This is a genomic window from Streptomyces sp. AA4, from assembly GCF_000158875.1.
GTDB lineage: Bacteria > Actinomycetota > Actinomycetes > Mycobacteriales > Pseudonocardiaceae > Amycolatopsis.
This window is the reverse complement of the sequence record NZ_GG657746.1, coordinates 3,935,000-4,164,793: the sequence shown is the minus strand read 5'-3', so window position 1 is coordinate 4,164,793 and position 229,794 is coordinate 3,935,000. Positions and strand designations below refer to the sequence as shown.

The 229,794-nt window shown below is 70.6% G+C and carries 201 protein-coding genes, 6 pseudogenes and 1 riboswitch (1 of these 208 running past the window's edge); of the genes and pseudogenes, 108 read left to right on the top strand and 99 right to left on the bottom strand.

The window, feature by feature from the left end; genetic code table 11:
- Positions 1 to 9,822 carry the 5' portion of a type I polyketide synthase gene (locus SSMG_RS44830; protein ID WP_009078597.1) on the bottom strand. Its footprint begins 3,123 nt before the window's first position, so the window shows 9,822 of its 12,945 coding nt (coding positions 1–9,822); it begins with the start codon at positions 9,820 to 9,822; its stop codon lies beyond the left edge, outside the window.
- An 89-nt stretch (positions 9,823 to 9,911) separates the two neighbouring features.
- Entirely contained in the window at positions 9,912 to 10,940 is a 1,029-nt protein-coding gene (locus SSMG_RS19135; protein WP_037714189.1) for an LLM class flavin-dependent oxidoreductase, read from the bottom strand.
- A 334-nt stretch (positions 10,941 to 11,274) separates the two neighbouring features.
- On the opposite strand from SSMG_RS19135, the gene SSMG_RS45445 reads away from it, so the two are divergent.
- A complete protein-coding gene (locus tag SSMG_RS45445; RefSeq protein ID WP_158688050.1) occupies positions 11,275 to 11,658 on the top strand; it encodes a hypothetical protein in 384 nt (127 codons plus the stop codon).
- 785 nt (positions 11,659 to 12,443) lie between these two features.
- Positions 12,444 to 12,663, top strand: a riboswitch (cobalamin riboswitch).
- Positions 12,664 to 12,783: 120 nt separating this feature from the next.
- The gene (locus tag SSMG_RS19130; RefSeq protein ID WP_050788450.1) at positions 12,784 to 13,860 is read left to right on the top strand and encodes a HoxN/HupN/NixA family nickel/cobalt transporter; all 1,077 of its coding nucleotides are present in this window, start codon (positions 12,784 to 12,786) and stop codon (positions 13,858 to 13,860) included.
- Between the two features lie 65 nt (positions 13,861 to 13,925).
- Here the strand turns inward: SSMG_RS19130 and SSMG_RS19125 are convergent, their stop codons facing one another.
- The gene (locus tag SSMG_RS19125) at positions 13,926 to 15,575 is read right to left on the bottom strand and encodes a class I adenylate-forming enzyme family protein (protein ID WP_009078589.1); all 1,650 of its coding nucleotides are present in this window, start codon (positions 15,573 to 15,575) and stop codon (positions 13,926 to 13,928) included.
- Entirely contained in the window at positions 15,572 to 17,167 is a 1,596-nt protein-coding gene (locus SSMG_RS19120; protein WP_009078587.1) for a CoA transferase, read from the bottom strand. Before SSMG_RS19120 ends, SSMG_RS19125 begins: the two co-directional genes overlap by 4 nt.
- Positions 17,168 to 17,261: 94 nt before the next feature.
- On the opposite strand from SSMG_RS19120, the gene SSMG_RS19115 reads away from it, so the two are divergent.
- The 4 genes from SSMG_RS19115 to SSMG_RS19100 all read left to right on the top strand — a co-directional run bounded on the left by SSMG_RS19115 (position 17,262) and on the right by SSMG_RS19100 (position 20,711).
- Positions 17,262 to 18,377 (top strand): acyl-CoA dehydrogenase family protein, encoded by a 1,116-nt coding sequence (locus tag SSMG_RS19115; protein ID WP_050788222.1) that lies wholly within the window; start codon positions 17,262 to 17,264, stop codon positions 18,375 to 18,377.
- 80 nt (positions 18,378 to 18,457) lie between these two features.
- On the top strand, positions 18,458 to 19,111 hold the full coding sequence (locus SSMG_RS19110) for a metal ABC transporter ATP-binding protein (protein WP_009078584.1): 654 nt from the start codon (positions 18,458 to 18,460) through the stop codon (positions 19,109 to 19,111).
- Positions 19,108 to 19,953: a metal ABC transporter permease gene (locus SSMG_RS19105; RefSeq protein ID WP_009078582.1), complete on the top strand. Its 846-nt coding sequence runs from the start codon at positions 19,108 to 19,110 to the stop codon at positions 19,951 to 19,953. The genes SSMG_RS19110 and SSMG_RS19105 overlap by 4 nt, the downstream gene beginning before the upstream one ends.
- A complete protein-coding gene (locus SSMG_RS19100; RefSeq protein WP_009078580.1) occupies positions 19,923 to 20,711 on the top strand; it encodes an ABC transporter substrate-binding protein in 789 nt (262 codons plus the stop codon). Before SSMG_RS19105 ends, SSMG_RS19100 begins: the two co-directional genes overlap by 31 nt.
- 5 nt (positions 20,712 to 20,716) lie before the next feature.
- Here SSMG_RS19100 and SSMG_RS19095 read toward each other — a convergent pair whose 3' ends face one another.
- Positions 20,717 to 21,706 (bottom strand): hypothetical protein, encoded by a 990-nt coding sequence (locus SSMG_RS19095; protein ID WP_063632039.1) that lies wholly within the window; start codon positions 21,704 to 21,706, stop codon positions 20,717 to 20,719.
- Positions 21,703 to 22,617: an MFS transporter gene (locus tag SSMG_RS19090; RefSeq protein WP_286157056.1), complete on the bottom strand. Its 915-nt coding sequence runs from the start codon at positions 22,615 to 22,617 to the stop codon at positions 21,703 to 21,705. Before SSMG_RS19090 ends, SSMG_RS19095 begins: the two co-directional genes overlap by 4 nt.
- 474 nt (positions 22,618 to 23,091) lie before the next feature.
- On the opposite strand from SSMG_RS19090, the gene SSMG_RS46245 reads away from it, so the two are divergent.
- Positions 23,092 to 23,922, top strand: a complete 831-nt coding sequence (locus SSMG_RS46245; RefSeq protein ID WP_063631957.1) for a copper resistance protein CopC — start codon at positions 23,092 to 23,094, stop codon at positions 23,920 to 23,922.
- Between the two features lie 183 nt (positions 23,923 to 24,105).
- On the opposite strand, the gene SSMG_RS19080 is transcribed toward SSMG_RS46245, so the two are convergent.
- Both SSMG_RS19080 and SSMG_RS19075 read right to left on the bottom strand, forming a co-directional pair.
- Positions 24,106 to 24,672, bottom strand: a complete 567-nt coding sequence (locus SSMG_RS19080) for a sigma-70 family RNA polymerase sigma factor (protein ID WP_037714187.1) — start codon at positions 24,670 to 24,672, stop codon at positions 24,106 to 24,108.
- Positions 24,673 to 25,635: 963 nt separating this feature from the next.
- Entirely contained in the window at positions 25,636 to 26,262 is a 627-nt protein-coding gene (locus tag SSMG_RS19075; RefSeq protein WP_009078570.1) for an IS5 family transposase, read from the bottom strand.
- 182 nt (positions 26,263 to 26,444) lie between these two features.
- Here SSMG_RS19075 and SSMG_RS19070 point away from each other — a divergent pair, with 182 nt between their 5' ends.
- From SSMG_RS19070 to SSMG_RS47000, 4 genes and pseudogenes are all read left to right on the top strand, one after another.
- On the top strand, positions 26,445 to 26,672 hold the full coding sequence (locus tag SSMG_RS19070; protein WP_037714185.1) for a hypothetical protein: 228 nt from the start codon (positions 26,445 to 26,447) through the stop codon (positions 26,670 to 26,672).
- Positions 26,673 to 28,049: 1,377 nt separating this feature from the next.
- Positions 28,050 to 29,168: a hypothetical protein gene (locus SSMG_RS19065; protein ID WP_037714183.1), complete on the top strand. Its 1,119-nt coding sequence runs from the start codon at positions 28,050 to 28,052 to the stop codon at positions 29,166 to 29,168.
- Between the two features lie 63 nt (positions 29,169 to 29,231).
- Entirely contained in the window at positions 29,232 to 30,536 is a 1,305-nt protein-coding gene (locus tag SSMG_RS19060) for a nucleoside-diphosphate kinase (RefSeq protein WP_009078566.1), read from the top strand.
- Positions 30,537 to 30,717: 181 nt separating this feature from the next.
- A pseudogene (locus tag SSMG_RS47000) lies at positions 30,718 to 31,201 on the top strand (transposase); the annotation flags it as partial.
- A gap of 50 nt (positions 31,202 to 31,251) precedes the next feature.
- Here the strand turns inward: SSMG_RS47000 and SSMG_RS19050 are convergent.
- A pseudogene (locus tag SSMG_RS19050) lies at positions 31,252 to 32,461 on the bottom strand (IS256 family transposase).
- A gap of 153 nt (positions 32,462 to 32,614) precedes the next feature.
- Between SSMG_RS19050 and SSMG_RS46995 the strand changes: the two are divergent.
- Both SSMG_RS46995 and SSMG_RS46230 read left to right on the top strand, forming a co-directional pair.
- A pseudogene (locus SSMG_RS46995) lies at positions 32,615 to 32,813 on the top strand (IS256 family transposase); the annotation flags it as partial.
- 71 nt (positions 32,814 to 32,884) lie between these two features.
- Positions 32,885 to 33,076, top strand: coding sequence for a hypothetical protein (locus tag SSMG_RS46230; protein ID WP_009078559.1), 192 nt, complete (start codon positions 32,885 to 32,887; stop codon positions 33,074 to 33,076).
- Between the two features lie 45 nt (positions 33,077 to 33,121).
- On the opposite strand, the gene SSMG_RS19040 is transcribed toward SSMG_RS46230, so the two are convergent.
- Entirely contained in the window at positions 33,122 to 33,505 is a 384-nt protein-coding gene (locus SSMG_RS19040) for a VOC family protein (protein WP_037714175.1), read from the bottom strand.
- Between the two features lie 700 nt (positions 33,506 to 34,205).
- Here SSMG_RS19040 and SSMG_RS45440 point away from each other — a divergent pair.
- Complete coding sequence (locus SSMG_RS45440) at positions 34,206 to 34,628, top strand: hypothetical protein (protein WP_158688049.1); 423 nt, start codon at positions 34,206 to 34,208, stop codon at positions 34,626 to 34,628.
- Here the strand turns inward: SSMG_RS45440 and SSMG_RS47685 are convergent.
- The 5 genes from SSMG_RS47685 to SSMG_RS46225 form a co-directional block, all read right to left on the bottom strand.
- Entirely contained in the window at positions 34,609 to 34,869 is a 261-nt protein-coding gene (locus SSMG_RS47685; protein ID WP_353611762.1) for an IS3 family transposase, read from the bottom strand. The genes SSMG_RS45440 and SSMG_RS47685 overlap by 20 nt on opposite strands.
- 530 nt (positions 34,870 to 35,399) lie before the next feature.
- Positions 35,400 to 37,730, bottom strand: coding sequence for a trypsin-like serine protease (locus SSMG_RS19035; RefSeq protein ID WP_063631956.1), 2,331 nt, complete (start codon positions 37,728 to 37,730; stop codon positions 35,400 to 35,402).
- Positions 37,731 to 38,505: 775 nt separating this feature from the next.
- Complete coding sequence (locus SSMG_RS19030; protein WP_009078546.1) at positions 38,506 to 39,174, bottom strand: DUF6461 domain-containing protein; 669 nt, start codon at positions 39,172 to 39,174, stop codon at positions 38,506 to 38,508.
- Positions 39,175 to 39,286: 112 nt separating this feature from the next.
- Positions 39,287 to 39,547, bottom strand: coding sequence for a hypothetical protein (locus SSMG_RS19025; RefSeq protein WP_158688048.1), 261 nt, complete (start codon positions 39,545 to 39,547; stop codon positions 39,287 to 39,289).
- Between the two features lie 329 nt (positions 39,548 to 39,876).
- On the bottom strand, positions 39,877 to 40,146 hold the full coding sequence (locus tag SSMG_RS46225; RefSeq protein ID WP_199785932.1) for an LGFP repeat-containing protein: 270 nt from the start codon (positions 40,144 to 40,146) through the stop codon (positions 39,877 to 39,879).
- Positions 40,147 to 40,650: 504 nt separating this feature from the next.
- On the opposite strand from SSMG_RS46225, the gene SSMG_RS19015 reads away from it, so the two are divergent.
- A complete protein-coding gene (locus tag SSMG_RS19015) occupies positions 40,651 to 41,886 on the top strand; it encodes a hypothetical protein (protein WP_009078538.1) in 1,236 nt (411 codons plus the stop codon).
- Positions 41,887 to 42,123: 237 nt separating this feature from the next.
- Here SSMG_RS19015 and SSMG_RS19010 read toward each other — a convergent pair whose 3' ends face one another.
- Both SSMG_RS19010 and SSMG_RS19005 read right to left on the bottom strand, forming a co-directional pair.
- Positions 42,124 to 42,342, bottom strand: coding sequence for a hypothetical protein (locus tag SSMG_RS19010; RefSeq protein WP_158688047.1), 219 nt, complete (start codon positions 42,340 to 42,342; stop codon positions 42,124 to 42,126).
- A 628-nt stretch (positions 42,343 to 42,970) separates the two neighbouring features.
- Positions 42,971 to 43,771 (bottom strand): pentapeptide repeat-containing protein, encoded by an 801-nt coding sequence (locus SSMG_RS19005; RefSeq protein ID WP_037714167.1) that lies wholly within the window; start codon positions 43,769 to 43,771, stop codon positions 42,971 to 42,973.
- Positions 43,772 to 43,886: 115 nt separating this feature from the next.
- Here SSMG_RS19005 and SSMG_RS19000 point away from each other — a divergent pair, with 115 nt between their 5' ends.
- The 3 genes from SSMG_RS19000 to SSMG_RS18990 all read left to right on the top strand — a co-directional run bounded on the left by SSMG_RS19000 (position 43,887) and on the right by SSMG_RS18990 (position 46,361).
- Positions 43,887 to 44,465, top strand: coding sequence for a TetR/AcrR family transcriptional regulator (locus SSMG_RS19000; protein ID WP_009078534.1), 579 nt, complete (start codon positions 43,887 to 43,889; stop codon positions 44,463 to 44,465).
- Between the two features lie 45 nt (positions 44,466 to 44,510).
- Positions 44,511 to 45,398, top strand: a complete 888-nt coding sequence (locus SSMG_RS18995; protein WP_009078532.1) for an alpha/beta fold hydrolase — start codon at positions 44,511 to 44,513, stop codon at positions 45,396 to 45,398.
- A gap of 96 nt (positions 45,399 to 45,494) precedes the next feature.
- On the top strand, positions 45,495 to 46,361 hold the full coding sequence (locus SSMG_RS18990) for a hypothetical protein (RefSeq protein WP_009078530.1): 867 nt from the start codon (positions 45,495 to 45,497) through the stop codon (positions 46,359 to 46,361).
- A 118-nt stretch (positions 46,362 to 46,479) separates the two neighbouring features.
- Here SSMG_RS18990 and SSMG_RS18985 read toward each other — a convergent pair whose 3' ends face one another.
- The 3 genes from SSMG_RS18985 to SSMG_RS43520 form a co-directional block, all read right to left on the bottom strand.
- Entirely contained in the window at positions 46,480 to 46,968 is a 489-nt protein-coding gene (locus SSMG_RS18985; protein WP_037714164.1) for a DinB family protein, read from the bottom strand.
- A gap of 109 nt (positions 46,969 to 47,077) precedes the next feature.
- Entirely contained in the window at positions 47,078 to 48,199 is a 1,122-nt protein-coding gene (locus tag SSMG_RS18980) for a hypothetical protein (protein WP_199785931.1), read from the bottom strand.
- A 190-nt stretch (positions 48,200 to 48,389) separates the two neighbouring features.
- Positions 48,390 to 49,280: a LysR family transcriptional regulator gene (locus SSMG_RS43520; RefSeq protein ID WP_009078525.1), complete on the bottom strand. Its 891-nt coding sequence runs from the start codon at positions 49,278 to 49,280 to the stop codon at positions 48,390 to 48,392.
- 132 nt (positions 49,281 to 49,412) lie between these two features.
- Here SSMG_RS43520 and SSMG_RS43515 point away from each other — a divergent pair, with 132 nt between their 5' ends.
- Complete coding sequence (locus SSMG_RS43515; protein ID WP_009078524.1) at positions 49,413 to 50,114, top strand: flavodoxin family protein; 702 nt, start codon at positions 49,413 to 49,415, stop codon at positions 50,112 to 50,114.
- 48 nt (positions 50,115 to 50,162) lie between these two features.
- Here SSMG_RS43515 and SSMG_RS18960 read toward each other — a convergent pair whose 3' ends face one another.
- Entirely contained in the window at positions 50,163 to 51,284 is a 1,122-nt protein-coding gene (locus SSMG_RS18960; protein ID WP_009078521.1) for an NAD(P)/FAD-dependent oxidoreductase, read from the bottom strand.
- Positions 51,285 to 51,363: 79 nt separating this feature from the next.
- Here SSMG_RS18960 and SSMG_RS18955 point away from each other — a divergent pair, with 79 nt between their 5' ends.
- Both SSMG_RS18955 and SSMG_RS18950 read left to right on the top strand, forming a co-directional pair.
- Positions 51,364 to 52,059, top strand: a complete 696-nt coding sequence (locus SSMG_RS18955; protein WP_037714162.1) for a TetR/AcrR family transcriptional regulator — start codon at positions 51,364 to 51,366, stop codon at positions 52,057 to 52,059.
- On the top strand, positions 52,056 to 53,219 hold the full coding sequence (locus tag SSMG_RS18950) for a tyrosine-type recombinase/integrase (RefSeq protein WP_009078517.1): 1,164 nt from the start codon (positions 52,056 to 52,058) through the stop codon (positions 53,217 to 53,219). Before SSMG_RS18955 ends, SSMG_RS18950 begins: the two co-directional genes overlap by 4 nt.
- On the opposite strand, the gene SSMG_RS18945 is transcribed toward SSMG_RS18950, so the two are convergent.
- The 3 genes from SSMG_RS18945 to SSMG_RS18935 all read right to left on the bottom strand — a co-directional run bounded on the left by SSMG_RS18945 (position 53,212) and on the right by SSMG_RS18935 (position 55,545).
- Positions 53,212 to 54,009 (bottom strand): MBL fold metallo-hydrolase, encoded by a 798-nt coding sequence (locus SSMG_RS18945; RefSeq protein WP_009078515.1) that lies wholly within the window; start codon positions 54,007 to 54,009, stop codon positions 53,212 to 53,214. The two genes, SSMG_RS18950 and SSMG_RS18945, sit on opposite strands and share 8 nt — an antisense overlap.
- Positions 54,010 to 54,087: 78 nt before the next feature.
- Positions 54,088 to 54,831, bottom strand: a complete 744-nt coding sequence (locus SSMG_RS18940; RefSeq protein ID WP_009078512.1) for a hypothetical protein — start codon at positions 54,829 to 54,831, stop codon at positions 54,088 to 54,090.
- 27 nt (positions 54,832 to 54,858) lie between these two features.
- On the bottom strand, positions 54,859 to 55,545 hold the full coding sequence (locus SSMG_RS18935; protein WP_009078510.1) for a TetR/AcrR family transcriptional regulator: 687 nt from the start codon (positions 55,543 to 55,545) through the stop codon (positions 54,859 to 54,861).
- Positions 55,546 to 55,629: 84 nt separating this feature from the next.
- Between SSMG_RS18935 and SSMG_RS18930 the strand changes: the two genes are divergently transcribed.
- Entirely contained in the window at positions 55,630 to 56,766 is a 1,137-nt protein-coding gene (locus tag SSMG_RS18930; RefSeq protein WP_037714160.1) for an NAD(P)/FAD-dependent oxidoreductase, read from the top strand.
- 53 nt (positions 56,767 to 56,819) lie between these two features.
- Here SSMG_RS18930 and SSMG_RS18925 read toward each other — a convergent pair whose 3' ends face one another.
- Both SSMG_RS18925 and SSMG_RS18920 read right to left on the bottom strand, forming a co-directional pair.
- On the bottom strand, positions 56,820 to 57,755 hold the full coding sequence (locus SSMG_RS18925) for an AraC family transcriptional regulator (RefSeq protein WP_009078507.1): 936 nt from the start codon (positions 57,753 to 57,755) through the stop codon (positions 56,820 to 56,822).
- 133 nt (positions 57,756 to 57,888) lie between these two features.
- Positions 57,889 to 58,728, bottom strand: a complete 840-nt coding sequence (locus SSMG_RS18920) for an alpha/beta fold hydrolase (RefSeq protein ID WP_009078505.1) — start codon at positions 58,726 to 58,728, stop codon at positions 57,889 to 57,891.
- A gap of 86 nt (positions 58,729 to 58,814) precedes the next feature.
- Between SSMG_RS18920 and SSMG_RS18915 the strand changes: the two genes are divergently transcribed.
- Positions 58,815 to 59,318 carry a DUF1772 domain-containing protein gene (locus SSMG_RS18915; protein ID WP_286156965.1) on the top strand — a complete coding sequence of 168 codons (504 nt, stop codon included), beginning with the start codon at positions 58,815 to 58,817 and terminating at the stop codon, positions 59,316 to 59,318.
- Positions 59,319 to 59,337: 19 nt separating this feature from the next.
- On the opposite strand, the gene SSMG_RS18910 is transcribed toward SSMG_RS18915, so the two are convergent.
- The 5 genes and pseudogenes from SSMG_RS18910 to SSMG_RS18895 all read right to left on the bottom strand — a co-directional run bounded on the left by SSMG_RS18910 (position 59,338) and on the right by SSMG_RS18895 (position 63,149).
- On the bottom strand, positions 59,338 to 59,826 hold the full coding sequence (locus SSMG_RS18910) for a GyrI-like domain-containing protein (protein WP_037714159.1): 489 nt from the start codon (positions 59,824 to 59,826) through the stop codon (positions 59,338 to 59,340).
- A gap of 31 nt (positions 59,827 to 59,857) precedes the next feature.
- Positions 59,858 to 60,181: a YciI family protein gene (locus tag SSMG_RS18905; protein WP_009078497.1), complete on the bottom strand. Its 324-nt coding sequence runs from the start codon at positions 60,179 to 60,181 to the stop codon at positions 59,858 to 59,860.
- A pseudogene (locus SSMG_RS46990) lies at positions 60,181 to 60,909 on the bottom strand (alpha/beta fold hydrolase); the annotation flags it as partial. The pseudogene SSMG_RS46990 and the gene SSMG_RS18905, both read right to left, overlap by 1 nt.
- A 150-nt stretch (positions 60,910 to 61,059) precedes the next feature.
- Positions 61,060 to 62,295 (bottom strand): annotated as a pseudogene (locus tag SSMG_RS46985) (RNA polymerase sigma factor); the annotation flags it as partial.
- 104 nt (positions 62,296 to 62,399) lie between these two features.
- Entirely contained in the window at positions 62,400 to 63,149 is a 750-nt protein-coding gene (locus SSMG_RS18895; protein WP_009078490.1) for a TetR/AcrR family transcriptional regulator, read from the bottom strand.
- Between the two features lie 106 nt (positions 63,150 to 63,255).
- Here SSMG_RS18895 and SSMG_RS18890 point away from each other — a divergent pair, with 106 nt between their 5' ends.
- A complete protein-coding gene (locus tag SSMG_RS18890) occupies positions 63,256 to 65,733 on the top strand; it encodes a DEAD/DEAH box helicase (protein WP_234392846.1) in 2,478 nt (825 codons plus the stop codon).
- Entirely contained in the window at positions 65,730 to 66,377 is a 648-nt protein-coding gene (locus SSMG_RS18885; protein ID WP_009078488.1) for an SWIM zinc finger family protein, read from the top strand. The genes SSMG_RS18890 and SSMG_RS18885 overlap by 4 nt, the downstream gene beginning before the upstream one ends.
- Positions 66,378 to 66,508: 131 nt before the next feature.
- On the opposite strand, the gene SSMG_RS18880 is transcribed toward SSMG_RS18885, so the two are convergent.
- Positions 66,509 to 67,108, bottom strand: a complete 600-nt coding sequence (locus tag SSMG_RS18880; RefSeq protein WP_009078485.1) for a TetR-like C-terminal domain-containing protein — start codon at positions 67,106 to 67,108, stop codon at positions 66,509 to 66,511.
- 107 nt (positions 67,109 to 67,215) lie between these two features.
- On the opposite strand from SSMG_RS18880, the gene SSMG_RS18875 reads away from it, so the two are divergent.
- The 4 genes from SSMG_RS18875 (at position 67,216) to SSMG_RS18860 (ending at position 71,414) form a co-directional block, all read left to right on the top strand.
- On the top strand, positions 67,216 to 68,727 hold the full coding sequence (locus SSMG_RS18875) for a CocE/NonD family hydrolase (protein ID WP_009078483.1): 1,512 nt from the start codon (positions 67,216 to 67,218) through the stop codon (positions 68,725 to 68,727).
- Positions 68,728 to 68,747: 20 nt separating this feature from the next.
- Positions 68,748 to 69,530: a cyclase family protein gene (locus tag SSMG_RS18870; RefSeq protein WP_009078481.1), complete on the top strand. Its 783-nt coding sequence runs from the start codon at positions 68,748 to 68,750 to the stop codon at positions 69,528 to 69,530.
- Positions 69,527 to 70,462, top strand: a complete 936-nt coding sequence (locus SSMG_RS18865) for a fumarylacetoacetate hydrolase family protein (RefSeq protein WP_009078479.1) — start codon at positions 69,527 to 69,529, stop codon at positions 70,460 to 70,462. The genes SSMG_RS18870 and SSMG_RS18865 overlap by 4 nt, the downstream gene beginning before the upstream one ends.
- Positions 70,463 to 70,637: 175 nt before the next feature.
- Positions 70,638 to 71,414 carry a PE-PPE domain-containing protein gene (locus tag SSMG_RS18860; protein WP_037714154.1) on the top strand — a complete coding sequence of 259 codons (777 nt, stop codon included), beginning with the start codon at positions 70,638 to 70,640 and terminating at the stop codon, positions 71,412 to 71,414.
- A 60-nt stretch (positions 71,415 to 71,474) separates the two neighbouring features.
- On the opposite strand, the gene rox is transcribed toward SSMG_RS18860, so the two are convergent.
- The 4 genes from rox to SSMG_RS18840 all read right to left on the bottom strand — a co-directional run bounded on the left by rox (position 71,475) and on the right by SSMG_RS18840 (position 75,981).
- The gene (rox, locus tag SSMG_RS18855) at positions 71,475 to 72,902 is read right to left on the bottom strand and encodes a rifampin monooxygenase (RefSeq protein ID WP_009078474.1); all 1,428 of its coding nucleotides are present in this window, start codon (positions 72,900 to 72,902) and stop codon (positions 71,475 to 71,477) included.
- Positions 72,903 to 73,078: 176 nt separating this feature from the next.
- Positions 73,079 to 73,723 carry a class I SAM-dependent methyltransferase gene (locus SSMG_RS18850; RefSeq protein ID WP_009078473.1) on the bottom strand — a complete coding sequence of 215 codons (645 nt, stop codon included), beginning with the start codon at positions 73,721 to 73,723 and terminating at the stop codon, positions 73,079 to 73,081.
- 52 nt (positions 73,724 to 73,775) lie between these two features.
- Positions 73,776 to 75,392 carry an acyl-CoA dehydrogenase family protein gene (locus SSMG_RS18845; RefSeq protein WP_009078472.1) on the bottom strand — a complete coding sequence of 539 codons (1,617 nt, stop codon included), beginning with the start codon at positions 75,390 to 75,392 and terminating at the stop codon, positions 73,776 to 73,778.
- Positions 75,376 to 75,981 (bottom strand): TetR/AcrR family transcriptional regulator, encoded by a 606-nt coding sequence (locus SSMG_RS18840; protein WP_009078470.1) that lies wholly within the window; start codon positions 75,979 to 75,981, stop codon positions 75,376 to 75,378. The genes SSMG_RS18845 and SSMG_RS18840 overlap by 17 nt, the downstream gene beginning before the upstream one ends.
- A gap of 126 nt (positions 75,982 to 76,107) precedes the next feature.
- On the opposite strand from SSMG_RS18840, the gene SSMG_RS18835 reads away from it, so the two are divergent.
- On the top strand, positions 76,108 to 76,974 hold the full coding sequence (locus SSMG_RS18835) for an LLM class flavin-dependent oxidoreductase (RefSeq protein WP_037714152.1): 867 nt from the start codon (positions 76,108 to 76,110) through the stop codon (positions 76,972 to 76,974).
- Here SSMG_RS18835 and SSMG_RS18830 read toward each other — a convergent pair.
- Positions 76,971 to 77,564 carry a hypothetical protein gene (locus SSMG_RS18830; protein ID WP_050788448.1) on the bottom strand — a complete coding sequence of 198 codons (594 nt, stop codon included), beginning with the start codon at positions 77,562 to 77,564 and terminating at the stop codon, positions 76,971 to 76,973. The genes SSMG_RS18835 and SSMG_RS18830 overlap by 4 nt on opposite strands.
- A 60-nt stretch (positions 77,565 to 77,624) precedes the next feature.
- On the opposite strand from SSMG_RS18830, the gene SSMG_RS18825 reads away from it, so the two are divergent.
- The 3 genes from SSMG_RS18825 to SSMG_RS18815 all read left to right on the top strand — a co-directional run bounded on the left by SSMG_RS18825 (position 77,625) and on the right by SSMG_RS18815 (position 80,470).
- A complete protein-coding gene (locus tag SSMG_RS18825; RefSeq protein WP_009078466.1) occupies positions 77,625 to 78,335 on the top strand; it encodes an SDR family NAD(P)-dependent oxidoreductase in 711 nt (236 codons plus the stop codon).
- A gap of 640 nt (positions 78,336 to 78,975) precedes the next feature.
- Entirely contained in the window at positions 78,976 to 80,001 is a 1,026-nt protein-coding gene (locus SSMG_RS18820; protein WP_050788219.1) for a tyrosine-type recombinase/integrase, read from the top strand.
- A 4-nt stretch (positions 80,002 to 80,005) separates the two neighbouring features.
- The gene (locus SSMG_RS18815; RefSeq protein WP_037714150.1) at positions 80,006 to 80,470 is read left to right on the top strand and encodes an SRPBCC family protein; all 465 of its coding nucleotides are present in this window, start codon (positions 80,006 to 80,008) and stop codon (positions 80,468 to 80,470) included.
- A gap of 101 nt (positions 80,471 to 80,571) precedes the next feature.
- Here the strand turns inward: SSMG_RS18815 and SSMG_RS18810 are convergent, their stop codons facing one another.
- Complete coding sequence (locus tag SSMG_RS18810) at positions 80,572 to 81,495, bottom strand: MerR family transcriptional regulator (protein WP_009078458.1); 924 nt, start codon at positions 81,493 to 81,495, stop codon at positions 80,572 to 80,574.
- A gap of 61 nt (positions 81,496 to 81,556) precedes the next feature.
- Positions 81,557 to 81,937 (bottom strand): hypothetical protein, encoded by a 381-nt coding sequence (locus tag SSMG_RS18805; protein WP_050788218.1) that lies wholly within the window; start codon positions 81,935 to 81,937, stop codon positions 81,557 to 81,559.
- Between the two features lie 66 nt (positions 81,938 to 82,003).
- Between SSMG_RS18805 and SSMG_RS18800 the strand changes: the two genes are divergently transcribed.
- Entirely contained in the window at positions 82,004 to 82,789 is a 786-nt protein-coding gene (locus SSMG_RS18800) for a glycerophosphodiester phosphodiesterase (RefSeq protein WP_009078454.1), read from the top strand.
- Between the two features lie 32 nt (positions 82,790 to 82,821).
- Positions 82,822 to 83,820: a YafY family protein gene (locus SSMG_RS18795; RefSeq protein ID WP_037714147.1), complete on the top strand. Its 999-nt coding sequence runs from the start codon at positions 82,822 to 82,824 to the stop codon at positions 83,818 to 83,820.
- On the opposite strand, the gene SSMG_RS18790 is transcribed toward SSMG_RS18795, so the two are convergent.
- On the bottom strand, positions 83,753 to 84,457 hold the full coding sequence (locus SSMG_RS18790) for a transglycosylase family protein (protein WP_050788217.1): 705 nt from the start codon (positions 84,455 to 84,457) through the stop codon (positions 83,753 to 83,755). The genes SSMG_RS18795 and SSMG_RS18790 overlap by 68 nt on opposite strands.
- Before the next feature lie 250 nt (positions 84,458 to 84,707).
- Here SSMG_RS18790 and SSMG_RS18785 point away from each other — a divergent pair, with 250 nt between their 5' ends.
- The 3 genes from SSMG_RS18785 (at position 84,708) to SSMG_RS18775 (ending at position 87,466) form a co-directional block, all read left to right on the top strand.
- The gene (locus tag SSMG_RS18785) at positions 84,708 to 86,108 is read left to right on the top strand and encodes an MFS transporter (RefSeq protein ID WP_037714145.1); all 1,401 of its coding nucleotides are present in this window, start codon (positions 84,708 to 84,710) and stop codon (positions 86,106 to 86,108) included.
- A 22-nt stretch (positions 86,109 to 86,130) separates the two neighbouring features.
- Positions 86,131 to 86,892, top strand: a complete 762-nt coding sequence (locus SSMG_RS18780; RefSeq protein WP_037714143.1) for a thymidine kinase — start codon at positions 86,131 to 86,133, stop codon at positions 86,890 to 86,892.
- 226 nt (positions 86,893 to 87,118) lie between these two features.
- Positions 87,119 to 87,466 (top strand): RNA polymerase-binding protein RbpA, encoded by a 348-nt coding sequence (locus SSMG_RS18775; protein WP_009078445.1) that lies wholly within the window; start codon positions 87,119 to 87,121, stop codon positions 87,464 to 87,466.
- A gap of 114 nt (positions 87,467 to 87,580) precedes the next feature.
- On the opposite strand, the gene SSMG_RS18770 is transcribed toward SSMG_RS18775, so the two are convergent.
- Positions 87,581 to 88,057 (bottom strand): cupin domain-containing protein, encoded by a 477-nt coding sequence (locus SSMG_RS18770; protein WP_009078443.1) that lies wholly within the window; start codon positions 88,055 to 88,057, stop codon positions 87,581 to 87,583.
- A gap of 117 nt (positions 88,058 to 88,174) precedes the next feature.
- Here SSMG_RS18770 and SSMG_RS18765 point away from each other — a divergent pair, with 117 nt between their 5' ends.
- A complete protein-coding gene (locus SSMG_RS18765; protein WP_037714141.1) occupies positions 88,175 to 89,059 on the top strand; it encodes a LysR family transcriptional regulator in 885 nt (294 codons plus the stop codon).
- Here the strand turns inward: SSMG_RS18765 and SSMG_RS18760 are convergent.
- Positions 89,019 to 90,185, bottom strand: coding sequence for an MFS transporter (locus SSMG_RS18760; protein ID WP_199786266.1), 1,167 nt, complete (start codon positions 90,183 to 90,185; stop codon positions 89,019 to 89,021). The two genes, SSMG_RS18765 and SSMG_RS18760, sit on opposite strands and share 41 nt — an antisense overlap.
- Before the next feature lie 94 nt (positions 90,186 to 90,279).
- Here SSMG_RS18760 and SSMG_RS18755 point away from each other — a divergent pair, with 94 nt between their 5' ends.
- The 3 genes from SSMG_RS18755 to SSMG_RS46980 all read left to right on the top strand — a co-directional run bounded on the left by SSMG_RS18755 (position 90,280) and on the right by SSMG_RS46980 (position 92,232).
- On the top strand, positions 90,280 to 90,717 hold the full coding sequence (locus SSMG_RS18755; RefSeq protein WP_037714139.1) for a helix-turn-helix domain-containing protein: 438 nt from the start codon (positions 90,280 to 90,282) through the stop codon (positions 90,715 to 90,717).
- Positions 90,718 to 90,790: 73 nt separating this feature from the next.
- The gene (locus SSMG_RS18750) at positions 90,791 to 91,141 is read left to right on the top strand and encodes a helix-turn-helix transcriptional regulator (protein WP_009078435.1); all 351 of its coding nucleotides are present in this window, start codon (positions 90,791 to 90,793) and stop codon (positions 91,139 to 91,141) included.
- A complete protein-coding gene (locus SSMG_RS46980; protein WP_009078434.1) occupies positions 91,138 to 92,232 on the top strand; it encodes an SRPBCC domain-containing protein in 1,095 nt (364 codons plus the stop codon). Before SSMG_RS18750 ends, SSMG_RS46980 begins: the two co-directional genes overlap by 4 nt.
- 4 nt (positions 92,233 to 92,236) lie before the next feature.
- Here the strand turns inward: SSMG_RS46980 and SSMG_RS18740 are convergent, their stop codons facing one another.
- From SSMG_RS18740 to SSMG_RS18730, 3 genes are read right to left on the bottom strand one after another with little or no spacing between them, the layout of a single operon-like run.
- The gene (locus SSMG_RS18740; RefSeq protein WP_009078432.1) at positions 92,237 to 93,004 is read right to left on the bottom strand and encodes a polyprenol monophosphomannose synthase; all 768 of its coding nucleotides are present in this window, start codon (positions 93,002 to 93,004) and stop codon (positions 92,237 to 92,239) included.
- Between the two features lie 23 nt (positions 93,005 to 93,027).
- Positions 93,028 to 94,647, bottom strand: coding sequence for an apolipoprotein N-acyltransferase (gene lnt, locus SSMG_RS18735; protein ID WP_037714136.1), 1,620 nt, complete (start codon positions 94,645 to 94,647; stop codon positions 93,028 to 93,030).
- A gap of 10 nt (positions 94,648 to 94,657) precedes the next feature.
- Positions 94,658 to 96,190: an amidohydrolase gene (locus SSMG_RS18730; protein WP_199786265.1), complete on the bottom strand. Its 1,533-nt coding sequence runs from the start codon at positions 96,188 to 96,190 to the stop codon at positions 94,658 to 94,660.
- Positions 96,191 to 96,380: 190 nt separating this feature from the next.
- On the opposite strand from SSMG_RS18730, the gene SSMG_RS18725 reads away from it, so the two are divergent.
- The 3 genes from SSMG_RS18725 to SSMG_RS18715 all read left to right on the top strand — a co-directional run bounded on the left by SSMG_RS18725 (position 96,381) and on the right by SSMG_RS18715 (position 100,121).
- Positions 96,381 to 97,772 carry a KamA family radical SAM protein gene (locus tag SSMG_RS18725; protein ID WP_009078426.1) on the top strand — a complete coding sequence of 464 codons (1,392 nt, stop codon included), beginning with the start codon at positions 96,381 to 96,383 and terminating at the stop codon, positions 97,770 to 97,772.
- A 205-nt stretch (positions 97,773 to 97,977) separates the two neighbouring features.
- Positions 97,978 to 98,952 carry an alpha/beta hydrolase gene (locus SSMG_RS18720; protein ID WP_009078423.1) on the top strand — a complete coding sequence of 325 codons (975 nt, stop codon included), beginning with the start codon at positions 97,978 to 97,980 and terminating at the stop codon, positions 98,950 to 98,952.
- Between the two features lie 80 nt (positions 98,953 to 99,032).
- Complete coding sequence (locus tag SSMG_RS18715; protein WP_009078422.1) at positions 99,033 to 100,121, top strand: GlxA family transcriptional regulator; 1,089 nt, start codon at positions 99,033 to 99,035, stop codon at positions 100,119 to 100,121.
- Here the strand turns inward: SSMG_RS18715 and SSMG_RS18710 are convergent.
- The 4 genes and pseudogenes from SSMG_RS18710 to SSMG_RS18700 form a co-directional block, all read right to left on the bottom strand.
- Positions 100,078 to 100,998 carry an NAD-dependent epimerase/dehydratase family protein gene (locus SSMG_RS18710; protein ID WP_009078419.1) on the bottom strand — a complete coding sequence of 307 codons (921 nt, stop codon included), beginning with the start codon at positions 100,996 to 100,998 and terminating at the stop codon, positions 100,078 to 100,080. The genes SSMG_RS18715 and SSMG_RS18710 overlap by 44 nt on opposite strands.
- Before the next feature lie 40 nt (positions 100,999 to 101,038).
- Positions 101,039 to 101,485 carry a hypothetical protein gene (locus tag SSMG_RS46205; protein ID WP_009078418.1) on the bottom strand — a complete coding sequence of 149 codons (447 nt, stop codon included), beginning with the start codon at positions 101,483 to 101,485 and terminating at the stop codon, positions 101,039 to 101,041.
- A 25-nt stretch (positions 101,486 to 101,510) separates the two neighbouring features.
- Positions 101,511 to 101,819, bottom strand: a pseudogene (locus tag SSMG_RS47680) (alpha/beta fold hydrolase); the annotation flags it as partial.
- Positions 101,806 to 103,014: a trans-acting enoyl reductase family protein gene (locus SSMG_RS18700; protein ID WP_009078416.1), complete on the bottom strand. Its 1,209-nt coding sequence runs from the start codon at positions 103,012 to 103,014 to the stop codon at positions 101,806 to 101,808. The gene SSMG_RS18700 and the pseudogene SSMG_RS47680, both read right to left, overlap by 14 nt.
- Before the next feature lie 70 nt (positions 103,015 to 103,084).
- Here SSMG_RS18700 and SSMG_RS18695 point away from each other — a divergent pair, with 70 nt between their 5' ends.
- The 4 genes from SSMG_RS18695 (at position 103,085) to SSMG_RS18680 (ending at position 106,940) form a co-directional block, all read left to right on the top strand.
- Entirely contained in the window at positions 103,085 to 103,660 is a 576-nt protein-coding gene (locus SSMG_RS18695; RefSeq protein WP_009078415.1) for a TetR/AcrR family transcriptional regulator, read from the top strand.
- Between the two features lie 95 nt (positions 103,661 to 103,755).
- The gene (locus SSMG_RS18690; RefSeq protein ID WP_009078413.1) at positions 103,756 to 104,685 is read left to right on the top strand and encodes an acetoacetate decarboxylase family protein; all 930 of its coding nucleotides are present in this window, start codon (positions 103,756 to 103,758) and stop codon (positions 104,683 to 104,685) included.
- A gap of 7 nt (positions 104,686 to 104,692) precedes the next feature.
- Positions 104,693 to 106,177 (top strand): succinic semialdehyde dehydrogenase, encoded by a 1,485-nt coding sequence (locus tag SSMG_RS18685; RefSeq protein WP_009078411.1) that lies wholly within the window; start codon positions 104,693 to 104,695, stop codon positions 106,175 to 106,177.
- 52 nt (positions 106,178 to 106,229) lie between these two features.
- The gene (locus SSMG_RS18680; protein ID WP_009078409.1) at positions 106,230 to 106,940 is read left to right on the top strand and encodes a type 1 glutamine amidotransferase domain-containing protein; all 711 of its coding nucleotides are present in this window, start codon (positions 106,230 to 106,232) and stop codon (positions 106,938 to 106,940) included.
- 119 nt (positions 106,941 to 107,059) lie between these two features.
- On the opposite strand, the gene SSMG_RS18675 is transcribed toward SSMG_RS18680, so the two are convergent.
- From SSMG_RS18675 to SSMG_RS45425, 4 genes are all read right to left on the bottom strand, one after another.
- Complete coding sequence (locus SSMG_RS18675; RefSeq protein WP_009078407.1) at positions 107,060 to 107,470, bottom strand: VOC family protein; 411 nt, start codon at positions 107,468 to 107,470, stop codon at positions 107,060 to 107,062.
- 47 nt (positions 107,471 to 107,517) lie between these two features.
- The gene (locus SSMG_RS18670; RefSeq protein ID WP_286156964.1) at positions 107,518 to 108,282 is read right to left on the bottom strand and encodes a helix-turn-helix domain-containing protein; all 765 of its coding nucleotides are present in this window, start codon (positions 108,280 to 108,282) and stop codon (positions 107,518 to 107,520) included.
- A gap of 36 nt (positions 108,283 to 108,318) precedes the next feature.
- Positions 108,319 to 108,762: a DUF3592 domain-containing protein gene (locus SSMG_RS45430; RefSeq protein WP_009078403.1), complete on the bottom strand. Its 444-nt coding sequence runs from the start codon at positions 108,760 to 108,762 to the stop codon at positions 108,319 to 108,321.
- 125 nt (positions 108,763 to 108,887) lie between these two features.
- A complete protein-coding gene (locus tag SSMG_RS45425; RefSeq protein WP_009078401.1) occupies positions 108,888 to 109,199 on the bottom strand; it encodes a hypothetical protein in 312 nt (103 codons plus the stop codon).
- A gap of 85 nt (positions 109,200 to 109,284) precedes the next feature.
- Here SSMG_RS45425 and SSMG_RS18655 point away from each other — a divergent pair, with 85 nt between their 5' ends.
- A complete protein-coding gene (locus tag SSMG_RS18655) occupies positions 109,285 to 110,433 on the top strand; it encodes a hypothetical protein (protein ID WP_009078399.1) in 1,149 nt (382 codons plus the stop codon).
- Between the two features lie 52 nt (positions 110,434 to 110,485).
- Here the strand turns inward: SSMG_RS18655 and SSMG_RS18650 are convergent, their stop codons facing one another.
- Genes SSMG_RS18650 through SSMG_RS18630 form a run of 5 tightly spaced genes read right to left on the bottom strand, consistent with a single transcriptional unit; the run spans position 110,486 to position 115,140 of the window.
- Complete coding sequence (locus SSMG_RS18650) at positions 110,486 to 111,235, bottom strand: HpcH/HpaI aldolase/citrate lyase family protein (protein WP_037714132.1); 750 nt, start codon at positions 111,233 to 111,235, stop codon at positions 110,486 to 110,488.
- Entirely contained in the window at positions 111,232 to 111,996 is a 765-nt protein-coding gene (locus tag SSMG_RS18645; protein WP_234392844.1) for an SDR family NAD(P)-dependent oxidoreductase, read from the bottom strand. The genes SSMG_RS18650 and SSMG_RS18645 overlap by 4 nt, the downstream gene beginning before the upstream one ends.
- A complete protein-coding gene (gene hisD / locus SSMG_RS18640) occupies positions 111,993 to 113,294 on the bottom strand; it encodes a histidinol dehydrogenase (RefSeq protein WP_009078393.1) in 1,302 nt (433 codons plus the stop codon). The genes SSMG_RS18645 and hisD (SSMG_RS18640) overlap by 4 nt, the downstream gene beginning before the upstream one ends.
- The gene (locus SSMG_RS18635) at positions 113,279 to 114,031 is read right to left on the bottom strand and encodes an alpha/beta fold hydrolase (protein ID WP_199785928.1); all 753 of its coding nucleotides are present in this window, start codon (positions 114,029 to 114,031) and stop codon (positions 113,279 to 113,281) included. Before SSMG_RS18635 ends, hisD (SSMG_RS18640) begins: the two co-directional genes overlap by 16 nt.
- Entirely contained in the window at positions 113,998 to 115,140 is a 1,143-nt protein-coding gene (locus SSMG_RS18630) for a cupin domain-containing protein (protein WP_037714129.1), read from the bottom strand. The genes SSMG_RS18635 and SSMG_RS18630 overlap by 34 nt, the downstream gene beginning before the upstream one ends.
- 166 nt (positions 115,141 to 115,306) lie before the next feature.
- On the opposite strand from SSMG_RS18630, the gene SSMG_RS18625 reads away from it, so the two are divergent.
- Positions 115,307 to 116,299 carry a LacI family DNA-binding transcriptional regulator gene (locus SSMG_RS18625; protein WP_009078389.1) on the top strand — a complete coding sequence of 331 codons (993 nt, stop codon included), beginning with the start codon at positions 115,307 to 115,309 and terminating at the stop codon, positions 116,297 to 116,299.
- Between the two features lie 39 nt (positions 116,300 to 116,338).
- Here the strand turns inward: SSMG_RS18625 and SSMG_RS18620 are convergent, their stop codons facing one another.
- Positions 116,339 to 117,676 (bottom strand): MFS transporter, encoded by a 1,338-nt coding sequence (locus SSMG_RS18620; protein WP_009078387.1) that lies wholly within the window; start codon positions 117,674 to 117,676, stop codon positions 116,339 to 116,341.
- A gap of 222 nt (positions 117,677 to 117,898) precedes the next feature.
- On the opposite strand from SSMG_RS18620, the gene SSMG_RS18615 reads away from it, so the two are divergent.
- From SSMG_RS18615 to SSMG_RS18595, 5 genes are all read left to right on the top strand, one after another.
- Complete coding sequence (locus SSMG_RS18615; protein WP_009078386.1) at positions 117,899 to 118,891, top strand: ester cyclase; 993 nt, start codon at positions 117,899 to 117,901, stop codon at positions 118,889 to 118,891.
- A 35-nt stretch (positions 118,892 to 118,926) separates the two neighbouring features.
- Positions 118,927 to 119,877, top strand: a complete 951-nt coding sequence (locus tag SSMG_RS18610; protein WP_009078385.1) for a LysR family transcriptional regulator — start codon at positions 118,927 to 118,929, stop codon at positions 119,875 to 119,877.
- Positions 119,878 to 119,985: 108 nt separating this feature from the next.
- Positions 119,986 to 121,341, top strand: coding sequence for a histidinol dehydrogenase (hisD, locus tag SSMG_RS18605; protein ID WP_037714127.1), 1,356 nt, complete (start codon positions 119,986 to 119,988; stop codon positions 121,339 to 121,341).
- Between the two features lie 77 nt (positions 121,342 to 121,418).
- Positions 121,419 to 122,873: an APC family permease gene (locus tag SSMG_RS18600; protein ID WP_009078382.1), complete on the top strand. Its 1,455-nt coding sequence runs from the start codon at positions 121,419 to 121,421 to the stop codon at positions 122,871 to 122,873.
- A complete protein-coding gene (locus tag SSMG_RS18595; protein WP_009078380.1) occupies positions 122,870 to 123,673 on the top strand; it encodes a nitrilase-related carbon-nitrogen hydrolase in 804 nt (267 codons plus the stop codon). Before SSMG_RS18600 ends, SSMG_RS18595 begins: the two co-directional genes overlap by 4 nt.
- 8 nt (positions 123,674 to 123,681) lie before the next feature.
- Here the strand turns inward: SSMG_RS18595 and SSMG_RS18590 are convergent, their stop codons facing one another.
- The 3 genes from SSMG_RS18590 to SSMG_RS18580 are packed head-to-tail and all read right to left on the bottom strand — an operon-like array spanning position 123,682 to position 126,764.
- A complete protein-coding gene (locus tag SSMG_RS18590; protein ID WP_009078378.1) occupies positions 123,682 to 124,668 on the bottom strand; it encodes a beta-galactosidase in 987 nt (328 codons plus the stop codon).
- Positions 124,669 to 124,716: 48 nt separating this feature from the next.
- Positions 124,717 to 126,075, bottom strand: a complete 1,359-nt coding sequence (locus SSMG_RS18585; protein ID WP_009078376.1) for a cell wall metabolism sensor histidine kinase WalK — start codon at positions 126,073 to 126,075, stop codon at positions 124,717 to 124,719.
- On the bottom strand, positions 126,072 to 126,764 hold the full coding sequence (locus SSMG_RS18580; protein ID WP_009078375.1) for a response regulator transcription factor: 693 nt from the start codon (positions 126,762 to 126,764) through the stop codon (positions 126,072 to 126,074). The genes SSMG_RS18585 and SSMG_RS18580 overlap by 4 nt, the downstream gene beginning before the upstream one ends.
- Before the next feature lie 86 nt (positions 126,765 to 126,850).
- On the opposite strand from SSMG_RS18580, the gene SSMG_RS18575 reads away from it, so the two are divergent.
- Genes SSMG_RS18575 through SSMG_RS18565 form a run of 3 tightly spaced genes read left to right on the top strand, consistent with a single transcriptional unit; the run spans position 126,851 to position 129,880 of the window.
- Entirely contained in the window at positions 126,851 to 128,014 is a 1,164-nt protein-coding gene (locus SSMG_RS18575; RefSeq protein ID WP_009078373.1) for a glycosyltransferase, read from the top strand.
- Complete coding sequence (locus SSMG_RS18570; RefSeq protein WP_037714124.1) at positions 128,014 to 128,991, top strand: SDR family NAD(P)-dependent oxidoreductase; 978 nt, start codon at positions 128,014 to 128,016, stop codon at positions 128,989 to 128,991. Before SSMG_RS18575 ends, SSMG_RS18570 begins: the two co-directional genes overlap by 1 nt.
- A complete protein-coding gene (locus SSMG_RS18565; protein WP_009078370.1) occupies positions 128,969 to 129,880 on the top strand; it encodes an endonuclease/exonuclease/phosphatase family protein in 912 nt (303 codons plus the stop codon). Before SSMG_RS18570 ends, SSMG_RS18565 begins: the two co-directional genes overlap by 23 nt.
- Positions 129,881 to 129,910: 30 nt before the next feature.
- Here the strand turns inward: SSMG_RS18565 and SSMG_RS18560 are convergent, their stop codons facing one another.
- Positions 129,911 to 131,104 carry a PP2C family protein-serine/threonine phosphatase gene (locus tag SSMG_RS18560; RefSeq protein ID WP_037714122.1) on the bottom strand — a complete coding sequence of 398 codons (1,194 nt, stop codon included), beginning with the start codon at positions 131,102 to 131,104 and terminating at the stop codon, positions 129,911 to 129,913.
- Between the two features lie 207 nt (positions 131,105 to 131,311).
- A complete protein-coding gene (locus tag SSMG_RS18555) occupies positions 131,312 to 132,358 on the bottom strand; it encodes a sodium:calcium antiporter (RefSeq protein WP_009078364.1) in 1,047 nt (348 codons plus the stop codon).
- Positions 132,359 to 133,275: 917 nt separating this feature from the next.
- Here SSMG_RS18555 and SSMG_RS18550 point away from each other — a divergent pair.
- The 6 genes from SSMG_RS18550 (at position 133,276) to SSMG_RS18525 (ending at position 146,597) form a co-directional block, all read left to right on the top strand.
- Complete coding sequence (locus tag SSMG_RS18550; protein WP_009078359.1) at positions 133,276 to 137,265, top strand: Pls/PosA family non-ribosomal peptide synthetase; 3,990 nt, start codon at positions 133,276 to 133,278, stop codon at positions 137,263 to 137,265.
- A 313-nt stretch (positions 137,266 to 137,578) separates the two neighbouring features.
- On the top strand, positions 137,579 to 139,171 hold the full coding sequence (locus tag SSMG_RS18545; RefSeq protein WP_234392843.1) for a phospholipase C: 1,593 nt from the start codon (positions 137,579 to 137,581) through the stop codon (positions 139,169 to 139,171).
- A gap of 52 nt (positions 139,172 to 139,223) precedes the next feature.
- A complete protein-coding gene (locus SSMG_RS18540) occupies positions 139,224 to 141,257 on the top strand; it encodes a phosphocholine-specific phospholipase C (protein ID WP_009078357.1) in 2,034 nt (677 codons plus the stop codon).
- 120 nt (positions 141,258 to 141,377) lie between these two features.
- Positions 141,378 to 142,202 (top strand): hypothetical protein, encoded by an 825-nt coding sequence (locus SSMG_RS18535; protein ID WP_009078356.1) that lies wholly within the window; start codon positions 141,378 to 141,380, stop codon positions 142,200 to 142,202.
- 29 nt (positions 142,203 to 142,231) lie between these two features.
- Entirely contained in the window at positions 142,232 to 145,300 is a 3,069-nt protein-coding gene (locus SSMG_RS18530; RefSeq protein WP_037714120.1) for a BTAD domain-containing putative transcriptional regulator, read from the top strand.
- Positions 145,301 to 145,382: 82 nt separating this feature from the next.
- Entirely contained in the window at positions 145,383 to 146,597 is a 1,215-nt protein-coding gene (locus SSMG_RS18525) for a cytochrome P450 (RefSeq protein ID WP_009078353.1), read from the top strand.
- Between the two features lie 41 nt (positions 146,598 to 146,638).
- Here SSMG_RS18525 and SSMG_RS18520 read toward each other — a convergent pair whose 3' ends face one another.
- From SSMG_RS18520 to SSMG_RS18500, 5 genes are all read right to left on the bottom strand, one after another.
- Positions 146,639 to 147,238 (bottom strand): TetR/AcrR family transcriptional regulator, encoded by a 600-nt coding sequence (locus tag SSMG_RS18520; RefSeq protein WP_037714118.1) that lies wholly within the window; start codon positions 147,236 to 147,238, stop codon positions 146,639 to 146,641.
- Positions 147,239 to 147,268: 30 nt separating this feature from the next.
- A complete protein-coding gene (locus tag SSMG_RS18515; RefSeq protein WP_009078349.1) occupies positions 147,269 to 148,339 on the bottom strand; it encodes a hypothetical protein in 1,071 nt (356 codons plus the stop codon).
- Positions 148,336 to 149,796, bottom strand: a complete 1,461-nt coding sequence (locus SSMG_RS18510) for an NAD(P)/FAD-dependent oxidoreductase (protein ID WP_009078348.1) — start codon at positions 149,794 to 149,796, stop codon at positions 148,336 to 148,338. The genes SSMG_RS18515 and SSMG_RS18510 overlap by 4 nt, the downstream gene beginning before the upstream one ends.
- A 118-nt stretch (positions 149,797 to 149,914) precedes the next feature.
- Complete coding sequence (locus SSMG_RS18505; RefSeq protein ID WP_009078347.1) at positions 149,915 to 151,366, bottom strand: amidase; 1,452 nt, start codon at positions 151,364 to 151,366, stop codon at positions 149,915 to 149,917.
- 57 nt (positions 151,367 to 151,423) lie between these two features.
- Positions 151,424 to 152,095, bottom strand: coding sequence for a GntR family transcriptional regulator (locus SSMG_RS18500; protein ID WP_037717457.1), 672 nt, complete (start codon positions 152,093 to 152,095; stop codon positions 151,424 to 151,426).
- A gap of 213 nt (positions 152,096 to 152,308) precedes the next feature.
- Here SSMG_RS18500 and SSMG_RS18495 point away from each other — a divergent pair, with 213 nt between their 5' ends.
- From SSMG_RS18495 to SSMG_RS18465, 7 genes are read left to right on the top strand one after another with little or no spacing between them, the layout of a single operon-like run.
- Positions 152,309 to 153,478 carry an acyl-CoA dehydrogenase family protein gene (locus SSMG_RS18495; protein ID WP_037714115.1) on the top strand — a complete coding sequence of 390 codons (1,170 nt, stop codon included), beginning with the start codon at positions 152,309 to 152,311 and terminating at the stop codon, positions 153,476 to 153,478.
- Entirely contained in the window at positions 153,475 to 154,305 is an 831-nt protein-coding gene (locus tag SSMG_RS18490; protein WP_009078344.1) for a CoA ester lyase, read from the top strand. The genes SSMG_RS18495 and SSMG_RS18490 overlap by 4 nt, the downstream gene beginning before the upstream one ends.
- Positions 154,302 to 155,450 (top strand): acyl-CoA dehydrogenase family protein, encoded by a 1,149-nt coding sequence (locus SSMG_RS18485; RefSeq protein ID WP_009078343.1) that lies wholly within the window; start codon positions 154,302 to 154,304, stop codon positions 155,448 to 155,450. Before SSMG_RS18490 ends, SSMG_RS18485 begins: the two co-directional genes overlap by 4 nt.
- 7 nt (positions 155,451 to 155,457) lie before the next feature.
- On the top strand, positions 155,458 to 156,183 hold the full coding sequence (fabG, locus tag SSMG_RS18480; RefSeq protein WP_009078342.1) for a 3-oxoacyl-ACP reductase FabG: 726 nt from the start codon (positions 155,458 to 155,460) through the stop codon (positions 156,181 to 156,183).
- A gap of 26 nt (positions 156,184 to 156,209) precedes the next feature.
- A complete protein-coding gene (locus tag SSMG_RS18475) occupies positions 156,210 to 157,028 on the top strand; it encodes a MaoC family dehydratase N-terminal domain-containing protein (RefSeq protein WP_234392842.1) in 819 nt (272 codons plus the stop codon).
- Positions 157,021 to 158,235 (top strand): acetyl-CoA C-acetyltransferase, encoded by a 1,215-nt coding sequence (locus tag SSMG_RS18470; RefSeq protein WP_009078340.1) that lies wholly within the window; start codon positions 157,021 to 157,023, stop codon positions 158,233 to 158,235. The genes SSMG_RS18475 and SSMG_RS18470 overlap by 8 nt, the downstream gene beginning before the upstream one ends.
- A 7-nt stretch (positions 158,236 to 158,242) precedes the next feature.
- Complete coding sequence (locus tag SSMG_RS18465; RefSeq protein ID WP_009078338.1) at positions 158,243 to 159,385, top strand: CoA transferase; 1,143 nt, start codon at positions 158,243 to 158,245, stop codon at positions 159,383 to 159,385.
- Positions 159,386 to 159,446: 61 nt separating this feature from the next.
- Here SSMG_RS18465 and SSMG_RS18460 read toward each other — a convergent pair whose 3' ends face one another.
- From SSMG_RS18460 to SSMG_RS18450, 3 genes are read right to left on the bottom strand one after another with little or no spacing between them, the layout of a single operon-like run.
- On the bottom strand, positions 159,447 to 160,271 hold the full coding sequence (locus SSMG_RS18460; protein WP_037714111.1) for an alpha/beta fold hydrolase: 825 nt from the start codon (positions 160,269 to 160,271) through the stop codon (positions 159,447 to 159,449).
- Positions 160,271 to 161,182 carry a VOC family protein gene (locus SSMG_RS18455; protein ID WP_009078334.1) on the bottom strand — a complete coding sequence of 304 codons (912 nt, stop codon included), beginning with the start codon at positions 161,180 to 161,182 and terminating at the stop codon, positions 160,271 to 160,273. The genes SSMG_RS18460 and SSMG_RS18455 overlap by 1 nt, the downstream gene beginning before the upstream one ends.
- Positions 161,179 to 162,753 (bottom strand): FAD-dependent monooxygenase, encoded by a 1,575-nt coding sequence (locus SSMG_RS18450; RefSeq protein WP_009078333.1) that lies wholly within the window; start codon positions 162,751 to 162,753, stop codon positions 161,179 to 161,181. The genes SSMG_RS18455 and SSMG_RS18450 overlap by 4 nt, the downstream gene beginning before the upstream one ends.
- Before the next feature lie 134 nt (positions 162,754 to 162,887).
- Here SSMG_RS18450 and SSMG_RS18445 point away from each other — a divergent pair, with 134 nt between their 5' ends.
- From SSMG_RS18445 to SSMG_RS18425, 5 genes are all read left to right on the top strand, one after another.
- On the top strand, positions 162,888 to 163,526 hold the full coding sequence (locus SSMG_RS18445; RefSeq protein ID WP_199785926.1) for a TetR/AcrR family transcriptional regulator: 639 nt from the start codon (positions 162,888 to 162,890) through the stop codon (positions 163,524 to 163,526).
- 116 nt (positions 163,527 to 163,642) lie between these two features.
- Entirely contained in the window at positions 163,643 to 163,864 is a 222-nt protein-coding gene (locus SSMG_RS18440) for a DUF6480 family protein (RefSeq protein ID WP_037714106.1), read from the top strand.
- Between the two features lie 225 nt (positions 163,865 to 164,089).
- Positions 164,090 to 165,517 carry an MFS transporter gene (locus SSMG_RS18435; protein ID WP_234392841.1) on the top strand — a complete coding sequence of 476 codons (1,428 nt, stop codon included), beginning with the start codon at positions 164,090 to 164,092 and terminating at the stop codon, positions 165,515 to 165,517.
- On the top strand, positions 165,517 to 166,734 hold the full coding sequence (locus tag SSMG_RS18430) for an AI-2E family transporter (protein ID WP_009078324.1): 1,218 nt from the start codon (positions 165,517 to 165,519) through the stop codon (positions 166,732 to 166,734). Before SSMG_RS18435 ends, SSMG_RS18430 begins: the two co-directional genes overlap by 1 nt.
- Positions 166,715 to 167,098, top strand: coding sequence for a hypothetical protein (locus tag SSMG_RS18425; RefSeq protein WP_009078314.1), 384 nt, complete (start codon positions 166,715 to 166,717; stop codon positions 167,096 to 167,098). The genes SSMG_RS18430 and SSMG_RS18425 overlap by 20 nt, the downstream gene beginning before the upstream one ends.
- On the opposite strand, the gene SSMG_RS18420 is transcribed toward SSMG_RS18425, so the two are convergent.
- The gene (locus SSMG_RS18420; RefSeq protein ID WP_037714104.1) at positions 167,095 to 167,853 is read right to left on the bottom strand and encodes an IclR family transcriptional regulator; all 759 of its coding nucleotides are present in this window, start codon (positions 167,851 to 167,853) and stop codon (positions 167,095 to 167,097) included. The genes SSMG_RS18425 and SSMG_RS18420 overlap by 4 nt on opposite strands.
- A 66-nt stretch (positions 167,854 to 167,919) precedes the next feature.
- Here SSMG_RS18420 and SSMG_RS18415 point away from each other — a divergent pair, with 66 nt between their 5' ends.
- The 4 genes from SSMG_RS18415 to SSMG_RS18400 are packed head-to-tail and all read left to right on the top strand — an operon-like array spanning position 167,920 to position 171,727.
- On the top strand, positions 167,920 to 169,062 hold the full coding sequence (locus SSMG_RS18415; RefSeq protein ID WP_009078312.1) for a cupin domain-containing protein: 1,143 nt from the start codon (positions 167,920 to 167,922) through the stop codon (positions 169,060 to 169,062).
- Complete coding sequence (locus SSMG_RS18410) at positions 169,059 to 169,889, top strand: fumarylacetoacetate hydrolase family protein (protein ID WP_009078304.1); 831 nt, start codon at positions 169,059 to 169,061, stop codon at positions 169,887 to 169,889. Before SSMG_RS18415 ends, SSMG_RS18410 begins: the two co-directional genes overlap by 4 nt.
- Positions 169,889 to 170,491 carry a maleylpyruvate isomerase family mycothiol-dependent enzyme gene (locus SSMG_RS18405; RefSeq protein ID WP_009078302.1) on the top strand — a complete coding sequence of 201 codons (603 nt, stop codon included), beginning with the start codon at positions 169,889 to 169,891 and terminating at the stop codon, positions 170,489 to 170,491. Before SSMG_RS18410 ends, SSMG_RS18405 begins: the two co-directional genes overlap by 1 nt.
- Before the next feature lie 9 nt (positions 170,492 to 170,500).
- Entirely contained in the window at positions 170,501 to 171,727 is a 1,227-nt protein-coding gene (locus SSMG_RS18400) for an FAD-dependent oxidoreductase (protein ID WP_009078300.1), read from the top strand.
- Positions 171,728 to 171,770: 43 nt separating this feature from the next.
- Here SSMG_RS18400 and SSMG_RS18395 read toward each other — a convergent pair whose 3' ends face one another.
- The gene (locus tag SSMG_RS18395) at positions 171,771 to 172,562 is read right to left on the bottom strand and encodes an IclR family transcriptional regulator (protein WP_009078299.1); all 792 of its coding nucleotides are present in this window, start codon (positions 172,560 to 172,562) and stop codon (positions 171,771 to 171,773) included.
- Positions 172,563 to 172,745: 183 nt separating this feature from the next.
- On the opposite strand from SSMG_RS18395, the gene SSMG_RS18390 reads away from it, so the two are divergent.
- The 8 genes from SSMG_RS18390 to SSMG_RS18355 all read left to right on the top strand — a co-directional run bounded on the left by SSMG_RS18390 (position 172,746) and on the right by SSMG_RS18355 (position 182,282).
- Complete coding sequence (locus SSMG_RS18390) at positions 172,746 to 174,227, top strand: aldehyde dehydrogenase family protein (RefSeq protein ID WP_009078297.1); 1,482 nt, start codon at positions 172,746 to 172,748, stop codon at positions 174,225 to 174,227.
- A 24-nt stretch (positions 174,228 to 174,251) separates the two neighbouring features.
- Positions 174,252 to 176,363 carry a hydantoinase/oxoprolinase family protein gene (locus SSMG_RS18385; protein ID WP_009078295.1) on the top strand — a complete coding sequence of 704 codons (2,112 nt, stop codon included), beginning with the start codon at positions 174,252 to 174,254 and terminating at the stop codon, positions 176,361 to 176,363.
- Positions 176,363 to 178,336 carry a hydantoinase B/oxoprolinase family protein gene (locus SSMG_RS18380; protein ID WP_009078293.1) on the top strand — a complete coding sequence of 658 codons (1,974 nt, stop codon included), beginning with the start codon at positions 176,363 to 176,365 and terminating at the stop codon, positions 178,334 to 178,336. Before SSMG_RS18385 ends, SSMG_RS18380 begins: the two co-directional genes overlap by 1 nt.
- Positions 178,333 to 178,617: an acetone carboxylase subunit gamma gene (locus SSMG_RS46195; protein ID WP_037714099.1), complete on the top strand. Its 285-nt coding sequence runs from the start codon at positions 178,333 to 178,335 to the stop codon at positions 178,615 to 178,617. The genes SSMG_RS18380 and SSMG_RS46195 overlap by 4 nt, the downstream gene beginning before the upstream one ends.
- Positions 178,614 to 179,375 carry an SDR family NAD(P)-dependent oxidoreductase gene (locus SSMG_RS18370; protein ID WP_009078292.1) on the top strand — a complete coding sequence of 254 codons (762 nt, stop codon included), beginning with the start codon at positions 178,614 to 178,616 and terminating at the stop codon, positions 179,373 to 179,375. Before SSMG_RS46195 ends, SSMG_RS18370 begins: the two co-directional genes overlap by 4 nt.
- Complete coding sequence (locus SSMG_RS18365; RefSeq protein WP_009078290.1) at positions 179,372 to 180,055, top strand: class II aldolase/adducin family protein; 684 nt, start codon at positions 179,372 to 179,374, stop codon at positions 180,053 to 180,055. The genes SSMG_RS18370 and SSMG_RS18365 overlap by 4 nt, the downstream gene beginning before the upstream one ends.
- A gap of 173 nt (positions 180,056 to 180,228) precedes the next feature.
- Positions 180,229 to 180,909: a response regulator transcription factor gene (locus tag SSMG_RS18360; protein ID WP_009078288.1), complete on the top strand. Its 681-nt coding sequence runs from the start codon at positions 180,229 to 180,231 to the stop codon at positions 180,907 to 180,909.
- A gap of 11 nt (positions 180,910 to 180,920) precedes the next feature.
- Positions 180,921 to 182,282, top strand: coding sequence for a cell wall metabolism sensor histidine kinase WalK (locus SSMG_RS18355; protein WP_063632032.1), 1,362 nt, complete (start codon positions 180,921 to 180,923; stop codon positions 182,280 to 182,282).
- 7 nt (positions 182,283 to 182,289) lie between these two features.
- On the opposite strand, the gene SSMG_RS18350 is transcribed toward SSMG_RS18355, so the two are convergent.
- The 9 genes from SSMG_RS18350 to SSMG_RS18310 form a co-directional block, all read right to left on the bottom strand.
- Complete coding sequence (locus tag SSMG_RS18350) at positions 182,290 to 184,059, bottom strand: chloride channel protein (protein WP_009078284.1); 1,770 nt, start codon at positions 184,057 to 184,059, stop codon at positions 182,290 to 182,292.
- Positions 184,060 to 184,176: 117 nt separating this feature from the next.
- Complete coding sequence (locus tag SSMG_RS18345; protein WP_009078282.1) at positions 184,177 to 185,466, bottom strand: ArsB/NhaD family transporter; 1,290 nt, start codon at positions 185,464 to 185,466, stop codon at positions 184,177 to 184,179.
- 16 nt (positions 185,467 to 185,482) lie between these two features.
- On the bottom strand, positions 185,483 to 185,929 hold the full coding sequence (locus SSMG_RS18340) for a CBS domain-containing protein (RefSeq protein WP_009078280.1): 447 nt from the start codon (positions 185,927 to 185,929) through the stop codon (positions 185,483 to 185,485).
- 503 nt (positions 185,930 to 186,432) lie between these two features.
- Positions 186,433 to 187,014: a membrane protein gene (locus SSMG_RS18335; protein ID WP_009078279.1), complete on the bottom strand. Its 582-nt coding sequence runs from the start codon at positions 187,012 to 187,014 to the stop codon at positions 186,433 to 186,435.
- 101 nt (positions 187,015 to 187,115) lie between these two features.
- On the bottom strand, positions 187,116 to 187,700 hold the full coding sequence (locus SSMG_RS18330; RefSeq protein WP_009078277.1) for a TetR/AcrR family transcriptional regulator: 585 nt from the start codon (positions 187,698 to 187,700) through the stop codon (positions 187,116 to 187,118).
- 45 nt (positions 187,701 to 187,745) lie between these two features.
- Positions 187,746 to 188,912 (bottom strand): serine hydrolase, encoded by a 1,167-nt coding sequence (locus SSMG_RS18325; protein ID WP_009078275.1) that lies wholly within the window; start codon positions 188,910 to 188,912, stop codon positions 187,746 to 187,748.
- Positions 188,909 to 190,231, bottom strand: coding sequence for an MFS transporter (locus SSMG_RS18320; RefSeq protein WP_009078274.1), 1,323 nt, complete (start codon positions 190,229 to 190,231; stop codon positions 188,909 to 188,911). The genes SSMG_RS18325 and SSMG_RS18320 overlap by 4 nt, the downstream gene beginning before the upstream one ends.
- On the bottom strand, positions 190,228 to 191,415 hold the full coding sequence (locus SSMG_RS18315; RefSeq protein WP_009078273.1) for an acyl-CoA dehydrogenase family protein: 1,188 nt from the start codon (positions 191,413 to 191,415) through the stop codon (positions 190,228 to 190,230). Before SSMG_RS18315 ends, SSMG_RS18320 begins: the two co-directional genes overlap by 4 nt.
- An 11-nt stretch (positions 191,416 to 191,426) precedes the next feature.
- Positions 191,427 to 192,971, bottom strand: a complete 1,545-nt coding sequence (locus SSMG_RS18310; protein WP_009078272.1) for an AMP-binding protein — start codon at positions 192,969 to 192,971, stop codon at positions 191,427 to 191,429.
- Positions 192,972 to 193,082: 111 nt separating this feature from the next.
- On the opposite strand from SSMG_RS18310, the gene SSMG_RS18305 reads away from it, so the two are divergent.
- The gene (locus SSMG_RS18305; protein WP_009078271.1) at positions 193,083 to 193,721 is read left to right on the top strand and encodes a TetR/AcrR family transcriptional regulator; all 639 of its coding nucleotides are present in this window, start codon (positions 193,083 to 193,085) and stop codon (positions 193,719 to 193,721) included.
- A gap of 467 nt (positions 193,722 to 194,188) precedes the next feature.
- On the opposite strand, the gene SSMG_RS46975 is transcribed toward SSMG_RS18305, so the two are convergent.
- The 9 genes from SSMG_RS46975 to SSMG_RS18260 all read right to left on the bottom strand — a co-directional run bounded on the left by SSMG_RS46975 (position 194,189) and on the right by SSMG_RS18260 (position 204,231).
- Positions 194,189 to 194,692, bottom strand: a complete 504-nt coding sequence (locus SSMG_RS46975; RefSeq protein ID WP_009078270.1) for a hypothetical protein — start codon at positions 194,690 to 194,692, stop codon at positions 194,189 to 194,191.
- 46 nt (positions 194,693 to 194,738) lie between these two features.
- Positions 194,739 to 195,467 (bottom strand): alpha/beta fold hydrolase, encoded by a 729-nt coding sequence (locus SSMG_RS18295; RefSeq protein WP_009078269.1) that lies wholly within the window; start codon positions 195,465 to 195,467, stop codon positions 194,739 to 194,741.
- Positions 195,468 to 196,132: 665 nt separating this feature from the next.
- Positions 196,133 to 196,723, bottom strand: coding sequence for a TetR/AcrR family transcriptional regulator (locus tag SSMG_RS18290; protein ID WP_037714096.1), 591 nt, complete (start codon positions 196,721 to 196,723; stop codon positions 196,133 to 196,135).
- Positions 196,724 to 196,848: 125 nt separating this feature from the next.
- Positions 196,849 to 197,664: an ABC transporter ATP-binding protein gene (locus SSMG_RS18285; RefSeq protein ID WP_009078267.1), complete on the bottom strand. Its 816-nt coding sequence runs from the start codon at positions 197,662 to 197,664 to the stop codon at positions 196,849 to 196,851.
- On the bottom strand, positions 197,661 to 199,487 hold the full coding sequence (locus SSMG_RS18280) for a dipeptide/oligopeptide/nickel ABC transporter permease/ATP-binding protein (protein ID WP_037714094.1): 1,827 nt from the start codon (positions 199,485 to 199,487) through the stop codon (positions 197,661 to 197,663). The genes SSMG_RS18285 and SSMG_RS18280 overlap by 4 nt, the downstream gene beginning before the upstream one ends.
- Positions 199,484 to 200,425, bottom strand: coding sequence for an ABC transporter permease (locus SSMG_RS18275; protein ID WP_037714092.1), 942 nt, complete (start codon positions 200,423 to 200,425; stop codon positions 199,484 to 199,486). The genes SSMG_RS18280 and SSMG_RS18275 overlap by 4 nt, the downstream gene beginning before the upstream one ends.
- A 75-nt stretch (positions 200,426 to 200,500) precedes the next feature.
- A complete protein-coding gene (locus SSMG_RS18270) occupies positions 200,501 to 202,024 on the bottom strand; it encodes an ABC transporter substrate-binding protein (protein ID WP_009078261.1) in 1,524 nt (507 codons plus the stop codon).
- Between the two features lie 184 nt (positions 202,025 to 202,208).
- Positions 202,209 to 203,186 carry a methyltransferase dimerization domain-containing protein gene (locus SSMG_RS18265; protein ID WP_037714089.1) on the bottom strand — a complete coding sequence of 326 codons (978 nt, stop codon included), beginning with the start codon at positions 203,184 to 203,186 and terminating at the stop codon, positions 202,209 to 202,211.
- A gap of 88 nt (positions 203,187 to 203,274) precedes the next feature.
- Positions 203,275 to 204,231, bottom strand: coding sequence for an aldo/keto reductase (locus tag SSMG_RS18260; protein WP_009078258.1), 957 nt, complete (start codon positions 204,229 to 204,231; stop codon positions 203,275 to 203,277).
- 86 nt (positions 204,232 to 204,317) lie between these two features.
- Here SSMG_RS18260 and SSMG_RS18255 point away from each other — a divergent pair, with 86 nt between their 5' ends.
- A complete protein-coding gene (locus tag SSMG_RS18255; RefSeq protein WP_009078257.1) occupies positions 204,318 to 205,040 on the top strand; it encodes an SDR family NAD(P)-dependent oxidoreductase in 723 nt (240 codons plus the stop codon).
- A 64-nt stretch (positions 205,041 to 205,104) separates the two neighbouring features.
- Here SSMG_RS18255 and SSMG_RS18250 read toward each other — a convergent pair whose 3' ends face one another.
- Entirely contained in the window at positions 205,105 to 206,466 is a 1,362-nt protein-coding gene (locus SSMG_RS18250; RefSeq protein ID WP_100266825.1) for an amidohydrolase, read from the bottom strand.
- A gap of 105 nt (positions 206,467 to 206,571) precedes the next feature.
- On the opposite strand from SSMG_RS18250, the gene SSMG_RS18245 reads away from it, so the two are divergent.
- The 5 genes from SSMG_RS18245 to SSMG_RS18225 all read left to right on the top strand — a co-directional run bounded on the left by SSMG_RS18245 (position 206,572) and on the right by SSMG_RS18225 (position 211,956).
- Complete coding sequence (locus SSMG_RS18245; RefSeq protein ID WP_009078254.1) at positions 206,572 to 207,681, top strand: zinc-binding dehydrogenase; 1,110 nt, start codon at positions 206,572 to 206,574, stop codon at positions 207,679 to 207,681.
- A 32-nt stretch (positions 207,682 to 207,713) separates the two neighbouring features.
- Positions 207,714 to 208,679: an aldo/keto reductase gene (locus SSMG_RS18240; RefSeq protein ID WP_009078253.1), complete on the top strand. Its 966-nt coding sequence runs from the start codon at positions 207,714 to 207,716 to the stop codon at positions 208,677 to 208,679.
- Positions 208,680 to 208,775: 96 nt separating this feature from the next.
- Positions 208,776 to 209,753 (top strand): alpha/beta hydrolase, encoded by a 978-nt coding sequence (locus SSMG_RS18235; RefSeq protein WP_009078252.1) that lies wholly within the window; start codon positions 208,776 to 208,778, stop codon positions 209,751 to 209,753.
- Positions 209,750 to 210,724 carry an alpha/beta hydrolase gene (locus SSMG_RS18230; protein WP_009078251.1) on the top strand — a complete coding sequence of 325 codons (975 nt, stop codon included), beginning with the start codon at positions 209,750 to 209,752 and terminating at the stop codon, positions 210,722 to 210,724. The genes SSMG_RS18235 and SSMG_RS18230 overlap by 4 nt, the downstream gene beginning before the upstream one ends.
- Complete coding sequence (locus SSMG_RS18225) at positions 210,721 to 211,956, top strand: multidrug effflux MFS transporter (protein WP_009078250.1); 1,236 nt, start codon at positions 210,721 to 210,723, stop codon at positions 211,954 to 211,956. The genes SSMG_RS18230 and SSMG_RS18225 overlap by 4 nt, the downstream gene beginning before the upstream one ends.
- Here the strand turns inward: SSMG_RS18225 and SSMG_RS18220 are convergent.
- Both SSMG_RS18220 and SSMG_RS18215 read right to left on the bottom strand, forming a co-directional pair.
- Entirely contained in the window at positions 211,942 to 212,445 is a 504-nt protein-coding gene (locus SSMG_RS18220) for a GNAT family N-acetyltransferase (RefSeq protein ID WP_037714086.1), read from the bottom strand. The two genes, SSMG_RS18225 and SSMG_RS18220, sit on opposite strands and share 15 nt — an antisense overlap.
- Positions 212,442 to 213,023 carry a hypothetical protein gene (locus tag SSMG_RS18215; protein ID WP_037714084.1) on the bottom strand — a complete coding sequence of 194 codons (582 nt, stop codon included), beginning with the start codon at positions 213,021 to 213,023 and terminating at the stop codon, positions 212,442 to 212,444. Before SSMG_RS18215 ends, SSMG_RS18220 begins: the two co-directional genes overlap by 4 nt.
- Positions 213,024 to 213,216: 193 nt before the next feature.
- On the opposite strand from SSMG_RS18215, the gene SSMG_RS18210 reads away from it, so the two are divergent.
- Entirely contained in the window at positions 213,217 to 214,134 is a 918-nt protein-coding gene (locus tag SSMG_RS18210) for a diiron oxygenase (protein WP_009078246.1), read from the top strand.
- 1 nt (position 214,135) lies between these two features.
- A complete protein-coding gene (locus SSMG_RS18205) occupies positions 214,136 to 215,638 on the top strand; it encodes an FAD-dependent oxidoreductase (RefSeq protein WP_009078243.1) in 1,503 nt (500 codons plus the stop codon).
- A gap of 99 nt (positions 215,639 to 215,737) precedes the next feature.
- Here SSMG_RS18205 and SSMG_RS18200 read toward each other — a convergent pair whose 3' ends face one another.
- The gene (locus tag SSMG_RS18200; RefSeq protein ID WP_037714082.1) at positions 215,738 to 216,361 is read right to left on the bottom strand and encodes a hypothetical protein; all 624 of its coding nucleotides are present in this window, start codon (positions 216,359 to 216,361) and stop codon (positions 215,738 to 215,740) included.
- Between the two features lie 50 nt (positions 216,362 to 216,411).
- Complete coding sequence (locus SSMG_RS18195; protein ID WP_009078236.1) at positions 216,412 to 217,254, bottom strand: lysozyme; 843 nt, start codon at positions 217,252 to 217,254, stop codon at positions 216,412 to 216,414.
- Positions 217,255 to 217,484: 230 nt separating this feature from the next.
- On the opposite strand from SSMG_RS18195, the gene SSMG_RS18190 reads away from it, so the two are divergent.
- Entirely contained in the window at positions 217,485 to 219,278 is a 1,794-nt protein-coding gene (locus tag SSMG_RS18190; protein ID WP_009078234.1) for a hypothetical protein, read from the top strand.
- A gap of 100 nt (positions 219,279 to 219,378) precedes the next feature.
- Here SSMG_RS18190 and SSMG_RS18185 read toward each other — a convergent pair whose 3' ends face one another.
- A complete protein-coding gene (locus SSMG_RS18185) occupies positions 219,379 to 220,221 on the bottom strand; it encodes an oxidoreductase (protein WP_037714079.1) in 843 nt (280 codons plus the stop codon).
- Positions 220,222 to 220,320: 99 nt separating this feature from the next.
- On the opposite strand from SSMG_RS18185, the gene SSMG_RS18180 reads away from it, so the two are divergent.
- The 7 genes from SSMG_RS18180 (at position 220,321) to SSMG_RS18150 (ending at position 226,012) form a co-directional block, all read left to right on the top strand.
- Positions 220,321 to 221,217: a LysR family transcriptional regulator gene (locus tag SSMG_RS18180; protein ID WP_009078230.1), complete on the top strand. Its 897-nt coding sequence runs from the start codon at positions 220,321 to 220,323 to the stop codon at positions 221,215 to 221,217.
- A gap of 20 nt (positions 221,218 to 221,237) precedes the next feature.
- Positions 221,238 to 221,816 carry a hypothetical protein gene (locus tag SSMG_RS18175; protein WP_050788216.1) on the top strand — a complete coding sequence of 193 codons (579 nt, stop codon included), beginning with the start codon at positions 221,238 to 221,240 and terminating at the stop codon, positions 221,814 to 221,816.
- 203 nt (positions 221,817 to 222,019) lie between these two features.
- Positions 222,020 to 222,850 (top strand): helix-turn-helix transcriptional regulator, encoded by an 831-nt coding sequence (locus SSMG_RS18170; protein WP_009078226.1) that lies wholly within the window; start codon positions 222,020 to 222,022, stop codon positions 222,848 to 222,850.
- A gap of 41 nt (positions 222,851 to 222,891) precedes the next feature.
- Complete coding sequence (locus SSMG_RS18165; RefSeq protein ID WP_009078225.1) at positions 222,892 to 223,746, top strand: oxidoreductase; 855 nt, start codon at positions 222,892 to 222,894, stop codon at positions 223,744 to 223,746.
- The gene (locus SSMG_RS18160) at positions 223,743 to 224,453 is read left to right on the top strand and encodes an SDR family oxidoreductase (RefSeq protein WP_009078223.1); all 711 of its coding nucleotides are present in this window, start codon (positions 223,743 to 223,745) and stop codon (positions 224,451 to 224,453) included. The genes SSMG_RS18165 and SSMG_RS18160 overlap by 4 nt, the downstream gene beginning before the upstream one ends.
- A gap of 15 nt (positions 224,454 to 224,468) precedes the next feature.
- On the top strand, positions 224,469 to 224,807 hold the full coding sequence (locus SSMG_RS18155) for a YciI family protein (RefSeq protein ID WP_009078221.1): 339 nt from the start codon (positions 224,469 to 224,471) through the stop codon (positions 224,805 to 224,807).
- A complete protein-coding gene (locus tag SSMG_RS18150) occupies positions 224,804 to 226,012 on the top strand; it encodes an RNA polymerase sigma factor (protein WP_009078220.1) in 1,209 nt (402 codons plus the stop codon). Before SSMG_RS18155 ends, SSMG_RS18150 begins: the two co-directional genes overlap by 4 nt.
- A 7-nt stretch (positions 226,013 to 226,019) precedes the next feature.
- On the opposite strand, the gene SSMG_RS18145 is transcribed toward SSMG_RS18150, so the two are convergent.
- The gene (locus SSMG_RS18145) at positions 226,020 to 226,622 is read right to left on the bottom strand and encodes a TetR/AcrR family transcriptional regulator (protein ID WP_037714077.1); all 603 of its coding nucleotides are present in this window, start codon (positions 226,620 to 226,622) and stop codon (positions 226,020 to 226,022) included.
- Between the two features lie 114 nt (positions 226,623 to 226,736).
- Between SSMG_RS18145 and SSMG_RS18140 the strand changes: the two genes are divergently transcribed.
- Both SSMG_RS18140 and SSMG_RS18135 read left to right on the top strand, forming a co-directional pair.
- Entirely contained in the window at positions 226,737 to 228,164 is a 1,428-nt protein-coding gene (locus tag SSMG_RS18140) for an amidase (RefSeq protein WP_037717450.1), read from the top strand.
- 102 nt (positions 228,165 to 228,266) lie between these two features.
- Positions 228,267 to 229,343, top strand: a complete 1,077-nt coding sequence (locus SSMG_RS18135; protein WP_009078213.1) for a GDSL-type esterase/lipase family protein — start codon at positions 228,267 to 228,269, stop codon at positions 229,341 to 229,343.
- Positions 229,344 to 229,794 lie beyond the last annotated feature (451 nt).

The window sequence follows — 229,794 nt, the reverse complement described above, 5'->3', positions numbered from 1 at the left end:
CGACGAGCCGAAATCGATTCCCGCCGAGGCGAAGCGGGAATACAGCTCCTCGACGTCGATGTCGTCGGTTCCGGCGGCCGGTGGGGCGGTCTCCGGCTGCTCCGAGGGGCCGTCCGCGCTCAGCCGTCCTTGGGCGTGAGTGGACCATTCGCCCGGCGCGCGGGCCGGCCTCGACTGGATCCGCAAGGTTCGCCGCCCGTCCCGGCCGGGCGCGTCGGCCAGGACCCGCAGATCCACGGCCTGGTCCTCGGCGAGCACCAGGGGCTTCTGGATCACCAGCTCGTCGATCCGCTGGAGTCCGGACTCCGCCGCCGCGTACGCGGCCAGTTCGACGAAGGCCGTCCCGGGCATCAGTATCTCTTGCTGGACAAGGTGATCACGGAGCCACGGATGCGCGGAGATATCGAACCGGGTGGTGAACAACAGCGTGCCGTCGTCCAGGCGAACGGCGGCCGACAGCATCGGATGCGCCGCTGGCTCCAGCCCGGCGTCGGCGGCAGACTGGCTGTCCGAGTGCTGGGCGAGCGGTATCCAGTAGCTGCTGCGCTGAAACGCGTATGCGGGAAGGTCGACCCGAGCGGCAGCGCGCCCGGCGAAGGCGGTTTCCCAGTCGATGTCCGCGCCGTGTGCGTACAGTTCGGCAACCGAAGTCACCAGCCGCGACATGCTGGCCGCCTCTCGCGCCGTACAGTCGCCGAGGTAGGTGCGTACGTCTCGCAGCTCGGTCGTGTCCGAGAGCGCTTCGCTCAGTACCGGGTCCGGGCCCAGCTGAAGAAACAGCCGATATTCGTCGTCAAGCAATGCCTCGAAGGCTTGCCGGAACCGCGTCGTCCGGCGCAGGTTCGAAAACCAGTACTCGCCGTCCAGCGCGCGGCCGCCCGGCAGGAGGCCACCGGTCACCGTGGAATAGAACGTTGCTTCGCGGGTTCGCGCGGCGATGTCGCGCAAATCATGGACGACCTGGTCCCGGGCGGGTTCGACGTGCGGTGAGTGCGCGGCGAACGCGTGCGGGAGCAGGGTCGCTCCGACCTTGACGCCGTCGCATGCGCGGACGAAGTCCTGGACGGCGTCCCGGTCGCCGGACACCGCGAGATGCCTGGGCCCGTTCGTCGCGGCGACATTGATCCGCGAGGCGAGGCGGGCGGGCACGACGTCGTCGCCAGGCTCGGACGTGCGCACCGCCGCCATCGCGCCGCGCCCCGCAAGGGTGCGGCAGGCCCGGCTGCGCGAGGCGACGACCCGGGCGCCGTCGGCCAGGCTCAGCGCCTCCGCTACCACTGCGGCCGCGATTTCCCCATGGGAATGGCCGAGCACCGCAGTGGGGGTGACGCCGAGAGAGCCGAGCGCGGCGGCGAGCGACACCATCATCGCGAAGTGCGCGGGCGCGGCCACCTCTTCCGGGTCCGGCCCCACCGCACGCGGCGAGCCGTCGAGCACCTCGAGAACCGACCAGCCCAGGTGTTCCCGCAGCGCCTCGTCGCATTCCCGCAAGCGTCGCGCGAACGCCGGGCACGACCGCAGCGAATTCAGGGCTTCGCCCGGCCACCGCGATCCGTCCCCGGGAAAAACGAACACGACCGGAGGCGCGCTCGCGCGGCCGGTCACCGTGTGCGCGGAGTCGTCTCCGTCCCGCAGCATGCCGAGTGCGTCGATCAGCTGGGTTCTGTTCTCCACGAGGACCGCCGCGCGGTATTCCAGATGAGCGCGGCTGGTCGCCGTCGAGAAGGCGATGTCGGGCAATGACAGGTCCGGCCGGTCGACGAGGTGGGCACGCAGCCGATCCGCTTGGGCCGCCAACGCCCGCGGCGAATGTCCCGACACCAGCACAGGCAGGACGGGGCTGTTCTCGTCCGGAGCGGTCCGCGTTTCGCGCGCGGACGTCGTGCTCGGTTCCGGGAGCTCCAGAATGGCGTGGGCATTGGTGCCGCTGATGCCGAACGACGACACGCCGGCGCGCCGCGGGGCTCCGTTGGTTCGGGGCCAGGGCACGGCCTCGACGAGCGGGCGCACGGCGGCCCGGTTCCACTCGACCTGGCTGCTCGGCCGGTCGATGTGCAGCGAGCGGGGCAGCAGCCCGGCGTTCATCGCCAGCACCGTCTTGATCACCCCGACGACCCCCGCGGCCGCTTGGGTATGGCCGAGGTTCGACTTGACCGACCCGATCCACAACGGCCGGTCGTCCGCCCGTCCTTCGCCGTACACGGTCTGCAGCGCCTCCGCTTCGATCGGGTCTCCCAGGCGGGTGCCGGTCCCGTGTGCTTCCACCGCGTCGATGTCGCGGGCATCGAGGCGGGCGTCGGCGAGGGCCTTGCGGATCACCCGCTCCTGGGCCGCGCCGCTGGGAGCGGTGAGACCGTTGGTAGCCCCGTCCTGGTTGAGTGCCGTTCCTCGCACGACAGCGAGGATCCGGCGGCCTCGCTCGCGAGCACGCGAAAGCGGTTCCAGCACGACGATCCCCGCGCCTTCGGCCAGCGCCATGCCGTCGGCGCGGTCGGAGAACGGCTTGCACCGGCCGTCCGGCGCGAGTCCGCGTTGCCGGGAGAATTCGAAGAACGTCCGCGGCCCCGGCATCACCGTGACGCCCCCGGCCAATGCCATCGCGCATTCCCCGTGCCGCAGCGACCGAACGGCGAGGTGCACAGCGGCCAGCGACGACGAGCACGCCGTGTCGACAGTGACGGCGGGGCCCTCCAAGCCCAGGCAGTAGGCGATGCGACCGGAACCCACGCTGCCCGCGGTTCCGGTCACCACGTAGCCTTCGACGGAGTCCTCGGCGGTCTGTTCCGCCCCGTAGGTTTCGTGTTGCAGCCCCAGGTAGACACCGGTCTCGCTCGAGCGCAGCGATGCCGGGTCGATGCCCGTCCGCTCCACCGCTTCCCATGCCAGTTCCAGCAGGATCCGTTGCTGCGGATCCATCGCCAGCGCTTCCCGGGGAGAGATTCCGAAGAAGTCCGCGTCGAACAGGTCCGGGCCGGAAAGGAAACCGCCGCGACGGCAGTAGCTGCTGCGGGGCGTGCCCGCGTCCGCATCGGCGAAACGGGTCAGGTCCCATCCGCGGTCGGCCGGGATGTCCGAGGTGACGTCGCCGCCGCGGACGAGCAGGTCCCACAACGCCTCGGGGTCGCAGATGTCGCCGGGCAGCCGGCAGGCCATGCCGACGATGGCGATGTCGTCGCGTTCGCGGAGCGCCGGTTCGGGAGCGGCCGCCGGGGTCGTCGGCGCCGTGCTTTTCGGTGCGTTGGCCGCGTCGCCATTCTCGGGGCCCGGGTGAGCCGCGGGCGGGGAGACCGGGGCGAGCCGGTCTCGGCGATCCCTTTTCTCGCCGGAGGAATCGCTCATCGACCGCAACAGGTACTCCGCGACCGCGCCGGGGGTCGGGCAGTTGTATGCCAGGCCGGTCGGCAGCCGGAGGCCAGTGGCCGTGTTGAGCTCGTCACGAAGCCGCACGGCGGTCATGGAGGTGAGACCGAGCGATTCGAATTCGTCGTTCTTCGAAATCGCCGCACGGTCCTGATGCCCGAGCACGTGAGCAGCGCGGGTACGCACCAGCTCGGTCAGGATTCGCCGCTGTTCTGCCGCGGAGGAACCTTGCAACCGGGCACGAAGTTCTTTCGGCTCGATCCCGGCGTCCCTTGGCCGTGCGAGGCCGCGAAGCAGACCGGACTCGCCGAAGTAGCCCCCGTACTGGTTCCAGTCGATGTCGGCGACGATCAGCGAAGCTCGATCGCTGTCGTCGAGGTGGTCGAAGATGTCGAGAAGGGTGGTGGGCTCCGTAGGCGTCAGCCCCAGGCTGTGCCAGGTCCGCTCGTCCAGAGAAGCGCCGAAGCCGTCGCCCTTCCACGGCCCCCACATCAGCGACGTCCCCGGCAGCCGCCGCGCGAGCCGGTACCGGACAAGGGCGTCTACGAATGCATTCGCGGCCGCGTACGCGCCTTGGACTGCTTGGCCGAGCACCGCCATGACCGAGGAATAAACGATGAACCGCGTCAACTGCCGGCCCTGGGTCAGTTCGTGGAGATTGACGGCCCCGAGAACCTTCGTGCGCGTCACTTCGGACCAGCGCCGAGCGGTGAGCTCGCGCAGGGGCGCTGCTCCATGGGTGCCCGCGACGTGCACGACGGCCGACAGCGGGTGCCGCCGCGGGACGGCGGCGATCACCTTCGACAGTTCCGCCCGGTCGGTGACATCGCACGCCGCGATGGTCACCGCTGACCCGAGCGCGGAGAGCTCGGCCTCGAGTGCTGCCGCGCCGTCCGCGTCCCGGCCGCTCCTGCTGACCAGGAGCAGGTGTTCGGCGCCGCGGCGGGCGAGCCACTTCGCGAGGTGACCGCCCAAAGCTCCGGTGCCGCCGGTGATCAAAGTGGTGCCGCGGGGACGCCAAGGACGCTCCGGGAGCCCGGTCGCGGGAACCGGGGCCAGCCGCCTGGCGAACACCCCGGACGGCCGGATCGCCGCTTCGTCCTCCCCGCCGCCGGCCAGGACGGCGCGGAGATCTTCGATCGCCCGCTCGTCGAGGGCGCTCGGCAGATCGATCAACCCGCCCCAATGCTGCGGGCTTTCGTGGCGCAGGGTGTGCCCTAGCGCCCACGTCCGCGCCCCGAGCGGATCGGCCGGCGGGTCCTCTGGACCGGTCGTCACGGACTGCCGCGTCACCTGCCACACCGGAGCCTCGATGTCCTCGTCGAGCAGCGCCTGCAGCAGATTCAAACCGGCCGGCGGCAGCTCGGGCCGGGCGAGGAGCAACGGCTCGCCCGGGGAGACGTCCAGCAAGGACAGCACCCCGTCGGCTCGGCCGCCCGCGACCGCGGCGGCGAGGCGTTCCCGGACGCCGGACCGGTCGCATCCGGCCGGGATCGCGATCAGCTCTGCGCGCGCTCCGCCGCGGGACAACCCTCGGCATACGACCTGGACGAGTTCATCGTCTGCCCGCTCCGCGGGCGCGACGATCAGCCATCGCCCGGACAGCGCCCGCGCCGCCGGCGAAACGTGGTCCCACGTGCTTTGGTACAGCAAGACGCCGAGGTCGTCCCGGCGCGGCGGCGCGGACGCGGCGGCCGGCGTCCGCGGCCAGTACCGGGTGTGCTGAAACGGGTAGGTGGGCAGATCCACCCGGCGGACCGGAGCGCGAAGAACGCGGTCCCACGCGAGTCTCGCTCCTCGGACGTAAGCGTCGGCGAGAGCCTCGGGGGCGGCGTCGGAGGACAGGGCGTCAGCGGCGGCTTGAGCCCGCCGCTCCTCCTCGGATCCACGGCGGACCCGCCCGGTGACTGCCCGGGGATGCGGTTGCCCGGAGGCTACGGCGTCGAGACCCGAGAGCAGCTGCGCCCGGTCCGCGGCCAGCACGACGGCGCGATAGCCGAACGCCGCCCGGGTGGTCGCCAGAGCGTGCGCGATGTCCGCGGGGTCGTGCTCGGCCGCTGTCCGCCGCAACCGCGCGGCCCACTCCCGCAGCGCCTGCGGGGACGCCGCGGAGAGCACGCACGGGACTAGGGCCGCCGGTCGCCCGGCATCGTCGCGCCCGGCAACCGGCGCATGCTCCTCCGGGGATTCCTCGAGGATCAGATGACAGTTCGTGCCGCTGATGCCGAAAGACGACACGGCCGCGCGCCGGACCCGCTGCTGCCGCGGCCAGCCGACCGGGCGGGTCAGCAGCTCGATGCGGCCGCTCGCCCAGTCCGGATGCGGAGACGGCTCGGTGATGTGCAGGGATCTGGGCAGCAGTTCGTGGCGAAGCGCCAGCACCATTTTGACGAGGCCGATGACACCTGCCGCCGCCTGGGCGTGGCCGAGGTTGGACTTCACCGACCCGAGCCACGCGGGCCGCCGGGGGTCCCGGTCGCGCCCGTAGGTCCGCAGCACGGCGTTCGCCTCGACCGGGTCGCCCAGCGCCGTGCCCGTGCCGTGCGCCTCGATCGCGTCGACGTCCGCGGCGTTCAGGCCCGCCGCGGTCAGCGCGTCTTCGATGACGGCCTCCTGGGAACGGCCGTTGGGGGCGGTCAACCCGTTGCTCGCACCGTCTTGGTTGACCGCGGAGCCGCGGATCGTCGCCAGTACGGGGTGTCCGAGCGCGCGGGCGCGGGACAGCCGTTCCAGTACTACGACGCCGGCGGCCTCGGCCCAGCCGGTTCCGTCCGCGGAGGCGCTGAACGCCTTGCAGCGGCCGTCGGGAGCCAGACCGTGTTGCCGCGCGAACTCGACGAACATGCCTGGGGTCGACATCACCGCGACCCCGCCCGCGAGAGCCAGTTCGCACTCGTCGTTGCGCAAGGCCTGTGCGGCGAGGTGAACGGCGACGAGCGAGGCGGAGCACGCCGTGTCCACCGTCAGCGCCGGGCCTCGCGTGCCCAGCTCGTAAGCCACTCTTCCGGACAGCATGCTGGGTGCGGTTCCGGTGAGGACGAAGCCCGCCGTGTCGTCGTCGGCTTCGGCCATGCGCGGTCCGTATTCCATGGTCGTCGCACCGACGAACACTCCGGTGGGGCTGTCTCGCAGCGAGGCCGGATCGATGCCGGCCCGCTCGACTGCCTCCCAGGAGACTTCGAGCAGCTGCCGCTGCTGCGGGTCCATCGCCAGAGCTTCGCGGGGGGAGATGCCGAAGAATTCCGCGTCGAAACCGGCGGCGTCGTCAAGGAACCCGCCTGCGGTCGCGCAGGTCGTCCGTTCCCGGCCTCGCGGAGACACCAGAGAATTCAGGTCCCATCCGCGGTCGGCGGGCATCGCGGTGACCGCGTCGCGGCCTGCCTCGAGCAGGTCCCACAGCTCTTCCGGAGTCGTGACGCCGCCCGGCGCGCGGCACGCCATGGCCACCACCGCGACCGGATCACCGTCTGCCTCGCTCTCCGGAGGCGGCGGAGGAGTGCTGCCCTCTGGAGGACGGGAATCGGCCAGGTAAGCGGCCAGCGAGCGTGGCGTGGGGTACTCGAAGGCGAGCGCGCCGGACAAAGGGATGCCAGCGGACCGGCCGACCGCGTCGAAGAATTCTACCGTGGCGGCGGAATCGAACCCCAGGTCCTTGAACGTGCGGTCGGGGTCAACTTCGTGCGCGTCGGCATGCCCGAGAATGCGCGCGGCGTGTCCGCGAACGATCTCAAGCGGATCGGTCGTACGCGGTGTCGCGGCATCGCCGGCGGTCGTGGACCTTCCGGCCACGGGCGAAGGCGCGTCGGCCGCCACTGCGGTGCCGACGCGCGGAAGCCAGAAACGTTTGCGCTGAAACGGATAGACTGGAAGGTCGACGGTGCGGACCCGTGCTCGTCCCAGAGCGGCCCCGATATCGAACGCGCCGCCCTGGACGTGGACCGTAGCCATCGCCGTGAGCAGCCGTCGCGAGTCGGAGCCGACGGCTCGCAGCGTGGGCATCACAGTACGCCCGGCGGCGCGGCCGGACAGGCATTCGCGCAGCATCGGCACCAGTTTGGCACCCGGCCCCACCTCGATGAACGAGGTGACACCGAGGTCTTCCATGCGCCGTACGGCATCCAGGAACCGCACCTCGGCCCTCGCGTGCCGGGACCAGTACGCGGCGTCCATGGCGGACAGAACGTCCGCAGTGACCGCCGAGACCACGGGGACGCGCGGGGGAAGATAGGCGATCGTGGCGGCGGTTGCTTCGAGCCGCTCGAGAACGCTGTCCATGTGCGGTGAGTGGAACGCGTGCGAGGTGCGCAGCGGAGTGGTACGGCGGCCCAGTGCGTCGAACCGCGCGGCGATCGCCTCCACCGCGGTGGTGTCGCCGGAAATGACCGTGCCCGTTGGCGCGTTGATCGAAGCCACGGAAACCGCTCCGTCGTGACCGGCGAGTTCGGCGAGAGCTTCCTGCTCGGTGGCCTCGACCGCGTACATCGCCCCGTCGGGACGGGCCTCCTGCATCAACCGGCCCCGGGTCGCGACCAGCAGTGCCGCGTCCGGCAGGGACATCATCCCGGCCACGTGGGCGGCCGTGATCTCGCCGATGGAATGACCGGCGAGGAAATCCGCGGACAGGCCCCATTCCCGCAGCAGCCGCATGGTCGCGTACTCCACCGCGAACAACGCGGGCTGGGTGTACTTGGTCTGGTCCAGTTCCCCGGCGCCGCCGGCCGCCGCGAAGATCACGTCCTTCAGCGGCCGGTCCAGATGACGGTCGAGTTCGAGGCAAGCGGCGTCGAACGCGGACGCGAATTCCTCGTAGGCCAGGTACAGCTCCCGGCCCATGCCCGCGTACTGCCCGCCCTGCCCGGAGAACACGACGGCGACCCGATGCTCGCCGGAGACCAGTCCCGCGGTCAGCGAACCGGCCGGGTTGTGCACGGCGAACTCGCCGAGGTCCCGCGCCAGCGTTTCCCGGTCGGCCGCTACGGCCACCGCGCGGTGCTCGAACAAGGTCCTGGTCGTGGCCAGCGAATACGCCACGTGTTCCAACGGCACCTCGGGTTGCCGGAGCAGCTGCTCTCGCAGGTTCCCGGCTTGCGCGCGAAGCGCGGCGTCGCTGCGTGCAGAGATCACCAAGGGCGCCGGCCGGGAAGAAGTCTCGTCCGGCGCGGACGCCGGCGGGCCGGCCGTCGCGCGCGGCGTGTCGCGCAGCACCAGATGGCAATTCGTGCCGCCGATGCCGAACGAGCTGACTCCGCACAGGAGCGGCCGATCGGGCCGCGGCCAGCCGCGCCGGGTCGTGCACACCCGCAGATTCAGCTCGTCCAGCGGAATGTCGCGATGCGCCGTCTGATGATGCAGCGTCGGAGGCAGTTCCCGGTGTTTCAGCGCCAGGGCGACCTTGAGCAGGCCCGCGATGCCGGCCGCGCCCTCCAGATGCCCGATGTTGGTCTTCACCGAACCGACGAGCAGCGGGTCGCCCGGATCGCGCGCGCCGCCAAGGACGTCGCCGAGCGCCTGTGCCTCGACCGGGTCGCCGGCCGGGGTGCCAGCGGCGTGCAGTTCGACGTATTGCACCTCGGACGCGTCGATGCCGGCCTCGCGGCAGGCCGCGGTCAGCAGATCCCGCTGAGCTGTCGCGCTCGGCCGGGTCAGAGTGTCTCCGCCGCCGTGATTGACCACGCTCGACAGGATCTCCGCGTATACCTTGTCACGGGCGGCGTCGACAGCGTCCGATCGCTTCAGGATCACGAGGCCCGCGCCCTCGCCGCGTACATAACCGCTGGCGCGCTCGTCGAAGACGAAACAGCGGCCTTCGGGGGAGAACACGCCGAGCCTGTCCAGCGCGCGTTCGCTGAACGCGGAGAGATTCACATTGACGCCTCCGGCCACTGCCAGCGAACACTCTCCCCGCCGCAGGCTCTGCACGGCGAGATGCACCGCGGCAAGCGACGAAGAGTGCGCGCAGTCGACCGAGAAGCTCGGTCCGCGGGCATCGAGAAAATAGGACAGTCTGTTCGCGATCATTCCGCGGTTCGTGCCGGGCAGAGTGTGCTGATCGAGGATCGCGCCGTCTCTCTCGTGCGCGAGCAGCGCGTAGTCGCTCCACATCGATCCGATGAAGACGCCGACCCCCTCTTCCCCGGAACGGGGAACGATCCGCGCGTCCTCGAGTGCCTCCCAGGCAAGTTCCAGCAGCAGGCGCTGCTGCGGATCCATCATCCGGGCGGCGTTGGGGGAGATGCCGAAGAACTCCGCGTCGAATTCGGCTATTCCTTCGACGAAGCCCGCGCGGCGAGCCGAGCTCGAGTGTCCGCGGCCCGGCGGAACATCGGTCACCGTCTCCGCGCCGTCGGCAAGCAGCGACCAGAACGATTCAGGCGTGGCCGCTCCCGGAACTTTGCAGGACATCCCGACGATCGAGATCGGGACTCCCGCCGGTTCCGCATCGCCTCCGAGGGATCGGCTCATCGTGCTCCTCCGTCGAAATGTAGGAGAAAACTTCTTTCTTCGGTTCTGCTTCCGGGCTTCGTGGCCAGCTGCCGCTTCGGGGAATATTCCTAATCACCGAAGGTCTTGATTATCTGCAGGAACGCGTCTTCGCTCTCGTCGGCGGTCAGCGGCGGGATATACGGCGGAGCCAGCATGATATGCGGAATGTATTCCGCGAACCTGCGGACTTGTTCGCGCACCTCGTCAGGCGTTCCGGCGACCGTGTACAGCTCGACGAGCTTGTCGCTCACCGCGGACTCGACAGCCGCGAGGCCGCCCTTGCCCAGAGCGGCCTGAATCTCGTGCTGCTCGCGTTCGCAGTCGTCGAACTCCAGCAACCTGGTCAGTTCGGACATGGCCGCGTATACGCCAACCTGAATGCGCGCCCGCCGAACGGCCTCCGCCCGGTCGTCCGAGATCGAGCAGATCGTCAGCGCGGTCAGATCGAAATCGGCGAGGTGCCGTCCCGAACGCCGGGCCCCTTTTCGCAGATTGGGCAGGATGACCCGGTCGACGTACCGTCGAGACGGCGCCATCGTGATCATCCCCTCGGCCTTCTCGCCGGCGAGCTGAAGCATCAGAGGGCGCAGCGCGGCCAGATAGATCGGGATCCGGGGACGCCGCAGAGCTCGGGCTCCGGCCGGGTTCAGGGGCATCGGCCGGAAGCTGAACCTGGTCCCGTCGTAGGACATGGGCTCCAGGCCGCTGGAGTGATAGTCCCAGCTCATCCGGACCGTGTCGATGTACTCGCTCATCCACCGCACCGGATGGGCGACCTGGACGGAGTGGAACGAATCGAGGAAGTCGCCCAGTCCGGCCCCGATGCCCAGAAGGGTGCGGCCGGAGCTCGCCTCGTCCAGGTCGGCGGCGGCGTTGGCGAGTTCGAACGGACTTCGGGTGAAAGCTTGCGCGACAGCGGTGCCGAGGCTGATCCGGTCAGTCCCGCCTGCCGCGCCCGCATGGACGACAAAGGGATTTCGATAGTACTCGTAGAGCCATAAGGACCGAAACCCGGCGCTGTCCGCGAGCTGTGCGAATTCGGCGAATTTCTCGAACGGAGTCTGCAGCACTGGCATGCTCACCCCGAACTGAGGCATGGCTTCTCCCTGTTCAGAATTTGACTCGACGGCGCAGCAGTCGTGACGGTGGCTCGTGATCAGTGGCGACGGAAGCCGGAGTGCGCACGGACACCGTAGATCTTGGCGAGGCGGTGACGATCCCCAGCGACGGCCGGCAATCACACAGTTTCCCGGCGAGTCGGGTACCGCCTTCTTGCGATTTTGTCCGGTACCGATCGACAGTAGCGTTCGATCACCACAAGACGAAGCGATTGTTCCATGCTGCGGAACAGCCGATGAGGCCGAACCGGCACCGCGGAACAGCCTGCCGGGCCTCAAGACGGTGCAGCCTCTGTTCGGTCACCTCAGCATCGTGCCGGCGTCCGACACCTACGTCAGCGTCCTGCCGAGCCTGGCCAACGGCTCCGCGGAAGCCATCGCCTGGCTCGTCCTCGACGCGGCCCGTGGTGCAGGCCGCTCGGTGACCGCCGGCAGGCGAACCCGCCGCACGAAGACCGCGCCTGAGAACCGAGAATTGGCCCGTAACGCCGACCGGAAAGGGCACAAATCCGCGGCGAAGCGCGCCCTCGAACACGCCGTTTCGCAAGCGCGGCAGCATTTTCCTGATCCGTGTACAGGGAGAGCCCACGAGAACATCGTGGTGGACCGCCTGGGGCTCGAACCCAGAACCGATGGATTGAAAGCCAGTGTCTGGTCGTATCAATTTATGCGGGTGGCGGGCGGTTTTGGTGGTTGATTGAGCGACGGTTGATGTTGCGCGGTGGCGGGCTTTGCTTCGGCTCTGGAGCACATTCTGGGCGTATGGACCGTGCCGGGAATGGTCGCGGCGCGGCTGGCTGAAACCGTGCTCCGGTGCTCGCCGGGGCGATCTTTACCCGATGGGATGCCGTTCGCGGGTTGCGGTCGGGCATCTGTTCAGGTCGTTCCGAAGCCGTCAGCACGGTACGTTCTTGGCAGGTGCAGGGCTCTCGATGCGCGGCGGGTGCTCGGTCTGAGCAGTCCAGCTGACCTTGCCGGTTGTCTTGCTGGTGCTGGCTGCAGTTCGCGTGTGCGCTGTGCTTCCTTCATCGCCTCCACCTTCTCGGCGTACCGTGTGAGGGCGGTCTGTTCGTCGACGTCGTAGTCTCCGACTCGCAGGTCAGCCGCGGTCTGCTGCTGGGTGACGCCGCTTTCGCGGAATGTGAGCAGCCGGTGAACCTCGCGGAGATGCTGGACGTTTGCCGCGAGAGCGACCCCGGGCCGCCGGGACGACGGGTTTTGTCCAGCCCAGCGCTGGTGAGGCTGGTGCGCGATCGAGCCGATGACGATGATTCCCCTGGAAAGTGTTGTGCACGCTGCGGTTTCGTTGTCTGAACTTTGTCCGTTCGGTGGGTCGAGGAGGGGACGCGTTCACATTCGGGAAGCCCGCCAGCCCTCCTCCGCGGCTCACGGTGACGCGACGGCGGCACCCTCCGCCACGTGCGCCGAGCACGTGGCGATCTCCGACGAGGCCGGTCGGGTTCCGGGACAGGCTGAGCCGGGTACGCTCCGGCTGCTGGTGGTTCGCCGGGTCTGTGGGGATCCGGCGAGGCAAGAGGGAACCCGGTGCGAATCCGGGACTGCCCCGCAGCGGTGAGCGGGAACGACCGCCGTCATCGAGCACTGGACGCGCCGCGTCCGGGAAGCGACGGCCAGTAGGTCCGCCGGATATCCCGGCGGGTGCCCGCGAGTCCGAAGACCTGCCACCGGTCCTTGCGCCGCGGTGGCGCGAGGGGTGGGTCCGGAGTCTCTCGGGCGGGCCGGAGCGGACGTCGTGTGCTTCGACGTGCCTGCGGCCCTGATCGAGCGGGAACCGCCACGGAACGCTCGCGAGGGAGAGAGTGTGCACGAGAAGTCTGTGAGCGGCCGGCCCGGCTGGGTGCGGTTCGGCGGGATCGCCGCGGTCATCGCGGCGCTGCACGTCGTCGCGTGGGGGCTGCTGCTGTTCGCGGTGGTGCCGGGCGGCTATTCGGTGGGCACGCAGGTGTTCGGGGTCGGACTGGGCCTGACTGCCTACACGTTGGGCCTGCGGCATGCCTTCGACGCCGATCACATCGCGGCGATCGACAACACGACCCGCAAGCTGATGGCCGACGGGAAGCGGCCGGTTTCGGTCGGATTCTGGTTCGCGCTGGGGCATTCCACGGTGGTGCTGGTGCTGGCGGTCCTCATCGCCGCGGGCACGCGCGTGGTCGGGGTGCTGACGGACGACGGGTCGAGCGCCCGGCAGGCGCTGGGGGTGGTGGGCACGACCGTGTCCGGGCTGTTCCTCTACCTGATCGGCGTGCTCAATCTGGTGGCGCTGGCCGGGATCGTGCGCGTGTGGCGGTCGATGCGGCGGGGGGTGTTCGACGAGGCGGAGCTGGAGGCCCGTCTCAACGATCGGGGGTTGTTCAACCGGTTCCTGGGCCGGGTGACGCGTTCGATCAGCCGGCCGGGCCAGATGTACCCGGTCGGGCTGCTGTTCGGCCTGGGGTTCGACACCGCGACCGAGGTCGCGCTGCTCGTGCTGGCGGGCGGCGGTGCGGCGAGCGGGTTGCCCTGGTACGCGATCGTGGTGCTGCCGCTTCTGTTCGCGGCGGGGATGACCCTGCTGGACACCGTGGACGGAACGTTCATGAACTTCGCTTACGACTGGGCGTTTTCGAAGCCGGTGCGGAAGGTGTATTACAACATCGTGATCACCGGTCTGTCCGCCGGGGTGGCGCTGTTGATCGGCAGCGTCGAGGTCGTCGCGATCCTGCACGAGAAACTCGGCCTGTCCGATCCGGTGACCGGCTGGGTCGCCGGGCTCGACCTCAACAACGTGGGGTTCGCGATCGTCGGCATGTTCGCGGTCGTCTGGGCGGCGGCGATCGGCTACTGGCGGGTGGCCCGGGTCGAACAGCGTTGGGAGGAGCGCGGGTCCCGGACCGGCTGAGCGGCCGGAAACCGGCGGCGGGCCGGGGGACCTTCAGGAGCGGAGGTCTCCGGCCCGCCGCCCGTTCAGGAGCCGGGAAGGTTCGCGGCCGGCTGGTTCGCGGCGAGGGCGCGGAGCGCGCGGCGGTCGACTTTCCCGGCGGGGCCGAGGGGGAGCGCGGGCAGGACCAGGAGCCGTTCGGGGAACTTGCGCGGCTCCAGGCCGAGGCGGCCCAGGTATGCCGTGAGGTCCGGCAGCTCCAGCGGGGAGTCCGTGGCGACACACGCGCAGAGCCGTTCGCCGAACATCGGGTCCGGCACCGGCACGCAGGCGACGTCCCGGATCGCCGGGTGCGCGATGAGGAGTTCTTCGATCTCGGCGGGGCTGATGTTCAGGCCGCCGCGGATGACCACGTCCTTCAGCCGCCCGGTGACCGTCAGGTAGCCGTCGGCGTCGAGGCGCCCGAGATCGCCGGTGCGGACCCAGCCGTCGGGCGTGCGGTAGCGGGCGTCGAGTTCGGGCGCGCCGACGTAGCACAAGGGCGACATCGGGCCGCGGGCGAGGATTTCGCCCGTCTGTCCGGGCGGAACGTCGGCGAGCCGGTCGTCGACGATGCGGACCTCAGCGACGCCGGGGCTGGGCCGGCCGGCGGTCACGGCCCGCTCGAGCGGGTCGCCGGGTGCGGTGTGACAGCTGACTCCGTCAGCGGATCCGTAGAGGTTGAGCACGGGGCACCCGAACGCTTCCCGGCCGCGTCGCGCGGTCGGTTCGTCCAGCACGGCGCCGCCGACGACGACCGCGCTCAGGCTCGACACGTCGGTGCCCGCGAGTTCGGGCCGGTCGGCGAGCTGCCGCAGCATGGTCGCCACCCCGAGGAGGTGCGTCGGTCGGGTCCGCTCGATGAGCGCCAGAGTGCGGGCCGGGTCGAACGCCGGCTGCAGCACCAGGGTCGCACCGAGGGCGGCGAGCGTGACCGGAGTCCCGTTGCTGCCGAAGGCGGACGCGAGCGGGACGAGGAACAGGTTGCGCATCGCGGCCGGGTCGCCGTCGCAGAGTCCGGCCATCATGGCGCCGCGTCCGCCGGCGAGCGCGTTGTGCGAGTAGGCGACCATTTTCGGTTCGGCCTCGGAACCGGACGTGACCAGGATCCGGGCCGCCGAGCCGGGATCGGGCCGCACCGGCCGGAATCCGCTCGCGTCGGCGGCCAGGAGGGCGTGGATCGGCACGCACCCGGGCGGGGTCTCGGTCCCGACGGCGATCACCGCGCGCAGGTCCGGAAGCTCGGCGGCGAGGGCGCGGAGCCCGGCGGCGCAGGCGTACTCCCCGTGCTGGGCGACGGTCAGCACCGCGACCGCGCCGGACCGGGCCAGCAGGCGCGCCGCGTCCCGTCTCCCGCGTCCCACCGGGTAGGGCAGGGCGACGGCGCCGAGCGCGGCGATCGCCAGGTCGGCCGCGCAGGCGAGGCGCCCGTTGGGCAGCTGCACGGCGACGACGTCGCCGGGTTCGACGCCCAGCCGCCCGAGGCCGGTCGCGAGGCGGCGGGCGAGGTCGTCGAGTTCGGCGTAGCTCAGCTCGCCGTCGGCGTCGACGACCGCGGCCTTGTCGGGCTGGTCGACGCGGTGACGGGAAAAGAGGGTGTAGAGGTCCCGGTCGGGGTAGGTCCAGCTGCCGCGCACTTCGGCCGGGACGAGGTCGCGGAAGGCCAGCCTGGTGCGGGCCGGCTGAACTGCGGTCACGAGAACCTCCAGGGAGTGTGCAGAGCGGGACAGCCGTGGGCGTCGCGGCCGATGACGGCGGCCATGCGGGGATCCGCCGGCAGAATCGAAAGGTCCTCGGTGACGTCCAGCACCGGAGCGGGACGTGCGGGGGCGCGGCCGGTGCGCAGCAGTTCCGCCGCCGCGCCGAACAGGCTGCTTTCCGCGGCGACCCCGGCGCCCCGGCGATCGCGTTCGAGCAGGGCCGCGGCGATCGTCTCGGCTCCGAGGAGCCCGCCGAGAACGTCGAGCACCGTCATCAGGGACGGCGCCCCGTCCGTGCCGGCCACAGCGGACAGACCGGACCGGGCCTGAACCATGAAATCGGTGCCGGGCGGGAGGTCCGGTCCGTCGCAGTCCGCCCAGCCCGACGTGTAGGCGTACACCAGGCCGCCCGGGAAGTCCCGGGCGCCGAGGCCGAGTTCTTCGGCCTTGCCGGGAGCCCAGTTGTGCAGGAACACGTCGGCATCCGCGGCGAGTTCCCGGAGCCGGTCCCGGTCGGCAGGGGACTTGATGTCGAGTTCGACGGCAGCCTTGTCCCGGTTGAGCGCGAGCCAGCGCGCCGACAATCCGCCGGCGCACGGCGGCATCCCGCGGAGCGGGTCGCCGCCAGGAGGTTCGATGCGGGTCACGTCGGTGCCGAGCAGCCGGAGCAGATGAGCGGCGAGAGGCGCTTGGATCCGGCGTCCCGCTTCGAGCACGGCCAAGCCGTGCAACGGACTCGCGGCCGTTCCGGCGGGAGACGGCCGGGCGGCGCCCGCGGTGGGCTCGAGCTGCCAGGGCGACTCCGGAAGCGGCGGCGAGCTGGTGTGCACCGGGCACACGCTCACGCCGGTGCGGGCGCCGATCTCCCGGATCGCCGCGTACGGCAGGGCGAGCGGGGCGCGGCGCAGATCGTCGGGCAGCGGAGCCGTCGCGGTGGCGTACCGGAACTGGAACGGCCGCCAGCCGGTGCGGATGGCGGCGACGCCGGCGCCGAGCGAGTTCCAGAAAGCCGCCCAGGGTTCCGGTTGCAGCGTCTCGATCTCGAAACGCACGCCGTCCGCGCTGACGAACGGCGGCCCGCCGGTGCCGAGGCCGACCGCTTCGGAGTCTTCGGCGCTGGCCGCCGCGAGGTACTGCGAGACCGACAGGAGCCCGGCTTCGGCGACGCTGGTGTCCACCCGTGACTCGCGGGCTTCGGTGCGCAGGCTCGCCAGGAGCCCGATCATCGCCAGCACTCCGGCAGAGGTCGCGCAGTAGTCGACGGCCAGCGGCCGAGCGGTGCCGTGCCGGCGGCCGTTGACGTGCATCACGCCGCACACCGCCTGCACGTCCAGTTCGCCGGCAAGCGCGGGTTCGCGGACCGGTCCTGCCCAGCTCACGGTGATCTCGCGGCGGCGGCCGTCGGCGAAGCCGACCTCCGCGGCGGCGGACAGGCCGTGCGGGTCCTCGTCGCTGGCGGTCACCTCTGCCCCGAACGCGGCAAGATGCCGGCGCAAGACGCGCGCGGTCGCGCTGGTCCCGGATACCCGTGCGGTGGCGCCGGTGAGGAGCGGTCCGGCCGGTGCGGCCATCGTGTCGCTGCCGGTCATGCGTTATAGCCTCCGTCTCGCCCCGGCTGAGAGTGTCGTGGCAAAAGTCGGTCAGTCGGCGGGACGAGTTCCCTCGACAGAGTGATTGGTGCTTATGGACCACGGGACAGCACTCGGCGAGAGGATCCGCGGCTTCGTCGACACGAAGATCGTTCCGGCCGAAGACCTGCTGGACCGGGGCGACCCGGCGCGGCTGCGCGATCTCCGGGCCGAAGCACGGCAGGCCGGGCTGTGGGCCTTGCCACTGCCGGGCGCGCACGGCGGAGCCGGTCTGGCGCTGGCGGACTACTTCGCCGTCGCCGAGCAGGAGGGCCGCAGCGACCACGGCCCGGACGTGCTGGGTTCGTCAGCGCTGCTGAACTTCCGCATGCTCGCCGCGCACGCCGATCCCGGCCGCCGCGTGGAATGGCTCCCGGCGCTGGTCGCGGGGGACTTGACGGTCAGCTACGCGATGACCGAGCCCGGGGTGCCGGGATCGGAGCCGGCCGCGATGCGGACCCGGGCCGAGCGCGCCGGCGGCGGCTGGCGGATCACCGGGCGGAAGTGGTTCACCACCGGAGCCGCCCGGGCCGGGCTGGTCCTGGTCATGGCTCGCACCGGCGACGGGTTTTCCCTTTTCGCCGTGCCGGCCGGCGGCTTCCGGGTGGTGCGCGAACTCGACGTGCTCGGGGCGGGAGGCCAGTACGAGCTGGCCATCGAGGGGACTCTCGTGCCCGACGCCAACGTGGTCGGCGAGATCGGGAACGGCCTTGCCCTGGCCGGGGAACGGCTTGCGCTCGGCCGGACGCTCCGGGCGCTGCGCTGGGTCGGCCAGGCGCAGCGGGCGGTCGAGCTGCTCGCCCGCCGGGCCGCGACCCGGGAGCTGGCCGGGGCCGTGCTCGGCGACCGGCAGCTGGTGCAGCGCCTGCTGTTCGAAGCCGAACTGCTGACCCGCGCCACGCGATCGCTCACCGCGGACGCGGCCTCGCCGGTCGCGGCGGGCGAGCGGGCCCAGGTTCCGGTCAGCCTGGCGAAGGTGGCCGCTGCCCGGGCCCTGGAAACCGCGGTCGACGGCGCGATCCAGGTCTACGGAGCGGAGGGGCTCACCTCGGCGACGGGTTTGCCGCGGCTGCTGCGGACCGCCAGGGCCGCCCGCATCCTCGACGGCGCGGACGAGCTGCACATCACCTCCGCCGCGCGTCGGCTCATGCGCTCCTACCAGGGGCGGTGAAACTTCTTCCGGACGCTCGGGAACCGCGACGGCCGCGCTCGCGACTAGTGCTCCCGTAACCGACCTTCAGGAGCAGGACTGTGCCCGACGGCGCCCGGATCGAGCTGGCGGCGGTGCGCTGCGCGCACGGCCGCCAGGAGGTGGTGCGTTCGGTCGACCTCGTCGTCGAAGCCGGTCAGCGGGTGGCGCTCACCGGGACGAACGGCTCCGGCAAGACGACGTTGCTGCGGGCTGTGCTCGGCCTGCACCGCGCGGTTTCCGGATCGATCGAGGTCGACGGCCGCCGCGCACGCACGCCGTCGGACTGGGACCGGCGCCGCAGGGTCGCCGCGTGGATCCCGCAACGCCAGGCCGCCGGGCGGTTTCCCTTGCTGGCGCGGGAACTCCTGGCCAGCAGCGGCGCGCCGGCCGAGGCGGTGGACGCGGCGCACCGGCTCGGCGTCGGTGAACTGGCCGAGCGGCCGCTGCACACGCTTTCCGGCGGCCAGCTGCAGCGCGTCTACCTCGCCCGCGCGCTCGGCTGCGTCGCCGCCGGAGCCCGCGCGCTGCTGGCCGACGAACCGACGGCCGCCCTCGACTTCGCGGGACAGGACGCCGCCGCCGGGCTGCTCTCGTCGCTGCCGGTGACCCTGCTCGTGGTCACCCACGACCGCGCCCTGGCCCGCCGCTGCGACCGCGTCCTGGAGATGGCCGACGGACGGCTGCGCGAAGCCGGCGCCGAGGCGGCCGGATGAGCGCGTCGCTCGGCACGCTGCTCCAGCTCGTGCCGGTCCAGCGCGGCCTGCTGGGGCTCGTGCTGGGGGCGATCGGGCTGCCGATCGTCGGAGTGGTGATCATCGGGCTGGACATCATGCCGGTGCGGTTCGCGATGATGCACGTCGCCTTGTTCGGCATCGCCGCGGGCATGCTGACCGGACTCGATCCGCTGCTGTGCGCGCTGCTCGCGTGCGCAGCTTCCGGGGCCGCGCTCACCCCGCTTGCCCGCACCCCGTCCGGTCTCTCCGGAGCGATGGGGTTGCTGATGAGCCTGGCCATCGCCGCGGCACTGCTTGTGCTCTCTGTGTCCGGGGTCAACGCGAACGGCGCCTTCGAACTGCTGTGGGGCTCGATCCTCGCGACGCGCACCCAGGACGTCGTCCTGCTCGCCGTGCTGGCCCTCGTGATTCCCGGCCTGTTCCTGGTCCGCCGGCGTCAGCTCGCGCTGCTGCTGCACGACCGCGAACTCGCCGCCTGCTCCGGGGTGCGCGTGGACCGCTTGACTTTCGCGTTGCTGCTGCTGGTCGCGGTCGCGGTGGCCGGGGCGATCCGGCTCACCGGCGCGCTGCTGGTCGACGCGCTGACCCTGCTGCCCGCGCTGGCCGCCCGCCGGGTCGCGAATTCGCTGCGCGGCATGGTGTTCGCGGCGGTCGTCATCGGTCTCGTCGTCAACGTCGCGGGATTCCTGCTCGCCCTGGTCCTCGACTTCCCGCCCGGTCCGGTTCTCGTGCTGCTGGCCGGTGCCGTGACCCTCACCCTCCATGCAGTCCCTGATCGGAGAAAACAACGATGGCATCGTTCCCCCGCCTCGGCGCACTGATCCTCGGCGCGCTGCTGCTGTCCGGCTGTGGTTCGGCCGCGCAGCAGCCCGCCGCCCCAGCCCCAGCCTCGGGCTCGCCGGAAGGCCCGGCCGTGGTGGCCGCGAGCACGTGGGAGGGAGCGTTCGCGAAGGCGGCGGGCGCGGGCAAGGTGACCGTCCTGGTGCCGCCCTCGATCAAGCACGCCCCCGACTACGATCCGAAGCCGTCCGACCTGGCGGCCGTCGCGGGCGCGCGGTACGTGTTGTACTCCCGGTTCGAAGGGTTCGCGGGCAAGCTGAAGGACGCCGCCGGCTCCTCGGCCACGACGGTCGGCCTCACGTTGGACAACAGCAAGGACAACGTGGAGAAGGAGGTCCGGCGCCTGGCCGGGATGTTCGGCACCCAGGCGGCCGCCGAGAAGTGGATCGCCGGGTTCGAGGCGGAGTACGCGCGGCTTTCCGGCGAGGTCAAGGCGAAGTGGCCGGGCGGGAAGCAGCCGCAGGTGATCGAGCAGGCGTTCGTCGGGTTCGCGGCGCAGCTGTCGGGCGCGAACGTGCTGGCCGCCTACGGCCCGGAGCCGGTGACCGCGGCCAGACTCGCAGAGCTGTCGGCCAAGCACCCGCAGTACGTCTTCGACAACGAGGCCATGAGCACGGGAACCGTCCTGCCGGGTACGCCGGCGAAGCAGGTCAGCCTCGTGAACTACCCGGGCCAGGACTTGGACCTGCTGTCGGTCTACCGGCAGAACGCTAAGCTGCTCGCCGACGCTTTCGCCTGAGCCCGTCAGACCGCCGCCGGGTCGACCGCCTCCGCGAGGATCGCGAGGGCGAGCGTGAGGAAGAAATCTCCCCACACCAGCTGGTGCGCGGTCGCCCGGCCGCGGCGCAGGTCGTGACAGCCCTTGACCAGCCGGCCGTCGCGGACACACGTCCGCAGTACTTGCTGGACGAGGTCGGCGGCGGCGTCGTGCAGGCCGAGCTTGGCGAGCGCGACGGCGGTGATCACCGCGGCGGACGAGTCCGGCGGGCTGCCGGGAACGTCGAGAAGGGCGGGAAAATCCGCAGGGACCTTGGCCGCGCGGATGCGGCCGGTGTCGCCGAGCGCGGGTTCGAGCCAGTGGGCGCCGTCGGCGAGGGCCAGCAGCGTCCAGGCCTCGCCGCGGGTCCACCCGGGCGGCGGGTCGGCCGCCCGGGCCCATGCTCGCTCCGAGTACGCCCAGGACTGCCCACCCGGTTCGCCCGACAGTTCGAGATGGGTGCGCAGGTGTTGCGCCGCAACGGTTTTCTCGCCCGCCCACGCGAGCAACGGGACCGTCCCCGGGGCGCCGTCCGCGCGGGCGAGCACCGGCTCGGCGGAATCACCGAACGCCGTTCCCCACGGCAGCACTCCCGCGACCGGATCGGCGGTGCGGGCGAGGGCGTGCGCACCGGCGCGGGCCAGCGGTTCGGCGGCGGAGCCCAGGCCCAGCCGGCTTTCCGCGGCGACGCCGTACCAGAGGACCAGGCCACGGGTGACGCTGTCCGCCGCGGCCCAGTCCGCGAGGCGCCTGGCCCAGCGTCCGGCGGCCCGGCGGTGGCCCGGGGCGCCGGTCAGCCGTGCGCGCAGCCACAGCTGACCGACCCAGAACCCGCCCGTCCACGAGCCGTTCCGGGTCGTCGTCCATTTTCCTGTGCCGGGGTCCGCAGACAGCGGGAAGCGGTCGCCGACCGCGTGTTCCGTTCGCTCCAGTTCCGCCAGCTGGCGGCTGAGCGCGCTCTTCGCCCACGCGGTCACGGCCGTGCCTCCCGGCCTCGCCACCACCAGGCGGTCACACCGGCGGCAAGGAATTCCGCGGCCACCGTCGTCCAGGCGTACTGGTAGCGACCGCCCGCCGCGTCGACCAGGGCTCCGGCGACGGGTGGCCCCAGCGCGAATCCGGCGAAGAACCCGGCCGACACCACGGCGGAATCCTGCGCCACCGACGCCTTCGGCGATGTCGAGATCACAGTCACCATCGACACCGCGTTGGCCGACACCGCACAGACCCCCAGCCCGGTCACGGCTGCCCACGCCCACCACGCACCCCAGCCGGCCGCGGCGACGAGCGCCAGCGCGGCGACGGCGGCGCCGACGGCCAGCGGCGGCAGCAACGAGCCGGGCTCGCCGGAGCGAGCCGCCAGCCGCGACCACCCGACTCGGCCGGCGATCCCGGCGATGCCGAGGACCGCGACCAGCGCACTCGCCGCGCCGACAGGCAAGGCCAGCTGGCGCGCGCCGAACAACGCGACATACGTGTTCACGGCGGAAATGCCGGATCCGAGGAGCGCCGAGAAACCGCAGAGCCAGGCCGCGTCGCGCGTCGGCCGGGCCGTTGTCCACCGCGGCCGACTCGCCGGCGCCGGGTCGGCGGGAAGCGCCAGCACCAGCAGCCCGGCCACGAACGCGATCGCGGCGGCCACGCCGACGGCGATCCGCCAGTTCGCCGCGCCGGCCAGCGCGGCCAGCGGCAACCCGGCGACGAACGCCCCGAACTGGACACCGGACTGCTTCCAGCCGGTGACCCCGCCGCGCCGCCCGGCCGGGACGCGGGTCGCGATCAGGTGGTTGGTCACCGGGTTCGCCAATGCCTGCGGCACGCCCGAGGCCGCCACAGCGAGCACGAGCACGCCGTAGCCCGGAGCGGCGGCGAACGCGGCGAGCGCGATGCCGGCGAGGACGAAACAAAGCGACGAGCCCGCGCCTCGCCCCGACCGCCGCGACGACCGGCCCCGCCGTCAGGGACAGCGCGGCCGCGACCGCGAACCCCACTGACACGAGCACGCCGAGCAGCGGCGTGGTGATCCCGAACTCGGCGAGGAGATCCGGCCCGAGCGCCCCGAGCAGGAACAGCGGCAGCATCGACCATGTCATCGCGGCCGTCAGCAGCGACGTCGAGCCCGCCGTGCCGCGTGCGGCCGCGATCGCCGGCCCAGTCATCCGCGCCTCCCGTCTCCTCGGCGGTCCACAGCAGGAGTCGGGAAGAGATCCGGCAAAGTTCCCGGGAACCGGACGCGCCTTCGAGCCGACGTCCCGAGAGCGGCTGGAGGCCGCGTCACAGCGGTGTGGGTGTTCGTTCTCACCGGCCCCGGACGGCGTCCAGCGCCGCGGGCTGCCGAGCCGCGGCCGGATCGAGGGACGGCATGAAGATCGCCCGTCTGTTCGCCGCCACGCTGCTCGTGCTGACCGGTCTGCTGGCCTTCGCCGGGGCGGCCTCCCCGCACGCCGCACTGAAGTCGGGTTCGCCCGCCGAGGGCTTGAGCCTCGCGGCCCCGCCCAAGAAAGCCGAGCTGACGTTCGAAGAGGCAGCGACCCCGCAGCCGGACCCGATCAACGTCACCAGGCCCGGCGGAGCCGCCTGGACTGCCGGCACCGCGCCGGTCACCGACGCCAATGGTCGGCGCACCGGGCACGGCGACCGGGCGAGCCGTGCCTGCCCCCTCGCCTACAAGGCCGTGTCCGACGGCGGGGACAAGGTCACCGGCTCGGTGCACTTCACTCTCACCGCTCCCGCGACGAGGTCGAGCGCGCCGCCGAGCGCGTCCGAGGCGACACCCGGTGCCGCGGCGCAAGGGCACACCGGCGGCGGGGTGCCGGCGTGGGTGTGGATCCTCATCGCCGTCGTGGTCGTCGTCGCGGACGCGCTCGGCACGGAGGCCTTCCTGCGGCTGGATCACCGAGCACATGTCGACGGTGCCGGGGAACCAGCTCACCCAGCCCTGCCACCACTGCTCTCGGAAAACGTCGATAACGCCGATGGAGACACCAGTGACAGCACTGCGCTGGACAACCGCCACGATGGCCGTCCTTTCGGACTCTCGGCCCTCAAAACGGGAACGATCCCCGCGGCCGGGCCGCCCGCGGAGGTGCTGGCCCCGGCCGTCTTCCGCGACGTGTTCGCGGTGGACGGCCGCGCGGTTCCCGAGCCGGTCGACGGGCGGCCCCGCGTGTTGCCTCGCGAGCTGGACCCCTGAGCCGACCCGGCCCGCCGCCACGCCCGCGTTCGCGCCGGCGAGGTTCGCCCTCATCCAGCGCAGCCCTGGCGGCGTCCGGCGACTGCATGGAGGGGACACCGGACGACGCCGCGCCCGCACCCCGGAACTCGCAGCGGCACGGTGCCCCGATCGCGTCGATCTGCACCGCGCGGGCTGACGCGCTCAGACCACGTGGCCGCGTTCTTCCCGGGCGGCGAGGAGGTCTTCGCGGGCACGGGCGACGCGCGAGCGGACCGTCCCGATCGGACAGTCGCAGATCTCGGCGGCTTCGGCGTAGGAGTACCCGAGTACCTGGGTGAGGACGATCGCTTCCCGGCGTTCCGGGTGGAGTCCGTCGAGGAGCAGGCCCACCTCGACGACGTCTTCGAAGCCGCGGCCGGAGCGGCGTGCCGACTCGGCCGCGGCGGCCGATTCCCAGTCCCGGCTGAACGACTGCGGGCGGACCGAGCGGGCGCGGAAGTGGTCGACCACGACGCGACGGGCGATGGACAGCAGCCAGGTGCGGGAGGAAGAGCGCCCGGCGAACCGGGGCAGGGCCGTGACCGAGCGGACGTAGGTTTCCTGAGTGAGGTCGTCGGCGACGGTCGAATCCGCGAGGTGCGCGACGAACCGCCAGGTGTCGGCCTGCGTCGCGCGCACCCACGACTCGAAGGCGCGCCGGTCGCCGCGGGCGGCGGCCAGCGCGAGCGCGGTGATCCGCTCGTCGTCGCGGTCCCTGCCGGAGGTCACGAACTGACACCGTAGCCGACGCGCGCGGGACCCGGGACCACCCGGTAGGTGACCGTAGGAATGCGGCCTGCCCCGAACTGCGAATCGGTCTCTGCCCGTATCGACGGGACCGGCGACACCAGCGCGAGTTCTCCGGACGCTTCCCCGCCTATTGCCGGAGACCAGCCACAGCGGCGGCGCTTCGCGCCCCATGGCGCATCGCCGCCTTCCGCGGGCAGCGGGTGCCCGGCTGCCCGCGCGGTGTAGACCACGGACGACATCAGGAGCGGACAGACGCGAGCGTGGACCAGCCCGGTCCTGGTTCCCGACCGCAAGCCCGGGGTGCTGGGCAACCGTGCTGGCACCCGCGGGCCGGCGGTGCCGCGGTGGCCTCAGGAGCGAACCCCCGGCAGGCCGCCGGCCCTGGACGCGGGCACCGGTTCACGGCCCTGTCCGCTGCCGGATGCCCCCGCGCTCCAGTAGTCGGCCGCGAACCCGGAAAGTTCCCGGGAACCGCCGCCGCGTCCGGCCCGACTCTCTCCGATGTGGAGTGCCACCGCTGCCGGGAGGCCGTGTCCGCGATGGCGGACGCGCAGGCGTCGCCCGCCGAGGAAGCCGCCGCCGGACACCACCTGTCCCAGTGCCCTGCGTGCCGCGACATCGCGGAACGGACGGCGAGATTGACCCGCCGGCTGCGGGTCCGGCTCGCCCTGCCGTGCCCGGATCTGGTGGGCTCGGTGCTCGCGGCTTTCGAAGAGCGGGTTCGAGGCAAGCCCGCGGTGCGTCCGTGTTGCGTGCCCGAGCACGTGGTCGTCTGGCCGGTGGGCTCGGCCCTCTGCGGGTGTGCTCCCGGGTGTCGCTGCGGCTGTCAGAACGGCGGTTCGTGCCGGTGCCGTATCCCGGCAGTGGGGTGACCGGCCCCTGACCAGGAGCGCTTGACGAGTGCCTGCGTCGCGAGCCTCAGAGGGCGTCTGAGAACTGATTTCACTGGTCTGTGTTGCGGGCGAGTCGTCGGGACATGGTCATGATCATGGCGATGTAGACCATGGTTTCGTGGTGTTCGGGGAGTGTCTCGTAGTCGCGGACGCAGCGGCGGTGTTTGGTGATCCATCCGAAGGTTCGCTCGACGACCCATCTGCGGGGCAGTACGACGAATCCGGTGGTGTCGTCGGTGCGTTTGACGATCTCGACGGTGAGGGAAAGGACCTGCTTGGCCCAGGCGACCAGGCGTCCGCTGTAGCCGCCGTCGGCCCAGACGTGGGCGATGGCGCCGAAGCGGGCGCGCAGTGCCGCCAGCAGCAGGTGGGCGCCGTCGCGGTCTTGGGTCGAGGCGGCTGTCACCACGACGGCGAGGAGCAAGCCGAAGGTGTCGGTGGCGATGTGTCGTTTGCGGCCTTTGGTTTTCTTCCCGGCGTCGTAGCCCGCGCTGGCGGCGGGCACGGTGTCGGCCCCGCGTACGGTCTGGGCGTCGATGATCGCGGCGGTGGGCAGCGGACGGCGACCGGCCCGCACTCGGACCTGATCGCGCAGTGCGGTGGCGAGGGCGTCGATGTGGTCGGCGACGGCGACGGCGACGGCAACACCGATACCGTCGAGGCCCCCCCCCCACAATCGTCGCCCACGGCGGTCTCGGCGGCTCCGCCGGCGGCTTTGTCGGCGGTGGCATCAGAGGAACAGGTGGTCGCGGCGGCGACGGCAACGGCGGCACCTTCACCAGGGCCACCCCCAGCAACGCCACCATCACCGCCACCGGCGCAGCCGGAGGCCTCGGTGCCCCTGAGGGGGCGAGTGGCGTGCGTAACGCCGACGGCGCGACCGTCGCCTTCACCGGCGCCACTAACACCATCGCCGTCGACACCAACGGCGCCACCCGCGGCGGGACCGCCACCCTCAACGGAGGTGCTAGCAGCGGCGACAAGATCACCGTCGGGGTCAACAACGGTGTCATCAACGCCGGATCCGGCGGCGGCAACACCTGCGTGATCACCACCAACAACACCGCCGGCACCACCAACTGCTGATCAATGCTCACGAGGTGATCCGCGGCACCGGCACGGGCCAGTGCCGCGGATCACCTCGTTGGCCGCGCAGCAGTGTCCGCCCGGCTCTTGAGCACTCGGCCTGCCACCAGGCGCCGGGCACTCCGAACAGCGTCCCGGCCGCCGTCGGCACCGTCTGGCACACCGGCATAAGCCCTTCCCTTCGCTCCTGCTCAGTACGGGACGGATCGCGGCGGCAGCCGCGGATATCGGTCGGTCCTGGCGATGCCGGCGGCATCACATGACGCCGAGGCGGAGCGCCCCGTCGAACTCGCGCGTGCAGTTCGACGAGTCGTTCCACATGTCGTTGCGCACCCGGACTTTTCTCGCCCGACTGCGGCGCTTCCGCTCTGTCCGGTCGCACGCATGCGACCAGCGCCCCGCCGACACCACTCGGGAAGAGCAGTCCCTCGAACACTGCCACGGAGAACCGACGCCGCCTGCCAGGCCCCGATCCGGTGCGGGAAGGGCACCGCCCGCGGCATTGTTCCGGCGACCTTCGATCCCTTGACCACCTGCGCCGGCTAGCGCATTTGTCCTTGGCGGGTCAGGGCGTCCCCGGCCGGTCCTCCGCCGGTGCGGCCGCCCGCACCAACGGCGTCGAGGCCGCCCGCGCGATGCCGGGCGGGTCGCGCTAAGGGCAGCGAGAATGCGAGGGCACGAGCCGCCGGGAGCAGGTCGGCTTGCCGCGGTGTGACTCGGTCCCGCCGGTCTCGTGGAACGCGGCCGACGTCGTCGGCGGATTCGGGATCGTAGTCAGGTCCTGGCTGCGGGACCGGGTCAGCCTTGACTCCGCTTTCGTTGTCTGGCTGAAGATGCGCGTTCTGTCGATGCTGAATCGAGGCACCGGACCGGGGTCCGCCCCAGGTGCTGTACGACCGGTTCGTCGACGCGGCTCAGGCAGAGTGAGGAGTGCCGCCGTGCTGTGGCTCTTCGTCTTCGTTGTGCGGGTGAGGTCGGTGCTGCGGGCGGAATTCCGGTGGTCGCTCCTGGGTCTGGAGGCAGCGTCGGGAAGGCCGTGGACGCGGTTGGCGACCAGATCGGTTTCTTGCTCGCCGACGCACCGTGAATGTTATTGAGCGCGCAGGGACTTCCGCAGTCGTTCCGTTCCGCCCTCTGACTGTGCCTGGACGGAGCCGGCCCGTGGGGAGGCGAACCCGCGAACAATAATTTTCGCATAATTTTCGTGGGAATGCTTGACTATTCGATCGTGTTCCGGAAGTGGCGGAACGCGGCGGTCCGGTTCGCTACGAAAGTTCTGGCTCGATGCTGGGGTTTTCAGTTCACGTACCTGTTCTCCGAGCGGAAATTGACTTAAGTTCGCGGCTTCGCGCAAGTGAACCGGAGGAGAGGTATCTCGTGTCACAACGATCCCGAGCTCTCGGCAGGACTTTTGTCGCGGTCGGCGTTCTGGTAGCGGCCGCGGCGGCTACGGCCGTCCCGGCGGCCGCAGCCGCGCCGAAGCCTTCGTCGGTGGAGAAGGACATCGCGCAGCTGTGGCGGGAATACGAGGATCTCGTGCAGGTGCCGGGACTCCTGAACGTGCTGAGCGAGAGCAAGCCGCTGGTCGAGTCGCCGGTTTTCGGGTCCGGTCGCGAACCCGGAGCCAAGCCGGGCGTCATTCCGGGTTGCACCCCCGGGTCGCTGTTTTCCGAGGTCGACAAGCTGAGGGCGCCGCTCACGAAGCTGGAACAGCAAGCGGTGGACCTCATCGGCGGTCTCGATTACCTGTACGCGTCGGTTGTCGCGAACGACAAGAGCCCGCAGGTCTTCGGCACCGACGGCCAGTACACGGCCCGTGCCGCGGCCGCGATCGACAAGCTGCGCGGGTTCTGGGACATCGAGAGCTGGAACATTCAGCTGGTGGCGTACAAGGGCACTGACGCGGCCAGCCCGGAGAAGATGACCGAGACGTTCGCACGTGCCTTCGCCCCGGCGCGGGCCGCGGCGGCGGGCGCGCTGGCGAGCAAGGTGGTGCACGAGGTGCCGGCCTTGCAGGGCGGACGGAACCCGTTGCTGTCGGCCAACGCGTTCGCGCTGCTGCCCGACAGTCCGGGCGGCAAGCGCGTCCTGCTGGGCGACGGCCTGCTCGACCTGGACGGCCGGGGCGGCTTCGGCGACGTGACGGTGGAAGGGATCGTGGGGCACGAGTACGGGCATCAGGTCGATTTCGCGCACGACAACTGGCCGGACGGCGAGGCCGGGGAACTGGGCCCGGACGCCTACGCGGGCTATTTCCTCGCGCATGCCAAGGGCGCGGCGTGGGACGCCCGCGCGCAGCAGGAGTTCGCCTACCTGAGCGCTTCCACCGGCGACTGCAAGCACAGCCACGGCACTCCTGAGCAGCGCAAGGCCGCGGCTGCGTGGGGCGAGCGGCAAGCCCTCACGCAAGACAACCCGAACAGGATCGTTCCGTCCGCGACGATGATCGAGAAGTTCCGGAAGGAATACCCGAAGCTGATGAAGCCGCGGCCCTAGCCGCGCCTCGCCGCACGCTGATCTGGCCGTGGGCCGTCCCCGGTCGTCTCGGGCCGGCCCACGGTGCTCAGCGCACCGGAAGCCGTTCACCACGATCAGGAGCGTCATGACAGCACCGCAGCGGCCGTCGCCGCAGCGGCGCTCGGCACCACCACCCCCGCCGGGACCGACCAGGACGGGCTGGCCCCGGGCGCGAACGTGGGCGGAGCCAGCCGGCGAGGGGCGTATTGGTGCGCCCGGTACTGCGGTGAGCGGCACAACCGCGCCGGGCCAGCCGGTGAGCGTGACCGTCGTGTTGGCCCCGCGCCCGGCACCCGCGGACGCCGGCGGAGACGATCGGCGCCCGGACTCTCCCAGACCGCCGATCGGTCTGCGTTGACCGGAGAGAAATACTTGAACCCAGCACCGGCTCACGAATTGCTGCAAGGCGAGCAGTGGCGTTCCCTCACCGCCGATCGGGAGAAATTGCGCGCCTATGCAGACGACGAGTGGTTAGGCGCGGGCCTGGCTGGCGCCTACGACGTGCTTGGCCTCGACGCGAGCCGATTCGTGCAACGTCACGCCGTGCTCGTGATTCAGCCTGACTGCATCGCGGGACGGACCGCGCAGCGCTGCGTCGAATACGTGCGGAGCCACGGTTTCGACCCGATTCACGCGATCCGGTTCCACTTCGGCGTCGAGCAGACCGCCGGAATCTGGCATTATCAGTCCAACATAGCCACTCAAGACAGTCGCGACATCGCCGACCTGGTGTGCGGAAAGGGCGACTCGCTGCTGGTGTTGCTCAGGGACACAACTCCGGCACCGACCATTCCGGCCAGCATGCGTCTCACTGACCTCAAAGGCCGGTCGAATCCGGCGAAGCGGAACGAACGCCATCTCCGCACTGTTCTGGGCGCTCAAACCCGGTTAGTCGTGCTCGTGCATACGCCGGACGAACCGATCGACCTCGTCCGCGAAGCGGCGGTGCTGCTCGGTTCGCGTGCACGCGAGCTCTACGCCACAATGGCGGAACCGGTTTCGGACGACGCCGTAGAGTTCCTGGCCGCGCACATCCAGGAACTCTACGCTGGAGCCGATCAGCACGACTTGGACCTCGCGGCCGCCTGGAACCGCGTGACCCAACGCGTCACCGATCCGGAAGCACTGTCCGTGCTGCACAACGTGCGCGCAGGCAGCGAGAAGCTGGACTGGCGTCGGTTCACCGGCGACCTCGCCGACGCAGGCCTCGACGCGCAAGGCTGGGACGCCCTCCTCATCGGCAGCGAATATGTCGAACACGACCTGGCTGGCATCCCTCGATTGGTTGACCGGGTCAATATCGCAAGCTGGACGGAAGGGGACGGTGTCCTGCTGATTGGCCAGTGAATGCATGCGGTCACCGAGACCGATGCGAAGCTGCTGGGTTAGATTCCCTGCGGATTATAGAACAACATTCTAAAACTCGACGCACTTTCAGTGAAATCGATAACCCTGCCTGCCTGTGTCGCGTTCGAGCCGGAAGCCGGCGCGCCCGGCGGGATGGGCACTGTGAACGAAATCGGAGCTTGTGAGTCCATCCAAGCGTCACGAGAAGCCAGCGCAGCAGGCGTCGCCGGAGCGGGCCGCCGCGGCGATGGTGGCCGAGGCCAAGGCGCGTGGGCTGGCGTTGACCGACCCGGACGGCCTGCTGAAGATTCTTCACCGAGGACGTGCTGGAAACGGCGCTGAACGAGGAAACGACCGAGCATCTCGGTCACGAGAAGAATCAGGCGAATCCGGGCTGGGACTCGGCGAATGTGCGGAACGGCACGCGATTGAAGACCGTGCTCTCGGATGCGGCCAGCGAGGTTCAAGTCGAGGCGCCGCGGGGCCGGGAAGCATGTTCTCGCCGCAGATCGTGAAGAAGCGGCAGCGCCGGCTGCCGACGTGGACGAAATCGTGCTGTCGCTATACGCGAAAGGGATGACCACTGGGAGATCTCGGCGCCTCTCGATGAGATATACGGGGCGCCGGTCAGCAAGGAGACGAGATCGCGGATTACCGACAAAGTCGGGCTCTGTCATGATTTCCGTGTAAGCCACGGATGATTTCTTTCGTTATTCTAGTGGAGTGGCAGGCGGTCTGGGAAGAGTGCGGCGAGGGTGTTGAGTGCTTGTTTCCAGCCTCGGGTTCCGGTTCCCGATGGTCCGCCTCGGTTGCTGGTGATGTTGCGGAGTCCGAGGTAGAGCAGTTTTGTTGCGGCAGTGTCGCTGTCGAAATGGCCGCGGTTCTTGGTGATTTTCCGGAGCTGGAAGTTGATGTTCTCGATTAGATTTGTCGTGTAGACGATCTTGCGGAGTTCGGGCGGATAGTCGAGGAATGGGGTGAAGTCGTTCCAGGCGTGTCGCCATACCTGGACAGCGGCCGGGTATTGCTTCGCGAACTCTTTGTCGAAGGTCTTGAGCGCGATCTCGGCCGCCTCGAGTGTCGGCGCGGTGTAGATCTCACGCATTTTTGCCGTGACTTTCTTCCGGTCGCCATAGGAAATGAAACGCATGGCGTTGCGGATCACGTGCACGACACACGTTTGGACCACGGTGTCGGGAAACACGCCGCGGATCGCGTCGGGCAGCCCGGTCAAGCCGTCGCAGCAGGCGATCAGTACGTCCTTCACGCCCCGGTTGCGCAGGTCGGCGACGACCTTGGCCCAGAATTTCGCCGCTTCGGCGTCGGCGATCCAGAGCCCGAGGGCGTGTTTGCGGCCCTCCACGTCCACGCCGACGGCCAGGTAGGCGACCTTGGAGGTGACCACGCCCTTGTCCTTGACCCGCAGGCGCAGGCCGTCGACATAGAGAATCGGGTACATCTCGTCCAGGGGCCGGGATTGCCACAACGCGATCTCGTCGGTCACCACTTCGGTCACGTTGGAGATCAATTCCCGGGACACGTTCACACCATATACTTCACGCAAATGGGATTCGATGTCCCGGGTGGTCATGCCGCGCGAATACAGCGACAGGATCGCCTCGTCGATATTACCCAGCCGACGTGCGCGTTTCGCGCACAATCGCCGGTTCGGACACGCCGTTCCGGTCACGCGGCACCGCCAGTTCGACCGGCCCATGAGAGGTTGACACGGTTTTCGGTGACCTGCCGTTCCGGGGATTTCCGGACCCGTTCCCGGCAGGATCCCCCTTCTCGTATCCGAGATGATGGGTCATTTCGGCGTCCAGCGCCCGCTCCAGCACCGCCTTGGTCATCTGATTCAGCAGTTCTTGCGCACCCAGCGCCCCGCCGTTCGCGTACGCGTCTTTCACCAGCGCGTCAAGCATTTCCGGCGGCAACGCGCGGGCGAGGGCCTCGCCGGCTGCGGAACCCGCATCCCGGTCAGATGTGTTCTCGGTCACAGATGCAGCCTTCCTGGTCGCCGTCAGCGACCCGATCTTGGTACATCCGCGGCTTACACGGTTGTCATGACACGGCCCAAAGTCGTCGCCAAGATGCAGGACTGGGCCAACCGACCGCTCTGCGCGGCAGGGTTCATCGATTCCATAGACGTCATGGTTCGCGAAGGGCTGGTCACAAACCGGCCCTCCTACGCGGCCGATGAGCGTCGGCGGCGAGGGCGCGAAGTTCTGGATGAACGTTCCGATCGACCTGAAGAACCGCGGCGGCGACGACACCTGCGAACCGATCGACGCCGCCGTCACCAACCTCGCCAACGCCACGGACTCTGGCTCGGCGACGACCTCACCATGAGCGCACCGATCGTCATCCTCACCCAGCGGACACAGCGCTGGCTACCGCAACTGATACCCGACGCACGCACCAACGGACACACCTGGCACGAGTTCGCCCACGCCCTCGGCACCAGCCCCGACTACGCCCAGCTGCGCTACGACCCCGAATCACCCGTCGACGACAGCCGCTTGCCCCGCGACCCCTAAGCGGCTGTCACCAGTTGTGGATCGCGTGACGTGCGATCCAGCCGGTCATCCCGCGTCGTAGCAGAGGCAGAAGGGGTGGCCGGCGGGGTCGAAGAGCACGCGGACGTTCTCCTGCGGCTGGACCTCCGCGATCGTGGCCCCCAGGGCGACCGCCTCGGCGACCGCCGAGTCCAGGTCGCCCACCTGGAAGTCGAAGTGCATCATCGGACGCTGATCCCCGTCGGCCGGGGGCCAGACCGGAGCCCGATAGTCCGCCGCCTGCTGGAACACGAAGAAGGGTCCTTGCGGTGAAGCGGCGACGACGGCCGTTCCCGGCTCCTCGTGTCCGACGTGCCAGCCGAGCAGCTCGGCATAGAACCTCGCCAGCCTGCCGGGGTCCGGTGCCTCGATCGCCGTTCCCCACCACATGCCATCAGTCCGAGACTTCATTCCGGCATCCTGCCTGATGACCCGCGTCTGCCGGGCACGAGGGTGTGATCGGGCAGCGACGGCCCCCTTGCGCCCGACCAGCGCGCCGCTCTCAAAGCAGGATCCTGGGCGGACCGCACAACGAGGTGAGCGCCGGTTATCGCCCGCCAGAGTCCCTGGCCGGACTCGAGCAGCTTGAAGACCACTGCCAGGGCTGCCGGTGCCAAGGAACCGATCCGCAAGTCCTGACCGCTGCTCGGACCCTGACCATGCCCACCCATCTCGCGACGAGTGCGGTCACCTCTCACGAACATCCGCGGTCACATCACGCCAACGCAATCATTCCCGGCTCGGACACCGCGCCATCGGACGGTCGGGGCACCAGATCACCGTCGCCCCGATCGACGAGCCTGCCGGCGGACCACCGCCACAACTTCGGTCATTCGCCAAGACTGCCCCGCCTGAGGCTGGTCGAAGATCAATCGCCTTCCTGAAATGAATATATCACTCGACTGAGATGAGTTATTGAACAAGTTTCGTTGTCGCATCTTTACCCGCGTTCGGGGGTTGCGTGACGCGACGTTATCGAGTGGACTCGGAGGGTCATAAAGATCGCGGGCCGCTGTGGCCCATTCGGTGAACGACAAGGTGAATCTCTCGGCCGCTGAGGTTTCCGGTGCGGTCCTGTTCCGGAAACCTCCCCTAGATAGCAGGTGACATCTTGAAAACATCGACTCGCCGATACATCGCAGGAGCACTCATCGCTGCTGCTGCCGGTACCCTGTCCGTGACGTTGGCAGCGTCCCCGGCTTCCGCCGGATCATCTCTGTCCTGCCTGCGAGGTGGCGACCCCATGCCGCCAATTCCGCAGAACCCGCAGTACGCAGATGCCGTCTACTGCCAAATTGACAACGAAAATCATGAAATCAACATTATTGCCCGAGAGTCGGGAACCTATGTCTTCACCTTCTACGTCCAGGTCTCGTCTCCGGGGCCAGCCACTCAAACGCTGACCCGCCGGACGACGCTGGACGCGGGAGAGCAGATCGATTTTAACGAAATTTTCAATGGGTACGAATCCGGGCAGGATCCGAAGGTAGTCAGGTTTGATTATGCGTGGGATCCTAACCCGTACGAAGGTTGAGCAGAGAGGGTTCACCTGGTTGAAGGGCATGACTCCGATACCCTGTCGGAGTCATGCCCTTCAATCGTTCCTGGATCCTGTCCGCGTTGTGCCGCCGCAGGCAAACATCGACCGACGGGATGGAGTTGCCGATCTCCGAAGTCGGGTGCACGGCTGATCCGGGCGTTTGACGCGGCGCTTGTCGGCGGTGCGGCGAGGGCAGTTTGAAGACGTTGTGTCCCCGTCGCGCTGCGCTGGTCATCGACCGGGTTCGGTGATGTAGGCGGGTCGAGTCGCAGGTGAGGGTTCTTCAGCCCGGTACTGTCCGCTCCTGTCCCCGGGGCCCGTTTCGGGCCGGGCGAAAGGGGCTTGACAGGCGAGTGGCCGGGGCGGCGGTCCACTCGATCGAGGGAAAACCGGGGAGGTGCGACTCGGTCGGGAGTGGCCGTGGCGGCGGTGCCCGCGGTCGGGCGGACGCTGAGGCCCCGTTGTCCGGTTCCGTTTCTGTGGAGGAGTTCTGTCACAAATGCCGTGAAGAAGACCGTGGCGGGCATTGCCGTCGCAGCGGCGGCCGCGTCGGCGTCGCTCGGTCCGTGCGCTACGAGCAGCCCGGCCACTACTGGCTGCCTCGAATTCGCTCTGAAACAGTCGGATGTCTCTATTCAGAAGATTTTCAAGGGAGGACTTCCGGCCATTGTTCCCAGCGAGCGGTAGCAAGATCCCCGGTCCAGTCTGTCTTCTGGGACCGGGCGGCCGGGCTGCGCTCGCGGCCCGGCCGCCCGGTGCGGGGTGTCATCCTTGGGCGGCCCCTGGTTCCTTGGTGTGGACCTTCCCGGACAGCGGGGCGGACACGTCGCGTCCGACGGTGACGCGGCCGTCAGCGTGGGTGCCGACGGCGGTTTTGTCCGCGGTCACCGTCATTTGCAGGGTGCGGTGGTCGATGCGGCCGGTGTTGGTTCCGCCGAGGTTCAGGCGAATCGGGTCGGTGACGACCAGCACGCGGCCTTCGTCGTCGACGCGGGCTCGCAGGTCGCTCCCCGCGCCGCCGGTGTCGAGGATGTGTGTCGCGACGCCGGTGAACCGAAAGCCCGCGGGTGCGACGAACCGTTGCTCTGCGTCGGTGGAGACCGGCATGCCGCTGGGTGCGGCGAAGGAGACGGTGAGCACGGCCTGGGTGCCCGCTTCGGCGTCGGGCACGAAGGTCTGCTCGGCTTTCAGGGCGGAGGCTCCCGCGGGTGTCAGCGTGAACTCGACGGGTTTCGACGTTCGGGTCTGCTGTCCGGCTGGTCCGGCGACGGTCGCGGTGAGGCGGTGCCGGCCCGGCGCCAGGTCGAGCGGGAGGGTGGTGCGCCACGAGCCGTCCGGGGAGGCCACGGCTTCGCTGGCCGGGGCGCCGTCCACGGCCACGTTCACGCGTGCGCCGGCCGCGGCGTGACCGGTCACCGCGGCGCCGGGCTGGACTGTCGTGCCCTGGGCCGGGGAGGTGACCGCAACCCCGGCTCCGGTAACCGCGCAGCCGGGCTTGCTCAGGTCGAGTTTCGACCCGGCAGTCAGGCACGCGGCGAGCCCGTTGACCTGCTGGCCGTAGCTGGCGCCCGCGCGTGAGGTGACGGTCCCGTCCGGCCCGACTTCACAAGGGTTGTTGTCGCTGCACGGTGTGGCCGCGGTCTTGGTCCCGCCGGGGGAGTTGGGAGCGACGCCGTCGTCGTTGTGGGTGTTGTTGACCCCGACGACAGTGTGGCCGTCCGGGGCCAGCAGCGGGGCACCGGAATCGCCGTGGGAGGATTTGCAGGTGTCGTACCGTACGGAATCGGCCTGCTGATAGCCGCCTTCGCGCAGCGTCGGCACGACGGCCGCGGCCGCGCAGTCGGTGCGGGCCGAGATGGTGGCGAGGGTGAGCCGGTCTCCGGCGCGCATCGGTGCAGTCGACAGGTCGAACACTTTCCCGCCCAGTGCGCTCACCTGGGCATAAGTCTTGTCCAAGCGGTAGAGCGCGACGTCGGTGCCGGTCATCGTCGCGTACACCAGCCGGTTCGCCCGGGCGGGCGCCACAGGGTAGCCCTGGCGGTCGGAGATGACCAGGGAACGGTCGGCGGGGCGGTCGACCAGCGCCGCGCCGGGCGCGGGCAGCTGCTCGCGCCGGTATTCGTCAAGTCCCCGCTGTCCGTCCTTCTCGAAGATGCGCTTTCCCTCCGCGGCCGGAGGGGAGGTCGGCACGCAGTGGCCGTTCGTCAGCAGCAGCGCCGGGTCTTCTGCCCGCCCTCCGGGCGCGCGCACCACCGAGCCGTTGCAGCCGGCCAGGTTGATCGCGCCTTCCCTGTTCGGGGCGGGCGGGTCCGGCGGCACGTCCGTGCCGTTGACGATGCCCTTGATCCACGCCAGATGCGGGAACGTGTCGGTGTAGAACGACGCGCGGTCGGCGTTGCCGCTGCTGACCGTCCCGGCCACTGCCCACTGGCCGCCCTGGCGGACGAGCAGCGGGCCGCCGGAGTCCATGTCCGAGGGCCGGACGCTCCCGTCGGGACTGCCGACGCACAGCTTCCCGTCGCCCGGCCGAAGGTCCGGCGCGTCGCACGCCGAACCGGGCTGCACGGTCGTGTCCGCTTCGCGCAGGCGGCTCGGGTAGCACTGCGGCACCCGGTCGTCGCCGCCGGCGCAGGTGGATCCCCATCCGGCGATGCGCACGGGCGTGCCGACCGCCGGCTCCGCGGCGGCCAGCGGCGCCGGCTCCGCCCGCACCGCACTCGCCAGATGCAGCAACGCCACGTCTTTGTACGGCTCGCTGGGCAGGCCACGCGTGTAGTACTTGTCGACCGCGGCCAGCTCGCCTCCGGTATTGGTGTCCAGCGACCCGACGCGGACCTTCCAGCCCTGCGGCGAGCCCGCCAGCACGTCCTCCGGAGCACCGCCGTTGAACAGGCAATGAGCGGCGGTCAGCACCCATTGCGGCGCCACGAGCGCCGCCGTGCACTTGTGCAGGGAATCCGTCCGGCGCTCTTTGCCGCTCGGCATCAGCAGCTGAAACGACGTGAGAAACGAGTACGGACGCGCGGATTCGGAGCCGCCGACAATAGCCGACGCCGGTGCGGCGCCGCACAACGCCGCGGCACCCGCCACAGCCATCGCCGCCGCTCCCAGGGCAACATATCGAATGCCAATTCTCATGACTCCGATCTAGCCCGGCCCCTGTCATGCCGGTCTCATCACCGCGTAACAGGTCTGCTACAGGATCGATCGCCCCGCTGGGAGTCACGTGTCCATTCCCGTTTTCCCGTTCCGCGCAGGAGAATGTCGCAGGCGGGAGCACGCACGCACGGACGTGTTCCCGCCTGTGCTGGCGCGCTTTTGGTACAAGATTATGTTTCTGTGGTCTGATCATCAGCGCGCTCGCACGGAATCAGGACATCGTCGGCGCTTCTTGCCGGGCCAGGCAATGCCTGTCCGGCTGCGCTGATCATGCAGTTCCTGCTGCGCGCTCAGATCCGCGGCCGAGCCGAGAAGATCCCCACTGTGAGGCGCGCCCGCGCGACCCGCTCCGGGCTCGTGCGGGCGCGCGCGGCGTCGAGCCGCGGCCCGGTCGCCCGGTTGACCGCGGGTGCTTGTTCGCCGTCGTAGCTGGAGGAACTCGACCGGGAACACCGCTCCCGCCCGCGCGACCGCCAGCACCATCCCGCGCGTCGGGCGCATTGCCTGCGGCGGAGCCGGTTCTCCTGCCCCGAAGGCGATCCCGCCGACGGCCGCGCCGGCCCCGGCGATGCGGCGGAACGGCCGGCGTGACCGCAGCGAGGTCGAGGGCGCGGCCGTCGCGCGAGAGTGGTGCGGAGTGGCCGGGCTCGGCGAGCTGTTGCGCGCGTGGTTCGTCGTCTGCCATGTCGTCCTCTCCGGGATAAGGCCGGTCTCAGGCGGTCTTCGGGCCGGGCGGGGGCGGCGTGTAGCTGTGCATGCGATACGCGGTCGGGAGCGGGCCGGTGACTGTTTCCGGTGTCAGGGCGAACCCGAGGTGCCGCGAAAGGATCACCGCCATCGCGATCACGCTGTCGCCGATCGGCGCGCGCGAAGGGAAGTCGATGAGACCGGCGTCGAACATCTCGTCGTCGAACATCTGGGGCCGGGTCCCGGCGCGGGAGTCGTAGGGAGCGCCGCACCCGAACGCGAAGACGAACTCCCCGTGCGACAGGTACTGGACCTCCGCCGGATCGAACTCGTTCCCGGCAAACATGACGACGTCGGTGTCCTGTGCCAGGCAACCGGCGATGCCGTCGAGGTGGGCTTTCTGCTGACGGTATTCCACGGCGACTGTCCACTCGCCGGACTCGGCGACGCGAAGCCATTGCGGGCCGATGTCGAATCCGGCTGTCTGCAGCAGCGGGTCGGTCAATGCCTGTTGCGCGGTCATCGTCGTCGCCGAGGCGGGGTCGATGTCGAATTTGCGGAAGACGTCGTCGACGCTCATGTGCCGCACGAAGGTCAGAGCGCCGCCGCCGAGGACGACGCCTGTGGGGGAGGCCAGCCACGCCCAGTTCGGATCAGACCGGTAGCGCTCATCGACGGGCGACTTCTCGTTCATCGCAGTTCCTTCGCGTGGACAGGTTTCGAGGAAGTGAATATGGGCCGACCGCAACCCCGAAGGAATCTTTGTCCACCTAGCTGTTGGTCTGGACCAGCATGCTGAGCGGGCCTCAGACGCTGAAGCGCAGTTTCGCAGGTATGCGCGGGCGTACGCAGAGTTCACTGCCGGTCGGCGAACCCGGCTCGGCGACCTCTTTCCAGTCGGCGGGCAGGTCGTTGACCGGGTTCGGGGCCTGGACCGCCGTCAATTGAGCGCACTCGCTTCCGTCGGAGATGCTGCTGTCGGGATGAGCGGTGTTCTCGTAGCTCGCGAAGAGCGGATACTCGTCGCACGAATCACGTGTCCCGAACGGTGCCAGCTTGACCTTCATGTCCTCGTCCGGCCTGAAGGAATTGCACATCTTAGCCCGCATTCCTACGTTCTTCGCGGGCGACCGAGTAGTGGGCCGGCGGCACGCCGAGCGGCAGTCGGATCCTGATCTCGCGAATTTCCACGCGCTCGACGTTGCCGGTGGCCGAACGCCGGCACCAGCTTTCCGAACGGGCGTGGCGTGCGGGTTGGCAAGCGGGTCGGCGCGAAGCTGTTTCGGGCCGGAGCGCGGCGTGCGGGCCCGGCGGTGTGGCAGTTCATCGCGTCGCTGGCCCGGCACGGGCACCCGAACGGCTTGCCGGACTGCCCGCGGGATGAAGGTGTGGGCCGTCAGGAGGCAATGAGGACGGGAGCGGTCGCGCCGCGGTTCCAGGTGATGATGCCGTGCTGGAAGCGCTGGGTCCAGCCGGTGCTGGTGGGTTGTTCGTCGGTTGTGGGGAAGCCGAAGCGGCCTTGTTCCCAACCGTTCTGCCGCCAGGGTTGCCGGATCGAGCCCTGCACGAACTGGATCGACGGCACCGCCCGGCCAACGGCGAAGGCAGCCGCGACGACTTCAGAGACTGGGTCTCGGGCCACAAGGAACCGACACGCGATGGTCACTCCCGCACGGTGTTAAAGGGTGCGACGCCCCTCAGTGCCGCTGCGCTCTGGGCGGCATTGTCCTCGGTGGAATGAGGTCGTTCGTCGCGCACTCATTGCGCTGCCGGTCAGGCAAGGGCACGAGGGCACAACCTGAAGCAGGGCTGTACGGGTCTGCCGAACGTCAGGGCCTCGTAGAGCGAGGAGGCTCAGGTGCTGGGGCGTCAGTGCCCGACACGCACGAGAAGCTGTGTCTTTTCGGGAACGGCTCCAGAAAGACGTCGCGAGGCCAGCGGCGGGGACGCATGCCGGCGAAGCGGCGTCGGACAGCGGCGATCCCTGGCCGTCGGCGATCCCCGGCCGTCGGCCCGCCCGGCGGTCGTCAGCGGGTTGTCGGGATGCCGTTTCCGCTTCGTGGGCTGTCGGCACCTGCATGCGCCGCTCTCGGCACCAGCTGATCCGCCGTGGCGAATGTCGGTGGTGCGCGGTGCATGTGTTCTTGGGTCGGTTGCTTAGACTTAGCCGGTGAGGCGGGCTGGGGACTCCGGACAGGTTGTCGGGCAACGGTATTTGCTGGTGGAGCGGTCCACCGCGAGCGGGCTGGGGCCGGTGTGGCGCGGCTGGGACAAGAAGCTCGACGCCGAGGTCGACCTGATCGCCGTCACGTCCGATCCGGACACGCTGCCGGAAGCGGACTACGCGCACCTGCGGGGGGTCGAGGAAACCGCGCGGGCGGCGACCGGACTGCCTGCGCACCCGGGGATCGTCGCGGTGCGGGACCTGGTGATCGAGGGCGACGTGCGGTGGATCGTGGTGGCGCCGGCGCGGGAGCGGACGCTTGACGAGCACGTACGCGAGCACGGGCCGATCAGCTCCGCGCGCGCCGAGGAAATCGCTCGCGTGCTGCTGGCGGTTCTTGTGGCCGTCCACGACGCCGGGCTGGCGCACAACGAGATCCGTCCGCACAAGGTGCTGCTCGGTGAAGACGGCGCGGTGCGGCTGGTCGGCGTCGGCGTCCGGACCGGAAACGGGCCGGACAGCAAGGGATTCACCACGCCGCATTCGCACAGCGGCCCGCCGAAGGCCACCTACGACCTGTATTCCGTCGGGGCGACGCTCTATTGGGCGGTGACGGGCGAGCTGTACAACGCGTACGCGACGAAGTGGGTCGCGCCCGACGTGAGCCCGCTGCTGGCGGAGCTGTTGCGACGGCTGCTCGACTGGTCGTCGCGGCCGTCTGCGGCCGGGGCGCTGGCGTTTCTGGACGCAGGTGCAGCGGCGTGGGATGCCGAGCGGACGCTTCGGCGACGGCTCCGGAAATGGCTGTCGACCCCGACCAAAAACCAGCCGCGCGAGTGGGCCGACGCACCCATGCGCGCCTGGGGCAAGGCGACCGGAGCCGTGGTGCTGGCCGGAATAGTGGTGCTGGCCGTGCTCGCGGTCGTCGGGCTCGCGCAGGATCGTGCGCGGTTCCCGGCCGGGTTGGACTGGTTCTGCGCGGGCGGTGCTCTGCTGGTCGGCTTCTTCGTTGCGCAGGTGGTCTCGGAATTGCGGGGCGGCCCGGTGACGCCGGTGGGGTGGGCCGGGCAAGCGCTCAGTTTCGTCGCCGGCGTGGGGCTGGGGGTGCTCGCCTACGTCGAGTCCGGGCCGTGGATCGCGGCGGCCGGCCTGCCAGTCGACTGGGTGGCGGGGGTGTGGTCGGTCATCGTCATCGCGCTGGTGCTGGGCGTTCTGGCACTGCTGGACAAAGCGATCGAATAGCGAGAAGCGGCGGGCGACAAACTGTCTCCCGCAGGTCGCCACAGCTGTCCGGAGCTATGTTTCCCCGCGCGCTCTGGCGTGTGCGGCCGTCAGCTGCGAGGCCCGCGCCCTTCGCCTCGTCCCGGTGACGACCTGCGCGGTGCTTGCCGGCAGCAGTTGCCTTTTCGTGCGGCCGGATCGCTTCCATTCGCGGAGGACGCGACGTCGGTAGTTGTGCGTGCCGGCGGCCTGTCCTGTTCAGCCCGCACGGAGAACGACCCAGACGACCTGCTCGACGTCGTGGGTCCGCCTTCGTTGCTCCGCGGTCAACGCGCGTTCGCTGTCGAGGCCGCTCGAGCCCGCCGGTACTGCCACCGAGACAGTCCCGGTCTCGCAACCGTCGAAGGACGCCTCGGCCTCGTCAGGGGCCGCTGTCCCGGCAGACTGCTGTTTCAATGCCCGGTTCAGCAACTCCACCGCATAAAACAACGCCGCCGGCGGACACGCCGCGACTACCACCTGCAGCGGTGCTCGCGCCAGGACCGCCCCGACGTTCGCCAGCAGCGACAGCCCCGATGCCGAACACAAACGCCGCCGAACGGCGACTGGGGCAGCGAGTCCGCCACCGAGACCTCGTGCGGCGCTATCAGCACACGACAGGCCGGGCCGTCTCTGCCGGGGATGTCCTCGCCGCACTCATCGCCCCCTGATTTCCGTCCTCATCGGACGGTTCCCGCGCGCGGCTCGGCAACCAGCGGAGCCTCATAAGCCCCGCCAACGTGGTTCGACACCACGGCGCGCGACGACGGTCGGCGGCACGGCTTGCCGGGTTCGGCTCCCGGGCAGGTCTCCGACGCTCCGTTGCGCGGGAAAATACGTAAGGGTTGAACTGCACTGAACCATTACCGCACGATGGCGGCCATGGAAGAAAACCGTTGCCCTCGCTGTGGCTGGCCCCTGGCCGAACTGCCCGCCTCCGCCGTCGTTCCCGCGTCGGCAGGCAGCCGGGCCGACTACGTGCGTTGTGTGTGCGGCAGCTGGATCGCGCGGCTCGGCGGGGTCGTCGTCGGGTCTAGTCGTCGTCGGGTCTACCCGGCCGCGCTGATCACCAGTGTTCGGGGCGGGCCAGCCGCGGCGGCAGGGTGGTTGCCGCGTCGCCTCGGGCGGCGTTGACCTGGGACTGGGTAAGGAAAATGCTGTCGGTGAAGTCGGCGCCGCGGACGTCGGCGTCGCGCAGATCCGCTCCGATCAGGTCGGCGCGGCGCAGGTCCGCGCCCTGGAGGTTGGCTGCGATCAGGTACGCGCCGCGGAGGTTCGTGCTGCGAAGGTCCGCTCCGGCCAGTTTCGCTCCGATCAGGTCGGCGCCGCGGCGGTCTTTCTTGCGCCCGGCTCCGGCTCGGACCAGTTCGCTGGTGCGCACCAGGAGCGGGTTGACCTGGGCCCGGCGGGCGTGGACGTCGACGGCGAGCACGGCGTCCGCGTCTGCGGCAGTGAGGTGTTCGAGGTCGGCGATCTCCGCGTCCAGGTCGGCGTGGATCTCGCGCGTGACGGCCAGCGACCGCGCCTCGGTGAGATACCAGAGCAGTTCGTGCAGGTGCCGCATCACCGGAAGCGCGGCGAACATCCGCTCGCGGGTTTCCGGGGCCTCGCGCCAGCTCCGGCCGCCGAAGGTCACCTGCGACACCTGCTGTCCGGCGCCGAAGCAGTCGTAACCGGTGCAGCCCGCGAAACCCTTGGGGCGCAACCGGTCGTGGATGCCGCAGCGGTAGTCGTGCTGCAGGTTCGGGCACGGGTCGCCGGCTCGTTTGTCGATGGCGAAATCAGCCGATTTGGTGAAGGTGAGCGCCACGCAGCAGAGTGCGAAACAACTCGTGCAGTCGGCGGTCAGGGCGCGGCGGTCGGGCAAGGTCTCTCCAGCTGGGTCGGGCGAACCTGTCCAGCGTAGTGGCAGCTCGACCGCGCGCGACGCGTAGTCAGGATCTTTCTTGATCGGACGATCCAGAATGACTTAGGATGCGGTCATGGTCCGCACGCGAGAGTTCGACACCGAGGCCGCCGTGAGCCGGGCGATGGAGCTGTTCTGGTCGCGCGGCTACGAGGCGACGTCCGTGCGCGACCTGACTCAGCACCTGGGGATCGGGCAGGGCTCGCTGTATGCCGCGTTCGGCGGCAAGGACGGCCTGTACCGAGCCGCGCTCGAGCACTACCGAGCGACGCTCGCGGCAACCGCCTTGGCGGGCCTGAAAAAAGGCGCCGCCGCCCGTTCCGCGATCCGGACGCTCCTGGTCGAGCGGATCCGGATCGCCGCGGCCGACGACGGCCGAGGTTGCCTGGCGGTCAACGCCGTCTGCGAACGTCTGCCGGGGGACACCGCGACACGCCGCACGGTGCGGGACATGCAGGACGCCAGCCAGGAAGCGATCGCCGAGGTGCTGCGCGTCGCGGCGGAACGCGGCGAGATCGCAGCGCGGCACGACCCGCCCGCGCTGGCCGCCTTCCTGGTCACGTTCCTCAATGGACTGCTGGTCACCGCCAAGATCACGCCGGACGCCCGCGCCCTCGAACTCCTCGTGGAGGTAGCTCTGTCCGTCCTCGACTGAGTTTTGCCGCCTTCAATCTGGATCGATCGATCAAGAAAGGGAACGATGTTCGACCACGACAACACTCCGGTCCGTACCGGCCGCGCCGCGGTCAACGGAACGAGCCTGCACTACCGCACCGCCGGATCCGGCCCCGCCGTGGTGCTGCTGCACGGCGTGCCGAAGACCGGTTACCACTGGCGGTATCTCGTCCCGAAGCTCACGCCGCACTACACGGTCGTCGTCCCGGACCTGCGCGGTCTGGGCGATTCCGCCCGCCCCGCGGACGGATACGACTCCGCGACGATGAGCGAGGACGTCGCCGAGCTGATGGCCACCCTCGGCCACGAGACCTACGCCGTCGTGGGCGAGGACTGGGGAGCGGTGATCGGCTACCAGCTTGCCGCCCGGCACCGCGACCGCGTGACGTCGCTCGTTTTCGCCGAGGCGTTGTTCCCCGGGTTCGGCTTCGAGGACCACACCGCGCTCACCGCCGAGAACGTCGCCAGCGGCATGCACCTGTGGCACCTGGGTTTCTACTTCCAGCCCGACGTCCCCGAAATGCTCATCGCCGGCCACGAACGCGAGCTGATCACGTACATGATCAAGTTCGAGCGCAGTCGTCCGGACAGCGCCACGCCGGACGCGATCGAAGAGTACGTGCGCTGCTATTCCATGCCCGGCGGCATCCGCGCGATGCTCGCTATCTACCGGGCGATGCTCGTCGACGCCGAACAGAATCGGCAAGCGGCACAACGGAAACTCGACCTTCCCGTCCTCGCGCTCGGCGGGTCGGCGTTCATCGGCGAACGCGCCGAATCCCAGATGCGGATCGTCGCGCACGACGTCACGGGCCTCGTTTTCGACGCCGGGCACGACCTCGCCGAGGAAGTCCCCGACGAGATGGCCGACGCGCTCCTGCCGTTTCTCGCCAAGCACCAGCAGCGCGCATGATTTCCTGTCCTCGGCCCCACGGGGAAGGAGGATCCTGATGACGACCCGGGACAAAGCGGTGCGCTGGAACGCGGACGAGGTCGCGGTGGACGCTGCATGAAGCCTGTCGTTCGTCTTCTCGGCGAGGACGCGCAGGTGCGCGCCGTCGGACGCGAGGCCGTGCAGGCGCTCCAGCGCAGCGCGGGAGCATCCGACCTGTTCGCCGAGGCGCGCGACCTGCACCGGCGCCGTCGGCAGCAGCTCGCCGCGCGTGCTGCACGGGCGGTTACCCCGGCGGACCACGCGACCGGGTCCGCCCGCGCCTGGCGCGTGATCTGGTCGACGCTGGTCGTCGCGGGCCTTCTCGGCACCCTGGTGCTGGCCGTCGAGTTCGGGCCCGCCGATCGCAAGAACGCGTTCAGCGAACCGCGGGAAAGTGCCGCGATCGCGCTGGTCGCTGGCTTGGCGGCGGGACTGTTCCTGGTCGTCGTGGCGCTGATGCCCGTGCCCGATGCGCGCAGCGGGGCCGTCGGAGGGCTGGGAGCGGTGCTCATCGCGCTGATCACAGCTGGGATCCTCGTCTACCGCCTCGTGGTCGGCGCCTCCGACCGCCGGGGCTTCACCGGCGAGGACCTGCGCTGGTGGAGTCCGATGGCGGCGGTGGTCGTGCTGCTGCTGATCGTCGTGGCCGTGCGCTGCGACCTCGCACGACGACGCGGTCGCCCGGCACCGGTGGCTCGCTCCTCGGCAACGCGCTCGGACGCCGTGCTGCGCGAACTCCGCCGCACGGCCGAGCGGCTCGCCGCGACGAAGCTCACCGTCGAGGTGCAGCAGGACTGGCAGAAGCGGCTCGAACGGCTCGCCGAAAAGGGCTGGCCAGAGGCGACGATCGCCCAGGCCAAGGCGATGACACCGGCGGCCTGGCTGGCCTGGCTGAGCTACGACGGCGAGATCGAAATCCGTTCAGTACTGCCACGGGGCTGACCTCTCGACCAAGCTGGTTCAACTCAACGGAAACTGCCTCGCCTCGGGGTCGCGCGGAGCGAGGCAGCTTCCGCGGAGCCGAAGCTGGTCCGAGCCGCAGACAGCGGCTTGTCGCAGGTCAGGGGAGCGGATGGTCGATCTGCTCGCGCAGGATGTCGCCGTGTCCCGCGTGCCGGGCGAATTCCTGGATCATCGCGAGCAGCGTCCAGCGCATGCTGACGGTTCCCTCGCCGGGAAACTCCTTGGTGTCGTCGAGGTCGAAGCGCGCCGCAATCTCCCGTGACCGCTGGCTGGCGCGTTCGTACTCGGCGATCACGTCGGCAACGGTTTCGTCGTCGGTCACGGTGAAGGTGCCGACGTCGCGCCTTGAGTATCCGTCGCATTCGGACTCGTCGAGCCCCGCCCAGAACCGTTGGAACCAAATCCGTTCCGCGGCCGCGGCGTGCTTGACCACGGAAATCGGCGTCGAGAGCGACGCGACGAGCCGTCGGCGGGCGTCGGCCTCGGACAGGCCGCGGAGGGTCTCGACCAGCGCTTCGCGGTTGCGGTCGAGCGTGTTCTCGAGCAGTGCTCGTTCGGTTCCGTTCGTGAGGCGTTCGGTGGGCACGGTTTCACTCCGTTCTTCGGGCAGGACTGGGAACGGCCGGACGAGGCCGTTATTCACAGCGGGGAAGTGCGCCTGGGCGGGCCGAGAAAGGCACCGCAGGCGAAGACGGTCAGCCGATAAGATCCGGCGACTGCGGGTATTCAACCACAACCCCGTCGGACTCGGCTGCGTCACCAGGCTGCTCCGCTTTCTCTTCCTCGCGAAGCCGGTGCAACTCGTCCAGTTCAGCCTGCAGCGCGTCGACGCGAGCGCGCAGTTCTCCCAGCTCAGCGTGCAGCGGAGCCAGAGTTTCGGCGTACGCCTTGGTCGCCTGGCTCAACTGGGCCGCAGACTCCGCGATCCGCTGATCGGCCGCCGCCTGGACACCCCGCACCCTTTCGTCCGCCTGCGCCGCCTGCTCGCGCAGTCGCTGCTCTTGCTCCCGCGTCCGGTTCTCGTGCTCGGCGGTCAGTGAGGCCCGGAGTTGCTGCTGTGCTTCCGCCGCGTCGCGACGGGCCTGTTCCAGATCGTCGACCGCCGTCGCGCGCAACGCGGAGATCTCCCGCTGCAACGCCGTGACCCGGTCGTGCGCGGCCGCCGCCTGCTCCAGCGCACGCTGCCGGTTGTTCTCCGCCTCATCGCGGACGGCCAATGCGGTTTCCTGCGCTTTCCTTGCCGCCGCTGCGTTTGCGAGCGCAGTGTCACGCTCGGCCCGGTCCACTTCGGACTGTTTCTTGGCGGCTGCCTCTGCCTCGCGCGCCTCTTCCGCAGCGGCAACCGCCTGCGCGCGCTCCGCGTTCGCCACCCGCGCCTGTTCCACCGCCTCGTCGCGGGCAGCCTCGGCCTCTTCCCGTGCCTTGAGCGCAGCCGCGGTCTGGTCGGTGACGTGCGTGCGCAGCGCGGTCAGCTCCGCGTGCAAGGGGTCCAACGCCGACAGCGCCGAGCCGAGCTGCGCGTCGAGGGCCTGGGTGTCGAGCTGGGTCATCGGCTGGTCGGGGCCGTAGACGGTCACCCAGATCTCGCGCTGCTCGTCCAGCATCGCGCACGTGATGACCTTCGCGCCCCACCGGCCGTACCGCTCCGGGTCGGCGGGGCAGTAGGGCGTCGGCCGCCCGCCTTGCCGGGGGATGGGCGGCAGCGGCTGGCCGCAGTACGCACACCCTGCCTCGTCCCCGGCGGCCAACGCACGCACGGTCGCCTCCCGGCGTTCCTCCCGGCTTCCGCGCCGGATCGGCGGCCCCACCGTCTCCATCAGTGCCCCTTTCCGCAGGTGAGCCACACTCTACAGTTAGAGTTTCGATATTTAAAACTGAGGTATCAGATCTAAAACAGAAACTGTCGGAGAGCGTTGCTGCAGCACGACTATATGGATAACTGAGATTATTCATATAGTCAGGCGGCAGGCGGGCATACGTCGTGCAGGAATCGCATCGGAGGCGGCTCTAGCCCGGCGCGGAAGCCGTCAGCAGCAGATCCCGCAGCGCGAGCGCGACTTCCGACGGATGCTCGGGCAGCAGCACGACCTGGTCGGCGGTCGTCGAAGGACCGGTCAGCGGAATGATCCGCAGCCCGGGCGGCTGGTGGTCCAGTGCCGACTCGACGGTGATCCCGATGCCCGTTCCGGCGGCGACGTGAGCGGCGATCGCCTGGACGCTGTCGGCGGTCCGGATGATCCGCAGGTCCGCGCCGCTGATCTGGAACGCGGACAGGAGCCGGTCGCAGAGGCCGCTGTTGATCTGGTGCGGCCAGGTCAACAGGGCGGTCGAGGACAGTTCGGCCGCGCTCAGTTCCGCGTGCCCGGCGAGGGGATGCGCGGCGGGCACCAGGGCGACGAACCGTTCGGCGGACAGCACTCGCGCCCGCACGCCGTTGATCCCGCCGGTCGCCCAGCCGATGCCGAGCCCGACGGTTTCCGCGCGCAGGGCGGCGAGCTGGGCGGTGGTCGGCATCGGTTCCGGCACGATCGTGACGTCCGGGAATCGCTCCCGCAGCTGCGGCAGGCAACGCAGCAGCACCTGGTGGGCGGTGTATTCGGCGTGGGCGACGACGAGCGTCGCAAGCGCGCGGCCGCCGCCGGCCAGAGCGCGGCCGCGTTGCTGGAAGCGGCGCAGCTGGGCGAGGGTGGCGTGTGCGTCCGGCAGGAGCGCTTCGCCGAGATCGGTCAGCGAGACGCGGCGGCTGGTGCGGTGGAACAGCTTGCCGCCCAAGGTTTTCTCGAGGCGGCGGACGGCGTCGCTGACCGTCGGCTGTCCGCGGTGCAGCCGGTCGGCGGCGCGGCCGAAATGCAGTTCCTCCGCGACCGTGACGAACGCTTCCAGCTCGATCCTGTCCACCGGACCAGGCTAGCCCGATCGATCGGCGGCACCGATCGCTGGATGCGGGAGAACGGCGTTGATAGGGCCCGGCGACCGGGATGAGATGGGGAGCAAGCAGGGGATTTCCCCACGACCGGAAGAAGTTTTCGCATGACAGCCACTGCCGTTGACGGCATCCCCGAGGCCACGGTGACCGTGGTCGTCCATTCGGTGCACGGGCACACCCGCCTGCTGGCCGAGCAGGTCGCCGAAGGCGCGCGGCGGGTGCCGGGCGCGCGGGTGCATCTCGTCGACATCCGGGCCGAGGACGTCACCGCGGGCCGCTGGCACGACAGCGAGGTCATGGCGCTGCTGGACCGTTCCGACGCGATCGTCCTCGGCTGCCCGACGCTGATGGGCAGCGTGTCCGCGGTGTTCAAGGCGTTCATGGAGGCCGCGTTCACGCCGTTCACGGCGCAGGCGTGGAAGGACAAACTGGCCGGCGGGTTCACCATGTCCGCGTCGCAGAGCGGGGACAAGCTGGCGGTGCTGCAGCAGCTGTCGGTGTTCGCGGCGCAGTTGGGCATGCAGTGGGTCGGCGTGGGCGACATGCCGGGCAACAACTGGAGCGGCGGGACCCGCGACGACGTCAACCGGCTCGGCTCGTGGCTGGGGCTGATGAGCCAGAGCCACGCCGACCTCGGCCCGGACGACGCCGGATCGCTCGGCGACCGCGTCACCGCTCAGCGGTACGGCGAGCGGATCGCCCGGCTGACGCAGCGGTGGGTCAACGGCGTGCCGTACGAGACCGGCCGGATGACCGAGCACGAAGCCCGCGCGCTGTCCGCCTCGCTGCGGGAGTCGGTGGCCTGACGCGGTTCGCGGTCCGTGACGACACCCGGACCGCGAACCCCGAGCGCCCTACGTGCCGGCGACGAATTCGGCGATCAGCCCGTGCGGCGCGTCGGGCCCGAACATCTGCTCTTGCAGGTGCGCGCCCTCAGCGGCGGTTTTCGCCGCGCGCGGGAACATTGCCTGTTCGTACTGGGCGAGCGCGGCCTCCACGTCGTCCGGATGCGCGGCGAGAGCGAGACCGAGTTCGGCGCCGTCGAGCATGGCCAGGTTCGCGCCTTCCCCGTTCGGCGGGGCGAGGTGCGCGGCGTCGCCGATCAGGGTCACGCCGGGCACCCGAGCCCACTCGTGCCCGACCGGCAAGCCGTAGTGCGGCCGGAAGACCGGCGGGGTGTCGCTTTCGGTGATCAGCGCGGTCAACGCCGTCGACCAGCCGTCGTACTCCGCCGCGATCCGGGCGGTGGCGGCGGCCGGATCGGCGAAATCGACGCGGTCGAACCACTCCAGCGACCGGGTCAGCCCGACGTAGGCGTGCAGGGTTCCGTTCCGCTCGCGGTGCGCGGTGATGCCGTGGTTCGGCGCGAGCGCCAGCAGCATCCCGCCGCCGACCGCTTCGGCGGTGGCGGGGAACCGGCGGTCGGAATCGTGGAGGAAGGTCTCGACGGACGCCGCGCCGGTGTACTCCGGCGTCGCCGAGGACAGCAGCGGCCGGACTTTCGACCAGGCTCCGTCCACGCCGACCAGCAGGGCGGTGGTGACCGTGCTCCCGTCGGCGAAGGCGACCTCGTAACCCCGCGCCGAGGCCCGCACGCCGCTGACCTTGCGTCCCCAGTGGACAGTGCCCTCCGGCAGCGAGTCGATCAGCAGCTGCCGCAGCTCGCCGCGGTGGACTTCGGGGCGGCCGCCGGTGCCGTCGTCGGGTTGTTTGAACAGGACTGTCCCGTCCCGGGCCAGCAGCCGGATTTCTTGTCTGCCTTCCAGGATCAGGTCGCGGAATTCGGCGGTCAGGCCGGCGGCTTCGACGGCGAGCTGGCCGTTGTAGTCGTGGATGTCGAGCAGGCCGCCCTGGGCGCGCGAGGCCGGGGAAGGCTCGGCCTCGTAGACGGCGGCGGGGATGCCGTGGACGCGCAGGACGCGGGCGAGCGTGAGGCCGCCGAGCCCGGCGCCGACGATCGTGACAGGGGTGTTCATGACGAAGCTCCTTCGCGGATCGAGTTCTGGTATGTCGTTCCATGGTGGAACGGCGCTCCAGATGTGTCAAGATGGGCGCATGGCTACGGGGACGCGCCGGGCACAGCGGCGCACGGAGGCACTGTCTCGGGAGCGCATCGTCGAGGCGGCGGTGGAACTGCTGGACGCGGCCGGCGAGAGCGGCCTGACGTTCCGGGTGCTCACCGAGCGGCTCGCGACCGGGCCCGGGGCGATCTACTGGCACGTCGCGAACAAGGGCGAACTGCTGGTCGCCGCGACCGACGCGGTGGTGGCCGACGCGCTGGCGGCGGAACCGGCCGGCTCGCCGCGGGAGGAAGTGCACGCGGTCGCCCTCGGGCTGTTCTCCGCGATCGACGCGCATCCGTGGCTTGCCGCGCAACTGCTGCTCCAGCTGTCCCGCAGCCCGGGCGGACCGGTGACACCGCGGATTCTCGAAAGCCTCGGCCGCCGGGTCCGCGCGCTGGGCGTGCCCGAGGAGCACTGGTTCACCGCGACGTCGGTGCTGATGCACTACGTACTGGGCGCGGCCGGGCAGAACGCGGCGAACAGCCGGGTCGCCGAACCGGACGCGGACCGCGCCGAATTCCTTGCCGCCACCGCGGAAGCGTGGGCGGAACTCGATCCGCGGGAGTACGAGACGACCCGGCTGATGGCGAGCCAGATGCGCGAGCACGACGACCGCGAGCAGTTCCTCGCCGGGATCGATCTCGTCCTCGCCGGGGTAGCCGCGCTGTATCCGGGCGGGCGCGCATGACCCTCGCGCTCACCGATGCCGGGGGAGCGGGCAAGGACGCGCGGGAGCGGTTCGGGGAATTCCTGCGCGTGTACGCTTCGATCAACACCCGCGTCGCCTACGCGACCGACCTCGGCATCCCGCTCGACTGGGTGCCCGGCTACCAGCCGCCCGATCCGAACCGTCGTCGCGGCCGCGCGCGGCGGACCGACCCGGACGCGCTCGCGTGGCTGCCGTGGTGCCTGCGCAACGGGTTCACCTCGTTCGCCGACGTCCGGGTCGAGCACGTCGAGCAGTGGCTGGACGAGCTGGCGCGGGCCGGGTACCGCGACGCGACGCGCGGCCGGATGCTGTCGGCAGTCTCCGCGTTCTACCGCAAGTACCTGCTGCGGGAAGGCTTGGCCGGACACAATCCCGCGGCGCTCGTGGACCGGCGCGCGCAGCATCTCAACCGGCCGTCCGGCGTCCCGTCGCAGACCGCCCGCTGGTCGTTCGACGCGTGCCGGGCGCTGCTCCTCGCGGCGTGGCTGCTGGTCGAGCACAGCCGCAACGGCCTGCGCGACCGGGCGATGGTCGAGATCCTGATCGGCACCGGCGTCCGCGCGGAGGAACTCGTCGGCGTCGATCTGGGCGATTACCGGCGGCCGACCGCGGGCGGTTTCGGCGTGCTTCGCGTGCACGGCAAGGGGTCCAAGGACCGCGAGGTCGCGCTGGCCGCGCCGGTGGCGGACGCGCTCGACGCCTACCTCGCCGGCCGGGTCACGCCGCAGGTCCCGGCGCTGCGCGGACAGGTCGGGGCGAGCCGGGCGGAGCCGTTGTTCGTCACGAGCACCGGCGCGCGCGTGCACGTTTCGCACGTGACGGCGTTGCTGCGCAGATTGTGCGCCACGTTCTGCCAGCCGCCCAAGACCGCGCGGTTGCGGGAGGTGCTCGACACCGCCGAGGCCCGGTTCGTCGCGACGCACCTGCAGCCGTTGTGCGACACCATCCATCCGCATTCGGCGCGCCACTCCTACGCGACGCACGCGATCGAGCGAGGGGTCCCGCCGCGCCAGGTGCAGCGGGATCTCGGGCACGCCGCGTTGTCGACTACCGAGGGGTATCTCCACGACGAGAACGCCGTCCGGGATTCGGCCGCGCACGAACTGGCCCCGGCATTGCATCGGGGCTGGCTCAGCTGACCTTGGCGGCCTGTCCCCGGTGGAGATCGCGGACCCATTCCCAGCCGGGCTTGGCCGAGGTGCCGATCCGCGGGTCGTCGGGCTCGCGGCCGTCGCGCAGGGCCCGCACGTAGGCGCGGTCGAGGTCGATTCGCGCGCGCACCTGATCGGCTCCGGCGACGGACCCGTGTCCGGGCACGACGACGTCGGATTGGTCCGCCACGGCTTCCAGCCGCCGCAGACCGGTGAGGTAGTCCTCGATCGGATCGGCGGCGCGGCCGAGCATTGGGACCAGGACGTCGGAAAGCATGTCCCCTGCGACGAGGACCCTGCGTTCCTCGACCAGCAGCGCCGCGTGGCCCGGGGCGTGTGCCGAATGCTCGATGATCCGGGTGCGCGGACCGTCCCAGGGGACGTGCGTGGTTCCGGCGGGCAGGCCGGTGATGTTTCCGAACAGGTCCAGCGGCACGTCGTCGGCGAGTTCCGGCGGCAAGCCCTCGGCGACGCGGGTTTTCCAGTCCTCGTCGGACAGCAGGTCCCGCAGGGAGGCCGCGCACCGGGCGGTGCCGTAGCGGGGGACGTCGCCGAATTCCGGGTGCCAGAGCACGTGATCCCAATGCGGATGCGTCGCGAAACCCGCCGCGACCGGCTGGCCGAGTTCGCGCAGATCGTCGGCGAGGCAGGCCAGTTCGGCGGTGGCGAGCCCGGGATCGACAAGCAGCACTCCGGTTCGGCCCCGCACGACGACCGCGTTGGTCTCGAGCACCTCGCTCTGGTGCACCAGCACGCCTTCCGCAGCCCGTCTCAGCATGGCGCCCCTTCCGTTCGGCCGAGACGCTATCCCCGAGTGATAGCGAAGTGCAAGCAGTAGCTGGTGCCGCGGCAGCGGTCAGGTCTCGATGAACGGCTCCGTGCACAACGTGCAGGTGATCGGCCCCAGCTCCAGGATCGACCTCGCCGCGCGGATCCGGCGCGGGGGTTCGCAGCGGCAGATCGCCGCGACGTAATTCGGTCCGCCGCGGTGCGCGCCGCGGCCGTCGACCGGGGCGAGCACCACCGGCGGAGCGAGCGGTTCGGCCACCTCGTCCGGTGTATCGGGATCGTCCGGCGGGGCGGCGACGGCGCGTCGCGCGACCTCCTGTTCGGTGTGCCGCCACACGGTCAGCGCGGCTTCGAGCCGGGAGAGTTCTCCTTGGTATGCCTCGAGAGTCGCGGGGAGTGCGGTGGTCGAGGACCAGCCGATCCGGTCCGCCTGTTCGGCGCGCAGGCCGAGTTCGGCGGCGAGCGCGGCGAAGCGTTTGTTGTGGTAGCGGCCGTCGCTCACGTCGACGATGTCGCGCGTGGCGGCGAGTCCGTGCGCGGCCTCGTGAAGCGTGGTGGAGAGGATCTCGGCCGCACTGCGCCGCAGGCCTTCCGCGCCGAGGAAGAACTCGGCGCGCGGTTCGACGCCGTCGCCGACATGCCAGCGGGACCGCGCGAAGTGGCCGTGGATCTCGGTGGTGGTGCCCATCGTTCCCGACGCCAGCACGAGGATCGCTTCGGGGACGTCCGCGTGCCGCCGGCGGATTTCGGCCCAGAGCTGTTCCATCGCGTGCATGACGCGGGTCGTCGGCCCCAGAGCGGCGGTGTCCATGCGCCTATTTTGCCGCTTAAGCGGTAACTAGCCGAGGGAGAGCCCGGAGAGCACTCGTTCGAGGCCGGCCGCGAAGACGGCGTCGCCGTCCGGGTGCACGGCGTCGCGGGCGGTGCGGAGGAGGGTGGGGTAGCGGCCGGTGTCGAACATCCGCTTCAGGTACGGCGCGGAGGCGCGGTGCCAGCCTTCCTCGTCGAGCCCGGTGTCGCTGATGAGCCGCCGTTCGCGGATCTCGCTGCGCACCGCGCCGGTCACGAAGGAGTGCACGGTGAACACCGTGATCATGGCGTCCTCGATCGGGCCCGGACCGGCCGCGGCGGCCAGCGACGCCTCCAGGTACGCGAGCGCGTTCGGGCCGATCCCGGGCCGTCCGCCGATCAGGTCCGCGAACCATTCGTGCCGCTGCACGGCGGCACGGCAGCCGTGGGCGAGCGCGCGGAGGGCGGCGACGCCTTCGGTGTCCGGGCCCGGCAGCGGGATTTCGCCGTAGACGGCATCGGTCATGAGGTCGAGCAGTTCTTCTTTGGTGTCGAGGTAGCCGTACAGCCGCATCGGCCCGGCCCCGAGCGCGGCCGCGACTTTGCGCAGTGACACCGCTTCCAGCCCGCCTTCGTCCGCGAGCGCGCAAGCGGTCTCGACGATGCGGGCGCGGCTCAACGGCGTCGGCGTCGCGCGCGCCGGCGGTTCGGGCCGTTCCCACACCAGTTCGTCCATGCTCGCTCCTTTTTCGGGTGACAGTACCGGGGCGGTTCCGATACGGTGTATTTCGTCAATACAGTGTATCGAGGGGATGTCATCATGCGAATCGTCATTGCCGGGGGCGGGCTCGGCGGGCTCACCTGTGCGCGGGTGCTGCACGCGCACGGCATCGACGCCGTGGTCTGCGAACGCGACGCCAGCCGGGAGGCGCGGGTGCAGGGCGGCACGCTCGACCTGACGGTGGACGGCGGCCAGTGGGCGCTGCGCGAGGCCGGGCTGGAAGCCGGTTACCGCGCGATCGCCCGTCCGGAGGGCCAGGACATGGTCCTCTACAACTCCGCGGGAACCCTGCTGCGGCGGGAAGTCGCCCCGGACGAGGGCGACCAGCGCTGGAGCCGTCCCGAGGCGGACCGGCCCGCGCTGCGGAAGCTGCTGCTGGACGCGCTGCCGGAGGAGACTGTCCACTGGGGACACACCGTCGCCGGGGCGGAGCCGCTGGGGGACGGACGGCGCCGGGTTCGCCTGTCCGACGGCGAAACCCTGGACTGCGACCTCCTGATCGGCGCGGACGGCGCCCGGTCGCGGATCCGGCCGCTGCTCACCGACGCGGAACCGGCGTACTGCGGCGTGCACGGGATGGAGCTGGTCATCCACGACGCGGACCGGGCGCACCCGGAGGCTTCGGCTTTGGTCGGGCGGGGCGGGTTTTCCTCGATCGGCGACCAGAAGGTGCTTTCCGCGCAGCGCAACGGAGACGGCACGATCCGGGTCCACCTGGCGCTGCGGTGCGCCGAGGACTGGCCGGTGACGTCGGGGATTCCGTTCGACGACCCGGATCGCGCCCGTGCCGCGCTGAAGAAGCTGTACGCCGGGTGGCCGGAGGAGTTCCTGGGCCTCGTGGATGCGACGTCCGGGCCGATGCTGGTGTATCCGCTGAACGCGCTGCCGGTCGGTTTGCGGTGGGACCACAGGCCGGGCGTGACGCTGATCGGGGACGCGGCACATCTGATGTCGCCGTTCGCCGGACAGGGCGCGAACCTCGCGATGCGCGACGGCGCCGAGCTTGCCCTGACGCTCGCGCAGGGCGGCGACGTGCGGAAGTTCGAGCAGGCGATGTTCGAACGCGCGGAACCGGCGGCGCGGATGTCGGCGGACAACCTGGAGCTGTTCCTGTCCGACGGCGCGGCGGAGAAGGTGCGGCGCCTGTTCGCGAAGATGTCCGGGGAAGAGAGTTAACTCTTCGGCCGAGAAAGCCGTGACCGGGTACCGGAACGGCAGCAGCCGGAGGCTCAGGCGGGTTCGCGCAGGCGGTAGTGCTGCGGACTGCGTCCGTACTCCCGTTTGAACGCGGCGCTCAGCGTGAACGGGCTGCGGTAGCCGACCTGCCGGGCGATGGCGGTGAGCGTCGCGTCGGGGTGCTGGCGCAGGAGATCGGCGGCGAGGGCGAGCCGCCAGGTGGCGAGGTAGGTCATCGGCGGCTCGCCGACCGCGTCGGTGAACCGCCGCGCGAGCGCGGCGCGGGACACTCCGGTCGCGCTCGCGAGGCTGGCGACGGTCCACGGGTGTTCGGGCTGGTCCTGCAGCAGGCGCAGGGCTTGCCCGGCCACCGGGTCGCCGTGTGCGCGGTACCAGGCGGGAGCGGCGGGACGGTCGAGCCATTCCCGCAGGACGCGGACGAGCAGCAGGTCCAGCACCCGGTCGAGGACGGCTTCCTGCCCGGGAACATCGCGCGCGATTTCGTCGGCGAGCATGGCCACGAGCGGATTCGGGGCGGTCCCGGCGCGCGCGGCGACGACATTCGGCACGGCGGCGAGCAAGCGCCGCGAAACCTCGCCGACGGTCGGGTAAGTGCCGGTGAGCAGCACCGTCGGCCCGTCGGCGTCGGCGCCCCAGGTGCGGACGCCGAACTCGGTCAGATCGGTGAGATGCCCGCCGTCCGGCGTGACGCACTCCTGCCCCGGGCGGATCACCGCCTGCGGCGGAGTCCCGGGATCGTCGGCGACGAGGTACGGCTCGGGTCCCCGCACGACCGCCACGTCGCCCGTGTCCAGCCGGACGGCTTCGGCGTTGTCGGGAACCAGCCAGGCGTCGCCGCGGACCACGGCGAGCACGGTCAGCGGCGCTTCGTCCTCGATCCGCAACGACCACGGCGGGCGCAGCACCGACCGGAGCAGGAACGCGCCGTGCGCACGGGGTCCTTCGAGCAACGCGGTGAGCGGGTCCACCTGGCCGAGACTAGCGCCGCGGCAAGGGAAAGCGCGGTCTCCTTGCCGGATCCTCCCGAGCTATGACCCGGTGGCGCGTCAGCGTTCCGTTCCGCAGTGCCCTTCGCGTGCCGTCGCGCGGTGCGGGCAGCAGTCAGACGGCGAGCATCGCCTCGGCGATCTTCTCGACGGCGGCGTCCGGGATCGCGCTGGCTGCGTCGTCCAGCACGACCAGCCGCGCGCCGGGGATGTCGCGGGCTAGGGCTTCTCCGTTGCCCACCGGGAAGAACGCGTCCTGTCGGCCGTGCAGCACCACCGTCGGGATCGCGAGTTCGGGCAGGCGTTCGCGCCACCGCGGCGTGCAGTCGAGTTTGGAGAACACCATGCCCAGGTGATTGGCCAGCTGCACGGCCGGCTCCGTGCTGGCCGCGCGGTCGAAGACGCGCGCCGCGACGGTGCGGGCGGCGTCCGGGTCGTTGCCGAGAATCGCGGCGCTGGCGGCGATCCGTTCGGCGACGGCGGCCCGGTCCGACCAGTCCGGCATCGGCAGTGCGAAGACGTCGCGCATGGCCTTCGCGTCGTGGTCGGGCAGGTCCGGGTCGACGGGGCCGGGCGCGACGGGACGGGTTCCGTACAGGGTCAGGGCCGAGAACGCGGCCGGGTGGTCGAGGGCCGCGACCTGGGCGACCATTCCGCTGACTCCGATCCCGGCGAGGTGCGCGGGCCGGTCGTCGAGTTCGCGGGCGAGGGCGGCCGCGTCGGCGGCGAGGTCGCGCAGGGTGTAGGCCGGGTGGTCCGGGTCGAGCGTGGTCGAGGTGCCGGCGTCGCGGAGGTCGTAGCGCACGACGTGCCGTCCGCCGCGGGCGAGCGCTTCGCACAGGGCGTCGGGCCAGGACAGCATCGTGGGTGCGCCGGCGAGCAGGACCAGCGGTGCGGCCGGGTCGCCGAAATGCTCGGCGCCGAGAGTGACGCCGGTGGGGAGCGGGTGCTGCATGGAGGTCTCCTGTCGAGACGATGACGCATGCTTCCGAGTGGATAAGCGATGGATCGTCTCGCGGTCCGCGGGTTGACTGGGGTGCGTTGGGGGATCAGACGGAAGGCAAGGCGATGGTGATCGTGTCCAAGGCGGTTCTCGTGGCGGCGGTGCTCGCGGCGGGTCTGCTCGCGGGGTTGTTCTACGCGTACACGGTTTCGGTGATGCCGGGCCTGGCCCATGCCGACGACCACACGTTCGTGACCGCGATGCGCCGGATCAACGACGCCATCCTCAACGGCTGGTTCATGCTGTCGTTCCTGGGCGCGCCGCTGCTCGCGATCGCCGCCGTGGTCCTGCACTTCACGAGCGGCGCGCGAGGCGGGCTGCCGTGGCTCGTCGCCGGGGCCGCGCTTTTGATGGCGACGGTGGTCGTGACCGGCGCGGCCAACGTGCCGATGAACAACGCCCTCGCCGCGGACACGGTCGATTTCGCCGCGCTGCGGGCTCAGTTCGAACAGCCGTGGGTGCGGTGGAACCTGGTGCGGACGGTGTTGTCCGCCGCCGGATTCGGATGTCTCGTCGGCGCCGTGGTGACCCGGGGCACGTGACCCCGGGACTACCAGCGGTTCAGTCGGCGAGCCGGAAGCAGAGGTCGGTGTCCCAGTTGTTCGCGTCCGGCTCCACGCGCGGGTCGGTGCGGTAGATCTCCAGCCGCGCCGCCCAGTGCTCGCCGTCGGCCTCGACGGTGCGGTCCCAGCGGACGTCCTCCTTCTCGCCCCAGGCGAGCAGGTCGGCGGTGGCGGCTTGGAGGCCGCTCGGCGCGCCGTGGTGGGTGGCCTGGGCGTATTTCCCGGCGGGCAGGACGCCGCTGACGTACTCGTCGCCGAGGTCGACCGGGTCCTTGACCGGGACTCCGGCCTCGACGGTGACGGTCTCCATGTCCGTGCCGAGCACCAGGTAGCGGAAGAACGGCGCGCAGGCGGGTTCGAGGCCGCGTTCGGCGAGTTTGCCGATGATCGCGGCGATCTGGTGCGCGACGTTCGCCATGCCGTCGAATCCGACGGTCGCGCGGTAGCCGACGTAGCGCTGTTCGTTCCTGTCCACAATGGAGGGCAAGGGAGTTCCTTTCCGGTTCGGGTCGCGGGAGTCAGCCGAGCATCGGGCGGACTTCGATGGTGCCGTAGCTCGCGGCCGGATGCCGGGAGGCGTGTTCGACGGCTTCGTCGAGGTTCGCGCATTCGAGCACGGCGTAGCCGCCGATCTGGTCCTTGGTCTCGGCGAACGGCCCGTCGGTGAGCAGGACGTCGCCGTCGCGCACGCGCACCGTGGTGGCCGTCGCGGGCGGGTGCAGGCCTCCGCCGCCGACGAGGACGCCGCGTGCCTGCAGGTCCTCGGACCAGCCGCCGCAGCCGACCGCGAGCTGCTCCGGCGTCGGTTCCTCGGACCCGGCGATCATCAGCAGATAGCGCATCAGTTCTCCTCGTTGAGGGTTTCGGCGAGGCGGGCGGCGAACGCCTCGGGTCGGGCGGCGAAGCCCGCGTGGTCGCCCGGGAACCGGACCGGCTCGCCGCCGAGCGCGCGGGCCAGCCCGACGCCGGCCTCGTACGCCGGGGTTCCGACGGCGTCGCCCACCGCGACGACGATCCGGGTATCCGCGGCCGACAGCGCTTCGAGATCGGGTTCCCAGGCTCCGATGGCGCCCATCAGCTTGCCGAAGAAGACCTCGAAGTTGCCGCGCATCCGCTTGCCCTGTTCGATTTCCTCGGCGCTCGGGTGCTCGGGCGGGGGCGGGATCTCGAATCCGCTGGCGGCCATGAACGCCCCGACCGCCGCGTCGACGCCCTGCTCCCGGTAGATCGCCGGGATGTCCGGGAAATCGGCCAGCAGGTCGCCGAGATAGCGGCTGACCGGCGGTTCGTGCGCGACGAGTGTCCGCACCGCGCCCGGGTACCGCGTGGTGTGTTCGAGCATGGTGATCGCGCCGCCGCTGCTGGCCAGCACCGAAACCGGTCCCGCGTCCAGCTCGGCGAGCAGCCGCTGGACGTCCTCGGCGTGCTGGCCGACCAGGTCGTCGTCGAGATCGGTGGTCCAGCTGCGGGAGATGCCGCGCGGGTCGAAGGTGACGACGGTGTAGCGGTCGGCGAGGCACGGGCGCAGCGCGGCGAACCCGGTGGCGTCGGCGGGTCCGCCGGGCACCAGGAGCAGCAGCGGGCCGGAGCCCGCGACGTCGTAGTGGATCTCCGCGCCGGGCGCGCGGAGGATGTTGGTAATCATGGCTGTCCTTCCGGAAGTCGGTTCGCCCTCCCGACGAACGGAAGACGCGGAGACAGACACCTCCGGCGAAGAAATTTCCGAGATTCTTCTCCGGAGGTAGCTGCGCTCGGCTCCGGTCGGGGCCAAGGCGAGCGCTTCCTCGTACGCGACCCGGGCTTCTTCGGTGCGGCCGAGCCGGCGGAGGAAGTCCGCGCGGGTGGCGGGCAGCAGGTGGTAGCCCGCCAGGTCCTCGGCCAGCCGGTCGGCGAGGGCGAGCCCGGCTTCGGGACCGTCGGCCATCCCCACCGCGACCGCGCGGTTCAGCTCGACGACCGGACCCGGCCGGAACCGCCGCAACTGGAGGTAGAGCCCGGCGATCTGCGCCCAGTCGGTGTCCTCGGCGCGCGCGGCGGTGGCGTGGCACGCGGCGATCGCGGCCTGCACCTGGTACGGCCCGGGACTGCGCCGTCGCAACGCTTCTTCCAGCAGCGCGGTGCCCTCGGTGATCGCCGCGGCGTCCCACTGGGTTCGGTCTTGTTCCTCGAGCGGGACCAGTTCGCCGCCGGGGCCGTTTCGCGTGCGGCGGCGGGCGTGCTGCAGAAGAAGGAGCGCGAGCAGACCGGTGGCTTCGGGTTCGTCCGGCAGCAAGGACCGCAGCAGCCGGGCGAGACGGATCGCTTCGACGGCCAGGTCGGGGCGTTGGAGGTCGTCGCCTTCGCTGGCCGAGTAGCCCTCGTTGAACAGCAGGTACAGAACGCCGAGCACGGCGGCGGTGCGCTCGGGCAGCAAATGGGAAGGCGGCACGCGGTACGGGATCCCGGCGGCGCGGATCTTGCGTTTCACCCGGACGAGTCGTTGCGACATCGTCGATTCGCTCACCAGGAACGCGCGGGCGATCTCGGCGGTGCTGAGCCCGACGAGCGTGCGCAGCGCGAGCGCGACCTGTGCTTCGAACGCGAGCGCGGGATGGCAGCAGGTGAAGATGAGCCGGAGCCGGTCGTCCTCCACTCCGCTGGGTCCACTGTGGACGGCATCCGGTTCGTCCGGAACAGCCAGCAGCGCAACTTCGCGGAGTTTGCCGGCTCCGGCGGACGCGCGCCGGAGCCGGTCCACGGCGCGGTTGCGGGCGGCGGTGGTGAGCCACGCTCCGGGCCGGTCGGGAACGCCGTCGCGCGGCCAGGCGCGCACGGCGAGCGCGAACGCGTCCTGGGCGCATTCCTCGGCCAGGTCCCAGTCTCCGGTGACGCGGATGAGCGTGGCCACGACGGAGCCCCACTCGTCGCGGAACGCCTGCGCGAGCGCGGTTTCGGCCGCGTCGTGCTGCCCGGTCACTGCGTGCTCCTTCCCTCTCCGTGCCGTCGGACGGTTCCGCCGACCCGCTTCGCACGGTAAACCGGGACACCGACAAAAACCGGGGCATCGGCGATTTCGCGTGGTCAGGCTCCGGCGAGCCGGCCGATCCCGTCGAGGATGCGTTCGAGCCCGAACCGGAAGTGGTGCTCGGGATCGGAGGAGCCGCCGTAGGCCTGTCCCGCCGTGGTGCCGACCCGGCTCGCGCGCGGGAAGTGCACCGGATCCGCCGCCGGGATCTCGGCCAGCACCGGTGCGGAGCGGTTCCACCAGTCGACGTCGGTCATCCCGGTGCGCCGCGCGGCGCGGGTCGCGTCCACCGAACCGCGCGCCGCGCCGGCGACCAGGCCGTTGAGCAGGCTGACGATCGCGTCGAGCTGGACGTCGTCGAGGTCGAGTCCGTCCATCGCGGCCAGCTCGCGCTCGTATTTGGCGAAGGAGTGCGGGCCCAGCGTCGGGCGGCCGACGCGGATCTCCAGCAGCCACGGATGCCGGTGGTAGAGCCGCCACAGGTCCTCGGCGACCGCGGCGAGCCCGGCCCGCCAGCCCTCCGGCAGCTCGCCGGGGAGTTCGCCGTGCGCGCGGTCGAGCATCAGCTCCAGCAGCTCCTCGCGGCCGGGCACGTAGGTGTAGAGCGACATCGTGGCGACGCCGAGTTCGTCGGCGATCCGGCGCATGGTGACCGCGTCCAGCCCGTCCGCGTCCGCGACTCGCATCCCGGCGGACACCACGTCCTCGACCGACAGCTTCGGCTTCGGGCCGCGGCGCGGGGGACCGGACACGCCCCAGAGCAGCTCGATGGTCCGCCGCGGATCGCCCGGTTCCTCGGTGTCCATTTCGCTCCTTGTACGCAGTACAGAGTTTTCCGGTAGAGTAGCGCGGAGAGGCCAGCCAGGGGAGGGCGGAGCACTGAATTCAGTAGTGGTGGAGCCGGGACGGGTCGTGTTCTGGAGACCGGACGGCGCGGCGCCGGACGGTCCCGGGGCGCCCGGCACGGTCGAGGTCGTGCTGCCGGACGGCGTGCGCACGGTGCCCGCGCTGCGGTTGCCGACCGCGGACGCGGTGCCGGTGCTGCGCGCGCAGGCAGCTCCGGCGGATCCGTCGGCACGGTTTTGGGCGCTGGCGGCCGAAGCCGCGGAACGGCTCGCCTCGGCCGGGTGGACCGGACCGCTCGACCCGGCCGAGGAAGCCTGGCTGCGCAGGCTCGCCGACGCGATGCCGCCGCGCGCCCACGCGACGCCGGTCCCGAGCGATCCGGCGCGGTTGCCGGAGCCGTATCCGCTGCTGATGCGCTTCCTCGGCGACGTCGCCGGGGTGGAGCCCGCGCTGCGGGTGTCGCTGCGGATCGAGTCCGACGACCTGGCGGGGGGCCGGTTCCGCGCGGTCGTCCAGGTGCACGGCGGGACCGAGCCGTTGGTCGACGCGGAAGAGCTGTGGCGCACCGGGAGCCAGGAGGCGCGGCACGAGGTCCTGCTGGCGCTGCGGCACGGAGCCGAGGTGTGGCCCGCGCTGGCGCCGCTGCTGTCGGCGGCGGTTCCGTCGTCGGTCGCGTTGGGCGACCGCGAGATCGCCGAACTGCTCGCGGGCGCGCTCGACGCGGCGGAGCTGGCGGTGCATTGGCCCGCGGAGCTGACCGGGCTGGCCGCGCGAGCGGTGGTCCGGCCGGGCGACACGCCCTCCGACGCGCGGTCGTTCTTCGGCGGAGACCGCGTGCTGCAGTTCGATTGGCAGCTCGCGCTCGGCGACAGCGAGCTGAGCGTCGCGGAACTCGACGCGCTCGCCGAGGCCCAGCGTCCGGTCGTCCGGCTCCGGGACCGGTGGGTGCTGCTGGACCGCAAGACGGCCGACCGCGCGCGGGATCGCACGCTCAAACCGCTGACCGCGATCGAAGCCCTCGGGGTCGCGCTGACCGGCCGCGCCGAGGTCGACGGCGACCAGGTGGAGGTCCGCACCGACGGGTGGCTGGAGGAACTGCGCGAGCGGCTGTCGGCCGATCCCGTGCCGGTGCCGCAGCCGGAGGGGCTGGCCGCGACCCTGCGCGACTACCAGCTGCGCGGACTGCAATGGCTCGACACCGTCACCGGGCTCGGCCTCGGCGGCTGCCTCGCCGACGACATGGGGCTCGGCAAAACCGTCACGCTCATCGCGCTGCACCTGCACCGCGGCGCCGGCCCGACGCTGGTCGTGTGCCCGGCTTCGCTGCTGGGCACGTGGGAAACGGAGATCCGCCGGTTCGCCCCGGGGACGCCGGTGCGCCGGTTCCACGGCGCCGCGCGGTCGCTGGACGGTCTCGCCGGCGGTTTCGTCCTGACCACCTACGGCACGCTGCGCACCGATCCCGCGCCGCTGGCCGAGGTGAGCTGGGACCTGCTGGTCGCCGACGAGGCGCAGCACGTGAAGAACCACCGCTCCGACACGGCGAAAGCGTTGCGGCTGCTGCCTTCCGCGGCGAAGGTCGCGCTCACCGGCACGCCGGTGGAGAACACGCTGACCGAACTGTGGGCGATCCTCGACTGGACCACGCCCGGCCTGCTCGGCCCGCTCGCCGACTTCCGCCGCCGCTGGGGGAAGCCGGTCGAATCCGGGGTCGACCCGGCGGTCGCCGAGCAGCTGTCCCGGCTGCTGCGGCCGTTCCTGTTGCGCCGCCGCAAATCCGACCCGGGCATCGCACCCGAGCTGCCCGCCAAAACCGAGACCGACCGGCCGGTGTCGCTCACCGCCGAACAGGCCGCGCTGTACGAGGCGACCGTCCGCGAGCTGATGGCGGACATCGCGGCGAGCGACGGCATGGCGCGGCGCGGACGCGTGGTCAAACTGCTCGCCGCGCTCAAACAGATCTGCAACCACCCGGCGCAATTCCTCGGCGAGCCCGCGGACAGCACGCTCGCCGGCCGGTCCGGCAAGCTGGAGCTGCTCGACGAACTGCTCGACACGATCCTCGCCGAGGACGGCGCGGTGCTGGTGTTCACGCAGTACGTGGTGATGGCGCGGCTGCTCGAACGGCACCTCGCCGCGCGCGGCGTCCCGTCGCGGCTCCTGCACGGCGGCACCCCGGTCGCCCGCCGCGAGGAGCTGGTCTGCGGCTTCCAGAACGGCGACGTGCCGGTGTTCCTGTTGTCGCTCAAGGCCGCGGGCACCGGGCTCACCCTCACGCGCGCGGATCACGTCGTGCACTACGACCGGTGGTGGAACCCGGCGGTCGAGGACCAGGCGACCGACCGCGCGTACCGGATCGGCCAGACCCGGCCGGTGCAGGTCCACCGGCTGGTCGCGGAAGGCACGGTCGAGGACCGGATCGCCGCGATGCTGCGGGAGAAACGCGCGCTCGCCGACGCGGTGCTCGCCTCGGGCGAGGCCGCGCTCACCGAACTCACCGACGCCGAACTGGCCGAGCTCGTCACCCTCCGGAGGCAGCGATGACCGACCGGGTCCGGGGATTCCCCGCGTTTCCCGCCCGCACCGGCCGCGGTCCGTTCGCCCGCACCTGGTGGGGCCGCGCGTGGCTGCAGGCGATGGAGGACACGGCGCTCGACCTGCGGCAGCTGAAGAAAGGCCGGCGCTACGCGGCGGCGGGACTGGTCGGCCCGATCACGGTCAGCCCCGGACTGATCACCGCGACCACCGAGGACGCCGACGACGGCCCGTACCGCACCGGCGTGCACCTGGCCGAGCTGTCGGCAACGGACTGGGAGCTGCTCCTCGACCGCGCCGCCGACCACTCCGGGCACCTCGCCGCGCTCCTGGACCGGCATCTGCCGCCGGAGCTGGCCGAGGTCGTGCCCTTGCTGCCCGGCATCGGCGACCTCGACCCGGACTGCGACTGCCCGGGCTGGGAACTGCCGTGCCGGCACGCCGCCGCGCTGTCGTTCCAGGTCGCGTGGCTGCTCGACGCCGACCCGTTCCTGCTGCTGCTCGCCCGCGGCCGGACCGAGCAGGAAATCCTCGACGAACTCGGCCGCCGCACCGCCACGCGGGTCACCAGGGGAGTGCTCGCCGCGGACGCGTACGCCAGGGAGGTGCCGCCGCTGCCGGATCTCGCGGAGTTCACGCCCCGCGTCCGCTGACCCTCGCCCGCGCGCAGCCGGATCCCCGCAGACGCGACGGGAAGCTCGATGCAGCAGAGGTGGCCGTCCGGCGGGGCATTCAGCCCTCCCTGGTCACGGCCGTGCACCGGTGCCAGGGGTGTTTCGCCCGATCAGGACAGCTGCGACCCCGTTCCGAGTCCGCCGAGGAGCGTGTCGACGATGCGGGCAGGCAGGTCCGCATCGAGCGGTTCGCGGGTGAGCACGATCCTGAAGTGCAGCGGCGCGACGAGCATCTCGAGCACGAAACGGGGTTCGGTGCCCTCGGGCAGTTCTCCGCGCTGGATCGCCCGCTCGGCGATCTGGCCGGACTGGGCGTAGCGGGCTTCCCAGTACTTGTCGCGCAGCTCTTGCGTGGCCGGGTCGTCGCCTGCCGAGGCCAGGGTTCGGTCGAGCGCGTTGCCCGCGGGCGAGGCCAGGTATTCGGCGAGCGCGGTGGCGTAGACGAGCAGGTCCTCCCGCAGCGTCCCGGTGTCGGGCACCGGAAGCTGTTCGGCGGCGTCGGCGAGCAGGGCGTCGATGACGAGGTTCTCGCGGGTGCCCCACCGGCGGAAGATCGTCGTCTCGTTCACCTGCGCGCGCTGCGCCACCTCGGACACCTTCAGGCCGGTCAGGCCCTGGTCCAGCAGGAGGTCGTTGGTCGCGTGGAGGACCGCGGCGCGCACCCGGGCCGCCCGTCCGCCGGGCCGTCGCCGGACTTCCGCATCGCTCACGGGGCACCACTCTAATACAAGTCCGCTTGCTTTTAGCGGAACCCCGTGGTCATACTCTTGACGCAAGCCGACTTGCTTTAACAGCGACCGCCCACAGGAGTGCTGAGATGCGCATCGAACGGGACATCGAGGTCCCCACCCGCACCGGTTCGCCGATCCTGGCCGACGTGTTCCTTCCCGACGACCCCGGCGCGTTCCCCGTGCTGGCGTCGATCAGCCCGTACGGCAAGGACGTGCACTGGCCGGAGCGCTATCCGCTCTACGACCTGGTGCCGCACCACGAGCACATGGTCTGGGAGACCCCGGATCCCGAGTGGTGGACGGCCCGCGGCTACGCGGTGCTGCGCGCCGACACCCGCGGCACCGGCAAATCGCCCGGCCGGATGGACCTGATGAGCCCGGGCGATTCCGAGGACTTCTACGACGTCGTGGAATGGGCGGCCGAGCAGCCGTGGTCCAACGGGAAGGTCGCCTCCAGCGGCATCTCGTGGCTCGCGATCATGGGCTGGCGGGTGGCGGAGCTCCAGCCGCCGCACCTGGCCGCGATCGTGGCCTGGGAAGGCGCGACCGATTTCTACCGCGACTTCATCTACCAGGGCGGCCTGTACGCCCACGGGTTCGTCGAGTTCTGGTGGAACCGCCAGATCACCCCGCAGCGCAACGGCGACGAGGGCGACGACTGGCGCGAGGTGCTCCCGCGGCGTCCCGTCCTCGACGACTTCCACCAGGCCCGCATCGTCGATCTCGACCGGGTGACCGTGCCGGTGCTGTCGGCGGGCAACTGGGGCGCCCTGCATGTGCACCTGCGCGGCAACATCGAAGGCTGGACCCGCGCCGCGTCCAAGGACAAGTGGCTCGTGGTGCACACCGGCACCCACATCGACCCCTACTACGCCGAGTGGGCGCTGGATCTGCAACTGCGCTTCCTCGACCGCTTCCTCAAAGACCAGCCCGACCGCATGGACGGCGTGGCCCCGGTGCGACTGGCGATCCGGCACGGGCGCGAGGTCGAGTGGCGGGACACCACGGACTTTCCGCTCCCGCAGACGCAATGGCGCGAGCTGCACCTCGGCGACGGCGTCCTCGACTGGGACCCGCCCGCCGACGCCGCGACAGTTGCTTACCCCGCGAGCTTCGAGACCGCCCCGGTGTCCGAGCCGCTCGAGCTGACCGGCCCGCTCGCGCTGCGGCTGTGGCTCAGCGCCGACCAGGACGACCTCGACGTCTTCGCCCGAGTGCAGCACATCGGCGCCGACGGCGAGCCGATCCCGGCGGTCGGCCCCCAGGGCGGCCCGGTCCCGATGACCATGGGCTGGCTCAAGGCTTCCCACCGCGAGACCGACCCTGAGCGGTCGCTGCCGTACCGGCCGTGGCACCCCCACACGCGCGAAATCCCGCTCGTGCCCGGCGAGCCGACCCTGCTCGAGGTCGAGATCTGGCCCACCAGCATCACCCTCGCGCCGGGCGAGCGCCTGCGCCTCGAACTGGTCACCGGGGACAGCGACCTCGGCTTCATGACCCACGACCATCCCGGCCTCCGCCGCCCGGCCGAGAAGGCCGTCATCCACGTCGGCGGCGACCACGCCTCCCACCTGCTCGTGCCCGTCATCCCGCGATGAGAGCCCCGGAAGGAGCCGTCATGCGACAGCTCGTGGACATTTCGGTCCCGCTGCGGGACGGGATCGCCTCCGACCCGCCGGGCCACCGGCCTTCGATCACCTACGTCGACCACCGGGAGTCAGTCCCGGACCTGCTCCGCTTCTTCCCGGGCGCGACGGCCGCGGACCTGCCCGACGGCGAAGGCTGGGCGATCGAGCGGATCGAGGCCACCACGCACACCGGCACGCATCTCGACGCCCCGTACCACTACGCGTCCACAATGGACGGCGGCCGCCGGGCCATGACGATCGACGAGGTTCCGCTGCACTGGTGCTTCCAGGCGGGAGTGAAGCTGGACTTCCGCCACCTGCCCGACGGCCACGTCGTCACCCCGGCCGACCTCGACGCCGAACTCGACCGGATCGGCCACCGGCTGCGCCCGCTCGACATCGTGGTGGTCAACACCCGGGCCGGCACCCGCTACGGCCAGGACGACTACGTCGGCTCCGGCTGCGGAATCGGCCGCGCCGCCACCCTGCACCTGCTCGAACAAGGAGTGCGGGTGACCGGAACCGACGCCTGGAGCTGGGACGCCCCGTTCGTGTTCACCGCCGAGCGCTACGCGCGCGACGGCGACGCCTCGATCATCTGGGAGGGCCACCGCGCCGGTCGCGAGATCGGCTACTGCCATCTCGAGAAACTGCACAACCTGGAGAGCCTCCCGGCCACCGGCTTTCAGATCGCCTGTTTCCCGGTGAAGATCCACGCGGCCTCGGCCGGATGGACCCGCGCGGTCGCGATCTTCGACGAGGAGGCAGCGTGAGAATCGGGTCCTTGCTCGTCGACGGCGTGCCGCGCTACGGCGTCGTCGAGGGCGCTCGCATCGATCTGCTTCCCGAGACCGCGGACGTCTTCCAGGCGCTCGCCGCCGGGGAGGCCGCATCGGCGGGCGAATCGGTGTGGGACGAAACCGCGTCGATCGAAGTCCCGGTGCCGGTCGCCAGCATCCGCGACTTCATCACCTTCGAACAGCACACGGCGGGCTCGCTCCGCGCGATCACCGGAAGCGGCGAAGTCCCGGACGCCTGGTACGAAGCCCCCGCCTTCTACTTCACCAACCCGCACGCGGCGATCGGCTCGGGCGCCCCGGTCCCGATGCCGCCCGGGTGCGAGGTGCTGGACTTCGAACTCGAAGTCGCGGCCGTGATCGGCAAAGCGGGCTTCAACCTGTCCCCGGCCGAGGCGGCGGACCACATCGCCGGGTTCACCGTCCTCAACGACTGGTCGGCCCGCGACCTGCAGAGCCGCGAAATGCGCGTCGGACTCGGACCTGCCAAGGGCAAGGACACCGCCACCACCCTCGGCCCGGTGCTGGTCACCCCGGACGAACTGGCCGGCCGCGAGCGCGGCGGCCGCTACGACCTCGGCATGGAGGTCTTCGTCAACGACATCCGAGTCGGCGGCGACACGCTCGCGAACATGGCCTGGACCTTCGCCGAGCTGATCTCCTACGCCAGCCGCGGCACCTGGGTCCGGCCCGGCGACGTGCTCGGCTCCGGAACCTGCGGCGGCGGCTGTCTCGCCGAACTCTGGGGATGGCGCGGCGACCGGCAACCGCCGCCGCTGCGCGTCGGGGACACCGTCCGCGTGACCGTGGAAGGGATCGGCACGATCCGCAACACCGTGGTCGCCGGACCGCCCCTGCACGACCTTCCCCCTGCCCGCCGGACCCGCCGGGGGAGAAGCCCGGCCTGACCGCAGGTCACCCGATCCGGTGGACCCGGATCCGGCGCCCGTGCCGTCTGACCAGCGGCATCGGCCCGCGCTACAGCGCGTCGGCGATCATGCTTTCAGCAGGATTTCATCGCTCCTCCGTAGCTTCCCGGGTGCGTTCAGTAACGTGCTGACCATTCGACGCGGAGGGGACCCGATGGGGAAGAAAGCCAGCAGGATCGCGCTGATCGGCGCGGTCGTCGCCACGCTCGGCGCGCGATTCGCCAGCGCGGCACCGGCCCACGCCGACGACGCGCACTACTACATCCTGATCGGCGGCACCTGCGACGGGAAGGCAACCGTTTACCGTCCGGAGTGGCTGCAAGGCGGCATCGCGCGGGTCGTGGACTATCCCGCCGGAGCCGCCGGCGCGCCCAACTGCGACCAGACCCCGATGGACCAGAGCGTCGCGATCGGGCACGACCGGGGCCGCCAGGTCGTCCAGGACGCCTACCGCGAGAACCCGGACGCGGAGTTCACCGTCGTCGGCTACTCCCAGGGTGCGATCGTGGCGAACCTGGTGCTCGACGACATCGCCGACGACCAGCTCGGCGTCGACAAGGCGAAGTTCAGCGCGAAGCTGTTCGCCGACCCGATGCAGCCGCCCGGCCCGGCCGGGACCGGGATCAGCGCGACGCTCCCGCCGGGCGCCGGGCTGCCGTCGCCGTTCGGCGGGTACGTCTCGTTCGGCGCGGGCCGCCCGGACTTCGCCGGCGTCCGGTCCATTCGCTACTGCATCCAGACCGACGGCATCTGCGATTTCGACCCGATCCAGGCGGCCGGCGGCTACTTCGCCCAGCACTGGTGCTACCAGTGGCCGCGCCCGACCGACCAGCGGTCGATCATGGGCGACACCATCGCCGACGGCGTGTACACCAACACGTCCGTGCGGCTGGGCAAACAGGACTGCTGGGGCGGCCCGGTGCGTCCCTGACCGCCGCGGCGGGTTTCCCGGCACCCCCAGGGAAGCCGGGAAACCCGCCCCGCTACGTCCTCATCGCTTCTCGCCGAACCAGTGCAACAACCGCGCCTCCAGCTCCCGCTGGTCCTCGCCGGTCCAGACCACGTGCCCGTCCGGCCGCAGCAGCGCCGCGGGCACGTCGAGGTCCTCGCTCACGTCCACGACACGGTCGACCCGGTCCGCCCAGCCGTCCGCCGAGAGCTGCCCGGTCTGGTCCAGCAGCAGCCCGCGGCCCCGGTGCATCAGCTCGTACAGCCGTCCCCGCTTGAGCGGCAGGTCCCGCATCCGCCGTCCGAGCAGCGGATGCCCGTCGCCGAAGTCGTAGCGGACGTCGAGCGCCAGCACCTTCTCCAGCAGCAGCTGGTTGACCTCGTCGAAGGCCATCAGCTCGGTCAGCAGCCGCCGCATCGCGCGCCCGTCCGGATCCGGCGACATGACCACGCCCTGCGCGCGGACGTTGTCCAGCACGGCGTCCGCGACCGGATGCCGCTCGGCCTCATAGGTGTCCAGCAGCCCGTCCGGAGCCCATCCGTTGACCTCGGCGGCGAGTTTCCAGCCGAGGTTGAACGCGTCCTGGATCCCGAGGTTGAGCCCCTGCCCGCCCAGCGGCGGGTGGACGTGCGCCGCGTCTCCGGCCAGCAGCACCCGGCCGACGCGGTAGTGCGCGGCCTGCCGGGTCGCGTCCCCGAACCGCGAGAGCCAGCGAGGGGAGTGGACCCCGAAGTCCGTTCCGGCGTACTCGCGCAGCTGGTGTTTGACCTCCTCCAGCGTCGGCGTCCGCTCCTGCCGGTCCTCGACCACCCCGGCCGCAGGCACGACCACGCGGAACATCCCGTCGCGCAGCGGCCCGACCCCGAACCACAGCTGCGTTTTGCGGATTTCCATCACCCGCGCGGTGATTTCGGCGGGATCCGCGGTCGCCTCCATCTCGCCCAGCAACACCTCGCGCCGCGCGGGCTCGCCCGGGAACGCGACGCCGAGCGCCTTGCGCACCGTGCTCCGCCCGCCGTCGCAGCCGACCAGGTAGCGCGCTCGCAGCTCGCTCCCGTCGGCCAGCGAAACGCGCACGCCGTCGTCGTCCTGGCTCAGCCCGACGACCTCGCAGCCGCGCCGGATCTCCGCGCCCGCCTTCACCGCGTGCTCGGCCAGCAGCCGGTCGGTGATGGGCTGCGGAAGCCCCAGCACGTACGGATGCGAGGTGTCCAGCCGCTCCGGCGCGGGCCGCGCGATCCCCGCGAAGAAACCCCCGACCGGATGCGTCGACCCCTCGGCGAGGAACGGCTCCAGCATCCCCCGCTGGTCGAGGATCTCCATGCTGCGCGAGTGCATCCCAAGCGCGCGCACGTACTTCGGCGGTTCCGCCTCCTTCTCCAGCACGACCACGCGCACCCCGTGCAGCCGCAGCTCCGCGGCCAGCATGACTCCCGCCGGCCCGGCCCCCACCACGATCACGTCCACCATGAACTTCTCGTCCCCTGTACCGGAGCCGATTCCCGCCCGCGGTCTTTCCGCAGGCAGTGGCTCCGGCGGACGATTGTGGAGCACTACCCGGGCCTTGCCGCAAGCCCCGGGGTGCGCTATATGTTGAAGGGGGCAGGGAAAAGTGCCCGCCCCCTTCTGTCCCCAGTGGACGCTCCTCAGCCCTCCTTGCGGGCCATCACGTACGCCTGCTGCGTCGCCTCGTAGCTCGGGCCCGGCTCGCGCACCAGCCGCGCGTCCACCACGAAACCGGCGTCGGCGAGCAGTTGCGCGACGAAATCCGGGTCCAGCCGGTACGCGTCGGCGGCGATGTCGTGGCCGTAGGCGTTTTCGATGCGGCGGCGCTGGTTGTCGCCCACCTGGAACGCGGTCAGCAGCCAGCCCCCGGGCCGCAGCACCCGGGCGAGTTCCTTGGCCAGCACCGGAAGCTCCTCCGGCGGCGTGTGGATCAGCGAGTACCACGCGAGCGCACCGGCGAGCGAGCCGTCGGCGAGGTCCAGCGCGGCGAGCGAGCCGACTTCGAAGCGCAGGTGCGGATGCGTCCGGCGGGCCACCTCGACCATCGTGGGGGAGAGGTCGACGCCGAAGACGTCCAAGCCCAGCGAGGCGAGGTACCCGGTGAGCCGGCCGGGGCCGCAGCCCAGATCGCCCACCGGCCCCTCGCCGGTCAGCTCCGCGAACGCGCCGAGCATCGTCCGGTCCCACGTGCTCGACTCGAGGAAATCCTTGAGCATCTCGGCGTACGACTCGGCGACGGTGTCGTACGCGGTCCGCGTCTCGGTTACGTAAACAGGTTCGGTCACGGGCAGGGACAGTAGCCCGCGCCGCCGCGCCCTGTCCGGCGGAACACGCGGACTAGACGCGGGCGCGGGCGATGATCGCGGAAGTGTCGGTTCCAGCGGGCAAAGTGCCGAAAGCCAGGCCCCAGTCGCCGCCGAACCGCGTGCCGCAGAACGCGTCCGCCACCGCGCGCGGAGCGTGCCGCACGAGCAGCGAACCCTGCAGCACCAACGCCATCGACTCGACGACCCGCCGCGCCCTGAACTCCAGGTCGTCCACATCGGACAGATCCTTCTTGAGCCGGTCGACCGCGTCGTCGAGCCGCGCGTCCCCGCCCGCGGCCTGCTCGACCTCGGCGAAGAACGCCGCCACCGACTCCGGCTGCCGTCCCATCGCCCGCAACGCGTCGAGCGCCGCGACGTTGCCCGAGCCCTCCCAGATCGACATCAGCGGCGCTTCCCGGTACAGCCGGGGCATGCCCGATTCCTCGACGTACCCGTTGCCGCCAAAGCATTCCAGCGCCTCGGCCGCGTGCATCGGCGCCCGCTTGCACACCCAGTACTTGGTCACCGCGAGCCCGAGCCGACGGAACGCCTGCTCCTGCTCGTCGCCGGGCCGGTCGCCCGCGGCCGCGAGCCGCATCGACGCCGCCACCGCCGCTTCCGCCTCGAGCACCAGGTCTGCCAGCACGTTCGCCATCAGCGGCTGGTCCACGAGCGCCTTGCCGAACGCGTGCCGATGCGTCGCGTGGTGCACCGCGCGGACCGCGCCCAGCCGCATGCCCGAAGAACTGCCGAGCGCGCAGTCGAGCCGGGTGTTGTTGACCATCTCGATGATCGTGCGGACCCCGCGGCCCTCCTCGCCGACGAGCCAGCCCACCGCGTCGTCGTACTCGATCTCCGACGACGCGTTCGACCGGTTGCCGAGCTTGTCCTTCAAGCGCTGCAACCGGATCGGGTTCCGGCTGCCGTCCGGGAGCACGCGGGGGAGCAGGAAGCACGACAGCCCGCCGGGGGCCTGCGCGAGCGTGAGGAACATGTCCGACATCGGCGCGCTGGTGAACCACTTGTGCCCGACCAGCCGGTAGCTGCCGTCGCCGGCGGGCCGCGCCGAGGTGGTGTTGGCGCGGACGTCCGACCCGCCCTGCTTCTCGGTCATCGACATGCCCGCGATCAGGCCGCGTTTCGTGCCCGGCTCGCGAAGCCCGAAGTCGTACTCGGTCGAGGCCAGCAGCGGCTCGTACTCCGCCGCCAGCTCCGGATTCGCGCGCAACGCCGGAACCGCCGCGTACGTCATGGAAATCGGGCAGGTGTGCCCCGCCTCGGACTGGCTCCAGACATAGAACTTCGCCGCCCGCGCCGCGTGCGCCCCCGGCCGCTCGTCGCGCCACGGCGCGGCCTGCAGCCCGTGCGACACCGCGACGTTCATCAGGTCGTGCCAATGCGGGTGGAACTCGACCTCGTCGATCCGGTGCCCGTACCGGTCGTGCGTGCGCAGCACCGGCTCGTTCTCGTTGACCAGCCGGCTCCACTCCTGCACCTGCTCGCTGCCGGCCAGCCGCCCCAGCTCGTGCAGCTCGTCGACGACCCACGACGCCTCGGTGCGCCCGACCGCCTCCGCCAGCGCCGGATCGGCCGCGACGTCGTGCTCCAGCGGCGGGACCTGATTGACGACCTCATGCGTCGCGGGCATCCGAACCTCCCAGTGACCGCACGACGAACGTGCGCAACTCGCTGACCTCCGCCGACCCGCCGCTGGTCAGCGGGCCGATCAACACCTCCGCCGCGGCGCCGACGAGCGCCGCCGCGCTGACCGCCGCGTCCTGCGCGGGCAACACCCCGGCCCGCACGCCCTCCGCGACGTGCTCGGCCACGACATCGCGGAACACCCGCCGGAACTCGAGCCGCTCCGCGTCGATCACCGCGTCCACCGGCTCCGCCAGCAGCGCATACGCCAGCCGCGGCGCCTTCAACGCCCGCATCGCGAACGTCTCGAACACCGCCACGACCCGCGCCACCGGATCGACCGGCCCGCCCGCGGCCGACCGCACCGCCTCGACCTCCCGCGACACGACCTGCCGGAAAACCCGCACCACGAGATCGGCCTTGGTGGGGAAGTGCCGGTACACCGTGCCGACCGCGACCCCGGCCCGCTCCGCGACGGCGGCCACCGAACAGCCGGAGTAGCCGTGCTCGGCCAGCTGCTGCACGGTGGCGTCGAGGATGGTCTCCCGGAGCGCGTCGAGCCGCTCCTGGACCTTGGGGGTTCTGCGGTAGGCCACGGGAAGAAGTGAACCACCGATTCACAACTTGCGTCAACGGTCGCTTCGCTTGTCCGGCGCGGGACGCTTTCCTTTGACCGCTAATTCGTTTGCCGCACCACCGCGTCCGCCGGGACCATGCCCGTTATGCGCTTCTCGATCAACATCCCGAACTTCGGCGATTTCGCCGACGCGCGGACCGTGGCGAGAGTGGCGGCGGCGGCCGAACAAGAAGGCTGGGACGCGCTGTTCCTGTGGGACCACGTGGTCCACGACAAGGAAATCCGCCGCGACCAGCCGTTCGGCGACCCCTGGATCCTGCTGACCGCGGCCGCGCTGGCGACCTCCACGCTCAAGATCGGCACGCTGGTCACCGCGGTGCCCCGCCGCCGTCCCGAGCACCTCGCCCGCCAGGTCGCCACCCTCGACGCACTCAGCGGCGGACGGGTCATCTTCGGCGCGGGCCTCGGCGGGCCGATCGACGATGAGTTCGGCAGCTTCGGCCAGCCCACCGACCCGGTCGTCCTGGCCGAGCACCTCGACGAAAGCCTCGGACTCCTCGACCGCTACTGGTCCGGAAACCCGGTCGACCACGACGGCAAGCACTACCAGGTCCGCGACGTCACCCTCCGGCCCGCCACCGTCCAGCAGCCGCGCCCGCCGGTCTGGCTGGCCGCCGTCTGGCCCAACCGCAAGCCAGTCCGCCGCGCCGCGCGCTGGGACGGCGTCGCGCCGCTGTTCAAAAACGCCACGCACGGCGTCGCCCCGGCACCCGAAGACGTCCGCGATGTCGTGTCCTACGCCCGAAAACACGGCGCGGGGGAGAACTTCGAATTCGTCGTCGGCGGCCGCACCCCCGGCGACCCGGCCCGGGCCCGCGACGTGCTCGCCCCGCTGGCCGAAGCAGGCGCGACCTGGTGGGACGAACGGCAGCTGATCACCACCAGCGACCTCGACCGCCTCGAACCCACCCTGCGCCGCATCAGCCAAGGACCGCCCAGGGGAGTGGACTAGACCTCGACGACCAGCACCCGGCTCAACCGCTCCGCCAACGGCCGCATCGACTCGGCGGACACCACGCCGCCCAACCCGGCCGCCGGAAGGAACCGCACCGTCGTCCCGGTAGTCCCGTCCGACCGCACCGCAACCAATTCGTCGGCCGGGACACCGTTGTGGTACCGCTGCGTCCACGCGCCCTCAGCACGGCGATTCGTGTGCACCAGCCACTCGCTCAACGCCGCGACCACCGACATCCCGTACCGCGGATGCCCGTCCGGGAGGGGAGTGGCGGGCGGAGAATCGAAGTACCGGAAGTCTTTCGTCGCCATCACCGGCTTCCGCACCGGCCGCCCGTCGTCGCCGGTCGCCATCTGCGTCCCGCGACCGTAGTCAGTGACAGAAACCGAACCGTCTGGGTGAAATTCGACGACCGCACGGCCCGCGCCCTGATCCTCGGCCTCGTCCGCGGCGTAGGCCAGCACCTCGAGAACGAGGTGGCACATCCCGCTCGGCGCGTACCGCGTCGGATTCTCGCGGATCAACCGCAGATGCTCCGGATCGTGGTCACGGGACCAGTCGTGCGTCGTCGGCTCAGGAAGCGGCATCCACTCATCCTGCCGCCGGCGCTTGACCTTGTCCGCGCTCCAGCACATACGTTCGCCGCCATGACCACAACATTGATTACCGGTGCTACCAAAGGACTCGGCTACGAAACCGCCCGCCGTCTCGTCGCCGCCGGACACACCGTCTACGTCGGCGCGCGCGACGCCGCCCGCGGCCAGCGAGCGGCGGAGGAACTCGGCGCACGGACCGTCCAGCTCGACGTCACCGACGAAGCGTCGGTCCTCGCCGCGGCGAAAACCGTCGAGGCCGAAGGGGGACTGGACGTCCTCGTCAACAACGCGGGCATCGCCGTCGAACTGAAGAGCGACGGGGAACCGGTCGGTGCGGGCGAAACGACCGCCGACCTGATGCGGACCACGTTCGAGACCAACGTCTTCGGCGTCGTGCGCGTCCTGCACGCGTTCCTGCCGCTGCTGCAGCGATCGTCCGCGCCGGTCGTGGTGAACGTCAGCAGCGCGCTGGGCTCGCTGGGCCGGATGACGGACCAGGCGACACACCAGTACGCGTACCGCGGCATGGCGTATCCCGCGTCGAAGACTGCGGTGAACATGGTGACTGTGCAGTACGCGAAGGCGTACCCGGGAATCCGGATCAACGCCGTCGAACCCGGCTACACGCGGACGGACATCAACCGACGCCAAGGCGGCCAGCCGGTCGAACAGGGCGCGGAGATCATCGTCCGGATGGCGCAGATCGGAACCGACGGACCGACCGGCACCTACACGGACATCGACGGCCCGTTGGCCTGGTGAGTTGTCCCTGCAGCCGGGGCAGCGCCTTCAACGGCTTACTTGACATAATGTACATTATCGGCGTTTTGTCGACCTGCTGATCAGCGGGTTGAGGAGAGGCTTCCCAAGGGTCTGATGCGCTTGCATGACTTGCTTCTGTGCGCATCGGCGCGAGACTCGGACGCTCCTGGACTCATTGGGCATTGGCTGACATCCGGCTGGGGGCAGATCGACGCCCCGGAGCCCCTGGGCGGGTTTCCGCCGGAGGGCGACCCGAGATCCCCGACGGGAACCGCCGTCCCAGTCGTGCTTAATTCGTCACCGTGACGAATTAAGCACGACTGGCTGGACATTGAGGTTGGAGCACAACAACTTTCTCGAACGCGCTGAGGACGTCTCAGGCGTCAGAAGATCCACTCGACCGCAGGAACGCGACACAGGTCCAGCCCAGCGTCAGAGCAACTCACCGCGCTGACGCGGGCCTTGAACGCGGACTTCGGGTGCCGCACCGGGAGATTCCGGCCTTGAACGGACGGACCGGAAAGTGCTGTCCCCCAAGGGGATTCAGCCCCTCCCAGGCCCTTCCGCGGCCATGTTTCATGCATAATCGCTATTATGCATCATATATCAGACAACGGGTAGCGTCGAAATTGTCGGTGCTGTGCGGTACAAGATCACTATGCTCGTTTCCGAGGCACAGCAAGCGTTCTTCGCGGCACGGCGGCCGCGCAAGGACTCGCCGCACACCACTGCCGCCTATCGGCGCGACCTCGCCGGGATCACCGCTCTCCTGCTGGCGGAGCTGGGCCGCGACGAGGTGGACGTCGAAGAGCTGACCGCGCCGGTGCTGCGGGCCGCCTTCGGCGCGTTTGCCGACAGCCACGCGAAAAGCTCGGTGTTGCGGGCATGGTCGACGTGGAACCAGTTCCTGACTTTCTGTGTGTCGGACGGTCTGCTCGCGGGCAATCCGATGGGAGCGGTCGCGCGGCCCAAGACTCCCCCGCTCACGCCGAAACCCTTGCGGGGCGAGGAAACTCCCGAGCAACTGCTGACCGCGGCGGCCGACGGTGCCCGGCGCGCACGGGATCCCTGGCCGGAGCGAGACGTGCTGGTGTTGGCACTCGGCCTGGTCGCGGGCCTGCGGGCAGCGGAAATGCGCGCGCTCACGCCGCGGTCGGTGGTCGGACGGGACGGCGAATTGCGGCTGCACGTCCACGGGAAGGGCAGCCGGGACCGGTCGATCCCGGTACAGCCAGCGCTGGCGAAGCTGATCGAGGATTATCAGGCGTCGTGCCGTCGACGGTTTCCCCGGCAACGTTTCCCGGCGAGCGAACCGCTGCTGCGAGACCGGGCGGGCAACCCGATCGGCCGCGGAGCGCTCGAGTACCTGGTGAAGTCGTGCTATCGGTGGGCGGGCCTGCACGACCGGGTGCCGACGGGGGCGAATCTCCACGCGCTGCGGCACACGTTCGCCACGCGGCTGGCCGAAGACGGGGCGACGGCGTCGGAGATCATGTCGCTGCTGGGCCACGCGAGCCTGGTGACGAGTCAGAACTACATCGAGGCGACCGGCCGGGAACAACGCGCCGCCGCGGCGAGCAACCGGACCTATCGCGCGCTCGACGGATTGGCCCGGGACGACGTTTCGCGAGAGGGCCACGCGCGGGAGGCCGATGTGATTGCATGAGCGCGTGACTGACGAACTCCCGCGCGTCGTGCGCGCCAGCCGTGAGATCGAGGCCCCCGCGGAGCGGATTTTCGAGCTCATCGCCGACCCGGCGCAGCAGCCCGGCTGGGACGGCAACGACAACCTGGCCGAGTCCGAGGCGGGCCAGCGCGTCCACGCGGTCGGCGACGTCTTCACCACGACGCTCACGAACGGCTGGATCCGGGAGAACCGCGTCGTGGAGTTCGAAGAGGCCCGCCGGGTGGCGTGGCGTCCGTCCGAGCCGGGCAAGCAACCGCCGGGACACCTGTGGCGCTGGGAACTGAACCCGATCAGCGAGACGCGCACCGCGGTGACGCACACCTACGACTGGTCCGAGCTGGATCCCGACGACACGATGCGAAACGAACGCGCCCGCGCCATGACGGCGGACAACTTGGCGGCGTCGCTGGAGAATCTGGCCAGGGTGGCGGAACTTCCGCGGTCGTAAGCGCGCTGCTTCCGAGCCCTGGTTCGGGACTCAGGTGAGCTGGGGAATGCGTGGCCTGTGGCGGTGAGTCAACGGGCCGGAGGCCAACCCCAGCCTCTCCCCTATGCCCGGTTTTGCCGTCGGTGTGCTCGCAGAGCTGCGGCGAGCCACGCGAATGCGGGCACGCTGCGCGGTTCCGGCGGGCGATTGTCGAGCAGACCCAACAGCTCCCAATAACGCTCGACGCGCGGTTCGGCGACCAGGTCGAGCCACTCGAGCAGGGCCCGCGTCTCGGTGTCATCGAGATCAGCGGGCACAATCCGGTCGAGAATCGCCCGCCCGGCGCCGGATTCCGCTGCGATCCCCTTCTCGACCGCGGGACCAGCGTGTCCGAGGACGAGCGGCCGGACGTTGAGGCCAAACTCGATGCGGTTGTCGGATTCCCCGCGGAGCACCATCTGCCGCATGGTCTGCTGGAAGTCGTCGTCGGAGACGAGTTCGGCCAGCTCGATCCAGGCGTCCACGTGGGCGGAAGTCGGGTCGTCGGGCAACCGCGGCGGCATCTCCCGCATGAACTCGGCGATGACTAGAGCGTCCGGGTCCTCGACGCCGGCGAATATCTTGTCTGCGAAGCCGTCGATGCACTGCTGCCGTTCGAGGGCCGGCAGTCGGGCGAGCTCGTGCATGAGGGCCAGTCCTTCGGTCTTGGTGTCTCGGCGGAGTGCACTGCGCAGGACCGCACGGTTCAGCCGCAAGATCTGGATCTGGGCATCGAGGGCTTCGACATGGCTCTCGGCGACTTCGGCCAGCGTGGATTGGCGATCGAGTACGTCTCGTACGGCGTCCAGGCCGAGACCGAGTTCGCGAAGTGTCCTGACCAGCCGGAGCCGAGCGATCGCATCCGCACTGTAGAGCCGATAGCCGGCCGCGGACCGGCCCGACGGCGGTATTACCCCGCTGTCGGACCAGAATCGGATCGTCCGCGCGGACAACCCGGTGCGCCGGGCAAGCTCCCCGATGGTGTAGCGGTCGGTCGCGTCGTCCATGCCCGGCACTCTGCACCTGCCACCGGCTGGAAGGTCAACTCGAATTCAGGCGGCCGCCGACTCAGCGAAGCTGCTCAAGATCCTTCGCCGCCGCAGCGATCTCCTCCGCCAGCTGGCGCATCTCCCCGGCCGACGCGCCGTCCTGGGCGGCGGTCACGATGTCTTCCGCGGCGCACCTCAGTTGGAAGAGGCGGTCCTGCAGGGCGGCGATCTCGGTGTCCGACAGCACGACGGCGTCCTCGGGCAGGCCGCTGCGCTGCAGGGCGGTCCGGCGTTCGTAGGCGCGCTGGCGACAGGATTGTCCGCAGTAGCGCCGACGGCGTCCGACGTTGCCTGCTTCGGGCAGGCGGCGTCCGCACCAGCCGCAGTGTTTCGGGGCGTTCGTGCGGCGCGGCACGACGCGTTCGTCGCCGGTCAGGGCGTGTTCGGCCAGTTCCCTCACCCGCCGGACTCTAGCTGTCCATCACGTTCTCACGACGGGGCCACACCGATGACGCAGACTGGAACCATGCGTCCACCGTTTCCGTACCTCGCCGACTCGCTCCCCCGCGCCTTCGCCCACCGCGGCTGGCATCTCGGCGACCTGGAGGGGCTGGAGAACTCGTTGCCGGCGTTCCAGCGTGCGGTCGCCGAGGGGTACCGCTATCTCGAGACCGACGTGCACGCCACGTCGGACGGGGTGGTGGTCGTCCATCACGACGCGACGCTGGACCGCACGACCGACGGGCACGGGGCGATCGCGACCCAGACGTGGGCGCAGCTCAAGGACGTCAAGATCGACGGCCGGGCGCCGTTGTCGCGGCTGGAGGATCTGCTCGAGGAGCTGCCGGACGTGTTTTTCAACATCGACGTGAAAGCCGACAGCGCCGTGGTCCCGTTCGTGCGAGCCCTGGAGCGGACCGGGGCGATCGATCGGGTCGCCGCGGCGTCCTTTTCGGACTCGCGGCTCGCGAGGCTGCGGAAGCTGGCCGGGCCGAAGCTGCTGACCGCGATGGGGCCGCGGTCGGCGTTCCTGTTGTGGGCGAACGGCTGGGCTCCGCTGCTGCAGATCAGCCGGTTCTCGGCGGGCTGGCTCGCGCAGGTCCCGGTGCGGCAGGGGCCGTTGAAAGTGGTCGACGAGGCGTTCGTGAAGTCGGCGGTGCGGCGCGGGTTCGAGGTGCACACGTGGACGATCGATGACGCGGACGAGATGCGGAAGCTGCTGGACCTGGGCGTGCACGGCATCGTCACCGATCGGCCGGACCTGCTGCGCGAGGTGCTGCGGGAACGAGGCGAGTGGAAGGTAGCGGACTGAAGCTGACCGCTACTGCAGGCAGGATCGACGGCGTGCCGAACACTTCCGCGCGGCTGTTGTCGCTGCTTTCGTTGCTTCAGGCTCGGCAGGACTGGCCGGGTGCGCTGCTGGCCGAGCGGCTGGAGGTCAGTCCGCGCACGGTGCGCCGGGACGTCGACCGGTTGCGGGAGCTGGGCTATCCGATCGTCACGACGAAGGGGCCGGACGGCGGTTATCGGCTCGACGCCGGTGCGCGGCTTCCGCCGTTGTTGTTCGACGACGACCAGGCTGTCGCGTTGGCGATCGCGTTGCAGGCGGCGACCGGCGCGGGGATCGAGGAGGCGGCCCGGCGGGCGTTGCAGACCGTGCGGCAGGTGATGCCTGCGCGGCTGCGGCATCGGGTGGACGCCTTGAGCTTCACCGCCGTCGAGCGTCCGGCGCCGCAGGCGGATCCGCAGACTCTCGTCGCGTTGAGCGCGGCCGTGCGCGCCCGGGAGGTGCTGCGGTTCGATTACGGCCCGACGGACACCCCGCCCCGGCGCGTTGAGCCGCACCATCTCGTCACGTGGGGCCAGCGCTGGTATCTGGTCGCGTGGGATCTCGACCGCGACGACTGGCGGATCTTCCGCGCGGACCGGATCACGCCGCGTACGCCGAGCGGGCCGAAGTTCGCGGAGCGCGAGCTGCCCGACGTCGCGGCGTTCGTGGCCGCGCGGTTCCGCGGGACGGATCTGTCCGGCGAATGGCCCTGTCGAGGCGAGGTGGTCCTGCGTCTCCCGGCGACGGAAGCGGCGAGCTACCTGGCCGACGGCGTGATCGAGGCGCTCGGGCCGGACCGGTGCCGGGTGAGCCTCGGAGCCTGGTCGTGGCGCGGGCTGGCCGCTTCGTTCGGCCGGGTCGACGCCGATCTCGAGGTCGTCGGCCCGGCCGAACTGAAGGAAGCGTTCCGGCAGCTCTCCGCGCGCTACGCCGAGGCGGGGCGGGTCAGCGCGGAGCCTTGCCCTCCCACGCGGCCTTCCATGTCTTCGGGCCGAGCCGGCCGGAATCGTTGATGCCGTTGGCGCGCTGCAGGTCCAGGACCGCGGTGCGGGTCTTGTCGTAGTAGCAGCCGGTGCCGCTGAAGCCGTAGCCGAAGGCGTTCATCCGCAGCTGGAACGTGCGCAGCGCGGGCGCGCAGTCGCCGTAGGCGTAGACGAGGCCGGGCCACGCGGGCGTCGCGCCGGGCGGGCCGGGAGGCGGGGTGGGCGGCGGTTTGGGCGCGGGCGGGGTCGGCAGTCCGCCGCCGCCGATGTAGGCGGATTCTTCCCAGGAGGGGACGCGCTTGCTGCGGGCGTCGCCGTCGTTGGAGAGGCCGAGCATGCCGCCGCATTCCCAGGGCTGCCAGCCGCGCATCCGGTACAGGTAGAGCGCGCGGTAGTCCTGCTCGCGGGGGCTGGCCTGGTCGGGGCGGCCTTGTCCGCCGACGCTGCGCCAGGTGGGGAGGTCGAACTGGTAGGCGCCGTAGTAGCCGTTGCCGGTGTTGATCGAGTAGCGGCCGCTCGACTCGCACATGCGGAGCTTGGCCCAGGTGCCCGAGGCGGGGTCCGCGGAGGCGGCGCCGGTGACGACGAGTTCCATGCCGAGGACGGCGACCACGAGCAGCAAGGCTCTGGCGGCGGCCCGTCTGGCAGTGCGAACGCGGTTGGTCATGCCACGCACACTAAGCACGTGGCTCATGGACCACAAGAGTCACACCACGCTCAGCAGTCTCACATGACACGCCCGGATATCGCGGCAGCGACACGCCCGGCGCGGCGTGTCGCGCGTTCCGCCGCACGGCGTGGCGGAAACCGGAAGCGACGAACCGGACACGGTTTGCCCCCTTCGGCGGTACCGACCGGGCCCGCGCCAGTAATGTCCGGCGCGACCTGGAGATTCGCGACCGAACGAGGAGCCGTGGATGACACTGGCCGAGACCCGGGACAGCAAGCGGGAACGGTGGGGCTGGTACTTCTACGACTGGGCCAACTCGCCGTTCTATTCGTCGGTCACGACGGTGTTCGGCGCGCTCTATATGAGCAGTGTCGCGGCCGCGGACGCGAAGCAGAACATCACCCTTAATGGGGACAGGGCTTGTCTCAACGCGTCCGGAGTCGACGACAAGCTCAACCACTGCGACGTGTCGCTGTTCGGCCTCCACTTCCCCGCCGGCTCGCTGTGGGGCTATCTGCTGTCGGTGGCGACGATCGTGCAGGTGCTGGTGCTGCCGATCGCGGGCGCGGTGGCCGACCGCAGCCGCGACAAGCGCAAGATCCTCGGCGGGTTCGCCGTGCTCGGCGCGGTCGCGTCGGCGCTGATGTTCTTCATGGCAGGTTCGGACTGGCAGCTGGGCGCGGCGCTGTTCGTCCTCGCGAACATCGGCTACGGCGGTTCGCTGGTCGTCTACTACTCGTTCCTCGTGGACATCGCGACGCCGGACGAGCGCGACGACGTTTCGGCCAAGGGCTGGGCGTTCGGCTACCTCGGCGGCGGGCTCGCGCTCGCGCTGCAGCTCGCGTTCTACCTCAGCCGCGAGTCCCTCGGCATCGACACCGGGCTCGCGGTGCGGATCTGCTTCCTCACCTCGGGAATCTGGTGGGCCGTCTTCACCGTCCCGACCCTGCGGCGGCTCCCCCGCGTCCACGTGCCGACCGCGACGCCCCGCGGCGTTTCGGTGCTGCGGGCCGGTTTCCGCGAGCTGCGCCAGACGCTCGGCGAGGCGAAGGCGTATCCGCTCACTCTCGCCTTCCTGGGCAGCTATCTGCTCTTCGCGGACGGGATCAACACCGTCGTGACGGTCTCGGCGCAGTACGGGAAGGACGAGCTGCGGTTCTCCGACGAGGTGTTGATCATCACGGTGCTGGTGATCCAATTCCTCGCCTACGCGGGCGGCGTGCTGCACGGCCTGCTCGCGCGCCGCCTCGGCGCGAAGCGGACGATCCTGGTCAGTCTCGTGCTCTGGGTTGCGGTTCTCGGCGGGGCGTACTTCGTGCAGCCGAGGCAGCCGTTGCAGTTCTTCGCCGTGGCGGTCGGCATCGGGCTGGTGCTGGGCGGGACGAACGCGCTGGCCAGGTCGCTGTTCAGCCAGATGATCCCGGCCGGGAAGGACGCGCAGTACTACTCGCTCTACGTCGTCGGCGAGAAGGGCACGTCGTGGCTCGGGCCGCTGGTGTTCGCCGGCGTCGGGCAGGCGACCGGGTCGTTCCGGCTGGCGATCGTCGCGCTCGTGGCGTTCTTCGTGCTCGGGTTCGTGTTCGTCGCGCTGGTGCCGGTGCGGCGCGCGATCGCGGCCGCCGGGAACCGTCCGCCGGAGGTGCTGTGAGGCCCAGATAGGGTCGGTCGTCGTGACCGCTGCAGACGACGTTGTGCTCGACGACCCCACCGACGCGCTTTCCGCGGCCCCGCCCGCCGGGGCCCGGCGCAACGGTCCGGCGCGGGGACGGCTGAAGTTCTGCTACGGCCCGATGGACTGCGGGAAGTCGACGCTCGCGCTGCAGATCGACCACAACCACGCGCGCCAGGGCCGGCGCGGTCTCGTGCTGGTCCGCCACGACCGGTCCGGCGCGCCGCAGATCACCAGTCGGATCGGGATCGTCCGGCGGGCGACCGAGGTCGCGACCGGCACCGACATCCGGGACCTGGTGCGCGAGCAGTGGGCGCGCGGGCAGCACGTGGACTACGTGATCGTGGACGAGGCGCAGTTCCTCTCCCCCGCCCAGGTCGACCAGCTCGCCGAACTCGCCGACGAGGCGGGCATCGACGTGTACTGCTTCGGCATCGCGACCGACTTCCGCAGCCGGCTGTTCCCCGGGGCCGCCCGGCTGTTCGAGATCGCCGACGAGCTCCAGCCGGTCCAGGTCGAGGTGCTCTGCTGGTGCGGGCTGCCCGGCCGGTTCAACGCGCGGGTCCGCGACGACGTGATTCTCCGTGACGGGGACACCGTCGTGGTGGCAGATACCGAACACTCCGTAGTTGAATCTTCAGCTTCAGCACGGTCTGATGCCGAAACGGTCACGGTCCGTTATCAGGTACTGTGCCGTCGCCACTTCCGCTCGGGGGATCTGGGACCCACTGTCGCCCAGCACGGTCAGTTACGGTTGTCCTAACGCTAACCTAACTAGCCCGACTGGGGGATATCCGCACTAAGAAGGCGGTATCCGCGTCACGTCAGAGGGCGAAACGACTCCCTCTGGAGGAAGCTGAAGACCACGGGTGACGCAGCTCATCGTGAGCAGCGACATGGCGTGCCGGGAATCCCTCGGATGCCTCGTTCGTTGCATAGGGTGAGCATCACCCTGGCTCCACCCGGAGCTGACTGAAAGGAATCCCACTATGGCCGACCGTGTTCTCCGTGGAAGCCGGCTGGGAGCGGTCAGCTACGAGACCGACCGCAATCACGACCTCGCTCCGCGCCGTACCGTGCGCTACTCCTGCCCCAAGAACCACGAGTTCGAGGTGCCGTTCTCCGACGACGCCGAGATCCCGACGGTGTGGGAGTGCCGCCTGCACGGCAGCGAATCCGAGATCGTCGACGGCGGGCAGCCCGAGCAGAAAAAGGTCAAGCCCCCCAGGACCCACTGGGACATGCTGCTGGAGCGCCGCTCCATCCCCGAGCTCGAGGACCTGCTGAACGAACGTCTCGCCGAGCTCAAGGGACGCCGGACCAGCCGGTCCGCTTGAGCCTCGGCCAGTAGCTGGCTCCCATCACCGAACAGGAACGGCCCCCGCGACCTCCCCCCGCGGGGGCCGTTCCGCGTCCGCGGCCGTTCTGACCGGGTGCGGCCGCCTCGCGGCTCAGGCCGCCGCGTCGGCACGGGCCTGCCGCCAGCGCGGGCTGTCGACGTAGTGGTTGTCGTACTGCTCGGAGGACGCGGCGATCTCTTTCGGGTCCGCTTCGCCGCGGGCGACCCGGTCGAGCAGCCGGTAATAGTCGAAGCGGGCCATGCCCGGGGTGAAGACCACCAGCACGTCGGCGGCGGAGCCCGCGGCCGGGCCGAAGGCGTGCGGGACGGTCGGCGGCACGGCGAGGAAATCGCCGGTTTCGAGGGTGTGCAGGTCCTCTCCGACCAAGACCTGCAGGGCGCCGTCGAGGACGTAGAAGAACTCGGCCGCGCGGGTGTGGAAGTGCGCGGGCGTGCCGAAGACGCCCGGGTTCAGGGTGGCACGGTTGGTCGTGGTGGCGGCGGAGTCGGCCAGCAGCGTGATCAGGCTGCCGGGAGCGTCGGACAGGACTTCGGCGTCGGCGGCGCGGATCAGGGTCGGTTCGGTCATCGGTTCCTCCGGGGCGGGGCGGGCTGGACAAGAGCCAGCTTTCCGCCGCTGAGCTGGGCGAACAACGGAGAAGTCGGCATCGGTTGATAAGCTCTGGGTTATCGATCGGAGGCGCGGGTGGAACACCGGGACATCGAGGTTTTCCTCGCGCTCGCCGAGGAACTGCATTTCGGCCGGACCGCGGAGCGGCTGCGGGTGTCGCAGGCGCGGGTCAGCCAGTCGGTCAAGACGATGGAGCGCCGGATCGGGGCGCGGTTGTTCGACCGCACCAGCAGGCGCGTCTCGCTGACTCCGATCGGGCGCAGCCTGGAGGCCGACATCCGGCCCGCTTACCGGCAGCTGCTGGCCGGGATCGAGCGCGCGGTCGCGGCGGGACGCGGCGTCGAAGGCACCTTGCGGCTCGCCTTCGAGGCTCCGGCGGTGGCGAATTTGATCTCCGACGTGACCAGCGCTTTCCGGGCCCAGTACCCGGGTTGCGAGGTCGACATCAGCGAGGCGCCGTTCGAGGATCCGCTCTCCACGCTCCGTTCCGGCGAGGCCGACCTGGCCGTGGTGCTGCTGCCGGTCGCCGATTCCGCGATCACGACGGGACCGGTCGTGCACACCGAGCCGATGGTGCTCGCCGTCGCGTCCGGGCATCCGTTCGCCCGCCGGGAGTTCGTCACCCTGGAAGACCTCGGCCGCGACACGGTCCTGCGCGCCGCACATCCGCCGCCCGCCTACTGGCGGGAACCGCAGGAACCGTGGGCGACGCCCGCGGGCGTCCCGATCGCCCGCGGACGCGCCTACCGCACCTTCCAGGAACTTCTGCTGGTCATCGGCGCGGGCGAAGGGATCTGCCCGCTCGCCGCGCACGCCGCGGAGTACTTCGCCCGGCCGGGCATCGCCTTCGTGCCGTTCCGCGACGCACCGCCGGCCCGGTGGGGGCTGATGTGGCGCGGCGCCGGGGAGACCGCGCTGGTCAAGGCGTTCGCGACAACTGCCGCCGAGCGCCGGCCCTAGCCCAAGCCCACACCGCGAACGCGCACCCGGCGAACGCCGCGCCCAGAACGGCGGAGCCGGTCCAGCCCGCCGCGGCGAACGCGGTGGTCGTCGCGGCCGCGCCCAGGGCGGAGCCGAGCGAATAGAAGATCATGTACCCGCCGATGACGCTGCTGGTGCGGTCCGGATGCGCCGCGGTGAGCAGGTGCTGATTGCTGACGTGCACCGCCTGCACGGCGAAATCGAGCACCAGCACGCCCAGACCCAGCACCCACAGCGACGGCTGCCCGATCGCCAGCCAGGACGCCGCCAGCAGCACCAGCGCGCCGCCGGTGACGAGGCTCGCGTGTCCCCCGTCGGCCCAACGTCCCGCGCGGGCGGCGCCCAGCGCGCCTGCCAGCCCGACCAAACCGAACAGGCCGATGTGCGCGGTGCTCAGGTGCCACGGGTCCGCGGCGAGGGGCAGCGACAACCCGCTCCACAGCGTGCCGAACGACGCGAACAGGAAGAACGCGATCAGCCCCCGCGAAACGAAAAGCGGCTCGCGGAACAGGCCGCCGAGCGAGGTCAGGACGTGGCGGTAGGTGGTGCCCTCGCGGCGCGGATCCGGCGGCATCGTCTTCAGCACCAGACCGGCGAGCGTCACCAGCAGCACCGCGAGCGCGACGTAAACGCTGCGCCAACCCCACAGTTCCGCCAGCGCGCCGGCGGCGACGCGTGCGCCGAGAATGCCGATGACCACGCCGGAGGTCACGGCGCCGAGCGTGCGACCGCGTTCGTCCGAAGTGGACAGTGCGGCGGCGTAGGCGACGGTCGTCTGCACGACCACCGCGAACAGGCCCGCGAGCGCTAAACCGGTGAGCAGCAACCAGGTTTGGGCGGCGACGGCGGCCAGCCCAGCTCCGACGGCGGTCAGCAGCAGGTGCGCGGCGATGAGCTTGCGGCGGTCGACCAGATCGCCCAGCGGAACGAGGGCGGCGAGTCCGGCCAGGTAGCCGAGCTGTCCCGCGGCGACGATCCAGCCCAACCCCGCCTCCGGCACGCCCAGGTCCCTGCCGATTTCGGCGAGCACCGGCTGAGCGGCGTAAATGCTCGCCACAGCGACCGCGCACACCGCGGCGAACACCGTCCGGCGGCCCGTGGTCAGGCCCATGAGTCCCCCAATCAGTAGCGAATTGCAACTGATCGCACCGTACGGCAGAATGGTTTCAAAGAGCAACTCATCGAGGAGGCACGCAAACGTGGACGAGAACCCGGCCTGGACCGACCCGTCGTGTCCGGTGGCCCGCACGCTGGACCTCGTCGGCGACCGGTGGAGCCTGCTGATCGTCCGCGACGCGATGGACGGCGCGCGGGCGTTCACCGACTTCCAGCAGCGCACCGGCATCGCCCGCAACATCCTCGCCGACCGGCTGCGCCGCCTGGTCGAACGCGGCGTCCTCGACCGGCAGACCGCCGAGTCGGGCAAACGGCAGGTCTACTCGCTCACCGCGGCCGGGCGCGACCTGTTCACCGTCGTCGTCGCGTTGCGCCAGTGGGGCGAGCGGCACGCCTTCTCCCCCGGCGAAGACCACTCCGTGCTGGTCGACGAGGCCGGACAGCCGGTCCCGCCGCTCAGGCCGGTCACGGCGAGCGGCGCGGCGGCCGACGTCGAGACGACCTCGGTGCGCAAAATCTGACTCGCTGTCGACCCTTGCCCCGGCGACCGCGCGGGCTTATTGTCAACTTGTCGCTTGATAAAGAGATCGGTTGATGAAGATGCCCGTTGACAACGTCGAGGCCCGGCTGGACCGGGCGTTCACCGCGCTGGGCGACCCGATCCGGCGCGCGCTCATCGCCCGGCTGTCGCGCGGCGAGGCGACCGTGAACGAACTGGCCGAGCCGTTCCCGGTGACGAAGCAAGCCGTGTCGCGGCACGTCCAGGTGCTGGAGGCGGCCGGCCTCATCACGCGCAGCCGAGACGGCCAGCGCCGCCCGTGCCACCTCAACGCGGCCGCCCTCGAAGAGCTGACCAGCTGGATCGACACCTACCGGCTCACCCGCGAACGCGAATACCGCCGCCTCGACAGCCTTCTCGAAGAGACCAAGGAGCAGGACCGATGAACCCGACCACCATCACCGCGCAGCCCGGCAGCCCGTTCATCGAGATCGTCCGCGAGTTCGACGCGGCGCCCGACCGGCTGTTCCGCGCCCATACCGACCCGGACCTGATCACCCGCTGGCTCGGCCCGCGCGACGTCGAGATGCGGCTCCTCGAGTTCGACGCGCACTCCGGCGGGGCGTACCGCTACGTGCACGTCGCCGCCGACGGCAGCGAGCACGCGTTCCGCGGCGTCTTCCACGCCGTGGACAGAGCCGAGCGGATAGTCCAGACCTTCGAGTACGAGGGCGCGCCCGGCCAGGTCAGCCTGGAGACCCTGACCTTCGAGGACCTCGACGGCCGGACCCGGCTGCGGACCCGGTCGGTCTTCCCGAGCGTCGAGGCCCGCGACGCCATGGTCGCGAGCGGGATGGAACGCGGCATCCGCGATTCGATGGACCGGCTCGACGAACTCGCGCGCGACGCGGACCGGCCGGCGGCGAGCCGCGTGGTCGTGGACATCTCGATGTCGCTGGACGGCTACGTCACCGCACCGGGAGCCGGGCCCGAACACGGACTCGGCATCGGCGGCGAACCGCTGCACGCCTGGGTGTCCGACCCGACGCCGCGCGATTCGGAAATCCTGCACCGCTCGTTCACCGACACGGGCGCGGTGGTCATGGGCCGCAACATGTTCGACGTCGTGGACGGCCCGAACGGCTGGGCCGACGTGGACGGCTACGGCGAAGGCGAGGACCGCATCCCCGCGCCGCCGGTGTTCGTCGTCACCCACGCCGGGCCCGGGAAAGTCCGGCTGGGCGAGCGGTTCCGGTTCGTCACCGACGGCATCGAGAGCGCGGTCGAGCAGGCGCGCGCGGCCGCGGGCGGCAAGGACGTCACCGTGGGCGGCGGCGGGTCGATCGCGTCGCAGGTCCTGCACGCCGGATTGGCGGACGTGCTGCGGATCCACCTCGCGCCGATAGTCCTCGGCGGCGGAACCCCGTTGTTCCCCGAGGAAAACTCCGCACCGGTCCGGCTGGAGCCGCTCGGTGCGGTGTCGACGCCGGGCGCCGAACACCTCACCTACCGCGTGCTGAAACAGCCGAAGCAGTAAGCCCTCAGCCTCGGCCCAGCAGCTTCTTCAGCTGGGCCAGGCGGCGCTGCACGCCCCACTCCGCGACCCGGAAGAACGCCTCGGACATGATGCCGCCGCTCATCTTCGACACGCCGATTTCCCGGTCGGTGAAGGTGATCGGCACCTCGACGATGACGAACCCGGCGTCCGCGGTGCGGCGCGTGAGGTCGATCTGGAAGCAGTAGCCGTGCGAGGCGACCTCGTTCAGCGCCAGCTTCTCCAGCACCGGGCGCCGGTACGCGCGGAACCCGGCGGTCATGTCCGCGACCTTGATGCCCAGCGCGATCCGCGAGTACAGGTTCGCCCCGCGCGAGAGCAGCGTCCGGCGCAGCGGCCAGTTCACCGTGCTGCCGCCGGGCACGTACCGCGACCCGATCGACAGGTCCGCGTCGCCGACCGCGTCCAGCAGCCGGGGCAGGTCCTCCGGCGCGTGCGAACCGTCGGCGTCCATCTCCACGAACGTCGCGTAGCCGCGCTCCATCCCCCAATGGAACCCGGCGATGTAGGCCTTGCCGAGGCCTTCCTTCGCGGTGCGGTGCAGCACGTGCACCCGCTTGTCCGCGGCCGCGCGCTCGTCGGCCAGCTCGCCGGTGCCGTCCGGGCTGCCGTCGTCCACGACGAGCACGTCGACGTCCGGGAGTGCCTTGTGGAGCCGGTCCAGCACCGGGCCGAGGTTGTCCCGCTCGTTGTAGGTCGGGATCACCACCAGCACCGGTTCGATCGATTCGGCCCCCCGCGGCGCCTGCGCCATCCGTGTCCTCCGCATCCGGCGGGTCAGCCCGCCGCTTCCCCTGCTGTGGTCCCCGTCGGCGCCGCCGTGCCGCGCCGGGTGCGAAAACGGAGCACGAACCCGCAGGCGACACCCGCGATCGCCAACGCCAGCAGTCCGTACTCCGTCCACGCACCGATTCGATCCGACAGCGTAGTCTGCGTGCGCAGCGGGACGCGCCCGACCAGGGCATCCGCCGTGAAAAGCCCGGTGGAGCTGGTGATCGTCCCGTCCGGGGCGACCAACGCGCTCACCCCGGACACCGCCGACACCACCACCGCGCGCCCGTGCTCGACCGCGCGCAGCCGCGCCATCGCCAGCTGCTGGTAGCTCATCTCCCCCGGCCCGTACCACGCGTTGTTCGTCGGCACGACGAGCAGCTCGCCGCCCGCGTTCGCCGCGTCGCGCGCGGGAGCGTCGAACGCCGACTCGTAGCAGATGAACACGCCGATCTTCGTGCCCGCGACCGACAGCGCGGCGTTGGAGCCGTCGCCGGCACGCATGTCGCGGGTGTCGTCGATGAACGGCGTCACCAATCGCGCGACGGCGCGGGCGGGCACGTATTCGCCGAAGGGCACGAGGTCCTGTTTGACGTAACGCTGTCCCGGGCCGGTGTTCGGATCCCACACGACCGCGGAGTTCTCCGCCGCCCCGTCGGGCGTGCGCACGAGCGCCCCGATGATCCCGGAGGCCCCGAAGGCGGACAGCATCTGGTCGACGCCGGGATCGTCGCCGTCGAGCGGGGTCGAGGTTTCCGGCCACAGCACCAGATCCGGCTTCGGTGCCTGTCCTGATTGGACTTTCTGCAGCAGCCGGGCGCTTTCGGCGAGGGCGTTCGCGCGCAGCACTCCGCGCTGTCCCTGCAAGGCGAGGCCGATGTCCGGGGCGTTGCCCTGCACGGACGCGACGGTGAGCGAACCGTTCTGCGCCTCGGTGCCGATCGTCGGCCACACTGCGAGCCCGGCCGCGGCGGGCAGCACGGTGAACACGGCGGGCCACACCAGCGCGCGGTCCCAGGCTTTGCGCGTGCGCCACAGCCTGGCGATGAGTGCTGCCAGGCCGAAACCGGTGAGCACGACGGCGAATCCGACCAGCGGCGCGCCGCCGACCGACGCGAGCGACAGGAACGCGCCCTCGGGCTGGCTGAACGCGACCCGGCCCCACGGGAACCCCCCGAACGGGAACCAGGTGCGCGGCGTCTCGAGCGCGACGAACACCAGCGCGCCCCAGAGCGGCGCCAGCGGCAGCCGGGCCACGACCCGGATCAGCCACCCGGCGAGTCCGAAGTAGAGCGACAGCGCGAACGACAGCGCCAGCCACGGCAGCGGTCCGAAGTCGCGGCCAAGGAAGTCCTGCAGCCACACCAGCAGCGGCACGAAGAACGCCATGCCGAACACGAAGCCGTACCCGAACGCGCCGCGGAACGACCGTCCACGAAGGACCAGCGCGAACGCGGCGAACGCCAGCGGGGCCAGCCACCACAGCGGGCGCGGCGCGAAGCTGAGGTAGTAGCCGTAACCGGTCGCCGCCGTCACCAGGACGCGCGCGAGCCAGGGCTTCCACGCCCGCTTTCGCTTGGTCTTGTGCGGAACGCCCGAATCGGCGTCCGCCACGCTCACTGCCACACCCGGAACTCTAAGCGGCCGGTGTGAACTCGTCGTAGATGACCGTGCCGCCGCGGACCGTGCGCAGGCAGCGCGGCAGCGGCGTGCCCGGCTCCAGCCTCGGCAGCGGCGGCACGCCGGAACGCGGATCGGTGGACCAGCGCTGCACGCGGCTGTCCGCCGTGGCGACGACGAGGTCGGCCGCGTCCCAGATCGCGTAGTGCGCGGGCGCGCCCGGCACGAGGCTTCCGGTGACGCCGTCGTTGACGCCCGCCGCGCGGTGTCCGGCGCGCGTGTGCGCGGTGAACGCGGCGCGCGCGGAGAGACGCGCTTCGGGAGTGTGGTGGTGCACGGCCGCGCGGACCGACGCCCACGGATCCACCGCGCACACCGGCGCGTCGCTGCCGAAGGCGAGCACGACTCCTTCGGCAGCGAGCTGCGCGAACGGGTTGAGCGCCGCGGCCCGGGCGCCGAGGCGTTCGGAGTACATGCCGGAGTCGCCGCCCCAGGCTTCGTCGAACAGCGGCTGCACGGACGCGACGACGCCCCATCCGGCGAGGGCGCGCGCCTGGTCCGCGGTGACCATCTCCAGGTGCTCCAGCCGGTGGTGCCGCGCGGCGAGGGAGCGCTGGCCGATCTGCTTCTCGGCGAGCCGGAATCCTTCGACCACCTCGCCGACCGCGGCGTCGCCGATGACGTGGAAACCCGCCTGCAGCCCGGCTTCGGTGCAGGCGACGAGATGGTCGGCGATCACCGACGCGTCGGCGTAGAGGGAGCCGGAGGTGCCGGGCTCGTCGGAGTACGGCGCGGTGAGGGCGGCGGTGCGAGAGCCCAGGGCCCCGTCCACGAAAAGGTCTCCGGCGACGCCGTGCGCGCCGAGGCGGCGGGCGGTTTCGAGGCCGTCCAGCTGGCCCCAGTAGCCGACGACCTCGGGCAGCGCCGGGTCGGCCAGTGCGAGCAGGTCGGCGAAGTCTTCCTCGCCGGAGATGTCCGGGCCCGCGCATTCGTGCACCGACACGATCCCGCGCGCGGCGGCCGTCTCGAGGAACGCGCGCTGGGCGGCCTGGCGCTGCGGCCGGGTGACCGCGTCCCGGGCCGCGCCGCGGACGAGGTGGTGGGCGGCGCGGGTGAGCGGGCCGGCGGCGGACCATCCCGCGGCGGACTCGACGCCGGGCGCGAGCTTGACGAGCGCGCTCGACACCAGGGCGGAGTGGACGTCGACGCGGCTCAGGTAGACGGGCGTGTCCCCGGCGGCGTCGTCCAGCTCGGCGCGGCTCGGCAGCCGCTGCTCGCTCCAGGACGACTCGTCCCAGCCGTGCGCGAGCAGGACCTGCCCGGGCACGACGGCGCCGCGCACCGCGGCGAGCAGTTCCGCGGAGCTGCGGACGGCGGTCAGGTCGAGGCCGGTCAGGTGCAGGCCGGTGGAGGTGGCGTGCACGTGCGCGTCCACGAACGCCGGCGCGACGAACGCCCCGTCCAGGTCGACGACCTCGGCGTCCGGGTGCAGCGCGCGGGCCGGGGCGTCCTGCCCGACCCACACCACGGTGCCGCCGGAGACCGCCATCGCGGTGGCGTCCGGGGAGGACGGGGTGTAGACGCGGCCGCCGAGCAGGAGCGTGGTGCTGTCGTTCACTCCCCGAGTCTCCCGCCTGGTCTTCCGAGCAGGACAGACCGGGTCGTCCTGCAGAAAGATTTACGGTCGACTAACGTTATGGCAGGATATTTTCACGCGTTCCCGACGACTAGGAGTACAGATGACTGCGATCCAGGAACCTGTGCCGACTGCCGCCGCCTTCGACCAGCCGTACGAGTACGTCCGCGCCGAGCTGGCAGAACCCGACTGGCGCCGCTTCCCCGGCTGGCACGACGTCACCGAGGCAGAGTGGCGGGACGCGCAGTGGCAGCGCGTGCACTGCGTGCGCAACGTCAAGCAGCTGCGGGCCCTGATGGGCGACCTGCTGGAGGACCGGTTCTACGAGGACCTGCTCGCCGACCAGCGCGAGATGGCCACGATGTCGATGCTGCTGCCGCCGCAGATGATCAACACGATGGCCCCGCACGCGGGCACCGACCCGGCGAAGGTCACCGAGGCGTTCTACGCCGACCCGATCCGCCGCTACATGCTTCCCGTGCGCAGCGACCGGCACCCGGCGTGGCCGAGCCACCCGCACGCCGAACGCGACTCGCTGCACGAGGCCGAGATGTGGGTCGTCGAGGGGCTCACCCACCGCTACCCGACCAAGGTGCTGGCCGAGATGATCTCGACCTGCCCGCAGTACTGCGGGCACTGCACCCGGATGGACCTCGTCGGCAACTCGACCGAACAGATCGAGAAGCACAAGCTCGCGCTCAAGCCGGTGGACCGCCAGGACGCCATGACCGACTACCTGAAGCGCACCCCCGGCGTCCGGGACGTGGTCGTGTCCGGCGGCGACGTGGCGAACGTGCCGTGGCCGCAGCTGGAGTCCTTCCTGATGCGCCTGATGGACATCGAGACGGTGCGCGACATCCGCTTAGCCACGAAGGCCCTCGCGGCGCTTCCCCAGCACTGGCTGCAGCCGAAGGTCACCGAGGGCTTGCAGCGGGTCGCTTTGACCGCGCAGGCGCGCGGGGTGAACCTGGCCATTCACACGCACGTGAACCACGCGCAGTCGGTGACGCCGCTGGTCGCGGAGGCAGCGCGGACGGCGTTGCAGGTCGGGGTCCGGGACGTGCGGAATCAGGGCGTGCTGATGCGCGGGGTCAACGACACTCCGGCCGCGCTGTTGGATCTTTGTTTTGCTTTGCAGGGCGAGGCCAATATCCTGCCTTACTACTTTTACATGTGCGACATGATTCCGAATGCGGAGCACTGGCGGGTCGCCGTTTGGGAAGCGCAGGAACTGCAGCATTCGATCATGGGGTATTTGCCGGGGTACGCGACGCCGCGGATCGTGTGCGACGTGCCTTACGTCGGGAAGCGGTGGGTGCACCAGCTCGCGGAATACGACCGCGACCTCGGGATTTCCTACTGGACCAAGAACTACCGGACCGGGATCGAACACGAGGACCCGGAGGCGTTGCAGCGGAAGTACCCGTATTACGACCCGATCCAGACGCTGCCCGAGGCCGGGCAGAACTGGTGGGCCGACCAGAAAACGCGCTGATTCGAGCGCTTGCCCGCGGCAGGGCGACGGATCCGCGGGCAGCCGGCTGTCTCGGGATCGGCGCCCTGCCCTGAAGAAACCGCGCGGTCAGGATCTGGCGTGTCGCAATCACCGCCAAGGGAGTCGTTCGCGGCACTCCTCTCGGACGCGGACCGTCCGTAGCGTCGAAAGGCGCAAGCGGTCCGATCCGAGGGAAGGAACTCCGATGACCGATCTTCCAGCCCCGACCACGCCGTATCTGGAGCCCGAGGCCAAGAAGCTCGCCGAGGACACCGACCCGCACCCGCGCATCTACGAGCTGCCGCCCGAGGAGGGGCGCAGGATTCTCAGCGACCTGCAGAGCGGCGAGGGTGTCGAGCGCCCGGACGTCGACGAGGAGTGGGTCGAGGTCGACGCCGGCGAGTGGGGCACCGTCCGCACCCGCATCATCAAGCCCAAGGGCGCCACCGGCCCGCTGCCGGTCGTGTTCTACATCCACGGCGCCGGCTGGGTCTTCGGCGACGACAAGACCCACGACCGCCTCTTCCGCGAACTCGCGGTCGGGGCCGGCGCCGCCGGTGTTTTCCCGGTCTACGACTGGGCGCCGGAGAAGGGGTACCCCACGCAGGTCGAGCAGAACTACGCCGTCGGCCAGTGGCTGCAGGAGAACGGCGCCGAGCACGGGCTCGACACCTCCCGTGTCGCCGTCGCCGGCGAGTCGGTCGGCGGATGCATGTCCGCGGTCTTCGCGCAGATGAACAAGGACCGCGGCGGGCTCGCGCTCAAGGCGCAGATCCTGCTCTATCCCGTGACGGGGCCGGATTTCGACACCCAGTCGTACCACCAGTTCGCGGAGCACTACTACCTCACGCGCGACGGGATGAAGTGGTTCTGGGACGCGTACACGACCGACGAGAGCAAGCGCGAGGAAAAGTACGCCTCGCCCCTGCGGGCCACCCTCGAAGACCTCGCGGGACTGCCGCCCGCACTCGTCATCACCGCGGAGGCGGACGTCCTGCGGGACGGCGGCGAGCTCTACGCGAACAAGCTCCGCGAGGCCGGCGTCGAGGTGACGGGCGTCCGCATCAGCGGGACCGTGCACGATTTCATGCTGCTGGACGGTCTGCGGGACACACCGGCCACCAACGTCGCGCGGAAGCTGTCCGTCCAGGCATTGCGCGAGGCGCTGCACCAGGAGTGACACCAGAAGGCCCGTGGGCGGCAGACTAGGCAGAGTCTGCCGCCCACCGCCGTGCCGGACACGGCATCCGAGGAGACACGATGAGCCCGACGGCCACAGGTCCGCACGTCGACGCGACCGGTGCGCGGGTGGTCGGCGAGGTCGGCCTGCTGGAGTACGCCGACTGCCAGGTCTCGGCGATCCACGGCCTCCGCGACATCTTCCGCGTCGCCAGCGAGTACGCCGTCGAATCGGCCGATCCTCCGAGCGTGATCCGGGTCAGCACCTGGACCGTGTCCGCCGCCGACGACGGGCCGGTCATGGTCTGCTCCTCGGACACCCATCCCGAGCTCGAACATCGGCTCAGCCACGTCATCATTCCGCCCAGCCTCGTCGTGCCCGAGCTGATGGCATCGGTCGGCGAACTCACCGACTGGCTCGTCGGCCTCCGGTCCGGGGGCACCACTCTCTGCGCCGTGTGCGCCGGCGTGTTCGTGCTCGCCGAGACCCACCTGCTCGACTCGCGGGACGCCACGACCCACTGGGCGTTCGCCGAGGAGCTGGCGCGGCGCTGTCCGGACGTCCGGGTGGACGCTTCCCGCATGGTGATCGACGACGTCGACCTCGTGACGGCCGCGGGGATCCTGGCCTGGGTGGACCTTGGCCTCACACTGGTCGACCGGATGCTCGGTCCCAGCGTCATGCTGCACACGGCGCGCTTCGTCCTCGCCGACCCGCCTCGCCGACGGCAGTCCCTCTACCAGGAATTCACGCCACGCCTCCAGCACGGCGACGCCGACATTCGCGAGGTGCAGGCCCGGCTGCACGCCCACCTCGACGAGCCCCATTCCGTGGAGCAGCTCGCACAGACCGCGGCGATGCACCCGCGCACCTTCCAGCGACGGTTCAAGGAGGCCACGGGCCTGACGGCGACGGAGTACCTCCAGGCGGCGCGCATCGCGAAGGCCCGCGAGTCGCTGGAGCTGACCAACGAGCCGGTCGCTCGGATCTCGCGCAGCGTCGGCTACCTCGACGTGTCGAACTTCCGGCGGCTTTTCAGCGCGCCACGGGCGTCACGCCGTCGGAGTACCGGAACCGGTTCGGCATCGCGGCACGGCTCAGCCAGGAGGGTGACCGGTCGAGCGGTCAGCCGGCGAGGATCCGCTCCACGCCCTCGCGATAGGTGGTGACCCGGAAGCCGGGGAAGCGGGCCGCGAACTTCGAGCTGTCGAAGATGTTGTCGTCGCGGTAGCGGACGAGCAGTTCGTACATCTCGTCGAGCGGTTTGACGAAGCGGCGCCCGAGGCGGAAGGCAAGCATCGGCAGCACCGTGTAGCCGATCTTGCGGCCGGTCGCCTCGGCGGCGAGCTCGACGAGCTGGGCGTAGGACAGCCGGTCCGGGTCGACCGGCAGATGCCACGTCTGGCCGTAGGCGTCCGGGGTGTTGCCGAGCAGCGCCAGCGCCCGGCTCGCGTCGGGGGTCCAGATCAGGGAGCGCTTGGCGCGGGCGTTGACCGGGACGAACGGCCGCTTGCCCGCCCTGATCCGGTCGAACACCAGCGTATTCGTGTAGCTCTTGGTCCGGCCAGGCCCGTAGAACTCGGGAGCGCGGCCGATGAGGCCCTCGACCCGGCCCGCGCGGATGGCCTCGAGCAGCATGGCGGCGAGCTCGCCGCGGACCCGTCCCTTGCGACCGCCCGGCGCGAATGCGGTCGACTCCGTCTGCGGCGCCGACGTTCCCGGATACATGTAGGTGTTGTCGAAGAAGACGAGCTTCGTCCCGTGTTCGGCGCAGGCGTCGATGACGTTGCGCATGATGACGGGGAACTGACGCTCCCACAGCTCCGAGTCCAGGGGCAGGCCGACGGTGAGGTAGGCGATCTCGCTGCCCGCGACAGCGCGGCTCGCGGCCTCGGCATCGGTGAGGTCCGCGGCCACGAGCTCGTCGGTGTCGTTGACCGGCGACGGCTTGCGGCTGACGAGCCGGATGTCCTTGGTGTGGTTGCGGTAGAGCTCGTGCACGAGCTCGTCGGCGATCGGTCCGCCAGCGCCGAGAACGGTCTGCATTCGGGTCTCCTTGAGGTGAGGGGGCGGTGTCGGCGACGGCTCAGTCGCGAGCGGCGTCGTGCCACCAGAGGACGGTGCGGTCGACCACCGCGGCCGGGGTGCGGACCCAGCCGACGTGGTCGTTGGTCGACCCCGGGGGCGACTGGTCGCCGGTGAGGTGCCAGCGGGTGACCGAGGCCGGGGCGAAGAGTCGCCGGGCGAGGTCGTCGACGGCCCCGACCGGTGACAGTGCGTCGTCGCCCAGGCTGATCACGAGGGCCGGCGTGGTGATCGGCTGCTTGATCGCGTAGGGCGGCCGGCCGGTGAGGACCATGCGCGCCCATTCGCGCATGAACGTGCGGGCCCCGGGGCCGCCGAACGCCGGCTTCGGCAGGTAGCCGAACACTGCGGTCGCCGCCGGGACCACGAGCGCCGCCAGGGCAGCGAGGTGGAGACCTCCGCAGGCGAAGTGCCGGTAGTGCGGGATCGCACCGGCGACCGTGATCACCCCGTCGGCCGGCGGGCCGGGTGAGCTCGTGCCCGGCCACGAGCTGTCCCCCGAGGCTGTGCCCGAGAAGCAGCACTGGCCGCCCGGGCAACTCCGCCCTCGCCGCGGCGACTGCCTGTGCGATGTCGTCGATCTCGTCGCGGTAGGCCCAGTCCTCGCGTCGGCTCGCCCGCGGCTCGCCGTGCTCGAACCCTCGCCGGCGCAACGCTCGGGCCTCCCACCCGCGCCGCTCGAACTCGGCGACCAGCGGGCGGTAGTAGCCGGAGCCGATGGCCATCGCCGGCGAGATGAGGACGATCGGCGGGCTGGCGCCAGCCTGGTCAGCGTCCGCCATGGGTCGCCGTCGTCGAGGAGAGCACGGTGAAGCCGATGCCGGCGTCCTGGAGCCGCCGCAGCAGGTTCTCGCCCATCGCGGCCGCGGTGGTGACCTGGCCGGCGGTGGGCGGGTTGTCGTCGAAGGCGAGGCACAGCGCCGATTCGGCCAGCATCTTGGCGGTCTCGGTGTAGCCGGGGTCTCCCCCGCTGACCTGGGCGTGCACGGTCTCGCCGCCGCCCTCGCCGACGAAGTCGACGGTGAACCAGGCGCGCTCGCGTCGCTCCGCCGATGGCCCCTCGCCTTGCGGGATGCGCCGGCCGATGGCACGGCGCAAGGGCGGGATCTGCACTGCGGCCAGGACCGCGGGGAAGCCGGCGATCGCGCCGGCGACTGTAGCGACGCGTCGGGCCCCGATGTAGTGGGAATAGGTGAAGTCCGGCCCGTAGTCCGCGCGGGCGAGCGCGGACCGCCGGACGACCTCGGGGTCGATCGTGGGCAGCGGGATCAGCCAGGTCCCGAGCACACTGTCGCGATGGGGGCGGCCGATGCGGGCGCGAACCCGGCGTCCCCGCGGCCGCGGCTCGAGCCGACGGCGTCCGGACGCGGCCCGCAGCATGGCGCGCGGTCGCGACAGCTGGCCGAGACCGGAGTGCAGGGTGCCGCCGGAGATGGCGGCGTTCGTGCGGACCACGCCCCGGAGGGCCACCGGCACGCCGGACGGCAGCTGCTGGACGGTGAAGAGCGCGCCGAGATCGTGCGGGATCGAGTCGAAGCCGCAGGCGTGGACGAGGCGAGCGCCGGTCCGCTCGGCCGTCGCGTGGTGCTCGACGTACATCCGGTCGACGAACTCGGGCTCGCCGGTGAGGTCGACGTAGTCCGTGCCGGCGGCGGCGCAGGCGGCCACGAGCGGTTCGCCGTGCTCCAGGTACGGGCCCACCGTGGTGATCACGACCCGCGCGGACTCGGCGACGCGGGACAGGGACCGGGGATCCGAGGAGTCGGCGTGGAGGAGCGCGATGTCCTCCAGCCGCTGGTTGCTCTTGAGGAGCCGGCCGCGGACGGCCTCCAGCTTGGCCCGGTTGCGTCCGGCGAGGGCGAGCCTCGCCCCGGAAGGGAGATTGGCGGCGAGGTACTCGGCGGTCAGGCCGCCGGTGAAGCCGGTGGCCCCGAGGAGCATGACGTCGTAGGGGCGCGGGTTCGTGCGTGCGGACATCGGATCTCGGCTCCTCGGGAAATGCGCTATGTTTACAGTGCTAACCGAGCGTAGAAGGGTGAAGTAAGCGATGTCAACTTCGGAGAAGGGTGGCTACCATCACGGCGACCTGCGGGCGGCGCTGCTGTCGGCCGCGATGGAGATGCTCGAGGCCGGCGAGCCCTTCTCGCTTCGGGCCGTCGCGCGCCGGGCCGGGGTGTCGCCGACGGCGCCGTACCGCCATTTCAAGGACCGCGACGCACTGGAGTCCGCGCTGGCCGCCGAAGGGTTCCGGGACCTGCTGACCGATCTGGGCGACGGGCGCAACCCGCCCGCCTCGCTTGCGGACCTGGCCGAATTCGCGGTCGCCTACGTCGCCTTCGCACTGCGGCGTCCGGCCCTCTTCCGCGTGATGTTCGGCAAGCCGTGCGACGACGCCGACGACGAGCGGGTCAAAGCCGCGGAAGCACTGCACGAACTGCTGGCCGCCGCGCTCGACCGAGTCTTCCCCGAGGCCGACGCCTCGGCGCTGGCCTCGGCCGGCTGGGGCCTCGCGCACGGGCTGGCCTGCCTGCACCTCGACGGCAAGCTGCAAGCGGCGTCAGAGAAGGAGGTCGCCGAACGGGTGCGCGGCGCCTTCCTCGCGATCGCCTCGGTCGGTCCCTGACGCGTGTCGCGTGCCTCGCACCACCCGTTGTTGACAGTGCTTACATCCCGTGCCATCCTCGGTGTTAACGCTGCTTACATCGGAGGAGAGAGCTCATGGCATCGACCGGCAAGCTGACCGACCGGACGGTGGAGGTCGACCTCGGAGGCCGTCTCGTCGCCGTCCCCGAAGGCGGCCTCTACGACCGGTTCCGGATGGACACCGACCTCGACGAGGTCGCGCGGGACCCGAGGGTCAGCAGCGTCGACTTCTTCCGGCGGATGCCGAAGACCCGCGTGGACTCGCGCATCGGGCCGACGCTGACGCCGAACTTCTACTACCGCATCGCCACGGCCCGGCTCACGATGCTCGCGCCGACGAAGGCCGTCCGGGCCCGCCTGCCCCAGGAGCTGGATCCGCTCGAGATCGCCCCTGGCCTCGGGATCGTCTCGGCGATGGCCTTCCGGTACGACGTCTGCGACATCGACTTCTACACCGAGGCCGCCGTCGGCATCGCCGTCAAGCCGGCCCGGCACAGCGGCGGGCTGGGCTTCCTCGACCTGGTCGCCGGGCTGAAGAACGACTCCCTGCACTCCTACGTGCTCTCGCTTCCGGTCAACACCGAGATCGCGCAGGTGCGCGGCCACGACGGGTACGGCTTCCCCAAGTGGGTCACCCAGCTCGACGTCGACATCGACCCCCGGCGCACCTCCTTCCGGGTCGCCAACGACCAGGGCGGCCTCGACCTCGCCTTCTCGGCGCCCACCCCGAAGCAGACCGCCCGGCGCACCGGCGAGCACGTCTCGACCCTGACCTCTTACACCACGATCGACGGCGCCTGGCACTCCACGACCAGCCAGATCAACCTGCTGTCGTCGGGCGTCGCGCGGTTCCCCCGCGGCCTGGACCTGCAGCTGGGCGAGGGCCGGATGAGCGAGGACCTGCGCTCGCTGAAGCCGATCCGGACGATCCAGCTCGACGTCGCCACCGAAGGCCAGCTGGCCCTGCACATGCCGGTGCCCACCTCCGTCCAGGACCGGAGCTGAGAACAAGATGACCATCACGAACGCGCGCCGCCTCGACACCGCTCTTCCGGCTTCGCTGACGCAGGCCCGGCTCGAGCGCCTGGCCGCCCTGGTCGCCGCTGCCGGAGCCCAGCGGGTCGTCACGACCTCGCCCTACACCGGCGCACCGCTCGCGGACCTGCCCGTCTCCACCCCCGACGACGTCGAGGAGGCCTTCGCCCGGGCACGCGCTGCCCAGGCCGGCTGGGCGGCGACCCCGGTGGCCGACCGCGCGCGCATCCTGCTGCGCTTCCACGACCTCGTCCTTCAGCGGCAAGAGCAGGCTCTAGACCTGATGCAGGCCGACAGCGGCAAGACCCGTCGCGACGCCTTCCTCGAGGTCGGCGACATCGCCGTCACCGCCCGCTACTACGCGCGCAGCGCACGGCGGCTGCTCTCGCCGAAGCGTCGCAAGGGCGCGATCCCGGTGCTGACCCACACCACCGAACTGCACCACCCCAAGGGCGTCGTCACCGTCATCTCGCCGTGGAACTACCCGCTCAGCATGGCCGCCGGCGACGCCATTCCGGCCCTGCTGGCCGGCAACGCCGTGGTGCAGAAGCCCGACACCCAGACCGCACTGACCGCGCTGTGGGCGATGGAGCTGATGCGCGAGGCCGGATTGCCCGCCGACGTGTGGCAGATGGTGATCGGCCGCGGCAGCTCCATCGGAGGCGCGCTCATGGCCGGCGCGGACTACCTGATGTTCACCGGCTCCACCGCCAGCGGGCGACAGATCGCGCGCGACGCGGGCGAGCGGCTCATCGGCGCGTCGCTGGAGCTGGGCGGCAAGAACGCCATGGTGGTGCTCGCCGACGCCGACATCGAGAAGGCCGCCGCCGGTGCGGTCGCCGCCTGTTTCCCCTCGGCCGGGCAGCTGTGCGTGTCCGTCGAGCGGCTTTACGTCGCCGACGAGATCCACGACGCGTTCGTGGCCGCGTTCGTCGAGCGCACCCGGGCCATGCGCCTGGGTGCTGCCTACGACTTCTCGATGGACATGGGCTCGCTGACCACGCCCTCGCAACTCGAGACGGTCAGCGCACACGTCGGCGACGCGGTGTCGAAAGGCGCGACGGTGCTGGCCGGCGGCCGCGCCCGTCCCGACCTCGGGCCGCTGTTCTACGAGCCGACGATGGTGGCGATGGCCAACGCCACTCCGTACGGACTCAACGCGAGCGTCTGGGGCCGCAACGGCGCCGAGGCCCGCAAGGTGGCGCGACGGCTGCACGCCGGCACCGTCAACGAGGCGTTCGCCGCCGCCTGGGGCAGCATCGACGCCCCCATGGGCGGCATGGGCGACTCGGGCCTCGGCCGCCGGCACGGCGCCGACGGACTGCTCAAGTACACCGAAGCCCAGACCGTCGCCCACCAGCGGCTCCAGGGCTTCAACCCGCCCCGCGGAATCGAGCACGAGCAGTGGGCGCGGCTCCTGACCCGGGCGTTCAAGATGCTGCGCGCACTGGGCGTCCGATGACCACGAAGTCGCCACGGTTCGCCGTCCGCCCCCGTACGAAGGAAGATCAGCCATGACCAAACGCGTCCTCCACGTCGTCACTAACGTCGGCCACTACGACGACCCGTCCCACGCCACCGGGTTGTGGCTCTCCGAGCTTACGCACGCCTGGCACGTGTTCGCCGAGGCGGGCTTCGACCAGACCCTGGTCAGCCCGGCAGGCGGCGCAGTGCCGCTCGAACCGCGGTCGCTGAAGTTCCCCAGCTACGACAAGACCGCCAAGGCCTGGCGCGCCGATCCCGCGAAGATGGATCTCCTCGCGACCACGAAGAGCCCCGAGGAGATCGACTCCGCCGACTTCGACGCCGTCTACTTCACCGGCGGCCACGCCGTGATGTACGACTTCCCCGACTCCGAGGGCCTTCAGCGCATCACCCGCGAGATCTACGAGCGCGGCGGCATCGTCTCCTCGGTCTGCCACGGTTACTGCGGCCTGCTCAACACCCGGCTCTCCGACGGCTCCTACCTCATCGACGGCAAGCACATGACCGGCTTCGCCTGGCAGGAGGAGGTGCTCGCCCGCGTCGACAAGCTGGTGCCCTACAACGCCGAGGAACGCGCGAAAGAGCGCGGCGCGCTCTACAAGAAGGCCAAGCTGCCGTTCGTCTCCTACACCGTGACCGACGGCAACCTCGTCACCGGCCAGAACCCGGGCTCGGCCAAGGCCACGGCGCAAAAGGTCGTCGAGGCCCTCGCGGGCAACGCGTCGCAGGCCCAGCCCTGAGACGCGCAACTCGTCGCCGTGGGGACCTCTGGCCGTGGGCCAACCCCGGGGAAGCTCCTCGGCGGCGTCCGCCTGCTGAGCGCCGGCGATCTCGCCCAGCAGGCCGGAGCGGCCGGCCGTCATTCCGGTGCGCCGGGCATCGCCGAGGCGTCGTAGGAGAGCAGCTCCCAGCTGTGGCCGTCCGGGTCGTCCACCGCGCGGTTGTAGAGCCAGCCCATGTCCTGCGGCGGGCGCGGCTCCGAACCGCCCGCCTTCACGGCGGCGTCGGCCAGCTGGTCGACCTCCTCCCTCGACTCGGCTGGCACCGCGAGGATCGACTCGATCGCGCTGGAGGCGACGGGGCGAGAGGTGAACTGGCTGAACTGCTCGTGCGTCATGAGCTGAACGGTCACCGCCTCCCCGAGAATGACCTGCGCGGAAGTGTCGCCGGTGAACTGCGGGTTCAGCTCCCCGCCCAGCGCCAGGTAGAACGCGGTGCTCGCGTCCAGGTCGGCGACCGGCAGGTTGACGTAGATCTGCTTGAAAGCCATGGGTGCTCCTCGGTTCTGGTAGCCAGGCGTTCCGGCTGATCACGAACCTACGGCCCGACCTCGGCGTCGGTCTTGTACAGGAGCGACACCATCTCCCCGGCGTCGGGACGACGCAGCTGGGTCGCCGTCCGGCCCACGAACCGGGTCAGGGACCGCGCCAGATGCGGCTGGTCGTGGTAGCCGACCAGATGCACGACGTCGGCCGCGGCCACGCCCTGGCGCAGCAGCATCGCGGCCTGCCGCACCCGCTCGATCTGCCGGATCGTGCCCTGCGTCAGGCCCGTGGCCGCGGAGACCCGGCGCTGCACCGAGCGCGGGGTGACCAGTATCGGCCGGTCGCCGGCGAGGACGTCGGTCACCAGCGGGTCGCGCGCCAGCAAACCCGCCCGGACCAGGCGGTCCACGAACGTCTCCGCGTTCTCGTAGGTGGGGATCTCCCACTCGGTGTTCTGCAGCACGAACGAGCGCGGCGTCGTGAACGGGCTCGACACGCTGCCGTCCACCAGCCCGCCGACCGGCAGATTCCGCAGGAAGGCGCCGTGCCGGAAGATCACGCCGAACGCGCTGCCCAGTCCGCCGCCCAACGGAACCACGGTGGGCCGGGTCTCCGGACCGCGGACCGACACGGCGGTCTCCCCGGCCGACGCCCACACCAGCAGCTCCCAGTTCGAGTTCACGACCGACACCATGCGTTCGGGCACGAACCCGCCCTGCCCGCCGTCCGGCCCCACCCGGTAGACGCCCTCGACATAGGGCGAGTCCGACACGCGGTACTCCAGCCCTGGGATCCCCTCAACCCGGTCGAGCGACACGCCCGGAAGCGTAGCGCGCAGCGACCGGACACCCGGTCAGGTCCCGACGAGTATCCGCAAGAAGAAGAACGAGCCGACGCAGAACGCGGCCATGACGACGAACATGCACCCCAGCACGGCCCGGCTGGTCTTCTCCACCGGATACGACTCCGCCGGCGAGCCGGGATTGACGCACACCGTCAGGGCTTGCCGGACCGGCAGCGGCTTGGCCTTGCTCCAGACCGTCTTCCCTTGATAGGTGCGGCCGTCCGGACCGGCGTACTGGTAAACACTGAGGTACGAAGGCGACGTGGACGGATCGTCGCCACTGCCCACCCCGGGCACGGCGTGGTGGCCGACGACCACCGCCTGGACGTGCGGCCAGGTCCGCATCCCCTTCTCCCGGCGCCGGAGCTTGCGCATCTGGAACACCGAGATCAGGACCACCGCCAGGACGAAGCCTCCCCAGCAGCACCACGCCACGATCTGCACAGTCCGCACGAACCCCAGCCTTCCTCGTCCGGCGATCCGCCGATCAGGGAAAGACCGGCACGCCGGCGGTGGGACTCCGCCGAAGGCCGCGCGGTTCCCTAGATCGCCACCGACGGCGAGGGTGTCCAGTGCCGCTACGGGGAATCCGCGTCCAGGATCAACATCGTCATGTCGAGGACTCTTTGGTAGTACTCGCGACCGTGGGCGTCGAGTTCGGGGATGACCCGGACGAGCCGCTGTTCGCAGTCGGCGAGGATGTTCCATCGCCAGTCGTCCAGGACACCCTGCTGCGCAAGCCAGGCGGAGACACAACCGGAGGGGTGTGCGTCAAGCAGCACCAGATCGAAGCCCGCCACGTCGGCGCCTCGCCACCCGCTCGGGAACGGCGCCTTCCGATGCGCCTCCCACAGCGTCGCGACAGCTGCCAGCCGCTCCGTGTGATCCAACGGCTTCCTCCCCCGGTGCCATGACGCGCGAGCGTCGGCATTTCCGCCGTCTCCGGGCCGTGCCGGAGCTGATAATGATCATTTCATGTCACGCCGTCGAACCGCCGTCCTGCTGGGCGCCCTCGCTCTTTTCACCGCCGCGTGCTCGTCGGCTCCGGACATCGCCCCGCCGACGATCGGCGGATCCCTGGTGGTGGCGGGCAAGGACAAGGCCGGGCAGCCCGCGGTGTGGCGGGTGACCGAAGGCGCCGCGACGCCGTTGCTGAGCGGGAACACCGCGCCGAAGCTGCCCGCCGTGGCGCTGTCGCCGGACGGCCGGACGCTCGGCTACATCAACGGCTCCGGCCGGATCGTGGTGCACGACGTCGCCGCGGGCACCGAGATCGTCGCCCAAGCCTCGGTGACCGGTCCGCTGTGCGCGGCCTGGGCTCCCGACAGCGCGCGCTTCGCGATCACCGCCGACCAAGGAGTGTCCACAACAGACCGCAAGGGCGTCGTGACCGGTCTCATCACCCGGTCCAGCGGCTTCTACCACGAGACCGGACCCGGCTCCTCGGGCGACTCCCGGGAGGTCGTGTCCGGGATGACGTGCGCCCGCTGGACCGACCCGGACACGGTGCTGGTCGGCCGCTACAACGGCGAGCTGCCCTCGGCGATGCCGACCGGCGGCGGCGCGCTCGCGCCGAACGCGACAGTCGTCGGCCACGTCGCCGCGGGTACCGTCCAGGACCTGCCCCAGAAGGAAGACCTCCTGCGCACCTGCCAGGGACACGTGCTGCTGCACCGGGCGCCCGATCCGGCCGTGGTCGGCCCGACGCTCCTCGCGGACGCCTCCGACCTGTCGCGCACCGCCGAAGTGCCGATGGGCGCCGGTGACCTCGCGTGGTTCTTCCAGCCGGGAACCTGTGCGCTCGTGGTCGTTTCACACACCGGCGACGAGGACAGCTACGACTACACCGTCAAGCTGTTCGACCCGGTCACCGGGCAGCAGCGCAGCTCCCGCACGCTGCCGATCGCGCTGGGCGGCGACAGCGGCATCAACGGACCCTTCCTCAGCACCTCGGTCGTCCCGTCCCCGGCGCCGGGCGCGCTCGCCGCGGCGTTCACGGACGACAACACGCACCAGCTGATCGTCGCGGACCTGGCGACCGGCGGCACCCGCCGCGTGGACGGGCCGTGGAGCGAGGCCACGCAGGTGCTCGGCTGGATCCCGGGCGCGAGCACCGCCAAGTAGGGCCCGGCGCCCGCGGCCAGTCCGGACACTCCCCCGTGTCGCCCATCGTGGGTCAGCGGGACGGGCGCGCCTCGGCGAGATCCGCGAAGGTGCGGAGCAGGACGTGCGCGAGGTTGTAGACCACCGCGCCCGGCGGTGCCTGGCCAGCCTGTTCCACGGTTCCCACAATGCTCGTCATCGGTTTGCCCGCGGTCTTCGCCGCCGCCGCGACCGAGCTGATCGCCTGTGCGACAACGGGTTCCGCCGCTCCGCCAGGGAGGCCGAGCGCCACCGCGAGATCGGCGGGCCCGACCAGAACCGTGTCGACGCCCGGGATCGCGAGGATCTCCGCTGCCGCCGCGACGGCCTCCGGAGTCTCCAGCATCGGGACGACGATCGTCGTCTCCGCGGCGTGCCGGAGGTGCTCGGCGGCGCTGCGGGCGCCGAACCGGCCGGCCCGGCTATAGGTCGCGAAGCCCCGTTTCCCGAGCGGCGGATAGTGCGCCGCCGCGACCGCCGACCGCGCCTGTTCCGCGGTGTCCACATGCGGCACGACCACCCCGTCCGCGCCGAGGTCGAGAACCCGCAGCATCAGCGCGGGCTCGTCCTCGCCGACGCGGACCAGCACCCCGAGCCCGTGCGCCTGGGCCGCGACGATGTGCTGCTGCAGCGGCACCAGGTCCGCCGGTCCGTGTTCGCAGTCGAGCACGACGAAGTCCAGGCCCGCCACCCCGGCCATCTCGACCAGCGTCTCCGCGGGCAGCCGCAGTAACCCGCCGAGCAGCCGTTCCCCGGACTGCAGCCGGTGTTTCAGCGTGGTCATCGGGCCACCATCCCCGCCGAAAGGTCGATGTCGGCCGCGCACAGTCCCGGCATCGCGAGCATCGCGAGCACCGCCGCGGCCACTTCCGCCTCGGTGACCATCCGGCCCAGCGCGGCCCGGCTCGTGAACGCGCGTTCGGCCTCCTCGTAGCTGACGCCGGTCCGCTCGGCCTCCAGCCGGAAGTTCCGCTCCATCCGCGGGCCGTCGACCGGGCCCGGCGACAGCGAATTCACCGCCACGCCGAACGGTCCGACCTCTCCCGCGAGCGTCGCCGTCAAGCCCAGTACGGCCATTTTGGACGCGCAGTACGGCGTGCGGCGCAGCAGCGGACGCTTCCCGCTCACCGACGCGAGGTTGACGACGTCCCCCGCGCCCCGTGCCACCATCGGCGGCAGGAAAGCCCGGCACACCAGGTAAACCCCGCGCACGTTGACGCCGAAGACCTCGTCCCATTCCTCCGGCTCGACGTCGACGAGCGGTTTGACCGGCCCCGCGACCCCGGCGTTGTTGACCAGCACCGAAATCTCCTCGTCGGCGACCTCGGCGGCGAGCGCGGCGACCGAATCCGGATCGGCGACGTCGCACACCGCTGCCCGGCCCGGACCCGGCAGCGCCGCGACAGTCTCCTCGAGGGTGTCGCGGCGCCGCCCGGCCACGACCACCCGCGCACCGGCTCCCGACAGCGCGCGGGCGATCGCGCGGCCCAAACCGTTCCCGCCGCCGGTGACGAGCGCGGTCCGTCCGGCGAGCTGGGCCGTCACGCCGGGTTCCACGACAGTTCGCCCCGCCGGAATTCCGCCGCGCGCACGTCGCCGGAGCGGGCATGCCCCTCGAACAACTCGACCCGCGCCGCGCGCCCGCACACCTCGCCGAGCCGCACGCTCGATTCGCTGCTCGTGACCTCCTGATAGGTGACCGTCTTGAGGTACTTGCCCACCCACAGCCCGCCGGTGTAACGCGCGGCGCCCCGCGTCGGCAGGACGTGGTTGGTGCCGATCACCTTGTCCCCGTAGGACACGCACGTGCCCGGGCCGAGGAAAAGCGCGCCGTAGTCCCGCATCTTGTCCAACGCCTGCCGCGGGTTCTCGGTCAGCACCTGGACGTGCTCGAACGCATAGGTGTCCGCCAGCGCGAACGCCTCGTCGAGATCGTCCACGACATGGATCTCGCCGTGGTCGCGCCAGGCCGGAGCGGCGAAATCGCGCGTCGGCATCCCGGGCAGCAGCGCCTCGACGTGTTCCAGCACCTCCCGGGCCACGTCCTCGGACGTGGTGATCAGCACCGCCGGGGAATCCGGGCCGTGTTCGGCCTGGGACAACAGGTCCACCGCGACGACGAACGGATCGGCGGTGCGGTCGGCGACGACCAGCACCTCGGTCGGGCCGGCGAACAGGTCGATGCCCACCTCGCCGAACAGCTGCCGCTTCGCTTCCGCGACATAGGCGTTGCCCGGACCGGCGATGAGGTCGACGCGCCCGACGGTCTCGGTTCCGACCGCCAGCGCGGCCACTGCCTGCACCCCGCCCAGCAGGTAGATCTCGTCCGCCCCGGCCAGATGCATGGCCGCGACGGTCGCTTCCGGCACCTCCCCGCGGATCGGCGGCGTGCAGGCGGCCACCCGCGGCACCCCGGCGACCTTCGCGGTCACGATCGTCATGTGCGCGGACGCGGTCAGCGGGTACCGGCCGCCCGGCACGTAGGCGCCCGCGGCCGCGACCGGGACGTGCTTCTGTCCCAAGTAGACACCCGGAAGCGTCTCGATCTCGAACTCCCGCAGCGAGTCCCGTTGGCGTTGCGCGAAAGTGCGCACCTGGTCCTGGACGAACCGGATGTCGTCGAGCACCTGCCCGGGAACCCGGGCGACGATCTTCTCGATCTCCTCGGCGGACAGCCGGAACGACTCGGGCGACCACGCGTCGAATTTCTCCGAGCACTCGCGGACCGCGGCGTCCCCGCGTTCGCGGATGTCGGCGATGATCGCGCGGACCCGGTCGCCGACGTCGGTGCGCTCGGCGGCGACCTGCTCGGCCGGAACCGCGGATTTCAGGGTCTTGGGCATGCGAAACTCCTTCGGGAACGGGAAAAACTGCACAGCCAATCGGCTATTGCCGCGGCCGCGGCGCCGGGTGCCTCGTAGGTCAGCAGGTGCCCGGCTTCCGGGAGCACCCGCAGGACGGCGTTGCGCGCCCGCGCGGCGATCGCGCGGTGGAACTCGGGCGGGCACAACCGGTCCTGTGCCCCGGAGACGACGAGCACCGGACAGGACAGGCCCGCGACCGCCGCGTGCGCGTCGCGCCGGGTCGCCTGGGCGGCGAGCTGGGCGCGGAATACCTCGGGGCCGACCCGTCGTGCCATGGCGAGAAAACGCCGGTGCCACACCGGATCCGGGCCGGAGAACATCGTCGGCAGGATCTCCTGCGCGACCACCGCGTCGAACTCGCCCTCGCGGGTGCGGCGGTCGAACCGGGCCCACGCGGCGAGCTGCTCCGCGGTCGGCGCGCCGGCATTGGTCGAGACGGCGCAGAAACCGGCGAGCCGCTCCGGCGCGCGGCGGGCGACCTCGAACCCGGCGATCGCCCCGAGACTGAGCCCGGCGAGCACGAATGGGCCCTCGACCGCGGCCAGGATCTGCTCGGCCATGCCGCCGAGGTCCGGTGCGGTGATCTCGGCGTGCACCACCGGCCCGGGGAGGTGCGGGAGGACGTCCGCCCAGACCTCCGCGTCGCACAGCATCCCCGGGACCAGCACCACCGGCAGGTCGGTCACCGGGCGGCGGCGCCGGGCAGCAGATGCCACGGCGCGAGATAGCCGTTGTGGTCGAGGCCCACGCCGGCGTCGGCCGCCGCCTTGACCACCTCGTCGTCCCAGTCGAGCCGCACGCGGCCGTCGCCGCTGTTGACGACGAGCAGCGTCGCCTGCTCCGCGGCGACGTTGCGGACGCTCCGCCAGGCACCGCGCGGCACGGAAACCATGTCCCACGGGCCGAGGCGCACGCTCACCTCGTCGTGCCGGTTGAGCGTGACCTCCCATTCGCCGTCCTTGACCAGCAGCACCTGCGTTTCGTCGTGCCGGTGCAGGGGAATTCCCTCGCCCGGCTCGGCGCGCAGCCACGCCACGTTGTGCCCGTGCGGGTGGTAAATCCGCGGCTCCTGGTCGCGGTCCTCGGTCATGCCGAAGCCGATCACCGGGGCCAGCTCGGCGCGTCCGCCGGGCACGGCGTTGCCCAACAGGGCGCGGCCGGACCACTGCAGGTCGTCGGGCGTGGCCACGCGGCGGCGCAGCTTCGCCGCGTCGTAGGACGGCAGGGCGGCGATGTCGGCCGGAGCCATCGGCTGGATCAGCTCCGCCTCGTCGGGCAGCTCGTCGCCGGCGAGAGTGTCGACCAGCCGGTTGTCTGCGGTCAGGTGCAGGCCGTGCCTGCCCGCCTCCCGCAGCACCGACGGACCCCAGATGATGCCGCCGGTGTCGTCGTGGCCCAGGACGGTGAACAGCCAGCCGTCGTCCGGGCCGATGTTGGTGAACCCGCGGAAAATCCACGTCGGGATCGAGGCGATGTCGCCCTCGCGCAGCACCAGCTCGCCTTCGTCGCCGTCCGCGCCCCAGCGGAGCAGGAACTCGCCGCGGAAGCACAGGAACACCTCGGCGGTGAAATGCAGGTGCAGATTGTTGGTGATCCCGTGCGGCATCGCCGCCGCCCCGATGTTGAACCCGTGCGGCTCGCGCAGGTTCACCACCTGGTCCGCGTTCTGGGTCACCCCCGGGCCGATCATCGAGTAGTTCTCCTTGCGGTCCGACCCCGGCGTCCGGCAATCGATGAACGCCTGGTCGCACGACACGAAATCGGCCCGCCGGATCGTCCGGCGCGCCAGCTCGCCCGCCGGCACCCGCACTTCGTCGGTACGCATGGGCACCCCTCCGGAAATCTCGGTGTTAATACGTATGCATAGGACCATCGCGACCGGATTCTGTCAAGCAGGTCCAGCGTCCGGCTTTCCCGCGAGCCGCGGGAGGAACGTCCGGGATTTCCGCTAGGATCCGTATGCATGGAGCCGTCGCGCGGAAGAGGAGCCGATGCCGATCACGAGTCATGACGTGGCCCGGCTCGCCGGGGTCTCGCAGCCGACCGTCTCCCGGGCGCTGCGCGGGGACCACCGGGTCTCGGAGGCCACCCGCACCCGCGTGCGCGAGGCGGCGGACGCGCTCGGCTACGTGCCGAGCGAGGCGGGCCGGAGCCTGGCCACGCGGGCGACGCACTGCGTCGGCGTGGTCGTCACCGACCTGACCAACCCCTTCTACCCGCACCTGATCGGCCCGCTGCACGACACGCTCGAACAGCACGGCTACCGGATGATGCTGTTCGCCGAACGCAGCGAGGCCGCGCTGGAGACCGAACGGCTGCTCGACCGGTCGATCGACGGGGTCGTGCTCACCACAGCGGTGATCGGCTCCGGCCTGCCCGCCGAACTGACCCGCCGGGGCCTGCCGTTCGTGTTCCTCAACCGCGAAACCGGGGCGGGCAGCGCCGACGCGGCGGTGGTCGACAACGAGGCGGGCGGGCGGCTGGTCGCCGAGGAGCTGCTGCGGCTGGGCCACACCGACCTCGCGCTGATCGGCGGGCCGGCCGAGACCACCACCGGCCGCGACCGCGAACTCGGCTTCCGGATGGGCCTTTCCGAGGCGGGCATCGGGCTGCCGCGCCGCCGCGTCCGGCAGGGCCCGTTCGACTACGGGACCGGATACGACGGACTGCTCGACCTGATGTCCGAGGGCCTGCGGCCCACCGCGGTGTTCTGCGGCAACGACGTCATCGCGATCGGCGCGATGAACGCGGCCCGGCGGCTCGGCCTGGACATCCCCGGCGACCTCACCGTCATCGGGTTCGACGATCTGCCGATGGCCGCCTGGGAGACCTTCGACCTGACGACCGTCCGGCACGACCTCGACGGCATGGCCAAGGCCGCGGCGGGCCTGCTGGTCGAACGCCTCGGCGGGAACGACGAGCCCCCGCGGCGCACTGTGTTCGCACCCTCCCTGGTGCCCCGCGGCACGCACGCGCCGCGCTGACCTCCGCTGCCGTCGCCCCGGCAGCGGAGGCACGGCGGCTCACCGGGCGTATTTGTCCGCGGACAGGTCGCTGCGGTAGGTCTCCTTCATGAACACCGTGATCACCACGAGCGCCAGCACCGCGGCGGCCGCGAGGTACATCCACACCGCGTAGATCGTGCCGGACTTCGCCACCAGCAGCGTGGCGACGAACGGCGTGATGCCCATGAAGATCGAGAACGAGCAGTTGTACGCGATCGAACTCGCGCTGAACCGGGTCCGGGTCGCGAACATCTCCGCCGCGCATACCGTGACGATGCCGGTCAGGAAGAACTCCGGCACCAGGTAGATCAGCTGGCTCGCCACCGCGGCCCCGAACGTGCCCGCCTGGCCGACCCGGAACGCCAGCGGCACCAGCACGACGCAGCAAACGGCACCGGTGATGAGCATCGGCTTGCGCCCGATGCGGTCGGAGATCGCGCCGGCGAGCGGAAGCAGCGGGATCAGCACCGCGACCGAGATCATGTTCGACAGCCACGCCGCGGACTTCGGCAGGTGCAGCGTTTCCGACAGGTACTCCGGATAGAACGTGACCCAGGTGTAGGACAGGATCGCCAGCATGATCGACGCGCCGCAGAACACCAGGATCGGCCGCCACTGGGAACGCAGCGCCTCGCGCAGCGGAGCCTCGACGACGTTCGTGCCGTGCTCGGTGGCCGCGACGAATTCCGGCGTCTCGTCGAGGCGGCTGCGCAGCCACACCCCGATCGCGCACAGCGGCAGCACCGCGAGGAACGGGATCCGCCAACCCCAGCTGTGCAGGGCCGCGTCGCTGAACAAGGCGCTCATCAGCGCTGCCGTGCCGGCGCCGGCGAGGATGCCGAAGAAGCAGCTGTTCGACGCGAACGACGTGTAGAACCCGCGCCGGCGCGGCTCGGCCCACTCGACCACGAACGCGACCGCGCCGACGTACTCCCCGCCCGCGACCATGCCTTGCAGCACCCGCAGCACCAGCAGGATCAGCGGGGCCGCCAGCCCGATCTGGCCGTACGTGGGGAGCACGCCGATCGCCGCCGTGGAAACGCCCATGAACAGCACCGTCCACAACAGCACCCGCTTGCGCCCCAGCCGGTCGCCCCACCGGCCGAGGACGGTCCCGCCGAGCGGGCGCACCAGACAGGCGATCGCGATCACCGCGTACGCGCTCAGCACGCTGGCGGTGTGGTCGCTCGACGGGAAGAACGAGGCCGCGAGCACGGGCGCCATGTAGCCGTAAAGCCCGTAGTCGAACTGTTCGACGAAGTTGCCGATACTGCCGGCGAGGATCACCCGGCGGATCGCCTTTCGTCGTCCGGTCGCCTCAGCGGACGCGGCTGCGGTCGGCGTGACGGTGGACATGACACCTCCAGTGGCGTCTCACAACGGCTCAGCCGTTTGCATACGTATGGATGGCAACTTAAGTGGCCGGGGTCACCGGGTCAAGGTTGCCGTCCGCGCGAATTTTTCCCAGGCAGCGGCCGCAAGATCACCTGCGGCACGGCTTCGGCCCGTCCGCTTGTCTCCGTTAATGCATACGGATACAGTGCCCACCGCCATCCTCTGCCGAGAAAGGACACCGCCATGCCGCTCGATCCGGTCGCCTACCAGCCCTACGAGGACCCGGACGACTTCATCCGCGAGGTCACCGACCGGATCTGGGTGCAGCGCGACATCTCCTACATCGTCGACAACTACGAACCCGACTCGATTGTGCACGGCGGCCTCGGCACCGTGACCGGGCGGGACGGCGTCATCGAGGGCAGCCTGATGCGGATCGCGCAGGTGCCGCAGCACGTCGGCCAGGCCGAGGACGTCGTCTGGGAGGCCAGGGGCGACGACGCCTTCCTCAGCTCGCACCTCGTCTTCTCCGCCGACATCCACCTCGTGAACGGCCGGCCGGTCCCGATCCGCAAGCGCACCATCGCGAACTGCCTCTACCGGCGGGGCCGCATGGTCGAGGAATGGGTCGTCCGCGACGATCTCGCCGACTGCCTGCAGCTCGGCCTCGACCCGGCCGAGGTCGCGCGCGGGCTGCGGTTCCGCGGCTACGAGGGATCGATGACGAAACCGGCGCCCGCCGACGTCCTGGCCGCCGGCGACAGCGGGCCGCGCCCGGACGAACACCGGCCCGAATGCGAGATGGTGCTGGAGTTCGTCGAGGAGGTCTGGAACGCGCGCCGCTTGCACAAGGTGGCCGATTTCATGCACCGGGACCTCTTCCTGCACACCGTCGGCGACCGGACCGTGCTCCGCCCGGACGGTTACCAGAAGGATCTGCTCGCCCAGATCGCGCCGTTCCCGGACGCCCGGTTCGAGATCCGCGACGTCCAGGCGAACGACGCCGCGCGCTACGCGGGGCTGCGCATCGCCGTGCTGTGGGTCATGCGCGGCACCTACCGCGGCGTCGCCGATTTCGGGCCGCTGACGGGCAAACCGGTCGAACTGCTCGGCGTGTCCCAGTTCCTCGTCCAGAACGGCCGGATCGTGCGCGAGGTCCGGGTGTTCGACCAGATCTCGCTCCGGGCGCAGATCAACAGCCACGAAAGCTCGTTCGCCGACACCAACATCTACTGAGCGCGCCGCCGCGTCCGTCCGCTTAGGATCGGCCGATGGAGCAGGAATCCCGCGACGGCGACCGGGTGACCCTGAACCAGCTGCGGGCGTTCGTCACGGCCGAAAGCCAGGGCTCGTTCACCCGGGGCGCGGCCCGGCTGGAGATTTCGCAGGCCTCGATGTCGGAGATGATCCGGCGGCTCGAGGAAGAACTCGACGCGGTCCTGTTCCATCGCGGCGCGCGCCGGCTGACGCTGACCGCGGCCGGCGAGGAGCTGCTGCCCTACGCGCGCCGTGCGGTCCACGCGGCCGACGAAGGGGTCCGCGCCGTGCAGTCGCTGGGCTCGCTCGGCGGCGGCACCGCCACCTTCGGGGTCCTCCGCAACGCGGACTACTACCTGCTCGGCAATCTCGCGCAGACCTTCCACCGCCGGTATCCGTCGGTCAAGGTCCGGCTGGTCGGGCAGAACTCCGCGGAGACCGCGGACGCCATCCGGGCGGGCGACGTCGAGGCCGGGCTCATCGTGCTCCCGGTCGACGACGAGGGTCTGGACATCACCCCGCTGATGCGGGACGAGGTGCTCTACGTGAGCGCCGACCCGGCCGCGGTCGCGAAACCGGTCAGCATCGAGCGTTTCGCGGCCGCGCGGCTGGTCCTCTACGACGCCCGCTACGGCTGGCGCGATCCCACGCGCCGCCAGCTCGCCGACCGCGCGCAGCTGGCCGGCGAGCGGATCGAACCGGTCTTCGAGATCGAGCACGTGGAAGCCGCGCTGAAACTGGTCGCGGACGGGGCCGGGGACACGATCGCCAGCACCGCCGTGGTCCGCAGCGCGGCGTTCCCGCCGGGTCTGCACACCGCACCGTTCGAGGAGCCGCTGTTCGACACGATCGCCATCGCGCGCAAGCGGGGCCGTCCGCTGTCGCGCGCCACGCGGGAACTGGCCCGGCTCGCCGAAGACGCGGTCAGCGACGCCCGCGGCCCGGCGGCGCGGCCCCGCCGCTAGCCCGTCCGGTGTGGACAGTCCGGACCCGGAGGCATCGGACGACCCGATGGTTCGGTCAGGTTCGCACCCTCTGGTCCGGGGGCCGGATCGCGCTTACCGTCTCGTGCCATGCGAATCACCCCCTCCGAGGCAGCCCAGCTCGGCCCGTTGACCTGGCTCAAGAAACCCGCCGTGGACGGCCCTCCGGCCCAGCGCGACCCCCGCGTCGTCGAACGCGTCACCGAGATGCTGCGCGACATCGAACGCCGCGGCCTCGCCGCCGTCCGCCAGTACGCCGAGGAACTCGACGGCTGGACCGGCTCCCTGGAAATCGGCCAGGAGGAACTGCGCCGGTCCGGCGACCAGCTGCCCGCCGACGTGCGCGCGGCCCTCGAACTCGGCCACGAGCGCACCCGCCGGTTCGCCGACGCGCAGCGCGAGCACCTGGCCGACTTCGAGGTCGAACTGGCCGATTCGGTCGTCTGCGGCCAGCGCTACGTGCCGGTCGGCCGGGTCGGCGCGTATCTGCCCGCCGGCCGGTTCCCGTTGCTGGCCAGCGCTTTCATGACCGTCGGCGTCGCCAAGGCGGCCGGCGTGCCGTCCGTCCTCGCGTGCACGCCGCCCTCGGGCGAGCACGGAGCCCACCCGGCGGTGCTGTACGGCGCCTACCTCTCCGGCGCGGACCGGGTTTTCGCCGTCGGGGGCGTGCAGGCGCTCGGCGCGATGGCGTTCGGGCTGCTGGACGAAGCCCCGGTGGACATGCTCGTCGGCGCGGGCAACGCGTATGTCACCGAAGCCAAACGGCAGCTGTTCGGCCGGGTCGGCATCGACCTGCTCGCCGGACCGTCCGAAGTGGCCGTGCTGGCCGACGAGACCGCCGACCCGGAGTGGGTCGCGGCCGACCTGCTCGGCCAGGCCGAGCACGGGCCCAACTCCCCGGCCGCGCTGGTGACGACCTCCGAGGAACTCGGCCGCCAGGTCGTCGCGGCGGTCGAGCGCAGGCTGGAGACGCTGGCCACCCGCGAGGTCGCCGGTCCGGCCTGGCGCGACTTCGGCTCGGTCGTCGTCGCCCGCGACCGCGCCCAGGCCGCCGCGGTGAGCGACGTCTGGGGACCCGAGCACCTGGAGATCCAGACCGCCGACGACGACTACTACCTCAAGACCCTCACCAACTACGGTTCGCTGTTCCTGGGCCGGTGGAGCACGGTCGCCTACTCCGACAAGGGAATCGCGGGCACCAACCACGTCCTGCCGACCGGCAAGACCTCCCGCTACAACGCCGGGCTGTCGGTCTCGCGCTTCCTCAAGCCGCTCACCTACCAGCGCGCCGGGAAGGACGGCACCGCGGCGCTCGCCCCGGCCGTGGAACGGATCTCCGCGTTCGAGGGCCTGGCCGCGCACGAGGCCACCGCGACGATCCGCATCGAGCACCTCGGCCGCCACTCCGGCGCGTTCGACGGCACGCCCGCGGTCGACCGGAACTGAGTCCGGCTCCCCGGACCGGCCCGCCCCCACCTCCTGCCGGGACACCCGGCACCGAAAACCAGACAGAGGCTGATGACATGTCCGCACCCGCCAACGGAAAACGAACGGCGGCCGCACCGGCACGACTGCGGCGAGAACTGAAGGTCACGGACGCGGCCGCGTTCTCCGTGGGGCTCATCGGCCCGGTCGGCGCGATGGCGCTGCTGGGAGTGGGGGCGGCCGGACTGCTCGGCGAAGGCGCCACGTGGGCCTTCGTCTTCGCGATCCTCGGCGTTTCGCTCGTCGGCTACGGATTCGTCAAACTCTCGCAGCACATCTCGCACACCGGGTCGGTCTACGCGCTGGTCGGCCGCACGCTCGGACCGCGCGCCGGATTCGTCGCCGGTGCCGCGTTGTTCACCGCGTACGCGACCATCGGCACCGGCTCGACGATCGAGATCGCTTTGTTCTTCAACAAAGTCCTCGGACAGCTCGGCCTGATCGGGTCCGGCGCCACCGAATGGATCTGGACCGCGCTGGTCGCGCTGGTGCTCGTCGTCGTGCTGTCGCTGAGCGAAATCCGGGTCATCACCAGGATTCTGCTGATCTGCGAACTGGCCGGCGCCGCGCTGGTCGGCCTGCTCAGCGTCGTGATCATCGTCCGCGTCGCGACCGGGCACGGCCCGCACGGGCAGAGCTTCAGCTGGAACTTCCTGCACCTGCCCGCCGGGACCGGGGTCGGCACGATCGCCGGGGCCGCGGTGTTCGGGTTCCTCGCGTTCGCCGGGTTCGAGGGCGCCGCGTCGCTCGGCGAGGAGACGATGAACCCCAAGCGGGAGATCCCGCGGGCGTTGAAGATCACCATCCTGGTGGTCGGGGTGTTCTTCCTGCTCGCGATCGTCGGACAGGCACTGGGCTACGGCACCGGGCCGGACGGGGTGAAGGCGTTCGCCGCGGCCGAGGATCCCTACGGCGATCTCGCGGCGCAGTACCTCGGCAGCGCGATGGGCGTCCTGCTGAACCTGGTCGCCAGCGTGAGCCTGTTCGCGATCACCCTCGGCACGGTCAACGGCGCTGCCCGCGTCGGTTACGCCCTGATCCGCGACGCCGGGGTTCCCGGCCCGGTGGTGCGGCTGACCAAGCGCGGCGCGCCGGTCGGCACGATCGTCGTGACCAGTGTCCTGATCCTGTGTTTCGCCGTCGGACAGCGGCTGGCCGGCACCGGCGTCGTGGACGCGACCTTCTACTGGCTCACCATCGGGACCATCGCCCTGCTGGTCGCCTACGCGATGGCCACCACGGGCGCGTTCCGGTTCCTCTTCCTCAGCGGCAAGCCGAAAGCGCCTCGCTGGCAAGCGATCGTTCCGGTGCTCGCGTTCGCCTTCATCGTGTACACGATCTTCAAGAACGTGGTCGGCGTGTCGGGGCCTTACCGGTTCTTCCCCTACATCATTCTCGCGGTTCTCGTTGTCGCGACGGTGGTCGTCGTCGCGGTGCCCGGTCTCGCCGACCGGGTCCGCGAACGGATCACCGATCAGGGGGACGGAGAATGACCCGCATCGTCTGCGTCCAGCTCGCTCCCCGGATCGGCGACGTGGCCGCGAACCACCGGCAGATCGTCCGCACCATCGCCGAAACCACCGCCGGGGGCGCGGACATCCTCGTGCTGCCGGAACTGGCCACCAGCGGATACGTCTTCGAGTCGGCGGCCGAGGCCGCGGACTGCGCGATCGCGCCGGGCGACCCCATGATCGGCGAGTGGGCGGCTGCCGTCGACGGCGGTTCGGTGGTCGTGTGCGGATACGCCGAGCGCGGCCCCGACGGCGTCCTCTACAACAGCGCGGTGCTGTTCGACGCCACCGGAGTGCTGGCTCAGTACCGCAAAACCCACCTGTGGGACCGGGAAAAGCTGTTCTTCACCCCGGGCAGCCATCCCCCGCCGGTCGCCGAGACCCGGTTCGGGCGGATCGCGGTCATGGTCTGCTACGACCTCGAGTTCCCGGAGTACACCCGCCGGGTCGCGCTCGACGGCGCGGACCTGATTGCGGTCCCGACCAACTGGCCCGAAGTTCCCCGCCCAGTGGGCGAACGGCCGCCCGAGGTCCTCCTCGCCCAGGCCGCCGCGCGCGTCAACCGGGTCGCCATCGCCTGCTGCGACCGCTCCGGAACCGAACGCGGCCAGCGCTGGACCGAGGGAACGACGATCGTCGACCAGGACGGCTGGATAGCCGCGGTCGCGGGAGCCGACGGACGGGCGCAGTGGGACACCGACCTGGCCGCGGCCCGGGACAAAACCCTCAGCCCCCGCAACCACCTCTTCGACGACCGCCGCACTGAGCTGTACGGCCGCTGAGCCGCTCGTTACCGGGCGGGCTCGTGGAGCCAGGGCGAGCTGGTCGCCCAGAACATCACGTTCGCGCCGAGCCGCTGCGTGGCGAACTGGACGAACTCGTCGCGGCTGTACGGTTTCCCGGTCTCCGGGTTGACGTACTGGAAGTCCGGTTCCTGCACGGCCATCGCGACGAGCGGGAGCTGTCCCCGGTAGCGTTCGAAGAACGGGTAGGAGTTGGCCATCTGGGCGGGCCGGTTCGGCAGGACGTCCGGACCGCCCAGCCCCATGCCGTGGCTTTTCGCGAAGGCGAACGCCCGGCCCATGTAGTCGTGGTCGTTCTTCCATTCGCACGGCCAGAAATTGAGGTATTGGACGAACGCCGACTTCGCGAAGACCTTCCGGCCGTACGCCATGTTGTCCAATTCGGCCTGGAAATAGCTGTCGCAGGTGAACCCCGTGCGGTCCTTCGCGGTGTTCACCTCCACCGACGTTTCGGGCAGGTTCACGCCCGCGACCCGTCCGTCGAAGCGGTGGGCGAGTTCCTTCAGCAGCTTCTGGAACCGGTGCCGCACGGCGGGATTCCACTGCGCGGCGACCGCGCCGGGAGGGCCGACGCCGAGGTCGTTCTCGTTCACCGTCTCCGCCGCGCCGCCGCGGTACTCCGGATCGTTCAGCAGGTATTTCGGCAGGCCCGGCGGAAGCGCGAAGAACCGGTCCTGGAGTTGCAGGAACAGTTTCTTGTGATGACTGTTCACGTAGTCGAGGGCCCGGTCGATCTCGGAGAAGTCGTACCGGTCCTTCTGCGGTTCGAGCATCCGCCACGGGAACAGCAGCTGCACTCCCTTCACATCGGGCCGGTCGAGAAGCGGCTTCACCGTTTCGTCGAAGTCGCCGATCGAAGCGTACAGATAATTGTCGGCTCCCGGCGCGGGGCTGGACGCGCTGCTCGGCGCGCAGACCGCGGCCGCCATCAGAGCTGCGAGGAAAACACTCGCGACGGTTCGTTTGATCAGCACGGAACAGAACGTAGGGCCGCTTCATGAAAGAAAAATGAGAGCAGCGGCTCAGGAGATGGCCTGCTCCGGTGTTTCGGCGTCCGGGAACGCGATGCTGATCGCCGTGCCGCCGCCGGGCGGGGAATCCACGCTGATCCGGGCGTCGTGTGCGCGGGCGGTCTTGGCGACGATCGCCAGCCCGAGACCCGACCCGGGCCGGGACCGCGCTGAAGGGCCGCGATAGAACCGGTCGAAGATCTTCGGCAGCTCTTCCGCGGCGATTCCCGGTCCCTCGTCGCGCACGGTCAGCACCCCGTCTCGCAGTTCGACGCTGACGGTGTCCCCCGCTTCGCCGAATTTGGCGGCGTTGTCGAGAAGATTCGCCACTGCGCTGCGGAGCGTTTCCGGGTTTCCTTCCACCACAGCCGGTTCCAGCTCGGTGCGAAACCGAACGCTCGGCCAGTGCCCCGCCGCGTCAGCGACGGCCCGCTTCGCGAGCACGTCGAGGCGCACGTCCTCCGGCTCGGTGTCGGGTTCGTCGCCTCGCGCGAGTTCGATCAGGTCGGCGACGAGCTGGGTCATCCCGGCGAACTGGCGATGGATCCGTTTCAGGATCCGATCCTGTTTCTCGGGTTCGAGAGGACCGGAGAGCGCGAGCAGATCGATGTCCGAGCGGAGGGAAGTCAGCGGCGTCCGCAGTTCGTGCGAGGCGTCCGCGACCAGCCGCCGCTGGGCGGTGAGGGATTCCTCGAGCGCCGCGAGCATCGCGTTGAACGTGCGGGCGAGCTGCGCGATCTCGTCGTTGCCGCGAGCCTCGATGCGGACTCCGGGGTCGCGGGTTTCGGCGATTCGCTTGCTGGTGCGCGCGATCGCGGTCAGCGGGCGCAGGCCCGCGCGGGCGACGAAGTATCCGAGAACCGCCGCGAGCAGGATCCCGGCGACCCCCGCGCCGAGCAGGATCATCCGGATCCGGGACAGGCTCTGCTCGACGCCGTCGGCGCGGACCCCGACCTGCAGCGCGCGGCCTTCGCCCAGCGGAGCGGCGAGCAGGCGGAGCGGGTGCCCGCGGACCACCGCGTCGCTGAACGTGCGGTCGAGCCGCCCGGCCGCGACCTCGCGCGTCTCGGCGGTGACCGGCAGGTTCGCCGGAGACCCGGGATCCGGCGCGGGCTGGTCCGCCCGGACGATCTGGCTGCACGCGGGCGTCGCGATCCACTCGCAGTCGCTCACCCCGGTCCCGCCCGAGCGGCCGGCCTTGATCTCCAGCTGGATCCGGTTGGCTTCGCGGGTGAGCCCCACGTCGAGCTGGCGGTGCAGTTCGCGGTCGAAGAAGAAGTACGCGGCGGTCGCGGTGGCTCCGACGGCCAGCGCCACGCACACCGCGGACAGCAGCGCGATCCGGGTGCGGACCGCCGGACCGCGGGTCACGGCAGTCTCAGCTGGTATCCGATGCCGCGGACGGTGTGCACCAGCCTCGGCTCGCCGTCAGCTTCCAGTTTCCGGCGGAGGTACCGGACGTAGACGTCGACGGAATTGCTCGACGGCCCGAAGTCGTACCCCCACACCCGGTCGGTGATGATCTCCCGGGTGAGCACCTGGCCCGCGTTGCGGACCAGCAGCGCGAGCAGCGCGAACTCGGTTTCGCTGAACTGGATCACCCGGGACCCGCGGACGCCCTGCCGGGTCGCCTCGTCCAGCGTGAGATCGGCGAACGCGAGACGGTCGCCGCCGACGTCGCGGGTCCGGCGCAGCAGCGCCCGGATCCGGGCGAACAGCTCGCCGAGGTCGTACGGCTTGAGCACGTAGTCGTCCGCGCCCGCGTCCAGGCCGTCGATGCGGTCCTGGGCAGCGGTCCGCGCGGTCAGCGCGACGATCGGGGTCCGGTCGCCGGCCGAACGCAGCGCGCGGCAGACCGCGAGCCCGTCCAGTGCCGGCATCATCACGTCCAGCAGGATCAGGTCGGGACGCAGGTCCGCGACCGCGCGCAGCGCCTCCGCCCCGTCGCAGGCGGTGTGCACCGCGTAGGACTGCGTCTCCAAAGCGTCGGTCAGCGCCTCTCGCACGGCGGGTTCGTCGTCCACCACGAGAAGGGTTCCGACATTCGTTCGCTGATTCATGTGAGCCCCAGGATAACCCGGCGGAAACGCCCCTCGCGGCGGAGCGGCTTAATGAAGCTCTCATTTTCGGCGCCCACCCTGGCCGCATGATTGATTCGCACTTGACCTCCGCTCCCCCGGCGGAACGGTCCGTCGTGATCGCGGCGGGCGGGACCGGCGGGCATATCTGTCCGGGGCTGGCTCTCGCCGACGCCCTCCGTTCGCTGCGCCCGGAAACCCGCGTCTGTTTCACCGGCACGACCCGCGGCATGGAATCCCGCCTGATCCCCGCCGCGGGCTACCGGCTGCACACCGTCGACATGATCCCGTTCGCGAAAAACCTCGGCGCACGGCGGTTTTCGCTGCCGATCGCGCTCGCCAGGGCGTCCTGGCAGTGCGCACGGCTGCTGCGGCGCGAGAACGCCGCGGTCGCGGTCGGCATGGGCGGTTACGCCAGCGCGCCGCTGATCGCCGGGGCCCGGCTGGCGGGCGTTCCCGCTCTCATTCACGAATCGAACGCGGTCGCCGGACGGGCCAACGCGTTTTCCGCGCTGCTGACCGAAAACGTCGCCGTGGCCGGGGAAACAACCGGACTTCCCCGCCGCGGCCGGATCGTCGGAATGCCGCTGCACCGGCATTTCGCCGGCTTCGACCGGACTTCGCTGCGCCCCGCCGCGCGCCGAAGTCTCGGCATTCCGGAAGACGCATTCCTGGTATTGGTCAACGGCGGAAGCCAAGGCTCGGCCCGGCTGAACGAGGCCGCGGTGGAGCTCGCCCGAACCTGGCGAGCCGATCCCGGCGTCCGCTTCCTGATCAAGGCGGGCGCGGGCGGGGCCGAGCCGCTCAACGCCCGCCTCGCCGCGGCCGGAGCCCCGGCCACCGCGGTGGACTACCTGGACCGGATGGATCTCGCTTACGCCGCAGCCGATCTCGCTGTCTGCCGGGCGGGCTCGGCCACGGTCGCCGAACTGGCGCGCGTCGGCCTGCCCGCGGTGCTCGTGCCCTACCCGCACGCCCCGCGCGACCACCAACGACACAACGCCGAAGCACTCGCCGCGAAGGGCGCAGCCGAGCTGCTGCCCGACGAAGCGGTCACCGGAACGGCGCTCGCGACGGTGCTCGGCTCGCTGCGCGACAACCCGGCACGACTCGCGCGGATGGCCGACGCGAGCGCGGGAACGTCGATCCCGGACGCCGCCGACCGCCTCGCCCGCTGGGCTCTCGACCTCGCCGGACTGACCGCACCCGCACGTGAAGGGGCACTCGTCTGATGACGGACTGGAACGGCAAACGAGTTCTCGTGACCGGAGCCGAAGGATTCATCGGCAGCACGCTCGTGCAGGAACTGCTGCGCGCGGGCGCGACCGTGCGGGCCTTCGCGCACTACAAACCCTATGGCACCAACGGTTATCTCGCCGAGTTTCTCGACGACGTCGAACTCGTGCCCGGCGACGTGCGGGATCCCGGCCGGGTGGCCGAGGCGGTGTCCGGCTGCGACACCGTCTTCCACCTCGCCGCCCTGATCGGCATCCCCTACAGTTACCAAGCACCCGATTCGTACGTGGAGACGAACGTCGCCGGCACGCACCACGTCGCCGCGGCCTGCCTGCGGCACGACGCCCGGCTCGTGCACACCTCGACCAGCGAGGTCTACGGGACCGCGCGCAGCGTCCCGATCAGCGAAGAGCACCCGCTGCAACCGCAGTCGCCGTACCCCGCCTCGAAAATCGGCGCGGACATGCTCGCGCTGTCCTACTGGCATTCGTTCGGCCTGCCGGTGACCGTCGCGCGCCCGTTCAACACCTACGGTCCGCGCCAGTCCGCCCGGGCCGTCATCCCGGCGATCCTCGCGCAACTGCACGGGGGCGTCCGCGAAATCCGGATCGGGTCCACCTCGCCAACGCGCGACTTCACGTACGTGACCGACACGGTGGCCGGGTTCCTGGCCCTGGCCGGTGCCCCGGCCACGTGCGGCCGGGTGGTGAACATCGGCACCGGGAACGAGATCTCGATCGGCGGCCTGATCGACCTGCTCGCCGAGATCACCGGGACGGAGGCGACGGCGCGGGAGGACCCGGACCGGATCCGTCCCGCAGGCAGCGAGGTCGAACGCCTGGTCTGCGACAACCGGCTGATCGGCGAACTGACCGGCTGGTCCACGCGGGTCAGCCTGCGCGAAGGCCTCCGGCACACGTCGGATTGGCTCAAGGCGAACCGGGACGCCGATGCGCACCGCTACCAGGTCTGACGACGCGCCGGCCAGGTCGCGGCACCGGTGCCGCGACCTGGCGCTGTGCGGCACGGCCCTGCTGCTGACCGCAGCGCTGGCCGGGCTGGTCCCCGGCTCGGCGCTGGACAGTTTCCTGCCCTGGCTCGCGGTCCCGGCAGCCGCGCTCGCCGTCCTCTCCGCACTGCTGCGTTCCCGGCGCGGTACCGCAACGGCCCTCGTGCCTTTGCTCGTCTGGGCCGGGCTGTTCGCCCCGCAGATGCTCGCCGCCGACCGCGGCGGACCGGCCGCGCTCGTCGTCGCCAGCCACAACCTCGGCGGCCGAGCCGACGCCGCGTCCGTGGCCCGATCCGGCGCGGACCTGGTGGCGCTGCAGGAAATCACGGCCGCGAACAGCGCACCGGTCAGCGCCCGACTGGACCCGACGCACCCCTACCGGGCCCGCGTCGGAACGGTCGGGCTGTGGAGCCGATATCCCCTCCGCGAAGTCTCGCGGATCGACCTCGGACAGGGCTGGGCCCGCGCCCTGCACGCGGTGGCCGCGACGCCCGAGGGACCCGTCAGCGTCTACGCCGTGCACCTGGCGTCTGTCCGGATTGGACACACCGCCTTGCGCGACCGCACGCTGCGCGCCCTGACCCAACACGTCCGAGCCGACCCGACCGCCCGGCTGCTCGTGCTCGGCGACCTCAACACCGCGTCCACGGACCCCCTGCTCGCGCCGCTGACCGAGACGTTGTCCGACGCGCGCGCCGGTTTCCAGTTCACCTGGCCCGCCGGGTTCCCGCTGACGAGACCGGACCACATCCTGACCCGCGGATTCGCCGCGGTCCGCACCGCCGTGCTCCCGGCAGGAGGCAGCGACCACCGTGCGGTGCTGGCCGGTCTTGCCGGGCACCCGGGCGCGTGACCGCTTGGCTCCTGACACCAGCCCGGCCAGTCACGCCGCGGCAGTCCGCCTGATCACCAGCAACGCGATGTCGTCCTGTGCCCGCCGGTTGCCGATGAGCGCGTTCATGATCCGGCCGCAGAGCTGGTCCGGGTCTTCGACGCGCATCACGTCGGCGAGACGGGCGAGGCCGGTGTCGACCAGTTGGTCTCGCCGCTCTACCAGGCCGTCCGTGCAGAACGCCAGCACGGTGTCCGGTCCGATGTCGACGGTGGTGACGCGCCGGGGGTGCGGGCTCAGCGCCAGCCCGATCGGCGGGTCCGCGGGCGCCTTCAGCAATTCCGCGGGCCGGTCGGGCGACACGAGGGTCGGCGGCAGGTGACCGGCGAGGGAGATCTGCAGGCGGTGCTGGTTCTCGTCGAAGACGGCGTACGCGACCGTCGCCATCACGCCGTGCTCGAAGTGGACCGCTTTGCGGTCGAGTTTCGCGAGGACTTCCGCCGGGTCGTCGCAGTCGAGGGCGTAGGCACGCAGCGCGCTGCGGAGCCGGCCCATGATCACCGCGGCGTCCAGCCCGTGCCCGGCCACGTCGCCCATCACGATGCCGAGCCGGTCGCCGGGCAGCGGGAACAGGTCGTACCAGTCGCCGCCGAGCCCGCTGGCCGCGCCCGGCACGTAGCGGGCGGCGAACTCGAGTCCCGGAATCTCCGGCAGCCGGCTCGGGAGCAGGCTGCGCTGCAGCGCCACCGCCGCCGTGCGGTCTTCGCGGAAAACCTCGAGCTGGATCGCGACGGCGAGCTGGCCGGCCAGCCGTCGCAGCGTCTCGACGTCGGCGGCGGAGAACTTCCGAGGTTCGACACACCCGACGTGCAAGACCCCGACCAGGGTCGAGCCCGCCAGCATCGGCACGCCCAGCATGGTGCGCAGGCCGCGTTCCCAGAGCAGCGGATTCACGACCGTGCCGCGGTCGACGTGGTCGATCACGACCGGTTCGCGCAGCGCCGCGATGCGGCCGGCGAAACCGGATCCGATCGGGATCCGGACGCCCTGGTAGACCTCTTCCTCCAGCCCCACCGCCGCGACGGCGGAGAGCTGGTCGCTGCCCGGCTGATGCCGCAGCACAGTCGCGGTGTCGGCCCCCATCGCGTCCCGCACCTGCTTCAGGCCGTCGTCCAGCAGGTCGTCGAGGCCGACGTGCGCGGCCTCCGCGCCGACGGGTTCCGGCTGGGTGATCTCTGGTCTCATGGCCCTTCCCGGAGCACGGCTGGATCCGGCTGGCCGATGAGCCGCCGGATCGCTCCTCCGGCGGTCCCGCACGGCGGCAGGACTGATGTCAGGAGGACAAGCTTTCGCCGTCCGGTCCGGAATGTCCAACCGGCGGCGACGGGTGTGGGCCAGGCCTCACCGGAGCACCGCGCTTGCCCGCGCGGCGTTGCCCGTGAACGCTGCCGGTCAGGCGAGGACGGGGACGAGCCCCGCGGCGAAGACGAGGTAGAGCCCGCCCGCGACGGTGAGGCGGGCCGGGGTGAGTTTGTGCGCGCGGAGGGTCGCCAGCAGGTACAGGACGGCGAGCATGGTCACGATGCCGGACCAGAGCAGGGCGGGACTGAAGCGCCAGTCGGTGAAGAGCAGGCCGAGGGCGCTCGGGACGGTGGCTTGGATCATCATCGCGCCGGAGATGTTGGCCAGGGCGAGGCTGATTTTGCCCTGCCGGACCCAGATGACCGCGTTCATGATCTCCGGCAGTTCCGTCGCGATGGGCGAGAGCAGCAACGCCGTTACGGCACCGGACAGGCCGAGCATCGGGCCGATCGCGTCGAGCTGGCGCACGAAGAGCTGTGAGGCGGCGAAGATGACCGCCAGCGCGCCCAGTGTTTGCAGGGCGACCGCCCAGGTGGCCGGGGACGCGCGGCGCGGCTGGATTTTCAACGGCCGGAGCTGCTCGTCTTCGCCCTGCTCGTCGTGGCCGCCGCGCATCTCGCGCCAGAAGTACACCGCGTAGACGGCGAAGAACAGCAAGCCCAGCCACGGTTTGAACGCGAACGCGACCAGCCCGAGCGCGACCTTGACGACGAACACCGCGACGAACCAGCGCTGGTCCTTCGCCAGCCGGGCCGCTTCGTCCGGCCCGGTCAGCACCGCGGTCGCGTCCGGCGCCGGATCCGAACCACTGCGGGCAGGGACCAGTGCGCGGATCTTTCTGCGTCGGGTCAGCAGCACGAAGCCGGTCACGCCGTAAGCGACCGTGGCCAGCGCGAGCGGACCGCCCATGGCGGCTCCGACCCCGATGTCGCGGGCTTCGGCGGTGCCGCCGCTGGTGACCGCGACCAGCGTGACGACCGATTCCGGCAACGCGGTGCCGAAAGCGGCCAGAATCGTGCCCACCGCCATCCGGCCCACGTGGAGCCGCTGGCCGAGCCATTCCACGGCATTGACGAACCACTCGCACGAGAAATAGATCGCGACCGCACACACGACCAGCAGCACGAAATGCCACACAGCGAACCGCCCCTTTTGTTCCGCGCCGCGGCCGCGCGGCATCGAGAGGCGCGCCTCGATCCCGCACGACAACGGCCATCGCAGCCATCGACTCGGGACCGAAGGTCTCGCCCACCCGCGGGCGGCGGGCCCCAGGACCGGAACCCGCGAACGGGTTCAGCATGTCGATCCATGGGCCGTGCGGGGCTACTCCCCTCCGGAACGATGCCACTCCAGCACGGCCGCGACAGTTGCCGCAACCGTCGGCCAAGTGCACGCAGCTGCGAAAACCTCAGTGCGGCAACAGGAACGCGGAGTTTCGCTCCGGCGAAACCGCGGTCTGTGCCGTACCGCAAGAATGGTCTGCACCAGCGCGGACGGAGACATTTCCGTGGCCGCAGCGCTTGGCCCGCAAGCTAGGGCGAGGCATTCAGCGGCCGTCGGCGCTGTGCGGAAAAGCGCACAAATTCCGGCCGGCCCGGGCAACGGCCGGCGAGGCACGCGGCCCCGGACGCGACTTGGACGAGGAGCCCGGCGCTCCTGCCGAAACCGAGAGCCACGGCTGAACAGACCCTGAACACCCGGAAAAACCCCGAGCGCCGAAGTCCGGCAGTGCGACGACAATCCGGCCTTGCGTTCCAAACCACGCTTCCCAGCTCGTGGCTCCTCAGGCTTCTCACAGGGTCCCGTTCCTAGCCTGCGACCCGCCTGGGGGCCCCGGAAGAACAAGGAGCGCGTGATCGTGACACCAGAGGCTGGCCGGAAACCCGTGCAGGCCGCGTTCACCGCATCGTGTTCGATCGCCGCCTGAACGCGTCCGGCGGGGCCGGTGCCGAGAGGGCCCCGTCCACAGAGGACACAGTACCGCTCGCTTCCACCGCGGCGCGCGGCCCGCGCCTGATCCGCACTCCCCGGACCCCACCACAGAAGGAATCCCTGTGAGCGAGGAACTGTCGCTTTCCGTCGAGGACACCGCGCGGCTCAGCCCGGTGCCGCGCCGCGCGCGCGTCCCGGTGCGGCTGCAAGAATTCTTCGAACGCGCGTGCGACGAGACGCCGGACGCCGTCGCGCTGGAGTGCGGGCCGGACCGGCTCTCCTACCGGCAGCTGGACGAGCACGCCAACCGGCTCGCGCACGCACTGATCCGCCGCGGCATCGGACCGCGCCGCCGGGTCGGCCTCCTGATCCCGCGTTCGACGCCGATGTACGTCGCGTTGCTCGCGGTGCTGAAGACCGGGGCCGCGTTCGTGCCGATCGACCCCGCGGCGCCCGCGGACCGCGTCGCGTATGTCGCCGCCGACGCCGCGCTCGACCTCCTGCTCGTCGCGCCCGAACTGGCCGCGGCCGCCGGCGAGGCCCGCTGCCCGGTGCTCCAGCCCGCGGAACTCGCCGCCGAGGCGAGGCGGGCCAGCCCGGACCGGCCGCGGCTCTGGCCGGTCGACGGCGCGGAGGAGTGCTACGTCATCTACACCTCCGGGTCGACCGGGCGGCCGAAGGGCGTCGCGGTGAGCCAGGCGAGCATCTGCAACTTCATCGGGGTCGTCGCGGACGTCTACGGCGTGCGCCGCACCGACCGCGTGTACCAGGGCATGACCATCGCGTTCGACTTCTCGATCGAGGAGGTCTGGCCGACCTGGGCGGCGGGAGCCACGCTCGTCGCCGGACCGACCGGCGCGGACCGCATCGGGTCCGGCCTCGCGGACTTCCTCGAGCGGCACCGCGTCACGGTGCTGTATTGCGTGCCGACGGTCTTGGCCACGGTGGACCGCGACCTGCCCGGCATCCGCACCCTGCTGGTCGGCGGCGAGGCCTGCCCGGGCGAGCTGGTCCAGCGGTGGAGCAGGCCGGGACGCCGGATGCTCAACACCTACGGCCCCACCGAGGCGACCGTCACCGCGACCTGGTGCGAGCTGGTCCCCGGCCGCCCGGTGACCATCGGCCGCGCCCTGCCCACCTACTGGATCCGGCTGCTGGACGAGCGGCTGCGCCCCGTCCCGGACGGCGCGATCGGCGAGATCTGCATCGGCGGGCCTGGCGTCGCGCTCGGCTACCTCAACCGGCCGGACCTGACCGCCGAACGGTTCCTCGACGACCCGCGGATCACCGGCGGGGGCAGGCTCTACCGCACCGGCGACCTCGGGCGGCTGCTGCCCGGCGGCGAGATCGAGTACCTCGGGCGCGCCGATTCCGAGGTCAAGATCCGCGGGCACCGCATCGACCTCCAGGAGATCGAGAGCATCCTGATGGAACACCGGGAGGTGGCGGTCGCGGCCGTGGCGCCGCATCCCGACGCGCCGACCGAAGACCTGGTGGCGTACCTGGCGTTCACCAACGGACGCCACGACCGGGACGCGATCGTCGCGCAATTGCGGGAAACCCTCCGGCGGCGGCTGCCCGCGCCCATGGTGCCGGGCTACGTCGACACGCTCGCCGAACTGCCGATGATGCCGAGCGGCAAGGTAGACCGCGCCCGCCTCCCCCGCCCGTCCGGGGCCCGGTTCCACGCGGTCGCCGCGGTGGCCCCGGAAACCGGTACGGAACGGGCAATCGCCGCGGTGTGGGCAGAACTGCTCGGCACCGCCGAGGTCTCGGTGACCGCCGACTTCTTCCACGACATCGGCGGCCATTCGCTGCTGGCCGCGCGTGCGGTCTCGCTGCTGCGGAAGAGCGGAGTGGCACCGGACGCGTCCGTCGCCGACGTCTACGCCCACCCCACGATCCGCGCGCTCGCCCGGGCCTTCGCGGATCGGGCGCCCGCGCACTCGGTGTCAGCCCAGGCGGCGCCGAAAGCCAGCCGGGCCCGGCTCTTCGGCTGGGGCACGGCCCAGGTGGGCGTGCTGTACCTGCTCCTCGTGCTCCTCGGCGGCCCGGCCGCGGCGATCCTGGGCCGAAGCGCGGGCGTTCTTTCGGTCGGCACCGTGTGGCAGCTGGTCGCGATCACGCCGGTGCTGTATCTCGTGGCACGGTTCCTGCTGCCGATCGCCGGCGTCCGCCTGCTGTCGCGCGGGATCCGGCCGGGCGAATATCCATTGTGGAGCGCCGCGTACTTCCGGGTGTGGCTCGTCAGCGGGCTGCTCGTGCTCGCCCCGCTCGGCTCGATGAGCGGATCTCCGTTGCTGCCCTGGTATTTGCGACTCCTGGGCGCCCGGGTGGGCCGGCACTGCCAGCTCGCGACCGGGAACCTCGGGCTGCCGTCGCTCCTGACGATCGGCGAGGACGTCAGCGTCGGCTACGGCGCGCACCTGCAGACTTCGCGGGTGCGGGGCAACCGGCTCGAGATCGCCCCGGTCGTGCTGAGCGACCGCGTCTTCGTCGGCGCGAACGCGGTCGTCGAGCCGGGCGCTCAGCTCGACGTCGGCTCCGGCCTCGCGGAGATGTCGGCCGCGACCGCCGGGCAGCGCATCCCGGCCGGGCAGTACTGGGCCGGTTCGCCCGCGCAGCGCTGCGCGGAGACCGACCCGCTCGTCGCCGCGTTGCGCACTCGGCCCGGGCGAGCCCCGAGCCGGGCGTTCCTGGCGCGCTTCGCGGTGGCCTGGCTGTGCGTCGAATTGCTGCCGCTGGTGTTCCTCGCGCCAGCCGTCGCGCTCGGCAGCTGGCTGTATCTCACGCACGGCGCCGCCGGCGGATGGTGGGCGTGCCTGCTCGCCGGACCGGTCACCGCGGCCAGCGTGTGCCTCGTGGTCTTCGCCGGCAAACGGCTCGTGCTCCCGGTCACCCGGCCCGGCGTGCGGCACGTCGCCTCGTCGTTCGGATTGCGCAAGTGGATCTCGGACAAGCTCCTCGGCGCGAGTCTCGCCGCGACCAACTCGCTCTACTCCACGCTGTACACGCCTGGCTGGCTCCGCATGCTCGGCGCCCGCATCGGACCGCGCGCCGAGGTGTCGACGGCCGCCCAGCTCGACCCCGGGCTGCTGACCCTCGGCGCGGAGAGCTTCGTGGCCGACATGGCCGCCGTCGGGGCCGCGACGTACTGCCACGGACAGGTCGCGGTCGGCCGCACGACGGTCGGGACCCGGTCGTTCCTCGGCAACGCCTCCTTCCTGCGCTCCGGCGCCACGGTCGGCGACGGCTGCCTGATCGGCGTGCACACCGCGGCGCCCGCGGACGGCAGCCCGGACGGGACGTCGTGGCTCGGCACCCCGCCGATCCGGCTGCCCCGGCGGCAGGACAGCGGCGATTTCGCCGACGACCTGACCTTCCGCCCGACCCGGCTGCGCGTCGCGGAACGGCTGGTCATCGAGTTCTTCCGGATCGTGGTGCCCGGCAGCCTGCTCGCCGCGGCCGGCTACCTCGTGCTGCTCGTCCAGCTGCAGGCCGGGAAGGCGTTCGGCGTGCTCGCCGCTGTCCTGGCGACCCCGGTCGCGGCCCTGCTGAGCGGGTTCGGGGTGGTGCTCGCGGTCGCCGCCGCGAAATGGCTGATCGTCGGACGCTACCGGCCGCGCGTCGAACCCCTGTGGAGCCGGTTCGTGCGCCGCACCGAGTTCGTCACCGCGCTGTACGAAACCGCCGCCGTGCCCGCGCTGCTCGGCTCCCTGGCCGGCACGCCGCTGATGGGCCCGCTGCTGCGCCTGTTCGGCGCGCGGATCGGCAAACGCTGCTGGATCGCCACGACCTACCTGACCGAATTCGACCTGGTCCGCCTCGGCGACGACGTGTGCGTCGGCCCGGCGACCTCGCTCCAAACCCACCTCTTCGAGGACCGGGTGATGAAGATGTCCACTGTGGACGTCCGGTCCGGCGCGAGCGTCGGCGCGCGCTCGGTGGTGCTCTACGACAGCGTGGTCGGCGACCGCACGGAGGTCGACGCGATGTCCCTGGTGATGAAGGGAGAACAGCTCCCCGCGGGGACCGCCTGGCGCGGCATCCCGGCCCGGGGAATCTCGGTGTCGCCGGACGCGGGCCGGAGGCCGGCACAGCAGCGACGTTGAGGTCGCTTCGATTTCGCCGCCAAGAAGCAACCTCTTCCCCGCATTTCCGGGCGCTTTCTCTTGTTCCATTCACGCTCGGCGCCCATCGCTTCTCGCGGCGAAATAAAGCTCGGCCGACGAATCGGGACATCTGCTGAACAGCGGCCCGAGCCGGACATTCGGCACAAATATCCGGATGCTCAGAATTGTTGTGCCGTGCCCGGTCGCGGCCGCGTTCCCGACATCTGCCGTTCATGTGTGCCAGTGAGGGTTTCGCGCCGTAGGCAACGGCCGGACGGGGGCGCGGCTGGTCAGAAGCAAGGAGTGAGTGCACGTGAGAAAGTCCCAGATCATCCGGACGGCCGCCGGGGCCGCGACGGTCGCGGCGCTGACCGTCGCGGCGACGGCGCCTGGTTCGGTCGGGTCCGCGACGCCCGCCGGCGGCACCGCGACGCCGATTCAGCACGTGGTCGTGCTGTTCCAGGAGAACGTTTCCTTCGACCATTACTTCGGCACTTATCCGCACGCCGCCAATACCGACGGCCAGCGTTTCCAGGCGCACCCGAACACGCCGAAGACCAACGGGCTGACGCCGGAGCTGCTGACCCGCAACCCGAACTCGTCCAACCCCCGGCGCCTGGGTCCGGCGCAGGCGCTGACCTGCGACCAGGACCACGAGTACAAGGACGAGCAGGCCGCGTACGACAACTTCAAGATGGACAAGTTCATCGAGACCGTCGGCAACGGCGACCCGGGCTGCGAGAAGCGCCAGGTGATGGACTACTACGACGGCAACACCGTCACCGCGCTGTGGAACTACGCGCAGCACTTCGCGATGAGCGACAACTCGTACGGCACGACGTTCGGCCCGTCCACGCCGGGCGCGATCAACCTCGTCTCGGGGCAGACGCACGGCGTGACCGCGCAGCTGATGCCCGGCGGCAAGCCGTTCCCCGAGGGCGACACGATCGGCAACACGATCATCGGCGACCCGCAGCCGCTCGGCGACGACTGCAGCACGCGGGACCAGGTCCGGCTGTCCGGCCGCAACGTCGGCGACCTGCTCAACGAGAAGAACGTCAGCTGGGGCTGGTTCGAGGGCGGCTTCAAGCCGGTGCAGCGCAAGGCCGACGGCTCCGCGGTGTGCACCGTCTCGCAGCCGGACGGCTCGATGCAGGGCGGCCACCCGGTCGGCGCGGCGCTGGGCTACACCGGCCAGAAGGGGTGGAAGGGCGACTACATCCCGCACCACGAGCCGTTCCAGTACTACCCGTCGACCGCGAACCCGCACCACCTCCCGCCGTCCTCGACCGCCGCGATCGGCCACTCCGACCAGGCCAACCACCAGTACGACCTGACCGACTTCTGGTCCGCCGCCGGCGCCGGGCACCTGCCCGCGGTGAGCTTCCTCAAGGCCGCCGGCTACCAGGACGGCCACGCCGGCTATTCCGACCCGATCGACGAGCAGCAGTTCGTCGCCGACACGATCAACCGGCTGCAGAAGCTGCCCGAGTGGAAGAACACCGCCGTCGTGATCGCCTACGACGACTCCGACGGGTGGTACGACCACCAGGCCGGCCCGCTGGTCAACCAGTCGCAGAGCGCCGAGGACGCGCTCACCGGCCCCGGCAAGTGCGGCAACGACCCGGCGAAGGTCATGGGCGGCTACCAGGGCCGCTGCGGGTACGGACCCCGGCTGCCGCTGCTGGTCGTCTCCCCGTGGGCCAAGCGCGGCCACGTCGACCACGCGGTCACCGACCAGACCTCGGTGCTGCGGTTCCTCGAGGACAACTGGCGTCTCGGCGGCATCGGCGACTCGTCGTTCGACGCCCGGGCGGGCAGCCTGAACGGGTTGTTCGACTTCCAGGCGCCGCGCGCGGGCCGGCTGTTCCTCGACCCGAAGACCGGCCAGCGCGTCGACGGCTGACCCGCCGCGCCGACCACCGCCCAGCCGGGAACCCCGAAAAGGAGAGCATTCGATGACAGGCATGGACCGCCGACGTTTTCTCAAGATTGCCGGTGGCACCGCCGCCCTCACCGCGATGTCCTCCAGCATCGCCAGGGCGGCCGCGATCCCGGCCGCGCGCCGCACTGGCACCCTCCGCGACATCGAGCACGTGGTCGTGCTGATGCAGGAGAACCGGTCGTTCGACCATTACTTCGGAACGCTGCGCGGGGTGCGCGGCTTCGGCGATCCGCGCACGGCGAACCAGCCGAACGGCAAACCGGTCTGGTACCAGTCCGACGGTGCCAAGGACGTGCTGCCGTTCCACCCGGACGCCAAGAACCTCGGGTTGCAGTTCCTGCAGGACCTGCCGCACGACTGGAACACCGGGCACGCGGCGCTGGCCAACGGCGCGTACGACAAGTGGGTTCCGGCCAAGTCGGCGACCACGATGGCGTACCTGAACCGCGGCGACATCCCGTTCCACTACGCGCTCGCCGACGCTTTCACGATCTGCGACGCCTACCACTGCTCGCTGCTGGGCCCGACCGATCCGAACCGCTACTACATGTGGACCGGATACACCGGCAACGACGGCGCCGGCGGCGGCCCGGTGATCACCAACGCCGAAGCCGGGTACTCGTGGCGCACCTACCCGGAACGGCTGGAGCAGGCCGGGGTTTCGTGGAAGATCTACCAGGACATCGGGAACGGGCTCGACGCCGCCGGCTCCTGGGGCTGGACGCAGGACGCCTACATCGGCAACTACGGCGACAACTCCCTGCTGTACTTCGACAACTACCGCAACGCGGCGCCGGGCAGCCCCTTGTTCGAGAAGGCTCGCACAGGCACCAACGTCGCCAAGACCGGCGGTTTCTTCGACCTGCTCAAGGCCGACGTCGCCGCGAACCGGCTGCCGCAGGTGTCGTGGATCGTCGCCCCGGAGGCGTTCACCGAGCACCCGAACTGGCCGGTCAACTACGGGGCCTGGTACATCTCGCAGGTGCTGGACGCGCTCACCGCGAACCCGGCCGTCTGGTCCAAAACCGCGCTGCTCATCACCTACGACGAGAACGACGGCTTCTTCGACCACGTGATCCCGCCGTTCCCCGCCTCGACCCCGGCGCAGGGCGCTTCCACCGCCGACGTCAGCGCGGAGCTGTACCGCGGCAAGGACGGCGTTCCCGGACCGTACGGTCTCGGCCAGCGGGTCCCGATGATCGTCGTGTCGCCGTGGAGCACCGGCGGTTACGTCTGCTCGCAAACCTTCGACCACACGTCGATCGTGCAGTTCCTCGAAGCCCGCTTCGGGGTCCGCGAGCCGAACATCTCGCCGTGGCGCCGCGCGGTGTGCGGGGACCTCACCTCGGCGTTCGACTTCAGCCAGGCCCGGCAGGGCGTGCCCGCGCTGCCCAGCACCAGCGGCTACTTTCCCCCGGACCGCAACCGCCACCCCGATTACGTGCCCACTCCGCCCGCGAACCCCTCGCTGCCCCAACAGGAACCCGGCCGACGTCCGGCCCGTGCCTTGCCGTACCACCTCTCGGCGGACGGCACCGTGCGCGCCGGCAAGCTGACGATCGATTTCGCCAGCCGCGGCCGGGCGGGCGCCGGATTCCTGGTCACGTCGCCGCGCACGCCGGGCGGACCGTGGACGTACACCGTGGAACCGGGCAAGGCGCTCACCGCGACCTGGCCGGTGGTCGGAAGCTACGACTTCACCGTGCACGGCCCGAACGGCTTCGTGCGCCAATTGGCGGGTGCCGCCGCGCCAGGCCCGGAGGTGAGCGCGCGCGACGCGGGCGACCGGGTGGTCCTCGCCCTCTCGAACAACGGCCCGGTACCGGTCACCCTCACGATCGCCGACCACTACGGCCACCAGCCGACGGCCGCGGTGCGTCTCGCGCCGGGTGCCCGCGCGGAGCACGTGATAGACCCGAGCGCGAGCGCGGACTGGTACGACGTGACGATCACGTCCGACCACGACCCGGCCTACCGCCGCACCTTGGCCGGGCACTTGGAAACGGGGAGGCCGAGCACCAGCGACCCGGCGATCGGGTCGCGCTGAGCCGCCGGCGTCGTACTGACACGGGCCCGCACCCCCGCGTCTGAGCCGTGACAGCCGCGTGTCCGCCCAGCAGGCGAATGTGGTCACAACGAACCACCAAGCCAGCCAGGGAGACCGGAAATGTCCACGTTCACCACCCCCGCCCCCATCACCGCCGCGCTCACCACCGCTGGTGCTCGCGTCCGGATCACCGCCAGCGAACGCGTCGAGACCGTCGTGCGGGTGCAGCCCGTCAACGCGGCCAACGCCACCGATGTGAAGGTCGCCGAGAAGACGAAGGTCGCGTTCGCTGACGGCGTTCTCACCGTCAAGACGACGAAGTCCGGCCACCAGACGGGCTCCGTCGACATCGCGGTCGAACTGCCCGCCGGGTCCCGGCTCGTGCTCAACACGGCCTGGACCGAGGTGCAGGCGGACGGCGCGCTCGGCGACTGCGAGGTCAACATCGGCTCGGGCCAGGTGCAGCTTGACCGGGTCGCCGCGCTGCGCGGGAATCTCGGCGCGGGCGGCCTCGTGATCGGGCACGTTGCCGGAGATGCGGTGATCGAGGGCAGTGCGGCCGGGCTGCGGATCGGCGAGGTCGAAGGCGAGATCCGCTACCAGGGCACGAGCGGCAAGGTCTGGATCGGCCACGCCCGGTCCGACGTCGATCTCGGCGGGGCGGACGGCAGCTTCGACATCGGCACGGCCGACGGGAGCGTCACGGCGAAGGCCGGACGCTGCCCGATCCGGATCGGGCGCGTGACGCGCGGCCAGGTGGAGCTGTCGAACGCGGCAGGCGGGATCGAGGTCGGCGTCAGCGCGGGCATCGCCGCGGAAGTGGACGCGAAGAGCACCAAGGGCGTCGTGCGCAGCACTCTCGACACCCCGGACCGCGCCGGCAGCACGCTCAAGGTCCACGCGCGCACGCGGCTCGACGACATCGTCCTCTATTCCGCTGCCTGACCACCCGATCGGATGGCAGGATCGGGCGGGTGCAGATCAAGATCCTGGGTCCCTTCGAAGTCCGCGACGGCGACGTGGCCGACGTTCCGGGCGCGCGGCTCCGCGGGCTGCTCGTCGTCCTCGCGCTCCGGCCGGGCCAGGTCGTGCCGAAGGCGACGCTGATCGACTGGATCTGGGGCGAGCACCCGCCCGCCGACGCCGCGAATGCCTTGCAACGCCTGGTTTCCCGGCTGCGCAAGGCGTTGCCGGGCGCCGTGGTCGAAGGGCTGACCGACGGGTACCGGCTGGCGATCGACGCGGACGCGGTCGACGCGGTGCGTTTCGAGCGGCTCGTCGCCCAGAGCCAGGCGGACAACAGGCTGGGGCGGCTGCGCGAGGCGCTGGAATTGTGGCGCGGTCCGGCGATGCAGGACGTCGGGTTGCAGGAGAGCGAGGCGTTCGACGCAGCGGCGACGCGGCTGGAAGCCTTGCGGCTGGCGGCGTTGGAAGACCGGTTCGAAGCGGAACTAGATCTCGGGCGCGGCGCGGATCTTGTCCCGGAGCTGACCGACCTGGTGGCCGCGCATCCGGTGCGGGAGCGGCTCGTCGGCGCGCTCATGCGGGCGCTCGCCGCCGCGGGTCGCACTACCGAGGCGTTGCAGGCGTTTCAGCGCATCCGGGAAACGCTGGCCGACGAGCTGGGCGCGGACCCGTCGCCCGAGCTGTCCGCGTTGCACGTCGCGTTGCTGCGAGGCGAGGTGGGTCGGCGCGAGGAGAGCCGCAAGACGAATCTGCGCGCCGAGTTCACCAGTTACGTCGGCAGAGAAACCGATGTCGCCGCCGTCCGTGATCTGGTGTCGCGGCATCGCCTCACCACCCTGACCGGGCCTGGCGGCTCGGGAAAGACGAGGCTGGCCACCGAAACCGCCCGCACGCTGGTCGACGACCTGCACCACGGCGCGTGGCTGGTCGAGCTGGCGGCCGTCGGGACCGGCGACGACGTCGCGCAGGCCACGCTGTCCGGTCTCGGCTTGCGCGACGCGCTGCTCGGCGAGGCGTCCGCCGCGGATCCGGTGGAACGGCTGATCTCCGCGATCCGCGACCGCGAGATGGTGCTGGTACTGGACAACTGCGAACACGTCATCGAGTCCGCCGCCGCCTTCGCGCACCGGCTGCTCGGCGAATGCCGCGGGTTGCGGATCCTCGCCACGAGCCGGGAACCACTGGGAATCACCGGCGAAGCGCTCTGGCCGGTCGAACCGCTCGCCCGCGCCGAGGCTGTGCAACTGCTGCGGGACCGCGCGACGACGCGGCGAGACGACCTCGGCGAAGACCGGACGCTGGCCCGCATCTGCACCGCCCTGGACGGAATGCCGCTCGCGATCGAACTCGCCGCGGTCCGGCTCCGCACGATGTCCGCCGTGCAGCTCGCGGACCGCCTCGACGACCGGTTCCGGCTGCTGACCGGTGGCAGCCGCACCGCTCTCCCCCGCCACCGGACGCTGCGCGCGATGGTCGACTGGAGCTGGGAACTGCTCAGCGACGGCGAACGGCTCGTGCTGAGCAGGCTGTCGGTGTTCGCCGGCGGCGCGAGCCTGGAGGCGGCGGAACGGGTCTGCGCGGGAGAACTGGTCGACGAGTACGAGGTGCTCGACCTGCTTACCGCGCTCAGCGACAAGTCCCTGCTCGTCGCGTTCGGCGAAGGCGCGCCGCGGTACCGGATGCTCGGCACCATCAGGGAATACAGTGCCGCACGCCTCGCCGAGGCCGGGGAGACCGAGCTGGCCCGGCAGGCGCACCTCGCGTACTTCACCGAGCTGGCCGAAACCGCGGAACCCCGGCTGCGGCGCGGCGAGCAGCTGGAGTGGCTCGCCGTTCTCCAGGCAGAGCACGACAATCTCGTCTCGGCGATGCGCGGCGCGCTCGCGGCCGGCGACGCGCACGCGGCGATGCGGCTCGCGGCCGCCTGCGGCTGGTACTGGTGGCTCGTGGGCCGCAAGGCCGAGGGCATGGAGCTGATCGCCGCCGCGATCGCGACCCCGGGCGAGGTCCCCGACGACACCAAGGCCATCGTGTACGCCCTGACCTCGATGTTCGCCACCTCCGGCCCCGGCGACATGCCGGAAGCGGCGCAGTGGATCCACCAGGCGTACGAACTCGGCAAGAACGGGCGGCACCGGCACGCGGCGCTGCGGCTGGTGGTGCCGCTGGAAATGATGCTCGGCGACACCGACGCGCTCCTGCCCGCCTGGGAATCGCTGCTGGACGACGAGGATCCGTGGGTACGGGCGCTATCCCGGCTGCACATCGGCAAACTGCGGATGATGCTCGGCCAGGACTGCGAAGCCTGGTTCGACGAATCGCTGGTCGAGTTCCGTGTGCTCGGCGAACGGTTCGGCATCTCGTTCGCGCAGACCGAACTCGCCGGCTGCCTGGCCATGCGGGGCGAATTCCGCGAGGCCAGCGACCACTTCGACCAGGCAATCGCCGTCGTCGCCGAACTCGGCGCGCTGGACGACGTCGTCCAGATGCGCATGCGGCAGGCCCGGCTGCACTGGCTCGCGGGCGACAAGGACGCCTGCGCAGCCGCGGTCGCCGAGGCGGAAAACCTCGCGGAAGGCGTCACTTGGCCCGGGACGCTGGCCTCGCTTGCGTTGGTCCGCGCGGAGCTGGCCCGGTGGAACGGGAACGCACGGGAGGCCTTCGCCCAGTTCGGCCACGCGATGAGCCTGTTGGGCGACGAAGCACAGCAGCCGCATCTGCGGGCCGTGTCCCACGGCCTGCACGCCTGGTTCGCCTCCGACCTCGACGAGGCGCGCGAACACCGTGCCGCCGCTTGCGAGGCAGCTGCGGAAACCGGGCGCGCGCCGGAGATCGCACAGGCGGTCGTCGGGGTCGCGGACCTGGCGCTGCGGCGTGTGCAATACGACCACGCGGCGCGGCTGCTGGCAGCGAGCGCACAGGTGCTCGGCCGGAAGGATCTGTCGAACCCGGACGTGCTGCGGATCGAGCGGGAAGCGCGCGACCACCTCGGCGACGAAGCGTTCGAGCACGCTTTTCGAGAGGGCGCGGCGGGTGCGTGGACCGACCTGGTCAGGGGGCCGCTGACGCGGGCCTGAGCCCGTGTCAGCGCCGTGACGGCTCCGTGTCTGGCCGCTCGGAGATCGTGGTGACATCAAGCCACCACGAGAGGATTTCCCGATGAGCCAGCAGGTTTCCCCCGTCGCCGGCCTGCCGATGGACCGCGACGCCGGCCCGTTCGACCCGCCCGCCGCGATCACCGCGCTGCGCGAGACCCGCCCGGTCAGCCCGATGCTCTTCCCGGACGGCCACGAGGGCTGGCTGGTCACCGGGTACGACGCGGTCCGGCAGGTCATGTCCGACGCCCGGTTCAGCAGCCGGCAGGACCTCGGCGTGCTCCACGTGCCGTACGAGACGCCGGGCATGCCGGTCGCGACCGAGCCGTCCCCGCAGATCCCCGGCCTGTTCATCAGCATGGACGCCCCCGACCACACCCGGTTGCGGCGCAAGCTCACCGGCGCGTTCACCGTCAAGCGGATGAAGCAGCTCGAAGACGGCATCGTCGCGATCACCGAACAGCAGCTGGACGCCCTCGCCCAGCTCCCGCAGCCGGTCGATCTCGTGCGGGAGTTCGCGCTGCCGGTGCCTTCGCTGGTGATCTGCGAACTGCTCGGCGTCCCCTACGCCGACCGCGAGACCTTCCAGGCGAACTCGTCGAAGTTCATGGAACGGGACGTCAACCTCGAAGACAAGATGGCCGCGTTCGGCGCGATGATGGGCTACCTCGGCCAGCTGTGCGCCGACAAGCGCGCGGAACCGGGCGAGGACATCCTCTCCGACCTGGCCCGCGACTCCGAGCTCAGCATCGAAGAGCTGACCGGCATGGCGTTCCTGCTTCTGCTGGCCGGCCACGAGACCACCGCGAACATGCTGTCGCTGGGGGCCTTCGCGCTGCTGGAGAACCCCGCGCAACTGGCCGAACTGCGCGCCGACCCGACGCTGTTCCCGAACGCGGTGGAAGAATTGCTGCGGTACCTGTCGGTGGCCGACATCTTCTACCGCTACGCGACCGAGGACGTCGAACTCTTCGGCGAGACGATCCCGGCCGGCTCGACCGTGGTCGTGTCGCTGCTGGCGGCCAACCGCGACCCGCGCCACTTCGAGAACCCCGACACGATCGACCTGCACCGCAAGGTCCGCGGACAGGTCGCGTTCGGGCACGGCATCCACCAGTGCCTGGGCCAGCAGCTGGCCCGGATCGAGATGCGCGCCGGGTTCGAGGGCTTGCTGCGGCGCTTCCCGGACTTGCGGCTGGCGGTTCCGGCCGCGGAGGTGCCGTTGCGGACGAATATGAACATTTACGGGGTGCACGAGCTTCCGGTCGCCTGGTCCTGAGTGGACAGTGTCCGCTATGGACCGCCGAGGCCGCGCCGGGATCACCCGCGCAGTGCCGGGCCGATCCAGCGGCGGACCATCCCGCGCAGTTCCTCGTCGGTCGCCGGGGGTGTCGACGGATACTGCAGGAACGACATGAACAACCGCATCAAGATCTCGGCCAGTTCCTGGAGTTCCGCGTCCGTGCGCACCCCGGCGGCGGACCAGTCGACCTCGGTGTCGCGCAGGATCCGCGCGCCGAGGGAGAAGGACGGCGGCGTGGCGGTCCCGGCGGTGAAATAGTCGGCTTCCCCGGCCTGCAGGAGCAAACCGAGGTAGGGCTCGTCGGGCAGGCTGCGGACGGCGAAGACGACGGACTCGACGGCGACCTCGACCGGGCTGTCGAACGCGGACAGGTGCTTCCGCATCCGTTCGGCGAACTCCTCGGCTCCCGCCTGGGCGACGGCGCGCAGGATTTCGGCCAGGCTGGGGAAATAGCGGTACACGGTCTGCCGGGTCACCCCGGCTTCCGCGGCGACGTGGGAGAGGTTGGTCTTGGCCAGCCCGGCGCGGTCGATGCACGCGATCGCCGCCTGCACGATCCGGCGGCGCGCCTCGTCCTCCGCGCCGGGCGGGTCGCCCTGCCATCCGTGGTACCCCATGGCGCCCATCGTCCCAGACGACGCCGCAGGTCACCGACGGACGGCTCGTTGCGCACCCAGCAGCAGACCTGCGGCGACGAAACACGCGAGCGCGTACGGTCCGCTCCCGATCGGGGATCCGGCGCTGGTGACGCCGTCCCGGGCACCGAGGTAGCCGGGCAGCGCGCCGAGCCAGCACACCGCCATCCCGGCCAGGTAGATCGCGGGGTAGTACCGGCCGAAAGCCGAGAGCGGCTCGGTCAAGCGAGGGCGGGAACGCAGCTGGGCCACGACGATCCACGCGCCGCCGAGCCAGACGAGGGCCAGTTCCGTGCCCAGCACCCAGGCCTGCGCGGAAGCGTTGCCGTCGAAAAGACTTGCCGGAAGCCCGGCGACCGCCATGGTGAACGGGGTGAGGACGCCCGCCGCGAGGACGCGCGGAACCAGCCGCCAGCCGCGGCGCGGCGGGTCGCCGGTGAACCGCACCGCGAGGCAGGTCAGGGCGGCCATCGAGACCGAAGCGAACAGCAGCATGCTGGTCATCGGCACCGAGGCCAGCGCGGGCTGGTTGACGATGTGGTTGGCCGGGTTCCAGGCCCACCACTTCAACTGCGGGCCCACCTGGTCGAACACCTCGTAGAAGACCTGGCAGGCGAACGCGACGGCGACGGCTCCGAGCAGCGGGCCGCGGCTGCGGAAGATCCCCAGCGAGCGCACGAGTTCGTAGGCGAGCTGGCTGATCACCGGATAGAACGCCACGATGTACAGCGGCAGCCGGTCCCCCATGAACTGCACGGTGAACCGGTTGTGCGCGAAGATGAATCCGTACAGCCGGTCGAGGCCGAACCATTCCGGGAAGTACAGCGGCGGTTCGGTGACGACGAGGTAGACCAGCGAAGCCCACCACAGCGCCAGGTTGACCGGATCGCCCGCGCGGTAGCGGCGCACGGCGTGCCAGAGCGCGAAAACGGCGCCGCCGACGATCAGCACCTCCAGCAGCGGCATCGTCCAGTGCGCCAGCTCCCACGGCGCGCGGACCGAGACCACCGGGCTGACGTCGTGGCAGTCGAAGCCGAGCCCCCGGGCGACCTCCGCGGCCTCCGGCCCGCAGCCGGCGCTCATCCCGCCGCCGCGGCGGGCGAGTAGTCGGTGGCGGGCGGCTCGGCCTGGGGATCGAAGCCGAAGGGCACCCGATGCCGGCCCAGCAGCGAGCGGACGCAGAAGCGCGCCAGCCCACCGAGCACGCGCGGGTTGCGCATCATCTCGCCCAGCGATTCGTCGAGGTTGAACACCTTCGCGAAATGCTCGTCGACGACATCGTCCTCTCGGGCGGCGCCGACGATGAGGCTGAACGCCGGGGCGGAGACCGCCGCGAGCAGGCGGCGTTGCCACGCGGGCAGCCGCTCGGTGCCCTCCGCGCACTCGTAACCCCGGTCCCGGGCCATCGCCAAAGTCCAGGGCACCTTGAGCAGATCACGTTGTGCCGCAAGGAATCGCGCGCAGAAATCGCCGTCGAGACTGGCGGCGCGGGACAGATGTTCGCGAAGCAGCAGAGCCGAACCCGACGCGGAACTGATGCCCTGCGCGTAGAACGGATTGAACGCGCAGATCGAATCGCCGACGAACGCCAGACCCCGCGGCGGGCTCGTCCAGCGGTCGTAGCGCCGCCACCGGTTGCCGGTGGACCGGGTCAGATGCACCTCTGACGTCGGCGTGCACCGGTCCATCGCGGCGGCGAACAACGGCGTCCGCGTGCGGCGGGCGGAGGCGACGAAGGCGTCGGCCGTCCGTGGCATCTCCAGGCCCCACGAACCCATGCAGGCGATGACCCGGTCGCCTTCGATCGGGAAGAAGTTCACCAGGAACTCGTGCTCCGCGGGATGCCGGCCGCGATCCTGGGTCGGCATGAGCACCAGGTGCCGCCACCACCAGGTCGCCGGACGGCTTTCCCGCGACGGCAGTTCGTACCAGCGCGAGGTGTAGGTGACCTTGGCGTCGAGCGTCCGCACCTCGGGCTCCGGCCAGCCCGCCGCGACCAGCCAGTTCGCGACGGGAGAGCCGCGGCCCATCGCGTCCACGACGAAGTCGGCGTCGAAACGCTCGTCCCCGCCGGGCCCGGCGACCTCGACCCCGGTGACCGCCCCGCCCGCGGCGGCCAGACCGCGCACGGCGACCCGCTCGCGGAGGTCCACATTGGACAGTTTCCGCACCTTGTCCCGCAGCACGCGCTCGATGAGGATGCGCGAGCTGTAGACCATCGTCATCGAACTTCGTTTGCGCGCCGACCAGCCCTCCCGGTCCAGGTATGCGGCGTCCATCGACGGCATCAGGTGCAGGCCGCCCGCCGCGACGAGGTCGTCCTCGAAACCGGGGAACAGCGCGGTGATCGCCCGGCGGCCCGAGTTCAGCAGGAAGTGCGGATGCTTGCTCTGCGGCACCCCGCGCCGGTGCTCGGCCTCCTCCGGAAGCTCGTCCCGCTCCAGCACGAGCACTTGGTCGAAGTACGGGGACAGCGCCCCGGCGGCGCACAGGCCCGCGACGCTTCCGCCGAGGACGACAGCGGTCTCGCCGAGTTTCATCCGAACCAGCTCCGCTCGTCATTCATACACAGTTGGAGATAATGTATGAATGACGAGCCAGCGTGTCAAACCTCGTTCGGCACCGCGACCGCCCGCTCGCGCACGGCGGCCAAGCGCACTACTGCGGCGCCTGGAAGCCGCCGATCCGCTGCTCCAGCAGTTCGGCCAGCCGCAACGGCGTGCGGTCCTCGAACATCGGCCCGACGATCTGCACCCCCACCGGCAGCCCCTCCGGGGAAAGGCCCGCGGGCATCGCGGTTGCGGGCAGGCCGGGCATGGTGGCCACCCCGGCCCAGACGAGCTGGTCGAAGAACGGGTATTCGACGCCGTCGATGTCGATCCGGCAGGCGAGCAGGTCCGGGTTGTGGTCGTGGGGGAACGCGGGCGTCGGCGTGACCGGGCAGACCACGGCGTCGAACTCCGCGAAGAACTGCCGCCAGCCGTGGCGGTGGAGTTCGCGGCGGTGGTGCACGCCGAGCCAATCGCGGTGGGTGAGCACCATTCCGCGCAGGCGGGCCGCGTCGAGGCTTTGGTCGTCCGCGCTCAGTCCGGCGGCTCGGGCCTGGAGTTGCTCGTACGCGTCGACCGGGAACCGCGCCACTGAGCCGGAGAACAGCAGCTGCGTGTAGAGCGTCGCGGCTTCTTCCAGGTCGGGCAGGAGCGGGCTGTGCCGTTCGACCTGGGCACCGGCGTCGGCCAGCGCGTCGGCTACCCGGTTCACTCCGGCCCGTACCGCGGCTCCGGTCGGGATGAACGGATGGTCGTCGAGGATCAGGACCCGGAAGTCGCTCAGCCGTTCGTGGCGGGCGGGCGGCAGGGCCAGTTCGTGCGCCACGCCGTAGGTCAGCGGGTCCGGTCCGGCCATGATGTCGAGCAGGAGCGCGAGGTCGCGGGCGGTGCGCGCCATCGGGCCGACGACGGCGAGGTGCAGTTCGGTCGGCAAGGGCAGTTCGCCCGGCAGGACCATGCCGCGGTTCGCGACCAGGCCGAGGGACGGTTTGTGGCCGTAGACCCCGCAGAAATGCGCGGGCGTGCGCAGCGAGCCGCCGATGTCGGAGCCGATGGACAGGGCGCCGAAGCCCGCCGCCAGAGCCGCCGAGGAGCCGCCGGAGGAACCGCCTGGCGTGCGGTCGTGGTCCCAGGGGTTGTTGGTGGTGCCGTAGACCGGGTTCGAGCTTTGCAGTCCCTGAAGTCCCAGCGGGACGTTGGTTTTGCCGAGAATGACCGCGCCCGCGGACTTGAGCCGCTTGACCTGGACCGCGTCCTCGGCGGGCAGGAAGTCGCGGTGGTGCGGCAGGCCCCAGGTCGTGGGCAGGCCGGCGACGTTGTAGCACTCCTTGACCGTCACCGGAATCCCGAGCAGCGGCCGGTCTTCGCCGCGGGCGCGCGCCCGGTCGGCCTCTCGGGCGGCGGCGCGGGCACGGTCGAAGTCCGGTACGCAGATCGCGTTGAGTGCCTTGTCTTCCCGCTCGATGCGGGCGATCGCCTCGTCGGTCAGCTCCGCCGAGGTTGCTTCCCCGGCCCGCAAGGCGGCCGCGAGTGCTTCGGCCGAGTCAAAGTTCCGCTCCATGAATTCGACCGTAACGGGCACTCGGCGGAGCCATAAAATGTCAATTCACACAACGGGTCAGCGGTCCCAGAATCCTTGCTTCTCCAGCAAAGCCACCGCGCGCTCGCCCGCGTCCGCGAGGTGTTTCTCCACCAGTGTGCGCGCCCGGGCGGCGGAACGGGCGGACAGGGCGGCCAGGATCAGGCGGTGGTCGTCCCGCGCCTTGGCCGGCCAGTCTTCGTGTGCCTCATAGAACCCGTGCGAAACCGTTTTGGCCAGAATGCCGAGCAGCGAGAGCAGCCGGCGCGAGTCGGCGGCGTAATTGATTCTCCGGTGGAACTCGTAGTTCAGCCGTTCCTGTTCGGCACGGTCCACTGCCGACTCCATCCGGTCCGCGAGATCATGCAGCGCCTGGAGGCTTTCCGGGGACAGGTTTTTCGCCGCGCGCTCGGCGGCCAGTCCGGACACGACGCCGAACACGCGGTAGTGGTCGCGGATGTCGTCGCGCGTCATCCGGGCGACGAACGCGCCGCGGCGGGCGATGTGCTCGACGACGCCCTCGTGGTCGAGGGTGATCAGGGCTTCGCGGACGGGCAGTTTGCTGATGCCGAGTTCGTCGGCGAGCGCCTCCTGGTCGATCTTCGCCCCGGCGCGCAGCTGGCCGGAGAAGACGCGACGGCGGATCTCCTGGGCGGCCATCGCGTTGAGGTTCGCCGGGCCGGTGCGGCGCGGTCCGGCGCTCGCGGGCATCGCCACTGCCTTCTCCCCTCCGCGGTCAGTATCGGATGAAGTATTACACGATCGCGGCACAGGTGCCCACCTACGCAGACAGCGCACTTCCCACCCTGAAATTGGGTCTGACCTGCTGCAACACCGGTCGCGGAGGGCACTCGACGGTGTGAGGCATTCGGAGATTTCTGATAAAGTATTTTCCAGCCGCGCGGCCTGGGTCATAGTGGGGGCATGGCAGCTGCGGTTACCCCCGAGGACTTCCGGCCCATCCTGGAGCTGGTGCGCGACTTCGTCCGGGCGAAGGTCGTCCCGCGCGAGCAGGAGATCATGGACGGCAACGCCATCCCGGACGACCTGCGCACGCAGGCCGCGGAGATGGGCCTGTTCGGCTACGCGATCCCGCAGGAATGGGGCGGGCTCGGGCTCGACCTGACGCAGGATGTCGAGCTGGCGATGGAGTTCGGCTACACGTCGCTGGCGCTGCGGTCGATGTTCGGGACCAACAACGGCATCGCCGGACAGGTCCTGGTCGGGTTCGGCACGGACGAGCAGAAGAGCGAGTGGCTGGAGCGCATCGCCTCGGGCGAGGTGGTCGCGTCGTTCGCGCTGACCGAGCCCGGAGCCGGGTCCAACCCCGCCGGGCTGCGCACCAAGGCGGTGCGCGACGGCGACGACTGGGTGCTCGACGGGCAGAAACGCTTCATCACCAACGCGCCGATCGCGGACCTGTTCGTCGTCTTCGCCCGCACGCGTCCGGCGGATGACTCCGGGCCCGGCATCGCGGTGTTCCTCGTGCCCGCGGACACGCCGGGGCTGGAGGTCGGGCCCAAGGACAAGAAGATGGGCCAGGAAGGCGCGTGGACCGCGGACGTCACCTTCAACAACGTCCGGGTGCCGGGGTCCGCGCTGGTCGGCGGGAACGAGGATGACGGGTATCGCGCCGCGATGACCTCCCTCGCGCGCGGTCGCGTGCACATCGCCGCGCTTGCGGTGGGTTCGGCGCAGCGTGCGCTGGACGAATCGGTCGCGTATGCGGCGTCGGCGACGCAGGGCGGCCAGCCGATCGGCGATTTCCAGCTGGTGCAAGCCATGCTGGCCGACCAGCAGACCGGGGTGATGGCGGGGCGCGCGCTGGTGCGGGAGACCGCGGCGCGGTACGTGTCCGGAGAGGACCGTCGGATCGGGCCGTCGGCCGCGAAGCTGTACTGCACCGAGATGGCGGGCAAGGTCGCCGACCTCGCCGTGCAGATCCACGGCGGCACCGGGTACATGCGCGACGTCCCGGTCGAGCGGATCTACCGCGACATCCGGCTGCTGCGGCTTTACGAGGGCACCAGCGAAATCCAACGGCTGATCATCGGCGGCGGACTCGTCCGCCAGGCGAAGAAGGCCCAGAAGTGACCAGCCGCGCGGCTACCCGCGCCCGGGAAGCGACGACCCTCCTGTTCGTCCCCGGTGACCGGCCGGAGCGTTTCGGCAAGGCACTGGCCGCTGGGCCGAGCCTGGTCGTGCTCGATCTGGAGGACGCGGTCGCGCCGGAGCGCAAGGGGTACGCGCGGGAACAGGTCGTCGCGTGGCTTGAGGAGAACCCCGAGTGCGCGGTGCGCGTGAACGCCGCTGGCACCGCCTGGCACGACGAAGACCTCGCCGTACTCAGGCAGCGTCGGTGCACCGTGATGCTGCCCAAGGCCGAACCGGCGACGACGCGTGCCGCGGCCGAACAGCTCGGCGTCCTGCCGGTCGTGATCGCGCTGGTCGAAACCGCGCGCGGGGTCCTGGACGCGAGGGAAACCGCCACGGTCCCGAATGTGCAGCGTCTCGCGTTCGGCAGCTTCGACCTGGCCGCAGAACTGGGCGCCGATCCGGCTGACCGGGACGCGTTCGTCGCCGCTCGGGGCGCGCTTGTCCTCGCGTCGGCCGCAGCGGGACTGCCCGGCCCGATCGACGGCGTCACCGCGGATCTGGACAACGAACTCCACCTCACCGACGAAGTCCGCTACGCGCGGCGGCTCGGGCTCGCCGGGAAGCTGTGCGTGCACCCGAAACAGGTGCCCGTCGCCGCTGCGGCGCTGCGGCCGACGCGCGAGGAAGTCCGCTGGGCGCAGTCCATTCTGGACGCCGCAGGTGCGGGCGGCGCGGTCGCAGTGGGCGGGCAGATGGTCGACAAGCCGGTGCTGGAGCGCGCCCAGCGCGTCCTCCGGCAGGCGCGAGAAGGGAACGGGCGATGACGCTCACCGACGACGAACAGCAGATGGTCGCCCTGGTCGCGGAGTTCGTGGACGAGCGGGTCCGGCCCCGGGTGCGCGAGTTCGAGGCCGACGACATCTATCCGGCCGAGTTCATCGACGAGATGAAAACCCTCGGCTTCTTCGGACTGCTCGCCCCGGCCGAATACGGCGGGGTGGACGTCAGCACCGCGTGTTTCGCCCGGGTCACCGAAGAACTCGCGCGCGGCTGGATGAGCCTCGCCGGAGCCATCGGCGGCCACTCCGTCATCACCTACCTGATCAAGACGTTCGGCACGCCCGAGCAGCGCGAAAAGTACTTGCCCGCCATGGCCGAGGGGCGGATCCGTGCGACGATGGCTCTGACCGAGCCCGGCGGTGGCAGCGACCTCCAGGCCATGCGCACCCACGCGGTGCCGGGCGACGACGGGTACACGATCACCGGGTCGAAGACCTGGATTTCCAACGCCGCGCACTCCGGCCTGATCGGGCTGCTGTGCATCACCGATCGCGAGGCCTCCCCCGCCCACCGCGGGATGAGCGTGCTGCTGGTGGAACCCGGCGACGGGCTCACCATCTCGAAGAAGCTGCCGAAGCTCGGTTACCGCGGCGTCGAGGCGTGCGAGTTGGTGTTCGACGGGCGCAAGGTTCCTGCCGACGCGGTCCTCGGCGGCACACCGAACCAGGGCTGGTCGCAGATGATGCGGGGGCTGGAGGTCGGGCGGATCCAGGTCGCCTCGCGGGCGCTAGGCGTCGGACAGGCCGCGCTGAACGACGCCGTCCGCTATGCCCAGGAGCGCGAGTCCTTCGGCAAGCCGATCTGGAAACACCAGTCCGTGGGGAACCTGCTCGCCGACATGGCCACGAAGATGCGCGCCGCCCGGCTGCTCACCTTGGACGCCGCGGAGAAGCTCGACGCGGGCGAGCGCGCGGACATGGAAGCCGGGATGGCGAAGCTCTTCGCGTCCGAGACCGCGATGCAGGTCGCGCTTGATGCGATCCGCGTCCACGGCGGCTACGGGTACTCCAAGGAATACGACGTCGAACGCTATTTCCGCGACGCGCCGCTGATGATCGTCGGCGAAGGCACCAACGAGATCCAGCGCAACGTCATCGCCGCGCAGCTCATCGCCCGCAACAAGATCTGAGGGAACCATGACGCTCCTCGACGGCCGGACCGCGGTCATCACCGGTGGCGCGCAAGGTATCGGACTTGCCATCGCCGAATTGTTCGTTGCCCACGGTGCCCGTGTCGTGCTCGGCGACCTCGACGGCGAGGCAGCCGCGGCAGCCGCCGACAGCATCGACGGGGAAGCCATCGGCGTCGCCTGCGATGTCACCAGGGCGTCCGATGTGGACGCTCTCCTGGCCGCGGCGCCCTCGCCGGTCGACGTGTTCGTCAACAACGCGGGCATCACCCGCGACGCGACGATGCGGACCATGACCGAGGACGATTTCGACCAGGTCATCGACGTGCACCTCAAAGGAACCTGGAACGGCACCCGCAAAGCCGCCGCGATCATGCGCGAGCGCAAGAGCGGCGCGATCGTGAACCTGTCCTCGCTGTCGGGCAAGGTCGGCATGGTCGGGCAAACCAACTACTCCGCCGCCAAAGCCGGCATCGTCGGGCTCACCAAAGCCGCCGCCAAGGAGATGGCCCACCACGGCGTCCGGGTCAACGCGATCCAGCCCGGACTCATCCGCACCGCGATGACCGAGGCCATGCCGCAGAAAGCCTGGGACCAGAAGATGGCCGAGATCCCGATGGGCCGGGCCGGCGAGGTCGGCGAAATCGCTTCGGTGGCGTTGTTCCTCGCCTCGGATCTGTCCTCCTACATGACCGGCACGGTGCTCGAAGTGACCGGCGGACGGTTCATGTGAGCGCCGGGGAACCCCACGCCGTACTGGTGGACCCTGCTCCCGTCGCGGCGCTGGCCGCACTCTTCGACAACGGACTGCCCGCACCGCAGCCGGGCGACGACCTGCCGCCGCTCTGGCACTGGGTCGCTCTCCCCCGCTGGCCCGTCTCCGCCGAACTCGGTCCGGACGGACACCCCGCGCGCGGCACGTTCCTGCCAGCGATCGACCTGCCCCGGAGGATGTTCGCTGGCGGAGAAGTCTTGCTGCACCACGCGCCGAAGATCGGCGAGACGGTGACCCGGAGGTCCATTGTGGACTCAGTGACGGAGAAATCCGGCCGCTCCGGGAAGCTGGTGATCGTCGTCGTGCGCACCGTGTTGTCCGATGTGGACGGATCGCCGCTCATCGAGGAGCGCCAGGACATCGTCTACCGCGAAGCGAGCGCGACCACGTCCGAAGCCCCGATCGAACCTGCTGACCTGGCGGGTTCCCCGTTCCGCCGCAGTGAAGACGGCTGGGACTTCGCCACCGACCCCTCCCTGCTGATGCGCTTCTCCGCGGCCACCGCGAACCCGCACCGCATCCACTACGACTGGCCGTACGCGACCCGGGTCGAGGGCTACCCCGGCCTGGTTGTGCACGGGCCGCTGATGTCCCTCGCCCTCGCCGAGGTGCTGCGCCTGGACTCCCCCGGCGCGCGGGTCACCCGGCTGGCGCATCGCAACCTGGCGCCGTTGTTCTGCGGCCAGCCCGCGCAGCTGCGCACCGAACCGCGGCCCGGCGGCGCGACTCTGACCCTCGTCGGGGCCGCCGGACCGCGCACCAGCCTTGAAGCCGACTACGAGGAAGGCCCTTCCCATGCGTGACGGCGTCATCTGCGAACCCGTCCGTACCCCGATCGGCCGCTTCGGCGGATCGCTCAAGAGCGTGCCCGCCGCCGACCTCGGCACCATCGCGCTCAAGGGTCTGCTGGAGCGCACCGGTCTGCCCGCCGACGCGATCGACGACGTCATCCTCGGCCACTGCTACCCCACCTCCGAAGCCCCCGCGATCGGCCGCGTCGTCGCGCTCGACGCCGGACTGCCGGTGACCGTCCCGGGCATGCAGGTCGACCGGCGCTGCGGGTCCGGGCTGCAGTCGGTACTGCTGGCCGCGCTGCAGGTCCAGGCGGGCGCGAGCGAGCTGATCGTCGCGGGCGGCGCGGAAAGCATGTCCAACACCGTCTTCTACGCCAACGACCTCCGCTGGGGCGCCACCGGAGCGGGTGTCCACCTCCACGACTCGCTCACCCGCGGCCGTCAGACGCCCGGCGGCAAGCACTACCCGGTGCCGGGCGGGATGCTGGAGACTGCGGAGAACCTCCGCCGCCAGTACCGCATCAGCCGCGAAGACCAAGACCAACTCGCCGCTGAATCACACCGCCGGGCCGTCGCCGCGCAGAAGTCCGGGGTGTTCGCCGAGGAGATCATCCCGGTGCCGGTGGAGACGCGGAAGGGCACCGTCGTCGTGGACACCGACGAACACCCCCGCCCGGACACCACCGTCGAAACCCTCGCGAAGCTCCGGCCGGTGCTGGGCAAGCAAGACCCCGAAGCGACCGTCACCGCAGGCAATGCCAGTGGACAGAACGACGCCGCCGCCGTCTGCATCGTCACCACCCGCGAGCGCGCGGACCAACTCGGCCTGCGCCCGCTCGTGCGGCTCGTCTCCCACGGCGTCGCCGGAGTCGAACCGAAGATCATGGGCGTCGGACCGGTGCCCGCCTCCGCGCTCGCACTCGAACGCGCCGAGCTCAAGATGTCCGACATCGACCTCATCGAACTCAACGAGGCCTTCGCCGCACAGGCACTGGCCTGCACGCGTGAATGGGGCTTCGGCGACACCGACTTCGACCGCCTCAACGTGCACGGCTCCGGCATCTCCCTCGGCCACCCCGTCGGAGCGACCGGCACCCGGATCCTCACCACGATGGCCCGGGAAATGCAGCGCCGCGAAGCCCGCTACGGCCTGGAGACCATGTGCATCGGCGGCGGACAGGGTCTGGCCGCGGTCTTCGAGCGGGTGTCGGAGTGACCGGCGCATGAACCCCGCGCTGCTGGCCGGACTGCGGGTCGTCGAACTGTCCGCGTACGTCGCCACGCCGCTGTGCGGGCTCACCCTCGCCCAGCTCGGCGCGGACGTCGTGCGAGTCGAACCCCTCGGCGGCGCCGCCGACCGCACCCGCTGGCCGCTCGCCGACTCCGGGACCAGCCTCTACTGGTCCGGACTGAACAAGGGGAAGCGGGCGGTCGCGGTCGATCTGGAGTCCGAAGTGGACCGTCGCCGGGTGGCCGACCTGATCGTCGACGGCGGTCCGTGCGCGGTCGTGACCAACACTTCGCGACACGCCGACCTCGGGTACGAAGCCTTGCGCGCCCGCCGCCCGGACCTGATCCACGTCCTGCTCACCGGCCGAGCCGACGGCGGCGCGGCAGTCGACTACACCGTCCAGGCCGGGACCGGCTTCCCGCTGCTCACCGGAACCGGATCCGAGCCGGTCAACCACGTGCTGCCCGCCTGGGACGTCTGTGCCGGGCTGTATCTCGCGGTGGGTCTGCTGGCCGCCGAACGGCAGCGGCAGCTCACCGGGCGGGGACGCTCGATCCAAGTCGCGCTGGAGGACGTCGCGCTCGCCACCGCCGGGAACCTCGGCTATCTCGCCGAAGCGCAACTGACCGACCACTCACGCACCAAGTCCGGCAACGAGATCTACGGTACTTACGGCGACGACTTCGAGACCGCCGACGGCGTCCGGGTGATGATCGTCCTGCTCACCGAACGGCACTGGGACAAGATGCTCGCCGCGACCGGACTGTCCGACGCCTTCGCCGGGCTGAGCAACGCACTGGGCATCTCGTTCACCACCGAGTCCGACCGGTACCGGCATCGAGACGTGATCACCCCGCTGCTGGCGCGGTGGTTCGCGCGGACTCCGTACGCCGAGATGGCGGAAACGCTGACGCGGCACCGGATCCTGTGGGAGCGGTACCGGAGCTTCGCCGAACTCGGCCAGAACGGCGGTGCCGCGTTGCGCAGACTGGCGCTGTTCGGGGAGATCGACCAGCCCGGTGCGGGAGCGCATTGGGCGCCGAAGTCGCCGATCCAGGTGAACGGGGACCGGCTTCCGCCGGGGCCTGCTCCGGGGGTCGGGCAGCACAATGCCGAGGTGCTGGGCGAACGCTGACCGGATTGCCCCGGCGACAGGGGCCGTCTCGGCGCACGAGACGGCCCCGTCAACGCGGAAATCAGTGGTGCAGAACGAAATCCGTCACCAGCCGGTTGAATTCCGCCGCGTGCTCCAGCTGCGCCCAATGCCCGCACCGATTCAGCAGAACCGCCCGGGAATCCGGGATGTTCGCGGCCAGGAAAAGAGTCGATTCGAACGACACGACCCGGTCGTCGCGGCCGTGGATCAGCAGGGTCGGCGCGGTGATGCCGGAAACCGCCGCGAGGTCGAGCCAGATCGGGATCGGGGCTTTCGGGACGGCCGACGCGACGGCGCGCAAGTGTTCGGGGCGGGCGAGGGCCGCGTCCGACCGTTCCCGGCACAATTCCGGCGTCGCGAACCGGGCCTTGTCGTAGACCATGATTTCGACCAGACGGCGCATGCCTTCGGGGCTGGCGTCGGAGTAGGTCTCGAACATGATCTTCAAACCCTCGGTCGGGCCGCCGCCGGCGCCGAAGAGGAAGGGCTTCATCTGGATCGGCGGGCCCATCGTCACCAGGTGCGACACGCGGTCCGGGCGTTCCACCGCGAGCCGCAACGAGGTGTGGCCGCCCATCGAGTTGCCGACGAAGGCCGCCTTTTCGATGTCCAGCGCGTCCAGCAGCTGGGTCGCGGCTTCGACGTGGTCGAGGGTGGCGAAGTCCGCGCCGTCGGAGTCGCCCCAGCCTGGCATGTCCGGGGCGATCACCCGGAAATTCCGGGACAGGGCCTCGATGTTCGGCGAGTAGTTGCTCCAGCCCGTCGCGCCGGGGCCGCCGCCGTGCAGGAGGATCAGCGGGTGGCCTTCGCCGGCCTCGTGGTAGTGGATTTTCCAGTCGCGGGTCCGCACGTAGCGCGAAGTCATCAGAGCGCACCCCCGGCGAGCTGTTCCGCGACGGCCTCCGGCGCGCGGTGCCCCCACCAGTGCAGCTGGTCGAGCGTCCGCACCTCCCAGGTCTCGTCGTCGATCAGCAGGCCGCCCCAGCCGTACTCGACGGAGAAGCCCGACGGCGTACGGACGTAGAAGCTGAACATGTGGTCGTTCGGATGCATGCCGAGCGTCATCTCGAACGGCTGCTTCGCGTCGAGGCACCGGTCGTAGGCCAGGCCGACGTCGCGGATGTCGGAGACCTCGATCATGAAGTGGTGCGTCCGCTTCGGGTGCGGCATGTCGCCGAACGCGACCGAGTGGTGCCGCGGGTTGCAGTGCAGGAACGCCAGGTCCGCGACGATCCCGGGCGCGACCTCCTCGACAATGATGTCGCTGAGCTTGAAGCCGAGCAGTCCCTCGTAGAACTCCAGGTAGGTCTCCCGCGGGACGCCGTTGGCCAGCAGCACCTGGTGCCCCGCACCACCGGTTCCGGTGACGAACTCGCCGAGCAGCAGGTCGCTGCGGAACGGCGTTTCGGCGTCGGCCAGGCCGGTGACCAGTTCGAGCACGTTGCCCAGCGGGTCCGTGACGAGCACGATCCGGTCGACCTTCCGCGCGGCGGCCAGGCCGGCGTCGCCTTCCTGGGTCTCGACGCCCGCCTGCCGCAGCCGGGCGACCAGGGCATCCAGCTCGGCCGAGGACGAAACCGCGTAGCCGCTGCGGACCAGGTCGTCGGCGGGGCCTTCGGTGAGGATCCAGCGGTGCGCCTTCTCGTCGGTGCGCAAGGTGAGGCCGTCGGCGGACTTCTCCCCCAGTTGCATGCCGAGCAGGGAGACCGCGAAGCGCTCCCATGCGGCGAGGTCGCTCACCTCGTAAACGACGTAGGCGAGTTCTTTCACGGTCATCGGGATTCCTTTCCAGACTGCACAACAGGGGTGGCGAGGCCGGTCTTGTCGGCCGCGGCGACGAACTTGTCCGGGCGCACGGCGATCGCTTGGACGCCGTAGCGGTCGAGCCAGGGCAGCAGCGCGTCCTCGATGTCGACGAGGTCGGCCGCGGCCTGGGTGTACGCGGTGCGGGGGCGGACGGCGACGTAGGACGCGCCGTGGGCGTCCCAACCGGCCTTCTCCTCGGGGGTGAGCAGGGTCGCCGGGTCGAGGTCGTTGCCGAGGAGCACGAAACCGTTGGGCAGCAACGCATCCAGCCGGTCGATCCGGCCGACGGCGTCGCATGCGAGCGGCTGCGGAAGGTACCGGCCGACGACGGACGCGTCGCCGGTCTCGCCGCGCAGCCATCCGGCGGCGAGGGTCGGCGGGGCGTTGAGCGGCGGCTCCCACGGCGTGACCAGGTCCGTCGGGACCGTGTTCATCGCCTCGATCTCCGCCGGGGTCGCCTCCTGCTTGATCACCCGGCCCAGCGCGACGGCCAGCCCGGTGTAGAACTCGGCGGACGGGCGGCGTTCGGCCTCGTAGGTGTCGAGCCAGTCCTCGCCCAGTTCCCCGCGGACGATCCCGGCGATCTTCCAGCCCAGGTCGTACGCGTCGCGCAGGCCGGTCTGCATGCCCGCGCCCGCCCACGGCGGCATCAGGTGCGCGGCGTCGCCGGCGAGGAAAACCCGGCCCCGCCGGTAGGTTTCGGCCATCCGGACGTGGTGGCGGTAGAACGCGTACTGGTGGATTTCGACGTCGTCCTCGGTCACGCCCAGTGCGCGCAGCAGCGGCCACACCTGCGCGTCCGTCGGGAAGTCCGCCTCGGTTTCGGCGGCCTTGAGCGGGATTTCCCACCGGTGGTTGCCCGCCGAGAGGGCGATGTCGACGACCGGGCGTTCGCGGTCGGTCCAGAAGGTGAGGAAATCGCGGTCCGGCCACCAGCGCTTGACCCGGCAGTCGATGACGATCCACAGCGTGTCGCCGGTGTCGCCGTGCATCGGGATGCCGAGCATCTTCCGCACCGGGGACGAGCCGCCGTCGGCCGCGATCGCGTACCGGGTGCGGGTGGCGGTCTCCTCCCCGGTCTCGCGGTCGCGCGCGGTGACGGTCACGCCGCTGGCGTCCTGCTCGACACCGACCACCTCGACGCCGTACCGCACCGTCAGACCGGAGCGCTCCTCGCCGCAGCGACGCAGCTCGGTCTCGAGAGCCGGCTGGTAGATGTTGTAGAACCGCGGCTTGCTCCCGCGAGTGCCCAGCGTGCTCGGCGGATGCTCGACGCGCATCACCTCGCGGCCGTCGTAGGTCACCCAGCGCAGCGCCCGCTGCGGTTCGACGACCCGCTCGACCCGGTCGTCGACGCCGAGGTCCTGCAGGATCCGCATGGTCCAGTCGTTGATCGTGACCGCCCGCGCCCGGGCGTAGACGTCCTGGTCCCGTTCGAACGCGGCCACCCGCGCGCCCTTCGCGGCCAGGGTCAGCGCCCCGGCCAGGCCCGTCGGGCCGTATCCGACGACGGCGACGTCGGCGTCGTAGTGCTCACTCATGTCCCAGGCTCCACAGTTTTGGACCGGTCGTTCGGTTCATTAGTGGCTACGGTCACACCTGGACCCGGGGTTCGTCAAGACGCGTCGCGCACGATTCCGGTGTGCAGAAAACCGGCGGCCCTATGCTGCTCGGCGTGGACACAGCGCGGGCCGGGAACCGGCGGGGACGGCGTTCCCGGGAGGAAATCCTCGACACGGCGTCGCGGATCATGGCCGAACGCGGCTATTCCGCCACGACGATGTCGGTGCTCAGCACCGAGACCGGCCTGCCGAAAAGCGCGATCTACCACCACTTCCAGTCCAAGGGCGGGCTGCTGTCGGCCGTCATGGAACGCGGGGCGTACGAGTTCTTCCGGCACCTGCGCGAGTCGCAGGCGAATCCGCCGCAGGACCTGCCGCCCGCGGAACTGCTCGGCTGGTTCCTGCAGCGCACCGGCGAGGTGTTCGCCGCGAAACCCGACTTCCTCCGGCTGCACCTGATCCTGCTGATGAGCGCCGAGGCGGTCGCGGACGTCGAGGTGAAGGAGATCATCGAACGCGTGCGCGCCGACGGACGGCAGCACATGCGCCGGATGATCTCGCAGTCGTGGGCCAGCGTCGGGCCCGAAGCGGCGGACAAGGTGGGCGAGGCGCTGGACTACTTCGGCATCGCCGGATTCGACGGCGCGTTCGTCGCCTGGCAGGCGGAACCGGACCGTTCCATGCGCGACCAGATGGCACTGCTGACCGAGGCCATGGTCGCGATCGCCGAGCGGGTGCTGGCCGGGCGCTAGAGATCCACAGTGGACGGAACCGCGCGGCGCGACCGGTTTGCCGGGCCGTGCGCGTTTACCGGCGTCCTGAGCGGCAAACCCCTCCGGTGACCGCATCGACGACGAGGAGACCGGACATGACCGCACCCGGACCCGAACCCGACGACGTGCCGGGTCTCGAACCGGGCGGTTCCGTGCCGCCCGGCGACACCCCGCCCGACGCCGGGCAGACTTCGGGACTTTCGCATCCGCAGCCGATGCCTTCGCGCAAGCTCCCCGTCGGGTGGCTCGTCGCGGTGGCGGTCCTCGTGCTCGGGGTGGCCGCGTTCTTCGTGCTGCGCGCGCTCGACTGGTTCTGACCAGGGAGGGTCGGTGCGGCGCTCGCAAAAATCCGTTTCGGGCGTAGCGGGGTCATTGTCGACGAGGTCTTCGTCGGCGTAGCGGGGTCGCAGACGCGAGGGCAGAAGGCATGCCGGGAGACCGCACAGGTCGGCTGATCGGCGACCCGGCGAACTTTCCGGTTTGGGCAACCAAGCCGTTTGCGGGTGATCTCCGCCGGGAATTCGCGCCGCGAGGTGATGGATGTGGTGCGAACCGATGTGCCGGCGAGGATGGACCGGCTGCCTTGGTCGTCGTGGCATTGGCTGATGCTCGTCGGGCTGGGCACGGTGTGGATCCTCGACGGGCTCGAGGTGACCATCGTCAGCGCGTTGTCCGACCGGCTGACCGAACCCGGCAGCGGATTGGTCCTTTCCGAAACCCAAGTCGGGCTGGCGACCTCGTGCTACGTGGCAGGCGCGGTCTGCGGTTCGCTCTTCTTCGGCTATCTGACCGACCGCTGGGGCCGGAAACGCCTGTTCCTGCTGACGCTCGGGCTCTATCTGCTGGCCACCGTGCTGACCGCGTTTTCCTTTGCGCCGTGGTGGTTTTTCGTCATGCGGTTCCTCACCGGAGCCGGCATCGGCGGCGAGTACGCGGCGATCAACTCCGCGATCGACGAACTCGTGCCCGCCCGCTGGCGCGCGACGGTCAGCCTCGCGGTCAACGGCTCGTACTGGTTCGGCGCGGCAGGCGGCGCGGCACTCAGCCTGGTCCTGCTCGACGTCGGCCTGATCCCGGCCTGGCTGGGCTGGCGGCTGGCCTTCGGGCTGGGCGCGGTGCTCGGCCTGTTCATCCTGATCGTCCGCCGCACCGTGCCGGAAAGCCCGCGCTGGCTGTTCACCCACGGCCGCGCCGAGGAGGCTGACCAGGTCGTCACCGGCATCGAGGACCGCGTCGAGAAGGCGACCGGCGAGCGGCTCGAACCGGTCGACGACACCATCGAGGTCGAGGAACGCACCCGCACCAGCCTGACCGAAGTCGCGGTGACCCTCGTGCGCAGCTATCCGAAACGGACGCTGCTCGGGCTCGCCCTCTTCGTCGGGCAAGCGTTCCTGTACAACGCCGTCTACTTCACCCAAGGCCTGGTGCTGAGCCGGTTCTTCGGCGTTTCCAGCGGCTCGGTCGGGCTCTACCTGGTGCCGCTCGCGGCGGGCAGCTTCGTCGGTCCGCTCGTCCTCGCGCGGTTCTTCGATTCGATCGGCCGCCGTCCGATGATCATCACCAGCTACCTGGGCTCCGGCGTGCTGCTCGTCGGGACCGGCTTGCTGTTCCAAGCGGGCGTGCTGTCCGCGGTCACCCTGACCGTCTCCTGGTGCGCGGTGTTCTTCCTCGCTTCGGCCGGGGCCAGCTCCGCGTACCTCACGGTGTCGGAGATCTTCCCGCTGGAAGTGCGGGCGCTGGCGATCGCGATCTTCTACTCCGTCGGCACCGGGCTCGGCGGGATCGTCGGGCCGGTGCTGTTCGGCAGCCTGGTCGAAACCGGCGTCGTGGGCAACGTCGCCTTCGGCTACTACCTCGGAGCGGGCATGATGATCGCGGGCGGGATCGCCGAGGCGGTTCTGGGGATCAAGGCCGAACGGCGCTCGCTCGAATCGGTCGCCGAACCCTTGTCCGCCAAGGCGGCGGCGTGATGACCGCCCCGCCTCGCCGGGTCGCGGGCGCGAACCGCCATCGCCGCCGGGAAGCCGCCGACGCGGTGCCGTGGTCGCTGCGGGTAGCGGCGGCGGCCAGCTGGCGGTTCCTGATCGTTCTCACCATGCTCGGGGTCGCCGCGTGGACGCTCGGCTACCTCTCGGCCGTCACCGTCCCGATCGGGATCGCCCTGCTCCTGTCGGCGTTGTTCGCGCCGCTGGTGGAGCGGCTGGTGCGCTGGCACGTGCCGCGCGCGCTGGCCACGCTCGTCGCGATCATCGTCGGACTCGCGGTCCTCGGCGGGGTCCTCACGCTGGTCGTCACCACGGTGACCGCGAGCCTGCCGCAGCTGGGCAACCAGGTCGGAGCGAGTCTCGCGCGCATCAACAACTGGCTGCAGCACGGACCGCTGCATCTTCCGCAGCTGCAGCAGCTGCTCGACAAGGCGGTCAGCGCGATCCAGGGCAACACCGCCGAACTCACCACGCGGGTGCTGTCCACCGCCGCGACCGTCGGCGGCGTGCTCACCGAGATGCTGCTGACGCTGTTCGTGCTCGTCTTCTTCCTCTACAGCGGCAATCAGGTCTGGCACTTCCTGCTGAAGATCGTGCCCTCCGCCACTCGCGACGAGATCGACGTCGCCGGTCGCCGCGGCTTCGCGTCGCTGGTCAGCTACGTGCGCGCGACCGTGGCGGTGGCCTGTGTGGACGCGGTCTGCATCGGACTCGGCATCTGGCTGGTCGGGGTCCCGCTCGCGGTGCCGCTGGCGGCGCTGATCTTCATCGGCGCGTTCATCCCGATCCTCGGCGCGGTGGTGACCGGCGCGGTCGCCGTGCTCATCGCCCTGGTCGCCAACGGATTCGTCGCCGCGGGCATCGTGCTCGCGATCGTCGTCGCGGTGATGCAGCTGGAAAGCCATGTGCTGCAGCCGTTCCTGCTCGGGCGCGCGGTGCGGCTGCACCCGCTGGCCGTGGTGCTCGGCATCGCGCTCGGCCTGGAAATCGCCGGGATCGTCGGGGCCTTGCTCGCGGTGCCGATCCTCGCGGTCGCCAAGGCCGCGCTCGGCTCCCTGCAGCGCGACCCGCCGCTGGATCCGGTGGACATCGACCCGCTGCAGCCGGCCAGCGCCCGTACCGTCGGCCGATCAAGGGTTTCGTCCGGGCGAAGGCGGGTAACCGCACCGCGGAGGGACTCTGATGACGAGCTTGATCACTGACAACGCCGACGGCACGACGCCGCCGAGAGGACCGCTCGAACGCGGGTTTCCGCTACCCCGGCACGCACCGCGGACGGTGTCGTCGACGCTGCATCGGCTTTCGTCGATGGCGTCCTTGCGAGCCTGGGAACAACGCTCGACTCCCGCGCTGATGCACCAGGCGATTCTGGACGGCGTCAACGCTCGCCACGCGGCCGAGGCGGCCCATTTGAGCGTCGAGGAAGCCCACGTGCGGTGGGGCGCTTGGGCGGCCAAGCGGCTGGCCCCGCAGCGTCCCGGGGTCGCGGCGGAACTGCCGGTGCAGCAATTCCTCAACGTGCACGCGGCTTTCGCGGCGGCACTCGCCCGGGAAGACCAGCGTTAGCCGCGCAGATCCGCCTCCAGCGCGGCCGCGGTCGCGCGCAACGACGTCACCAGCGTCGGCAGCTGGTCTTTCCGGTACCGCACGCTCGGCATCGACACCGACAACCCGGCCACCACCACACCGTCGGCCCCGTGCACCGGCACGCCGACCGCGACCACTCCGCGTTCGGATCGGCCCTGGTTGAGCGCGAAACCGCTGCGCCGCACGCGCGCCAGGTCGGCCCGCAGCTCGGCCAGGTCCGGACGCTCGCCGGGCTTGTCGACCGCGTAGAGTTCCTCGACCTGTTCGGGCGGCAGTTCGGCGAGCAACAGCAGACCGGCCGTCGTCTGATGCACCGGGAAAACCATCCCTTCGCGTGAACCGACCCGCAAGGCCTGCGAGCACTCGACGCTCGCGATGAACCGGGCCGTGTCCCCGGTCCGCACGGTCAGGTTGACCGACTCGTCCAGCAGGTCCACCAGCCGCCGCAGGTGCGGAAGCGCCGCCGCGCGCAGTTTCGACGCCGCCGACTGCGAATGCGCGGCCAGCTCCAGCACCGGACCCACCCGGTAGGCGCGGTTGGCGTCTTGGACCGCGAAGTCGCGGTAGACGAGCATCGCGAGCAGCCGGTGCGCGGTCGAGGGAGCGACGCCGATCCGCTCGGCCACCTCGGAGACTGTCAACGGGCCTTCGAGCTGCAGCATCGCCGCGATCCGCAGGGCGTTGTCGACGCTGGCCACCGCATACGGCGGCGGGGCCTTGAACCGTTTCTCCATCCGGGCCGCCTTTCCGCACACCAGAATCCCGTTTTCCGCAGGCCGGGATCAGCCCACCATAACCCCATGCCCAGCACTCCAGCGCGAACTCCCGTTCGGCTCGCCGCGGTCGACGCACCGGACCAGCCCGCGGTCACGCCCGCCCTGCGCGATCTCTACCGCGGCTTCGAACAGGAGCTGCTCGTTCCGTTGTGGACGGAGATCGGCGACCTGATGCCCGCGCATCCGCGTTCGCGGGCGGTGCCGCACCGATGGCGGTGGGCGAACCTCCTCCGGCTCGCCGAGCAGGCGGGCGAGATCGTGCCGGTCGGGCGCGGCGGGGAACGGCGGGCGATCGCCCTTGCCAACCCGGGCCTCGGCGGCCGTCCGTTCGCGACGCCGACGCTGTGGGCGGCGATCCAGTACCTGATGCCCGGCGAGGACGCGCCCGAGCACCGGCACACCCAGAACGCGTTCCGGTTCGTCGTCGAAGGCTCGGGCGTGTGGACGGTCGTCGGCGGCGACGCGGTCCCGATGCGCCGCGGCGACTTCCTGCCGCAGGCGGGCTGGAACTGGCACGCGCACCACAACGCCACCCGCGAGCCGATGGCCTGGCTCGACGGCCTCGACATCCCGTTCCAGTACGGGATCGAGGCGCAGTTCTTCGAGTTCGGCCGCGAGCAGATCAGCGCGGCCGAGCGGATCACCCCCGACCGCTCTCGTTCCGAACGCCTGTGGGCGCACCCCGGTCTGCGGCCGCTGTCCGTCGGCACGGCAGCGCCCGGCTCTCCGCTGCTGGCGTACAAGTGGGAGCACACCGACGCCGCGTTGCGCGACCAGCTGCAGCTGGAGAAAGAAGGCTACGGCGGAACGGTCGAACCGGGCCACGCGGCCGTCCGGTTTTCCAATCCGCACAACGGTTCCGACGTGCTGCCGACCATCCGCGCCGAGTTCCACCGCGTCGCGCGGGGCGCCGAGACCGCGCCAGTGCGCGAGACCGGCTCGGCGGTCTGCCAGGTGTTCGATGGCTCCGGCACAGTGACCGTCGGCGACACCTCGTGGGCGGTCTCGCGCGGGGACCTGTTCGTCGTCCCGTCGTGGCAGCCGTTCTCGGTGAAGTCGGAGGCCGGTGCCGCGGATTCCGACTCCGGCGCTCTCGACCTGTTCCGTTTCTCGGACGCGCCCGTGTTCGAGGCGCTCCACCTCGACCGTCAGGAGACCCTCCGATGAAGCTCGCCACCCTCCGCGTCGACGGCGACACCCGCGCCGTCCGCCTCGACGGCGACGTCCTGGTCGACCTCGGCTCCCCCGACCTCGGCGCGCTGTTCGCCCAGGACGGCTGGGAAGCGCACGCCGCCCAGGCGACCGGCGAGACCTGGCCCGCCGAGGGCGCGGACCTCGCCCCGGTCGTGCCGCGTCCGTCCAAAGTGGTCTGCGTCGGGCACAACTACACCAACCACATCAAGGAAATGGGCCGCGAACTGCCCGCGTACCCGACGCTGTTCCCCAAGTTCGCCGACACCCTCACCGGTCCGGCCGACCCGATCGGCAAACCGGCCGAGACCGACGCGCTCGACTGGGAGGTCGAACTCGTCGTCGTGGTCGGCAAAACGGTCCGGCGCGCGAACGAGGACGAGGCCGCGGCGGCCATCGCCGGGTTCACCGTCATGAACGACGTCTCGGTCCGCGACTGGCAGTTCCGCACGATCGAGTGGACGCAGGGCAAGATCTGGCAGTCCTCGACGCCGGTCGGCCCGTACGTCGTGACGCGGGACGAGGTCGGCGGCGTCCGGCCCGCGCTCGAGGTGAAGACCACTGTGGACGGACGCGTCATGCAGCGCGACAACACCGGCACGCTCCTGTTCGACCCGGTGTTCCTGGTGCGGTACATCTCCACGATCGTCCAACTCAACCCGGGCGACCTGATCGCCACCGGCACGCCGGCCGGGGTCGGCCACGCCCGCGATCCGAAGGCCTACCTGACCGGCGGCGAAACCGTGGTCACCGAGGTGGCCGGGATCGGCGCGTGCGTCAACCAGATCGTGAAGGAAGCCTGATGGCGCCCGCCGACGCGCGGAACTGGGTCTCGTTCGGCACCGAGCTTTTCCTGACGCACGCGAAGGAACTGTCCGAACCGAGCGCGCTCCCCCGCTGGACCCGCAAGCACCTCGCCGCGCACGTCGCGGCCAACGCGGACGCCCTCGGCAACCTCGTGCACTGGGCGCGGACCGGGGAGCGCACCCCGATGTACTCCTCGCCGGAGCAGCGCAACGCCGACATCGAGGCGGGCTCCCGGCAGTCCGAAGGCCAGCTCACGGCGTGGCTGCGGGATTCGGCGCGTTCGCTGGAGTCCGCGATGGCCGCGTTGACTCCAGAGCAGTGGCAAGCCGAGGTGGTCACCGCGCAGGGCCGGACGGTTCCCGCCACCGAGATCCCGTGGCTGCGGGCGCGCGAGGTGTGCGTGCACGCGGTCGACCTCGGCACCGGAGCGACGTTCGCCGACCTGCCGGAAGCGTTCCTGTCCGCGCTCGTCGCGGAGATCCAGGCCAAACGCGGTCTCGCCGCGCTGCCGGACGGGCCGCTGCCTGACGTCGCGGCGTACCTGGCCGGGCGGCCGCATTCGCTGACCGGGGTCCCCGACCTCGGCCCCTGGTTGTGAGGAGAGCCCATGGACACCCCTGACGTGCTCGTCGTCGGCGGCGGGATCGGCGGGCTGAGCACCGCGTTCGCGCTGTCCCGGCTCGGCCTGCGGGTGCGGGTCCTGGAGCAGGCGGCGGAGTTCGGCGAGGTCGGGGCCGGCATTCAGCTCGCCCCCAACTGCACCCGGATCCTCGACGCCTACGGCCTGCTGGACACCGCGAAAGCGCGCGGCGTCGTCCCGGACCGGATGGTCATGCGCGACGCCGTCGACGGCCGCGACCTGACCGCGCTCGACCTGCGAGACCTCGAACGCCGCTACGGCTTCTCGTACCTGGTGATCCACCGCAGCGACCTGCACCGGCTGTTCCTCGACGCCTGCCGCGACGCGGGCGTCGAACTCCTCACCGAGCAACGGATCGTGTCTTACACGCCGGACCCCGCCACCGCGGTCACCGACGACGGCACTGTCCACAGTGCACCGGTCGTCCTCGCCGCCGACGGCCTGCACTCGGTCGCTCGGAAGCACTTCGCGGACGACCAGCCGGTCTCGTCGGCATACGTCGCCTACCGCGGCACGGTGCCGATCGCCGAGGTCGGCCGTCCGGTTGACCTGTCCGAGGTCGTGGTCTATGTCGGCCCGCGCTGCCACTTTGTCCATTATGGACTTCGCGGCGGCGATTTGCTCAATCAGGTAGCCGTTTTCGAGTCGCCGAAGGCTGTGGCGGGTATGGACGACTGGGGCACGCCGGACGAGCTGGACACCGCGTTCGCCGCGACTTGCGACGAGGTGCGGGCCGGGATCCCGCGGATGTGGCGGGACAAATGGTGGCGGATGTACGACCGCGACCCGATCTCCACCTGGGTCGACGGCCGGCTCGCCCTGCTCGGCGACGCCGCGCACCCGCCCCTGCAGTACCTCGCCCAGGGCGCGATCATGGCCATCGAGGACGGCTGGGTGCTGGCCGAGCACATGAAACGGCTGGGCAATTGGGACGATGCGCTGGCCGCGTACCAGGCAGTCCGGACGGAGCATTGCCGCCGAGTCGTGCTGACCGCCCGGGCCTGGGGAAACCTGTGGCACCTGGACGGCGCCGAGCGGGAACAGCGCAACACTCTCCTGCACGCCCGCGAGACGGACGACTACTCCTTCACGGACTGGCTGTACGGTCCGACGGCCTTGTTCCCGGAGGACGAGCCGCCGATGTTCGAGCCGATTCCGCTGTCTGCCGCGGACGATTTGACTGCCACGCGATGACCCTTACCGGCGGTGAACGACCCGTTCACCGCCGGTTTTTCATTCACCCCAACTTCTCCGCCAACCGTCGGCAGCCCTCCACCAGCGCCACCGCGTGTTCGTCCCGCTGCGCTTTCGTCATCCGCGCGGTCGGCGCGGCGACGCTCAGCCCGCCCAGCAGCGGGCCGTCCGGGCGGGCGACCGCGCAGCCGATCGAGCTGACGCCGTCCTCGCTCTCGCCCGCGTTGAGCGCGTAACCACGCCGCCGGATGCGCTCGATCTCCGCCAGCAGCGCGCTGCGGCTCGTCATGGTCTTCGTGGTGACCTGGCCGAGCACGTCGTCCGGGTAGCGCTGCGCGATCTGGTCGTCCGGCAGGTGCGCGAGCATCGCCTTGCCGAGGCTCGTCGCGTGCGCCGGGAGGGTGCGGCCCACGCGGCCGGACACCCGCAGCGCCCGGTCGCTCTCGATCACGTCCAGGAAGCGCACCTGACCGCCTTCCAGCGAACCGAGATGCACGGTTTCGCCGGTGGTTTCCGACAGCCACTGCAGCACCGGACGCGCGACCGCGCGCAGGTCCATCTGGTTCACCACCGACAATCCGATCTCGACCAGCGCCGGCCCGGCCCGGTAGACCCGGCTGACCGGGTCCTGGTCGACGAATCCGTGGTGCACGAGCATCGCCATCAGCCGGTGCGCGGTCGACTGGCCCACGCCCAGCGCGTCCCGCGCGTCGGACAGCCGGAGTTCTCTCGTGGCGCTGAACATCCGGAGCAGCCGCAGCGCGCGGTCCACGGATTCGATCGGGTACTGGGGAGCGGGCCGCGCGGGACCGGCTTCGGCGGCGGATGTCTGCATAGCAGACATCGTATCCGGACCAGGGCATGTGTGGACGGCCTTAAGGATAAAAGACGGCAAAGTTTCTGGATAACAGAATTGAAGTCCGCAGGCTAGACTCGCAGCCGGGTCTCGGGGTTAGCATGAGCCGACGGCACGCGGGGCTCCAGGTCCCCGCGGGACTCAGGAAGCGCAGGAGCGACGATGCTCGAAGCACATTCCGGCCCGGAAATCCCGACCCGGGTCGCCGAACTTCTCGACCGCGAGTGGCGCCTGCTCGTCGACGGCAAGCTCGTCCCGGCGCGGTCCGGAGCCACCTTCTCCCGGGTGTCCCCCTACACCGGCACGGTGATCGCCGAGGTTCCCGACGCAGGACCCGGCGACGTCGACGACGCAGTGCGCGCCGCGGCCGACGCCCGGGCGGTCTGGCGGGACACCCTTCCCGTCGAGCGAGCGAAGCTGGTCGCCGAACTGGCCGACGTGATCGAACGCCACGGCGAGGAACTCGCCCTGCTCGACACTGTGGACGCCGGTTCGCCGATCTCGAACTCGCGCGTCGACGTCGGGGTGACGGTGGCGCAGCTGCGCATGTTCGCCGGGCAGGCGCTGGAACTCAAAGGCACCACGGTGCCCGCCAGCAACGCGCTGCACGTGACCACGCGCGAACCGGTCGGCGTGGTCGCGCGGATCGTGCCCTACAACCATCCGCTGATGTTCGCGGGCAAAATCGCCGCGCCGCTGGTCGCGGGCAATCCGACGATCCTGAAGCCGCCGGAGGCCGCGCCGCTGTCCGCGTTGCGGCTGGCCGAGCTGGCGAAGGACATCTTCCCGCCCGGCGTGCTGTCGGTGGTCGTCGGCGACGGACCGGCGGTCCCGGACGCGCTGGTGCGGCACCGGCACGTGCGGCGGATCGGGTTCATCGGGTCCGAACCGACCGGACGCGCCATCCAGCGCGCCGCGGCCGAGAGCGGCGTCAAGGACGTCAGCCTCGAACTCGGCGGCAAGAACGCGATGGTGGTGTTCCCCGACGCGGACCTCGAAGCCGCGGCCGCCGGCGCCGTGTTCGGCATGAACTTCACCTGGTCCGGACAGTCCTGCGGGTCGAACTCGCGGCTGCTCGTGCACCAGGACGTCCACGACGCGCTCGTCGCCAGGGTGGTCGAGCTGATCGAGGCGCGCCGGATCGGCGATCCGTTCGACGAGCGCACCGAACAGGGCACCATGATCAACCGGGCGCAGTACGAGAAGTCGTTGTCCTACATCGACATCGCGGTCTCCGAAGGCGCGAAGGTCGCCACCGGCGGCGGCCGTCCGGCTGGTGTGGACGAGGGCTTGTTCGTGGCCCCGACGGTGTTCACCGGCGTGCGCCCGGACATGCGGATCGCCCGCGAGGAGGTGTTCGGGCCGCTCCTGTCGGTCATTCCGTTCGCCGACGAGACGGAAGCGGTCCGCATCGCCAACAGCGTCGACTACGGGCTGACCGCGAGCGTCTGGACCTCCGACGTCACGCGCGCACACCGTGTCGCCCGCGCGTTCGAGGCCGGGTTCGTCTGGATCAACGGCTCGTCCCGGCATTTCCCCAACGTGCCCTTCGGCGGCGTCAAGGGGTCCGGCGTCGGCCGCGAGGAAAGCCTCGAAGAACTGCTCAGCTACACCGAAACCAAGTCCCTCAACGTCATGTTCTGACTAGCGAAGGCAAAGGGGCCCTCAATGGCGTACGTCATCGGCATCGACACCGGCGGAACGTTCACCGACGCGTTCGTCGCCGACCAGCAGAACCGGCTCGCCGCGGCCAAAACCCCGTCCACTCCCCCGGATTTCGCGACCGGGTTCCTCACCGCGATCGACGAGCTCGCCGCGGAACTCGGCATCCCGGTCCGCGAACTGCTCGCGAACACCGACTATCTCGTGCACGGCACCACCTCGACGCTCAACGCCCTGGTCACCGGCGACGTCGCGCAGGTCGGTTTCCTCACCACCCGCGGGCACGCCGACTCGATCAGCATCATGAATCTCGAAGGCCGCTACGCCGGCCTGGGCAGCGACGACATCCAGCACATGGCCCGCACGGCGAAGCCCGCGTCCTTGGTGCCCCGGCACCGGATCCGCGAGATCGACGAACGCGTGGACTACCAAGGCCGCGTCGTCGTCCCGCTCGACGAGGACGGCGTCCGGACCGCCGTACGCGACCTGCTCGCCGACGGCGCGGAGGCGATCGCGGTGTCGTTCCTCTGGTCGTTCCGCAATCCCGCGCACGAACAGCGGGTGCGCGAGATCGTCCAAGAGGAGGCTCCGGAGGTGTACGTGGCGCTGTCCAGCGAGGTCAGCCCGCGCATCCGGGAGTACCCGCGCAACGTCACGACGATCATGAACACGCAGGTCGGCCCGCGGCTGGGCAGTTACCTGCGGCCGCTCGAAGCCGAACTGCGGGAGCGCGGGCTGACCGGCGCGCTGCTGGTGATGCAGGGTTCCGGCGGCTGCGTCACCGCCGCGGACGCTCCGGCGCACGCGATCAGCACCATCGGTTCGGTACTGACCGGCGGCGTCGTCGGCTGCACGCGGATGGCCGCGTCGCTGGGCCACGACAAGGTGATCTCGACCGACATGGGCGGCACGACGTTCCTGGTCGGGCTGGTCGTCGACGGCAAACCGGTGACCACCACGAGCACGATCCTCAACCAGTACACGATCAGCACGCCGATGGTCGACGTGCACACGATCGGGGCCGGCGGCGGCGCGATCGCCTGGGTCGACCCGGGCGGCAACCTCCGCGTCGGGCCGCGCAGCGCCGGCGCTCGTCCCGGACCGGCGTGCTACGGCGAGGGCGGCTGGGAGCCGACGGTCACCGACGCCGACCTCGTCCTCGGCATCATCAACCCGGACAATTTCCTGGGCGGACGCAAGAAACTCGACGTCCAGCTGTCCCGGGACGCCATCGGCAAGGTGGTCGCGACCCCGCTCGGCATGTCCGTCGAGGACGCGGCCGCGGCGATCTACGCGATCCAGAACGCCCAGACCGCCGACCTCGTCCGCAAGGTCGTGGTCAACTCCGGCCAGGACCCCCGGGACTTCACCCTGTACGCGTTCGGCGGCGCGGGCCCGATGCACTGCGCGAGCTACTCGGCCGACCTCGGAGTCAAGGAGGTCGTGGTCCCGCTCGGCTCCACCGCTGCGGTGTTCTCCGCCTACGGCCTGGCCGCGTCGGACATCGTGCTGACGGCCGAACAGTCGCAGCCGGTCGCGATGCCGGTACCCGCGAAGACCGCGAACGAGGTTTTCGCCGGATTGGAACGCGAACTCGAGCGCCGGTTGGCCGAGCAGGGCTTGACCTTCTCCGCGATCAGCTACGAGCGCGAAGCCGACATCCGCTACACGATGCAGCTCGCGGAGGTCGCGACTCCCGTGCCCGGCGGCGAGCTGACCGCAGAGTCGGTGGACCAGCTCGGCCGCGACTTCGAGGCGAGCTACGAAGCGTTGTACGGCAAGGGATCCGGCTTCCCCGACGCCGGACTGCAGCTGATCACCTACCGCGTCCGCGCGACTGGCATCCTGCAGATCCAGCCGGAGCTGCCCGAGCACGGCACGCTGCCCGGCAGGCCCGCCGCGAGCGGCGAGCGAGAGGTGCTGCTCGACGTGCGGACCGGCCGCCAGCCCGCCGCGATCTACGACTACCGCGCCCTTGGTGCGGGCCACGAGATCGAAGGCCCGGCCGTGGTCGAAGCACCGACCACCACCGTCGCCCTGCCGCCGGGCACCCAGGCCACTGTGGACCGCCTGGGCAACCTCGTGCTCCGTTTCCCTGAGCGGAAGGAACTCTCCTGATGGCTGTCATCCCCGTCGCCGGATCCGAGCGATTCGTCCAGTCCGGCGCTCCCCTCGACCCGGACGCCCGCTTCGGCGACCTCAAACTGCACCGCGTCGGTTCCGAGGCGGTCGACGCGCTGACCTACGAGGTGGTCCGGCACCGGCTGGTCGCCATCACCGACGACATGGGCGACGCGATCAAGCGCATGTCCGGCTCGGTCGTCGTGACCGACTGCAACGACTTCGGCGCGGGCATCATGGACGAGACCGGCGAAACCGTCCAGGTCGGGCTGTACAACATGCAGCTCGGGTCCGCTTTGGACATGGCCGTGCGCTGGACGCTGGAGCACCGCGCCGAGAACCCGGGAATCGCGCCGGGCGACCAGTTCCTCCTGAACGACCCGTGGATCGGCGGCGGCCTGCACCAGAACGACGTCACCGTCCTCGCGCCGCTGTTCTACGACGGCCAGCTGTTCTGCTGGACCGGTGCGGTCGCGCACCAGGTCGACCTCGGCGGCGTGTCGCCGGGCAGCTGGTCGGTCGAGGGGCACGACGTGTTCTGGGAGGCGCTGCCGATCCCGCCGGTGAAGATCGTCGAAGGCGGCACGCTGCGCTCGGACCTGGAGGACATGTACCTGCGCCGGTCCCGCGTGCCGCGGCTGGTCGGGCTGGACCTGCGCGCCAAGATCGGCGCGAACAACGTCGCGCAGGACCGGCTGACCGCGCTCATCGACAAGTACGGCCCGGACACCGTCAAGGCCGTGATGAAGAAGATGATGGGCGACGCGGAATCCCAGCTGCGCGCCAAACTGCGCGCGCTGCCGGACGGAACGTGGTCGGCCGTCGCGCACCAGGACGGCGCGCGGGCGGGCGACCGGGACATCCACAAGATCGTGGTCGCGATGTCCAAACAGGACGACACGCTGACGTTCGATTTCACCGGCACCGACCCGCAGGTCGACGGGATCATCAACTGCACCCTCGCCGGGCTGCGCGGCGGGATCCTGCCGATCCTGCTGACCATGCTGTGCCCGGACATCTCGTGGTCGCCGGGCGGGATCTACCGGTGCGTGGAGATCGTCAGCGAGCCCGGGACGATCAACAACTGCACCTTCCCCGCCGGCATCGGGAAAGCGTCGGTCAACTCGGCCTGGTCCACGCAGAACGCGGTCTCCGAAACCGTCGCGCAGATGCTGAGCACGCACGCCGAGCTGAGCCGGTCGGCGATGAGCGTGTGCTGCGGGACCTGGGATCTGACCCTGCTGGCCGGGGTCGACCAGCGCGGCGGCGGTTTCGCCACGATGCTGTGCGACGCGATGTCCGGCGGCCTCGGCGCGAAGGTGGACGGCGACGGCGTCGACACCGGCGGCGAGAACTGCATTCCGATGGGCCGCATCGCCGACATCGAGATCAACGAGTTCAGCTTCCCGATGCTCTACCTGTGGCGGCGCGAGGAGGTCGATTCCGGCGGACCCGGCCGGTGGCGCGGCGGCGTCGGCGCGTCGAGCTGCTTCATCCCCTACGACTCCCCCACGCGCAGCGTGCACCTCGTCGTCTCCGCCAACGGAAAGGCGGTGCCGCAGGCACCCGGCATTTCGGGCGGCTATCCCGCGGCCACGCAATGGGACGTCCTCGTCCGCGACACCACCGTGCGCGACCAGCTCGCGAACGGCCGGATCCCGCAGACGATCGAGGACCTGAGCGGCCGCGCGGACACCCTTCCGCCGCACCTGGAAACCCATCTCGCCGAAGCGGACGTCTACTTCACCCATTGGCAGGGCGGCGGCGGAATCGGCGACCCGCTGCATCGCGAACCCGAACGCGTCGCCGCCGATGTCCGCAACGGCAAGGTGTCCGCTCTCGCGGCGGCGGACGTCTACGGCGTCGTGCTTTCCGACGGCGAACCGGACCTCGCGGCCACCGCGGCCCGCCGCGACCGGCTGCGCTACGAGCGCGCCGGGCTCACCCCGCCGGAAGGAGCGCACCAGTGAACCTCGACCTCAACCTCCGCGTGGACGACGGGACCGGCGCGGTCGTCTGCCGCCACTGCGCGACGCGGATCGGCGACACCACCGCCGAACCGATGGCGCACGCACTGCGCCACGAACGCCCCTCGACCGAAGCCGGACCGGGCGTCCACGCCGATCCCGCCGCGTTCGTCGACCGGAAAGTGCTGCTGCGCCAAGCGTTCTGCCCAGGCTGCCGGACGCTGCTGTCCACCGAGATCGTGCCGGACGGCGAACCCTCCTACCGAAGCTGGAGCCTGACATGACTCTCAACGGACTCGCCGGAAAGGTCGTCGTCGTGACCGGTGCGGCCCAAGGCATCGGCGCGGCGTACGCCCGCCGCCTGGTCTCGGAAGGCGCGACCGTCGTGCTCGCCGACCTGAACCTCGATGGCGTCCAGGCCACCGCCGCTTCTTTCGACGGCCCCGGCAAAGCCAGCGCGTACGCACTCGACGTGTCCAGCCGCAGCAGCTGTACGGAGTTCGCCGCCCAGCTCACCGAGGCGCACGGCCGAGTCGACGGTCTGATCAACAACGCCGCGATCTTCTCCACCATCAAGATGAAGCCGTTCTGGGAGATCACCGACGAGGAGTGGGACCGGCTGATGGCGGTCAACCTCCGCGGCCCGTGGCTGCTCGTGTCGGCGCTGCTCCCGCTGCTGCAGGCGTCGCCGTCGGCGAGCGTCGTCAACATCGGCTCCGACGCGGTGCAACTCGGCCGCCCCGGCTACCTGCATTACGTGGCCAGCAAGGGCGGCGTGCACGGCATGACGTTCTCGATGGCGCGCGAACTCGGCGAGTTCGGCATCCGGGTCAACACGCTGTCGCCGGGCCCGGTTTACACCGAAGTCGCGAGAGAAACCGTCACCCCGGAACAACGCGAGGCCATGCTGCGCGCCCAATCGCTGCACCGCCCCGCCGGAGCCGACGACATGACCGGTTTGGCCGCGTTCCTGCTCAGCGACGACGCGGGTTACCTGACCGGCCAGACCCTCAGCGTCAACGGCGGGCTGGTGCACCGATGAGCACGCAACAGGAACTTGTCGCGCTGTCGTCCCGGATCCTGGCCGCCGCCGGACAAGGCGACCTCATCTGGGGCCACGTCTCCTGCCGCGACGCCGACGGACGGGGCGTGTGGATCAAATCCGCGGAATGGGGCATGGAGGAGGTCACGCCGGAGCGCGTGCACCTGGTCAACGCCGAGGGCGAGGTCGTCTCCGGCACCGGCCCGCGGCACAGCGAATACCCGATCCACACCGAGGTCGTCGCCGCCCGGCCGGACGTGAACGCGGTGGTGCACACTCACGCGCCGCACGCCGTTGCCTTGGCGGCGACCGGCCAGGAGCTGCGGCCGGTGAGCCATGCCGCGAACCTGTTCGTGCCGCCGGAAGTGCCTCGTTACACCGAGACCGCGGATTTGATCCTGACTCCCGAATTGGGCAAAGCACTGGCGGCGGAACTCGGCAATGCGCGGGCGGTATTCCTGGTGAACCACGGAATCGTCGCGGTCGGCGATTCCGTGGAGAGCGCGACTGTCGCGGCGGTCGTGCTGGAGCGGGCGTGCGAGCAGCAGCTGCGCACCCAGTCGTTCGGCGGGTGGCCCAGCTGGTCCCCGCCGGAGGAATCGCACGCGAAGCGGGAGCATATTTACCATCCCCGCGCGGTGCGGGCGGTGTGGGATTACTTGGTGCGGCAGCTGCCGTGAGGCGGTGGGTGCGCGGTCCGGGCTGGGCCGCGCACCCACCAGCAGGCCGCACTGGTCCAGGCCACCGAAATCCCGCCAACGGCCCTTCCTGGCAAAGGAATCCGCACCCGCCCAGCCCTTGCCGCGATAGGGAACAATTTCTAAAGCATGTTCCGCGGCGGAGGGGCGACCCGATGACGGTGCGAGTCTTGCTGGTCGAGGACGACGCGTTGATCAGCGAAGCGCTTTCCCTCGCTCTCGCTGACCAGGGCTGCGCGGTGACGCAGGCCGCGTCCGGCGAGGACGCGCTGGCGATGCTCGAATCGGTGAGCGTGGACGTCGTCCTGCTCGATCTGATGCTGCCCGGCATGGACGGCCTCAGCGTCTGCCACGAGCTGCGGGTGCGCGGCGATCTGCCGGTCATCATCATCACCGCCCGCGCCGACAGCCAGGACGTGATCGCCGGGCTGGAAGCCGGGGCCGACGACTACGTGACCAAGCCGCTCGTCGCCGGCGAGCTGGCGGCTCGGATCCGCGCGCTGCTGCGCCGCGCCGCGCCGGTGCGCAGGTGTTGTCTCCAGGTCGGCGATCTGCTGCTGAGCACGCACGACGAGACGGTTTCCCGCCACGGCGTCCAGATTCTCCTTACCCGTACCGAATTCCGGCTGCTGGCCGAACTGGCCGCGGCCGAGGGCGAGGTCGTCACGCGCGAGCAGTTGCTGCACCGGATCTGGGGGCGCGACTACTTCGGCGGCACGCGGCTGCTCGACGTCCACATCCGGCGATTGCGGCGCAAAGTCGAACCGGATCCCGATTGCCCGCGTCTCGTGCTGACTGTCCGGGGAATCGGCTACCGCGCCGAGCCCCGGCCGTGAGCCCGGCGCCGGTGTCCCGGCTTTCCTTGCGCTGCCGGGTTTCCGCGGCGTTCGGGCTCGGCCTGCTGGTCGTGGTCAGCGCGCTGTCCGCGGCGACCTGGCACCTCGCCACCGGGTACCTGCTCAACCAGCGCCAGCAGAGCGCCGACCGGCATTCCCGGATCAACGCGCGGCTGGTCGACAACGAGGTCCGCGACCGGACCGACGGGCTCGGCGAACTGCTGTCCGGCCTCACCGGCGGGCCGAATTCGACAATCCTCGTGTCCCTGCCCGGGGGCTGGCACACCGCTGGGCGTCCGATCGGTCCCGAGCACCTCCCGCGCGGCCTGCTTTCCCGCGCCCGCCCCGGCGCGCCCGCGCACGAGCGGTTCACCGCCGGCGGGGTCCCGGTCCTCGCGGTCGCGCAGCCGCTCGCCAAGGCGAAGGGTTACTACGTCGAGCTCCATCCGCTGCTCGGGCTCGAACGGACCTTCCGCGACCTGCGCATGATCCTCGTCGCGGGCACCGTGACGTGCGGCCTGTTCGGCGTCGCCCTCGGCGCGTGGGCGGCCCGGCGCGCACTCCGCCCGCTTGCCGCGTTCACCGAAACCGCCGCCCGGATCGCGCGCGGCGACCTGCGCGCCCGGCTGCCCGAACAAGCCGGACCAGATCTCGCTCCCCTCGCCGCGACCTTCAACGCCACCGCCGACGCGCTGGAACAACGGGTCCGCCGCGACGCCCGGTTCGCCGCCGACGTCAGCCACGAACTGCGCTCGCCGCTCACCACGATGACGACCGTCGCGGAGGTGCTCGACCGCCGCCGCGACGCCATGCCCGCGCCCGCGCAGAAAGCACTGCAGCTCCTTTTGGCCGAACTGCACCGGTTCCGCGGCATGGTGCTCGACCTGCTGGAGATCTCGGCCGTCGACCAGGCGGACAACGGCGACGACCGCGAACTGGTCGACCTCGGAACGCTGGTCCGCAGCGGCGTCGCGAGCAGCCCCGCGCCACGCCCGACGCTGGACCTCGCCGCAGGGCAGCTGCTGGTCGCCGCGGACCGGCGCCGCCTCGACCGGGTCCTGGCGAACCTGCTCGACAACGCGGCCCGCTACGGCGGCGGCGCGGTCCGCGTGGCCGCGCACGCGTGCAACGGCGTGGTCCGGCTGGAGGTGGACGACGCCGGCGAGGGGGTGCCCGCCGAACTCCGCGAACGGATCTTCGAGCGGTTCTCCCGAGGCGTGCACGCCGGACGGCGGGATCCTGATTCGGGAACCGGGCTGGGACTGGCGATCGTCGCGGACCACGTGCACCGCCACCACGGCCGGGTATGGGCGGAGGGACGGCCGGGCGGCGGGGCGCGGTTCGTCGTCGAACTTCCCGAGGCGCGCGGGTGATCGCCGTTCAGCGGCCGGCTACGGCGGGTTCCAGCGCGCTCAGCACCGACTGGTGCGTGATCCACCCGGTCAGCTCGTCAGTCCCGGTCAGCACCGGAAGCCCGGTTCCCGGCGCCTGAGCGAGCGCGTCGAGCGCATCCGCCAGCGTCGAATCGCTCGTGACCAGCGGCGGCAGCTCGGCGAGGTCTCCCACCCGTCCCGCGTTGTCCTCGGCCACTGCTTCGGCGACCGCGCGAGCCGTGGCACAGCCCTGGTACCGGCCTTGTTCGTCGATGACCGGCAGGATTCCGTGGCCGGACAGCGCGAGCGCGTGCGCGGCCAGTTCCAGCGGCAGGTCCTCGCGCAGCGGCTCCGGCAGCGGTTCGGTGACCGCGGAGACTTTCGTGTCCGCCAGCCGCCGCGCGGACGGGTGCTTGTCCAGATCGATGCCGCGGCGGCGGAGTTTGAGCGTGTAGATCGTGTCGCGGCTGAGCGTGCGGCTCACCGCGGTCGCGATCACGATCGCGGTCAGCATCGGCAGGATCACCGTGTACTGGCCGGTGAGTTCGAACAGCACGATCACCGCCGTGATCGGGGCCCGCGCCGAGCCCGCGAATGCCGCGCCCATGCCGATCAGCCCGTACACGCCCGGCGACGCGGTCACCGACGGGAACCACGTGTGCACCGCGATCCCGAACGCGGTCCCGGCCATCGCGCCGATGAACAGCGACGGCGCGAACACCCCGCCCGAGCCGCCGATCCCGATCGTCAGGCTGGTCGCCACGATCTTCCCGAGCATGAGCACCAGCAGGAAACCGAGGACGTACTTGCCCTCGACCGCGTTCTGCAGCACGGGATAACCCACCCCGTACATCTGCGGCAGCGCCAGCAGCAGCCCGCCGAGGAAGACGCCGCCGACGGCCGGGCGCAGCCATTCCGGACCGCGCCACAGCCGGTCGCACAGGTCCTCGATCCAGTACAGCACCCGGGTGAACAGCACCCCGCACGCGCCGACGACCAGGCCCAGCACCACGAACAGCAGGTACTCCACCGGATTCCGCAGCGTGAACGGCGGCAGGTCCAGGAACGGCGCGTTGCCCAGCACCGCGCGGCCGACGACGCTCGCCGTCACGCTCGCGAGCACGACCGCCCCGAACGATTCCGCGGCGAAATCGCGCAGGATCAGTTCCATCGCGAAGAACGGACCGGCCAGAGGCGCGTTGAACGTCGCCGCGATCCCGCCCGCCGCGCCGCACGCCACCAGCACCCGCAGCCGCGACTCGGGCAACCGCGCCGCCCGGCCCAGCGCCGAGCCCAGCGCGGACCCGATCTGCACGATCGGCCCCTCCCGGCCCACCGAACCGCCGGAGCCGATCGTCAACGCGGACGCCAGCGCCTTCACCACGCTCACCTGCACCGGAATCCGGCCGCCGCGCTCGGCGACCGCGTACATCACCTCCGGCACCCCGTGCCCGCGCGCCTCGGGGGCGAACCGGTGCACCAGCGGCCCGTAGACCAGGCCCGCCAGCACCGGGGCCAGCAGCAGGAACCACGGCCCCAGCTCAGGGAACCAGGAATGCGCCGCCCGCCCGGCGTCCGAGTAGTCCGCGTGTCCGGAGAACACGTGCGTGAACGACGTGATCAGCCACCGGAACACCACCGCGCCCAGCCCCGCGCCCGCCCCGATCAGCACCGCGAGCCCGACCAGCCCGGCCCGGCTCTCCCGCACCCACCGGCCCACCGGCTGGCGCACCGGTACCACCAGCCCGCGTTTTCCCGCATTCTCGCCCGACGACATTGATGCAGTATGCAACAATTGCGTACGGCCATGGTTGCGGGATCGCTCACACCGGCCGGACGGCGGCGATTTCCCCGGCGTTATCCGGGTTTTCGTCCGTTTCGCGTGCGGGGTTGGTCAGAACACGAAGTAGCGCAGCCACAGGTACGGCGCGGCGACGAGCACGGTGATCAGCGTGACGACCGCGCCCTTCTTGGTGAACTCCCAGAACGAAATCGGCGCCCCGGCCCGCGCGGCGAGCCCCAGCACCACCACGTTCGCACTGGCCCCGACAGCCGTCATGTTGCCGCCGAAGTCCGCGCCGAGCGCCAGCGACCACCACAGCGCGTCCGAATGCGCGGGGTCGGGGATGTCGTGGGTGAGCGCGAGCACGAGCGGGCTCATCGTCGCCACGTAAGGGATGTTGTCGATCACGCCGGACAGCAGCGCGGACACTCCGAGGATCAGGAAGACCGCCAGCAGCGCGTTCCCGCCGGTGGCTCCGGCGGAGAGCTTGGCCAGCCAGTCGATCACGCCGGTTTTGACCAGCGCCCCGATCATGATGAACAGGCCGGCGAAGAACAGCAGGGTTTCCCATTCGACGCCGGCCAGGTACTGCTTGGGCAGCGTGCCCGAGAGCAGCACCAGCAGGCCCGCGCCGAGCAGCGCGACCACCGACGGGTCCAGGTGCACCACCGAATGCAGCACGAACCCGGCGAACACGAGCAGCAGCACGGCGCCGGACTTGATCAGCAGCTTCGGCTGCCGGATCGCTTCGCGTTCGTTGAGCGCCATGACGTCGGCGACCCGTTGCGGGTCGACAGTGAACGAGCCGCGGAACAGCCACGGCAGCACCAGCCCCAGCACGACGAGCTCGAGCGCGACGATCGGCGCGAGGTTGAGCAGGAAGTCGTTGAACGCCAGCCCGGCGCGGCTGCCGATGATGATGTTGGGCGGGTCGCCGATCAGCGTTGCGGTGCCGCCGATGTTGGACGCGAGTACCTCGGCGATCAGGAACGGGACCGGGCTGATGTCGAGCCGGTCGCACACGAGCAGCGTCACCGGGGCGATGAGCAGCACCGTGGTCACGTTGTCCAGGAACGCCGACGCGACCGCGGTGATCAGCACCAGCAGCAGCATGATCCGCAGCGGCGACCCCTTGGCGCGTTTGGCCGCCCAGATCGCGACGAATTCGAACACGCCGGTGCGGCGCAGGATCCCGACGATGATCATCATGCCGAGCAGCAGGAACAGCACGTTCCAGTCGACGCCGGTGTCCTCGGAGAAGAACGCGTCGGCCGAGCCGCTCACCCCGGTCGCGAGCACGACGCCCGCCCCGGCGAGCGCGGCGGTCATCTTCGGGATCTTCTCGGTCGCGATGAGCACGTAGGCCACCACGAAGACGACCACCGCGATGATCGTGCTCACCGGCGGACCGCCCGGGTCAGCGAGGCGTCAGCGCGTGCTCCAGCAGCCGCGACGCGGAAACCACGCCGAGCAGCGTCCGGTCCCGCATGACGGCGACGAGCGGGCACCGCAGCCGGGCCATCGTCGCGGCGACCTCCACGATCGTGTCGTCGGCGTCCACCCTGGGCAGCTCGCGCGGTTCGTCGGGCAGCAATTCGCGCACCGTCCGCCCGCCCAGCTTGTCCGCGACGCGGTCCGCCATCGATTCGCTGAGCACCCCGGCCAGCGACGGATCGTCGCGCACGTACGGCGGCACCAGGAACTGGACGACGTCGGAGGCGGGCAGCACCGTGTGCGGGCATCCGGACGCTTCCGTCACCACCAGCCCGGGCAGCCGGTGCTCGGCCAGCAGGCGCGCGGCCGCCAGCGCGTCCGCATCGAGGTCGACGACCGGGAACTCCTCGGCCAGGTCCGCTGCGCGCATGCCCCCAGGCTACGGCGCGCCGGGCGGCTCCGCCGGACCTCGCGATTTCTTTCCGCACGCCTGACGCCCGCACCAGCATCCTCGGACTCCCCGGGGTCGAACGGACCGCCCGCCGCCCGGCCGGGCACGGGCAGGCCGACCAGACTTCCCGGCACACCACGCGTAAAGATGCCGCAAAGACCGGCCCGGGGCAAACCGGGGTTTCGGCGTCGCGGGACGAGCAGGTGCCGCCGTCGGCCCCGTATCCATCCTCCGAGCCGGCCCGGCGCACCGGAATCGCGCGGTCCACAGTGGACTTCCGGCTGACCTGCCAGCTCCGCACAACGCGGGGACCACCGGAGCCAGTGCGGACCTGGTGCCCACTGCGGTCATGGTCGCCAAGGGGCCCGCCAGTCCGACCGCTGCCTCCAAACCGGACGAACGAGGGTCGAGCGCCAGGATTCGCACTGAATTCCCTCGTGCTCGAGGTCCCGCCCGCGACGCTAATCCGGCACGACCCGCAGTCACCGCGGGCGGACGTCCGCGCTGCCGGAGTCTTTAATCCCCCGCGCAACGGGAGTGCGCCCCAGCCGCAGCGCCGAGACCAGGAAGAAGATCCCGCCCAGCACCGCGTACCCGGCCACCGCGGCCAGCGACGGGGCGGGCGCGCCGGCGCTGAGGACGAAGTTCACCCCGGCCAGCACGGAGATGCCGCCGCTGAGGATCATCGGCCACTGGCCGCCCATCTCGCGCCGCCCGACCGCCACGCTCAGCTGCACCAGACCGGCTGCGACGGCCCAAGCACCCCACACCCGCAGCACCGCCGGGACGCCGGACGCGCTGGCGACCGCCAGGCCGATCCCCGCCAGCAGGCTGATCGCGATGTTCACGTACAGCCCCACGGCCCGGGTCGAGCGGGCGTCCACGACCGCGGCCGCGACGTCGAACAGCGGGTACCCGACAACCAGGACCACCCCGAGCGGGCCGAGCTGCGACTTGGTCGTGAGGAACAGCAGCGCAGCCCAGACGAGGGCGAAGGCGAACCGCGCGAAATACAGTCGGCGCAACGGGGCCGCACTGGCGGCGGGCTTGTCAACGATGGTCACGAGGATCCTTCCGAGGACTCAGGTAGAACGAACGTTCTGTCTCCCACTGAGCCTGTCGGCCCGCCCGGGCAGCGTCAATGCCGGACGGTCTTTCCGAAGTCTTACGGGGCAGGAGGCACGCGGTGCCGCAGGAGACCGTCGACACCCTGGAGGAACGTCTCTCCGACCTCGGCCGAATCCGTCAAGCAGCCCGCGGCCATCGCACCGTCGCGCAGCATTACGAAATGCCGGGCCGCGGGCTCCGGTGCGGCCGAACCGATCCGCGCGAGCACCTCCGTGACGGTGCGGAGGAACCACTCGCGGTGCGCGAGGACGGCTTGGTGCACGGGATGCGCGGGGTCCGGGTATTCCGCCGCCGCGTTCAGGAAAGCGCAGCCGCGGAAGTGCGCCGACTGGATGCTCTCCGCGATCTGCCCGGCGATGGCCCGCAAAGCGTCGACCGCGGGAGGGTTGCCGTCGAGGATCTTGCCGATGCCGTCGCGTTCCATCTCGGACACGCCCTGCAGATACGCGACGACGAGGTCTTCCTTGCCCGGGAAATGCCGGTACAGCGTGGCCCGCGTGACCTTGGCCTCCGCCACGAGCCGGTCGATCCCGACCGAGTGGAGGCCTTCGGCGTAGAAGATCCGGGTCGCGGTCGCGAGCAGCCGCGACCGCGCCTCGGACACCTGGATCTTCTGCACCACAACGGCAACGCTAGCAGAGAGAACGGTCGGTCCCGCCCGGTCGCGCTACCCGGCCAGGTGGTCGCCGATCTGCGCGAACACCGCTTCCAGGGGCGGCACGGGAACCGACGGCGACATCACATGCGAGCCGTAGTGGGCGATCACCAGTGCCCGCCCCGGACTGACCTGCAGCCGCTGCCCGTGGATGCCTCGCGCGCCGAACGTGCCGTGGCCGTCGTCAGGAACCCACCAGAAATTGTGGTACCCGATCGGCCGGACCGCGCCGGTCGGCAAGGCGCGCCGCGCGGGTCCGGGCGGCACGTTGGCCAGATCGGCGACGACGCGTTCCGGCACGATCTGCCGGTCGCCGACCGTCCCGCCGCGACGCAGCATCTCCCCCACCCGGGCAAGATCCCGCAGGGTCGCGCTGTAGCGGCCGCAGGCGATCTCGGTCCCGGTGGAATCCAGGCAGTACGCACCGTCCTCGTCCGCTCCCAGCCGGGCCCAGACCCTTTCGCTCCACAGTTCGGCGAGGCTCACGCCGGTGACGCGACGAAGGGCTTCCGCGACAGCTTCGGTGTTTCCGTTGTCGTAGCGGAATTCAGTGCCCGGCGGCGCGACGGCCTGCGCGGTGGCCAGATGCTCCTTGACGCTGGTCGGTCCGGTATAGCCAGCGGGACGGGGCACGATGCCGACCGCGGCGAAATACCGTTGCGCTTCAAGAGGTTTATAGAACGGACGCCCGCCGTAGTTCATCACCGTGCCCATGTGCAGCAGGTGGTGAATCGAGGCGTCGCCGAACGCAGTGCCGCCGAGTTCCGGTGCGTAATGAGCCAACGGGCGGTCAGCATCGAGCATGCCTTCGTCGATGAGGAGCGCGGCGAGCAGTCCGGTCCACGACTTCGCGACCGACGCGGACAGGTGCACGTCGTGTGGCCGCATGCCGTGGAAGTACCGCTCGTACACGATCTTTCCCCGATGAGCGACCAGGATCGCGTCAGTTTCGGCACTGGCCAGGAACTCGGTCAGTTTCATGGCCGCACCCCGCGCGTCGACCAGCAGGTGGTCCAGGTCGCGGGGATCCTCCGGCAGGTCCCAGCGCAGGCCCGCGCCCCGCCAGACCCGCCGGGTCGGGCCGGTTTCCCGGGCGCGCGTCATGCCGAAGCGGACGAACGCCGGGTCGACGTAGCCGCGGCTCCAATAAGCATTGTCCACTGTGTACGGAGTGGTCACGGTTTCTCCTTGACTACAGCGAGTGCCGCGATGCGCCGGGCGTCGCGTTCCGGACGGACGAAGAAGAGCGCGGCCACCCCGCCGGCCATCATCAGGACTCCGGGAATCGCGAAGGCGGTGGCGAAACCGGCGGCCGGTCCGTCCGCGGCCTCCACGAGCCGACCGGTGAGATACGGCGCGAGCAGCCCGGCGACGGTGACCAGCGCGACGCTGACCGACAGCACCGCACCTCGCTGCGCGGGCGGGCTGATCTCGCTGTTGACCGTCTGGCCGTTGGCGAAGGTGACGCCGTGGAAGCTGAACGCCACGGCGATCAGGACGATCCGCAGCGCGGGCTGGGTCACGGTCGGCAGCAGCACCATCGCCAAGCCCGCCAGGATCAGCACACAGCCGCCGAGGATGCCGCGGGCGATCCGGCTGGGCACGCCGAGGTGCAGCAGCCATTGGGTGAGCGCGCCGTGGGCGAAGGTCAGGACCAGCCCGGCCACCCACGGGATCGTCGTGATCGCGGCCGCCTCGCCGGCGCTGTAGCCGAGCGCCATTTCGAGGTAGGACGGCAGCCACGCGACCATCAGCGTGGACGTCCAGTACGCGCCGAACGCGCCCGTGAACCCGCCGAGCCACGTTCCGGAGAGCAGGATCCGCCGGTACGGAACGCGGCTGGCCGGAACGGGAGCCGCGCCGGCCGGGGCCAGGTCGACCGGACCGTCGCGGCCGATCACCAGCCACAGCACGCACCAGACGCAGCCCACGAGGAACATGGCCAGGAACGCGGCCCGCCACCCGAAGTGCACGATCGCCAGGGTGAGCAGCGGGGTCGCGATCGCCCCGCCCAGCGCGCCGCCGCCGACGATCAGCGCGCTCGGGATGTTGCGCTTGGCGTTGGGAAACCAGCTGTAGGCGGCGTGCAGCGCCATCGGCTGCGCGGGCCCTTCGGCGGCGCCGAGCACGATCCGGCTGAGCAGGAGCAGCCCGACCCCGCTCGCCGCGACCACCGACACCTGCGTCACCGCCCAGACCAGCGCGAGCACCAGCAGGATCCACCGCGTCGAGATCCGGCTCGACGCGAAGCCGACCGCCAGCGCGCACACGCTGAAGAGGAAGAAGAACGCGCTGGACAGCAGGCCGTACTGCGACGGGCTCAGCCCGAACTCGTGCATGATCGGGCGCGCGGCGAGCCCGAGGACGGCCTTGTCGCCGTAGTTGATCAGCATGAACAGCAGCAGCATGGCCACCACGGACCAGCGGCGCAGCCAGCCGCTCCCCGCGGCGCCGTCGGTCGGCGCGGCCGAGCGCGGCCGGGTCCCGACGGGCTTCACCGCTGCGCTCCGGACTGGAGCAGGGCTTTGGCGATGCCGTTCTTCTGGATTTCCGACGATCCGGTCAGCACGCGGAACATCCGCAGGCGGCGGAACAGCCATTCCACCTCGGCCCCGCGCACGAGCCCGGCTTTGCCGTGGATCTGCACCGCCTCGTCCGCGATGCGGAAGGCGTTCTCCGCGACGAACAGCTTGCACATGAACGCCTCCGTGCTCGGGGTGCTTCCGGAGTCCAATTCGGACAGTGCGTCGTACGTCATGGCGCGGGACGCGTAGTAGGAGGCGGCCATGTCGGCGATCTTGTGCTGGATCGACTGCAGCGCCGCCAGCGGGCCGCCGAACACCTGGCGGGTGCGGGCGAATTCGATGGTGAGTTCGAGCGCGCGCCGGGCGTGGCCGAGCACCGTCGGGCAGTGCAGCAGCCGGTTGGTGGTGACCCGGCCGAGCCCGATGCGCAGCCCGTCGCCGACGCGGCCGAGCAGTTGCTGCGGGCCGACGTAGCAGTCGTCGAGGATGATGTCGGACTCGATGTGCTGGCCGGACATCGGAACCTCGCCGTCGGCGACGGTGCAGCCCGGGGAGTCCAGGTCGACCAGGAAGGCCGAGTAGCTCTCGCCCTCCCCCGCCATCCGGGCGACCAGCACGGAGAAATCGGCGATCGGGCCGGCCGAGGAGAACACCTTGCGCCCGCTGATCCGCCAGCCGTCGCCGTCCGGGGTCGCCACGGTGCGCATCGCCCGCACGTCCGACCCGGCATTGGTTTCGGTGAGCGAGAAGCAGCACGCGCGTTCTCCGCGGACGACCGGCAGCAGGTACCGTTCGCGCTGTTCGTCGGTGGCCGTCGAGAAGATCGCGCCGGCGCGCAGCGGGCCGCCCAGGTCGCCGAGCACGCAGTGGTACAGGATCCGACCGGACGCGCCGACTTCCTCCTTGAGCGCGGCCAGTTCGGTGTACGTCAGGTCGAGGCCGCCGTACTCGCTGGGCAGGTGGACCCCGTAGAAACCCAGCTCCCGGCAGCGTTTCCAGACCGGTTCGATCACGGCCCGGGTCAGCGGGGTCTCCGGGGTCAGCCCGAGCGCGGCCTCGTAGTCGGCGAGTTCGCCGGACAGGTATTCGCGCAACCGGCCGACCAGGTCCGCCAGCCGCGGGTTGTGGTCGTAAGCCGGGGTGAGGGTGAAGGACATGCCGGGCCTCCTCAGTGGACTTTCCGGGCTTCGCCCGCCCAATACCGGTCCCGCACCGCGCGCCGGTCGATCTTGCCGTTGCGGTTCACCGGGAGTTCGCCGGCGAAATCCACCGAACGCGGTTTCTTGATGCGCGCCAACCGTTCCGCGCAGAACTCGATCAGTTCCTCGGCGGTGACCTCGGACCGGCGGACGACGACCGCCTTCACCGCTTCGCCCCACTGCTCGTCGGGCACGCCCACCACGCACGCCTCCGACACGGCGGGATGCTCGTAGAGCACGGATTCCACTTCGGTGCAGTAAATGTTGTAGCCGCCGGAGATGATCAGGTCCTTCTTGCGGTCCACAATGAACAGATAGCCGTCGGCGCGCAGGTAACCGATGTCGCCGGTGTACACCCAGCCGTCGCGGAACGTCTCCGCGGACAGCTCCGGCTCGTGCCAGTACTCCGTCACGCAGTCCGGTCCGCGCACCACCACCTCGCCGAGTTCCCCGGCAGCCACTGGCCGTCCTTCGTCGTCGACCACGCGAACCTCGGAGTCGAACAGCGGCCGCCCGGCCGACGACAGCAGCTCCGGGTCCTCCTCGATGCCGCGCACGACGTCGTCGCAGGTCAACACTGTGACACCGCTGGTGGTCTCGCCCTGGCCGTACCCCTGCATCACCACCGGACCGAACGCCGCGACCGCGTCGCGCAACCGCTGCGGCGACACCGGTGCGCCGCCCACCCGAAGGCAGGTCAGCGAAGACAGGTCGAAGTCGCCGAGGCCGGGGTGGGACAGCACCATATTCAGCATTACCGGCACCAGGAACGTCGAGGTGATCCGTTCTTTCTCGACCGTCCGCAGGAATTCCTCGGCGGTGAACCGCGGCAGCACCACCGCGGTCGCCCCGCGGGAAAACGCCGCCAGCAAACCCATTCCGGTCGCGTGCGTGATCGGACCCGCGGCCAGATACCGTTCCTCGACGGCGGGTGCCCCTTCCGGGCTCATCAGCCGCTTGCGCATGTTCGCCAGCCGGTTCCCGGTCGTCTGCACCGCGGCCTTGAGCTTCCCGGTGGACCCGGACGTGAAGTGCAGGACCGAGGGATCCTCCGCGCCCACCTCGACCGCGACCGGCTCCGCCGACCCCGCTGCCAGCACCTCGGCGTAAGACCGGACATCCGGCGTGCGGCCGTCGTAGTCGATCAGGGAACACGACGTCCCCGTGGCCGCTTTCTGCGCCGCTTCGGCGTGCTCGGCGTCGACGAGCAGCACCCGCACGTCCGCGTCCGCCAGGATGTGCTCGACCTCGCCCGCGGACAGCCGCGCGCTGATCGGCACCCGCAGGAAACCGCCCTTGTAGCAAGCGATCTCGGTCTCCACCAGCTCCGCGCTGTTGCCGGAGAACGTGGCCACCGCCTGCCCGGGCTCGACGCCGGACGCGAGGAGCGCGGACGCCAGCCGGTTCGTCCGCTCCTCCAGTTCGCGGTAGGACCACCGCCGCTCGCCGCACACCAGCGCCGGCTGCTCGGGCCAGAACGTGCTGGCACGGGTGACATAGCTGCCCAGGTTCACGCCGACTCCCTGTTCTCCGTCAGACTGACCAATGCTGAACACTGTGTCTATTAACGGTCGCGGTGTCAACAGTTCGCTACACTCGGGCCGGCACCGACCGAAGGGGGCCCTTTGCCGACCACTGACCGACGGACCCGCCGCACCCGCGGCCTGCTCCGCGACGCGCTGGTGTCGCTGGTGCTCGAACGCGGATACGCCAACGTGACGGTGGAAGACATCACCGAACGGGCCGACCTGGGCCGCGCGACGTTCTACAGCCACTACCCGGACAAGGACGCCCTGCTGCGACACGTGGTCACCGAACTCCAGGAGGAACTGGACGAACGCCTGCGCCCGCTGGTCCCGGCGTCCTCAGTCGGGTTCACCGGCAAACCGGCGCTCGAGCTGTTCCGGCACGCCCGCGAAAACCGGGATCTCTACCTGCTCATCCTGCGCGGCGAGGGCGATGGCCGAGCGCTGCGGCAATTCACCGACGCGCGCATCGACGCGGTGTGCTCGGTGTTCCAGTCCCGGGCGGACCACCACGACGTCAAACCGCGCATCGACCTCGGCGTGCTGGCGAGGGCGTGGGTCGGGGAACAGCTCGCCGTGCTGCGGTGGTGGCTGGAAACGGAGCCCGCGCCGATGTCGGCCGAAGAGGCCACCGGGATGCTGCAGAACCTTTCACTGCGCGGCCGCTACTGGGCCAACGGCTTCGAGGGCGACCCGCCGGATCCCGCGCCTACCGGGGCGGATTCACCGCAGTCCTGACTTGGCCCACCGCTCGGCCACCCGTCGGCAATCCTCCCGGAGTTCGGCCGGACGTCGGTCAGCTCGGCGTCGAACGTGGCCAGGATGCCCGCGATTCCGGCCCACGGCTCACGCGCCGAGCGTGAGCCGACCTGCAGACGGTCCTGCTGGACACCTTCCGCCGCCGACGCTGGGCCGAGCGCACCCTGGAGGTCACCGCCAACGCCGACCCACAGAGCGTCGCCGCGTTCCGCTTCAACGCCGCCTCCACCCGGGCCGCCGATCTGGCCCGCAAGCCGAATCACCGCCCTGGGCGACGCCGTCGCACAGTTCGAAGCCGGGTGCGCCAACATGGGAGCGGGGTCCTGACGTTGGCGATGAAGACGGTCCGGTGAATCCTCGCCACTGACACCTCACTCGGAGCCGTTGCCACCGCTCTCGGCACGCCTCTCCTGGCCGCGGCCGCACGCCTGCGCCGCTGACGGAGTTCAGGCCTGCGCCTCGCGAAGCATCCGCACCGCCTTCGGGCCAACGCCGTGCAAGGCCAGCAACTCGGCGTCGGTCCATTCAGCGGTCTGCGCGAGCGTCGTGATCCCCGCCCCGTGCAATGCCCGAGTCGCCGGACTGCCGATCGCCTTGGGCAAGTCGCCCACTTCGCCCGCCACCGCAGTCCCGGCCGCAGCTACTGGAGCCGCCAGACGTTTCGGTGCGCGGGCTAGCCACGCTCGGCGCACCCAGTAGTTGAGCTGCTGCCCGTTGAGGTCCTCGATCGGGAACCGCACCCCCGCCCGCGCCACCCGCCGCGCGCTCGGGTGTTGCGCGCGCATTTCGTCCACATCGGACGCAGTCATCCGGAGCACGACCTGACGATCCGGTCGCAGGGCGGCGAATTCCTTGCCCTGCACCGTGAACACGACCGTACCGTCAACGGCAAGCTCGGCCGTCTCCGGATAGGACAGGGCGGTTCTGCGGAGCTGCGCCGGTGTCGTCATGCGCTCCAGGCTGGCACGACTGCGCCGAGGAGGCCATTTCGGCCCGTCAGCGGTCCGCGACCCCGAGGAAGCCGAACACCGCCTCGCGCAGCTCGACCCCGACCAACGCACCCCGGTGATCCCCCGCGACCTGCTGGAACCGCGCGCCCGGAACCCGGGCTACCAGCTGCTCGATCCCGTGCGCCATGAAGTCCTGCCGCCCCGCGAGAAACAACGTCGGCACCCGCGGAACGCCCGCCCCCGGATCGAACGGCTCGCTGGCCAGCCCCTCGACGAGATTCAGCAGCGACTCCGCGTCGCCCGCCGCCGCCATGGCGGTGATCGCACCGGTCAACGGATCGTCCGGCGACGGTCCCCCTCGAACAGCCTGCCGGGCGGCCCCGAGATCCACCGCCGCGAACGGTTCCTGCGGACTCAACCCGCCGAGCACCAACCGCCGCACCGACACCTTGGGATGCGCCGCGAGATCCCACGCAAGCCGAGCCCCGAGCGAATACCCGACGACGTCGACTTCCTCCGCGCCAGCACATTCCGCCAGCGCGTCCACGACCCGCGTCGCCGTGGCCTCGCAGGGGTGCGCGACCTTAGGCCCGCCAGGATGCCCCGGCAAATGCACCACAATCGTCTCGCGCCCCGCGGCCGCCAGCGGATCGGCCCAGTACTCCGCGGGCCAATCAGACGTCGCCGAAGAAGCGAACCCATGAATCAGCACCACCGGAGGCCCAGTGACGGCCCGACCGGAAAGCGTGCGAGTGACCGGAAACGCGGAAGTCATTCTCCAAGCGTAGACACAAACCCGGACCCGGTCCAGACCTCCGTGAGGGACTCCTTGAGGGAATCTGATTCCCGGAAGGAGTCCTTCACGAACTCAGAGTCCCTCAGGGTTCCCCTCAGGGTTCCCCTCACGGCCCACCCCCGACTCGGCCGCCGCCCCGAATGCGCCCCAATGCCACATTGGGTGCGTCCGACGCACCGAACGCCACATTGGTTGCGTCGCATGCACCGAACGCCACATTGGGTGCATCCCACGCACCCAATGCCACATTGGGGGCGTCGCATGCACCCAATGCCACATTGGGGCGCTAACCGCCCGCCTCGAACCCGTCGCTAATCCCCGCACCGCGCCGCACTAGTCATCCGCCGCAGCCGGCGCGCCCAACGCCACGGTGGGGCACCATCCGCACGCCGCGAACCCCCACGCAGCAAACCCGGAAGCCGCGAAAAAACCGCAGCCAGTGCACCCAAACACCGGGGGCACCCACCCCTCCCCCAACCCCGATACAAAGCCGCCCTGCGGTTCGGGGGTGCTTGTCAAGGCATCTTTCCCGCCTTGACAAGCACCCCCGAACCGTCAGCACAATCAAAATTCGGGGTGCCCCACGCAACCAAAAACGACGGCAATGTCGCCCCCCAGGGCGACGAGTCGAAACAAACGACGACTCAATCCCCAATCCGAGCTATCAACCCGTCAATATAAGCCCGATAACGCCCGGCAACCTTCCCCACCGGATGCATCAAACTAGTAACATTAGCCCCAATGGAAACCGCGATAATCTCATCCGCCAACACCCCGATCACCGCCGCATCAGTCCCCTCCCCCTTCCCCCGAGCAGCAGCGATCCGCACCGTCAACTCCGCCCGCCAGCTGTCGAGCAATTCCCGATACCGCCGAGCCAAATCCGGATTGGCCACGGAATGCTCCCACAGCACCAGCAACACCCGAGCCGAAGCGATCTGATGCTCGTCGAACGGAATAGCCGCCTCGACAAAACCCCGCAGCGACTCCACCGGGCCCAGCGAAGGATCCAATTCCGACATCCGCTGCGAAGTCTCCTGCAGCACGCTCTCGAACGTGGCCGCGATAATGCTGTCCTTGCTGGGGAAATAATGTTTGAGGGCGCCGTTGGCGAACCCGGCCGCGGTCACGATGCTGCGCATCGTGGCAGCCTCGAACCCGCCCTCGATGATCAGCTTTTTGGCGACCTCGACGATCTCCCGTCGTCGCTGGTCGTGATCGATGACCTTCGGCATGGTTACAGACTCTAACCCGTATTCTCCCGCGACGGATGTGACCCTGCTCGACCGCCAGCGGGAGCGGCGAGCCCGGAATCCGGGCAGCGGCACCGAGCCGCGAACCCGGCGAACGACCGGAGCGCTTACCCCAGCCCCAGCCGGGCCGCCCGTCTCTCCGCCTGCCGCGCGGGATCGGCCACCGGGGCGGCCAGCAGCAGTCGCTGGGTGTACGGATGCTCCGGGTTGCGGGTGACGGCAGCGGTCGGCCCGGATTCCACGATCTCTCCCTGGTACAGCACCGAAACCCGGTGGCAGATCCGGCGCACCACCCCCAGGTCGTGCGAAACGAACAGATACGACACCCCGGTCTCGCGCTGCAGTTCCAGGAACAGGTCGAGAATGGTCGCCTGCGTGGTCAGGTCGAGCGCGCTCACCGGCTCGTCGCACACGATCAGCCGCGGCCGCCGGACCAGTGCCCGCGCGATCGCGATCCGCTGCCGCTGTCCACCGGAGAACTCCCCCGGATACCGGTGCACCGCGTCGCCCGGCAGCCGCACCCGGTCGAGCATGTCGGCGACCACAGTCCGGGCGTCCGCGCGCGAGGTTCCCGCCACCACCAGCGGTTCGGCCAGGACCTCGCCGACGGTCATGGTCGGGTCCAGCGAACCGTACGGGTCCTGGAACACCACCTGGATGTCGCTCGCCAGCCGTCGTCGCGTCGCGCCCCGGGCGTGGGTGATGTCCTCGCCGTCGAAGGTGATCCGGCCGGACTCCGGCGCGGCGAGGCCCAGCACGGCTTTGCCCAAAGTGGACTTTCCCGAACCGCTTTCCCCGACCAGCCCGACGCATTCGCCCGGCTTGACGTCGAGCGAAATCCCCTTCAGCGCCCGGAAGCGCACCCGGCGGCTGAGCCGGTAGTCGACGACCAGGTCCTCGATCGCGAGAAGCGGAGCCGTCATCGCCCGGCCTCCTCTCCGGTCGCGTGGGCAAGGCCGCGCCGTTCCCAGGCTTCGTCCAATTCGTCCCGTCCTTCGGTGTCGTCCAGCGACGCGCTGATCAGCTCGGCGGTGTAGGGGTCCTCCGGCGCGCGGAAGATCCGTTCCACCGGGCCGGTTTCCACGATCCGGCCGTCCTTCATCACCACGACGCGGTCGCAGATGTCCGCGACGACGCCGAAGTTGTGCGTGACGATCACCAGCGCCATCCCGTACTCGGCCTGCAGTTCGCGCAGCAGCTCCAGCACCTCGGCCTGCACCGTCACGTCCAGCGCGGTCGTCGGCTCGTCCGCGACCAGCAGCGACGGCCGCCCGGCCACCGCGCCGGCGATCAGCACGCGCTGCGCCATGCCGCCGGAGATCTGGTGCGGGTAGCTCGCCATCACCCGGTCCGGATCGGTGAGGCCGACTTGCAGCAGCACCTCGCGCGCCCGCGCATTCGCCGCGGCCTTGTCCAGCCCGTGCACGCGGCGCAGCGGCTCGACGAGCTGGTGCCCGATCAGGTAGCACGGGTCGAGGTTCGTCATCGGTTCCTGCGGCACGTACCCGATCTCGCGGCCGAGCAGTTTCGCCCGCTCCGCCGCGTTCCCGACCTCGCGCCCGCCGACCCAGATCCCGTCCGCGACCGCGGTTCCGCCCGGCGGCAGGAGGTCGAGCACCGAGAACACCGTCTGCGTCTTGCCGGACCCGGATTCGCCGACGATCCCGAGGACCTCGCCGGGCGCCGCGTCCAGCGACACCCCGCGCACGACCTCCTTGACGCCCTTGTCGGTCGCGTAGCCGACGCGCAGGTTCTCGATCCGCAGCGCGCACTCCGCCGCCGCGTGCTCGTGCGCACCTGAAGCACCGCCGGTCCCCAAAGCGTCCGGTGCGGGAGCCGCGAGAGCCTCCCGCACCCGGGCCCGGCCGCGGCGCGTCGGCTGTTCCGCGCGGACGCTGACCAGGTCCGCGAGCGTCGAGCCGATGAACGCCAGCGCGGCAATGGTCACGCCCAGCGCGATCGACGGCCACAGCAGGATCAGCGGGTAGGTCAGCATGTTCAGGAAGCCGTCGTTCATCGTCTGGCCCCAGCTGGGCGTCGACGCCGACCCGATGCCGAGGAACTGCAGACCGGCCTGCATGCCGATGGCGAGCCCGGCGGTGAGCGCGGTCTGCACGATGATCGGCGCGTACACCGCGCGCAGCAGGTGCGTGCGCAGGATCCGCAGCGTGCCGACCCCGGCCACGCGCGCCGCGTCGATGTACGGCTCCCGGCGCACCGTCAGCGCGCGGGCGCGGGTGATCCGGTAGTAGCCGGGCGAGAGGAACACGCCGAGCGCGATCATCAGCACGGTGAAGTCCTGGCCGGTGCCGGCCGCGACGACCAGCAGCACGATCATGCCGGGCACCGACTGCAGCGCGTCGCTGATCCACGAGCAGATCCGGTCGGTCGCGCCGCCGAAGTATCCGGCGACGACACCGGTCGGCACGCCCAGCACCACGCCGGTGACGCAGGTGATCACCCCGCCGTACAGCGTGGTCCGCGCGCCGTAGAGCAGCCGGCTCAGGATGTCGCGACCGGCGGAGTCGCCGCCGAGCAGGTGCCCGTTGCCGGGTTCGGCGTGGGTGAGCGCGAAGTCGACGTGGTTCGGGTCGTACGGGGCCAGCCACGGCGCGAACACCGCAGCCAGCACGATCAGCGCGAACACGACCAGCGCGACGACGCCGACCGGACGGCGGAAGTACCGGCGCAGCAAGGAAATCCGCTTCACCGGGGCGAGCGTGGCGGGGAACGGGGCAGCGGTCATCGGTCGCGCACCTTCGGGTTGACCCACCCGAGCACGAGGTCGAGCAGGAAGTTGACGATCACGACGAACACGACGGTCACCGCGGTCAGGCCGAGCAGCACCGGGATGTCCCCGATCTGCGACGCCGACTGCGTCAGGCTGCCGATCCCCGGCAGGTTGAACACGATCTCCACGACCACCGCGCCGCCGAGCAGGCCGACGAACATCAGCGCCAGCACGGTCAGCGCGGACGGCGAAGCGTTGCGCAGCACGTGCGTCGTGACCCGGCGCGACGACAGGCCGCGCGCCCGCAGCGTACGGACGAAGTCCTGGTTGGCGACCTGGAGGAAGCCGTTGCGCAGCTGTTCGGCGATCATCACGATCGCGCCGAGCGACAGCGAGATCGACGGCAGCGCGATCGACCGCAGCCAGCCGGACACCGACTGGTCCGGCGACACGTACCCGACCGCGGGGAACCACTGCAGCTGGATCGCGAACCAGGTCACCAGCACGAGGCTGACCCAGAACCCGGGCAGCGCGAACAGCACCACCGACGCCAGCTTCAGCACCCGGTCGACCACGCCGCCGGGACGCAGCCCGCAGACGACCCCGACGAGGACGCCGAGAACCGCGGCGAGCAGCGTCGCGGCAACGACGACCGACAGCGTCACCGGCACGCGCAGCGCGATCTGTTCGCCGACCGGCTGGAAATTCCGCCAGGAAGTCCCGAAATCGCCGGTGGCCGCGTGCGACAGCCAGTCCCAGAACTGGACGAGCAGCGGCCGGTCGTACCCGATCTGGGCGCGCAGCGCCGCCTGCTGCGCGGGGGTCGCGCTGTTGCCGAGCAGCCCGGCGGTCGGGTCCCCCACCGCCGTGTGCGCCAGGAAGAACGTGCCGCTCGTGACGAGCACGAGCAGCAGGATCCCGGACACCAGGCGTTTGACGATGAATGTGAGCATGTTCCGGCTCCTCCCCGGGGCGGGTCCCTCCACTGTGGAATCTTCGGAGGGACCCGCCCCGGGACGACGGGCGCGTCAGCCGCGCTGGATGAACCGCAGCGTCGGGAACATCATGCCGGTGATCGGCGTGACGGTGATGCCCTTGACGCTGAAGTAGAGGTTGTCGGCCTGGTACCAGACGTTCCACCAGGCGAGGTCCACGAGCTTCCCGTTGAGCTCCTTGAGCGCCGCCGTCTGCTCCGGGCCGGGCTGGGCCTGCTCCGCCTTCTGCACGAGCGCCTTCACCTCCGGGAAGGCGTCCACCGACGGCTTCGGGTTGTACCACTGCGAGGAGGTGACCTGGTCAGTCAGCGTGGCCATGTCGTTGCCGTCCATCGCGATCACCGCGAGGAACATCGGGTACGTCGGCGCGTTCTTCTGGTAGTCCGGCATCGACATGTTCTGCCAGTCGACCTTGATGCCCAACTGCCCGAACGTCTGCTCGGCGGCGGGCTGCCACGCCTGGAAGATCGTGGACATCGGCATCTTCAGGCTGAACCCGTTGGGATATCCGGCTTCGGCGAGCAGCTGCTTGGCCTTCGCGAGGTCGGTCTTGTACTTGCCGTTGCCCGCCGGGTCGTAGACCTGGCTGCCGCTCGGCCACAGCTGGTCGGTGACCGTGCCGGCGTCGTTGCCGACCGCCTTGAGGATCCCGGCCGCGTCGAAGGCGTAGGAGATCGCCTGCCGCACGCGCTGGTCGCCGAGCGCCTTCACCTGGCTGCCGGTGCGGTCCGCGAACTGGACGCCGACCCACGACGCCGGCTTCTTCGCGACGTTCCAGCCGTTCTGCTGCGCCTTCGGCAGGTTGGCCGCGTTGGCGAACTGCACGTTCAGCTGACCGGACAGCATCGCGTTGAAGCTCGCCGCCTGGTCGGTGATCGGGAACAGCCGCACGGTCGGGAACGGGTAGGTGGCGCTGTCCCAGTGCTTCGCGCGCTTCTTGAAGACGTATTGCGACTGCGGTTGCGACGACGCCTTGTCGAAGGTGTACGGGCCGGAGCCGTCGGGGCCGTTGGCGAGCGAGTTGGCCTTGATCGCCTTGGGCGAAGCCATCCAGCTGCGGCCGAGACCCATGAAATACAACAGCGCGTCGTCGCGTTCGGACAGATGCAGCACGACCGTCGACGGGTCCTTTGCCTCGACGCTCTTCACGTCGGTGTAGGCCTGGCCGGACCGGGTGCCCGCCTTCAGGTGGTTGAGGTTCTCGACCGCCGCGGCGGAATCGAACTTCTGGCCGTCGTCGAACGCGACGTCGTCGCGCAGGTGCATGGTCAGGGTCAGCCGGTCGGCCGACCAGTCCCACGATTTCGCGAGCGCGGGGACCGGCTTGGCGTCCTTGTCCAAGGCGACCAGCGGGTCGTAGACCGCGGACAGGTACGGGCCGTCGAAGCCGATGTCGGCGTTGGCCGGGTCCCACGACGTCACGTCGAGGAACACGCCCGCCTTCAGCTCGTCGGTGCCCGCGCCCGCCCCGGCGGCGCCCGAGCCGGTGCATCCGGCGATCGCGAGCAGCGCCGCGGCGGCCGCCGCGAACAACGCCGCTGTCCTTGTCCTCGTCATTGAGTCCCTCTCTCAGGGTGCTGGACCGCCGGCGGGGTCGCTCGGCGCCCCGCCGGGAACGGCGGGCCTGCGAGTGCGGCCCGGCTCGCCGTGGTGCGGGATAGTCTACGATTGTCGGCTAAAAAATCAACGGGCCGGGTGCGTTTGTTATCTCCCGTGTTGCCTCCCGGCCGTGCTGCCGTTTTCAGACGGCGTCGGCGACCAGAACGCGGGGACTTCCGGGCAGCGCGAGGACATCGCATACGCGCCATCCTGCACCGTCGAGCCATTCGCGAACTTCCGCCTCCGGATAGACGACGGTTCCGTCGATCACGAAGTACTCCCCCGCGTGCAGCGCGTCGATCGGACGCTGCCGTTCGTCGTCGTCGAGGAAGAAGTCCAGCAGCAGCAACGTCGCGCCGTCCCCGGCGGCCGCGCGCGCGTTCGCCAGGATTTTCCGGTTCTGCTCCGCGGTGAACCGGTGCACTACGTGGTTCACCATCACCAGATCGTGCTCTCCGCCCGGCGTCGCGGATTCCGTCGGCGCGGGGTCGATGCTCGTACGATCCGCGTACCCGGCCGCATTCACCGCGTCGGTGATGCCTTGCGTGGACTCGGGCGCGAAAACGAAACGAGCGGTCAGTGCGGGATTCGCCCGCAACGCGCCGATCGCGAATTCCGGCGACAATCCGCCCAGATCGAGCATGCTGCGGTAGGGCGAGAAATCGAATGCGCGCGCGAGCATCGACGCGTGCAGGGCGTTGTAGCGCATGACGCCCGCCATGAACGTCGCCCAGCGGCCCTCGTCCATCTGGAGGTCGCCGGGTTTGCCACTGTCCACAGTGGTGTCGAACTGGAGCCAGTGGCCGTAGCTGATTTCGTTGAGGAAGGCCAGGAACGGCGCGAGATCCGTAGCGCCGTCCCCGCCCAGGTACTCCCGCGCGTCCTCGGCCAGCTCGTAGCGGCCCTCGGTGCGCTCCAGCAGGCCGCGCGCGTTCATCGCGTCGGCCAGGATGCGCGTCAGCTGCTCGCTCTTGCCGGTGGCGGCGGCGAGTTCCGGCGCCGTGCGCGGACCGTCGGCGAGCGCGCGGAACAAGCCGATCCGCGAGGCGGCGAACAACTGCTTCGCGCCCATGTACCCGATGGCGATGTCGACGATGCGGTCCGGCGCTGGTTTCGTCATGTGGCGGCTCCTCACGGCGTCGGGGATGCCTCTCCGGGCACCCCGGGGAGCTTTAGTCTACGCACGTCGACAAAAAACACCAGCCCCTTCACCAGGTTCCGTCGGCGGCGACTTCGCGGTCGAGCCACAACTCCTTGGTCAGCTCGCGAATCCGGTCCGCGCCGACGCGCGTCAGCAAGGAGAGCGCGCCCGCATTGTCCTCCAGCTGCGCCTGCCGCGATACGCCCACCAGGACGTTCGCGGTCGCGGGATTGGCCAGGCAGAAGGCAATTCCCAGCTGCGCGGGCGAAGCGTCCAGTTCGTTCGCGATCCGTTGCACCGCAGGCCAAGCGGCGGCGATCTTCTCCCGGATGCCGCCGACGTCGGCACCGATCTTGCGATTCGGCTTCACATTCCCGACGAGCAGCCCGCCTTCGAAAATGTCCGACGCCTGCAGGGCCAACTCTCCGGAGGCGAACAGTGGCGCATAGAACTCGCCCTCGGCCATCGACCGGCGCGCGAGCCCGTATTTGAGCTGCGCGAAAACCGGCGGCTCCAGGCCATGTTTGCGCGCGATGGCAATGGCCTTGCGCAGATCGTCAATGCGCCAATTGTTCACGCCCCACGCGCGGAACCGGCCAGCATCCATCTGCTCGGCGACGTCCGCGACGACCTGTTCGAGGTCGATCTCGCCGAAGTAGTCGCCGACCACGACCAAATCGGCCGACTCGACGCCGACGCGTTCCAGCGACGTGTTCATCTGCTGCGTGAAGCCGACCTGGGGGTAGTCCCAAAGCCAGAGTTTCCCGCAGTAGAGCCAATCTTCGCGGGCGAGACCGGCTTCGCGGACCGCCCGGCCGAAAATCTGGTCGGTCGTGGAGCCCTCGGCGTGCGGGCCCATGTCGTAGTGCGCGACGTCGAAGAAGGCGTGCCCGAGTTCGGCCGCGCGGGCGATCAGCGCGACCGCGTCGCCGAACTCCATCCGGTCCCAGGTGTTCCACGAGCCGAGCGACAACGCCGGCACGCGCGGGAACGCCGGGCCCAGTCCAGGTCGATCCGTCGCCACGATTCCTCCTGCGGTTCAAGGGATTTATTTTCTACGCTTGTATACTATAAGCCCGCGAACCTCGCTCCCGGCGAAAGGAAACGACGATGCCCGCTGCCCGTACCGTGCTGATCACCGGAGGTGCCGGCGGCATCGGCCGCGCGATCGGCGCCGCCTTCGCCGAGGCCGGCGATTCCGTGGTGCTCGCCGACCTCGACGGTGCCGAAGAAGCCGCCAAATCCCTTGGCGGACGCGGAATCCGGCTCGACATCACCGACGAGACGGCGATCTCCGCGGCGCTCGACGAGGTCGGTCCGGTCGACGTCTTGGTCAACAACGCCGGTCTGCTGAGCGTCCACGGCCGGTTGCTGGACCTGCCGGGCGCGGACCTGCTGCGCATTCTTTCGACGAACGTGCACGGCACGTTCCTGATGACGCAACTGGTCGCCCGCCGGATGGTCGAGCGCGGCGAGCCGGGGGTCGTGGTGAACCTGTCCTCGATCGGCGGACGGCAGCCGACGCCGGGCATGGGCGGCTACGAAAGCAGCAAGGCGGCGGTCGACGCGCTGACCCGGTGGGCGGCGATCGAACTGGCGGAGCACGGGATCCGGGTGAACGCGGTCGCGCCCGGCCCGGTCGCGACGCCGATGCTCGCCGCCGCGATGCCGCCCGGCTCGCCCGCGCACGACGCGTGGGTGGCGCGGATCCCGGACGGCCGGATGGCCGCGGTCGAGGACGTCGCCGCCGCGGTGGTCTTCCTGGCGAGCCCGGCCGCCGCTCACATCACCGGCACGAGCCTCCCGGTGGACGGCGGCCAGCTGCTCACCTGAAAACAGCCGTCCGTGAAGGGCTCCTTGCGGGAATCTGATTCCCGCAAGGAGCCCTTCACGGACGTTAGGCGATCGTTCCGGGCGTGCGCTCGAAGACGATCTGTCCATCCAGGACAGTCAGGTCGACTTCGACCGAGGGCAGTTCGGCAGGAGTCACCGCGAACGGGTCCGCGGACAGCACGCACAAATCGGCCGCCATCCCCGGCGCGAGCGTGCCCTTCCACGACGCGGCGCCGTCCTGCTGAGCCGGGTGCACGGTGTAGCAGCGAAGCAGGGTTTCCATCCGCTGCCGCACGTCCTCCGCGGGCCCCATCCACTGGTCCGCGGCCGCGATTTCCTTGCGCCAGTCCGGCGGGAGCACCGGAGCGTCGGAGGTCAGGCACAGCGGGATCCCGGCGTCCAGCGCCTCCTGCAGCGGCCACGCGGTCGCCGAACTGCCCTCCCCCAGCGCCGCGTCGACCACCGAGGCGGTCCGCACCGCGATCCCGGCCTGGGCGGACAGCCCGACCCCCAGCCGGGCCATCCGCTTGAGCTGCGCGGTGTTCACCAGGTCGCCGTGGATGACGTAGTGGCCGAGGTCGACGTCCCGTTCTTCCCGGGCCTGTTCGACGGCGTCCAGCATCAGCTCGATCGCCCGGTCGCCGGTCGCGTGCACGCCGACCTGCAGTCCCGCCTCGTGCGCGGTGCGGACCATCCGGGTGAAGTTCTCCTCGCGTTCCGGGTCGTCCGCGCCGCCGACGAGCAGGTGCGCGTGGCTGCCGTCGGCGTAGCAGTGGTGGGTGTAGGCCGAGCGCATCGGCGGGATGCCGTCGGCGAAGATCTTCACCCCGCGGAAGTTCAGCCGGAGCGGGTCGCCGCCCGGTCCGTCCACTGTGGCCAGTCCGGCGCGGAAGTTGTCGAACGTGCTCGGACCGTCGAGTTCGCCGTACAGCCAGAGCGCGGTCACCCTCGCCCGCAGCAGTCCTTCGGCGGCCAGTTCCCGGTACTGCTCGACGACGGACATGCCGAACGCGCCGATGTGCCCGTCGTCCTCCCCCGGGCCGAGACCGGGTTCGGTGTAGCTCGTAATGCCCAGCGCGGCAAGGATTCCGCCCGCGCGGAGGATGGCCGCCCGGCGTTCGGCGGCGGTGCGCAGCGGCTTTTCCGGACCGGGCCCGGGCGCGCCGTCGTCGGCGAACAGGGTGTCCGGCCACAGCGCGCCGAGCCAGGCGCCGTGCAGGTGCGCGTCGTTGATGCCCGGCAGCACCGCGCGGTCGCCGAGGTCGAGCACTTGCGTGCCGGGGCCGATCAGCTCCCGCACCTCGGCGTCGGTTCCGGCGCGCAGCACGCGTCCGTCCCGCACGGCCAGCGCGGTCGCGGGCGCGGCGCCGGCCATGGTGTGCACCGCCGCTGCCCGCAAGACGAGATCCGCAACTGAGGTCGGCACAGGCGCTCCTGGAGGGATTCGGGGACTCGACATTTTTGTCGACGTCCGTAGACTAACCCATCACACGGCCCCGCAGGGCCCGCCAGTCCCCCGGAAAGGTTTCCCATGACCGTCCCGACTTCCACCCGCGCCGCGGTGCTGACCGAGCACGGCGCGCCGCTGGAGCTGACCGAACTCCCGCTGCCCGCCGAGCTCGAAGCGGGCGCGGCGCTGGTCCGCGTCTCGTGCGCGACGCTGTGCGGCACGGACGTGGAGATCTGGTCCGGGAAGATGAGTTTCCCGGGCATGCTGCCGATGGTGCTGGGCCACGAAATGGTCGGCGAAGTCGTGGCGACCGGACCGGACACGCGCGACGCGCTCGGCCGGGCGATCGCGGTCGGCGCGCGGATCGGATGGTCGGAATCGACCTGCGGCGAGTGTTACGGCTGCACTGTGCTGCGCGAACCGGTCGCGTGCTCACGGCGCGGCTACGGATTCCTGCAGCGGTCCGACGTCGCGCCGTTCGCGACCGCCGGCCTGTGCGAGTACGCCTACGTCGTCCCAGGAGCGGCGAAGCTGCTGCTGCCCGCCGAGGTGCCCGACACCTGGGCGGCGATGGCCGGATGCGCGGCGAAAACCGTGCTGCGCGCGTTCGACCGCGTCGGCGGCGTCCGGCCCGGGTCCCGCGTGGTGGTGCAGGGATCCGGCGCGCTGGGCCTGTTCGCGACCGCGGTCGCGCACCTCAGCGGGGCGGGCAGGGTCCTCACCGTCGGCGCTCCGGCGGCGCGGCTGGAGCTGGCGAAGGAATTCGGGGCCGACGACGTGGTCGACGTCGCGGGCGGTTCGGACGCGATCGTCGAACGCGTCACCGAACTCACCGGCGGACACGGCGGCGACCTCGTGTTGGACTTCGCCGGCGCGCCGTCGATCGGCCGCGAGGCGGTCGCGATGGCGGCGCAGCGCGGACGGGTCGTGATCGTCGGCAGCACCGGGCCGGAGCCGACGCCGGTCCCGCTCGGCACGGTGATGGGCAAGGAACTGACCGTCGTCGGTTCGCTCAACGGCGACATCGCCGACTACCACCACGCGATCGAGTTCTTCGGTTCGTTCGCCTCCCGGATGCCGTGGGACCGGCTGTTCGGCGCCCCGGTCGGGCTGTCCGGCGCGAGCGAGCGGATCGAGGCCATGCACCGGCTGGACGAGACGAAAGCCGTCGTCGACCCGCGTCTGCCCTGACCGACCGTTTCCTTACGAGCCAAGGAGGTCTCGTGTCCGCATCCTCGCCCCTGCCGCGCCGCAAGGTCGGCACGTCCGGTTTGGACGTTTCGCTGCTGTCGCTCGGTTCGTGGCACACCTACGACCGGATGGACTTCGCCGACGCCGTCGCGATGATCCGCGCCGCGGTCGAGGCCGGCGTGAACCTGTTCGACGTCGGCGTCTACGGCATGCCCGGCCACCCGCCGGTGTTCACCGACGTGCTCTGGAGCGCGATCGTCCGCGCCGCCCGCGTCCCGCGCGAGGACTACCTGGTCTCGGCGAAGCTGTGGATCGAAGGCTTCGGCGGCCAGGGATTCCGGCCGCAGCTGGAAAACGCGTTCCTGCGCGGCGGCTTCGACGTCGCGGACCTGGTGATCCTCGGCGACCTTCGCCGGGACGACGTCGCGCTGGAGGACCTGGTCGAAGACCTCGCCGGGCTGACCCGCTCCGGGCTGATCCGCGCGTGGGGCGTCAACAACTGGTCGGCCGGGAACATCGCGCGGCTGCGCGAGATCGCCGAAGCCCTGCAGGTGCCGGGTCCGCAGATCGCGCAGCTGAAGTACAGCATCGGCCGCCGGTCCATTCCGGACGGCGAGCCGTTCGCCCGGCTGTTCGCCGACGGTTTCGTCATGCAGGCCTCGGATGTCCTCGAAGGCGGCATCCTCGCCGGGCGCACCAAGCTGACCCGCGAGATCGGCCGCGACCCCGGCGACGTCCGCAAGCGCATCACCCGCGACGCCGCCAAGGTCGTGAAGGTCGCGGAGGAACTCGGCACCAGCGCCGCACGGCTCGCGGTCGCGTTCACGCTGACGCATCCGGCGAACGTCACGACACTCTTCGGCGCGACCCGGATGGAACAACTGGAGGACAACCTCGCCGCGGTCGAACTGGTCGAGCAGGTCGGGGCCGAGCAGATCCGGGCGCTGGTGGAGCCGTTCTGGGCGGACCGCGACGCCGTCGATCCCGAAGGCCCCTGACTCCCCGCTCGACGTCTGCGAGGGGAACCCTGAAGGACTCTGAGTTCCCCTCCCGGACCGCGACTCGATTCCCCCGCCCGGCCCGAGGAGGCTGCCTTGACCTATCCCCCCGTCCCCTTCGATCCGGAGATCGAGCCCGCGCTCGCCGAGATCGTCCCGGCCGACGCGCCGCCGTTCACTCCCGAGACGATCCCCGGCCTGCGCCGCGCGATGGCCGAGATGTTCCCGCCCGCCGCGGAAGTCGTCGGCGACGCCCCGGTGACCGTCGTCGAACAGACCATCCCCGGCCCGGAAGGCGCGCCGGAGCTGGAAATCACCATTCTCTCCCCGCACGAGAGCGACGGCGCGCTGCCGGCGCTGTACAACATCCACGGCGGCGGCATGATGGTCGGCCACCGCAACATGGACGTGGGCCGGTTGCTGGCGCTGGTGCTGGAGCTGAACGTCGTCGCGGTGAACGTCGAATACCGGCTCGCGCCCGAGCATCCGCACCCCGCGCCGGTCGAGGACTGCTACGCCGGTCTCGTGTGGACAGTCGAGCACGCCGACGAACTCGGCATCGACCCGGCGCGCGTCGTGGTGATGGGCGGCAGCGCGGGCGGCGGTCTCGCCGCGGCGGTCTCGCTCCTCGCCCGTGACCGGAAAGGCCCGGCCATCGCGGGCCAGCTGCTGCTGTGCCCGATGATCGACGACCGCAACACGACCGTCGCGAGCCAGCAGTACCCCGGCCTGGGCACGTGGACGCGGGAGTCGAACCTGGCGGGCTGGAAGTCCCTGCTGGGCGACGCGGTCGGCACCGACGACGTCTCCCCCTACGCCGCCCCGGCGCGCGCGACCGACCTGTCCGGTCTGCCCCCGGCGTTCATCGAGGTCGGCAGCGCGGAACCGTTCCGCGACGAGGACACCGAGTACGCGCTGCGGATCTGGGCGACCGGCGGGCAGGCCGAACTGCACGTGTGGGCGGGCGCCTTCCACGGGTTCGACATGTACGTGCCGGACTGGCCGATCAGCAAGGCCGCGCTCGAAACTCGCAACTCGTGGCTGCGGCGGATCTTCGGGAAGGCCGGGAAATGAGCGTCCCGCCGGTGCCCTACGACCCGGAGCTGGAGCCCGGCCTCGCCGCGTTCCTCGACCTGGTCGAGCGCATCCCGCTGCGCGCCGACACGATCCTGGCCAACCGCGCGCATTTCGCGACGATCATCCCGCCCGCCGAGCAGATCGTCGGCGACCGCCCGGTCGAGCTGACCGAGCACACCGTCCCCGGGCCTGAGGGCGCACCCGACATCGTGCTCACCGTCGTGCGCCCCTCCGGGGGAGTCCGCAACGCGCCCGCGCTGTACAGCATCCACGGCGGCGGAATGGTGCTGGGCAATCGATTCTTCGGTCTGGACGGGCTGATCAACGACGTCCTGGAGTTCGGCGCGGTCGGCATCTCGGTGGAATACCGGCTGGCTCCGGAAAACCCCGCCCCGGCCGCCGTGGAGGACTGCTACGCCGGTCTGCTGTGGACAGTCGAGCACGCCGACGAACTCGGCATCGACCCGGCGCGCATCGTCGTCACCGGCGCCAGTGCGGGCGGCGGTCTCGCGGCCGGGGTCGCCCTGCTGGCCCGGGACCGCAACGGCCCGGCCATCGCCGGACAGCTGCTGGCGTGCCCGATGCTCGACGACCGCAACGAGTCCGTGTCGACCCGGCAGTACGACGGAATCGGCGCCTGGGACCGGAACAACAACGACACCGGCTGGGACGCTCTGCTCGGCCCAGCACGAGGCACCGACGCCGCCTCGCCGTACGCGGTCCCGGCGCGGATGACCGATCTCTCCGGCCTCCCGCCCGCGTACCTGGACGTCGGAGCCGCGGAGATCTTCCGCGACGAGACGACCGAGTACGCGCTGCGGATCTGGGCGACCGGCGGGCAGGCGGAATTGCACGTCTGGGCGGGCGGTTACCACGGTTTCGCCGGTTTCTCCCCCGACGCGGAGGTCTCCCGGTCGGCAGTCGCGACCCGGCTTTCGTGGCTGCGCCGGATCCTGCGCGCCGGATGAAGCAAGTCCCCGCCGAAGCGGGCCCGGTCGAACCGGTGCTGCCGAAAAAACGCCCGGGCGCGCTCCGGATGGCAGTCGTGCTGGGACTGCTGGAGGTCTTCGGTCCGATCTCGATGGACCTCTATCTGCCCGCGCTCCCCCGGCTCGCCGACGATCTCCGGGCCGGCCAGAGCCTCGCGCAGGCGACCATGTCGGTCTGCATGCTCGGCCTCGCCTTCGGCCAGCTCGTGGTCGGCCCGCTGAGCGACCGGTTCGGCCGGCGGCGTCCGCTGCTGATCGGGATCGGGTTGTTCACCGTTCTGTCGGTGGTGTGCGCGTTCGCGCCGTCGATCGAGGTGCTGCTCGCGGCTCGGTTCCTGCAAGGTCTGTGCGGGTCGGCCGGAATCGTGCTGTCGCTGGCTGTCGCGCGAGATCTCGCCGAAGGCGTCGAGCTGGTGCGGCTGCTGGCGTTGCTGACCACTGTCGGGGCGCTGGCCCCGATCGTCGCGCCGGTGCTCGGCGGCCAGCTGGCAGCGGTCATCGGCTGGCGCGGGATTTTCGGCGTGCTGGCCGGGATCGGGGCGGCGTTGCTGGTCGTCGCCGCGACTGCGTTGCCGGAGAGCCTGCCGCCCGCGGCGAGACATCCGCGCAAGGGCCGTGGCGAGTTCCGGATCTTGCTGAAAGACCCGCTGTTCCTGGGTTTTCTGCTGGTGAGCACCTGTGGCGGGGCGGCGTTCTTCACCTACCTGGCGTCGATCAGTTTCGTGCTGCAGGACGGATTCTCGTTGTCGCCGCAGCTGTTCAGCGCGTGTTTCGCGGCGAACGCGGTGATGTCGGTGCTCGGCGCGCAGGTCAACCGCGCGGCGGTGCGGCGTGCCGGGCCGGTCCGGATGTACGTCCTGGGCACGACCTTCACCGCCGCGGCGGCAGTGACGATGCTGGGCGCGGTGTGGTTCGGGGCCGGGCTGGCGGCGTTGCTGATTCCGTTGGCGCTGTTGATGTTCGCGGGCGGGACCACGCAGGCCAACGGCAACGCACTCGCCCTGGCCAACCACGGCCAGCGCGCCGGAACCGCGGCGGCGCTGCTCGGGACGTCATCGTTCGCGATCGGGCCGATCGTCGCGCCGCTGGTGTCGCTGGGCGGGACGACGCCGTTGTCGATGAGCCTCACCATGACAGTGGCGTACGGCATCGCGACCGTTCTGCTGTGGCTGGCGGTGCTGCCGCGGCTGCGCCGGTCAGGGACGGCCTGATTCGAACACGAGCTGACCGTCCTCCTCTCCGACCTCCCGGAAACCCGCTTTCTCGAGCACCCGGCGACTCGCCGCGTTGCCCGGCAGCACGTACGCCCGCAGCTCGGGCGCGAGAGCGGGTTCCGGGTGGTCGGCGTGCCACTGCCGGAGCGCCCGCGTCAGCTCAGTGGCCAGGCCCGCGCCCCACGCCGCGCGCGTCAGCAGATAGCCGACTTCCCGGTGCCCGCTGCGGTGCGCGAGGCCGAACCCAGCGCGCCCGAGAAATCCCGACGCGCCTTCGACGCGCCACTTCGACCAGCCTCGCGCCCGGTGTTCGGCGATGAACTTCTCCAGCCGTGCGCGGGTCGCCGCGCGGGCCTGCGGACCGGTCGTCAGGTGCTGCATCACCACGCCGTCGGCGTGCAGGGCAGCGAGGTCGTCCAGGTCCCCGAGCAGCCAGGTGGTCAGCCGCAGCCGCTGCGTGCGGAGGATTTCTTCCCGGACAGTCACCAGCCGGGGTGGTACGGCGCGGGCGGGGTTTTCGGTTTCAGCCATGCGCCGGTCGCCCGGTGCGCGGCCAGCACCAGCGCGGCGACCGGGACGATCAGCCACAGGAAGCCGCTCGGGAACGTCATCTGCAGGGTCGGCGGGGCGCTCTTGCGGACAAAGCTGGACCCGAGGCCGACGAGCATGAAGACGACGATGTCCAGGATCGCCAGGCTGCTGCCGACGAGCACGCAGATCCGGCCCGCCGGGGAACGCTTGAACAGGCCGATCGCGCCGGCGACCGTCAGCGCCGCGATCGCCAGGTCCGCGGCGCCGACGATCCCGTTGGACAGCAGCCGGCTCGAGGACGGATGGCCGATCATCCGGACCACCGCCACGACGAAGCCGATCGTGCCCACCAGGCCGATCACCGAGGACAACGTCGCCGCGGCGACCGCGGTGGCCCCGAAATACGCGGTCGGCTGCGGCGGCTGCGCCGGGAACTGGCCGCTGTACGCGGATTGCTGCCCGCCGTAAGCAGGCGGCAACGGCGAGTACTGCTGCGGCTCCGTGCCGGGATACGGCTGCGGCGGTTGCGTCACGACGGCGGTTCCTCCGGTTTCAGGAAGACATTCCGCGCCCATCCTGCCAGGTCAGCGGCCCCTTCCGGGCCTGACTTCCCGAACGGACGACACGCGGTTCGCCGGTGCCTCTCGCGATACGGCCAGATAGGTGTTACCTTAGGTAACAGTGAATCGCGGTAACGCCTAACCAGTGTCGCTCAGGGAGGACCGAATGACCAGCGCAGACGTGCAACGAGCACCGGAAGCAGCCCCGTCCGGCCGGCACGAGACCGCGCAGCGGCTGCTCGACTCCTCCGCGACCCTGTCCTACGACCCGGCCACCGAGGTCGACTGGGACACCCCGCTGGACAAGGATTTCCACGGGGCCAGCCCGGAGTGGAGCACGCTCTACGGCACGAGCTACTGGGCCGAGATGACCCCGGAGCAGCAGAAGGAGCTGACGCGCCAGGAGGCGGCGTCGGTCGCGAGCACCGGGATCTGGTTCGAGATGATCCTGCAGCAGATGGTGCTGCGCGATTTCTACGCCAAGGACCCGACCGACCCGGCGTTCCAGTGGGCGCTCACCGAGATCGCCGACGAATGCCGCCACTCGATCATGTTCGCCCGCGGCGCGCAGAAGCTCGGCGCTCCCCCGTACCGGCCGCGCCGGCTCGCCGTCGAACTGGGCCGCGTCTTCAAGGCGGTCGCCGGCGGCGAAGCGGCGTACGCGGCGATCCTGGTCGCCGAAGAGGTGCTCGACGTGATGCAGCGCGACTGGATGCGCGACGAGCGCGTGGTCCCGTTCGTGCGCACGATCAACAACATCCACGTCGTCGAAGAGTCGCGGCACATGAAGTTCGCCCGCGAGGAGACGCGCCAGCAGCTGGAGGGCGCGGGGGCCGTGCGCCGCCAGTTCAACGCGCTGGTCATCGCGATCGCGTCGTACTTCATCGTCAGCAGCATGGTGAACCGGGACGTGTACAAGAACGCCGGGCTGGACGCCGAGCGCGCGCTGCGCGAGGCGAAGGCCAACGAGCACCACAAGTCGATGATGCGGTCGAGCTGTGCCGGGCTGATGGAGTTCCTCGGTTCGTGCGGGCTGCTCACGAAGCCGGCGCTGGTGTTCTACAAGCGGGCGAATCTGATCTGACATGGCCTTCGCGATCACCCAGACCTGTTGCAACGACGCGACGTGCGTGTCGGTCTGCCCGGTCAACTGCATCCACCCGACGCCGGACGAGCCGGACTTCGGCACCACCGAGATGCTCTACGTCGACCCGGCGTCCTGCATCGACTGCGGCGCGTGCGCCGACGCGTGCCCGGTCGACGCGATCTTCCCGGTGGATCTGCTGACCGACTCGATGAAGGTGTACGCGGGGATCAACGCGGACTTCTTCGCCGACCGTCCCGCGGTCGCCGCGAACCCCGCGCCGAACTTCCACCGCTGGGGTCCGCCGACATTCGACCGGGACATCCCGAGCGACCTGGAGCCGGCGGACGTGGCCGTCGTCGGCACCGGCCCGGCCGGGATGTACGCGGTGGAAGACCTGTTGCTGCACACCAACGCGCGCGTCACGCTGATCGACCGCTTGCCGGTCGCGGGCGGCCTCGTGCGCTTCGGCGTCGCCCCGGACCACCCGGACACCAAGCGGATCGGCGAGGCGTTCTCGCGCTTCCACAACCACCCGCGGCTGAAGCTGAAGCTCGGCGTCGAGGTCGGCCGCCACGTGACGGTGGACGAACTGGCCGAACGCCACGACGCGGTCATCTACGCGGTCGGCGCTTCGTCCGCGCGCACCCTCGGCCTGTCCGGCGAAGACCTGCCCGGCAGCCTCGCCGCGACGACGGTCGTCGCCTGGTACAACGGCCACCCGGACGTCCCCGCCGACGCGGTCGACCTCTCCGCGGAGCGCGTCGTGCTGATCGGCACCGGCAACGTCGCCCTGGACGTCGCCCGGATCCTCACCGCCGACCCGGACGACCTCGACGGCACGACCATCGCCCCGCACGCGCTGGAACGGTTGCGCTCCAGCAAGGTCCGCGAGGTAGTGCTGCTCGCCCGGCGCGGCCCGGAAGACGCCGCTTACACCTCGCCCGAGCTGATCGCCCTGGCACAGCGGTCTTCCGTGCCGCTAGTCGTCGACACCGAAGACCCGCGCACCGCCGCCGCGATCGATGCGGGCACCGGAAAAGCCGCGCTGCTGCGGGAGGTGGACCGCGAGACGATCGACTGGACCGCCCCGCCCGCGGACGGCCCCCGCCGGATCGTGCTGCGCTTCCACTCGGCCCCGGTGGAGATCACCGGCGACCGGCAGGTACGCGGACTGCGCGTCGACGGCCCTTCCGGACCGGTCGAGATCGCGGCCGGTCAGGTAGTGCGCGCCGTCGGCTACCGGGGCCGCGCGGTGCCCGGTCTTCCTTTTGACGACGCCACCGGGACGATCCCGAACTCCGCAGGGCGGGTCTCCGGCCGCACTGGTGCGTACGTGGTGGGCTGGATCAAGCGCGGCCCGTCGGGCGGAATCGGCGCGAACCGCACGTGCGCCCGGGAAACGGTCGCGACGCTGCTGGCGGACATCACCTCCGGCGCGGTTCCGCTGCGGGGCCGGAAGTCCCCGATCGCGGCATTGGCGGCTCGGTTCCGGGGGCGCTGAGACCGTCCATTTCGGAGTTCCCGACCGCGGTTCCGGCTCGCGGTCGGGAATCCTGGGCACTCTGGCGATTCGCCTTGGCGTAACGCCTCGCGGCTCCGCTCACTCCGTCTTCTGCCGAGCCGCCAACGTCTCCTCCACCTCCGGCACCCAGAAACTGAGTTCCAGCGTCTTCACGCTCGCCCAGTGCGACATCAACCGGCCCTGCGCGACCAAAGCCGGGCAGGCCACCCCGAACAGGACGACAGCGCACGCCGCGAACACCGGATGCGGCCCGACGATCAACTCGACCACCGACGCCACGAACCCGAACGCCATCGCCGGGCTGGAATTGCGCAGCATCAGCCCGGCGGTGCGCAGGCGGGTCGCCTCCATCGCCCCGTCGGCGTCGTGCAGTTGCAGCGCCGAAAGCAGCAGGAACGAGTCCGCCTCGACGAACGCGCACCCGCGCGCGGCGGGGTTCCGGCGCAGGAACTCCTCCCGCGCGTCGCGCTTCCGCCGCCGCGGCAGCCACCTCGACACCCGCGCGCCCATCGGGTACGCCAGGTATCCCAGCAGGTAGCTGGCCACCACGATCCCGATCACGACGACCACACCCGGCCCGCGGGCGACGGCTGCGAGGTCGATCCAGTGCAGCCGTCCGGCGAGATAGGCCAGGACCGCCAGGTGCAGGGCACCGGGGATGGCGTAGGCGAAGAGGTCGAAGAGTCCGATCGCGAAAGTCACCCGGCGATCCAACTACGCCCGGGCCCCTCCCGGTACGGCTTTTCAGGCGATCACGCCGACGAACCGCCTCCCCGGGCGAGCGCCTCGACGCGGTTCATCGGGCCGTTGTAGTAGTTCTGGTCGCCGGGCAGGCTCCCGGTGCGCGAGAACTGCCAGATGCTCTGCTTGTCCCACCCCGCGGGCAGTTCGCCGATCTCCGGGGCGTACCGGGCGAGCCACAGCGGGTTGGTGTCGCCGAAGCCGCCCGCGTTGCCGGTGCAGAGCTTCCACCACGACGTCGAGGTGTAGATGATCGCGCTGCGCCGCTGTTTCGCCAGGTACCGGTGGGTGAAGTCGGCGATCCACGCGGTCATGTCGGCCTGGCTTTTGCCGTAGCAGGCGTCGCCGTACGGGTTGTATTCGATGTCCAGCGCGCCCGGCAGCGTCGTGCCGTCGCCGCGCCACGCGCCGCCGTGGGCGATGAAGTAGTCGGCTTGCTGTGCGCCGCTGGAGACGTCCGGGCGGGCGAAGTGGTACGCGCCGCGGATCAGGCCGGCGTCGTGCGCGCCGTTGTATTGCTGGTCGAACTGCGGGCTCACGAATCCGGTGCCCTCGGTCGCCTTGACGTAGGCGAACCGGGCGCCCGCGCCGGCGGCCTGGCCCCAGTCGACCGCTCCCTGGTGTCCGCTCACGTCGTGACCGAGGGTCTGCCCGGCCGCCGGGTCGAATCGCGGCGTTCCGCTCCGCACGCCCTCGTGCCGCAGAATTTGTGAACCGGCAACGTTTTCGCCGGCCTTCGAGTAGTCCGCGGCGGCGGCCGGTCCGGCGGTCGCGAGCCCGCCCGCCATCGCCAAAACCGACACCGCGGCGGCGAAAGCGAGCCGCCGGGGTTTGTCCGTCGCTGTCCGGGTCACCGAGACTCCGATCTTCACGGCAGCAGGTCCAAGGTCATCTTGGGGCACAACGCGGCGCGGGGCTGGCTGCGTCACCCGGACGTGAACGAGATTCCGATAGCCGGAATTCGCGCCAGTGGTCCAGACAACCGTGACCGAGTTGTGACCGGCGGCGGCGAGCTGGGCGTTTAATTTGTTGTGGCCGACCACAAACTGGTTGGCAAATTCCCTACCGGCGGAGGTGTCCCCACGTGAACCGGACTCATCGACCCCGCGGACCTGCCCTGCTCGCACTCACGCTGCTCGCCGCGGCCGGACTGGCCGTTCCGGCTGCCGCGGCCCCAGCGTCCGCGCAGGCGGACTGCACCGGCCAGTCCGATCAGCCGGACTTCGGGCCGAACGTGCACATTTTCGACCCGGGAATGCCCTCCGCGACGATCCAGGCTCAGCTCGACAAGGACTTCGAGGCGCAGAAGGACACCCAGACCGCGCAGTTCGGCTCGGGCCGCGTCGCGCACCTGTTCAAGCCCGGTACTTACGCGGTGCACGACAACGTCGGCTTCTACACGTCGGTCGCCGGTCTCGGCCGGAATCCGGACGACATCCAGATCAACGGCGACATCACCGTGGACGCCTTCAACGAGTCCGACCAGGGCTCCGCGCTGCAGAACTTTTGGCGTTCGGCGGAGAACCTGGCCGTCACGCCTTCCAGCGGCAGCGACCGGTGGGCGGTGTCGCAGGCCGCGCCGTTCCGCCGGATGGACATCAAGGGAGGGCTGCAGCTGTTCCCGGCCAGCTACGGCTACGCGAGCGGCGGGTACGTCGCCGACACCCGCGTGTCCGGCCAGGCCGCGTCGGTTTCGCAGCAGCAGTGGTACACGCGGGATTCGGCGCTGGGCAGCTGGGACGGCGGCGTCTGGAACATGGTCTTCTCCGGGACCTCCGGCGCGCCGGCCACCTCGTTCCCGAATCCGCCGGAAACGACCCTCGCCACCACGCCGGTGTCGCGCGACGTGCCGTACCTGTACGTGGACGAGGGCGGCGACTACCGCGTCTTCCTGCCGTCGCTGCGCACGAACGCGTCCGGGCCGAGCTGGGCCAACGGCGGCACGCCCGGCGATTCCGTCCCGATGAGCCAGTTCCGCGTCGTGAAGCCCGGCGACACCGCGGAGAGCATCAACAGCTCCCTCGACTCCGGCTGCGATCTGTTCTTCACCCCCGGCACCTACCACCTCGACCAGACGCTGAACGTCACCCGACCAGGCACGACGGTGCTCGGCATCGGCTATCCGACGCTCATCCCGGACAACGGCGTCGACGCGATGCACGTGTCCGATGTGGACGGTGTGCGAGTGAAGGGCCTGCTGTTCGACGCGGGCACCCAGAATTCGCAGTCCCTGCTGACCGTCGGCGAAGCCGGGAAGCACACGAGCCACGCGGCGAATCCGACGTCGCTGCAGGACGTGTTCTTCCGCGTCGGCGGCGATCTGGCGGGCAAGGCCACCAACAGCCTGGTCGTGAACAGCGACGACACGATCGTCGACCACGTCTGGGCGTGGCGCGCCGACCACGGCAACGCCGGGACGGTCGGCTGGACCACGAACACCGCCGACACCGGCGTGCTCGTCAACGGCGACAACGTGACCGCGACCGGGTTGTTCGTGGAGCATTACCAGAAGTTCCAGGTCGTGTGGAACGGGCAGAACGGGAAGACGGTCTTCTTCCAGAACGAAATGCCTTACGACGTCCCGGATCAGGCCTCGTGGAATTCCGCGCCCGGCACCGCCGGGTACGCCGCGTACAAGGTCGGTCCGGACGTGAAGTCGCACGAGGCGTGGGGGCTGGGCAGCTACTGCTTCTTCGACACCAACCCGGCGGTTTCGAGCTATCACGCGTTCGAGGTGCCGCAGAACGGCGGGGTGAAGCTGCACAGCCTGCTGACCGTGTCGCTGAACCATCGCGGCACGATCACGCACGTCGTGAACGACACGGGCGACGTGACCCCGGACGGCACCAAGCCGGTCAACGTCCCGAATTATCCGTGATCCACGCCGCTGCCGAGAATCCACGTCCGTGAAGGGCTCCTTGAGGGAATCTGATTCCCTCAAGGAGCCCTTCACGGACCGGAACCCGGGCAGGCGCGCTTCAGTCCAGCGCGGTGGCCCGGCTGACGGTCTCCCAGGAGTCGAGGTCCTTCGTCAGCGCGGCGAGTTTGCCGCGGATCGCGTCCACCGCGTCGCCGCCGAGCGCGAGCCGCAGGGGTGCGTCCGGCGCGTCCACCGCCCGCAGGATCGCCGCCGCCGCTTTCGCCGGGTCGCCGGGCTGGGTCCCGTCCATCCCCTCGATCGCGGCGCGGGTGGCCGCGGTCGATTCGGCGTAGGCGGCGAGGGTCCGGGAACGGTGCATGGCCGCGCCGCCGAACGATGTCCGGAACGCGCCCGGCTCCACGATCAGCACCTTGACCCCGAGTGGCGCGACCTCCGCCGCGAGCGCCTCGGACAGCCCTTCCAGCGCGTATTTCGCCGCGCAGTAGGCCCCGAACGCGGGCGGGGCGAGGAGCCCGCCCATCGAACTCATCTGCACGATCGTGCCGCTCCCCTGTTCGCGCAGCAGCGGGACGACGGCCTTCGTCATCGCGACCGCGCCGAAGAACATCACCTCCAGCACCGCGCGCAGGTCGGCCATCTCCAGTTCCTCGACCGCGCCGACCGACCCGTGTCCGGCGTTGTTGACCAGCACGTCGATCCGGCCGAACTCGTCCAGCGCGGTCCGCACGGCGGCGTCGATCCGCGCCGGGTCGGTGACGTCCAGCGCGGCCGTGCGCACGCGGTCGCCGCCTGCGGAGACCAGGTCGGCGAGCGTCTCCGGTTCGCGGGCGGTCGCGAGGACCCGGTCCCCCGCGGCCAGCGCGGCCTGGGCGAGTTCGCGGCCGAAGCCGCTCGAGCACCCCGTGATCAGCCAGACGCGGCCGTCGGTTTCCTCGGTCATCTGAGCAGTCCCTCCAGTGGTTTCTTCCGCCTCCGATCGTGGCGCGCACCGGTCTGGGTCCGCCAACACCGGTTCCCTGGCGGGCTACAGTCTCGGCCTGTGACTCCTGAGCTGCGGCAGCTGCGCTACTTCGTCGCCGTCGCCGAGACGACGAGCTTCACGCGCGCGGCCGCGGCTCTGCACATCGCGCAGCAGTCGCTGTCGCAGCAGATCACCGTGCTGGAACGCCAGCTCGGCGCGCAACTCTTCACCCGCGACCCCCGGGGCGCCCGCCTCACCGCGATCGGCGAACTCTTCCTGCCGGAAGCCCGCGTCGTGCTCGCCCGCGCCGACACCGCCGTGGCGACGGTCGCCCGCGCGGTCCGCGGCGAGATCGGCACCCTTCGGCTGGCTTTCCTTGCCAGCACGGCGAACTACCTGCTGCCGCCGGTGATGCGCGCGGTACGGGAGCACCTGCCGGAGCTGACCGTCACGACCGCGGAAGTCTCGATCGCGGAGCTGGTCGAAGGCGTCCGCGACGGCCGCTTCGACGCCGGCTTCACCCGCCCGCCGCTGGTCGACGATCTGGCGACGCACACCCTGCTGACCGAGGAGGTCTGCGCGGTCCTGCCCACCGGCCACCGGCTGGCCGACCGGCCTGCCCTGCGCTTGTCCGACCTGGCGGACGAACCGTGGGTGCTGACACCGCGTGCGTCGTGGGACCCCTGGCACCGCAAGTACGACGCGGACTTCGCCGCGGCCGGGTTCACTCCGGAGGTCGTCCAGCGCACCGCGACCGTGCAGGGCTTGCTGGGTCTGGTCGCGGCCGGGGTCGGGGTCACGCGACTGGCCCGATCCGCCCACAGCCTGCGGCGCACGGGGGTGGTTTTCGTTCCGCTGGAAGGAGAATCCGCGCACACGGTAGTGGTGTGGCGCTCTGCCGGCCCGCGCCCGGCCGCACTGCTGGACGTGGTGACCCGGCTGGCCGAGACGACGGATCTTTCCGGCGCGGGCTGACCTTCTGCCATACTTCCGCGGTGGCGGACAGCGAGTGGACGATCGAGCGGGCTCAGGATTTCGACTCGCTGCGCGGCAGGCGCATCGAGTCGTGGGCCGGGGTCGAGATGGCGGTGCGGGAGCACGGCCCGGACGGCGGCCCCCAGTTCACCGATCCGGCGGTGCCCTGTCTGCAGTTGTGGGGCATGCAGGCGTATCTGGACGACGGCCGCGCACTGATGGTCGGCACGTACCAAGACGACGACGGGTTCGGGCTGTGGCCGCATCGCCGTCCGGACCCCCGTCTGGAGGACCGCCAGCGGTGGGACGGCATCTATCGCTGGAGCGCGCTGGGCGAACTGCCCACCGGCCCGGTCGAGGACGTCGTTGTCTTCGCTGAAGAAGACGTCCTCGCCGAAGTCGATCTGCGCGTCGGCGGCCAGCCGCTGCACCTGGTCGCGGGCGAACTGGAGGAGTGCGGTCCCCGGCTCTCGTTCGTCCGCCTCGACGAATCCGTCCTCGTCTTCACCGATCCCGCCGCTGCCGAGCGCGTCAACTGGTCGACGCCGAGGCGCCCCCGCGTCCGGATCGATCCGTGGCCGAGGACCAGCTTTCGCTGACCTTCACCGAAAACGAGTCGATGCTCATCCCTGCCCCCGGTCGCTGGTGGTCCCGTCCGGATCGTGGCACTCTCCGGCCTATTGTCCACAGTGGAACGCGCCGGAAAGCTTGCCACCACTGCGCCGCGGGGTACCGCGAGGGTGGGAGAACCACACCCCCTTTGCGCGCCCCGCGACCGCCGCGGGCGATCTAGCCTGGGGGCATGAGCGACAGCAACCTCCTCGGCGAGTTCCTGCGGGCCCGGCGCGGCACGGCCGTCCCGGAGGACGCGGACTTGCTCGCCGACACCCGGCGCCGGGTCAGCGGCCTGCGCCGGGAGGAGGTCGCGCAGCGGGCCGGGGTGAGCACCGACTACTACGTGCGGCTCGAGCAGGGCCGGGAGCGCACGCCGTCGGCGCAGGTCGTCGAAGCGCTCGGCCGGGCGTTGCAGCTTGACGACGAGGCGCTCGCCCACCTGCACTCGCTGGCCCGGCCGAAGCGGCCCCGGCGGCGGCCCGCGAAGGAACGCGTCAGCCCGCGGCTGGTGCAGATGATGGACGCGTGGCCGCAGACGCCCGCCGTGGTGCTCGGCCGGTGCATGACGGTGCTCGCGTCGAATCTGCTCGGCGAAGCGCTGTTCGCCGGGCACGAGTACAGCGGCGACCTGCTGCGGCTGGTGTTCCTCGACCCCGACGCCCGGGAGTTCTACCCGGATTGGGAACGGGTCGCGGTCAACACCGTCGGCGGGCTGCGATCGGCGGCGGGCACTGATCTGGACGATCCGCTGCTGATCGAGGCGGTCGGCGAACTGTCGCTCAAGAGCGCCGATTTCCGCCGGTTGTGGGCGCGCCACGAACTCCGGCAGAAAACGCACGAATCGAAACGGTTCCGGCATCCGCTGGTCGGAATGCTCACCCTGCACTACGAATCGATGACCGTGAACAGCGCTCCCGGCCAGCAGCTCGTGGTGTACCAAGCGGATCCGGGCAGTCCGTCGGAGGCCGCGCTGGGGCTGCTCGGCAGTCTCGCCGCCGGCGACCGTCCGCGCCGCTGACGCTTTTTCCGCAATTCACGAATTCCTTCAGGGGTAGCTCCATGTCTGAAAACAACGCACCTGTCTGGTTTATCACCGGATGTTCCACCGGTCTCGGCCGCGCACTGGCGACCGCCGTCCTCGAGCGCGGCCTGCGCGCGGTCGTGACAGCCCGCGATCCCGAACGCGTCGCGGACCTCGTCGCCGCGCATCCCGGACGTGCGCTGGCCGTCGCCCTCGACGTGACCGACCCGCAGCAGATCACCGATTCGGTCGCCGAAGCACACCGCGTCTTCGGCCAGATCGACGTGCTCGTCAACAACGCCGGTTACGGCTACCTCGCTGCCGCCGAAGAGGGCGAAGACGCCGAGATCCGCGCGCTGTTCGAGGCCAACGTCTTCGGCCTGATGGCGATGACCCGCGCCGTCCTGCCGGGAATGCGTGCGCGGCGCAGCGGCCACGTCGTCTCGGTCTCGTCGCTGGGCGGACTGGCCGCCTTCGGCGCGACCGGCTACTACCACGCGACCAAGTTCGCCGTCGAAGGCTTCAGCGAATCGCTCGCCGCCGAGGTCGGGCCGCTCGGCATCGGCGTGACGATCGTCGAACCGGCCGCGTTCCGCACCAACTGGTCGGGACCGTCCATGCGGGAATCCGCGATCCGCATCGACGACTACGCCGACACCGCGGGCGCGCGCCGCACCTCGACGCTCGCCACCTACGGCAAGCAGCCCGGCGACCCGAACCGGGCCGCGACCGCGGTCCTCGACGCCGTCACCTCCGCCGAACCGCCGTTGCGCCTCCTGCTCGGCCGGGCTGCCTACGACATCGCCACCGCCCGCCTCGACGCCCTCCGCAAGACGTTCGACGACTGGCGCGACGTCACCCTGTCCGCCGATTTCCCGAAGGAAGCCGAATGAGCAAGACCGCCCTGATCACCGGTGCCAGCAGCGGCATCGGCGAAGCCACCGCCCGCCGCCTCGCCGCGGACGGCTGGCGCGTCGTCGCCGGAGCGCGCCGCGAAGACCGGCTCGCGGAACTCGCTGCCAGCGCGGACGGCGTCGAAGTCCGCCGCCTCGACGTGACCGACCGCGCCGACGTCGCCGAGTTCGTCGACCGCGCGGTCCGCGACCACGGCGAGATCGACGCGTTCATCGCGAACGCGGGCGTGATGCCGTTGTCCCGCCTGGACGCCGCACTGGTCGAGGAATGGGACCGGATGATCGACGTCAACGTCCGGGGCCTCCTGCACGGCATCGCCGCCGCGCTGCCGCACTTCACCCGGCAGCGCCGCGGCCACTTCGTCACCGTCGCGTCCATCGGCGCACACCAGGTCACGCCGACCGCCGCGGTGTACTGCGGCACGAAATACGCGGCGTGGGCGATCACCGAGGGCCTGCGGCTGGAATGCGATCCGTCGATCCGCGTCACCACGGTCTCCCCCGGCGTCGTCACCTCGGAGCTGGCCGACACGATCAGCGATCCGGAAACGCAGGAGTTCATGCGAATCTACCGCAAGGACGCCATCGAACCGAAAGCGATCGGCGACGCCATCGCATACGCTCTCGACCAGCCGGCCGACGTCGATGTCAGCGAGATGATTGTGCGGCCAGCCCGGCAACGTTGAGCGAAGGAGGAGGCCGTGCCGCAGTACCTGCTCGGGATCTGCCAGCCTGACAGCGGAACCCCGGCGCCCGAGGTGCTGGCAGACATCGCGGCGCGCCTCGATGCGGTGACCGACGAGATGAAGGCGAAGGGCGTCTGGGTCTTCTCCGGCGGACTGCACCCAGCGTCCGCCGCGAAGGTAGTTCGGGCCTCCGGCGGCGACGTCCTCTACACCGACGGCCCCTTCGCCGAGGGCAAGGAACACCTGGGCGGCTTCACCATCGTGACCGCGCCCGACTCGGATACAGCCACGGAGTGGGCGCGCCGGATCTCCGAAATCACCACGCTGCCGGTGGAAGTCCGGGAGTTCCGTTGATCTCGACGGCCGTGCTCGAGCGCGTCTTCCGCGCCGAGCACGGCCGCGCGGTCGCGGTGCTGGCGCGGGTTTTCGGCGACCTCGACCTCGCCGAGGACGCGGTTCAGGAGGCCTGCGCGATCGCCACGGTGAAATGGCGGTCCGAAGGCCTCCCGCCCAGTCCCGCGGGCTGGCTCGTCACCACCGCCCGCAACCGCGGAATCGACCGCCTCCGCCGCGAGGCCAGCCGCGCCGACCGCCACGCGCAAGCCGCGCTCCTGCAGGCGAGCGAACCCGTCGACGAAGGCGCGGTCCCTGACGAACGGCTGCGGCTGATCTTCACCTGCTGCCACCCCGCCCTCGGCACTCCCGCCCGGGTCGCCCTCACCCTGCGGCTGCTGGGCGGCCTCACCACCGCCGAGATCGCGCACGCGTTCCTCGTCCCGGAATCGACGCTGGCGCAACGACTGGTGCGCGCCAAAGCCAAAATCCGCGACGCCCGGATCCCCTACCGCGTGCCCGACGCCGCCGACCTCCCCGACCGGCTCAACGCTGTCCTCGCGGTCCTGTACCTGATCTTCACCGAGGGCCACACCGCCAGCAGCGGCGCCGACCTCACCCGGCCGGACCTGGCTAGCGAGGCGATCCGGCTGACCCGCGTCCTGGCCGCGCTGCTGCCCGACGAACCCGAAGTGCTGGGCCTGCTTGCGCTGCAGCTGCTCACCGAATCCCGCCGCGCGGCCCGGCTCGACGCCGACGGAATCCCCGTGCTGCTGCCCGACCAGGACCGCACCCGCTGGGACTGGACGCTGATCGCCAAAGGCCAACACCTGGTCCGCCGGTGCCTGCAGCTCAATCGCCCAGGCCCGTATCAGATCCAGGCCGCGATCAACGCCGTGCACAGCGACGGCACCGACTGGGGCCAGATCCTCGCCCTCTACGACCACCTGCTCGCGCTGACCCCGACGCCGATCGTCGCCTTGAATCGCGCTGTCGCGGTCGCCGAGGTCGAAGGCCCGGCCGCCGCACTGGCCATTGTGGACGGTCTCGACCTCGGAAACCGGCACCTCTTCCACGCCGTCCGGGCCGATCTGCTGGCCCGTCTGGGCCGGACCGCCGAAGCCGCCGAGTCTTACGACGTCGCCCTTCGACTGGTCGCCAACGAGGCAGAACGCCTTCTGCTGCAACGAAAACGCGCCGCGCTCAGCCCGGCTCCGCTCGACTGATCTCTCGTCAGCTCGGCTTCCCCCGGCTGATCACGCCCTCGACGATCCTCGTCAGATGCGCGCCGACGTTCTCGACACCGCCGTTCTGCACCGCGATCTGCGCGCCCTCCATCGCGAACGTCAGCTCCGCCGCGCCCAGGTCCGGGTCGGGCAGCCCGAGCCCCTCGCACATCGCCCGGAGCCTGCCGAACTGCCGGGTCTTGTGCTCGCTGATCAGCCGTCGCGCGGGATGGTCCGGATCGGGCAGCTCGGCGACCGAGTTGGTGAACGGGCAGCCCCGATGGGAGAAGCCGGGCAGCCCGTCGACGATGAACCGCCCCACCGCGCGGATCTGCTCCGCGTAGTCGCCGGGATGCTCCTGCTCGGCCGCGTCGAACGCGGCGGAGTAGTCGTGCACGACGATCCGCAGCCATTCCGCGATCAGCGCGTCCTTGGTGCCGAAGTGCCGGTAGATCGCCATCTTCGTCGTCCCGGCGCGGTCCGCGATCGCCTGGACCCCGACGCGCACGACGCCCTCGTTGAGGAACAGCTCCTCGGCCGCGTCGAGGATGCGCTCGCGCGGCGGCAAGGTCGCGACCCGCGTCGGCCGCCGGGCGGAGGTGCTCGTCATCGGTTCTTCCTCGGGGCTGGCAATGCCGTTCGTCACGGGCTACGGTACACAACCGTCTCCCGTGATACCACTCGGTATCATCCAATACTGATGAGTCTCCCGAAGGGCGAACTGGTGAAAATCTCCGAATACGCGAGCTGTGACGCGGTCGGCCTGGCGGACCTGATCGCCCGCGGCGAGGTGAGCGCGGCCGAGGTCGCCGACGCCGCCGCGCGAGCAGTCGAAGCGGTGAACCCGCAGCTCAACGCAGTGGTCGAAACCTGGCCGGCCGAGGACTTTCCCGGCTCCGCTCCGCTGGCGGGCGTGCCGTTCCTGATCAAGGACCTCGGCGTCGCGATGGCAGGCAAACGCAGCGAACTGGGCAGCCGTTTGGCCGCGGGCGCCGTGTCCCCGGCCGACTCGTTCCTGATGCGCCGCTTCCGCCGGGCCGGCCTGGTGACGATCGGCCGCACCGCCACCCCCGAAATGGCCTACAGCACCACCACCGAACCGGACTTCTACGGCGCGACCCGCAACCCGTGGTCGACCGACCACAGCGCAGGCGGCTCGAGCGGCGGCTCCGGAGCCGCAGTCGCCGCCGGAATGGTCCCCGTCGCCCACGCCACCGATGCCGCGGGTTCCATCCGAGTTCCCGCGTCGTACAACGGATTGTTCGGCCTGAAGCCGACCCGCGGCCGGGTTTCGCAGGGCCCGGGCGCCGACGAGGTCTTCAACGGCCTGGCCGTCCAAGGCAGCCTGAGCCGCACCGTGCGCGACAGCGCCGTCCTGCTGGACCTCATCGAAGGCCCCGAACCCGGCGACCCGTACTTCGCCCCGCGACCCGACCGCCCGTACGCCACCGAGGCCAAGACGGATCCGGGCCGCCTGCGAATCGCCGTCCTGCGCCAGCCCTGGGGCGGTCGCCAGCCGACCGAGCCAGTCTCCGCCGCCCTCTCCGAAACCGTCCGGCTGCTGGAATCCCTGGACCACGAGGTCGAAGACACCGCGCTGCCGCTAGGCGTCTCCTGGGAAGAGTTCGTCCTCGGCAACGCCCGGATGTGGGCCGCGAACCTCGCCCCGTGGATCGACGCCGTCGCCGCCGCGACCGGCCGCCCGGTGGACGAGACCACCCTGGAACCGGTCACCCTCGCCAGCTACCGTTACGGCCACCAAGTCACTGCCGACGAGTTCGTCCGCGCACTGGCGATCCGCAACCAGGTCGCCCGAACCTTCGCCCAGCACTTCGCCCGCTACGACCTGCTCCTCTCCCCGACCCTGCCCGACCCGCCGGTCAAGCTGGGCGTCTACGGCGAAGGCGCGGAACGCCTGGACGGCCTCGGCTGGCTGGACCGCGTCCTGGACCGCTCCCCCTACACCGCGGCCGCGAACGTTTCAGGGGTTCCGTCGATGTCGGTCCCGCTGGCCGAAGCCGGAGGGCTCCCCGTCGGCATGCAGTTCACCGCCGCCTTCGGCCGCGAAGACCTGCTGTTCCGCCTGGCCGGGCAACTGGAAAAGGCGGCCCCGTGGGCACACCGCAAGCCCGCGGTCCGGGCGTCCGAATGACCCTCTGAGTCCACAATGGACAGCTGCCGGCGGTGACCCGCGTCCCAGCCCCCCCTCAATCCCTGACGGCGGGGTCGGGTTTCTCGCTAGAATTGGCGAGCGATGCGACGATTCCGGTGGTGGTGGGGGGCGCTGGTCCTCGCCTGCGTAGCTGTTCTGGTGGGCTTTTTCGTCTTTTTCGGAACGGAGAGCCGACCCGGCCAGCCGTTCCCGCGCCAAGGCCCGCCCGGCCGCGGCCCGCTGACCATCGTGTCGATCGGCGACAGCACCGTCTCGGGCGAAGGAGCGGGCGCCTACAGCCCCGATACGGATGGCAAGAACGGCGACTGGTGCCACCGCTCGTCGGCGGCGTTCGTGCAGAAGGTCCGGATCCCCGGCGTCACCGCCCGCGTCAACCTGGCTTGCTCCGGAGCCCCCGCCGCCCAAGTAGCCCTGGGCGTCGCGAAACAGTGGGGCGAACGCTCCCAAGCCGCACAACTGGCCGACGTGGTGAAAAACCACCGGGTAGCCGCGGTGGTGATCGCCGTCGGCGCCAACGACGACCCGAAGTTCTCCGCACAAGTCAGCGAATGCTTCAAAGCGTGGTTCTCCGCCGACGGGCCGTCCTGCAACACGGCGCTCAAGCAAAGTTGGAAGTCCAAAGTGGACGCCATGGTCCCGAAGGTCGCGAACGCGGTCGGCGACGTCAAAAAAGTGCTGGCCGACGCCGGATACGTCCCCGCCGATTACCAGCTGGTCCTCCAGTCCTACGCCGCCCCAGTAGGCCCGGACATCCCGGCGGGTCTGCAAAGCCTCAACGGCTGCCCCTTCCGCACCGACGACCTGCAGTGGATTTCCACGACCGGGATCACCACCCTCTCCGCGGGAATCAAACAAGCAGCCACCCAATCCGGCGCAAGATTCCTGGATCTGGCCCGAGCAGGAGAAAAACACGAAGCCTGTTCCGGCGGCCCGAACCTGGCCACCGAATGGTTCACCCGCCTCACCCTGCACCTGAACGACCTGACCCAAGTCGACCGGGCAACGCACGCGCTGCAAGAATCGTTCCACCCGAACGCCGCCGGACACGCCGCCATCGCCGACTGCCTCACGGACTTCCTCACGAGCCAGCAAGGCAACGCCTCCTGCCTGGCAGGCCCAGACGGCAAACTCCACGCCGTCCCGGAACCCGTCAGCTAGCCCCCCTCGCCCCCGCGGCCAAGTCCGTGAGGGCCACCTTCACGGACTCTGAGTCCCTCAGGGTCCCCCTCACGACCAGCGCCCGCACCCGCGCCTGCCCCGCCGCGCCGGATGCGCCCCAATGCCACATTGGTTGCGTCCGACGCACCGAACGCCACATTGGGTGCGTCCCATGCACCCAATGCCACATTGGGGCGCTAGCCCGCCCACCGCGAACCCGCCGCCGATCCCCGCACCGCGCGCACTGGTCATCCGCCGCAACCGGTGCACCCAGCGCCGCTGCGGGGCACCATCCGCACGCCGCGAACCCCAAACCCCCCACGCACCGAAGCCGCGAAAAAACCGCAGCCAGTGCACCCAACCCCCGGGGGCACCCACCCCTCCCCCAACCCCGATACAAAGCCGCCCTGCGGTTCGGGGGTGCTTGTCAAGGCATCTTTCCCGCCTTGAC

Coding starts and splice junctions, on each gene's coding strand:
- SSMG_RS19135 (WP_037714189.1), bottom strand. CDS start 10,940: ATGCCTCAGTTCGGGGTGAGCATGCCAGTGCTGCAGACTCCGTTCGAG.
- SSMG_RS19120 (WP_009078587.1), bottom strand. CDS start 17,167: ATGACCGGCAGCGACACGATGGCCGCACCGGCCGGACCGCTCCTCACC.
- SSMG_RS19115 (WP_050788222.1), top strand. CDS start 17,262: ATGGACCACGGGACAGCACTCGGCGAGAGGATCCGCGGCTTCGTCGAC.
- SSMG_RS19105 (WP_009078582.1), top strand. CDS start 19,108: ATGAGCGCGTCGCTCGGCACGCTGCTCCAGCTCGTGCCGGTCCAGCGC.
- SSMG_RS19100 (WP_009078580.1), top strand. CDS start 19,923: ATGGCATCGTTCCCCCGCCTCGGCGCACTGATCCTCGGCGCGCTGCTG.
- SSMG_RS46245 (WP_063631957.1), top strand. CDS start 23,092: ATGAAGATCGCCCGTCTGTTCGCCGCCACGCTGCTCGTGCTGACCGGT.
- SSMG_RS46230 (WP_009078559.1), top strand. CDS start 32,885: ATGAGCGCACCGATCGTCATCCTCACCCAGCGGACACAGCGCTGGCTA.
- SSMG_RS19040 (WP_037714175.1), bottom strand. CDS start 33,505: ATGAAGTCTCGGACTGATGGCATGTGGTGGGGAACGGCGATCGAGGCA.
- SSMG_RS47685 (WP_353611762.1), bottom strand. CDS start 34,869: ATGACCAGCGCAGCGCGACGGGGACACAACGTCTTCAAACTGCCCTCG.
- SSMG_RS19035 (WP_063631956.1), bottom strand. CDS start 37,730: ATGGCTGTGGCGGGTGCCGCGGCGTTGTGCGGCGCCGCACCGGCGTCG.
- SSMG_RS19030 (WP_009078546.1), bottom strand. CDS start 39,174: ATGAACGAGAAGTCGCCCGTCGATGAGCGCTACCGGTCTGATCCGAAC.
- SSMG_RS19025 (WP_158688048.1), bottom strand. CDS start 39,547: ATGAAGGTCAAGCTGGCACCGTTCGGGACACGTGATTCGTGCGACGAG.
- SSMG_RS19000 (WP_009078534.1), top strand. CDS start 43,887: ATGGTCCGCACGCGAGAGTTCGACACCGAGGCCGCCGTGAGCCGGGCG.
- SSMG_RS18995 (WP_009078532.1), top strand. CDS start 44,511: ATGTTCGACCACGACAACACTCCGGTCCGTACCGGCCGCGCCGCGGTC.
- SSMG_RS18990 (WP_009078530.1), top strand. CDS start 45,495: ATGAAGCCTGTCGTTCGTCTTCTCGGCGAGGACGCGCAGGTGCGCGCC.
- SSMG_RS18980 (WP_199785931.1), bottom strand. CDS start 48,199: ATGGAGACGGTGGGGCCGCCGATCCGGCGCGGAAGCCGGGAGGAACGC.
- SSMG_RS43515 (WP_009078524.1), top strand. CDS start 49,413: ATGACAGCCACTGCCGTTGACGGCATCCCCGAGGCCACGGTGACCGTG.
- SSMG_RS18960 (WP_009078521.1), bottom strand. CDS start 51,284: ATGAACACCCCTGTCACGATCGTCGGCGCCGGGCTCGGCGGCCTCACG.
- SSMG_RS18955 (WP_037714162.1), top strand. CDS start 51,364: ATGGCTACGGGGACGCGCCGGGCACAGCGGCGCACGGAGGCACTGTCT.
- SSMG_RS18950 (WP_009078517.1), top strand. CDS start 52,056: ATGACCCTCGCGCTCACCGATGCCGGGGGAGCGGGCAAGGACGCGCGG.
- SSMG_RS18945 (WP_009078515.1), bottom strand. CDS start 54,009: ATGCTGAGACGGGCTGCGGAAGGCGTGCTGGTGCACCAGAGCGAGGTG.
- SSMG_RS18940 (WP_009078512.1), bottom strand. CDS start 54,831: ATGGACACCGCCGCTCTGGGGCCGACGACCCGCGTCATGCACGCGATG.
- SSMG_RS18935 (WP_009078510.1), bottom strand. CDS start 55,545: ATGGACGAACTGGTGTGGGAACGGCCCGAACCGCCGGCGCGCGCGACG.
- SSMG_RS18930 (WP_037714160.1), top strand. CDS start 55,630: ATGCGAATCGTCATTGCCGGGGGCGGGCTCGGCGGGCTCACCTGTGCG.
- SSMG_RS18920 (WP_009078505.1), bottom strand. CDS start 58,728: ATGCAGCACCCGCTCCCCACCGGCGTCACTCTCGGCGCCGAGCATTTC.
- SSMG_RS18905 (WP_009078497.1), bottom strand. CDS start 60,181: ATGCGCTATCTGCTGATGATCGCCGGGTCCGAGGAACCGACGCCGGAG.
- SSMG_RS18895 (WP_009078490.1), bottom strand. CDS start 63,149: ATGGACACCGAGGAACCGGGCGATCCGCGGCGGACCATCGAGCTGCTC.
- SSMG_RS18885 (WP_009078488.1), top strand. CDS start 65,730: ATGACCGACCGGGTCCGGGGATTCCCCGCGTTTCCCGCCCGCACCGGC.
- SSMG_RS18875 (WP_009078483.1), top strand. CDS start 67,216: ATGCGCATCGAACGGGACATCGAGGTCCCCACCCGCACCGGTTCGCCG.
- SSMG_RS18870 (WP_009078481.1), top strand. CDS start 68,748: ATGCGACAGCTCGTGGACATTTCGGTCCCGCTGCGGGACGGGATCGCC.
- SSMG_RS18860 (WP_037714154.1), top strand. CDS start 70,638: ATGGGGAAGAAAGCCAGCAGGATCGCGCTGATCGGCGCGGTCGTCGCC.
- rox (WP_009078474.1), bottom strand. CDS start 72,902: ATGGTGGACGTGATCGTGGTGGGGGCCGGGCCGGCGGGAGTCATGCTG.
- SSMG_RS18845 (WP_009078472.1), bottom strand. CDS start 75,392: ATGCCCGCGACGCATGAGGTCGTCAATCAGGTCCCGCCGCTGGAGCAC.
- SSMG_RS18835 (WP_037714152.1), top strand. CDS start 76,108: ATGCGCTTCTCGATCAACATCCCGAACTTCGGCGATTTCGCCGACGCG.
- SSMG_RS18830 (WP_050788448.1), bottom strand. CDS start 77,564: ATGCCGCTTCCTGAGCCGACGACGCACGACTGGTCCCGTGACCACGAT.
- SSMG_RS18825 (WP_009078466.1), top strand. CDS start 77,625: ATGACCACAACATTGATTACCGGTGCTACCAAAGGACTCGGCTACGAA.
- SSMG_RS18810 (WP_009078458.1), bottom strand. CDS start 81,495: ATGGACGACGCGACCGACCGCTACACCATCGGGGAGCTTGCCCGGCGC.
- SSMG_RS18800 (WP_009078454.1), top strand. CDS start 82,004: ATGCGTCCACCGTTTCCGTACCTCGCCGACTCGCTCCCCCGCGCCTTC.
- SSMG_RS18790 (WP_050788217.1), bottom strand. CDS start 84,457: ATGACCAACCGCGTTCGCACTGCCAGACGGGCCGCCGCCAGAGCCTTG.
- SSMG_RS18785 (WP_037714145.1), top strand. CDS start 84,708: ATGACACTGGCCGAGACCCGGGACAGCAAGCGGGAACGGTGGGGCTGG.
- SSMG_RS18775 (WP_009078445.1), top strand. CDS start 87,119: ATGGCCGACCGTGTTCTCCGTGGAAGCCGGCTGGGAGCGGTCAGCTAC.
- SSMG_RS18770 (WP_009078443.1), bottom strand. CDS start 88,057: ATGACCGAACCGACCCTGATCCGCGCCGCCGACGCCGAAGTCCTGTCC.
- SSMG_RS18750 (WP_009078435.1), top strand. CDS start 90,791: ATGAAGATGCCCGTTGACAACGTCGAGGCCCGGCTGGACCGGGCGTTC.
- SSMG_RS46980 (WP_009078434.1), top strand. CDS start 91,138: ATGAACCCGACCACCATCACCGCGCAGCCCGGCAGCCCGTTCATCGAG.
- SSMG_RS18740 (WP_009078432.1), bottom strand. CDS start 93,004: ATGGCGCAGGCGCCGCGGGGGGCCGAATCGATCGAACCGGTGCTGGTG.
- SSMG_RS18730 (WP_199786265.1), bottom strand. CDS start 96,190: ATGGCGGTCTCCGGCGGCACCGTGGTGTGGGTCGGGCAGGACGCCCCG.
- SSMG_RS18725 (WP_009078426.1), top strand. CDS start 96,381: ATGACTGCGATCCAGGAACCTGTGCCGACTGCCGCCGCCTTCGACCAG.
- SSMG_RS18720 (WP_009078423.1), top strand. CDS start 97,978: ATGACCGATCTTCCAGCCCCGACCACGCCGTATCTGGAGCCCGAGGCC.
- SSMG_RS18715 (WP_009078422.1), top strand. CDS start 99,033: ATGAGCCCGACGGCCACAGGTCCGCACGTCGACGCGACCGGTGCGCGG.
- SSMG_RS18710 (WP_009078419.1), bottom strand. CDS start 100,998: ATGCAGACCGTTCTCGGCGCTGGCGGACCGATCGCCGACGAGCTCGTG.
- SSMG_RS18700 (WP_009078416.1), bottom strand. CDS start 103,014: ATGTCCGCACGCACGAACCCGCGCCCCTACGACGTCATGCTCCTCGGG.
- SSMG_RS18695 (WP_009078415.1), top strand. CDS start 103,085: ATGTCAACTTCGGAGAAGGGTGGCTACCATCACGGCGACCTGCGGGCG.
- SSMG_RS18690 (WP_009078413.1), top strand. CDS start 103,756: ATGGCATCGACCGGCAAGCTGACCGACCGGACGGTGGAGGTCGACCTC.
- SSMG_RS18685 (WP_009078411.1), top strand. CDS start 104,693: ATGACCATCACGAACGCGCGCCGCCTCGACACCGCTCTTCCGGCTTCG.
- SSMG_RS18680 (WP_009078409.1), top strand. CDS start 106,230: ATGACCAAACGCGTCCTCCACGTCGTCACTAACGTCGGCCACTACGAC.
- SSMG_RS18675 (WP_009078407.1), bottom strand. CDS start 107,470: ATGGCTTTCAAGCAGATCTACGTCAACCTGCCGGTCGCCGACCTGGAC.
- SSMG_RS18655 (WP_009078399.1), top strand. CDS start 109,285: ATGTCACGCCGTCGAACCGCCGTCCTGCTGGGCGCCCTCGCTCTTTTC.
- SSMG_RS18650 (WP_037714132.1), bottom strand. CDS start 111,235: ATGACCACGCTGAAACACCGGCTGCAGTCCGGGGAACGGCTGCTCGGC.
- hisD (WP_009078393.1), bottom strand. CDS start 113,294: ATGCCCAAGACCCTGAAATCCGCGGTTCCGGCCGAGCAGGTCGCCGCC.
- SSMG_RS18630 (WP_037714129.1), bottom strand. CDS start 115,140: ATGCGTACCGACGAAGTGCGGGTGCCGGCGGGCGAGCTGGCGCGCCGG.
- SSMG_RS18625 (WP_009078389.1), top strand. CDS start 115,307: ATGCCGATCACGAGTCATGACGTGGCCCGGCTCGCCGGGGTCTCGCAG.
- SSMG_RS18620 (WP_009078387.1), bottom strand. CDS start 117,676: ATGTCCACCGTCACGCCGACCGCAGCCGCGTCCGCTGAGGCGACCGGA.
- SSMG_RS18615 (WP_009078386.1), top strand. CDS start 117,899: ATGCCGCTCGATCCGGTCGCCTACCAGCCCTACGAGGACCCGGACGAC.
- SSMG_RS18610 (WP_009078385.1), top strand. CDS start 118,927: ATGGAGCAGGAATCCCGCGACGGCGACCGGGTGACCCTGAACCAGCTG.
- hisD (WP_037714127.1), top strand. CDS start 119,986: ATGCGAATCACCCCCTCCGAGGCAGCCCAGCTCGGCCCGTTGACCTGG.
- SSMG_RS18600 (WP_009078382.1), top strand. CDS start 121,419: ATGTCCGCACCCGCCAACGGAAAACGAACGGCGGCCGCACCGGCACGA.
- SSMG_RS18595 (WP_009078380.1), top strand. CDS start 122,870: ATGACCCGCATCGTCTGCGTCCAGCTCGCTCCCCGGATCGGCGACGTG.
- SSMG_RS18580 (WP_009078375.1), bottom strand. CDS start 126,764: ATGAATCAGCGAACGAATGTCGGAACCCTTCTCGTGGTGGACGACGAA.
- SSMG_RS18575 (WP_009078373.1), top strand. CDS start 126,851: ATGATTGATTCGCACTTGACCTCCGCTCCCCCGGCGGAACGGTCCGTC.
- SSMG_RS18570 (WP_037714124.1), top strand. CDS start 128,014: ATGACGGACTGGAACGGCAAACGAGTTCTCGTGACCGGAGCCGAAGGA.
- SSMG_RS18565 (WP_009078370.1), top strand. CDS start 128,969: ATGCGCACCGCTACCAGGTCTGACGACGCGCCGGCCAGGTCGCGGCAC.
- SSMG_RS18560 (WP_037714122.1), bottom strand. CDS start 131,104: ATGAGACCAGAGATCACCCAGCCGGAACCCGTCGGCGCGGAGGCCGCG.
- SSMG_RS18540 (WP_009078357.1), top strand. CDS start 139,224: ATGACAGGCATGGACCGCCGACGTTTTCTCAAGATTGCCGGTGGCACC.
- SSMG_RS18535 (WP_009078356.1), top strand. CDS start 141,378: ATGTCCACGTTCACCACCCCCGCCCCCATCACCGCCGCGCTCACCACC.
- SSMG_RS18525 (WP_009078353.1), top strand. CDS start 145,383: ATGAGCCAGCAGGTTTCCCCCGTCGCCGGCCTGCCGATGGACCGCGAC.
- SSMG_RS18520 (WP_037714118.1), bottom strand. CDS start 147,238: ATGGGGTACCACGGATGGCAGGGCGACCCGCCCGGCGCGGAGGACGAG.
- SSMG_RS18515 (WP_009078349.1), bottom strand. CDS start 148,339: ATGAGCGCCGGCTGCGGGCCGGAGGCCGCGGAGGTCGCCCGGGGGCTC.
- SSMG_RS18510 (WP_009078348.1), bottom strand. CDS start 149,796: ATGAAACTCGGCGAGACCGCTGTCGTCCTCGGCGGAAGCGTCGCGGGC.
- SSMG_RS18505 (WP_009078347.1), bottom strand. CDS start 151,366: ATGGAGCGGAACTTTGACTCGGCCGAAGCACTCGCGGCCGCCTTGCGG.
- SSMG_RS18500 (WP_037717457.1), bottom strand. CDS start 152,095: ATGCCCGCGAGCGCCGGACCGCGCCGCACCGGCCCGGCGAACCTCAAC.
- SSMG_RS18495 (WP_037714115.1), top strand. CDS start 152,309: ATGGCAGCTGCGGTTACCCCCGAGGACTTCCGGCCCATCCTGGAGCTG.
- SSMG_RS18485 (WP_009078343.1), top strand. CDS start 154,302: ATGACGCTCACCGACGACGAACAGCAGATGGTCGCCCTGGTCGCGGAG.
- fabG (WP_009078342.1), top strand. CDS start 155,458: ATGACGCTCCTCGACGGCCGGACCGCGGTCATCACCGGTGGCGCGCAA.
- SSMG_RS18470 (WP_009078340.1), top strand. CDS start 157,021: ATGCGTGACGGCGTCATCTGCGAACCCGTCCGTACCCCGATCGGCCGC.
- SSMG_RS18465 (WP_009078338.1), top strand. CDS start 158,243: ATGAACCCCGCGCTGCTGGCCGGACTGCGGGTCGTCGAACTGTCCGCG.
- SSMG_RS18460 (WP_037714111.1), bottom strand. CDS start 160,271: ATGACTTCGCGCTACGTGCGGACCCGCGACTGGAAAATCCACTACCAC.
- SSMG_RS18455 (WP_009078334.1), bottom strand. CDS start 161,182: ATGACCGTGAAAGAACTCGCCTACGTCGTTTACGAGGTGAGCGACCTC.
- SSMG_RS18450 (WP_009078333.1), bottom strand. CDS start 162,753: ATGAGTGAGCACTACGACGCCGACGTCGCCGTCGTCGGATACGGCCCG.
- SSMG_RS18440 (WP_037714106.1), top strand. CDS start 163,643: ATGACCGCACCCGGACCCGAACCCGACGACGTGCCGGGTCTCGAACCG.
- SSMG_RS18430 (WP_009078324.1), top strand. CDS start 165,517: ATGACCGCCCCGCCTCGCCGGGTCGCGGGCGCGAACCGCCATCGCCGC.
- SSMG_RS18425 (WP_009078314.1), top strand. CDS start 166,715: ATGACGAGCTTGATCACTGACAACGCCGACGGCACGACGCCGCCGAGA.
- SSMG_RS18420 (WP_037714104.1), bottom strand. CDS start 167,853: ATGGAGAAACGGTTCAAGGCCCCGCCGCCGTATGCGGTGGCCAGCGTC.
- SSMG_RS18415 (WP_009078312.1), top strand. CDS start 167,920: ATGCCCAGCACTCCAGCGCGAACTCCCGTTCGGCTCGCCGCGGTCGAC.
- SSMG_RS18410 (WP_009078304.1), top strand. CDS start 169,059: ATGAAGCTCGCCACCCTCCGCGTCGACGGCGACACCCGCGCCGTCCGC.
- SSMG_RS18405 (WP_009078302.1), top strand. CDS start 169,889: ATGGCGCCCGCCGACGCGCGGAACTGGGTCTCGTTCGGCACCGAGCTT.
- SSMG_RS18400 (WP_009078300.1), top strand. CDS start 170,501: ATGGACACCCCTGACGTGCTCGTCGTCGGCGGCGGGATCGGCGGGCTG.
- SSMG_RS18395 (WP_009078299.1), bottom strand. CDS start 172,562: ATGCAGACATCCGCCGCCGAAGCCGGTCCCGCGCGGCCCGCTCCCCAG.
- SSMG_RS18390 (WP_009078297.1), top strand. CDS start 172,746: ATGCTCGAAGCACATTCCGGCCCGGAAATCCCGACCCGGGTCGCCGAA.
- SSMG_RS18385 (WP_009078295.1), top strand. CDS start 174,252: ATGGCGTACGTCATCGGCATCGACACCGGCGGAACGTTCACCGACGCG.
- SSMG_RS18380 (WP_009078293.1), top strand. CDS start 176,363: ATGGCTGTCATCCCCGTCGCCGGATCCGAGCGATTCGTCCAGTCCGGC.
- SSMG_RS18370 (WP_009078292.1), top strand. CDS start 178,614: ATGACTCTCAACGGACTCGCCGGAAAGGTCGTCGTCGTGACCGGTGCG.
- SSMG_RS18365 (WP_009078290.1), top strand. CDS start 179,372: ATGAGCACGCAACAGGAACTTGTCGCGCTGTCGTCCCGGATCCTGGCC.
- SSMG_RS18360 (WP_009078288.1), top strand. CDS start 180,229: ATGACGGTGCGAGTCTTGCTGGTCGAGGACGACGCGTTGATCAGCGAA.
- SSMG_RS18350 (WP_009078284.1), bottom strand. CDS start 184,059: ATGTCGTCGGGCGAGAATGCGGGAAAACGCGGGCTGGTGGTACCGGTG.
- SSMG_RS18340 (WP_009078280.1), bottom strand. CDS start 185,929: ATGCGCGCAGCGGACCTGGCCGAGGAGTTCCCGGTCGTCGACCTCGAT.
- SSMG_RS18315 (WP_009078273.1), bottom strand. CDS start 191,415: ATGTCCTTCACCCTCACCCCGGCTTACGACCACAACCCGCGGCTGGCG.
- SSMG_RS46975 (WP_009078270.1), bottom strand. CDS start 194,692: ATGACGACACCGGCGCAGCTCCGCAGAACCGCCCTGTCCTATCCGGAG.
- SSMG_RS18295 (WP_009078269.1), bottom strand. CDS start 195,467: ATGACTTCCGCGTTTCCGGTCACTCGCACGCTTTCCGGTCGGGCCGTC.
- SSMG_RS18290 (WP_037714096.1), bottom strand. CDS start 196,723: ATGCCGAAGGTCATCGATCACGACCAGCGACGACGGGAGATCGTCGAG.
- SSMG_RS18285 (WP_009078267.1), bottom strand. CDS start 197,664: ATGACGGCTCCGCTTCTCGCGATCGAGGACCTGGTCGTCGACTACCGG.
- SSMG_RS18280 (WP_037714094.1), bottom strand. CDS start 199,487: ATGACCGCTGCCCCGTTCCCCGCCACGCTCGCCCCGGTGAAGCGGATT.
- SSMG_RS18275 (WP_037714092.1), bottom strand. CDS start 200,425: ATGCTCACATTCATCGTCAAACGCCTGGTGTCCGGGATCCTGCTGCTC.
- SSMG_RS18270 (WP_009078261.1), bottom strand. CDS start 202,024: ATGACGAGGACAAGGACAGCGGCGTTGTTCGCGGCGGCCGCCGCGGCG.
- SSMG_RS18265 (WP_037714089.1), bottom strand. CDS start 203,186: ATGACGAAACCAGCGCCGGACCGCATCGTCGACATCGCCATCGGGTAC.
- SSMG_RS18255 (WP_009078257.1), top strand. CDS start 204,318: ATGCCCGCTGCCCGTACCGTGCTGATCACCGGAGGTGCCGGCGGCATC.
- SSMG_RS18245 (WP_009078254.1), top strand. CDS start 206,572: ATGACCGTCCCGACTTCCACCCGCGCCGCGGTGCTGACCGAGCACGGC.
- SSMG_RS18230 (WP_009078251.1), top strand. CDS start 209,750: ATGAGCGTCCCGCCGGTGCCCTACGACCCGGAGCTGGAGCCCGGCCTC.
- SSMG_RS18225 (WP_009078250.1), top strand. CDS start 210,721: ATGAAGCAAGTCCCCGCCGAAGCGGGCCCGGTCGAACCGGTGCTGCCG.
- SSMG_RS18210 (WP_009078246.1), top strand. CDS start 213,217: ATGACCAGCGCAGACGTGCAACGAGCACCGGAAGCAGCCCCGTCCGGC.
- SSMG_RS18205 (WP_009078243.1), top strand. CDS start 214,136: ATGGCCTTCGCGATCACCCAGACCTGTTGCAACGACGCGACGTGCGTG.
- SSMG_RS18185 (WP_037714079.1), bottom strand. CDS start 220,221: ATGACCGAGGAAACCGACGGCCGCGTCTGGCTGATCACGGGGTGCTCG.
- SSMG_RS18170 (WP_009078226.1), top strand. CDS start 222,020: ATGAGCGACAGCAACCTCCTCGGCGAGTTCCTGCGGGCCCGGCGCGGC.
- SSMG_RS18165 (WP_009078225.1), top strand. CDS start 222,892: ATGTCTGAAAACAACGCACCTGTCTGGTTTATCACCGGATGTTCCACC.
- SSMG_RS18160 (WP_009078223.1), top strand. CDS start 223,743: ATGAGCAAGACCGCCCTGATCACCGGTGCCAGCAGCGGCATCGGCGAA.
- SSMG_RS18145 (WP_037714077.1), bottom strand. CDS start 226,622: ATGACGAGCACCTCCGCCCGGCGGCCGACGCGGGTCGCGACCTTGCCG.
- SSMG_RS18135 (WP_009078213.1), top strand. CDS start 228,267: ATGCGACGATTCCGGTGGTGGTGGGGGGCGCTGGTCCTCGCCTGCGTA.